General features: G+C 42.7%; 202 protein-coding genes, 7 tRNA genes, 3 rRNA genes, 2 pseudogenes and 1 riboswitch (1 of these 215 cut by a window edge). Of the genes and pseudogenes, 127 read left to right on the forward strand and 87 right to left on the reverse strand.

The window, feature by feature from the left end; translation table 11 throughout:
- The 5 genes from dnaA (at position 1) to M5E07_RS00025 (ending at position 6,718) form a co-directional block, all read left to right on the forward strand.
- Positions 1-1,374 (forward strand): chromosomal replication initiator protein DnaA, encoded by a 1,374-nt coding sequence (gene dnaA, locus M5E07_RS00005; protein WP_116762921.1) that lies wholly within the window; start codon positions 1-3, stop codon positions 1,372-1,374.
- 110 nt (positions 1,375-1,484) lie between these two features.
- On the forward strand, positions 1,485-2,633 hold the full coding sequence (gene dnaN / locus M5E07_RS00010) for a DNA polymerase III subunit beta (RefSeq protein ID WP_116762919.1): 1,149 nt from the start codon (positions 1,485-1,487) through the stop codon (positions 2,631-2,633).
- Between the two features lie 14 nt (positions 2,634-2,647).
- Entirely contained in the window at positions 2,648-3,730 is a 1,083-nt protein-coding gene (gene recF, locus M5E07_RS00015) for a DNA replication/repair protein RecF (protein ID WP_252220830.1), read from the forward strand.
- Between the two features lie 43 nt (positions 3,731-3,773).
- Entirely contained in the window at positions 3,774-6,242 is a 2,469-nt protein-coding gene (gene gyrB / locus M5E07_RS00020) for a DNA topoisomerase (ATP-hydrolyzing) subunit B (RefSeq protein WP_116762914.1), read from the forward strand.
- A 122-nt stretch (positions 6,243-6,364) separates the two neighbouring features.
- Positions 6,365-6,718, forward strand: coding sequence for a hypothetical protein (locus tag M5E07_RS00025; protein WP_252220832.1), 354 nt, complete (start codon positions 6,365-6,367; stop codon positions 6,716-6,718).
- 80 nt (positions 6,719-6,798) lie between these two features.
- On the opposite strand, the gene tyrS is transcribed toward M5E07_RS00025, so the two are convergent.
- The gene (tyrS, locus tag M5E07_RS00030; RefSeq protein WP_116762910.1) at positions 6,799-8,031 is read right to left on the reverse strand and encodes a tyrosine--tRNA ligase; all 1,233 of its coding nucleotides are present in this window, start codon (positions 8,029-8,031) and stop codon (positions 6,799-6,801) included.
- A gap of 63 nt (positions 8,032-8,094) precedes the next feature.
- On the opposite strand from tyrS, the gene M5E07_RS00035 reads away from it, so the two are divergent.
- On the forward strand, positions 8,095-9,225 hold the full coding sequence (locus M5E07_RS00035) for an anhydro-N-acetylmuramic acid kinase (RefSeq protein ID WP_252220834.1): 1,131 nt from the start codon (positions 8,095-8,097) through the stop codon (positions 9,223-9,225).
- 63 nt (positions 9,226-9,288) lie between these two features.
- Here the strand turns inward: M5E07_RS00035 and erpA are convergent, their stop codons facing one another.
- The 4 genes from erpA to M5E07_RS00055 all read right to left on the reverse strand — a co-directional run bounded on the left by erpA (position 9,289) and on the right by M5E07_RS00055 (position 13,185).
- Entirely contained in the window at positions 9,289-9,624 is a 336-nt protein-coding gene (erpA, locus tag M5E07_RS00040) for an iron-sulfur cluster insertion protein ErpA (RefSeq protein WP_116762906.1), read from the reverse strand.
- A 126-nt stretch (positions 9,625-9,750) separates the two neighbouring features.
- Positions 9,751-10,758: a putative solute-binding protein gene (locus M5E07_RS00045; protein ID WP_116762970.1), complete on the reverse strand. Its 1,008-nt coding sequence runs from the start codon at positions 10,756-10,758 to the stop codon at positions 9,751-9,753.
- Positions 10,759-10,948: 190 nt separating this feature from the next.
- Positions 10,949-11,959 carry a putative solute-binding protein gene (locus M5E07_RS00050; protein ID WP_116762904.1) on the reverse strand — a complete coding sequence of 337 codons (1,011 nt, stop codon included), beginning with the start codon at positions 11,957-11,959 and terminating at the stop codon, positions 10,949-10,951.
- A gap of 218 nt (positions 11,960-12,177) precedes the next feature.
- Entirely contained in the window at positions 12,178-13,185 is a 1,008-nt protein-coding gene (locus M5E07_RS00055) for a putative solute-binding protein (RefSeq protein ID WP_252220836.1), read from the reverse strand.
- A 184-nt stretch (positions 13,186-13,369) separates the two neighbouring features.
- Between M5E07_RS00055 and M5E07_RS00060 the strand changes: the two genes are divergently transcribed.
- From M5E07_RS00060 to M5E07_RS00100, 9 genes are all read left to right on the forward strand, one after another.
- Complete coding sequence (locus M5E07_RS00060) at positions 13,370-15,301, forward strand: ATP-binding cassette domain-containing protein (RefSeq protein ID WP_116762900.1); 1,932 nt, start codon at positions 13,370-13,372, stop codon at positions 15,299-15,301.
- A gap of 578 nt (positions 15,302-15,879) precedes the next feature.
- Positions 15,880-17,416: ribosomal RNA gene (locus tag M5E07_RS00065) — 16S ribosomal RNA — on the forward strand.
- A 61-nt stretch (positions 17,417-17,477) separates the two neighbouring features.
- A tRNA-Ile gene (locus M5E07_RS00070) sits at positions 17,478-17,554 on the forward strand.
- Positions 17,555-17,625: 71 nt separating this feature from the next.
- A tRNA-Ala gene (locus M5E07_RS00075) sits at positions 17,626-17,701 on the forward strand.
- A gap of 364 nt (positions 17,702-18,065) precedes the next feature.
- Positions 18,066-20,959 (forward strand): 23S ribosomal RNA (locus M5E07_RS00080).
- A gap of 171 nt (positions 20,960-21,130) precedes the next feature.
- Positions 21,131-21,245 (forward strand): 5S ribosomal RNA (gene rrf, locus M5E07_RS00085).
- The 16S, 23S and 5S rRNA genes sit together here with 2 tRNA genes alongside, the layout of an rRNA operon.
- 366 nt (positions 21,246-21,611) lie before the next feature.
- Positions 21,612-22,973 (forward strand): MFS transporter, encoded by a 1,362-nt coding sequence (locus M5E07_RS00090; RefSeq protein ID WP_252220838.1) that lies wholly within the window; start codon positions 21,612-21,614, stop codon positions 22,971-22,973.
- 364 nt (positions 22,974-23,337) lie between these two features.
- Entirely contained in the window at positions 23,338-24,498 is a 1,161-nt protein-coding gene (locus M5E07_RS00095; RefSeq protein WP_252220841.1) for a PQQ-dependent sugar dehydrogenase, read from the forward strand.
- Positions 24,499-24,693: 195 nt separating this feature from the next.
- The gene (locus M5E07_RS00100) at positions 24,694-25,422 is read left to right on the forward strand and encodes a sulfite exporter TauE/SafE family protein (RefSeq protein WP_434087789.1); all 729 of its coding nucleotides are present in this window, start codon (positions 24,694-24,696) and stop codon (positions 25,420-25,422) included.
- Here M5E07_RS00100 and M5E07_RS00105 read toward each other — a convergent pair.
- From M5E07_RS00105 to M5E07_RS00120, 4 genes are all read right to left on the reverse strand, one after another.
- Positions 25,419-26,327, reverse strand: coding sequence for a LysR family transcriptional regulator (locus M5E07_RS00105; protein ID WP_252223628.1), 909 nt, complete (start codon positions 26,325-26,327; stop codon positions 25,419-25,421). The genes M5E07_RS00100 and M5E07_RS00105 overlap by 4 nt on opposite strands.
- Before the next feature lie 119 nt (positions 26,328-26,446).
- On the reverse strand, positions 26,447-27,751 hold the full coding sequence (locus tag M5E07_RS00110; protein WP_116762226.1) for a solute carrier family 23 protein: 1,305 nt from the start codon (positions 27,749-27,751) through the stop codon (positions 26,447-26,449).
- 370 nt (positions 27,752-28,121) lie between these two features.
- Positions 28,122-30,812 (reverse strand): phosphoenolpyruvate carboxylase, encoded by a 2,691-nt coding sequence (gene ppc, locus M5E07_RS00115; protein ID WP_252220843.1) that lies wholly within the window; start codon positions 30,810-30,812, stop codon positions 28,122-28,124.
- A 146-nt stretch (positions 30,813-30,958) separates the two neighbouring features.
- Complete coding sequence (locus tag M5E07_RS00120) at positions 30,959-31,582, reverse strand: TetR/AcrR family transcriptional regulator (RefSeq protein ID WP_116762239.1); 624 nt, start codon at positions 31,580-31,582, stop codon at positions 30,959-30,961.
- A gap of 145 nt (positions 31,583-31,727) precedes the next feature.
- Between M5E07_RS00120 and M5E07_RS00125 the strand changes: the two genes are divergently transcribed.
- From M5E07_RS00125 to dnaJ, 4 genes are all read left to right on the forward strand, one after another.
- The gene (locus M5E07_RS00125; RefSeq protein ID WP_252220850.1) at positions 31,728-32,846 is read left to right on the forward strand and encodes an efflux RND transporter periplasmic adaptor subunit; all 1,119 of its coding nucleotides are present in this window, start codon (positions 31,728-31,730) and stop codon (positions 32,844-32,846) included.
- Entirely contained in the window at positions 32,846-35,968 is a 3,123-nt protein-coding gene (locus M5E07_RS00130) for an efflux RND transporter permease subunit (RefSeq protein WP_252220852.1), read from the forward strand. The genes M5E07_RS00125 and M5E07_RS00130 overlap by 1 nt, the downstream gene beginning before the upstream one ends.
- 141 nt (positions 35,969-36,109) lie before the next feature.
- Positions 36,110-36,484: a hypothetical protein gene (locus tag M5E07_RS00135; RefSeq protein WP_116762217.1), complete on the forward strand. Its 375-nt coding sequence runs from the start codon at positions 36,110-36,112 to the stop codon at positions 36,482-36,484.
- A 106-nt stretch (positions 36,485-36,590) separates the two neighbouring features.
- Positions 36,591-37,697 (forward strand): molecular chaperone DnaJ, encoded by a 1,107-nt coding sequence (gene dnaJ, locus M5E07_RS00140; protein WP_116762215.1) that lies wholly within the window; start codon positions 36,591-36,593, stop codon positions 37,695-37,697.
- A gap of 52 nt (positions 37,698-37,749) precedes the next feature.
- Here the strand turns inward: dnaJ and M5E07_RS00145 are convergent, their stop codons facing one another.
- Complete coding sequence (locus M5E07_RS00145) at positions 37,750-38,004, reverse strand: hypothetical protein (RefSeq protein ID WP_252220854.1); 255 nt, start codon at positions 38,002-38,004, stop codon at positions 37,750-37,752.
- Positions 38,005-38,296: 292 nt separating this feature from the next.
- Between M5E07_RS00145 and dapB the strand changes: the two genes are divergently transcribed.
- Together dapB and M5E07_RS00155 are read left to right on the forward strand one after the other, a co-directional pair.
- Positions 38,297-39,118: a 4-hydroxy-tetrahydrodipicolinate reductase gene (gene dapB, locus M5E07_RS00150; RefSeq protein ID WP_116762210.1), complete on the forward strand. Its 822-nt coding sequence runs from the start codon at positions 38,297-38,299 to the stop codon at positions 39,116-39,118.
- Positions 39,119-39,176: 58 nt separating this feature from the next.
- Positions 39,177-39,821, forward strand: coding sequence for an START domain-containing protein (locus M5E07_RS00155; protein WP_252220856.1), 645 nt, complete (start codon positions 39,177-39,179; stop codon positions 39,819-39,821).
- 28 nt (positions 39,822-39,849) lie between these two features.
- Here the strand turns inward: M5E07_RS00155 and M5E07_RS00160 are convergent, their stop codons facing one another.
- A complete protein-coding gene (locus tag M5E07_RS00160; protein WP_252220858.1) occupies positions 39,850-41,049 on the reverse strand; it encodes an MFS transporter in 1,200 nt (399 codons plus the stop codon).
- A gap of 9 nt (positions 41,050-41,058) precedes the next feature.
- The gene (dkgB, locus tag M5E07_RS00165; protein ID WP_252220866.1) at positions 41,059-41,862 is read right to left on the reverse strand and encodes a 2,5-didehydrogluconate reductase DkgB; all 804 of its coding nucleotides are present in this window, start codon (positions 41,860-41,862) and stop codon (positions 41,059-41,061) included.
- Positions 41,863-41,973: 111 nt separating this feature from the next.
- Between dkgB and M5E07_RS00170 the strand changes: the two genes are divergently transcribed.
- Positions 41,974-42,864 (forward strand): LysR family transcriptional regulator, encoded by an 891-nt coding sequence (locus M5E07_RS00170; protein ID WP_252220867.1) that lies wholly within the window; start codon positions 41,974-41,976, stop codon positions 42,862-42,864.
- On the opposite strand, the gene M5E07_RS00175 is transcribed toward M5E07_RS00170, so the two are convergent.
- Entirely contained in the window at positions 42,824-43,225 is a 402-nt protein-coding gene (locus M5E07_RS00175) for a hypothetical protein (protein ID WP_116762202.1), read from the reverse strand. The two genes, M5E07_RS00170 and M5E07_RS00175, sit on opposite strands and share 41 nt — an antisense overlap.
- A gap of 97 nt (positions 43,226-43,322) precedes the next feature.
- On the opposite strand from M5E07_RS00175, the gene M5E07_RS00180 reads away from it, so the two are divergent.
- Positions 43,323-44,765: an aminotransferase-like domain-containing protein gene (locus tag M5E07_RS00180; RefSeq protein WP_252220869.1), complete on the forward strand. Its 1,443-nt coding sequence runs from the start codon at positions 43,323-43,325 to the stop codon at positions 44,763-44,765.
- Here the strand turns inward: M5E07_RS00180 and ahr are convergent.
- The 8 genes from ahr to M5E07_RS00220 all read right to left on the reverse strand — a co-directional run bounded on the left by ahr (position 44,735) and on the right by M5E07_RS00220 (position 50,040).
- Entirely contained in the window at positions 44,735-45,772 is a 1,038-nt protein-coding gene (ahr, locus tag M5E07_RS00185) for an NADPH-dependent aldehyde reductase Ahr (RefSeq protein WP_116762198.1), read from the reverse strand. The genes M5E07_RS00180 and ahr overlap by 31 nt on opposite strands.
- Before the next feature lie 12 nt (positions 45,773-45,784).
- The gene (locus M5E07_RS00190; RefSeq protein WP_252220878.1) at positions 45,785-46,360 is read right to left on the reverse strand and encodes a DNA-3-methyladenine glycosylase I; all 576 of its coding nucleotides are present in this window, start codon (positions 46,358-46,360) and stop codon (positions 45,785-45,787) included.
- A 25-nt stretch (positions 46,361-46,385) separates the two neighbouring features.
- Positions 46,386-46,631 carry a hypothetical protein gene (locus M5E07_RS00195; RefSeq protein ID WP_116762194.1) on the reverse strand — a complete coding sequence of 82 codons (246 nt, stop codon included), beginning with the start codon at positions 46,629-46,631 and terminating at the stop codon, positions 46,386-46,388.
- An 18-nt stretch (positions 46,632-46,649) separates the two neighbouring features.
- Positions 46,650-47,189, reverse strand: coding sequence for a M23 family metallopeptidase (locus M5E07_RS00200; RefSeq protein WP_252220881.1), 540 nt, complete (start codon positions 47,187-47,189; stop codon positions 46,650-46,652).
- A 65-nt stretch (positions 47,190-47,254) separates the two neighbouring features.
- On the reverse strand, positions 47,255-48,283 hold the full coding sequence (gene mutY, locus M5E07_RS00205; RefSeq protein WP_252220883.1) for an A/G-specific adenine glycosylase: 1,029 nt from the start codon (positions 48,281-48,283) through the stop codon (positions 47,255-47,257).
- A 123-nt stretch (positions 48,284-48,406) separates the two neighbouring features.
- Entirely contained in the window at positions 48,407-48,772 is a 366-nt protein-coding gene (locus tag M5E07_RS00210) for an HIT family protein (protein WP_116762188.1), read from the reverse strand.
- A gap of 75 nt (positions 48,773-48,847) precedes the next feature.
- The gene (locus tag M5E07_RS00215) at positions 48,848-49,588 is read right to left on the reverse strand and encodes a dienelactone hydrolase family protein (protein WP_252220885.1); all 741 of its coding nucleotides are present in this window, start codon (positions 49,586-49,588) and stop codon (positions 48,848-48,850) included.
- Between the two features lie 293 nt (positions 49,589-49,881).
- Complete coding sequence (locus M5E07_RS00220; RefSeq protein ID WP_004776391.1) at positions 49,882-50,040, reverse strand: DUF1328 domain-containing protein; 159 nt, start codon at positions 50,038-50,040, stop codon at positions 49,882-49,884.
- A 188-nt stretch (positions 50,041-50,228) separates the two neighbouring features.
- Between M5E07_RS00220 and M5E07_RS00225 the strand changes: the two genes are divergently transcribed.
- From M5E07_RS00225 to M5E07_RS00235, 3 genes are all read left to right on the forward strand, one after another.
- Complete coding sequence (locus M5E07_RS00225) at positions 50,229-50,681, forward strand: YcgN family cysteine cluster protein (protein ID WP_252220887.1); 453 nt, start codon at positions 50,229-50,231, stop codon at positions 50,679-50,681.
- Positions 50,682-50,761: 80 nt separating this feature from the next.
- The gene (locus M5E07_RS00230; RefSeq protein WP_434087801.1) at positions 50,762-51,670 is read left to right on the forward strand and encodes an alpha/beta hydrolase; all 909 of its coding nucleotides are present in this window, start codon (positions 50,762-50,764) and stop codon (positions 51,668-51,670) included.
- 82 nt (positions 51,671-51,752) lie between these two features.
- Positions 51,753-53,027, forward strand: coding sequence for a replication-associated recombination protein A (locus M5E07_RS00235; RefSeq protein ID WP_252220896.1), 1,275 nt, complete (start codon positions 51,753-51,755; stop codon positions 53,025-53,027).
- 224 nt (positions 53,028-53,251) lie between these two features.
- Here the strand turns inward: M5E07_RS00235 and M5E07_RS00240 are convergent, their stop codons facing one another.
- From M5E07_RS00240 to M5E07_RS00260, 5 genes are all read right to left on the reverse strand, one after another.
- The gene (locus tag M5E07_RS00240; protein WP_016168904.1) at positions 53,252-54,028 is read right to left on the reverse strand and encodes an ABC transporter ATP-binding protein; all 777 of its coding nucleotides are present in this window, start codon (positions 54,026-54,028) and stop codon (positions 53,252-53,254) included.
- Positions 54,029-54,039: 11 nt separating this feature from the next.
- The gene (locus tag M5E07_RS00245) at positions 54,040-54,753 is read right to left on the reverse strand and encodes an ABC transporter permease (RefSeq protein WP_252220898.1); all 714 of its coding nucleotides are present in this window, start codon (positions 54,751-54,753) and stop codon (positions 54,040-54,042) included.
- The gene (locus tag M5E07_RS00250) at positions 54,750-55,439 is read right to left on the reverse strand and encodes an ABC transporter permease (RefSeq protein WP_016168902.1); all 690 of its coding nucleotides are present in this window, start codon (positions 55,437-55,439) and stop codon (positions 54,750-54,752) included. The genes M5E07_RS00245 and M5E07_RS00250 overlap by 4 nt, the downstream gene beginning before the upstream one ends.
- A gap of 92 nt (positions 55,440-55,531) precedes the next feature.
- Positions 55,532-56,317, reverse strand: coding sequence for an ABC transporter substrate-binding protein (locus M5E07_RS00255; protein WP_116762176.1), 786 nt, complete (start codon positions 56,315-56,317; stop codon positions 55,532-55,534).
- A 348-nt stretch (positions 56,318-56,665) separates the two neighbouring features.
- Entirely contained in the window at positions 56,666-57,235 is a 570-nt protein-coding gene (locus M5E07_RS00260; protein WP_252220900.1) for a LysE family translocator, read from the reverse strand.
- Between the two features lie 136 nt (positions 57,236-57,371).
- Here M5E07_RS00260 and M5E07_RS00265 point away from each other — a divergent pair, with 136 nt between their 5' ends.
- On the forward strand, positions 57,372-57,830 hold the full coding sequence (locus M5E07_RS00265; protein ID WP_116762174.1) for an Lrp/AsnC family transcriptional regulator: 459 nt from the start codon (positions 57,372-57,374) through the stop codon (positions 57,828-57,830).
- Positions 57,831-57,956: 126 nt separating this feature from the next.
- Here the strand turns inward: M5E07_RS00265 and purC are convergent, their stop codons facing one another.
- From purC to dapA, 3 genes are read right to left on the reverse strand one after another with little or no spacing between them, the layout of a single operon-like run.
- Entirely contained in the window at positions 57,957-58,676 is a 720-nt protein-coding gene (gene purC, locus M5E07_RS00270; RefSeq protein ID WP_116762172.1) for a phosphoribosylaminoimidazolesuccinocarboxamide synthase, read from the reverse strand.
- Between the two features lie 37 nt (positions 58,677-58,713).
- Positions 58,714-59,319, reverse strand: coding sequence for a lipoprotein-34 precursor (NlpB) (locus M5E07_RS00275; protein WP_252220904.1), 606 nt, complete (start codon positions 59,317-59,319; stop codon positions 58,714-58,716).
- Positions 59,320-59,332: 13 nt separating this feature from the next.
- Positions 59,333-60,232 (reverse strand): 4-hydroxy-tetrahydrodipicolinate synthase, encoded by a 900-nt coding sequence (gene dapA / locus M5E07_RS00280; protein ID WP_116762168.1) that lies wholly within the window; start codon positions 60,230-60,232, stop codon positions 59,333-59,335.
- A 637-nt stretch (positions 60,233-60,869) separates the two neighbouring features.
- Here dapA and mhpT point away from each other — a divergent pair.
- The 4 genes from mhpT (at position 60,870) to ppk1 (ending at position 66,165) form a co-directional block, all read left to right on the forward strand.
- Positions 60,870-62,084: a 3-(3-hydroxy-phenyl)propionate transporter MhpT gene (gene mhpT, locus M5E07_RS00285; RefSeq protein ID WP_252220915.1), complete on the forward strand. Its 1,215-nt coding sequence runs from the start codon at positions 60,870-60,872 to the stop codon at positions 62,082-62,084.
- Between the two features lie 184 nt (positions 62,085-62,268).
- The gene (gene pncA / locus M5E07_RS00290) at positions 62,269-62,904 is read left to right on the forward strand and encodes a bifunctional nicotinamidase/pyrazinamidase (RefSeq protein ID WP_252223630.1); all 636 of its coding nucleotides are present in this window, start codon (positions 62,269-62,271) and stop codon (positions 62,902-62,904) included.
- Between the two features lie 54 nt (positions 62,905-62,958).
- Entirely contained in the window at positions 62,959-63,933 is a 975-nt protein-coding gene (locus M5E07_RS00295) for a bile acid:sodium symporter family protein (protein WP_252220918.1), read from the forward strand.
- Between the two features lie 168 nt (positions 63,934-64,101).
- Positions 64,102-66,165 (forward strand): polyphosphate kinase 1, encoded by a 2,064-nt coding sequence (gene ppk1, locus M5E07_RS00300; protein WP_252220928.1) that lies wholly within the window; start codon positions 64,102-64,104, stop codon positions 66,163-66,165.
- A 57-nt stretch (positions 66,166-66,222) separates the two neighbouring features.
- On the opposite strand, the gene M5E07_RS00305 is transcribed toward ppk1, so the two are convergent.
- Complete coding sequence (locus M5E07_RS00305; RefSeq protein WP_252220930.1) at positions 66,223-67,476, reverse strand: hypothetical protein; 1,254 nt, start codon at positions 67,474-67,476, stop codon at positions 66,223-66,225.
- Positions 67,477-67,553: 77 nt separating this feature from the next.
- Here M5E07_RS00305 and serB point away from each other — a divergent pair, with 77 nt between their 5' ends.
- The 3 genes from serB (at position 67,554) to M5E07_RS00320 (ending at position 70,371) form a co-directional block, all read left to right on the forward strand.
- Positions 67,554-68,774: a phosphoserine phosphatase SerB gene (serB, locus tag M5E07_RS00310; protein ID WP_252220933.1), complete on the forward strand. Its 1,221-nt coding sequence runs from the start codon at positions 67,554-67,556 to the stop codon at positions 68,772-68,774.
- Positions 68,775-69,186: 412 nt separating this feature from the next.
- A complete protein-coding gene (aciT, locus tag M5E07_RS00315) occupies positions 69,187-69,519 on the forward strand; it encodes a ciprofloxacin tolerance protein AciT (RefSeq protein WP_116762157.1) in 333 nt (110 codons plus the stop codon).
- 372 nt (positions 69,520-69,891) lie between these two features.
- A complete protein-coding gene (locus M5E07_RS00320) occupies positions 69,892-70,371 on the forward strand; it encodes a fimbrial protein (protein ID WP_116762155.1) in 480 nt (159 codons plus the stop codon).
- Between the two features lie 65 nt (positions 70,372-70,436).
- Here M5E07_RS00320 and dtd read toward each other — a convergent pair whose 3' ends face one another.
- The gene (gene dtd, locus M5E07_RS00325; RefSeq protein ID WP_252220935.1) at positions 70,437-70,877 is read right to left on the reverse strand and encodes a D-aminoacyl-tRNA deacylase; all 441 of its coding nucleotides are present in this window, start codon (positions 70,875-70,877) and stop codon (positions 70,437-70,439) included.
- A gap of 156 nt (positions 70,878-71,033) precedes the next feature.
- On the opposite strand from dtd, the gene pncB reads away from it, so the two are divergent.
- The 3 genes from pncB to asd all read left to right on the forward strand — a co-directional run bounded on the left by pncB (position 71,034) and on the right by asd (position 74,048).
- The gene (gene pncB / locus M5E07_RS00330) at positions 71,034-72,242 is read left to right on the forward strand and encodes a nicotinate phosphoribosyltransferase (RefSeq protein WP_252220937.1); all 1,209 of its coding nucleotides are present in this window, start codon (positions 71,034-71,036) and stop codon (positions 72,240-72,242) included.
- A gap of 109 nt (positions 72,243-72,351) precedes the next feature.
- Entirely contained in the window at positions 72,352-73,200 is an 849-nt protein-coding gene (locus M5E07_RS00335; RefSeq protein ID WP_252220939.1) for a sulfurtransferase, read from the forward strand.
- Positions 73,197-74,048 (forward strand): archaetidylserine decarboxylase, encoded by an 852-nt coding sequence (asd, locus tag M5E07_RS00340; RefSeq protein WP_252220941.1) that lies wholly within the window; start codon positions 73,197-73,199, stop codon positions 74,046-74,048. Before M5E07_RS00335 ends, asd begins: the two co-directional genes overlap by 4 nt.
- 87 nt (positions 74,049-74,135) lie before the next feature.
- On the opposite strand, the gene phoR is transcribed toward asd, so the two are convergent.
- The 3 genes from phoR to M5E07_RS00355 all read right to left on the reverse strand — a co-directional run bounded on the left by phoR (position 74,136) and on the right by M5E07_RS00355 (position 77,122).
- On the reverse strand, positions 74,136-75,494 hold the full coding sequence (gene phoR, locus M5E07_RS00345) for a phosphate regulon sensor histidine kinase PhoR (RefSeq protein ID WP_252220943.1): 1,359 nt from the start codon (positions 75,492-75,494) through the stop codon (positions 74,136-74,138).
- 10 nt (positions 75,495-75,504) lie between these two features.
- Positions 75,505-76,215 carry a phosphate regulon transcriptional regulator PhoB gene (gene phoB, locus M5E07_RS00350; RefSeq protein ID WP_116762143.1) on the reverse strand — a complete coding sequence of 237 codons (711 nt, stop codon included), beginning with the start codon at positions 76,213-76,215 and terminating at the stop codon, positions 75,505-75,507.
- 220 nt (positions 76,216-76,435) lie between these two features.
- On the reverse strand, positions 76,436-77,122 hold the full coding sequence (locus M5E07_RS00355; RefSeq protein WP_116762141.1) for a TetR/AcrR family transcriptional regulator: 687 nt from the start codon (positions 77,120-77,122) through the stop codon (positions 76,436-76,438).
- 210 nt (positions 77,123-77,332) lie between these two features.
- Here M5E07_RS00355 and M5E07_RS00360 point away from each other — a divergent pair, with 210 nt between their 5' ends.
- Entirely contained in the window at positions 77,333-78,172 is an 840-nt protein-coding gene (locus M5E07_RS00360) for an SDR family NAD(P)-dependent oxidoreductase (protein WP_252220945.1), read from the forward strand.
- Positions 78,173-78,225: 53 nt separating this feature from the next.
- Here M5E07_RS00360 and M5E07_RS00365 read toward each other — a convergent pair whose 3' ends face one another.
- The 5 genes from M5E07_RS00365 to M5E07_RS00385 all read right to left on the reverse strand — a co-directional run bounded on the left by M5E07_RS00365 (position 78,226) and on the right by M5E07_RS00385 (position 83,473).
- The gene (locus tag M5E07_RS00365) at positions 78,226-79,593 is read right to left on the reverse strand and encodes an MATE family efflux transporter (protein ID WP_252220947.1); all 1,368 of its coding nucleotides are present in this window, start codon (positions 79,591-79,593) and stop codon (positions 78,226-78,228) included.
- A 127-nt stretch (positions 79,594-79,720) separates the two neighbouring features.
- Positions 79,721-80,875 carry a methionine aminotransferase gene (locus tag M5E07_RS00370; RefSeq protein ID WP_252220949.1) on the reverse strand — a complete coding sequence of 385 codons (1,155 nt, stop codon included), beginning with the start codon at positions 80,873-80,875 and terminating at the stop codon, positions 79,721-79,723.
- Between the two features lie 101 nt (positions 80,876-80,976).
- Positions 80,977-82,281, reverse strand: coding sequence for a DUF445 domain-containing protein (locus M5E07_RS00375; RefSeq protein ID WP_116762133.1), 1,305 nt, complete (start codon positions 82,279-82,281; stop codon positions 80,977-80,979).
- 15 nt (positions 82,282-82,296) lie between these two features.
- Complete coding sequence (locus M5E07_RS00380; protein ID WP_252220952.1) at positions 82,297-82,875, reverse strand: CC0125/CC1285 family lipoprotein; 579 nt, start codon at positions 82,873-82,875, stop codon at positions 82,297-82,299.
- Between the two features lie 58 nt (positions 82,876-82,933).
- Complete coding sequence (locus tag M5E07_RS00385; protein WP_252220954.1) at positions 82,934-83,473, reverse strand: DUF924 family protein; 540 nt, start codon at positions 83,471-83,473, stop codon at positions 82,934-82,936.
- A 316-nt stretch (positions 83,474-83,789) separates the two neighbouring features.
- Here M5E07_RS00385 and gshA point away from each other — a divergent pair, with 316 nt between their 5' ends.
- Entirely contained in the window at positions 83,790-85,367 is a 1,578-nt protein-coding gene (gshA, locus tag M5E07_RS00390) for a glutamate--cysteine ligase (RefSeq protein ID WP_252220956.1), read from the forward strand.
- A gap of 18 nt (positions 85,368-85,385) precedes the next feature.
- A complete protein-coding gene (locus tag M5E07_RS00395; protein ID WP_116762125.1) occupies positions 85,386-85,901 on the forward strand; it encodes a disulfide bond formation protein B in 516 nt (171 codons plus the stop codon).
- 60 nt (positions 85,902-85,961) lie between these two features.
- On the opposite strand, the gene M5E07_RS00400 is transcribed toward M5E07_RS00395, so the two are convergent.
- The gene (locus M5E07_RS00400) at positions 85,962-87,293 is read right to left on the reverse strand and encodes a GPI inositol-deacylase (RefSeq protein ID WP_252220958.1); all 1,332 of its coding nucleotides are present in this window, start codon (positions 87,291-87,293) and stop codon (positions 85,962-85,964) included.
- A 243-nt stretch (positions 87,294-87,536) separates the two neighbouring features.
- On the opposite strand from M5E07_RS00400, the gene M5E07_RS00405 reads away from it, so the two are divergent.
- The 4 genes and pseudogenes from M5E07_RS00405 to M5E07_RS00425 form a co-directional block, all read left to right on the forward strand.
- Positions 87,537-88,121 (forward strand): YqiA/YcfP family alpha/beta fold hydrolase, encoded by a 585-nt coding sequence (locus tag M5E07_RS00405; protein WP_252220960.1) that lies wholly within the window; start codon positions 87,537-87,539, stop codon positions 88,119-88,121.
- A 14-nt stretch (positions 88,122-88,135) separates the two neighbouring features.
- Positions 88,136-90,016 carry a DNA topoisomerase IV subunit B gene (parE, locus tag M5E07_RS00410; protein WP_252220962.1) on the forward strand — a complete coding sequence of 627 codons (1,881 nt, stop codon included), beginning with the start codon at positions 88,136-88,138 and terminating at the stop codon, positions 90,014-90,016.
- A gap of 33 nt (positions 90,017-90,049) precedes the next feature.
- Entirely contained in the window at positions 90,050-90,571 is a 522-nt protein-coding gene (locus M5E07_RS00415) for a DUF6714 family protein (RefSeq protein WP_252220964.1), read from the forward strand.
- Between the two features lie 384 nt (positions 90,572-90,955).
- Positions 90,956-91,213, forward strand: a pseudogene (locus M5E07_RS00425) (ABC transporter ATP-binding protein); the annotation flags it as partial.
- 85 nt (positions 91,214-91,298) lie between these two features.
- On the opposite strand, the gene M5E07_RS00430 reads toward M5E07_RS00425, so the two are convergent.
- Entirely contained in the window at positions 91,299-92,000 is a 702-nt protein-coding gene (locus M5E07_RS00430) for a phospholipase D family protein (RefSeq protein WP_252220966.1), read from the reverse strand.
- A 40-nt stretch (positions 92,001-92,040) separates the two neighbouring features.
- Complete coding sequence (locus tag M5E07_RS00435; RefSeq protein WP_252220969.1) at positions 92,041-92,754, reverse strand: hypothetical protein; 714 nt, start codon at positions 92,752-92,754, stop codon at positions 92,041-92,043.
- Between the two features lie 277 nt (positions 92,755-93,031).
- Here M5E07_RS00435 and M5E07_RS00440 point away from each other — a divergent pair, with 277 nt between their 5' ends.
- Complete coding sequence (locus M5E07_RS00440; protein WP_116759150.1) at positions 93,032-93,532, forward strand: DUF1877 family protein; 501 nt, start codon at positions 93,032-93,034, stop codon at positions 93,530-93,532.
- Positions 93,533-93,604: 72 nt separating this feature from the next.
- On the opposite strand, the gene M5E07_RS00445 is transcribed toward M5E07_RS00440, so the two are convergent.
- Together M5E07_RS00445 and M5E07_RS00450 are read right to left on the reverse strand one after the other, a co-directional pair.
- Entirely contained in the window at positions 93,605-94,330 is a 726-nt protein-coding gene (locus M5E07_RS00445; RefSeq protein ID WP_252220971.1) for an outer membrane protein OmpK, read from the reverse strand.
- Between the two features lie 567 nt (positions 94,331-94,897).
- A pseudogene (locus M5E07_RS00450) lies at positions 94,898-95,541 on the reverse strand (hypothetical protein).
- A gap of 241 nt (positions 95,542-95,782) precedes the next feature.
- Between M5E07_RS00450 and M5E07_RS00455 the strand changes: the two are divergent.
- The 5 genes from M5E07_RS00455 to M5E07_RS00475 all read left to right on the forward strand — a co-directional run bounded on the left by M5E07_RS00455 (position 95,783) and on the right by M5E07_RS00475 (position 100,151).
- Positions 95,783-96,166: an HPF/RaiA family ribosome-associated protein gene (locus M5E07_RS00455; RefSeq protein WP_116759149.1), complete on the forward strand. Its 384-nt coding sequence runs from the start codon at positions 95,783-95,785 to the stop codon at positions 96,164-96,166.
- Positions 96,167-96,299: 133 nt separating this feature from the next.
- Entirely contained in the window at positions 96,300-96,842 is a 543-nt protein-coding gene (locus M5E07_RS00460) for an ankyrin repeat domain-containing protein (protein ID WP_116759148.1), read from the forward strand.
- A 15-nt stretch (positions 96,843-96,857) separates the two neighbouring features.
- On the forward strand, positions 96,858-97,628 hold the full coding sequence (locus M5E07_RS00465; protein WP_252220973.1) for a transporter: 771 nt from the start codon (positions 96,858-96,860) through the stop codon (positions 97,626-97,628).
- A 19-nt stretch (positions 97,629-97,647) separates the two neighbouring features.
- Positions 97,648-99,468, forward strand: coding sequence for a protein-disulfide reductase DsbD (gene dsbD / locus M5E07_RS00470; RefSeq protein WP_434087790.1), 1,821 nt, complete (start codon positions 97,648-97,650; stop codon positions 99,466-99,468).
- 2 nt (positions 99,469-99,470) lie between these two features.
- Positions 99,471-100,151, forward strand: a complete 681-nt coding sequence (locus M5E07_RS00475; RefSeq protein WP_252220978.1) for a glutathione S-transferase family protein — start codon at positions 99,471-99,473, stop codon at positions 100,149-100,151.
- Between the two features lie 16 nt (positions 100,152-100,167).
- Here M5E07_RS00475 and M5E07_RS00480 read toward each other — a convergent pair whose 3' ends face one another.
- Positions 100,168-101,286, reverse strand: coding sequence for a GGDEF domain-containing protein (locus tag M5E07_RS00480; RefSeq protein WP_252220980.1), 1,119 nt, complete (start codon positions 101,284-101,286; stop codon positions 100,168-100,170).
- Between the two features lie 318 nt (positions 101,287-101,604).
- On the opposite strand from M5E07_RS00480, the gene M5E07_RS00485 reads away from it, so the two are divergent.
- Positions 101,605-102,171, forward strand: a complete 567-nt coding sequence (locus tag M5E07_RS00485) for an FMN-dependent NADH-azoreductase (protein ID WP_016168854.1) — start codon at positions 101,605-101,607, stop codon at positions 102,169-102,171.
- A gap of 55 nt (positions 102,172-102,226) precedes the next feature.
- Here M5E07_RS00485 and M5E07_RS00490 read toward each other — a convergent pair whose 3' ends face one another.
- Positions 102,227-103,138 (reverse strand): alpha/beta hydrolase, encoded by a 912-nt coding sequence (locus M5E07_RS00490; protein ID WP_252220982.1) that lies wholly within the window; start codon positions 103,136-103,138, stop codon positions 102,227-102,229.
- A 159-nt stretch (positions 103,139-103,297) separates the two neighbouring features.
- Here M5E07_RS00490 and M5E07_RS00495 point away from each other — a divergent pair, with 159 nt between their 5' ends.
- Positions 103,298-103,735, forward strand: a complete 438-nt coding sequence (locus M5E07_RS00495; RefSeq protein WP_116759144.1) for a DUF2147 domain-containing protein — start codon at positions 103,298-103,300, stop codon at positions 103,733-103,735.
- Between the two features lie 66 nt (positions 103,736-103,801).
- Here the strand turns inward: M5E07_RS00495 and M5E07_RS00500 are convergent, their stop codons facing one another.
- Positions 103,802-104,152 carry an arsenate reductase gene (locus tag M5E07_RS00500; protein ID WP_252220984.1) on the reverse strand — a complete coding sequence of 117 codons (351 nt, stop codon included), beginning with the start codon at positions 104,150-104,152 and terminating at the stop codon, positions 103,802-103,804.
- A gap of 475 nt (positions 104,153-104,627) precedes the next feature.
- A complete protein-coding gene (locus M5E07_RS00505; protein ID WP_116759142.1) occupies positions 104,628-105,446 on the reverse strand; it encodes an exodeoxyribonuclease III in 819 nt (272 codons plus the stop codon).
- A gap of 40 nt (positions 105,447-105,486) precedes the next feature.
- Here M5E07_RS00505 and pyrE point away from each other — a divergent pair, with 40 nt between their 5' ends.
- On the forward strand, positions 105,487-106,137 hold the full coding sequence (pyrE, locus tag M5E07_RS00510; RefSeq protein WP_116759141.1) for an orotate phosphoribosyltransferase: 651 nt from the start codon (positions 105,487-105,489) through the stop codon (positions 106,135-106,137).
- 1,321 nt (positions 106,138-107,458) lie between these two features.
- Here the strand turns inward: pyrE and M5E07_RS00515 are convergent.
- A complete protein-coding gene (locus M5E07_RS00515) occupies positions 107,459-108,241 on the reverse strand; it encodes a helix-turn-helix domain-containing protein (RefSeq protein ID WP_252220986.1) in 783 nt (260 codons plus the stop codon).
- Positions 108,242-108,458: 217 nt separating this feature from the next.
- Between M5E07_RS00515 and M5E07_RS00520 the strand changes: the two genes are divergently transcribed.
- Entirely contained in the window at positions 108,459-109,442 is a 984-nt protein-coding gene (locus tag M5E07_RS00520; RefSeq protein WP_252220988.1) for a DNA-methyltransferase, read from the forward strand.
- 87 nt (positions 109,443-109,529) lie between these two features.
- Positions 109,530-109,606 (forward strand) — tRNA-Met (locus M5E07_RS00525).
- Between the two features lie 46 nt (positions 109,607-109,652).
- Here M5E07_RS00525 and M5E07_RS00530 read toward each other — a convergent pair.
- The gene (locus M5E07_RS00530) at positions 109,653-109,865 is read right to left on the reverse strand and encodes a DUF3565 domain-containing protein (RefSeq protein ID WP_252220991.1); all 213 of its coding nucleotides are present in this window, start codon (positions 109,863-109,865) and stop codon (positions 109,653-109,655) included.
- Between the two features lie 122 nt (positions 109,866-109,987).
- Between M5E07_RS00530 and gshB the strand changes: the two genes are divergently transcribed.
- The 8 genes from gshB (at position 109,988) to lpxC (ending at position 119,340) form a co-directional block, all read left to right on the forward strand.
- Positions 109,988-110,935: a glutathione synthase gene (gene gshB / locus M5E07_RS00535; RefSeq protein ID WP_252220993.1), complete on the forward strand. Its 948-nt coding sequence runs from the start codon at positions 109,988-109,990 to the stop codon at positions 110,933-110,935.
- Positions 110,936-111,243: 308 nt separating this feature from the next.
- A complete protein-coding gene (gene murG / locus M5E07_RS00540; RefSeq protein ID WP_116759136.1) occupies positions 111,244-112,341 on the forward strand; it encodes an undecaprenyldiphospho-muramoylpentapeptide beta-N-acetylglucosaminyltransferase in 1,098 nt (365 codons plus the stop codon).
- A 12-nt stretch (positions 112,342-112,353) separates the two neighbouring features.
- Positions 112,354-113,802: a UDP-N-acetylmuramate--L-alanine ligase gene (gene murC / locus M5E07_RS00545; protein WP_252220995.1), complete on the forward strand. Its 1,449-nt coding sequence runs from the start codon at positions 112,354-112,356 to the stop codon at positions 113,800-113,802.
- A 50-nt stretch (positions 113,803-113,852) separates the two neighbouring features.
- Positions 113,853-114,782: a D-alanine--D-alanine ligase gene (locus tag M5E07_RS00550; protein WP_252220997.1), complete on the forward strand. Its 930-nt coding sequence runs from the start codon at positions 113,853-113,855 to the stop codon at positions 114,780-114,782.
- A 3-nt stretch (positions 114,783-114,785) separates the two neighbouring features.
- A complete protein-coding gene (locus tag M5E07_RS00555; protein ID WP_116759133.1) occupies positions 114,786-115,640 on the forward strand; it encodes a cell division protein FtsQ/DivIB in 855 nt (284 codons plus the stop codon).
- A 64-nt stretch (positions 115,641-115,704) separates the two neighbouring features.
- Positions 115,705-116,967: a cell division protein FtsA gene (ftsA, locus tag M5E07_RS00560; protein ID WP_016168840.1), complete on the forward strand. Its 1,263-nt coding sequence runs from the start codon at positions 115,705-115,707 to the stop codon at positions 116,965-116,967.
- Between the two features lie 161 nt (positions 116,968-117,128).
- Positions 117,129-118,313: a cell division protein FtsZ gene (gene ftsZ / locus M5E07_RS00565; RefSeq protein ID WP_252220999.1), complete on the forward strand. Its 1,185-nt coding sequence runs from the start codon at positions 117,129-117,131 to the stop codon at positions 118,311-118,313.
- 124 nt (positions 118,314-118,437) lie between these two features.
- A complete protein-coding gene (gene lpxC, locus M5E07_RS00570) occupies positions 118,438-119,340 on the forward strand; it encodes a UDP-3-O-acyl-N-acetylglucosamine deacetylase (RefSeq protein ID WP_252221001.1) in 903 nt (300 codons plus the stop codon).
- A gap of 96 nt (positions 119,341-119,436) precedes the next feature.
- Here the strand turns inward: lpxC and M5E07_RS00575 are convergent, their stop codons facing one another.
- The gene (locus M5E07_RS00575) at positions 119,437-119,877 is read right to left on the reverse strand and encodes a DUF721 domain-containing protein (RefSeq protein ID WP_116759130.1); all 441 of its coding nucleotides are present in this window, start codon (positions 119,875-119,877) and stop codon (positions 119,437-119,439) included.
- 108 nt (positions 119,878-119,985) lie between these two features.
- Between M5E07_RS00575 and M5E07_RS00580 the strand changes: the two genes are divergently transcribed.
- The 10 genes from M5E07_RS00580 to recJ all read left to right on the forward strand — a co-directional run bounded on the left by M5E07_RS00580 (position 119,986) and on the right by recJ (position 133,475).
- Complete coding sequence (locus M5E07_RS00580) at positions 119,986-120,675, forward strand: M23 family metallopeptidase (RefSeq protein WP_116759129.1); 690 nt, start codon at positions 119,986-119,988, stop codon at positions 120,673-120,675.
- Positions 120,676-121,005: 330 nt separating this feature from the next.
- The gene (aceE, locus tag M5E07_RS00585; RefSeq protein ID WP_252221003.1) at positions 121,006-123,720 is read left to right on the forward strand and encodes a pyruvate dehydrogenase (acetyl-transferring), homodimeric type; all 2,715 of its coding nucleotides are present in this window, start codon (positions 121,006-121,008) and stop codon (positions 123,718-123,720) included.
- 2 nt (positions 123,721-123,722) lie between these two features.
- Complete coding sequence (locus M5E07_RS00590; RefSeq protein ID WP_252221006.1) at positions 123,723-125,693, forward strand: 2-oxo acid dehydrogenase subunit E2; 1,971 nt, start codon at positions 123,723-123,725, stop codon at positions 125,691-125,693.
- Between the two features lie 179 nt (positions 125,694-125,872).
- Positions 125,873-126,145 (forward strand): hypothetical protein, encoded by a 273-nt coding sequence (locus M5E07_RS00595; RefSeq protein WP_252221008.1) that lies wholly within the window; start codon positions 125,873-125,875, stop codon positions 126,143-126,145.
- A 77-nt stretch (positions 126,146-126,222) separates the two neighbouring features.
- A riboswitch (yybP-ykoY riboswitch) is annotated at positions 126,223-126,365 on the forward strand.
- Between the two features lie 84 nt (positions 126,366-126,449).
- Complete coding sequence (locus M5E07_RS00600) at positions 126,450-127,025, forward strand: TMEM165/GDT1 family protein (protein ID WP_252221010.1); 576 nt, start codon at positions 126,450-126,452, stop codon at positions 127,023-127,025.
- Positions 127,026-127,203: 178 nt separating this feature from the next.
- Positions 127,204-128,001 (forward strand): oxygen-binding di-iron domain-containing protein, encoded by a 798-nt coding sequence (locus M5E07_RS00605; protein WP_131325615.1) that lies wholly within the window; start codon positions 127,204-127,206, stop codon positions 127,999-128,001.
- 183 nt (positions 128,002-128,184) lie between these two features.
- Positions 128,185-129,651 carry an IMP dehydrogenase gene (gene guaB / locus M5E07_RS00610; RefSeq protein ID WP_116759123.1) on the forward strand — a complete coding sequence of 489 codons (1,467 nt, stop codon included), beginning with the start codon at positions 128,185-128,187 and terminating at the stop codon, positions 129,649-129,651.
- 123 nt (positions 129,652-129,774) lie between these two features.
- Positions 129,775-131,106, forward strand: a complete 1,332-nt coding sequence (gene glmM, locus M5E07_RS00615; RefSeq protein WP_116759122.1) for a phosphoglucosamine mutase — start codon at positions 129,775-129,777, stop codon at positions 131,104-131,106.
- A gap of 11 nt (positions 131,107-131,117) precedes the next feature.
- On the forward strand, positions 131,118-131,774 hold the full coding sequence (pdxH, locus tag M5E07_RS00620; RefSeq protein WP_252221019.1) for a pyridoxamine 5'-phosphate oxidase: 657 nt from the start codon (positions 131,118-131,120) through the stop codon (positions 131,772-131,774).
- A complete protein-coding gene (gene recJ, locus M5E07_RS00625) occupies positions 131,775-133,475 on the forward strand; it encodes a single-stranded-DNA-specific exonuclease RecJ (RefSeq protein WP_252221021.1) in 1,701 nt (566 codons plus the stop codon).
- A 66-nt stretch (positions 133,476-133,541) separates the two neighbouring features.
- Here the strand turns inward: recJ and M5E07_RS00630 are convergent, their stop codons facing one another.
- Positions 133,542-134,318, reverse strand: a complete 777-nt coding sequence (locus M5E07_RS00630) for a putative porin (protein WP_116759119.1) — start codon at positions 134,316-134,318, stop codon at positions 133,542-133,544.
- 310 nt (positions 134,319-134,628) lie between these two features.
- On the reverse strand, positions 134,629-135,468 hold the full coding sequence (locus M5E07_RS00635) for a putative porin (RefSeq protein ID WP_252221028.1): 840 nt from the start codon (positions 135,466-135,468) through the stop codon (positions 134,629-134,631).
- 181 nt (positions 135,469-135,649) lie between these two features.
- Between M5E07_RS00635 and prfB the strand changes: the two genes are divergently transcribed.
- The 5 genes from prfB (at position 135,650) to M5E07_RS00660 (ending at position 140,601) form a co-directional block, all read left to right on the forward strand.
- Positions 135,650-136,745, forward strand: a protein-coding gene (gene prfB / locus M5E07_RS00640; protein WP_116759117.1) for a peptide chain release factor 2 whose coding sequence is annotated in 2 segments (ribosomal slippage) — positions 135,650-135,721 and positions 135,723-136,745 — 1,095 coding nt in all. Because the reading frame shifts where the segments join, the coding sequence is not laid out codon by codon here.
- Positions 136,746-136,886: 141 nt separating this feature from the next.
- The gene (locus M5E07_RS00645) at positions 136,887-137,186 is read left to right on the forward strand and encodes an ArsR/SmtB family transcription factor (protein ID WP_016168823.1); all 300 of its coding nucleotides are present in this window, start codon (positions 136,887-136,889) and stop codon (positions 137,184-137,186) included.
- 26 nt (positions 137,187-137,212) lie between these two features.
- A complete protein-coding gene (locus M5E07_RS00650) occupies positions 137,213-138,292 on the forward strand; it encodes an alkene reductase (protein ID WP_252221030.1) in 1,080 nt (359 codons plus the stop codon).
- A gap of 99 nt (positions 138,293-138,391) precedes the next feature.
- The gene (locus M5E07_RS00655; protein ID WP_252221032.1) at positions 138,392-139,672 is read left to right on the forward strand and encodes a 3-deoxy-D-manno-octulosonic acid transferase; all 1,281 of its coding nucleotides are present in this window, start codon (positions 138,392-138,394) and stop codon (positions 139,670-139,672) included.
- Positions 139,673-139,893: 221 nt separating this feature from the next.
- Complete coding sequence (locus M5E07_RS00660) at positions 139,894-140,601, forward strand: 16S rRNA (uracil(1498)-N(3))-methyltransferase (RefSeq protein ID WP_252221034.1); 708 nt, start codon at positions 139,894-139,896, stop codon at positions 140,599-140,601.
- On the opposite strand, the gene M5E07_RS00665 is transcribed toward M5E07_RS00660, so the two are convergent.
- A complete protein-coding gene (locus tag M5E07_RS00665; RefSeq protein ID WP_116759113.1) occupies positions 140,581-141,567 on the reverse strand; it encodes a mechanosensitive ion channel family protein in 987 nt (328 codons plus the stop codon). The genes M5E07_RS00660 and M5E07_RS00665 overlap by 21 nt on opposite strands.
- 105 nt (positions 141,568-141,672) lie before the next feature.
- Positions 141,673-142,254: a DUF805 domain-containing protein gene (locus M5E07_RS00670; RefSeq protein WP_252221036.1), complete on the reverse strand. Its 582-nt coding sequence runs from the start codon at positions 142,252-142,254 to the stop codon at positions 141,673-141,675.
- A 290-nt stretch (positions 142,255-142,544) separates the two neighbouring features.
- Here M5E07_RS00670 and acs point away from each other — a divergent pair, with 290 nt between their 5' ends.
- Both acs and M5E07_RS00680 read left to right on the forward strand, forming a co-directional pair.
- Positions 142,545-144,494: an acetate--CoA ligase gene (gene acs / locus M5E07_RS00675; RefSeq protein ID WP_252221038.1), complete on the forward strand. Its 1,950-nt coding sequence runs from the start codon at positions 142,545-142,547 to the stop codon at positions 144,492-144,494.
- A gap of 212 nt (positions 144,495-144,706) precedes the next feature.
- On the forward strand, positions 144,707-145,042 hold the full coding sequence (locus M5E07_RS00680; protein ID WP_252221040.1) for a hypothetical protein: 336 nt from the start codon (positions 144,707-144,709) through the stop codon (positions 145,040-145,042).
- 160 nt (positions 145,043-145,202) lie between these two features.
- Here the strand turns inward: M5E07_RS00680 and sfnG are convergent, their stop codons facing one another.
- Together sfnG and msuE are read right to left on the reverse strand one after the other, a co-directional pair.
- Positions 145,203-146,300: a dimethylsulfone monooxygenase SfnG gene (gene sfnG, locus M5E07_RS00685; protein ID WP_252221050.1), complete on the reverse strand. Its 1,098-nt coding sequence runs from the start codon at positions 146,298-146,300 to the stop codon at positions 145,203-145,205.
- 27 nt (positions 146,301-146,327) lie between these two features.
- A complete protein-coding gene (msuE, locus tag M5E07_RS00690) occupies positions 146,328-147,062 on the reverse strand; it encodes an FMN reductase (protein WP_252221053.1) in 735 nt (244 codons plus the stop codon).
- Positions 147,063-147,431: 369 nt separating this feature from the next.
- On the opposite strand from msuE, the gene M5E07_RS00695 reads away from it, so the two are divergent.
- Positions 147,432-148,082: a response regulator gene (locus M5E07_RS00695; protein WP_116759105.1), complete on the forward strand. Its 651-nt coding sequence runs from the start codon at positions 147,432-147,434 to the stop codon at positions 148,080-148,082.
- Between the two features lie 64 nt (positions 148,083-148,146).
- Here M5E07_RS00695 and M5E07_RS00700 read toward each other — a convergent pair whose 3' ends face one another.
- Positions 148,147-148,914 (reverse strand): hypothetical protein, encoded by a 768-nt coding sequence (locus M5E07_RS00700; protein ID WP_252221055.1) that lies wholly within the window; start codon positions 148,912-148,914, stop codon positions 148,147-148,149.
- A gap of 435 nt (positions 148,915-149,349) precedes the next feature.
- Positions 149,350-152,841, reverse strand: a complete 3,492-nt coding sequence (locus M5E07_RS00705) for a hybrid sensor histidine kinase/response regulator (protein ID WP_116759103.1) — start codon at positions 152,839-152,841, stop codon at positions 149,350-149,352.
- A 184-nt stretch (positions 152,842-153,025) separates the two neighbouring features.
- Here M5E07_RS00705 and M5E07_RS00710 point away from each other — a divergent pair, with 184 nt between their 5' ends.
- From M5E07_RS00710 to M5E07_RS00725, 4 genes are all read left to right on the forward strand, one after another.
- The gene (locus M5E07_RS00710) at positions 153,026-153,358 is read left to right on the forward strand and encodes a DUF485 domain-containing protein (protein WP_116759102.1); all 333 of its coding nucleotides are present in this window, start codon (positions 153,026-153,028) and stop codon (positions 153,356-153,358) included.
- The gene (locus M5E07_RS00715) at positions 153,358-155,073 is read left to right on the forward strand and encodes a cation acetate symporter (protein ID WP_252221057.1); all 1,716 of its coding nucleotides are present in this window, start codon (positions 153,358-153,360) and stop codon (positions 155,071-155,073) included. The genes M5E07_RS00710 and M5E07_RS00715 overlap by 1 nt, the downstream gene beginning before the upstream one ends.
- Positions 155,074-155,271: 198 nt before the next feature.
- On the forward strand, positions 155,272-155,955 hold the full coding sequence (locus M5E07_RS00720; RefSeq protein ID WP_252221059.1) for an ion channel: 684 nt from the start codon (positions 155,272-155,274) through the stop codon (positions 155,953-155,955).
- A gap of 167 nt (positions 155,956-156,122) precedes the next feature.
- Positions 156,123-158,096, forward strand: coding sequence for a glycine betaine transporter (locus M5E07_RS00725; protein ID WP_252221061.1), 1,974 nt, complete (start codon positions 156,123-156,125; stop codon positions 158,094-158,096).
- A gap of 52 nt (positions 158,097-158,148) precedes the next feature.
- Here M5E07_RS00725 and omp33-36 read toward each other — a convergent pair whose 3' ends face one another.
- Complete coding sequence (omp33-36, locus tag M5E07_RS00730; RefSeq protein ID WP_252221069.1) at positions 158,149-159,027, reverse strand: porin Omp33-36; 879 nt, start codon at positions 159,025-159,027, stop codon at positions 158,149-158,151.
- A gap of 1,067 nt (positions 159,028-160,094) precedes the next feature.
- On the opposite strand from omp33-36, the gene blaOXA reads away from it, so the two are divergent.
- Together blaOXA and M5E07_RS00740 are read left to right on the forward strand one after the other, a co-directional pair.
- On the forward strand, positions 160,095-160,934 hold the full coding sequence (gene blaOXA, locus M5E07_RS00735; RefSeq protein WP_434087802.1) for an OXA-1036 family carbapenem-hydrolyzing class D beta-lactamase: 840 nt from the start codon (positions 160,095-160,097) through the stop codon (positions 160,932-160,934).
- 189 nt (positions 160,935-161,123) lie between these two features.
- Positions 161,124-162,827: a GGDEF domain-containing protein gene (locus M5E07_RS00740; protein WP_252221071.1), complete on the forward strand. Its 1,704-nt coding sequence runs from the start codon at positions 161,124-161,126 to the stop codon at positions 162,825-162,827.
- Between the two features lie 34 nt (positions 162,828-162,861).
- On the opposite strand, the gene M5E07_RS00745 is transcribed toward M5E07_RS00740, so the two are convergent.
- From M5E07_RS00745 to uvrA, 3 genes are all read right to left on the reverse strand, one after another.
- Positions 162,862-163,599, reverse strand: coding sequence for a toxin-antitoxin system YwqK family antitoxin (locus M5E07_RS00745; protein ID WP_252221074.1), 738 nt, complete (start codon positions 163,597-163,599; stop codon positions 162,862-162,864).
- Between the two features lie 499 nt (positions 163,600-164,098).
- Positions 164,099-165,055 carry a DUF4062 domain-containing protein gene (locus M5E07_RS00750; RefSeq protein ID WP_252221076.1) on the reverse strand — a complete coding sequence of 319 codons (957 nt, stop codon included), beginning with the start codon at positions 165,053-165,055 and terminating at the stop codon, positions 164,099-164,101.
- Between the two features lie 53 nt (positions 165,056-165,108).
- Entirely contained in the window at positions 165,109-167,940 is a 2,832-nt protein-coding gene (gene uvrA / locus M5E07_RS00755) for an excinuclease ABC subunit UvrA (protein ID WP_252221084.1), read from the reverse strand.
- Between the two features lie 245 nt (positions 167,941-168,185).
- Here uvrA and M5E07_RS00760 point away from each other — a divergent pair, with 245 nt between their 5' ends.
- The 4 genes from M5E07_RS00760 to M5E07_RS00775 all read left to right on the forward strand — a co-directional run bounded on the left by M5E07_RS00760 (position 168,186) and on the right by M5E07_RS00775 (position 170,916).
- The gene (locus M5E07_RS00760; RefSeq protein WP_252221086.1) at positions 168,186-168,788 is read left to right on the forward strand and encodes a TetR/AcrR family transcriptional regulator; all 603 of its coding nucleotides are present in this window, start codon (positions 168,186-168,188) and stop codon (positions 168,786-168,788) included.
- Between the two features lie 3 nt (positions 168,789-168,791).
- Positions 168,792-169,769, forward strand: coding sequence for a zinc-binding dehydrogenase (locus M5E07_RS00765; protein WP_252221088.1), 978 nt, complete (start codon positions 168,792-168,794; stop codon positions 169,767-169,769).
- Positions 169,770-169,842: 73 nt separating this feature from the next.
- The gene (locus M5E07_RS00770; RefSeq protein ID WP_252221090.1) at positions 169,843-170,196 is read left to right on the forward strand and encodes a DUF1304 domain-containing protein; all 354 of its coding nucleotides are present in this window, start codon (positions 169,843-169,845) and stop codon (positions 170,194-170,196) included.
- Between the two features lie 378 nt (positions 170,197-170,574).
- Positions 170,575-170,916, forward strand: coding sequence for a GlpM family protein (locus M5E07_RS00775; RefSeq protein ID WP_252221092.1), 342 nt, complete (start codon positions 170,575-170,577; stop codon positions 170,914-170,916).
- Between the two features lie 43 nt (positions 170,917-170,959).
- On the opposite strand, the gene M5E07_RS00780 is transcribed toward M5E07_RS00775, so the two are convergent.
- The 3 genes from M5E07_RS00780 to tenA all read right to left on the reverse strand — a co-directional run bounded on the left by M5E07_RS00780 (position 170,960) and on the right by tenA (position 172,975).
- On the reverse strand, positions 170,960-171,766 hold the full coding sequence (locus tag M5E07_RS00780) for an SDR family NAD(P)-dependent oxidoreductase (RefSeq protein ID WP_252221094.1): 807 nt from the start codon (positions 171,764-171,766) through the stop codon (positions 170,960-170,962).
- A 93-nt stretch (positions 171,767-171,859) separates the two neighbouring features.
- Positions 171,860-172,231, reverse strand: coding sequence for a MerR family transcriptional regulator (locus M5E07_RS00785; RefSeq protein ID WP_116759088.1), 372 nt, complete (start codon positions 172,229-172,231; stop codon positions 171,860-171,862).
- A gap of 69 nt (positions 172,232-172,300) precedes the next feature.
- Complete coding sequence (gene tenA, locus M5E07_RS00790) at positions 172,301-172,975, reverse strand: thiaminase II (RefSeq protein WP_252221096.1); 675 nt, start codon at positions 172,973-172,975, stop codon at positions 172,301-172,303.
- 211 nt (positions 172,976-173,186) lie between these two features.
- On the opposite strand from tenA, the gene M5E07_RS00795 reads away from it, so the two are divergent.
- From M5E07_RS00795 to M5E07_RS00810, 4 genes are all read left to right on the forward strand, one after another.
- The gene (locus M5E07_RS00795) at positions 173,187-174,272 is read left to right on the forward strand and encodes a DUF475 domain-containing protein (RefSeq protein ID WP_116759086.1); all 1,086 of its coding nucleotides are present in this window, start codon (positions 173,187-173,189) and stop codon (positions 174,270-174,272) included.
- A gap of 150 nt (positions 174,273-174,422) precedes the next feature.
- Positions 174,423-175,787, forward strand: a complete 1,365-nt coding sequence (locus M5E07_RS00800) for an MFS transporter (RefSeq protein ID WP_116759085.1) — start codon at positions 174,423-174,425, stop codon at positions 175,785-175,787.
- Positions 175,788-175,838: 51 nt separating this feature from the next.
- Positions 175,839-176,420, forward strand: a complete 582-nt coding sequence (gene ssb, locus M5E07_RS00805) for a single-stranded DNA-binding protein (protein ID WP_116759084.1) — start codon at positions 175,839-175,841, stop codon at positions 176,418-176,420.
- Between the two features lie 551 nt (positions 176,421-176,971).
- Complete coding sequence (locus tag M5E07_RS00810) at positions 176,972-178,411, forward strand: amino acid permease (RefSeq protein WP_116759083.1); 1,440 nt, start codon at positions 176,972-176,974, stop codon at positions 178,409-178,411.
- 67 nt (positions 178,412-178,478) lie between these two features.
- Here M5E07_RS00810 and pdxR read toward each other — a convergent pair whose 3' ends face one another.
- Complete coding sequence (pdxR, locus tag M5E07_RS00815; protein ID WP_252221098.1) at positions 178,479-179,978, reverse strand: MocR-like pyridoxine biosynthesis transcription factor PdxR; 1,500 nt, start codon at positions 179,976-179,978, stop codon at positions 178,479-178,481.
- 155 nt (positions 179,979-180,133) lie between these two features.
- Between pdxR and gabT the strand changes: the two genes are divergently transcribed.
- From gabT to ahpC, 3 genes are all read left to right on the forward strand, one after another.
- Positions 180,134-181,432, forward strand: coding sequence for a 4-aminobutyrate--2-oxoglutarate transaminase (gabT, locus tag M5E07_RS00820; protein ID WP_116759081.1), 1,299 nt, complete (start codon positions 180,134-180,136; stop codon positions 181,430-181,432).
- Positions 181,429-182,886 carry an NAD-dependent succinate-semialdehyde dehydrogenase gene (locus tag M5E07_RS00825; protein WP_252221100.1) on the forward strand — a complete coding sequence of 486 codons (1,458 nt, stop codon included), beginning with the start codon at positions 181,429-181,431 and terminating at the stop codon, positions 182,884-182,886. The genes gabT and M5E07_RS00825 overlap by 4 nt, the downstream gene beginning before the upstream one ends.
- Before the next feature lie 218 nt (positions 182,887-183,104).
- Positions 183,105-183,668, forward strand: a complete 564-nt coding sequence (gene ahpC / locus M5E07_RS00830) for an alkyl hydroperoxide reductase subunit C (RefSeq protein WP_142767600.1) — start codon at positions 183,105-183,107, stop codon at positions 183,666-183,668.
- 91 nt (positions 183,669-183,759) lie between these two features.
- Here ahpC and M5E07_RS00835 read toward each other — a convergent pair whose 3' ends face one another.
- Together M5E07_RS00835 and ycaC are read right to left on the reverse strand one after the other, a co-directional pair.
- Entirely contained in the window at positions 183,760-184,716 is a 957-nt protein-coding gene (locus M5E07_RS00835; RefSeq protein WP_252221112.1) for a LysR substrate-binding domain-containing protein, read from the reverse strand.
- An 84-nt stretch (positions 184,717-184,800) separates the two neighbouring features.
- Positions 184,801-185,427 carry an isochorismate family cysteine hydrolase YcaC gene (ycaC, locus tag M5E07_RS00840; RefSeq protein WP_044738922.1) on the reverse strand — a complete coding sequence of 209 codons (627 nt, stop codon included), beginning with the start codon at positions 185,425-185,427 and terminating at the stop codon, positions 184,801-184,803.
- A gap of 307 nt (positions 185,428-185,734) precedes the next feature.
- Between ycaC and M5E07_RS00845 the strand changes: the two genes are divergently transcribed.
- The 3 genes from M5E07_RS00845 to M5E07_RS00855 all read left to right on the forward strand — a co-directional run bounded on the left by M5E07_RS00845 (position 185,735) and on the right by M5E07_RS00855 (position 189,192).
- Positions 185,735-186,622, forward strand: a complete 888-nt coding sequence (locus M5E07_RS00845) for a pirin family protein (protein ID WP_252221114.1) — start codon at positions 185,735-185,737, stop codon at positions 186,620-186,622.
- Between the two features lie 427 nt (positions 186,623-187,049).
- The gene (locus M5E07_RS00850) at positions 187,050-188,348 is read left to right on the forward strand and encodes an FAD-dependent oxidoreductase (RefSeq protein WP_116759076.1); all 1,299 of its coding nucleotides are present in this window, start codon (positions 187,050-187,052) and stop codon (positions 188,346-188,348) included.
- Between the two features lie 4 nt (positions 188,349-188,352).
- Positions 188,353-189,192 (forward strand): SAM-dependent methyltransferase, encoded by an 840-nt coding sequence (locus tag M5E07_RS00855; RefSeq protein ID WP_252221122.1) that lies wholly within the window; start codon positions 188,353-188,355, stop codon positions 189,190-189,192.
- A gap of 55 nt (positions 189,193-189,247) precedes the next feature.
- Here the strand turns inward: M5E07_RS00855 and M5E07_RS00860 are convergent.
- The 3 genes from M5E07_RS00860 to M5E07_RS00870 all read right to left on the reverse strand — a co-directional run bounded on the left by M5E07_RS00860 (position 189,248) and on the right by M5E07_RS00870 (position 191,059).
- Positions 189,248-189,323: transfer RNA gene (locus M5E07_RS00860), tRNA-Thr, on the reverse strand.
- Positions 189,324-189,449: 126 nt separating this feature from the next.
- Entirely contained in the window at positions 189,450-189,776 is a 327-nt protein-coding gene (locus M5E07_RS00865) for a gamma-glutamylcyclotransferase family protein (protein ID WP_252221124.1), read from the reverse strand.
- 38 nt (positions 189,777-189,814) lie between these two features.
- A complete protein-coding gene (locus M5E07_RS00870) occupies positions 189,815-191,059 on the reverse strand; it encodes an MFS transporter (RefSeq protein WP_252221126.1) in 1,245 nt (414 codons plus the stop codon).
- A gap of 121 nt (positions 191,060-191,180) precedes the next feature.
- Here M5E07_RS00870 and M5E07_RS00875 point away from each other — a divergent pair, with 121 nt between their 5' ends.
- Positions 191,181-192,101 carry a LysR family transcriptional regulator gene (locus tag M5E07_RS00875; RefSeq protein WP_252223634.1) on the forward strand — a complete coding sequence of 307 codons (921 nt, stop codon included), beginning with the start codon at positions 191,181-191,183 and terminating at the stop codon, positions 192,099-192,101.
- Positions 192,102-192,259: 158 nt separating this feature from the next.
- A complete protein-coding gene (locus tag M5E07_RS00880) occupies positions 192,260-192,724 on the forward strand; it encodes a surface-adhesin E family protein (protein WP_116759072.1) in 465 nt (154 codons plus the stop codon).
- Between the two features lie 23 nt (positions 192,725-192,747).
- Here the strand turns inward: M5E07_RS00880 and M5E07_RS00885 are convergent, their stop codons facing one another.
- Positions 192,748-193,629 carry a LysR family transcriptional regulator gene (locus M5E07_RS00885; protein WP_252221128.1) on the reverse strand — a complete coding sequence of 294 codons (882 nt, stop codon included), beginning with the start codon at positions 193,627-193,629 and terminating at the stop codon, positions 192,748-192,750.
- Between the two features lie 169 nt (positions 193,630-193,798).
- Here M5E07_RS00885 and M5E07_RS00890 point away from each other — a divergent pair, with 169 nt between their 5' ends.
- The 7 genes from M5E07_RS00890 (at position 193,799) to M5E07_RS00920 (ending at position 202,266) form a co-directional block, all read left to right on the forward strand.
- Positions 193,799-195,316, forward strand: coding sequence for a CoA-acylating methylmalonate-semialdehyde dehydrogenase (locus tag M5E07_RS00890; protein WP_252221130.1), 1,518 nt, complete (start codon positions 193,799-193,801; stop codon positions 195,314-195,316).
- Positions 195,317-195,327: 11 nt separating this feature from the next.
- On the forward strand, positions 195,328-196,218 hold the full coding sequence (mmsB, locus tag M5E07_RS00895; RefSeq protein ID WP_252221137.1) for a 3-hydroxyisobutyrate dehydrogenase: 891 nt from the start codon (positions 195,328-195,330) through the stop codon (positions 196,216-196,218).
- An 85-nt stretch (positions 196,219-196,303) separates the two neighbouring features.
- Entirely contained in the window at positions 196,304-197,959 is a 1,656-nt protein-coding gene (locus tag M5E07_RS00900; protein WP_252221139.1) for an AMP-binding protein, read from the forward strand.
- Between the two features lie 126 nt (positions 197,960-198,085).
- Positions 198,086-199,210: an acyl-CoA dehydrogenase family protein gene (locus M5E07_RS00905; protein WP_148827095.1), complete on the forward strand. Its 1,125-nt coding sequence runs from the start codon at positions 198,086-198,088 to the stop codon at positions 199,208-199,210.
- 93 nt (positions 199,211-199,303) lie between these two features.
- Positions 199,304-200,107, forward strand: coding sequence for an enoyl-CoA hydratase (locus M5E07_RS00910; protein WP_252221141.1), 804 nt, complete (start codon positions 199,304-199,306; stop codon positions 200,105-200,107).
- Positions 200,108-200,116: 9 nt separating this feature from the next.
- On the forward strand, positions 200,117-201,181 hold the full coding sequence (locus M5E07_RS00915; protein ID WP_252223636.1) for an enoyl-CoA hydratase/isomerase family protein: 1,065 nt from the start codon (positions 200,117-200,119) through the stop codon (positions 201,179-201,181).
- 134 nt (positions 201,182-201,315) lie between these two features.
- The gene (locus M5E07_RS00920; RefSeq protein WP_252221143.1) at positions 201,316-202,266 is read left to right on the forward strand and encodes a hypothetical protein; all 951 of its coding nucleotides are present in this window, start codon (positions 201,316-201,318) and stop codon (positions 202,264-202,266) included.
- 226 nt (positions 202,267-202,492) lie between these two features.
- On the opposite strand, the gene M5E07_RS00925 is transcribed toward M5E07_RS00920, so the two are convergent.
- Positions 202,493-202,583 (reverse strand) — tRNA-Ser (locus M5E07_RS00925).
- A 121-nt stretch (positions 202,584-202,704) separates the two neighbouring features.
- On the opposite strand from M5E07_RS00925, the gene M5E07_RS00930 reads away from it, so the two are divergent.
- Positions 202,705-204,582, forward strand: coding sequence for a potassium transporter Kup (locus M5E07_RS00930; protein ID WP_252221145.1), 1,878 nt, complete (start codon positions 202,705-202,707; stop codon positions 204,580-204,582).
- A 93-nt stretch (positions 204,583-204,675) separates the two neighbouring features.
- Here the strand turns inward: M5E07_RS00930 and M5E07_RS00935 are convergent, their stop codons facing one another.
- The gene (locus M5E07_RS00935; protein WP_252221147.1) at positions 204,676-205,131 is read right to left on the reverse strand and encodes a hypothetical protein; all 456 of its coding nucleotides are present in this window, start codon (positions 205,129-205,131) and stop codon (positions 204,676-204,678) included.
- 250 nt (positions 205,132-205,381) lie between these two features.
- On the opposite strand from M5E07_RS00935, the gene M5E07_RS00940 reads away from it, so the two are divergent.
- Together M5E07_RS00940 and M5E07_RS00945 are read left to right on the forward strand one after the other, a co-directional pair.
- On the forward strand, positions 205,382-206,458 hold the full coding sequence (locus tag M5E07_RS00940; RefSeq protein WP_116759154.1) for a DNA/RNA non-specific endonuclease: 1,077 nt from the start codon (positions 205,382-205,384) through the stop codon (positions 206,456-206,458).
- Positions 206,459-206,499: 41 nt separating this feature from the next.
- Positions 206,500-206,745 carry a hypothetical protein gene (locus M5E07_RS00945; RefSeq protein ID WP_252221149.1) on the forward strand — a complete coding sequence of 82 codons (246 nt, stop codon included), beginning with the start codon at positions 206,500-206,502 and terminating at the stop codon, positions 206,743-206,745.
- Between the two features lie 51 nt (positions 206,746-206,796).
- On the opposite strand, the gene aqpZ is transcribed toward M5E07_RS00945, so the two are convergent.
- Positions 206,797-207,492: an aquaporin Z gene (gene aqpZ / locus M5E07_RS00950; RefSeq protein WP_252221151.1), complete on the reverse strand. Its 696-nt coding sequence runs from the start codon at positions 207,490-207,492 to the stop codon at positions 206,797-206,799.
- Between the two features lie 126 nt (positions 207,493-207,618).
- Complete coding sequence (locus M5E07_RS00955) at positions 207,619-208,626, reverse strand: AraC family transcriptional regulator (RefSeq protein ID WP_116759153.1); 1,008 nt, start codon at positions 208,624-208,626, stop codon at positions 207,619-207,621.
- 103 nt (positions 208,627-208,729) lie between these two features.
- Here M5E07_RS00955 and M5E07_RS00960 point away from each other — a divergent pair, with 103 nt between their 5' ends.
- Positions 208,730-209,398, forward strand: coding sequence for a sterol desaturase family protein (locus M5E07_RS00960; RefSeq protein ID WP_252221153.1), 669 nt, complete (start codon positions 208,730-208,732; stop codon positions 209,396-209,398).
- A gap of 150 nt (positions 209,399-209,548) precedes the next feature.
- Here the strand turns inward: M5E07_RS00960 and hisF are convergent, their stop codons facing one another.
- The gene (gene hisF / locus M5E07_RS00965; RefSeq protein ID WP_116759059.1) at positions 209,549-210,307 is read right to left on the reverse strand and encodes an imidazole glycerol phosphate synthase subunit HisF; all 759 of its coding nucleotides are present in this window, start codon (positions 210,305-210,307) and stop codon (positions 209,549-209,551) included.
- Positions 210,308-210,420: 113 nt separating this feature from the next.
- Between hisF and M5E07_RS00970 the strand changes: the two genes are divergently transcribed.
- The 3 genes from M5E07_RS00970 to M5E07_RS00980 are packed head-to-tail and all read left to right on the forward strand — an operon-like array spanning position 210,421 to position 212,417.
- Positions 210,421-211,371, forward strand: coding sequence for a homoserine kinase (locus tag M5E07_RS00970; RefSeq protein ID WP_252221155.1), 951 nt, complete (start codon positions 210,421-210,423; stop codon positions 211,369-211,371).
- Positions 211,372-211,385: 14 nt separating this feature from the next.
- Positions 211,386-212,000 carry a DUF1294 domain-containing protein gene (locus M5E07_RS00975; RefSeq protein WP_252221157.1) on the forward strand — a complete coding sequence of 205 codons (615 nt, stop codon included), beginning with the start codon at positions 211,386-211,388 and terminating at the stop codon, positions 211,998-212,000.
- A gap of 30 nt (positions 212,001-212,030) precedes the next feature.
- Entirely contained in the window at positions 212,031-212,417 is a 387-nt protein-coding gene (locus M5E07_RS00980; RefSeq protein ID WP_116759056.1) for a DUF4870 family protein, read from the forward strand.
- A 381-nt stretch (positions 212,418-212,798) separates the two neighbouring features.
- Here the strand turns inward: M5E07_RS00980 and M5E07_RS00985 are convergent, their stop codons facing one another.
- Positions 212,799-213,158 carry a COG3415 family protein gene (locus tag M5E07_RS00985; protein WP_252221159.1) on the reverse strand — a complete coding sequence of 120 codons (360 nt, stop codon included), beginning with the start codon at positions 213,156-213,158 and terminating at the stop codon, positions 212,799-212,801.
- Between the two features lie 97 nt (positions 213,159-213,255).
- Here M5E07_RS00985 and M5E07_RS00990 point away from each other — a divergent pair, with 97 nt between their 5' ends.
- Positions 213,256-214,587, forward strand: coding sequence for an APC family permease (locus M5E07_RS00990; RefSeq protein ID WP_252221160.1), 1,332 nt, complete (start codon positions 213,256-213,258; stop codon positions 214,585-214,587).
- Between the two features lie 39 nt (positions 214,588-214,626).
- The gene (locus M5E07_RS00995) at positions 214,627-216,039 is read left to right on the forward strand and encodes an NAD(P)/FAD-dependent oxidoreductase (protein ID WP_252221165.1); all 1,413 of its coding nucleotides are present in this window, start codon (positions 214,627-214,629) and stop codon (positions 216,037-216,039) included.
- 60 nt (positions 216,040-216,099) lie between these two features.
- Here M5E07_RS00995 and M5E07_RS01000 read toward each other — a convergent pair whose 3' ends face one another.
- Entirely contained in the window at positions 216,100-216,999 is a 900-nt protein-coding gene (locus M5E07_RS01000) for a DMT family transporter (protein ID WP_252223638.1), read from the reverse strand.
- Between the two features lie 97 nt (positions 217,000-217,096).
- Here M5E07_RS01000 and M5E07_RS01005 point away from each other — a divergent pair, with 97 nt between their 5' ends.
- Positions 217,097-217,645, forward strand: coding sequence for a helix-turn-helix domain-containing protein (locus M5E07_RS01005; protein ID WP_252221166.1), 549 nt, complete (start codon positions 217,097-217,099; stop codon positions 217,643-217,645).
- A gap of 74 nt (positions 217,646-217,719) precedes the next feature.
- Here M5E07_RS01005 and hisA read toward each other — a convergent pair whose 3' ends face one another.
- From hisA to hisB, 4 genes are all read right to left on the reverse strand, one after another.
- Complete coding sequence (hisA, locus tag M5E07_RS01010) at positions 217,720-218,451, reverse strand: 1-(5-phosphoribosyl)-5-[(5-phosphoribosylamino)methylideneamino]imidazole-4-carboxamide isomerase (protein ID WP_131264697.1); 732 nt, start codon at positions 218,449-218,451, stop codon at positions 217,720-217,722.
- 85 nt (positions 218,452-218,536) lie between these two features.
- A complete protein-coding gene (locus M5E07_RS01015) occupies positions 218,537-219,169 on the reverse strand; it encodes a 3'-5' exonuclease (protein ID WP_252221167.1) in 633 nt (210 codons plus the stop codon).
- A gap of 100 nt (positions 219,170-219,269) precedes the next feature.
- Positions 219,270-219,887, reverse strand: a complete 618-nt coding sequence (hisH, locus tag M5E07_RS01020; RefSeq protein ID WP_252221169.1) for an imidazole glycerol phosphate synthase subunit HisH — start codon at positions 219,885-219,887, stop codon at positions 219,270-219,272.
- Positions 219,887-220,480, reverse strand: a complete 594-nt coding sequence (gene hisB / locus M5E07_RS01025) for an imidazoleglycerol-phosphate dehydratase HisB (RefSeq protein ID WP_252221172.1) — start codon at positions 220,478-220,480, stop codon at positions 219,887-219,889. The genes hisH and hisB overlap by 1 nt, the downstream gene beginning before the upstream one ends.
- Before the next feature lie 96 nt (positions 220,481-220,576).
- Between hisB and M5E07_RS01030 the strand changes: the two genes are divergently transcribed.
- From M5E07_RS01030 to M5E07_RS01050, 5 genes are all read left to right on the forward strand, one after another.
- The gene (locus M5E07_RS01030; RefSeq protein ID WP_116759045.1) at positions 220,577-220,960 is read left to right on the forward strand and encodes a GNAT family N-acetyltransferase; all 384 of its coding nucleotides are present in this window, start codon (positions 220,577-220,579) and stop codon (positions 220,958-220,960) included.
- A 219-nt stretch (positions 220,961-221,179) separates the two neighbouring features.
- Positions 221,180-221,255, forward strand: a tRNA-Phe gene (locus M5E07_RS01035).
- A gap of 138 nt (positions 221,256-221,393) precedes the next feature.
- A tRNA-Phe gene (locus M5E07_RS01040) sits at positions 221,394-221,469 on the forward strand.
- Between the two features lie 111 nt (positions 221,470-221,580).
- The gene (locus tag M5E07_RS01045; protein ID WP_252221174.1) at positions 221,581-222,333 is read left to right on the forward strand and encodes a class I SAM-dependent methyltransferase; all 753 of its coding nucleotides are present in this window, start codon (positions 221,581-221,583) and stop codon (positions 222,331-222,333) included.
- Between the two features lie 85 nt (positions 222,334-222,418).
- On the forward strand, positions 222,419-222,931 hold the full coding sequence (locus tag M5E07_RS01050; RefSeq protein WP_252221176.1) for a hypothetical protein: 513 nt from the start codon (positions 222,419-222,421) through the stop codon (positions 222,929-222,931).
- 76 nt (positions 222,932-223,007) lie between these two features.
- Here M5E07_RS01050 and scpC read toward each other — a convergent pair whose 3' ends face one another.
- From scpC to ompR, 3 genes are all read right to left on the reverse strand, one after another.
- Complete coding sequence (gene scpC / locus M5E07_RS01055; protein ID WP_116759042.1) at positions 223,008-224,525, reverse strand: succinyl-CoA:acetate CoA-transferase ScpC; 1,518 nt, start codon at positions 224,523-224,525, stop codon at positions 223,008-223,010.
- Between the two features lie 433 nt (positions 224,526-224,958).
- The gene (locus tag M5E07_RS01060) at positions 224,959-226,419 is read right to left on the reverse strand and encodes an ATP-binding protein (protein ID WP_116759041.1); all 1,461 of its coding nucleotides are present in this window, start codon (positions 226,417-226,419) and stop codon (positions 224,959-224,961) included.
- Positions 226,420-226,687: 268 nt separating this feature from the next.
- The gene (gene ompR / locus M5E07_RS01065; RefSeq protein ID WP_116759040.1) at positions 226,688-227,452 is read right to left on the reverse strand and encodes an osmolarity response regulator transcription factor OmpR; all 765 of its coding nucleotides are present in this window, start codon (positions 227,450-227,452) and stop codon (positions 226,688-226,690) included.
- Between the two features lie 337 nt (positions 227,453-227,789).
- Between ompR and M5E07_RS01070 the strand changes: the two genes are divergently transcribed.
- Positions 227,790-230,156, forward strand: coding sequence for a Tex family protein (locus M5E07_RS01070; RefSeq protein ID WP_252221179.1), 2,367 nt, complete (start codon positions 227,790-227,792; stop codon positions 230,154-230,156).
- A gap of 77 nt (positions 230,157-230,233) precedes the next feature.
- On the forward strand, positions 230,234-230,686 hold the 5' portion of the coding sequence (locus M5E07_RS01075; protein WP_252221181.1) for a hypothetical protein. It continues 192 nt past the right edge of the window; 453 of the gene's 645 nt are visible here — the first part of the coding sequence; it begins with the start codon at positions 230,234-230,236; the stop codon falls past the right edge of the window.

The raw sequence follows: 230,686 nt of genomic DNA on the forward strand, positions 1-230,686 counted from the left end.
ATGCTTTGGACAGACTGCTTAACTCGCTTGCGACAAGAGCTATCTGGAAATGTTTTTACAATGTGGATTCGCCCTTTAGTTGCTGAAGAGTTAGAAGACACCTTGCGACTATATGCGCCTAATCCATATTGGACGCGCTATATTCAGGAACATCATTTAGAACTGATTACCATTTTGGCGGAGCAATTGTCTGAAGGACGGGTACGCCGTGTGGAAATTATGGTGGATTCGCGTCCAGGTGCGATTTTATCTCCAAGTGAACAACCTGCGACTACAACTGCGGCATTAGAAACTGCTGCACCTGTTGTAAAGGTAAAAAAAGAGAAAGAGGATTCGCCGTTAAAAAATAAAAAGCGATTGCTAAATCCCTTATTTACTTTTTCGCTATTTGTTGAAGGCCGTTCCAACCAAATGGCTGCTGAAACTTGCCGTAAAGTGTTGACTCAATTGGGTGCTTCTCAGCATAACCCTTTGTTTTTATATGGTCCGACAGGTTTAGGTAAAACTCACTTAATGCAAGCGGTAGGAAATGCTTTATTACAAGCCAAACCTAATGCACGTGTGATGTATATGACTGCTGAAAGCTTTGTTCAGGATTTTGTTAGCTCCTTACAACAAGGCAAGGTGGAAGAATTTAAGAAAAACTGTCGCTCTCTAGACTTACTTCTGGTGGATGATATTCATTTATTGGCGGGTAAAGAAGCGAGCTTGGTTGAGTTTTTTTATACGTTTAACGCTTTATTGGATGAATCGAAGCAAATTATCTTAACTTCGGACCGTTATCCTAAAGAATTGACAGAATTAGATGCCCGTTTAGTGTCACGTTTTTCTTGGGGCTTGTCAGTTGGGGTAGAGCCACCAGATATTGAAACGCGCATTGAGATTTTATTAAAGAAAGCTCAAAGTAGTGGTGTAGACTTGCCGCGCAACTGTGCATTATTTATTGCACAACAAGTGGTTGCGAATGTCCGTGAGTTAGAAGGTGCACTGAATAAAGTGGTCGCTATTTCACGTTTTAAAGGGACCTCGATTGACCTTGATGTGGTTCGAGAATCGCTTAAAGATGTTTTGGCAATTCGTGCTCGAACCATCAGTACGGAAAATATTCAACGGGTGGTGAGTGAATATTTCCGCATTCCACTGAAAGAATTAATCGGTCCTAAACGAACGCGTATTTATGCACGTCCGCGTCAATTGGCGATGGGTTTGGCACGTGAACTGACAGGCGATAGTTTTCCTGAAATTGGGATGGCATTTGGTGGTCGTGACCATAGTACGGTCATGCATGCGTGTGAAAAAGTGCAAAGCTTAAGAGAGGATGATCCTATCTTTAATGAGGATTACAAAAACTTGCAACGCCTGCTGCAAAGTTAATCGATCTTGGTCAAATTCTATTCTTGCAATGCGGTATATTCTGCCGCATAGTACACTGCTAAAAATTAATTAATTTATTTTTCATCTTCAGTTTTTTCGAGGAATGCATCGTGCGTTTAAAAATCGCCAAAGAAAGTTTACTTAATGTTCTTTCACATGTGGTAGGAGCCGTGGAGCGTCGCCACACCTTAAACATTTTATCGAATGTTAAAGTACAAGTGAGTCAAAATGCTTTGGCGATTACAGGTTCAGATTTAGAAGTTGAATTGGTTGCAAGTACCAATTTAATGGAAGGTGCTTGTTTACAAGCAGGTGAAACCACAGTTCCTGCACGTAAACTGATGGATATCTGTAAATCTTTACCCAGTTCGGCATTAATTGATATTCAAATTACCGAAGATCAGCGCTGTATCCTTAAATCGGGCAACAGTCGATTTGTATTGGGTACTTTGCCTGCCGAAGATTACCCCTTATTAAATACGGAAAATACACAAGGTACACAGATTGCTGTGACGCAGCGTGAATTGAAGCGTTTATTTGAAAAAACGGCCTTTGCTATGGCAGTTCAGGATGTGCGTTTTTATTTAACCGGCACCTTGTTAGAAATTGATGAAAATCAATTACGTGCAGTAACAACAGATGGTCACCGTTTGGCATTATGTGAAACATTGGCATCTTCAAATACGCAACAATTGATTCAAGCGATTGTACCGCGTAAAGCTGTCGGTGAATTACAGCGCTTGCTGAGTATTGAAGATGAGCAATTATCGTTATTGATTGGTCGTGAATTACTGAATGTGACCATCAATACGCCAAGTCGTGATAAAGAGCAGGGAACCATTAAAGTGCGTTTTACCACGAAACTGATTGATGGAAAATTCCCTGATTATCGCCGTGTGATTCCACGTGGTGGTGATAAAAAAGTGTTGATTGCACATGATGTGTTTAAGCAGTCTTTACAGCGCGTTTCTATTTTAAGTAATGAAAAACTGCGTGGCGTATTCTTGAATTTCAGTGCAGATACTTTGCAATTGCGTGCCAATAACCCTGAACAAGATGAAGCGATTGAAGATTTGGCAATCCAGTACAACGATGCACCATTGGAAATGTCATTTAATGCGCAGTATTTACTTGATGTGCTTGGTGTTTTGGATGGCGATGATGTTTCGATGACCATGAGTGAAGCCAATCAATCGGTGTTGGTACATGATCCTGCACATGCCGATCAGACCTATGTTGTCATGCCAATGCGTGTGTAATCGCTAGATTTATTATGCAGATTACGCGTTTAAACATCGAACGTGTTCGTAATTTAAAAACGGTTGCACTCTCAGAGTTGCAGCCGTTTAACGTCTTTTATGGTGCGAATGGTTCGGGGAAAACCTCTATTTTGGAGGCGATTCATTTACTGGCGACAGGTCGTTCCTTTCGTACCCATATTCCTAAACACTATATTCTGCATGATGCCCAGAATGCTGTCGTTTTTGCCCAATCTTCCAGTGAAAAAATTGGGATGCAAAAACATGTTAGCGGTGAGCAGGTCATGAAAGTGAATGGTGATCATATCGCCACGCAAGGGCAGTTAGCAAAACTATTACCTTTACAGCATATTGATCCGCAAAGTACCGATATTATTGATCATGGTGCTAAACCAAGACGACAGTTGCTCGATTGGTTGATGTTTCACGTGGAACCTGAGTTCTATCATGCTTGGCAGTTTTATTCACGTGCCTTAAAACAACGCAATAGCCTATTAAAATCGCGGCGTCATTTAAGTCTAGAAAGTTTAGAACCGTGGAATAAAATGTTAGGTGAATATGGTGAAATTTTACATTCACAGCGGGTTGCGATTGTGGAACAGTGGAATGTATTTTTTCAGCAAGATTTGCAGCATCTGCTGCCCAATTTAAGTGTTGAACTAGAATATCTCGCTGGCTTTCATACCGAACAGGGATTGCTGCATGACCTGTGCAGTCAGCACCAAAAAGATGTGGATCGAAGATATACTGAATATGGTCCACATCGTGCCGATTTACGTCTGAAAACCCCAATGGGGGAGGCAGATATTGTACTGTCACGTGGACAGAAAAAGCTGTTGATTATGGCGCTAAAACTCTCACAGATTGCAATGCTACATGCCTGTAATAAGGAAACTGTGGTATTATTAGATGATCTGACAGCAGAATTAGATTTAGCCGCACAACAACGTTTAATTGAGCGATTAAGCCAACTTGGTAGTCAAGTTTTTATTACCACTTTAGAGCATGAATCTGTGCAAAAACATTTACATGACTTGTCTATTTCCCACCAATTGTTCCACGTGGAAAATGGTCGAGTAGTATGTGTTGTGCAATGATTTCCCATCTTTGGATAGACCGATTTTTCACTAGGGAGTAACCATGAGTTCAGAAGACCAAACTGTCACTCAAACAGAACAAAGCAACGAAAAGGCTTATGATTCCTCTAGCATCAAAGTGTTGCGTGGTTTGGATGCCGTTCGTAAGCGCCCAGGTATGTATATTGGTGATACTGATGATGGTTCAGGTTTGCATCACATGGTATTCGAAGTGGTGGATAACGCCATTGATGAAGCTTTAGCAGGTCATTGTGATGAAATCTTGGTGACGATTCATGAAGATGAGTCAGTCAGTGTTTCTGATAACGGTCGTGGTATTCCAACCGATATTCACCCTGAAGAAGGGGTTTCTGCCGCAGAAGTTATTTTAACTATTCTGCATGCGGGCGGTAAATTTGATGATAATAGTTATAAAGTCTCAGGCGGTTTGCACGGGGTAGGTGTTTCCGTTGTAAATGCCTTGTCGAGCAAACTCGAATTAATCATTCACCGTGCGGGGCATATTCATCAACAAGAATATCGTCATGGTGATCCGCAGTATCCACTCAAAGTGATTGGTAATACGGAAACCACAGGCACGATTGTACGTTTTTGGCCAAGTTCGGACACCTTTAGCCAAACAATTTTTAGTGTTGATATTTTGGCACGTCGTTTACGTGAATTGTCTTTCCTGAATGCAGGTGTACGTATTGTTCTGCGTGATGAGCGGATTAATTTAGAACATGTATATGACTATGAAGGTGGTTTGTCTGAGTTTGTTAAATATATTAATCAGGGCAAAAACCATCTGAATGACATTTTCCACTTTACTACCCAAGCTGAAAATGGCATTGGGGTGGAAGTGGCGTTGCAATGGAATGACACTTATCAAGAAAATGTCCGTTGCTTTACCAACAATATTCCGCAAAAAGATGGTGGTACACATTTAGCAGGCTTCCGTGCAGCGTTGACCCGTGGCTTAAATAGCTATATGGAAAATGAGAGTTTGTTGAAAAAAGAAAAAGTGGCAGTCACGGGGGATGATGCTCGTGAAGGTTTAACCGCCATAATTTCGGTTAAAGTGCCAGATCCGAAGTTTTCTTCGCAAACCAAAGAAAAATTGGTATCGAGTGAAGTGAAATCTGCGGTAGAGCAAGCCATGAACAAGGCATTCTCTGAATACTTGCTTGAGAACCCTGCTGCGGCAAAATCAATTGCAGGCAAAATTATTGATGCGGCACGTGCACGTGATGCTGCGCGTAAAGCCCGTGAAATGACTCGTCGTAAAAGTGCATTAGATATTGCGGGTTTGCCAGGTAAATTGGCAGACTGTCAGGAAAAAGATCCAGCTTTGTCTGAACTGTATCTGGTCGAGGGTGATTCTGCGGGTGGTTCAGCGAAACAAGGTCGTAACCGTAAAATGCAGGCGATTTTACCGCTGAAAGGTAAAATCCTAAATGTGGAACGTGCGCGCTTTGACAAGATGATTTCTTCTCAGGAAGTCGGCACGCTGATCACGGCTTTGGGCTGCGGTATTGGTCGTGAAGAATACAATCCTGATAAGTTGCGTTATCACAAAATCATTATCATGACCGATGCCGACGTCGATGGTTCGCATATTCGTACCTTATTATTAACCTTTTTCTTCCGTCAAATGCCAGAATTGGTGGAACGTGGACATATTTATATTGCGCAACCACCACTTTATAAATTGAAAAAGGGTAAGCATGAACAATACATGAAAGATAATGAAGCGCTCGAAACCTTCCTGATCTCGAATGCAATTGATGATCTGGCTTTGCATATCAGTGCTGAAGCTCCAGCGATTCGTGGTGAAGCTTTAGCCAAGGTAATTGCTGATTATCAAACCTCACAGAAAAGTTTACAGCGTTTAACCCAGCGTTATCCTGCAAGCTTGTTGGATGGTTTGATCTCGATGGATGCTTATAAGTTTGATCATTCACAAGATTTGGCTTATGTACAACAGTGGGGTGAGCAATTGCGTGCCGCTGTGGAAAAAACGCAGCCAAGCTTACGCCCAGAGTTGATGCTCGAAGCGTTTGATAAAGAGTTGGCAGATGGTCAAAAAGTGGTGGTGTATTTCCCGCGCATCACAATTTATGTGCATAATCTCCCACACAGCTATTTACTCGATGCGGGTTTATTGTCTTCGGGCGAGTATGTGCGTTTGCTGAAAAATTCCAAGAGCTGGTTTAGCCTGCTTGAAGAGGGTGCATATTTAGAAAAAGGCGAGCGTAAGATTGCGGTCAACAATTTCCATCAAGTATGGCAACACATTTTACAAGACTCGCGCCGCGGCATGATGATCCAACGCTATAAAGGTTTGGGTGAGATGAATGCGGAGCAGTTGTGGGAAACCACGATGGACCCTGAAAACCGTCATATGTTGCAAGTCACCATTGATGATGCGATTGAAGCAGACCGCATGTTCTCTTGCTTAATGGGGGATGATGTCGAACCACGTCGTGCCTTCATTGAAGAGAATGCCTTAAATGCAGATATTGATGCATAACTGTTTGGGATGTTCTAAAGCAGCCTAAGGGCTGCTTTTTTATTGGGGATTATTTTGTTGATGGTTATTAAACTGTCGTATTGCTGTGGCATGCTGAATAAAAATAACTGAGCGGAAAGCATATGGACTTAAGTTTGGAACAGTGTCGTGATCATTGGCTGAATGCTTTTTATACGGGACAAGTACAGGAACTGATGGTATACGAGCATCCTGAGTTTAAAGTGGTGTATGAAGCTCAAAGGAAGGTTGAAAGCAATTTAAGTCGTTATGCTAGTATTCAGCATGCGGTACAAAATAGGGTGTGGAAACCTCAGCATTTAGAAATTCAAACCGAAATATTTGAGTTTAATCCGACGCAAACTGAATGCCGAATCTTGCTCCATCTAGCGCAGCCCGAACAAATGATTCAAGAAACATGGCACTACCAGTCTGATGCATGGCAAATCACAGAGCTTCGCTTTGTAAAAACAAAATGATCGAGTTGCTGAAGCAATTTAATTTTCAGCATAAAAAAAGCAGGTCCAGTGACCTGCTTTTAATTTATTGTGGATTGGTCTTAGTCAGTAAAAGTCACTTTCGCAATGGCTTTTTTACCCGCTTGAACAATCACCGTGATATTTTCTTTCACAGAGAAGCTGGCATCCACCACATTCCAATCGACTTTAACGGCTCCACGTGAAACAGCATCTTTGGCTGCAGCCGCATTTTTGGTTAAACCCGCAGCGCGTACAATCGAAGCAATAAACATTTCACCACCAAATTCAGCGCGTGAAATCGTGATTTCTGGTGTTCCTTCCGGTAATTCACCTTCAGTAATAATGTTGCCCGCACCTTTATGCGCATTGGCAGCAGCTTCCGCACCGTGGAAACGCTCAACCAATTCAAGTGCCAGAATTTTCTTCACTTCTTGTGGATTACGACCATCTTCAACTTCTTTGAGCAAGACTTTGATTTCTTCAATTGATTTAAAACTCAGAAGATCAAAATAACGTTCAATCAAAGCATCGGGCATGGAAAGCACTTTTTGGTACATTGCTCCAGGCGTATCAAATACCCCAATGTAGTTGCCTAAAGATTTAGACATTTTGTTGACGCCATCTAAACCTTCAAGGATCGGCACGGTAATACACACTTGTGCTTCTTGATCATAACGACCTTGTAAGGTACGACCCATCAGCAAGTTAAAGGTTTGATCTGTCCCACCAAGTTCGACATCGGCATGTAAGGCAACAGAGTCATAGCCTTGTACCAGTGGATACAAGAATTCGTGAATGGCAATCGGTTGTTGATTATTATAACGCTTAGTGAAGTCATCACGTTCTAACATACGCGCCACAGTTTGCTGTGATGCCAACTGAATTAAATCAGCCGCAGTTTTAGTCGCAAACCATTCCGAGTTAAACACCACTTTGGTTTTGTTCGGATCAAGAATTTTAAACACTTGTTCTTGATAAGTCTTGGCATTTTCTAAGACTTGTTCGCGTGACAACGGTGGGCGTGTGGCACTTTTACCTGTTGGATCACCAATCATCGCCGTATAGTCACCAATCAAGAAAAAAACTTCATGACCGAGGTCTTGGAACGTTTTTAATTTGTTGATCAGCACAGTATGACCTAAGTGTAAGTCAGGTGCAGTCGGGTCGAAGCCCGCTTTAATTTTTAGAGGACGATTCTCTTTGAGTTTCTTTAATAGATCCTCTTCAGAGATAATTTCATGAGTGCCTCGTTGAATGAGGGCAAGTTGTTCTTCAGCCGGCAGGAAATTTGACATCACAAAACCCAAACACATCAGTTATTCAATTTGTGCGATATACTAACACTTTTTCAGCACATTGCAGGCTTTAGAATAATCATGACAGCAATCTATATTGGGGTAATGACCGGCACCAGCATGGATGGGGTAGATATTGTGGCCGCTTCATTCGACCCATTGCAGTTGCATGCCACGCTCACCTTAGCGTTTGACCCTGATTTACGAAATGAACTGATGGCACTCACGTTGCCTGATGATAACGAAATAGATCGTATGGGTAAGGCTGATGTGGCTTTGGCAAAAATGATTGGTGAAGGCATCAATACACTGATTGAACAGCATCAACTCGACCGCAGCCAAATTAAAGCGATTGGTTCGCATGGGCAGACCATTCGACATCGCCCAGAGCATGGCTTTACCTTACAGATTGGCGATCCAAATATCATTACCGAAATCACTCAAATTCCTGTGGTCTCTGATTTCCGCCGTCGTGACATGGCTGCGGGTGGGCAGGGTGCACCTTTGGTCCCTGCTTTTCATCAAGCTTTATTTCAGCATGAAAGCATTCACCGTGTGATTCTGAATTTAGGTGGCATTGCCAATGTCAGTCTTTTACCTGCGGGTGCACCAGAGCTGGTTTCGGGTTTTGATACGGGACCAGCCAATATTCTGATGGATGCATGGTGCCATCGTTATACCGGACAACCGTATGATGAAAATGGTAATTGGGCTGCCTATGGTCAGCCAATTCGCAGCTTATTAGAGCGTTTACAGGCACATGACTTTTTTGCCAAAGAGCCGCCTAAAAGTACGGGACGTGAAGATTTTAATTTGGATTGGTTGGATGACCAAATCATGGACTGGCGCAATGACGAGCTGGCGTATGATGAATTGGAAGATAACCCTGAAAATATCCAAGCCACCTTATTAAAACTGACTACACGTGCTATTAAGAAAGCGATCTATCGTTCAGGTATGGACACGGGCGAGGTCTATGTCTGTGGTGGTGGTGCGTATAATTCACAACTTTTGGAACAATTACGCTGGCGTTTACGCAAGCACCAATGGACGGTACAAAGTACCGCAGATTTAGGTTTAAGTCCCACTTGGGTTGAAGCCACAGCTTTTGCTTGGTTAGCGAAGCGTTTTGTTGAGCATTTAAGCGGTAATTTACCTACGGTGACTGGAGCTGAGGGTTATCGTATTTTAGGCAGCATAACTGCAGTTTAAACGTCGAGAAGACATCAATAAAAAAACCTCCTGAATTGGAGGTTTTTTACGTCTGTGATCAACTTAAATTGAGAAAGATGATCCACAGCCACAAGTGGTGGTTGCATTGGGATTCTGTACAATAAAGCGTGAACCTTCAAGACCTTCAATATAATCAACCACAGAACCGATTAAATATTGATAGCTAAGAGAGTCGACCAGCATTTTCACATCGCCATTGATGAATTCGGCATCATCTTCATTCATATTATCGGCAAAGTTAAAGCCATAAGAAAAGCCAGAACAGCCCCCGCCTGTTACATAGACACGTAACATTAAATCTTGGTTGCCTTCACTATCGCGCAATTGGCGTACTTTATTTGCAGCATTGTCGGTCAACACAAGCGTTGGAGCAGTCATGATAGATTCCTCTGTTCGGTTCATGGGTCTTTTAAAAATGAAAAAGACCATATCTCTAGTATAGCATACTCAATATATGGTCAATATTCGAAGATTAAAAGTTAAATCAGAGTAATTTTATCAAGATTATTTGTAGTTTTCATCTTGTAGACCACATTCAAAATTTTTGGCATCTTCTTTACAGCGGAATTGCCACAGCAGTTTCATCATGCGTTTGTCATATACCCCTTGCTGAGTCAAATTAATTCGCGCGTCACGCATCATTTTTTGATAGCCTGGTTTATCGGGAGCAGGGACGTCCATCCAGTATTTGCTTGGAATATCGGCTTTCATTTTACCTAAAATGCCAAAAGCACGTGGAAGTTGTGATTTGACCCATTCACGTGATTGCTGCCCATAGCCTTTGGGGAAACGGTCAGGGCGAATAATAATATTGCCTGTGACTTGTAAGATGGGATAATTCACAATTGCGCCCTTGCTGCCTAAACCTTTGTGTAATTCGAGTGGTTTAAAGGCCGCTGCAGGGGCACCAATAATATCGACCTGACCATTATTAAATTTACTGCCAAAATTGGTGACATCAGAACTGACGGCTTGGGCACCGACTTGTTGCACCATGATTTTTTGCGCTTGATCATAATCCAGCACGGCAATCTTTTTGCCTGCCGCTTTGGCGACAGTATTGATGCGACGATCATTGACCAACAGATAGGCATCACCGACTGGAATGACGCCTGCAACTTCATATTTGCCTTTCACCATATATTTGCTAAATGTAGGATTGGCTAAACCTTGCATGACTTTAACTGCTAATTTTAGATTGGGAATGGCCCCAATGGCATCGAGTGAGCCAGTAAAATCATTAAATTGACGCCCTCGCATGCCAGTCACACTAATGCCATCGCATTTCCCGGCCTTAAAATCTTCGGCAATGACCGCTTCATTTTGGGCAACTCGCAATTCAATATCTGCGCCCCAGTTTTTGGCAGCCAATTGATAGTCTTTCATTAGGGCGTAAACATCGCCACTTTTACCGACCAAGTCAAATACGCAAACCACTTGTTTGGCTTGTACAAGACTGGTTGCAGCGCATAGCCCGAGTCCGATTAAAAGTTGTATTGATGATCGTTTCATCATGTGAATTTTCCTTATTCCATTCTTTTTGTATTGTTGGGATGATGTTTTTCATCGTTTTAAGTGCTAAAGCAAAGCGTTTACCTATGTTCAAGATTAGCGTGTTTTTATCCTTGAACATTGGCACTTTAGAGCAAAACTTAAATAAAAAAGCCTAGAATAATCTAGGCCTTAGTTATTGATTTATGGTTTATTCACCTGCCATTGAACACTCAAAATTGGCTTTATCGACAGAGCAACGTGCCTTTTTCAAGACACTCATCATGCCTGTATCATAAATACCTTGTTTGGTGAGATCGATACGACCATCACGTAACATTTTTTGATATTTAATTTTATCTTCAGCACTTAAATTCATGCGGTATTTGGCAGGAATACCCGCTTCAAGGCGATTAATCATCGAGAAGCTTTTTGGTAAATTCTTGACAAACCAGTCACGAGATTTTTGTCCAAAACCAGCAGGGAATTGCTCAGGGCGAATCACAAAGTCGGCAGTCACTTGTAGAACAGGAAAGTTAAACATTGCGCCGTTATTGCCTAAACCCTTATAAATTTCGAGAGGTTTGTATGCATAGGCAGGGGCACCCACCATGTCCACTTGACCATTATTAAATTTAGCTACGAAATTTGAAACATCCGAAATGACCGCTTGAGCACCAACACGTTGCACCATAATTTTTTGTGCTTGGTCATAGCCCAAGACTGCGAATTTTTTCCCAGCCGCTTTTTCTATGGAATTGATGTTTTTATCACGGACGAATATAAAAGCAGAGCCAAGGGGGGCAATACCAGCCACTTCATATTTTTTGCCACTCAACGTGGTCACCATTTTGCTGGCATTACGTTGGTCTAGGGCAAAGCTAATGGCTTTTTGCGCAATGGCGTTGCTGGGTACGCCACCTAAGGCATCAATTGAACCTGCAAATTTATTGTATTGACGTGCGCGCATTGCAGTCATAAAAACGCCGTCACATTTACCTGCTTTAAAATCGTTGTCTGCGACGGCTTCATCTTGTCGTGGAATCAGGTTGACTTCTGCACCCCAGCTTTTTGCTGCTAGTGCCCATTCTTGCGCCATTCGATAAGATTCGCCTGACTTACCTAGCAAATCAAATACACAGATATCTACTTTGGCGGCTTGCGCAGTCGTAGAAAGACCCACAGCAGTCAAAGCAGCTAAACCGAACATGACTTTTTTCATTGTGTTCATCCTTTTCAGATTGGTTATTGTTTTAAGTGTCCTTACACGCAAACAATATTAAGCAAGTTTTGTATTTATAAATAGAGTATTTACTCCATTTTTAAATAAAAAAATGACACGCGCTGCAAAATTGCTGTCAAATTGTCCAATCCAAAGCTGTGTTTTAATTAAAATCAGTGAATTAAAAGGATTTTGGGCTTAAAAAAATCATGATTAAATTATTCCCCGCCTAGTGAGCATTCAAAATTGGTGCGCTCAACGGTACATCTGGCTTTTTTCAGCACCGTCATCATGGTGGGATCATAGATACCTTGTTGGGTCAGATCCATCCGCGCATCACGCAACAATTTTTGATATTTTTCTTTGTCATCTTTGTTCAGTTGCATACGATATTTGCTCGGAATAGTGGCTTCTACACGCTGCACCATAGCAAAATTTCTAGGTAGTTGGCGGACAAACCATTGCCGAGATTGGGCAGCAAAACCCTCTGGAAATTGTTCTGGTCGAATAATCAGGTCTGCCGTGACATTTAATACCGGAAAATTGATCATTGCGCCGTTATTGCCCAAACCTTTATAAATCTCAAGAGGTTTAAAGGCATAAGCAGGCGCGGGCACGACATCGACTTCATTCTGATTAAATTTTTTCACAAAATTGGAAATTTCAGACATGACAGGAACAGCATTAATGCGTTTCACCATAATTTTTTGTGCCTGATCAAACTCCATCACTGCAATTTTTTTACCGTTGAGTTTTTCAATGGTATTGACTGATTTATCCCGTACAAATAAGTAGGCTGGGCCAATCTGACCAATCCCTGCAACTTCATAGGTCTCTTTACCTGATTTGGTGATGAGGCGTTTCTGATTTCGTTTGTCTAAAACATAAATAATGGCTTTCTGCGCAATCGCGTTATTGGGTACCCCACCCAAGGCATCAATTGAACCTGCAAATTTATTATAATTACGGGCACGCATGGAGGTCATATAAAAACCGTCACATTTTCCAGCTTTGAAGTCTTGGTCTAATTTGGCTTCATCTTTGTAAGCCGTTAGGTCTATATTGGCGCCCCAGTTTTTACTGACCAATGCCCATTCTTCAAGAAACTTATAAGAGTCTCCAGATTTGCCAAGCAAATCGAAAACGCAAACATTAATATTTGCATGCGCTAAATTGGACAAATTGAATAGTGTTGCTGTAGACAAGACAAAAAAGGCTTTTCTCATTATTTCACCTCATTTTTTTGATTTTTCAGGAACAAATTTATATAACCATGTTTTTTTTGAATAAAATAGAGTTTTTACTCTATTTCCGACCGATAACATTTTAGTGTATATGCGGTTGGTATTTTTTCTTTTCTAAGCGACTTCCTTTAGAATAGCGCTAACTTTTTATCTGCCAGTGTTTGTGATGATCCAATTAGACCAACTTTCGATTCGTCGTGGTGGACGCGTACTCTTCCAAAAAGCCTCGATGCAATTACATCCAGGTTGGAAAATTGGTTTAACTGGCGTAAATGGCGCTGGTAAATCAACCTTATTTTCTGCGCTCTTGGGGGGGATGGAGTCCGACGGGGGATCTTTAACCCGTCCTGCGGTGTGGACCGTTGCCCATATGGCACAAGAAATCAAAGCTTTAGACATGAAAGCAATTGATTTTGTTTTATCAGGCGACGAAGAATATTGGGAAATTCAGAACAAACTGGATCATCCTGAAAACTTAAGTGATGATGAACTTGCTCATTTATATGGACGCTTTGATGAAATTCATGGTTATTCAGCCGCGGCTAAAGCATCACAACTCATGGCTGGTTTAGGTTTCTTTGAACATCAATCACAACTCGATGTTTCAAGTTTCTCGGGCGGTTGGCGTATGCGTCTGAACCTTGCGCGTACCCTCATGAGTCGTTCAGATTTACTGTTGCTGGATGAACCGACCAACCATTTAGACTTAGATGCTATTCTTTGGTTAGAAGATTGGTTGAAAGCCTACGAAGGAACTTTGGTTCTTATTTCGCATGACCGTGATTTCTTGGATGCGATTACCGACCATATTTTACATATCGAAAATCAAGAACTGATTTTATATACCGGTAACTACTCGACCTTCGAACGTACTCGTAGTGAGCGTTTGGCACAACAACAACAAGCCTACGAAAAGCAATTAGAAACACGTGCACATTTGCAAAAATATATCGACCGCTTTAAAGCGCAAGCCACCAAAGCCAAACAAGCGCAAAGTCGAATTAAACAATTGGAACGTATGCAGGAACTTTCTGCAGCGCATGTCGATACGCCGTTTACCTTTAGTTTCCGTGAACCAAGTAAAATGAGTTCACCTTTACTGGAACTTGAAACTGCCGATATTGGTTACGGTGAAAAACTGATTGTGACCAATGTGAATTTGCAAATTACCCCGACCAGTCGAATTGGTTTATTGGGAATGAATGGCGCAGGTAAATCAACCTTGATTAAATCACTGGTTGGCGATCTAAAACTATTACAAGGAACGCGTAAAGATTCTGAACTGCTGAATATTGGTTATTTTGCTCAGCATCAAATGGATGCTTTGGATGGTAACGCCAGCCCAATGTTGCAATTGGCGCGTATTGCCGACAAAAAAATTAGTGAAGCCAGTTTACGTTCTTTCTTAGGCAGCTTTGGTTTTAGTGGCGAACGTATGGACACGCCAAGTGAAAGTTTCTCTGGTGGTGAACGAGCGCGTTTGGCTTTAGCACTCATTGTATGGCAACGTCCAAACGTATTAATTCTAGACGAACCCACCAACCATTTAGACTTAGATATGCGCCATGCACTAACAATGGCATTACAAGACTTTGAAGGTGCGGTGGTTCTGGTTTCGCATGAACGCCAACTCATTGCTTCCGTTTGTGATGAGTTGATCTTGGTTCACGCAGGTCAAAGTCGTGAATTTGATGGTGACTTGACGGCTTATGCAGAATGGTTACGTCAAGCACGTATCGATATGATGAAGAATGGCCAACAACCGTCTGCTCCAGTTCAATCCCAAGTTGAAGTGAAACCCACTATTTCTAAACTGGACAAAGAGGCTCAACGTAAAGAAGCAGCTCGTCAACGTGAACTCAGTCGTCCAATTCGTAAAAATATTGAAAAAAATGAAGTTCAGATCGCCAAAGTTCAGCCGCGCTTAGCAGAAATTGAAGTTTTATTGGGCGATCCTACGCTATATGAAGCAAACCGAAAGGACGATTTGCTGAAATTGATGGATGAACAAAATCAGTTAAAAGCAAAATTAGAGCAAATTGAAGAAGAGATGCTGACCTTAATGATGGAATTAGAAGCGTTGGAAAGCGCATTTTAATTCTTTAAATGACAAAAATAGAAAAAGCACAACGTTAACGTTGTGCTTTTTCTACATATAAGTACTAACAGCAAAAGCAAAAAACACATTAAATGAAAATAAATATGCGATTTACGTTTGAAAATGATTAAAAAATGAATGAAAAACTAGTTTTTTGCATTGTTTTGTTGAAAAAACCAACACACGTGCAAAATAATTTAAAAAGGGTATTGCAAGGGTTGGGAAATGCTGTAGAATGCACATCCATCGGCGGTGATGTTGATTAAAACTTGTTGAGAAACAAGGATTTAGCCCAAGCGGTAGAATCTGGAAGTCTTGAAGAGGTTTAAAAATAATTAACAAAACCTGTTGACTTTAACTTAGATTAGAGTAACATAGCCGACCTAGCTTGATGATGACGAGTCATCAAGAAGATCATTAAGAGATTATGAAGAACAACTTGTGTGGATTTTTACTGATTGATTGATCGAAATTATTTTCATTGATTGATGGTAGAAATTACTCGAAGTTTATTTGAGAAATATTTGTCAGAAAATTGATGAGCCAAGATTGGTACCCTTATAGGTACTACTGATTTTAAACTGAAGAGTTTGATCATGGCTCAGATTGAACGCTGGCGGCAGGCTTAACACATGCAAGTCGAGCGGAGTGGTTGTGCTTGCACAATCACTTAGCGGCGGACGGGTGAGTAATGCTTAGGAATCTGCCTATTAGTGGGGGACAACATTCCGAAAGGAATGCTAATACCGCATACGCCCTACGGGGGAAAGCAGGGGATCTTCGGACCTTGCGCTAATAGATGAGCCTAAGTCGGATTAGCTAGTTGGTGGGGTAAAGGCCTACCAAGGCGACGATCTGTAGCGGGTCTGAGAGGATGATCCGCCACACTGGGACTGAGACACGGCCCAGACTCCTACGGGAGGCAGCAGTGGGGAATATTGGACAATGGGGGGAACCCTGATCCAGCCATGCCGCGTGTGTGAAGAAGGCCTTTTGGTTGTAAAGCACTTTAAGCGAGGAGGAGGCTACTAGTACTAATACTACTGGATAGTGGACGTTACTCGCAGAATAAGCACCGGCTAACTCTGTGCCAGCAGCCGCGGTAATACAGAGGGTGCGAGCGTTAATCGGATTTACTGGGCGTAAAGCGTGCGTAGGCGGCTGATTAAGTCGGATGTGAAATCCCTGAGCTTAACTTAGGAATTGCATTCGATACTGGTCAGCTAGAGTATGGGAGAGGATGGTAGAATTCCAGGTGTAGCGGTGAAATGCGTAGAGATCTGGAGGAATACCGATGGCGAAGGCAGCCATCTGGCCTAATACTGACGCTGAGGTACGAAAGCATGGGGAGCAAACAGGATTAGATACCCTGGTAGTCCATGCCGTAAACGATGTCTACTAGCCGTTGGGGCCTTTGAGGCTTTAGTGGCGCAGCTAACGCGATAAGTAGACCGCCTGGGGAGTACGGTCGCAAGACTAAAACTCAAATGAATTGACGGGGGCCCGCACAAGCGGTGGAGCATGTGGTTTAATTCGATGCAACGCGAAGAACCTTACCTGGTCTTGACATAGTAAGAACTTTCCAGAGATGGATTGGTGCCTTCGGGAACTTACATACAGGTGCTGCATGGCTGTCGTCAGCTCGTGTCGTGAGATGTTGGGTTAAGTCCCGCAACGAGCGCAACCCTTTTCCTTATTTGCCAGCACTTCGGGTGGGAACTTTAAGGATACTGCCAGTGACAAACTGGAGGAAGGCGGGGACGACGTCAAGTCATCATGGCCCTTACGACCAGGGCTACACACGTGCTACAATGGTCGGTACAAAGGGTTGCTACCTAGCGATAGGATGCTAATCTCAAAAAGCCGATCGTAGTCCGGATTGGAGTCTGCAACTCGACTCCATGAAGTCGGAATCGCTAGTAATCGCGGATCAGAATGCCGCGGTGAATACGTTCCCGGGCCTTGTACACACCGCCCGTCACACCATGGGAGTTTGTTGCACCAGAAGTAGGTAGTCTAACCGTAAGGAGGACGCTTACCACGGTGTGGCCGATGACTGGGGTGAAGTCGTAACAAGGTAGCCGTAGGGGAACCTGCGGCTGGATCACCTCCTTAACGAAAGATTGACGATTGGTAAGAATCCACAACAAGTTGTTCTTCATGACGATGTATCTGAGGGTCTGTAGCTCAGTTGGTTAGAGCACACGCTTGATAAGCGTGGGGTCACAAGTTCAAGTCTTGTCAGACCCACCAAATCTGACTAACGAAGCATTTGAAGAAATGCTGAATACAGAAAAACAGAGACATTAACTTATTGATAAGCTGGGGACTTAGCTTAGTTGGTAGAGCGCCTGCTTTGCACGCAGGAGGTCAGGAGTTCGACTCTCCTAGTCTCCACCATATATTGAATATCAATATATAAGCTAAGTAGTTAGATTATAGAAATTAGTGAATAGAGATTGGAAGATCTTGTTTTATTAACTTCTGTGATTTATCACAGTTTCCTGACCTGACGAAGGCTGGAAAAATCATTAACAGAATATATTTGAGTTGAAATAATTTGTTCATACTCGTTGAAAACGACATAGGCAACTATGAAGTGATTAAATGAGTTACTAGCGAAATTAACTGAATCAAGCGTTTTGGTATGTGAATTGAATTGAAGCTGTACCGTGTTTAAGTACACAGAACAACAAACTGTATGATCGAGCAATCGATCTGTCCTAGTACTACTTGTAGGTGCTACGACTGTTTGGGGTTGTATAGTCAAGTAATTAAGTGCATGTGGTGGATGCCTTGGCAGTCAGAGGCGATGAAAGACGTAATAGCCTGCGATAAGCTCCGGGGAGGCGGCAAATATCCTGTGATCCGGAGATTTCTGAATGGGGAAACCCACCTACTATAAGGTAGGTATTGCAACATGAATACATAGTGTTGCAAGGCGAACGAGGGGAAGTGAAACATCTCAGTACCCTTAGGAAAAGAAATCAATTGAGATTCCCTTAGTAGCGGCGAGCGAACGGGGAAAAGCCCATTAAGTCATATCAGTTTTAGTGGAATGCTCTGGGAAGTGCAACCATAGTGGGTGATAGTCCTGTACACGAAAGGGCTGATATGATGATGTCGAGTAGGGCGAGGCACGTGAAACCTTGTCTGAATATGGGGGGACCATCCTCCAAGGCTAAATACTCCTGACTGACCGATAGTGAACCAGTACCGTGAGGGAAAGGCGAAAAGAACCCCTGTGAGGGGAGTGAAATAGATCCTGAAACCGCATGCATACAAGCAGTGGGAGCCGACTAGTTCGGTGACTGCGTACCTTTTGTATAATGGGTCAGCGACTTACATTCAGTAGCAAGGTTAACCGAATAGGGGAGCCGTAGAGAAATCGAGTCTTAATAGGGCGTTTAGTTGCTGGGTGTAGACCCGAAACCAGGCGATCTATCCATGAGCAGGTTGAAGGTTGGGTAACACTAACTGGAGGACCGAACCCACTGTCGTTGAAAAGCCAGGGGATGACTTGTGGATAGGGGTGAAAGGCTAATCAAGCCTGGTGATAGCTGGTTCTCCCCGAAAGCTATTTAGGTAGCGCCTCGGACGAATACCATAGGGGGTAGAGCACTGTTTCGGCTAGGGGGTCATCCCGACTTACCAAACCGATGCAAACTCCGAATACCTATGAGTACTATCCGGGAGACAGACTGCGGGTGCTAACGTCCGTAGTCAAGAGGAAAACAATCCAGACCGCCAGCTAAGGCCCCAAAATTATAGTTAAGTGGGAAACGATGTGGGAAGGCATAGACAGCTAGGAGGTTGGCTTAGAAGCAGCCACCCTTTAAAGAAAGCGTAATAGCTCACTAGTCGAGTCGGCCTGCGCGGAAGATGTAACGGGGCTAAAACTATATGCCGAAGCTGCGGATTTGCAATTTATTGCAAGTGGTAGGGGAGCGTTCTGTAAGCCGATGAAGGTGTATTGAGAAGTATGCTGGAGGTATCAGAAGTGCGAATGCTGACGTGAGTAACGACAATGCGAGTGAAAAACTCGCACGCTGAAAGACCAAGGGTTCCAGTCCAACGTTAATCGGGGCTGGGTGAGTCGACCCCTAAGGCGAGGCCGAGAGGCGTAGTCGATGGGAAATTGGTTAATATTCCAATACTTCTGTGTAATGCGATGAGAGGACGGAGAAGGTTAAGTCAGCCTGGCGTTGGTTGTCCAGGTGAAAGGTTGTAGGCATGTATCTTAGGCAAATCCGGGGTACTCTATGCTGAGAACTGATAGCAAGCTGTACTTGTACAGTGAAGTGGCTGATACCATGCTTCCAGGAAAAGTCTCTAAGCTTCAGTTACACAGGAATCGTACCCGAAACCGACACAGGTGGTCAGGTCGAGTAGACCAAAGCGCTTGAGAGAACTCTGCTGAAGGAACTAGGCAAAATGGTACCGTAACTTCGGGAGAAGGTACGCTGCTGACGGTGATTCCCCTCGCGGGATGAGCTATTGGCAGCCACAGAAACCAGGCCCCTGCAACTGTTTATTAAAAACATAGCACTCTGCAAACACGAAAGTGGACGTATAGGGTGTGATGCCTGCCCGGTGCTGGAAGGTTAATTGATGGGGTTAGCGTAAGCGAAGCTCTTGATCGAAGCCCCAGTAAACGGCGGCCGTAACTATAACGGTCCTAAGGTAGCGAAATTCCTTGTCGGGTAAGTTCCGACCTGCACGAATGGCATAATGATGGGGGCGCTGTCTCCAGCAGAGACTCAGTGAAATCGAATTCGCCGTGAAGATGCGGTGTACCCGCGGCTAGACGGAAAGACCCCGTGAACCTTTACTGCAGCTTGACATTGAACTTTGATCTTACTTGTGTAGGATAGGTGGGAGGCTTTGAAGTTGGAACGCTAGTTCCAATGGAGCCGTCCTTGAAATACCACCCTGGTAATATTGAGGTTCTAACTCTGTCCCGTTATCCGGGACGAGGACCATGTCTGGTGGGTAGTTTGACTGGGGCGGTCTCCTCCTAAAGAGTAACGGAGGAGTACGAAGGTGCGCTCAGCGTGGTCGGAAATCACGCGTAGAGTATAAAGGCAAAAGCGCGCTTAACTGCGAGACCCACAAGTCGAGCAGGTACGAAAGTAGGTCTTAGTGATCCGGTGGTTCTGTATGGAAGGGCCATCGCTCAACGGATAAAAGGTACTCTGGGGATAACAGGCTGATACCGCCCAAGAGTTCATATCGACGGCGGTGTTTGGCACCTCGATGTCGGCTCATCTCATCCTGGGGCTGAAGCAGGTCCCAAGGGTATGGCTGTTCGCCATTTAAAGAGGTACGCGAGCTGGGTTTAGAACGTCGTGAGACAGTTCGGTCCCTATCTACCGTGGGCGCTGGAAATTTGAGAGGATCTGCTCCTAGTACGAGAGGACCAGAGTGGACGAACCTCTGGTGTACCGGTTGTGACGCCAGTCGCATCGCCGGGTAGCTATGTTCGGAAGGGATAACCGCTGAAAGCATCTAAGCGGGAAGCCTACCTCAAGATAAGATTTCCCTAGGACTTTATGTCCTCTAAAGAGCCGTTGAAGACTACGACGTTGATAGGTTGGATGTGGAAGCATAGTGATATGTGAAGCTGACCAATACTAATTGCTCGTGAGGCTTGACTATACAACACCCAAACAGTTGGTGTTGTGGTTCAAATCACTGCAAATAACTTGATTTAGTTATAAAGCTAGATACAATATCCAACTCAAATATACCTGTTAATAACTCATTTGACGAAAGTTAGGCATACACGCTGTGTAAATAAGACCATAACGAATAGTCATAAACAGTTGTGCTGGCGACAATAGCAAGAGTGAACCACCTGATCCCTTCCCGAACTCAGAAGTGAAACCTCTTAGCGCTGATGGTAGTGTGGGGTTACCCATGTGAGAGTAAGTCATCGCCAGCTCATTTATTCAAACACCCCCTAACCAACGTTAGGGGGTGTTTTTTATTGCATATTAATAAATAAAAGATGAAAATTATTCAAAGAAGATGATCAATTTGCAAAGCAAGCTAACTTTGGTCTTATTGTTTCAGAATTTACGTTTAATACTATGATTTTAAATAAATAATTATTAATGATTGCAATATAAGTAACGTTTTTACTAGATTTTAAAGTCTATTTAGCACTTAAATTACTGATGAAATGTTCCATTTGATAGGTTAAATACCTTATAGGTATATTTTTATACCCTTGAGGTTTTAGACAAAAAATGAACCGCTATTCATTGTATGTTGACAATAAAAATCTCACAATTGGAGGTGAGTAGAAATGACAGCGACAACAATGAATGTAAATGCTGTAATTGATCAGGCTAAATTTAAACCTTTTCATTTAACGGTTGTTTTGTGGTGTTTATTTGTAGTTTTGTTTGATGGTTATGATTTGGCGATTAATGGCGTTGCCTTACCTTTATTAATGAAAGAGTGGGGAATGACTGCAGTACAAGCGGGAATGCTAGCCAGTACAGCTTTGGCAGGCATGATGTTTGGTGCCATGTTATTTGGTATGTTGGCCGATAAAATTGGTCGTAAAAAAGTCATTATTATCTGTGTCACATTGTTTAGTAGTTTTACTTTTGCGGGTGGTTTCGCATCTAACCCAACTGAATTTGGTATTTTACGTTTTATCGCGGGTTTAGGGATTGGTGGCGTTTTACCTAACTTGGTGGCACTCACTTCAGAATATGCACCACAAAAATTTCGTAGTACTTTGGTGACGGCTATGTTTAGCGGTTATGCGATGGGTGGGATTATGGCAGCATTATTGGGTGCTGCATTTACGCCAAGCTTTGGTTGGCAAATTATGTTCTTCATTGCAGGTATCCCGCTTTTATTTGTGCCAATTTTATGGAAATTCTTACCTGAATCAGTCACTTTTTTGGTCAAGGCTCAGCAAACGGAAAAAGCACGCGATATTATTCAACGTCTTGTACCTGCGGAAACAGTAACTTCAAATACAGTTTTAGTGCTCAATGAAGCTAAAGTTCCAGATGCTTCTGTCTCAGCGCTATTTAAAAATGGCCGTGCCATGGGAACTATTTTATTCTGGAGCTGTTTCTTCATGTGTTTGCTGATGGTTTATGCCTTAGGTAGCTGGTTACCAAAACTCATGATGGCTGCGGGTTATTCATTGGGTAGTAGCTTAATGTTCCTGCTTTCTTTGAACATTGGTGCAGTTATTGGTACAGCGGGTGGCGGTATTCTTGCCGATCGCTTCCATTTAAAACCAGTGATTATCAGTATGCTGATTGTGGGGGCATTGGCGCTTGTTGGTTTAGGTTTTAATTCTCCACAACCTGTGATTTATTTATTGGTGGCATTGGCAGGTGCAGCTTCGATTGGCTGTAGTATTTTGCTGTATAGCTATGTCGCGCAATATTACCCATTGGCAGTTCGTTCTACGGGTTTAGGATGGGCATCTGGTATTGGTCGTGTCGGAGCCATTGTAGGTCCAATCGTGATTGGTATGTTATTAGGAATGGAACTTCCGCATAAAATGAACTTCATTGCGGTTGCGATTCCTGCAATTATTGCGGCTTTTGCGGTTTCTTTTATTAAAACTAATCAAGCAGAAGAAGTGGCTGAAGTGCCTACAACATCTCAAGCGACCAAACAAAGATCCTATAGTTAAGGTGTTGATGTCGATAAGAGCCTCTTGATGAGGCTCTTTTTATTGAGATATAGACATGATACAAATAAAAAAGCCCCGATATCCTATCGAGGCTTTTTCGTATTTCATGAAAGGTAAAACTCCTGTAATACCTCAACGTCCTATTGTCGTCTCTTTATTGTTATTCTAAGGAACATCCTGTTCCTGTATGAGTTCAATGTACCCTGAAATCGGATTTGGGTATAGGCGTCTTTGCTGCATTCCTTGTACGCTTTGGCTGACATAGATTCAATCTTAGATAGATTTGAAAGCTACATATTCACTCTGTTTATCGGAAGAGGGTTTGGTTAGATTGAATAGAAATAAGACCTGTAGTGAGGGCATAATGAACTATTCAAAGTACGGTTTGCTTTTGTGGCTCGGATTCCTTAGTTCGGTGTCTATTTTAGCCTGTCATGCACAAGATAAGGCAGCAGATGAACCAAATTCGCAAGCCGCCAAAGCCACGCTTTCTCAGCCCTATAAAATCAGAAAAATGGGGGAGTTTAATGAACCTTGGGCGATAGCCGTGTTGCCCGATCAGCACTTATTAATTACCGAAAAAGCAGGAAAGCTGTTTGTGTTTAATCCCAAAACACAGCAAAAAATAGCTGTAGAGGGAGTTCCGCAGGTTGCCTATGGTGGTCAAGGCGGTTTGGGTGACGTGGTGCTGCATCCAGATTTTAAACAGAATCATATCATTTATTTCAGTTATGCCGAACAAGGTAAAGGTGGCTATGGTGCAGTAGTTGTGCGTGCAGTTTTAGATGAGCAACTACCCAATCAACCACGATTAATCGACTTGCAGCCGATTTGGCGACAAGTGCCCAAAGTTTCAGGACAAGGTCATTATGCACATCGCTTGGCTTTTGATTCAGCAGGAAAATTATGGATTAGTTCAGGCGAACGACAGAAGTTTCAACCTGCGCAAGATATGCAGAGCAATTTGGGTAAAATTCTGCGCTTGAATGAAGATGGTTCACCAGCAGCAGGGAATCCATTTATGGCTCAAGGTCCGATTGCGGCACAAATTTGGAGCCTAGGTCATCGAAACCCTTTGGGGATGGCTTTCGATGCACAAGGGCAGCTTTGGGTTGCTGAAATGGGACCTCGTGGTGGCGATGAGTTCAACCGTATTCGCAAATCTGCAAATTATGGTTACCCAATTGTGTCGAATGGGGATCATTATAGCGGACGTGATATTCCTGATCATACGACTCGTCCAGAGTTTCAAGCCCCTGAAATTAGTTGGACCCCAGTCATTTCTCCATCGAGTTTAATCTTCTATCGAGGTTCTGAATTCCCGAAATGGACCAATAAAGCATTGATTGGTGGACTGTCTTCACAGGCGATTATTGTAGTAGATACGCAAACTGTGCCTGTACAGGAAGTGCAACGTTTAGCCATGAAACAGCGAATTCGTGGTTTGGTTGAAACACAGGATGGTTCAATTTGGGGAATAGAAGATGGTAAAAATGCGGCTTTGTTTCAACTAACGGCACCTTAATGGTCATGATTTCAGATCATAACCGTGTGGTTGAGAAGTCTGAGGCTGTTTGCTGTTTTTGTTTCAAAATAAGGTTTGTATCATGAGATCCTCGGATGATGCCTCAAGCAAAAATTGAGGTTGACTTCAAAAAAGCCTGATTTTTCTTTGTACTGAAGTGACTTAGCATCGCACTACGATCATTTGAGGAAGAGCATGGTGCTGAGTTTTATTGTGGTGGTTTTTCTGCTGGCAGGGATGGTGAAAGGCATGATTGGTTTAGGTTTGCCTGCCGTATCGATGGGGCTATTGACCATGTTGATTAGTCCTTATCAAGCGGCAGCATTGTTGATCGTCCCTTCCATGGCCACCAATATTTGGCAGTTATTTGCTGAAGGGCAGGTATTGCGGGTTTTGGCTCGGTTCTGGACACTTTTGCTGGGGATTATTGTTGGTTCAATTTGGAGTGTTTTCCCTCGCTTAGGTCAAAGTGAATTTAACAGTGAAGCACTTTTAGGCGCTATGTTATTGCTGTATGGCGTATATGGTTTAGCTGCAAAACAAATCCCGAACTTGTCTCGCTATGCTGGAATCTTATCTCCATTAATAGGCTATTTGGGCGGGGCATTGACTGTGGCGACGGGTGTCGTGGTCATTCCTGTAGTGCCTTATTTGCAGTCTCTACATTTACAGCGTGATGATCTGGTCCAGTCTTTGGGCATGGCATTTACCGTTTCGACCATGTGCTTGGCCATCTTTTTGCAGCAAAATCCTGTGGCCCACCTCGAGATTGATTATCTATGGTCTGTTCTGGCATTGATTCCTGCCTTACTCGGGATGTGGTTGGGCACGCGGATACGCTATAAAATTGCAGAGCAGAAATTTCGCAAAGTCTTTTTCTATGGTTTGATTACCTTGGGTGGGTATATGCTACTTAGTCATTAATTGTGTTGGTTAAGCTGAGGACCTTGTTGAATTAAATATTGGCTAAAATGTTGATAATCTAAACTTAAGGTATCAAAGTTTTGTGCAGCCAACAGTAACTTTCGGTTTGCCCATGCACCTTTTAATTGAATCTGCTGAAATGAATATAGCTGTTGTAAGCGTTGAGCAGCTCGCTTCGGGATGATGGCAATGCCAACGCCATTGGCAACGACCTGTGCAATTGCACCAAAATTAGGAAGACGAAGGCGATATTGAATGCTATAGCCCAGTAATTTGGCTTGTGCTTCAATCGATTGCTGTAAAGAGTGATATTGCATTAACCCGACAAAGGCATGCTCTAAAGTATCGACCAAGGTTAATGCAGAATGCTGTGTTAAAGGATGCTGGCGTGGACAAATCAATACCAGAGGATCGTCTGCAAACGCTAAGGTTTGTAGGGTTTGGGCATTAAAAAAATTCGAAATTAAGCCCAGTTGTGCGCTACCTTTGCTTAAAGCTTGAATAATGTCATTGGATTCTGCTTCTTGTAGTTCAATCTGTAAATGTGGGTTTTCCGTAAGGTAAGATGGCAGCACCAAGGGTAAATATTCACTCTGTGCTGAAGAATTACACCACAGGGTCATGCTGCGATGTTGTCGTTGAGAAAAAGGCTGCATTTCCTGTTCAAGTTGCTGATGTTGTTGAATTAAAGTTTGGGCATGTTGATTAAACATTTGACCTGCCAACGTGAGTTTGACGCCAGTGGCATGACGGGTAAACAGTGAGACTGAGAACTGTTGTTCGAGTTTTTTAATCCGCTCACTTGCCGCTTGTAAGGAAATTGCAGAACGTTCTGCCCCTTTGGTGAGGCTGCCTGTTTCGACAATATTCAGGAATAACGTTAAGTCAAAAAAGTCGAGGCGCATAGCCATAAATTCATCTTGTATTGAGTTTTCCATCTTAAAAATATGATACTCAAGACGCAATGTTAAAGCCTGAAAATATAAAAAAAGCAGCCCGTAGGCTGCTATAAATGGAGCAATATTTATTCGCTTTGATCTTTTAAGCTGAAGAACCAGTTTAAAACCAAGGCTGCGAAGGTAGCCGTTCCAATGCCACCCAAATTGAAATTGCCGAACTGCAAGGCAAAATCGCCTGTACCTAAAATAATGGTCACTGCTGCAACCATCAGGTTTTTATTTTTAGAAAAATCGACTTTGTTTTCAATCCAGATTTTGGCACCCGCAATGGTAATTAAACCAAAGACCACAATGGAAGCACCTGTGAGGATTGCCGTTGGAATGGTGTGAATAATGGCGCCAAACTTTGGCGATAGCCCCAAGAAAATGGCAAACACACCTGCAATGACAAAGACGATAGTCGAGTAAACGCGCGTAACTGCCATCACCCCAATGTTTTCGCCATAGGTGGTCATACCTGGTGCACCAACACCGCCAGAAAGTGTCGTTGCAACACCATCTGCCAAGAAGGCTTTACCAATTTGCGGGTCTAAGTTTTCACCCGTCATGGCACTCACTGCTTTAATATGCCCCAAATTTTCAGCCACTAAAATTAAAGCCACTGGAGCAATAATTAACATGGCATTCACATCAAACTGTGGCGAATGGAATGTTGGAAAGCCAAACCACGCTGCTTGTTGAATTGGGGTAAAATTAATAGGTGTACCGTATCCCATGACATTCGAAACGATGAAATAGAGGAGATACGCCAGTAATAAGCCGATTAAGAGCAGTAAGCGTTGCAACAAGCCTTTGGTGAAGACCGCGATAGATCCCATACAAAGCACTGTCACCAGTGCCATCCACATATTAAAGGGATTGCCCGCCACGCCTTTCACCGTCACAGGGGCCAGATTTAAACCAATAATCATTACCACAGCACCAGTTACGACAGGTGGCATGAGCTTTTCAATCCATTGGGTACCCGTTGCCATGACCATGAGACCAAACAGGGCATACAACACACCACATGCCATAATCCCGCCAGCGGCTACGGCTAAATTGGCATTGGGTGCACCCGTTCCTGAGGCCGCATAACCCGTTGCAGCAATGACCACGCCAATAAAAGCAAAGCTTGAGCCGAGATAACTTGGAACACGTCCACCCGTCATGAAAAAGAACAGAATGGTACAGATGCCCGACATGAAGATTGCGAGATTGGGGTCAAAACCCATCAAAAATGGGGCAAGAACTGTCGCACCAAACATGGCAAAGGCATGCTGAATGCCCAGCACAGCACTCTGAACAGGCGGAAGATATTCATTTGTTCCGACAGGACGTGTCTCGACATTGCCTGAATAAGGGCGCCATTGGGGAAACCAATTGGACATAAATTGATCGCTTTAGAAATAAATTGTGCACATCATACTCTTTCTTTTCGAGTGATTTAATCATTGATTTTTAATTTTAGATTAATTAGAAGTCTGATTTATAATAATTTTATACCAAGTGGTAAAATTTTATAATTTTTAAATTAGCAATAAATCAATATATTATTCTATAAATTATAGTCGATAAATCCAATTTATCTGTATTGCTCAGCAATAAATTTTTTTTATCAATCTTTCAAATTTTTTTTAACAATGCAAAAAAACTGCTGAAAATTGAATGTAGCAAGAACTATTTTGCCAATCGATGCAAAATCAAATGCCGTATTGGCAACACCGAAAAACTTCGGGTTGCCAATCGTAGACGCATACATCAACCCGTATTACGTAAACCTGCGGCAATGCCGGCAATACTGACCATTAAGGCATGATCGACAGGGGTATGTTCAGCCTGACGTTCAGCCAGATATAAACGACGTCGTTTCATGAGTTCTGCTTGCAGCAAATGTAAAGGCAGTAAGTAGGGTTTACGTACCCGCATCGACTGATCCAGCACTTCATTGCTACTGAGCAGTTTCGATTCATCTTTTAAGGTGAGTAGAGTTTCAACCGCGTCTTGTAGACGTTGGCGTAATGTTGTGCCTAGGGCTTTTAAGTCCTCATCTTGGGTCAGGTGGGTTTCATAGTATAAAGCCACATGTCCATCGGCTTTGGACAAGACCATTTCCAACATATCAATCAAGGTTTGGAAATAAGGCCATTGCTGCAACATTTCTTCTAAGGTCGCTTTATGTCCTTGTTCAATCACTTGGTTAATCGCTGCACCTGTGCCTAACCAAGCAGGGAGCATTAAGCGAATTTGTGTCCAAGCAAACACCCAAGGAATGGCACGTAAGGATTCAATCCCGCCACTGACTTTACGTTTGGCTGGGCGTGAACCCAAAGGTAACATTTGCAGTTCCAGTTCAGGCGTGACCGTTCTTAAATATTTCACAAAGTGTGGATTTTCACGTACCGTTTGACGGTAAACCTGTACCGAAAGATCGGTCATGCGATGCATGAGTTCACGCCATTCGGCTTTCGGCTCTGGAGGTGGAAGTAAGGTTGCTTCCAGTGTTGCTGCGGTATAAATTTCCAGATTTTGTAGGGCAATGCCTTCCAGTCCGAATTTAAAGCGGATCATTTCACCTTGTTCGGTGACGCGAATAGCACCAGAAATGGAACCCGGAGGCTGAGAAAATAGCGCCTGTTGGGTTGGAGCACCACCACGGCTGATAGAACCACCACGACCATGAAACAGGGTCAGTTGTACCGCATGTTGTTTAGCAATCGCCGTCAACTCTTCTTGCGCACGGTATTGCGCCCAGTTGGCAGACATAAAGCCAGCATCTTTGGCCGAGTCTGAATAACCAATCATGACTTCATGTTTGCCCTGAATATGCTGTTTGTACCAATGCATATTAAACAGGGTTTGCATGGTGTGTGCCGCACCATCCAAGTCTTTCAAAGTTTCAAATAGGGGAACTACACGTAAAGGTTGTTGAATGCCGGCTTCTTTTTGTAAGAGTAAGACAGCAAGCACATCACTTGGATATTCCGCCATGGAAATAATATAGGCGCCCAAGCTTTCCGCAGGCTGTTCAGCTAAGGTTCGCATGGTGGCAAACACTTCTTGCACATCGGGATGCAGAATCAGGCTTTGCTCAGGTTCATTTAAATGCTTTGGCAATAACGGGCGCTTGCTCTGTAATTCTTGCAATAGAAAGTTTTGACGGGCTTGTTCCGTCCATGTTTCAAAATTGCCTAAACCCAAATATTCGGTAATGGCGGAAATGGCTTGGCGATGACGTCCTGATTCCTGACGAATATCCAACTTTAATAATTCGATCCCAAAGCAATTGACCCGATGGATAAAGTCCAATAATTTTCCATTGGCAATTTCAGGCAGGTTGCATGAGATTAAAGAGCGATAGCACAGTAATAAAGGCTGTAACAGTTCCTGTTTGCTTTTGATGACGCGACTGTCATCCAAGACCTGATCTTGCCCCTGTAGTTTATGTGCCAACCATTCACGCGTGATTTTTAAGCGTTCGCGAGTGTCACGTAAATATTCACGATAAGGTTCAGGATGAGGTGCACCCAAAGCCTGCATTAACTCATTGCTACAGTTTTGAATCGACAATTCCCAACGCAGGTCTTCAATATCACGTAAATATAAATCGGCTGCTTTCCAGCGTGACAACCACAGCACTTCTTGGGTCACATTGTGGGTTACATTCGGGTTGCCATCACGGTCACCACCCATCCAAGAAGCAAAACGCACAGGAGCCACATGTAGCGGTAAACGTTGTCCACAATGTTCTTCTACCATCCCATCCAGTTCACGCATGAACTTGGGTACTGCATTCCACAAGGTTTGTTCAATGGTGGTGAAGCCCCATTTGGCTTCATCGATAGGGGTCGGACGATGTTGACGAATTTCATCGGTTTGCCATGCGGAACAGATCAGTTGTTTTAAGTCATCTAATACCGCTTGGCGTTCACGCGGGGTAAGTTTTTGCTGATCAAATTTAAATAAACAGTCATTAATGCCATCATATTTTTGAATGAGGGTGCGTCGGCTCACTTCTGTCGGGTGTGCAGTCAACACCAGTTCAATTTTAAGTTCACACAGTTGTTGATAGAGCTGTTCTGCTGAGACTTGATGGGTTTTAAATTTTTGGAACAGATGATCGAGTGGATTCGGTGATTCAGCTTCAGGATCAAATTCACTTTGGCGACGGCTACGTACTACATGGTATTGTTCGGCGATATTGGCAAAGTTCAAAAAGTGCGTAAAGGCACGGGTAAGCGGAAGAATCTCATCATCTTCTAGGCTGAGAAAGAGCTGCTCTAGTTTTTTTTCCGCTTCAACTTGTCCATCACGTGCACCTTTGGCAAGTGCCCGAATCTGTTCTATCTGATTAAACAAATCTTGCCCGGCATGTTGTTTTAGGGTTTCCCCTAATAAATTACCCAGTAACCGTACGTCTTCGCGTAGTGGAGCATCAATTTGTTGAATCATTTTCCATTCTCCAGTTCTTATTCTTTTTGACTATACCCCGATTTAATTGAATGCCAAGTAGCAGGGCTACAAAAGTCGCAAGCTTTTGTTGATAAAACTAGCAATTGAATAATGGAATGAAGCTGAGGGGACAATCAAAATGGGCGCTAGGCATTCGGTCCATACTTCAGCATGAATATCTCGATACTTTGTTGGATGATTTCCTGCTGTTGTTGAGGGGTTGGAATCGCACGTACACCCAGTAAAATTTCTAAATGACGTAGTCCGAGCAGTAAGGACAGTAGCAATAGGCGTTGCTGTTCCACATCAGCGGCTTGAATAAAACCCAAGGTGGCAGCTTGCTGAAAAAAATCTTCCCAACCATCACACATTTTTTGATGAGACGCATTATAAAACTGCAACGCCAAGGGGTTTTGTTCGGCGGCCAGTTCAATCAGCAAATGTTCCAGTTTCACTGCTTCGGGTAAGTACACAATGTTCAAGGCGATTTGGCAGGCTTGAGCAAAAGCCTCAACAAAATTGCTGTCTGCCTGCAATTCAAAAGGACGTGTGGCCATTAAACTTTCGCAGGTGAGTTCAATCGCGCAGGTAAATAGACTGGCTTTGTCTTGAAAATGATTATAAATCGTGAGTTTAGTGACCCCAGCTTCTTGGGCAATTTGATTCATGCTCGAACCATGATAGCCCTGTTTTAGGAACAGGTTTCTGGCAGCCAGCAGAATTTGCTTATGCTTTTCTAAATCTTTGGGCCGACCGACATTCATTTGCACAAATTTTTCCACTTTCGCTTAATTAAGTCATTTACTTCAAACAGGGCTTTTAATTAATGTACCGCGTGGTATATTAATTCAAATTTGTTCAAAGAACAGCATAGTATTTTGCCCTAAAAATGACATTTAGATAAGAGCACAACGCATGAACCCTGCCAAGACCTTAATTGCCAGTCTGATAATTTTATCCAGTTTGATCCTTTGGGGCTGTAGTCGAGAACCGGCTACAACGGAACAAGTCCCCTTAGTCATGGTGGCACAACCATCTACCTCTTTAACTGAACAAAAAAGTTACGCGGGTGAAGTTAAAGCGCGACAACAAACGGATTTGGCATTTCGGGTGTCTGGGCAGGTCATACAACGTTTTGTCGATGTTGGTGATCAAGTTCGAGTCGGGCAGGTTCTGGCAAAACTGGATGTGAAAGATGCTCAATTACAATTGAATGCTTCCCGTGCGCAATTGGAAAGTGCTCAGTCCGCAGCGAAAGTGGCAGAACAGGAGCTGACACGTTTTAAGCAATTATTGCCGATGAACGCTGTGAGCCGTTCACAATACGATGCGATAAATAATCAGTATCAAGCTGCATTGGCCAGTCTGAAACAGGCGCAATCCAACCATGAAGTTAGTCAAAACCAGACCCGTTATAACCAACTCGTTGCAGACAAAAGTGGCGTGATTACCGCACGTAATATTGAAGTGGGGCAAGTGGTTGCAGCAGGGCAAGCGGCTTATCAATTGGCGATTTCGGGTGAGCGTGAAGTGCTCATTGGCGTGCCTGAGCAAGCCATTAATGACATCCGTATTGGGCAGGAAGCATGGGTGACTTTATGGTCAAAACCGCAGGATAAATTTGCGGGTTATGTCCGTGAAATTTCCCCTGCGGCAGATCAGTCACGCACCTTTAGCGTAAAAGTTGCCTTAAAGACTCAGAGTCAAGATATTCAATTGGGGCAAAGTGCAAGGGTATTTTTTAGTACTTTGCAGCACAATATCTTAAGTGTGCCCTTATCCAGTGTCTCGGCGTATGAACAACAGGCCTTTGTGTGGGTAGTTTATCCAGATTCGCGAATCCATAAAGTATCAGTCACCTTAGGGGCTTATGGGCGCGATACAGTGTCTGTACTGTCAGGATTAAAACCAGAAGATTATGTGGTGGTTGGGGGGGTACATCTGCTGCATGAGCAACAAAAAATTCGTCCGATTGATCGAGAAAACCGCGTTGTAGCCTTGTCTACCGCGCAGCAACCGACAGGAGCAAAATAATGAATTTTAACCTGTCGGAATGGGCACTGAAAAACAAAGGCTTGGTTCTGTATTTCATGATCTTGCTGGGCATCGTCGGCATGGTGTCTTATTCCAAATTGTCTCAAAGCGAAGATCCGCCGTTTACCTTTAAAGTCATGGTGGTACAAACCTATTGGCCGGGTGCAACAGCGAAGCAAGTATCGCTACAAGTGACTGATCGCATTGAAAAAGAACTCATGAGCACAGGCAATTATGAGCGCATTATGGCGTACTCCCGTCCAGGGGAGTCGTTGGTAACTTTTTTTGCGAAGGATTCGTTGCGCTCTGCACAAATTCCTGATGTCTGGTATGACGTACGTAAAAAGGTCAATGATATTCGGCACGAACTGCCAAGTGATGTGCAAGGCCCTTTTTTTAATGATGAATTTGGCGACACTTTCGGCAACATTTATGTGTTGACAGGAAAGGGCTTTGATTATGCCATTTTGAAAGAATATGCCGACCGCTTACAACTGCAATTACAGCGGGTTCAAGATGTTGGTAAGGTGGATTTAATTGGGCTGCAAGATCAGAAAATCTGGATAGATTTATCCAACACCAAAGCCACGCAACTGGGTATTCCAATTACTGCCATTCAACAGGCTTTGCAGCAACAAAATACCATGGCTAGCGCAGGTTATTTTGAAACCCAGACCGACCGCATTCAAATTCGCGTGAGCGGTCAGTTGCATGACGTTGAAGACCTGAAAAAAATGCCATTGCTGGTGAATGGTCAAACCATTCAACTGGGTGATGTGGCAGAGGTTTACCGTGGCTTTAGTGAACCTGCCCAGCCACGCATGCGTTTTATGGGCGAAAATGGTATTGGTATTGCGGTTTCGATGCGCAAGGGGGGCGATATTTTGGCTTTGGGTGAAAACTTACAAGCCGAGTTTGCAACCTTACAGAAAAGCCTACCTTTGGGAATGCAGCTACAAAAAGTCTCTGATCAGCCTGTCGCGGTTGAACGCAGCGTACATGAATTTATGAAAGTCTTGGCCGAGGCCGTGATTATTGTGCTGTTGGTGAGTTTCTTTTCTTTGGGTTTTCGCACAGGCTTGGTGGTGGCATTTTCCATTCCACTGGTACTGGCCATGACCTTTGCGGGCATGAATTTATTTGATGTAGGGCTGCATAAAATTTCCTTAGGGGCATTGATTTTAGCCCTCGGTTTGTTGGTCGATGATGCCATTATTGCCATAGAAATGATGGCGATTCGCATGGAGCAAGGCTATAGCCGTTTGCAAGCTGCGGGTTTTGCGTGGAAAACCACAGCATTTCCGATGCTGACGGGAACCTTAATTACCGCAGCAGGATTCTTGCCGATTGCCACAGCCGCTTCTAGCACTGGAGAATATACCCGTTCCATTTTTCAGGTGGTGACCATTGCGTTAATTGTGTCTTGGTTTGCTGCGGTGCTGTTTGTCCCTTATTTGGGGGATAAGTTATTGCCTGATTTTCAACAACAGCCAGTTCGAGCACCTTGGTATCAAAGGCTTTGGGCACGCTTTAGAAAACAACCTGAGCCACAGCCAGTCATGGCGCATGGCATAGAGCATGATCCCTATCAGACCCAGTTTTATCAGCGCTTTCGCACGTGGGTCAACTGGTGTGTGACCTATCGTAAAACCGTGATTGCAGCAACATTGGGCATGTTTGTGCTCTCCGTGTTGATGTTTAAATTGGTGCCACAACAATTTTTCCCATCGTCGAATCGTGCTGAAATTTTGGTGGATTTAAAACTTGAAGAAGGAGCATCCTTAAAAGCCACCGAAGCGGCAGTGAAAAAGGTCGAGCATTTCCTTTCGAAGCAACAGGGAATTGAAAACTATGTGGCTTATGTGGGCACAGGTTCGCCACGCTTCTATTTACCCTTAGATCAGCAATTACCCCAAGCCAGTTTTGCCCAGTTTGTGGTGCTGGCATCTTCTTTGGATGATCGCAACGACATTCGCAACTCTCTCGAGCAGCAGATTCGTCACTTATTGCCCGAAGTGCGGACACGGGTTTCCTTATTGGAAAATGGTCCGCCTGTAGGTTACCCAATCCAGTATCGTATTTCGGGGGAAGATCTCAATTCTGTTCGCCAATGGGCGCAAAAAGTTGCTGCCGTAGTGGGGACGAATCCGAATACCACCAATGTGCATTTAGATTGGGGTGAACCCAGCAAAATTATTCAATTGCAGATCGATCAAGACCGTGCCCGCCAAATGGGAATATCAAGTTTAGATTTAGCCAATTTTCTGAATAGTTCAATTCAGGGGGCGGTATTGCAGCCCTACCGTGAAAAGCGCGAGTTAATTGATATTCGTTTACGTGGTGATGAAGCGGAGCGCTTGAGCGTTGAATCACTGGCCAGTTTGGCAGTACCGACCACCCGAGGGACTTTTGTACCGCTGGCCCAGATTGCTAAAATTGAATACCGTTTTGAAGAGGGTTTGATTTGGCATCGTAATCGCTTACCGACCATTACCATACGCGCGGATATTCGTACCAAATTACAACCCGCAACAGTCGTGGCGGAATTGTCTGATGCCATGCAGCAAGTCCGTGCAGAATTACCTGCTGGCTATTTGTTAGAAGTCGGAGGAACAGTCGAAGAATCGGCTCGTGGGCAAAAGTCAGTGAATGCGGGTATGCCACTGTTCTTGGCTGTAGTCATGACCTTGCTGATGATTCAACTTAAAAGTATTTCCCGCGCCAGCATGGTCTTGCTCACGGCACCGCTTGGTTTAATTGGCGTAGTATTATTCTTGCTGTTGTTTAATAAGCCGTTTGGTTTTGTGGCGATGCTGGGCACGATTGCTCTTTCAGGCATGATTATGCGGAATTCCTTGATTTTGATTGATCAAATTGAACAAGACCGCGCAGCAGGACAAACCACTTGGGAGGCGATTATTGAAGCGACAGTACGCCGTTTTCGTCCAATTTTGTTAACTGCACTGGCCGCAGTTCTGGCCATGATTCCATTATCACGCAGTATTTTCTTTGGGCCGATGGCGGTGGCTATTATGGGTGGCTTAATAGTTGCGACTTTGCTCACACTATTCTTTTTGCCAGCGTTATATGCGCAATGGTTTAAGGTGAAAAAGACCGGTTAGTACAAAATATTTTAGTAATATCAGGTGCGAAAGTTTGAAAATTTCAATATAGTAGCACCTTATATTTTTATTAAATTTCAGTTTAGGAATTTTGCTACATATTAAAAAAATCACAGATGTAGTAATGAGGTTTAATCGCACATGAAGCAAGACAGTTTAACCAAGTATCGCCGCTCTATCGCGATTTCTTATGTCTTCATGTTTTTGGCATTATTTACCGTCATCAGCGGTATTTTTGCTTATTGGTTTGCCCGTAAAGTTACTCAAATGGACACTGAAGTCTGGTTACAAGCCCAAGCCTTTTGGGTCATGCGAAATATCATTATTTATACTGTACTCAGTTTATTTGCTGCACTGTGGTTTATTCCTTTATGTTTTTTCACTTGGAATAGTGCGCTTTGGGTTACGGGTTGTACCGTTGCAGGTGTGGTATTCGGACTGATTGCCTTTTTATATTTGCTGAATGCTTGGATTAAAGGGCTTTCTAAGTTTATAAAAAATAAAGCAGTTTTCTAAAATTTATCATTTTTTTAGCATTTTGCCCTTGTAAAATCACGCTTTGCCCCCAATTTCAGAGCATTATTCAGTATCAAATGAAATTCCGTGAGGAGCATCGCCAGCCATGGCTAAACGTGATTATTATGAGGTTTTAGGTGTCGCTAAAACCGCTAGTGATGATGAAATTAAAAAAGCCTACCGTAAGTTGGCGATGAAATATCATCCAGATCGTAACCCAGACAATCCTGAAGCTGAAGAAAAGTTTAAAGAAGCTTCTGAAGCGTATGAAATTCTTTCCGACGGCGAAAAGCGCAGCATGTACGACCGTATGGGACATGGTGCATTCGAAGGCGGCGGCGGTGGTGGTGGCTTCGGCGGTTTCAGTGCAGAAGACATTTTCAGCCAGTTTGGTGATATCTTCGGTGGTGCTTTTGGTGGTGGCGGTCGCGGTCAGCAGCGTCAGCGCCGTGGTTCCGACTTACGTTATGTCATGGAACTCACTTTAGAAGAAGCAGTAAAAGGGGTGAAAAAGACCATTACCTTTACTGCACCAGCACCATGTGAGAGTTGTGACGGTAAAGGTTCTAAAAACCCGAATGACGTTGAAACGTGTAAAACCTGTCATGGTGCAGGTCAAGTCCGTATGCAGCAAGGCTTCTTCTCGGTACAGCAAACCTGTGGTACCTGTCGTGGCCAAGGCAAGATTATTAAAAATCCTTGTCAGAAATGTCATGGTTCAGGTGTTTCTGACCGTCAGCAAACCCTAGAAGTGACGATTCCAGCTGGGGTAGACAATGGCGATCGCGTGCGTTTAAGCGGTAAAGGTGAAGCCATTCGTGATGGTCAATCTGGCGACTTATACGTAGAAGTTGTGGTACGTGAACACGAAATTTTCCAACGTGATGGTGCAGATCTGTATATGGATGTACCCGTAAGCATTGCTGATGCTGCTTTGGGTAAAGAGATCGAGATTCCAACGCTAGAAGGTCGTGTCAGTTTGAAAATTCCTGAAGGCACGCAAACTGGAAAAATGTTCCGTTTACGTGGCAAAGGGGTCAAACCTGTGCGTACCAGTATGCAGGGTGATTTACTCTGCCGTATTGTGGTGGAAACACCTGTGAACTTGACGGCGCGTCAACGCGAACTGTTGAAAGAACTTCAAGTGACTTTAGATGGTGAAGAAAATAACTCTTCTCCGAAGAAAAAATCATTCTTTGGTTTGTTTGACTAATTCAAACCAATAAAAAAAGGGCGTGTAAAACATGCCCTTTTTTTATGTCTGTTTATTGTGCGATGGGTGTATCAATCGCTTCAACACTCACCGTTTCTTCAACCGGTTGTTGCGTTGCACTCACGGATGCTTGAGAGGCATTCGTTGCCATACGTTCGGCAAGGCTTCCAGATTGACCGTTGACCGTGGTCATAATTTTAACCCCTGCCAAACTGTCAACACTGTCGCCAGATTGCGCAGCAGGTTCAGCATAAACATGAGCAGCAACGGTACACAGTAAAGCAACTATTATTTTTTTCGAATGCATAGAAAGTCTCCTGACAATTTTTATCTTGATGATTCGTGACGGCTAGTCTGCGTAAGCAAGATGTAAATTGTGTGAAAAATGAGAGGTTATACTTTCATTTTTAAGGATTTTTTTCGATATAAATGCATGTCACGATCTAATTCTTCACTATCTTGATGCGTTGAAATTGGGCAATCTGAAGTTTAAATCGATTCAATCAAGTTTTTTGCGAAAAATTTAGATTACAACTTAGTCGTGTTCCAGAGTTTTGCTATAGTAAAGGCAATTTTAAATTCGAGATTAGGAACGGATTATGTCTACAAGTCCACGTATTGGGGTATTGGGTGCAGGCGGTCGTATGGGTCGCATTCTGATTCAGGCGGTACAACAAGCGGGTTATCAACTGGCTGCTGCGGTTGAGCGACCAGAAAGTAGTTTAGTGGGTTCAGATGCAGGAGAGCTTGCAGGCATTGGTAACATTGGTGTGAAGATTGTAGGTAGTCTGCAAGAAATCTTACCTGTATGTGATGTGGTGATTGATTTTACCGCGCCTGTTGCCACCGAACAGCACTTGAAGCTTTGCCGTGAAGCGGGTGTCGCCATGGTCATTGGTACCACAGGCATGAATGATGAGCAAAAAGCATTTCTTGATGAAACATCCACTCATACGCCAGTCGTCTATGCAGCCAATTATTCTGTAGGCGTGAATGTATCGATTAAATTATTGGAACTGGCATCAAAAGTCTTTGGCGATACAGTCGATATTGAAATCATTGAAGCGCATCATCGCCATAAAGTCGATGCGCCATCGGGTACAGCTTTAATGATGGGTGAAGCCATTGCAGATGCATTAGGTCGCGACTTGAAACAAGATGCTGTGTATTGCCGTGAAGGCCATACTGGTCCACGTGAACGTCAAACCATTGGTTTTCAAACCATTCGTGGCGGAGACATTGTGGGTGAACACACTGCAATGTTTATTGGTGAAGGTGAGCGTGTAGAAATTACCCACAAAGCCACCAACCGCATGAATTTTGCTTCGGGTGCCGTTCGTGCCGCAGCATGGGTGGTTGGGCGTGAAGCACGCAAATATGACATGAAAGATGTACTCGGTTTTAACGATATTCAGGTGTAAAACACGGCCTGAATTTGCGAAAACATTTGCATAAAATTAAAATAAGAAGCTGAATTTAATGAAAATAAAACTGATCACTTGCTGTGCTGTAGCCTTATTGGCTACAGCACAGGCCAAGTCTATCGACAATGCCAAACTCAGTATTAACAAGCAAAATATTAAAGTTTGGACCTATCAAAACACTGCCAACCCTGTGGTGTTGTATAAAGCTGAAACCCATTTTGATGTGCCGATTGAAAAGGCCACTGCCCTGATTTTGGATGTGGAACAAGCACCCAAATGGGTGCCTTATATGGGCAGCGTCAAGGTATTGTCTCGTGATGACAGCAAAGGCGAGTTTCTGTTGTATATGGTGCTGGATTTTCCCTTTCCTTTAAAAGACCGAGATTTGGTGGTAAAGGGGAAGATGAGTAAAGATGCTCAAGGCATGATTCATATTCAAAACAAGGCTGTGAATCAAGGCTATCCGCTGAATCCCAACTATGTACGTTTAACCCGTTATGAAGGTGATTGGACCTTTCAGAAACTGGGGAAACAGAAAGTGAAAGTCTCGACCTATGGCTATGCCGATCCTGACGGCTCTATTCCGCTGAGCGCTGTGAATTTATTTGTTGAGCAGCAGCCGTATCAAATGTTGTTAAAAATGAAAGATGAATTGGCAAAACCGCGGAATTATACAGCTTTGCCAATCGCATTGCGCTAGTCAATATGATGTTTAAATTGACATGGATTTAGTGTTCAAGACATTGAGGCTCTATTTTCTGTATTTGGCTTTGTACAAGCTGTTTGTTCAGTAACATTTTTTGTAAGCCGACCAACAGCAAGGCTATACCACTTAATAGTGCACCGATCCATGCCACCGCCGTATAGCTGAGTCCAAAACTGAGTACGCTGGCACCTGCCAGTGCACCCAAGGCATTGCCTAAATTAAAGGCGCCAATATTGACCGAAGAGGCAAGTCCTGAGGCTTCATGCGCAACCGACATGACGCGCATTTGTAACGGTGGAACCACTGCAAATGCGGCTGCTCCCCAAAAGATTAATGCAATGGCTGCCCCAAAGGCGGTTTGCGCCAGTAGGGGAAACAGCAGCATCATGATGCTGAGTAGGCTGAGAAAACCTAATAGCGTCCGATCCAGTGAGCGATCTGCGAATTTGCCCCCTAGATGATTGCCAATCGAAAAGCCAATCCCGACCAGAACCAACATGAACGTAATCATGCTTGGTGTAGCTTGAGTGAAGTTTTGCAAACTGGGGGCAATATAGGTATACAGTGTGAACATTGCGCCTGAGCTCATGACCGTGGTCAATAAGGCCAAAACTACAGGTAAACGACAGAGTACCTTGAGTTCCTGCGCAATATTAGGCCGAGCACTGGCTTGACCTTCAGGAAGTGCTTTCCAGAGCGCAAGCATGGTGATTACCCCCAGTAGCGTGATGCCCAGAAAGGCAATGCGCCAACCAATATGTTGCCCCACCCAAGTGGCGAATGGAACACCACCAATATTGGCTAGGGTCAGCCCCATAAACATGGCCGCAACGGCACTGGCTTGTTTTTCTTTGGGTACCACACTGGCGGCGACCACAGAACCAATGCCAAAGAAAGCACCATGATTTAAGCTGGTCAAGATACGTGCCAGCATTAAGCTCGAATAACTGTGGGCAAAATAAGCCAGCAGGTTGCCTAGTGTGAAAATGACCATGAGCAGAATCAGGGCACGCCGTTTGGAATAGCGGCTAAACCACAGTGTCATCAGTGGAGCACCCAACATCACCCCAATGGCATAGGCACTGATGAGCATACCTGCTTGCGGAATAGAAATGCTCAGATCACGGGCAATTTCAGGTAAAAAGCCCATGGGGGAAAATTCAGTCGTTCCAATGGCAAAGGCGCCTATTGCCAGCGCCAATAACGGGTAATTCATTTTCATTTGATTGCCCTAGTCCCACTCGGGAGCGAGTTGTTCAGGATTTACCTCACGTGAGTTTCGGTCGAGTTCAGCAATTGCTTGCATCTGTTCAGCAGTGAGCTGTAAATCTTGTGCTTTTAAATTTGCCAACAAATGCGCCCGTTGTGTAGAAGATGGAATGACGGCATAACCTTGTTGGAGCGCCCATGCCAATGCCACTTGTGCGGGACTGGCATTGATTTGCTGTGCAATCGTCTGCAAGACAGGATCTTGCAGCACTTTGCCATAGGCCAAAGTCATGTAAGAAGTCACATCAATCTGTTGCTGTTGCAGATAACTGACCAAGGGACGATTTTGTAAATAAGGACTCAGTTCAATTTGATTGGTGGCAATATGCTCGAGTCCAATACTGTTAATTGCCTGTTGGGTTAGGGCAATATTAAAATTTGAGATACCGATATGTTCGGTCAGTCCTAATTGCTTGGCATGCAGCAAGGCTTGCATGACTTCCTCAATTTGAACGCCCAGTTGTGGGGCAGGCCAATGAATTAAAGTCAAATTCACAGCATCCGCGCCTAATTTCTGTAGGCTCTGTTTTAAGCTCAGAATCAATTGTTCTGGAGCGTAATTTTCAGTCCAGATTTTGGTGGTCAAAAATAATTCATGTTGTGGTACACCACTGTTGGCAATCGCTTGACCAATTTCAGCTTCATTGCCATAAATTTGTGCCGTATCAATGGCACGATAGCCGACCTCAAGTGCAGTCTGAACAGCATCAATTACTGTTGCACCCGTCAAGCGAAAGGTCCCCATTCCTATTTTTGGAACAATCATGTTTTTCTCAACCGAACTTTTTTAAAGATGGAGCTATTTTGCTGAAATAACTGTTGTGGAAAAATCTAGGAATTTGCAAAATATTGTTGACCAATAATCAATAAAATGACGATGAAATCGACCATTGAAGAATTAAATGCTTTTGTCCAGATTGTCGAAAGTGGCTCGATTGTGAAAGCTGCGGAGCAATTAGGACAAACCACATCGGGTGTTAGTCGTGCCTTGCAGCGCTTGGAAAGCAAACTTAATGTGACCCTGCTGGAACGGACTACGCGTAAGTTGAAACTGACGCAAGAAGGGCAGTTGTTTCTGGAAAAAACGCGTAAGATTTTGAATGATTTAACGGAAGCCGAAGATGCGCTATTAAAATCTGATCATGATATTTCAGGTCTCATTCGGGTCGATTCTGCGACGCCTTTTGTACTGCATGTGATCGTGCCACTGATTCAAGAGTTCATGCAGCAATATCCGAAGATTGAAATTGAATTAAATAATCACGATCAGATTATTGATTTACTGGAACATAAAACCGATGTGGCGATTCGTTTTGGCGAGTTAAATGATTCCAGCTTACATGCCAAACTGTTGTGCCGTAGCCGCCTGTATATTGTGGCCAGTCCTGATTATTTAGCCCAACATGGCGCGCCCAACCAGCCTGAGCAGTTGTTGCAGCACCCCTTGATTGGTTTTACCCAACCCACCCATTTAAATACTTGGCCCTTAATGTTGCAGGGACAACATCTGAATATTCATCCAAAAATCAAGGCATCGAATGGGGAAACCGTACGTCAGTTGGTGCTTAACGGTGTTGGGATTACCTGCTTGTCGCGTTTTTTGGTTCAAGATGATCTCCATGCAGGACGTTTGGTGGCCCTGTTTGAAGATCAGATTGAACTGCAATATCAAAAAATCCATGCAGTGTATTATCAACAAGAACATTTACCGAAACGGGTTCGCTTGTTCATTGAGTTTTTGGCGCAGAAACTTGCAATTTATCTGTAGTTTTAGGCAAGTGAAGCTGTACAGTGAGCAAGGCTTGTCGTGGCGCTTGGTTCTGATCATGTTGAGCAATCGCAAAATGCTGTGCGTCGTTCCAACAGACAAAGCGTAACTCTTTTCGTTGTGTTTCACCGATTAAGGTGGTACGGGTTGAACCAGATTGATAGCTAAACAGGCGCTGCGGGATGACGCTATCCACGACATCACTTTTCTGGTTCAATTCAAAGTTTTGTTGTCCAGACGCTTTTAAAAAGCCTTCGATTAAAGACTGACAAATAAAATCATGTTGCTGTTGCCAAACTGATGTGCTCGGTTGGCAGGCGACAAGAAACAGGGTGAGTACGATAAGGCTAAGACGATACATCTTGATTTTCCCCAAATAAAAATGAACTGTACGCCTAGCATAGGCAGGGTGTATTCTTGGTTACAGATACAAAATATATTAAAAAATGAGTACAGTGATGGGCATTCAATATCGTGATTTGGCACACCAGTTGGCACAGAAAATTTATGCGGGAGAATTGGGAGCAGGGCAGCGCTTGAGTTCGTTGCGTCAGTTTGCCCAGTCGCAACAGGTCAGTCTCAATACAGCCAAAAGTTGTTATGAACTATTAGAGGCACAAGGCTTAATTACGGCAAAACCTCAAGCAGGCTACTTTGTGCAACCACAAGCTTTGGCGGTGGCCGTGCCACAGCATGTCGATTTTGCGGTGACGGCGCGAGACGTTTCTAATCTAGAACTACAAATAGAAATTCAAGAGGCCTCCATTCATGACCAAATGATTCACTTGGGTTCTATTCAACTTTCACCAAATTTAGTACCTATAGAGGCACTCCGCCGTTCTATTCAACGTGCGCTGAAACACAGTAAACCTGAAGATTTTTTGTATAGTGATAAACAGGGACATCGACGTTTAAGAGAGGCTTTGTCGGCACATTGGGCGGAAGATGGCATTTACATGGCACCCGAAGATATTTATATCAGCAATGGTTGCATGCCTGCTTTGTCGGTGGTGATTCAAACTATCACCCAAGAAGGCGATAGTATTATTGTACCGACACCCAACTTTAACGGGCAGTTGCAATTGTTGGCGAGTCTGAATCGTAAAATTGTGGAAGTTCCAGCGCATGCCAATGGCTTTGACCTGAATCGATTTGAACAGGCGATGCGTGATTCGGGGGCGAAAGCCTGCTTACTCACAGCCAATTTTCAGAACCCTCTGGGTTTTTGTTTAAGCCCTGCAGAAAAGGAAAAAATTGCTCAGTTGGCAGCTCAATATCAGTGCTATGTGATCGAGGATGATATTTATGCCGAATGTAGTTTTGATTTAAAACGTCCATTGCCGATTCAATACTGGGATCGACAGGGTTATGTCATTTACTGTGGCTCGGTTTCCAAATCCTTATCTACTGCTTATCGGGTGGGATGGTTTTGCATGCCGTCACGTTTAAACCATTTACGTGCGCAACTTCTGACTCGACATGTTGCGGTGAATACTCCCTTACAATTGGGCTTGGCTGATCTGATTTATAGCCGTGCCTATCGAGAGCATTTAAACCGTTTAAAACCTTGTTTAATGCAGCAGGTCGAGCAATATCGGCAATTTTTAATACAGGCTTTTTCAGGTATAGACATTCGCTTGAATCAACCCAAAGGAGGCTATGCTTTGTGGTTACAGTTGCCTGAAGTCATTCATAGTTTGGATATGTATCATTATGCCCAACAGCAAGGCATTAGCATTGTGCCTGGTATCGTTTTTGGAGAAGAGCAGCGTTATAAAAATTGCATCCGCCTGAATGCAGGTCATGAATTATCCGCCGAGATTCGCCAAGCAATTGAATGCTTGGCGGCTTGGACTCGGCGACAATTGGCTTATGTTGTGCTTGATTCGAAGTCGGCTTGAAGCACAATGCGATAACGGGCTTGGCCTGAGTGCAAACGCTCTATCGCCTGATTCAGTTGTGACATTGGGAACAATTCAATTTGTGGCGCAATGTTTTTACGCGCAGCGAACTTAAGCAGTTGACGTAATGCAGCAGGTGAACCTGTGGGTGAGCCTGTAATCGACTTTGCTCCACCAATCAGGCTACCCGCATTAAACTTGATCGGCTCTAAGGGTAGTCCTAACAGATGTATGGTGCCATTGGGTGCCAGTGTACTGATATACGCAGGCCAATTCAGCGTGACATTAACCGTACTGAGCAACAGATCAAATTTGCCTCGTTGGGTTTTCAGTGCATCTACATCGCGGCTATTTACCACATGGTCTGCACCCATCGCTTTAAGTTCATCGGTCTTGTCCAGACTTGAAGTAAAAGCGGTTATTTCACAGCCCCACGCTTTGAGTAACTTAATCGCGATATGCCCCAAGCCACCAATACCAATCACACCGACATGATGGGTGGCTTGAATATTATGCTTAAGTAAAGGGTCAAATACGGTAATCCCTCCACAGAGCAGAGGACCTGCACTTTCTGGATCTAAGTCTTCTGGTAGCGGAATGACCCATTGCCATGCCGCTCGGACTTTATCGGCAAAGCCACCAGCATGACCCACAATGGTCGCAGTGCTGCCACTGCTACATAATACAGGCTGTCCAGCTACACATGGATCACAGTATTGACAGCTTTCCGCAGTCCAACCCAACCCTACACGTTGACCTATCTGTAGTCCTTTGGCTTCAGAACCCATTCTTAAAATAGTGCCAATGACTTCATGCCCTGCGATTACAGGGTAAACGGAATTCCCCCATTCGTTGCCAATCACTGAAACATCAGAATGACAGAGTCCACAATATTCCACTTTAATTTCAACTTGATGGGCTTGAAGTTCGCCTGCATCAAATTGAAAGGGGACCAGTGCTTCGCCTGCGTGTAGGGCGGCATAGCCATTGATCAGATTATTACTCATGACGTCATCCTCTTATTTATGGGGGCTATTTTTTGTATTTTTGGCAGGGCAATGGTCTTCGTGATCATCGACCATACCCACGGCTTGCATAAAGGCATAACAGGTGGTTGGCCCCACAAACTTGAAGCCCTTTTTCTTTAAGGCTTTGGACATTTGTTGGCTAATCTCAGTTTGTGCAGGTGCTGTTTTATAGTTGGGCACAGCATTCAGAATAGGGGTGTGGCTGACAAAACTCCACAACCAATCCACGACATTTTCTTGTTGTTTCAGACTTTGCCAAGCCCGGGCATTCTCTCGAATGGCATGTAGTTTGCCAATGTGTCGAATGAGTCCAGCATCTTGTAATTTGGCTTCAAGCTCGGCATCGCTCAGCGCAGCAATCTGTTGAATCGGATGCTGAAAAAAATGCTGGCGATAACTTTCCCGTTTTTTCAGTACGGTAATCCAAGAGAGACCTGCTTGCTGTCCTTCGAGACAAAGCATTTCAAACAAATGTTGTTCGTCATGCACAGGTTGCCCCCATTCATGATCATGGTAGGCAATGTAGAGAGGATCCTCGGTACACCAGCCACAGCGTTGTTTAGTCATTGTTCCTCTCTATGTTGTTGTCGATTTATAAAGTGAAGTCTACCCATTGGTCTGTTTTGTTGTTCCAATAGAATAAGGTGGCATGTTGTAAGTCGTTAAACGAAATCCAGAAATCTTTGCCTGATTTGTCTGCAAAACCTGTACTAATCAACAGGGCATCTTCGGTAATTTCCATGACCCAGCCCTGATAGCTTTGTCCTGCAACCACAATTTTTTGTTGATTGCCTGATTCTGCAAATTCAACCAGACGATTCATCAACACTTCAGACATGTGTATTTCCTAAAAAAATTAACGTAAATATGGAAAAGGATTGACTGCACCGCGGCCTTTGCCTTCTAAATAAATGCCATAATGCAAATGGGGTGCAGTATGCCGAGCATTTCCGGTGTTGCCTACATAGCCAATCAGATCACCTTTTTTGACATAATCTCCAACGGCCAGTCCACGTTTGTGCTCATTTAAGTGTGCATAATAATGCCAAGAGCCACTGGGCCCCAACACCCAAATTACTTTACCACCCAAATTGTTATCGCGTAAGTCAGCAATTAATCCATCGGTAGTGCTATACACTTTGGTTCCACGTGGAGCCATAATGTCGATACCTTCATGTCGACGTCCCTGACTGCGTGAAGCGCCCCATGTATCGCTCAATTGTTTGGTTTTAATATTTTGTACAGGAATCGGTAAGTTCGATTTAAGCGGCGTGCGTTGTAGGTCTTGAACAGTGGAGGGCGGCAGCCCAGAGCCTGTTTTCTTGGGTGTCGACGTACAGGCAGTGAGTACCAAAAAACTGATTGTTAAACTGCTAATCGCAAACTGACGAAGCACAATTTTTCCTTTTGATTATTGTGATTTTCAAGAAGCTAAACTTTCAGTTTCAGACTATGTCATATCTATAAGGCAGAGATCAATTTTTTCATGGCTGTAGGCAGCCCCATTTGTGTAGCTTTTTGTGGCGTGTACCATGTGCCTGAGAGTTCAATTGCAATATGCTCTTTTTGTTCTGGTTCCACGTGGAAACAAATCGCCTCAAGTAACCAGGTAAAATGAGTAAAACTATGTGAGATTTGCGCACTATTGCTGTTTGGTTTTAGACCTAACATTTGTGTGGTTCGAGTCAATTCAGTACCATCGTCATAGATGGGGAGACTCCATAATCCGCCCCACAACCCAGAATTGGGGCGCTGTAACCATAGCCATTGATCTTGGCATTGCAATACCATGACTTGTGCCGATTTCACAGGAACCGCTTTCTTGGGCTTTTTATACGGTAGTTCAGTTTCTAAGCCTTGTTGATGAGCTTTGCAATGTTGCTGCATTGGGCAATACAGACATAGCGGTTTTTTGGGGGTACAGATGGTTGCCCCTAAGTCCATAATGGCTTGGGTATAGTCATGATTCCGTTGTTCTGGGCAGAGTTGTTCCGCCAGTTGCCACAGGGCACGTTCATGGATTGGTTTGCTGAGATCATTTTCAATGGCAAAGAAACGGGCGAGTACGCGTTTTACGTTGCCATCCATAATCACGCCATATTGTCGTAATCCCAAGGACATTAATGCACCCGCCGTAGAGCGTCCGATGCCTGGCAGTGCCATCCATTCTTCTAAGCTGGTAGGGAAATGACCTTGTTGTGCCACAATTGCTGCGGCCTTATGCAGATTACGCGCACGCGCATAGTAGCCTAAACCTGCCCAGTAAGGAGCAACATCATCCCAAGATGCTTGACCTAAATCTTCAACAGTGGGGAAGCGTTGCACAAAACGTGCAAAATATTGGAGTACGGTTTTGACTTGTGTCTGTTGCAGCATAATCTCAGAAACCCATACTTGGTAAGGATTATCTACCACTTGCCAAGGCAGGTCATGTCGACCATGCAGATCGAACCAAGCTAATAGTGCATCTGAGAAAGAAAACGAAGACATGTGAACTCTATACAATTTCAAGCGACTTAGTATAGCGGAGCCGTACTGATTTTTGCTGAGTCCCGACAGGAAATTTAGGCATAAAAAAATGATGCGATCGCATCATTTTTTTATGGTGGCAGATTAAGCTTCGCTTAACATTCCCCAACGCGCATCGAGTTTTAGCGGTTGGTCATCGTAACGAGGGATAATGTGGATGTGCAAATGTTCAGATGCTTCACCAAACACGGAGCCATCGTTAAAGCCGACGTGAAAACCGGTAGGTTGATGACGAAGCTGTAGTTCATTGCGAGCCAGTTCTAAAAGTGACATTAAACTTTTACGTTCTTTGTCAGTGACATCAAAGAAAGAGCTGACATGGCGTAGAGGGATAATGACGCAATGTCCTTTAGAGAGTGCATTTGGCTCAGGTAGAATCACACCAAACTCATTTTTATCAATGATATCAAACTCATCAAAATTGCAGTATGGGCAGTTGTTCTCAGTCATTATCTTGTCCTCTTAATAAAGTATTCAAATTCAAAAATGATGTTGGATAAAGCCAACATCCGCGTTTCTATTTTTTTATTCAGCCAAACGACGTTGTAGTAGTTCATACATGGCTTCAAGCCCTTGTCGTTCCGCCTCAGCATTATAGCCTAAGTCTACACCATTGGCTTTGGCTCTTTCATCTGCTTGTGGGTTACTAAAACCATGTTTTGCATCTTCAAAGACAATGACGTCATGTGGGACTTGAGCCGCATACATTTCTTCACGGAAATGCGCAACATCATCTAAGCTGACCATGCTATCGAGTTCACCGTGTAAGACCAAAATTTCAGCTTTGACTTGACCTGCTTGGGCAGGCGCTTGTGCTGACAGGTTGGCGTGGAAGGTCACGACAGCTTTCAGTTCAGCACCCGAACGTGCTAAATCCAAAATAACTTTACCTCCATAACAGAAGCCAATGGCAGCCAGTTTATCTGCATTTACCTCAGTTTGTGCAGCCAAAGTCGCTAAACCTGCTGACGCACGAGTCACAATGGTGTCTGGCGCTTGGAAGGTTTGCATCATCCATTCGTTGGCTTGCGCCGCAGATGTAGTCACATTTTTATCGCCATACATATCAATGGCAAAGGCTGCATAACCGTGTTCGGCCAGTTCGCGTGCACGTTGTTCTGTGTATTCATTGCGTCCCCACCATTCAGGTGCAACCAAAACACCTGCAACCGGTTTAGCCGTGCTTGGTGCAGCAAAATATCCAATTAAGCGCGTACCATCTGCGGCAGTATATTCGATTTCACGAGTTTGAATATTGGTGGTCATCCCTTAGTCCTTAGTATTATTGAGTACGAGAATTGAATGATTAAAGCATAAAATAATCCATGATTTTGAAAAAATAATGTCATGGCGCGGAAGAAGTGTAAAAAAACATCTGTCTATTTTTCTTAATTGGATTAAGTTATTGAAATTAAAATAAACTAATAAAATTTTTCATTGGATGAAAATAAAAAAATATGAGTAAAACGTGGAATTTTTATGCTTAAATTATCCGTTTAAGCATAAAAAAAGAAGGAAAAATCCTTCTTTTTTTATGAAGTACATTTAATGACCGTATTCTAAACTTTCCCTCTAGAGATGAAGCCAACGATAGCTAAAATGACGGCAACGACCAATAAGATCACCGCAAAGTCTTTGGATAGCCCTGCAACACCACCAAAGCCGAGTAAGCTTGCAATTAATGCAATCACTGCAAAAATAATCGCCCAACGGAACATAAGTTTTCTCCATGTTGTTGTTGTCTTGCACTCAGTATAGGTTCGGGTGAACCTTTAGAATGTTGATCTTTTGTCTAAAAAATGTTCGCATATTTGAGTAAGTCTATGATTTAACGTAAAAGAGATTGCTGCATTGTTGCAGGAATTTATTGATATAATAATGATGTTATTTTTAGTTTTTGCCCACCATGTCTAGTGAATTACGCCCGCAGTTCTGGAAAAAATATCCGCTTGAAGCTCTGACTACTCAAGAGTGGGAGGCTTTATGCGATGGTTGTGGCTTATGCTGCCTGGTGAAATTAGAGGATGAAGATACGCAAGAAGTTGCGTATACCAAAGTCGCGTGCAAACTACTGGATTGTACAACTGCACGTTGTAGCAACTATCCTGAACGCTTAGATTATGTCCCAGATTGTATTCAATTGACGCCAGAGAAATTAAGACAGATTCATTGGTTGCCTGCGAGTTGTGCATATCGGCGTTTAAATGAAGGAAAAAGTTTACCTTCATGGCATTATTTAAATACAGATTCGCGGCAGAGTGTCATTCAAGCCAGAAAATCGGCAGCAGGTCGTTGTATCTCTGAGACCGAAGTCGATGAAGAACAGATTGATGAATATATTGTGCGTTGGGTACGTTAACCCACAGATAAAACAAGATGTTTAATTGATAATGATTCTTAATACAGATATTATTTGATCTCTTTGTGGGTTGTAGAGGTCTGGTCGTGTTTCATTTCTCATACAAGTCTGCACTGTTGCTGGTATGTGGCTTTAGCTTACTGATCCATGCAGAAGTGCAGGCAAAACCGAATTTAGCCCCGTTAAAAGCCAATATTGCAGAACAGGGCTCTGCCTACTATCAGTTTCAGGTGAACTATTTCCAATCTGCCGATCAGCAGCGTCGTTATAAAGTCTGGTTAGGTCTTCCGCGCCAACAAACAGCAAGAGTCTCTCCTGCATTATTCATGCTCGACGGTAATTCGGCGATGTCTTATTTGTCTGAAGATGTATTGCAGCATTTGGCAAGGCGTGAAGCGCCAGTTTTGGTTGCAATTGGCTATGACACCAACTTGCCTTTTGATACAGCAGCACGTGCTTTCGATTATACCCCAACAGATGAAACTGGAAAAATTACAGCAGATCCCCGTCGACCTGAGCGCTTAAGTGGGGGCAGTGCAGAATTCCGTGAAGTCTTATTCAGCCAAATTCAACCTTGGGTGGCTGGACAGATTAAATTAGATCCTCAACGGCAAGCTTTATGGGGACATTCTTATGGCGGGCTATTTGTATTAGATAGTTTGATGCACGCTCAATACTTCAGCCATTATTTTGCTGCAAGTCCGTCTTTGTCGTGGGCGGATGGCCGTATTCTGAAAAATATGCAAAGGAAGACAGTGTCGCATGATCAGACCCAAGCTTTATGGATTATGGAAGGGGATTTAGCACAACATCATCCTGCGACAAAAAGCCCAAATTTTAATCCGAGAACTGTGCAAGAGAATCGAGATGTGATTGCACATTTTCAACAACAAGGGGTACAAAGCAAACTGTTGCTTTATCCAAATTTAAGTCATGGACAAATGTTTGCAGCGTCATTGTTGGATATTTTAAATTACCATCTATTCTAATGGCATCTTCAGCATTCAGCTATTCAGTCTGCTTGGCATTCCAGTGTAGACTAGAACCACCTTCATTGGCTGAAATAACCATATGTCAGACACCCAGATTCCGCTTCCAGAACGTCTTCGTCCTCGTGATTTGTCTGAAATTATTGGGCAAGATCACTTATTGGGAGAGCAAGCACCATTACGTCAAATGATTGATCAGGGGCACTTGCCGTCGATTATTTTCTGGGGACCGCCGGGTGTTGGTAAAACCACGATTGCCTTGTTGTTGGCACAAGCGGTTGATCGTCCCTTTGTCAGTCTGTCGGCATTAAATACGGGTGTGAAAGAATTACGGGAAATCATTGCAGAAAGTGGTGATTTACTCACCCCTGTGGTGTTTATTGACGAAATTCACCGTTTCAACAAATCACAGCAAGATGCTTTATTGAATGCGGTGGAAAAGGGCAAGATTACGCTGATTGGTGCGACCACAGAAAACCCCTCCTTTGAAGTCAACAGCGCCTTATTGTCACGCTGTCAGGTTTATACCTTAAATGTGCTCAGTAATGAGGCTATTCAGGAACTGATTCAACGTGCGATACAACAAGATCATTTTTTAAAACAACGTTATATTCAAATTGAAGAATTTGATGCCTTATTGCAGTTTGCCGCAGGTGATGCACGCAAGGCACTGAATTTACTCGACCTAATTGCCAGTACCTTTGAAGCAGACGTTGAAAATGTCATCAACAATGCCATTGTCGTGCGTGTTGCACAGCAAAATATTGCGCGGTATGACAAATCGGGTGAACAGCATTATGACTTGGTTTCGGCCTTTATTAAGTCGATTCGCGGTAGTGATCCAGACGCGGCTTTATATTGGATGGCACGGATGCTGAAAGGGGGAGAAGACCCCGTATTTATTGCGCGTCGCATGCTGATTGCCTCTTCGGAAGATATCGGCAACTCCAATCCGAATGCCTTGCTTTTGGCTGGAGAATGTTTCCGTTCGGTGCAAGCGGTCGGTATGCCTGAAGCACGGATTATTTTAGGACAATGTGCCGTGTATTTGGCAACCAGTGCCAAAAGCAACAGTACTTATCTGGCAATCAATAAAGCCCTCGATTTGGCAGAAAAAACGGCGAATTTGCCAGTGCCATTACATTTACGCAATGCACCGACCAAACTGATGAAACAGCAAGGCTATGGGGTGGACTATTTATATCCGCATAACTACCCTGAACATTTTGTAATGCAAGACTATTTGCCTCCAGAATTGAAAGGCACCAAGTTGTACGAATCTGCGCGTAATAAACGTGAAGTGGAAGGCGAGCGTTTACAACAACGCCGTTGGATGCAAGAACAACAGCAGCAATAAGGCTGTAGTCCAAATAAAAAAAGCCCGACATCCTGTCGGGCTTTTTTCGTATGCGCTGCTTAGGTATAACTCCTGTCGTACCTCACATCCTAGTGGTGTCACTTATCATTATTGTTTTATGTTTTGGAACATCCTGTTCTCTATGTCTCCATCATATGAAAAATATTCAACCTGATCTAGAAGACATCTTCCTGAATCTTTGTAAGCTGTAACCTACAAAGCATTTATTTAAAATTGCCTTCAAGGAACTGTTTCAGTCGTTCACTTTTGGGATTGATCAAGACTTCTTTAGGGTCACCTTGTTCTTCAATTTTACCTTGATGCAAGAAAATCACATGGTTGGAGACATGGCGAGCAAAGCCCATTTCATGGGTCACCACAATCATGGTTCGCCCTTCTTCTGCCAGACTTTGCATGACCTTCAATACTTCACCCACCAGTTCAGGGTCTAAAGCACTGGTCGGCTCATCAAACAACATGACTTCAGGTTCCATCGCCAATGCACGTGCAATGGCCACCCGTTGCTGTTGTCCACCCGATAAGAAAGATGGATATTTACCTTCTACACTTTCAGCCAGTCCCACTTTTCTTAAATATTTGCGCGCACGTTCTTCAGCTTCGGCACGTTTTAAACCCAAGACATGAATCGGCCCTTCCACGATGTTTTCCAGTACAGTCATATGTGACCATAAATTAAAATGCTGAAACACCATCATCAGTTGGGTGCGCATTTTTTGTAACTGTTTTGGACTGGTCGCTTTCAAATTGCCTGATTTGTCCAGTACGGTATTGAGTTGCTCGCCATTCAGTTGAATGGAACCCTGACTGGGTTGCTCTAAGAAGTTGATGCAGCGTAGGAATGTACTTTTTCCTGAACCCGAAGAACCAATAATACTAATGACATCGCCTGCGTTAGCATTTAGAGATACACCTTTTAGGACTTCATTGTCCCCGAAGGTTTTATGTAAATCACGAATCACCAGTTTTGCTGAGTTTTCCATCTATGTTTCTCCTAATGATTCGATGGTTTTAAAAATGCCAACCAGCGTTGTTCCAATTTACGAAAAATCCAAATCAAGATAAATGCCAAACATGCATATAAGATTGCCGCAATGCCAAAAGCATCAAACGTGGCATAGGTTGCCGCATTCACATCTCGTGCAATTTTCAAAATATCAGGCACGGTCGCGGTAAAGGCAATGGTGGTGGCATGCAGCATTAAAATGACTTCATTACCATAAAATGGCAATGCACGGCGTAACATGGATGGAATGATAATACGGGTATAACGTTTCCACGGAGACATGCCGAAGGCTTTGGCGGCTTCAATTTCGCCATACGGAATAGAGCGAATCGCACCTGCAAAAATTTCCGTGGTATAGGCTGCGGTATTCAGCGCAAAAGCCAAAATGGTGCAGTTGAGCCCTTCGCGAAAGAATTCATCCAGACGCTCATGGGCATGAATATAATCGAGGCTATAAATACCTGTGTAAATAATGAGCAGTTGCACATAGAGTGGCGTGCCACGAAATATATAGGTATAGAACCAAACAGGCAGGCGTAAAAATGGATTTTCTGATACGCGGGCAATGGATAGCGGGACTGCTAGTACAAAGCCAATCGCAATTGAGAGCACCAAAAGCCATGCAGTCATGGCCACGCCTGTCATTTGAAAACCATCGGTCCAAAGGTATGACTGCCAATATTGTTGAAGAATTTCAATCATAGTTGTCCCTTTTTCACACCAACCGAGTAACGACGTTCTAACCACATCAAAATTAAATTCGAAATGGTGGTGATCGCCAGATAAATCACTGCGGCAATGACACTGAAGTAAAACACCTGCATGGTGCTACGACCTGCATCTTGAGTAATTTTGACAATATCGGTTAAACCAATGAGTGAGACCAGTGCGGTAGCTTTAATCAGAACTTGCCAGTTATTGCCAATACCCGGTAAGGCAAAACGCATCATTTGCGGAAACAAAACGCGGCGAAAGACTTGAAATGAAGTCATGCCATAGGCATAAGCGGCTTCAATTTGTCCCTTGGGTACTGCTTGAAATGCACCACGAAACGTTTCGGTGAAATACGCACCATAAATAAATGCCAAGGTAATTACGCCTGCAACAAACGGATTAATATCAATTTGTTCCATTTGCAACGATTCGGTAATCGAGTTTAGCCCCAGTTGCAAGCTATAAAATAGCAGCAGCATGATGACCAGATCGGGAACGCTTCGAATAAGGGTGGTGTAGGCAGTCGCAATATAGCGGACAAATTTAAGACTAGAGAGTTTAGAACTTGCACCAATCAATCCAATCATGATGGATAGTAATAGCGATAACAATGCAAGCTGTATGGTCATCCAAGTGCCTTCAAGCAACACGGGACCATAACCAGACAAAAACATACTCATCTACTCCGAACAGAAACTATAAATAGAATATTGATGAAATTCAGTTGTGTATAAAAAATGTCGGTTTAAAACCGACATTTTTGTCATCAATAAATACTGAAGGAGAAGTATTTTTTCTCGAGTTTTTTGTATGTTCCATCGGCAATAATGGCGGCTAAAGCTTTATCAATGTCCTTTTTCAAATCAACATCTTCTTTACGTAAGCCAATTGCTGCACCTACGCCAAGGGTTTTAGCATCTACCACGTTGCCACCTGCAAAGCCGAATGCTTTACCTTTTGGTGATTTAAGGAAGCCACCATCAACCATAATGGCATCTTGTAATGTTGCATCTAGACGACCTGACACCATGTCTTGGTAAAGGACGTCTTGGTTTGGATAAGGCACGACATTGACACCTTTAGGTGCCCAATAGGCTTTTGCATAACTCTCTTGAATGGTGCCTTGTTGTACACCCACACGCTTCCCTTTTAGAGATGCAGGGGTTGGCAATAATGGAGAACCTTTCTTCGCAACCATGCGGGTTGGAGTGTTGTAAATTTTATTACTGAAAGCAATCTGTTTTGAGCGATCCGCAGTGACCGTCATTGAAGATAAAATGCCATCGAACTTCTTCGCTTTGAGTGCAGGAATCATCCCGTCAAAAGAATTTTCTACCCAAACACATTTGGCTTTCAATTTGGCACAAATGGCATTGCCTAGGTCGATGTCAAAACCCACCAATTTGTTGTCAGGGGTTTTATATTCAAAAGGGGCGTAAGCAGATTCCGTACCGAAACGAATGACTTTCCATTCTTTGGCTTGCACTGTGCTGCCAAGCGCTGTCAGCATTAACGTTGTTGAAAGTAATACTTTCTTTTGCCAGCTTTTCATCGTAAATATTAGCATCCGTAAAAATCAAATTTCAAAAAATAAGACGAAGACAAATTTACTCCACCTTTTGCTTTGAAATAAAAGCAACATATATACCAAAATATCCATTTATTGGTGATTTATTCAGCTTTAAGCCGTTGTAATGGTGGAAATTTGGGTATTTTCTACGGGCCAGAATAACTTTGTTTTGCAATATCCTATTCGCAATCCTTGATCATATTTAAAACATTGCACAGCACATAGTGGAAAAACTCGGGAAGCTGTGTGCGCTATGGCGTACACAGTTGCTGCTTTTTTTTACAGTTGTTCTTCACAATGGTTTTAGCTTAGAAAAACCTAGACCAAATATTAGGGCTGTAATGTGATGAATTGAAAACATACGGGTAAAACTGCGATGAGTAATGCAATTGCCATACTGAGATTAAAAATGAAAGCAAATTTAGCTTGCATTAACAATTGACGTAAAAAATTTCCCGCGATTGCCCAAATACCAACGCATGGAATCGAGATCAACATCAGAATGAAGGCGGCATAGGCAATGTCGGTGGATTGTTGGCTGGTAGCAAAGTAGGTTGAGATGGTACTGATAGACATCATCCATGCCTTGGGATTTAGCCATTGGAAAACAGCGCCTTGTAAAAATCCCATTGCAGGTTTTTCATCTAGACACGCGTTGAGTGGACCACTGGACGCAATTTTCCATGCTAACCAAAGAATATAGGCGGACCCAATCAGACTTAAAATAAACTGGAGTTGGGGAAAATGTAGGAATATTTGATGAAGTCCCAGACCAATTGCCATCAGTTGAAAGGCAACACCAAAGGCAATCCCCAGAATTAAAGGCAGGGTTTTCTGAAGCCCAAAGCGCGCTCCTGAAATTAGCACGAGGGCATTATTCGGCCCTGGGGTACTGGTCATGACCAAACAAAAAAGTAAATAAGAGATAAATAGAGAAGGGGACATGTATTTTGCATCATAAATAAAAAACATTTTATTGTTCAGATTACGCAATTTGGTTGTATATTGAGCTTAAAAATAGATAGTTTTGCAATAAATGATTGAACTAGACCGATTAGACCGAAGAATATTGTGTGAATTGGAAGCCGATGCACATTTAACCAATCTTAAATTGGCTGAACGTGTGGGTTTGTCCGCATCAGCATGTTTGCGTCGGGTGCAGGAATTAGAAAAAATTGGGGTGATTAAGGGCTACAAAGCCATTATTGATCGATCACTTTTAGGCATTGGATTAATTGTCTATGTGACTATAGGACTGTCGTGCCATTCCAAAGCATGTTTGCAACACTTTGAAGAAGTGATTGAGACTACACCTGAGGTTACTGAGTGTCATACCATTACGGGTGCGGTCGAGTATTTACTCCGAGTCGAGGTAACCGATATAAAATCCTATAAAAAATTTCATACTGATGTTTTGGGCACGATTCCTTCCATTTCCTCGATTACCAGTTTATTGGTGATGGATACCACCAAAGATTTGCGTGTACAAGTATGAACAATAGGGAAATCTATTTAAGGGATCCGATTCAATTCAAGGTATAGATATTGGAAAGCAATTAATTCATAGCATAAAAAACCGAGCCATCAGACTCGGTTTTTTAGTTCGAAGCTTCAGAGCAAATTAGATGTCTGAAAGGTCGATGCCAATACGTGCAGCAACTTCTTCATAAGCTTCAACCACACCACCTAAACCTTGGCGGAAACGGTCTTTGTCGAGTTTTTTCTTGGTGTCTTTATCCCATAGACGGCAACCGTCTGGAGAGAATTCGTCACCCAATACAATACGGTCATGGAACACACCAAACTCAAGTTTGAAGTCAACCAAAATCATGTTGCCTTTGTCGAACAATGCTTTAAGCACATCGTTCACTTGGTAAGTGAGTTCTTTCATTTTTTCGAGTTGTGCAGCATTTGCCCAACCTAAAGCAATGGCTTGAGATTCATTCACCATTGGATCGCCAAGGGCATCATCTTTGAAGAATAATTCGAAAGTTGGAGGTGTAAGTTCTTTACCTTCTTCAACGCCTAAGCGACGGCAGAGTGAACCTGCTGCATAATTACGAATGACACATTCCACAGGAATCATGTCTAATTTCTTTACCAACACTTCGGTTGGAGAAAGTAATTTTTCAAAGTGAGTTTCAATGCCAGCAGCAGCCAGTTGCTCCATGATAAAGGCGTTAAAACGGTTGTTCACCTTGCCTTTACGATCTAGTTGTTCGATTTTTTCGCCATTGAACGCAGAGGCATCATCACGAAATACTAAAATCAGGTGGTCTTGACTATCTGTTTCATACACAGATTTCGCTTTACCAGTATAGAGCAAGGTTTGTTTTAACATGGGGGAACCTTTTGCAAAAAAAAATGCCTAGTGTGATCTAGGCCGGCCAGTTTTGGTAAATCTGGGTTAACAGTTCTGCAGCTTTTTGTTGATCTGCAAAGCTATTATCGGCATTAAACACTGCCAAATTATGACTTGAACCGGCGGAAGTGAGTCGAAGTACATAGATCTGCTGATCAATTTTAAGCGTTACTTCGTAACGGTTTTTACTTTGACCCACAATGTTCTGGTTCATGCTGCTGAGTGTGGCAAGTGTATACTGCCAAATTGTATCAGAATTTCCATCAATTTTGAGTAATGGATTTTGATTTCCATCAGTTAGTAATTGAGGACGACCTATCTCAGTGCTTTGTTCAGCAGCAGTTGCTGTGCTGTTGGGTGCAGCAACATCTGGGCGAGGTAAAGCAAAACGGTTGCCTTTGCTATTTTCGAGCTTCGGTGCGTGTTGAATTGCTAAAGGTTCAACCGTTGGTGCTGGATACAGTGGCGTTACTGGACGAACCATTGATCCTTCAGGATATTGTAGCGGTTCGAGGGTTGCTGTCTCTTTATAGCTCAAAGATTTGTTGCTAACCGCAAGTGAACTACAACCCGCTAAACTCAATACTGAAAGTGCAAGGGTTAAACCTAAACGTAACTGCATAATGTAGTGCTCTTTATTTGATTATACCTGCCGCCACCAACGCTTCACGAAGCGGTGCGCGGTATTGTTCTGCAAGAGGTGTTAATGGTAAGCGTATGCCTGTACCAATTAAGCCCATTTCGTGTAGTGCCCATTTCACAGGAATTGGGTTCGATTCACAAAATAGAATATTGTGTAAATTTGCAACTTGCGCATTTAATGCTTGTGCACGTGCAGCATCGCCAGCAATCGCAGCCGCACACACTTCACTCATTTGCTTAGGCGCAACATTCGCAGTAACCGAAATATTACCTTTCGCACCATGTTCAATTAACTGGTAAGCGGTTGCATCATCACCTGAATAAACCACCATGTCTTTGCCATGAAGACCTTCCAGTAAAGCTTGACCACGCGGAATATCACCAGTGGCATCTTTAATGCCAATAATTTGTGGAATATCAGCCAGACGAATGACCGTTTCATTTGCCATGTCTACGCCTGTACGGCCTGGTACGTTATACAGAATTTGAGGTAAATCAACAGCTTCAGCAATCGCTTTATAATGCTGATATAAGCCTTCTTGTGTCGGTTTATTGTAATATGGTGTGACCAAGAGGGCTGCATCAGCACCGAGTTGTTTTGCTTCTTTTGTGAGTTCAATTGCTTCGCGCGTTGAGTTTGCACCAGTACCAGCAATAATTGGAATACGTTTGTTGGCTACACGAACGACTTCTTTAATCACTTGTGTATGTTCAGCCATGCTTAATGTAGACGCTTCACCAGTTGTTCCAACTGCAACAATACTGTTTGTTCCCTGTTCTATGTGCCACTCAACGAGCTTCTCAAGACCTTTCCAATCTACGCTGCCATCTTCAAACATTGGGGTGACGATTGCGACTATTGAGCCTTGAATGATCTGTGCTTGTTGAGTCATTTTAAAAAAATATCCTATTTTTCCATCCAGTGAAGTGAAAAACATGAGGTTGGATGGGTGCGTATTTTGATTTATAGCAGTTTCAATTAGAGTGTGTCGAATTGAATAATGCTTACGCAAATTATGACTGAACAAACGATGAAGAACAATATGCTTTAGTCAAAGCAACTCAAAACTTTAAAAAAGTGAAAAATAATGCATAGCGAGAGGATACATCTCGTGCTTTAGAATGTCAGAGAAGGGCATAGATCAATACATTTGAGGCAGAAAAATAAATAGGATTAAGAGCTTATAGGACTTAATAAATAGCTTATAGCTCTAGGTCATAGGCAAGAAAATAGGAGACTTCATTCTAAAAAGTGTCGTCAATTATTGATTTGAACAATAACTGATAGATTGCAGTTGAATTGGATGAGCAGCTAAGTCGTTAAAGTTCAATTGAATTGTTGACTATTTCAGTCAAATTTATTTCTGATTAATTGTTTTTAAGACTATTTATGCTAGGCAACGAAAATGTGACTTATCTCATAATTTATAAAAAAACACCAAAAATCTTCCACTTAAGGTGAGTTAATTTAAATTTCTGCTTCACGGATGATGAGCTTCATTTTGGACGCGGTTTAAACAAGGAGTTGAGATGAATACATTGTCAGCACGTAGGCACTCCGTGATTACGGTCGCAATTTGTTTTTTGATTGCGGTGATTGAAGGTTTAGATATTCAGGCTGCGGGTATAGCCGCCGCAGGCATTCGAGAACATTTTGCACTGAACAGTTCACAACTGGGTGTGTTTTTTAGCGCAGGAATTTTAGGCTTATTACCTGGGGCATTGGTGGGTGGACGTTTTGCAGACCGCATAGGACGTAAAACAGTCTTGGTTTGGTCTGTTGCCGTATTTGCAGTATTCACTTTATGTACTGTCTGGGTAAATAGTTTTTACAGTTTATTGCTGGTTCGCTTTTTGGCTGGCGCTGGCTTAGGTGCTGCGATGCCGTTGTTAATTACGCTAGCATCGGAAGCGGTTACTCCTGCAAAGCGTGGGCAAGCGGTAGGGTTAATGTATTGTGGTATGCCCGTCGGAGCTGCGATTCTGTCCTACATTGCCAGTTTAGATTTTGGTTCGAACTGGAAAAATATTTTCTATCTGGGCGGGTTGTTACCTATTATTGTGCTCCCGATAATGATCAAATTCTTGCCTGAATCGCGTGAATTCTTAAAAGCCCAAACACGTGTTGAAACAGCCGAGATCGAGCAAAAAGTCTCTTTTCGGGATCTGTTTAATCGCCATAACTTAATGCGTACTGGCTTAATTTGGTTCAGTTATTTCTTCACCTTAATGGTGGTTTATATCATGCTGAGCTGGTTACCTTCGTTATTTATGGAGCTTGGTTTCTCGCGTAAAGAAGGCAGTACAGCACAATTCTACTTCATGCTCAGTGCAACCGTAGGAACGGTGATTTTGGGTATGCTGACAGATCGCTGGAAAAAAGCTTATGTGATTGTGTTGATGTATGGCGGAATTTTGGCAGGCTTATTTGCCTTAAATGCTGCGGCTTCACTGACTCAAATGTATTTGGCATCAGCACTTGTCGGCGCTTTTGTGATTGGTTGTCAGGGCGTGCTCTATGCGTTTGGGAGTATTGTTTATCCGACTGAACTACGTGGTACGGGTGTGGGGATGGCTTCGGCTGTTGGGCGTATTGGGGCGATGTTGGGTCCGACCATTGCGGGACAGCTTTTGGCAGCAGGTTTTGGCGCGACTGGCGTGGTTTCAGCAGCGATTCCTTGTATTGTGATTTCTGCCGTATTGATGTTAATTTTGGTCCAACGTCTACAGAAAGTCACCGTTTAAACATCGAATAGTCTATGAATAGCCCGTATTTACGGGCTATTTTTATGGGCAATAAACAATCGGCAACAGCAGGAATTGCGGTAGACCAAGCCAGTGAGGCGGATGCACTGACTACATTCTTAGACTTTTGTTATATGCTAGCGAACAATGAATAAAAACAGTGAACGAAACGGACATGCAACAGATACAAAACAAGAAAGCGTTGATTGTGGTGGATGTACAAAATGGTTTTACCCCAGGAGGAAATCTTGCGGTTGCCCATGCCGACCAAATTATTCCCAAAATAAATCAATTGGGGAATTATTTTGAGCAAATTATTCTGACCCAAGACTGGCATCCTGCACAGCATATTTCTTTTGCAGACAATCATGTGGGTAAACAAGCCTTTGATCAGATTGAACTGCCTTATGGCACACAGGTGCTTTGGCCTATGCATTGTGTACAAGGCAGCCATGATGCCGATTTTCATCCGGATTTAGTCTTACCCCAAGCCCAATTGATTATCCGTAAAGGCATGCATGTGAATATCGACAGTTATTCAGCATTTATGGAAGCAGATAGAAAAACCACGACAGGTCTGGCCGGTTATTTAAATGCACGTGGCATAGACACCGTCTATATTGTGGGCATTGCGACAGATTTCTGTGTGGCATGGACAGCGATAGATGCCTGTCGTTTAGGCTTTAAAACTTATGTGATTGCTGATGCAACCAAAGCGATTGATTTAAATGGTTCGTTGCAACATGCTTGGCAAGATATGCTGGCAGCCGGTGTACAACGCATTTACATCAAAGATATTGTTGCGACCATGACGGCATAATTGGCGTAATCTCCTTTTACCTTTTCTAGTTTGACTCCCCATTGAGGACTGACGATGTCTGTATTATTGCAATTGAGCCATTGGATTCAGAAAACGTTTGCTTTGTGGGTGGTGCTGTTTGCAGGGATCGCGTTGATTCTGCCCGAAGCCTTTGTCTGGTTAAAAGCCTATATCCCGTGGATGCTTGGGATTATTATGCTGGGCATGGGAATGACCATGCAGTTGGCGGACTTTAAAGCCATAGCACAAACGCCGAAAGCGGTCTGTATTGGGGTAATCGCACAATTTGTGGTGATGCCGTTGTTGGCTTATGTCCTGTGTCTGGTCTTTCAATTGCCTGCTGAATTGGCTGTCGGGGTGATTTTAGTCGGTTGTTGTCCCGGGGGAACCGCTTCGAATGTCATTACTTATATGGCAAAGGGCAATACAGCATTGTCTGTCGCCTGCACTGCGGTTTCGACCTTATTGGCACCTTTACTCACTCCATTTATTTTCTATCTACTTGCGAGTCAATGGATTGAAATTAATGCGTGGTCAATGCTGAGTTCTATTTTACAGGTAGTGCTATTGCCGATTGTGGTGGGCTTAATTTTAAGACGTTTATTGAAACAACAGATTCAGCAGTACATCAGTGTGATGCCCCTCATTTCTGTGCTGGCCATCGTCTTGATTGTGGCGGCAATTATTGGTGGCAGTAAAGCACAGCTCCTCCATTCAGGCTTGCTTATATTTCTGGTGGTGGCATTACACAATGGCTTAGGATATTTATTGGGATTTGGATGTAGCCGTTTATTTCATTTAAATTATGCAGACAGTAAGGCGGTAGCGATAGAAGTTGGAATGCAAAACTCAGGTCTGGGTGTGGCTTTAGCCGCAGTACATTTTGCGACAGCACCTTTAGCCGCCTTACCCAGTGCAATTTTTAGTTTATGGCATAATATTTCAGGACCGATTTTGGCAACCTATTGGGCAAGTCGACAGCATGAATCGGGTTCTGAAATTGAATTAGAGTCAAGAAAACCCGAATAAAATGAGTAGATTATTCTAATACAGGTGTGAGTTCTGCCTATAAAACCAACACTGGGACTGTATATTGAAGCTGAGTCTTAGGCTGTAATAAAAACGTCATAAACACTGCATAACATGCAGACACAGAGGGTAAAGAGTTGATTAAAAAATCAACCACATTGAGTCTACATGGAAAATTTTCAGCATTCATCAGCAACGTATTTTAATCGAGAATTGGCATTAATTGAATTTAATCGGCGTGTTCTGGCTCAGGCGAGAAATCCCGATTTACCCATTTTAGAGCGACTCAACTTTCTAATTATTTTTTCCCGTAATCTAGATGAGTTTTTTGAAATTCGAGTTGCGGGGTTAATGAAGCAACAGGATTTAAACGCCATTACCCGAATGCCTGATGGTATTCCAACCGATGTGGTTTTGTCAGAACTTTCGACCATTGTGCATCAGGCAGTCCAACAACAATACGAGATTTTCAACCATTCCATTTTGCCGCAGTTACAAGGCTTTGGAATTCATTTCATTCAATATCAAGATATTTTAGAAAAGCATAAAGCGTGGATTGCCAACTATTTTGCCAAACAAGTGCAGCCTGTGTTGACGCCAATCAGTTTAGATCCATCACATCCCTTTCCTCGCTTGGTCAATAAAAGTCTGAATTTCATTGTGAGTCTGGAAGGTAAAGATGCCTTTGGGCGTGAAATTGAAATGGCGATTGTGCCTGCGCCTCGTTCTTTACCACGTTTGATTCATTTGCCCGAGAGTGTGGTGGGGAATCATCAAGAACAGATTTTCCTAACCGCCATTATTCAGCAACATATCAGTGATTTATTTCCGGGTATGAAAGCGACAGGTTGCTATGCGTTTCGTGTGACACGCAACGCTGATTTAATTTTGTCGGAAGATGTTGATGATCTGGCGGTGGCATTAAAAGATGAGCTGTCTTCGCGGCGTTTTGGTCGCGCGGTGCGTTTAGAAATTGAAGATGATTGTCCTCGTGAAATTACGGATTATTTGCTGAATCAATTTGATTTAGATCAAGAGCATTTATATTCGATTTCGGGACCCATCAATTTATCACGCTTAACCACCAGTTTTGCTCGCCCAGATTTGAAATATCCCGTATTTAACCCTGTTATTCCGAAGGCGTTTCGTAAGCAACAGTCCATCTTTGAGATTTTGAAAAAAGAAGATGTGTTACTGCATCATCCTTTTGATTCATTTCAACCTGTGATCAGTTTATTGCGTGAAGCGGCAAAAGATCCGAATGTATTGGCCATTAAGCAAACGCTCTATCGCAGTGGGCCAGATTCGGAAATTGTGCAAGCCTTAGCAGAAGCTGCCCGTAATGGCAAAGAAGTCACCGCGGTGATTGAGCTGCGGGCACGTTTTGATGAAGAATCGAATATTACCGTGGCCAATGTCTTGCAAGAAGCGGGGGCAGTGGTGGTGTACGGCATTGTGGGTTATAAAACGCATGCCAAAATGATTTTAATCGTACGTCGTGAAGATCAGCAATTGGTGCGTTATGCACATTTAGGCACAGGCAATTATCATGCTGGTAATGCCAAAATGTATACCGATTATGGCTTAATGACCACGCAGCCTGATATTTGTGAAGATGTACATCGGATGTTCCAAGAGCTGACGGGGATGGGCAAGATGGCAAAATTAAAGACTTTGCTGCATGCCCCTTTCACCTTGCATACTGAATTGCTGAAGTTGATTGATCAGGAAATTGCGTGTGCACAAGCGGGGAAAAATGCGCGCATTATCATTAAAGTCAATGCACTGACCGAGCCACAACTGATTGCAGCTTTATATCGTGCTTCGCAAGCCGGGGTGAAAATTGAACTGATTATTCGTTCGATTTGCTGTTTGGTTCCACAACTGGAGGACTTGTCCGAAAATATTCGAGTGCGATCCATTGTAGGACGTTTCTTGGAACATACCCGCGTCTATTATTTTGAACAGGGTGGTGAAAAGAAACTGTACTGTGCCAGCGCAGACTGGATGGGGCGTAATTTATTTTCGCGTGTTGAAACTTGCTTCCCCATTTTAGACTCGAAAATCAAAAAACGTATTCTGCAAGATGGCTTACTCAATTATTTGTCGGATCAAAAAGGCACGTGGGAATTGCAGTCTACAGGAGAGTGGATTCCAGCCTACGTTGCTCCAGATGAAGTGCCGCATTCAGCGCAAGAGTTCTTAATCAGCAAAAGCCTACAAAAAATTTAATCTTTAAGACAGCATAAAAAAGCTTGACACGAGTCAGGCTTTTTTATTGCAGCAAGCTTATGAGGCTTTAGATTGTTTGCCTTTCAGAATCTCAGTTCTTAAACTTTGTGCCAATTCGGCTGTACTGCTATCCATCCCATTGACCATAAAGGCATGACGAGTCAATACATTGGTCGGATTCGGCAAGGACACCAAGTCATAATGCTCGCTGATATCCTTTAACAATTCATTGTTCAAATGCACTGCGCTTTCTTTGGCAGACAGTTGATGAACCAAACGCTCAGCCGCTTGCACGGCAGACAACTGCATGGCGTCTACCGACGAAGAAATAGCACTGCGGGTTTGTAAAACGAAACGTTTTTCTTCACGGTAGCGTTTATATAAAACTTCCGACAATAATTGGAACACTGAACTAATCATCACCAGACAAGGCACGGCATCAGGCATGTCAGCCGATAGGGTAATGGTTGCCCCTTGTGCGCTGAATTGCTGCACCGTAGTAATGTCAGAACGATTCAATTTATAGTGCTGAACAGCAAGCTCAATACTTTTGTTCAAGAAAATCTGGCACAAATTGAAATAAGGTACAGATACCGTCTGATTGACTGAATCGAGGAGTTGCTTCGGATCATAATATTGAATGTTCAATGCGACCGAGCAATCATCCAAAATCACAGGTTTAATTTCTTTGGCTTTATTTTTATTCTGGAACTGTTGTTGGGCTTGAGCAATGGTTAACGCAGCATTATGTTTCTCTTGCTCAAGTGCTTGAGTTAAGGCCTGAATTTCATGTTTTAAGCGGGATTCATTATTAATGCGTGCTAAATATTCTGTACGGCTTGGGCGCGCAATAGCACGGTAACCTAACCACAGTAAGCCGTGAATAAAAAACGAGAACAAAATGGCCAACCATTGAGTCCGTAAAATTTCACCAATGCTAGGTTTGATCAGAGTAATTTCAATGGTGCCGACTTTTTTCTCATTTTGTAAGGCATCACGAACAAAGACTTCACCATCACGCGTTTTGGATAAACCGCCTGTGGCCAAAACCTGATTAGTACCATCTAAAATTCGAATAGAGGCGACACTTGGATTTGTGGCGTAACGATTTACCAATAAGGCCAGTGATACTGTATTGGCAGGTTCAAGTTCCGATAAACTGTCTGTGACCAACTGACTGGTCATCAACTGTCCCTGATTCGCACGGTTTTCATTTAGTTGGTGAGTGGTTGCAATCACCAATAAAAAGGTATGAAGTGCAAAACTTATTATCAGTAGGCTAGCAAATAGCCCTTGTCTAGGCGCATTCAACGTAAACTTCCAAGGCAATTCTATTCAAATTCGATTATGATTCTCACAATAGTTGTAGCTCAGACTCGAGTCAATTCATGCGAGAAATCATTCTTATATCATTTTTAGGACCCGACCAACCTAATCAATTCACTCGATTAATGCAGGTTTTGTCCACTCATTCCTTACAAATTCTAGATGTTGGACAAGCCGTCATCCATAATCAACTGACTCTAGGTATTGTTGTTTCGTCAGATGACCAGACTGCAACAGCATTAGCCATGAAGGAAATTCTGATTCTAGCACATGATATCGGCTTAACAGTGCGCTTTAAACCGATCTCTGCAACAGAATATGATCAATGGGTAAGTGAAGGTGGACGTACACGCTATATTGTCACGGCTTTGGCGCCAGAACTGACTGCTGAGCATTTACAAGCTGTTACCAATATTGTGTCGAACCAAGGTTTTAATATTGAAACAGTGATCCGTTTATCGGGTCGTCCACAGCTACAAAACCAGTCAGAAGGACCAAAACGTTCTTGTGTACAGTTTGGTCTGAGCGGGCAAATGTTAGATGCAACCGCAATGCGTGCAGCTTGCTTACGTTTGTCCTCAGAACTCAGTATTGATATTGCGGTGCAAGAAGACAATGCTTACCGTCGCAACAGCCGTTTAGTGTGTTTTGACATGGATTCGACCCTCATTGAACAAGAGGTGATTGATGAATTGGCGATTGAAGCGGGTGTGGGTGAGCAAGTTGCAGAAATTACTGAACGTGCCATGCAAGGGGAGTTGGATTTCCAACAAAGCTTCCGCGCGCGTGTTGCATTATTAAAAGGTTTGGATGCTTCGGTATTACCTAAAATTGCGGAACGCTTGACCATTACGGAAGGCGCAGAACGATTAATTACAACATTAAAATCATTGGGTTATAGAACAGCAATTTTATCAGGTGGCTTCCAGTACTTTGCCGAGTATTTACAAGCCAAACTTGGGATTGATGAAGTGCATGCCAATGTACTAGATGTACAAGATGGCCATGTCACAGGTGAAGTCAAAGGACATATTGTCGATGGCGCACGTAAGGCATTTTTATTGCGTGAACTGGCAGACAACATGGGTATTTCACCAGAGCAAACCATTGCAGTGGGGGATGGTGCCAATGATTTACCAATGTTGTCTTTGGCGGGTTTAGGCGTTGCTTTCCGTGCGAAACCTTTAGTCCGTCAGAATGCCAATCAGGCGATTTCAAGCGTGGGACTGGATGGTGTTTTATACCTGTTGGGTGTGCATGATAAAGATCTTAACTGCGTGTAACCATTACAGTTTCATGAAAAAAACGCAATCTTAGGATTGCGTTTTTTGTTTTCTTCTGCGTGACTTTTGTATTAAAAAATCATCTAACGATTGGTCACAATCTGCTTCATATCGGGTGTCCAAAAAATATTTTTTTCGTTGAAAAACCCCGTTGTTTTTTTGTAATGACACGCCAACTCATGGCATATCTTGCTTCCATTCAAGTCGAAATGACAAAAAATGTAATGACAAAATAATATTGCGACAAGGTATGTCGTTCAATAAAAAAGCATGCCTTTTTTTCTGTTTAAAACTGCTCATAATGCTTGCATAGAGATACAGATAAACAAATTTCACAAAATTAATATAGGTCGTGAGAATTACTGGTCGGGTCCCTGCCCAGACACGATTTCCATTGAAGACGGAGGTTTTTATGGTCACAGCGAATTTAGCAACCATAATTGGCTTGAGTTGTGTGGCTGTTGCACTGATTGCTGTTTTCTTCTCGCCTTATCGTCGTTGGCTGAGCTTTATGTTCGCAGGTATGATGTTCTGGGGCTTGCTAGAAATGATTCGACTGAGCATTCAGGTCGTGTTTGATTTACCTATGGCGTATAGTTATCTGGCTGCGGTGAGCTTATCCATGACGATGGTGACGCTATTATTGTTCCGAGAAGATCGCCGTGCTGAACGTGCTTTATCAAAGCGTCGTTACATTGAACATACCCCTGTATATGAAGATGATCAACAGTACAGTAGCCGTTAAGCGTTGACGGCTCCTTTTCAGCCAAGATGGGAGGGAGCTAAGTTCCAAGGCAGTTTGGACAATCAGAAAATAACAATAAGTATTACCATACTAGGCTGAATGCTGATGATGCAGTTCATACGTGTAGAAATAGGTAAGTTTTGATTTTTAGTCAGGACAGTTGTGATTTAGCCAATCTAAGGGTTTAAACTTTTATATGCTGATTTACGCATGCGACAAAAAGACTGTGATTTTGTGATCAACATAAAATTTTTGTTTGTGACTTTAGCGCTCAGATTGGGATTGTTATACAAAGCCTAGCTTCCATCAGAATTAAGTTATGGTAGGATGGAGCAGTCAATTTTTCTACAATTACAATAGGCTTTAAACGTCATGAAACTGTCTTCAATTCCAGTTGTCAAACTACCTTTGGTCGATGTGAGCACGGATCCACTTGATCTTTTAGTGGCGAGTTTAGTGTTGCGCATGAAACAACTGGCTCGTACCAGCCCAAAATTTATTGAGTTGATTCATGAGCGTCAATTTCGCATCCAAATTGGGACTGACCAAGGTGTAGCGCGTCAAATTATTATCAACAATGGACAAATTGATACAGTTTCAGGTGATGCAGAGAAAGCCGATTTTATCCTGCAATTTGTAGACAGCGAGCAAGGTGTGAAAACCTTACTGAAAGGTGATCCATCGGCATTCATGACGGGGATGCAAAATGGCAGCATCAAAATGGAAGGTGACTTCAGCTTATTGGTTTGGTTTAACAAAGTTGCAAAATTGATTCCACCAAAATTACCAAAACCAGTGAAAGAGAAAATTCAATTGGCGCGTCAATTCTTAAAAGAAAAAACAGGTCGATAAGTCTTAAATTGCGAAGCAATAAAAAAGCCTACAACTCACTGTAGGCTTTTTTATTGCGGAATTTTTCATTCAACTTCAAGCTGAAAAGTCACAGGACCGTCATTAATTAAATGCACTTTCATGTCTGCTGCAAAAATGCCCGTTTGTACTTGTTCAAACTGAGATTTGGCATAGTCCACCAATTGCTCATACAAGACTTTGGCAGCATCAGGCGGCATTGCAGGGCCAAAATCTGGGCGTAAGCCTTTTTGTGTTTGCGCCATCAGGGTAAATTGCGACACCAACAATAAACCACCTTGAGCTTGTGCCACGTTCCAGCCCATTTTGCCTTGTTCATCATCAAAAATGCGGTACTTGAGGATTTTATCAATCAGCTTTTTGCCTTTTTCAAGCTGATCCTCTTTGCCGATTCCCAAAAAGACCAGCAACCCATGTTGAATTTCACCCGTAACTTGACCGTCGACGATCACTTTGGCTTCAAGTACTCGCTGTAATAAAGCACGCATGAGAATCCCTCAATGTTAATGTGGCAGGCATTGTAGCAAAGATGACTTTAGCAGGGGTTTTGAGACATCTTGATTTGGTGAGTTTTCTGCAATCAATGGCTTTTTTCAGCTTGAAAGTGTGCTTTAATGCTAGAAGTTGATAAAAACTGAACCTTTATGTCTGCAATTATTCACTCACTCCTCGATACTGACTTATATAAGTTCACCATGTTACAAGTGGTGCTGCACCAGTTCCCGCAAACACATAGTGTTTACCACTTCCGTTGCCGTAATTTGGATGAAACGGTGTATCCCTTGGTGGATATTTTGCAAGATTTGAATGAGCAACTGGATTATTTGTGTCAGCTTCGGTTTAAAGAAGATGAATTGCAATATTTGCGTGGCTTACGTTTTATTAAAAGTGACTTTGTCGATTATCTAGAATTATTCCAGTTAAAACGCCGCTTTATTCATGCAGATGTCGATCAAGAAGGTCGATTAGACATTTGGGTGGAAGGTCCCATGGTGCAAGCCATGATGTTCGAGATTTTTGTTTTGGCGATTGTGAATGAACTGTACTTCAAACGCATTCGTACGCCAGAAGTGCTCGAAGAAGGCGAGCGTCGCCTCAAAGCCAAAATTGAATTTATTCAACAGTGTGAACAGCAGCAGCGCCCAGAAGATCCGCCTTTCTTGGTATCGGATTTTGGTACCCGTCGTCGCTATAGTTTGACTTGGCAAAGGCAGGTGATTCAGGCATTTCACCAAGCAGTACCGAATGTTTTTCGTGGCACCAGTAATGTGTTGTTGGCAAAAGAATTAGGAATTTCACCCATTGGCACCATGGCGCATGAGTTTTTACAAGCTTTTCAGGCGCTAGATGTGCGGCTGCGGGATTTCCAAAAAGCAGCATTAGAGACTTGGGTGCAAGAATACCGTGGGGATCTAGGCATTGCCCTGACCGATGTGGTGGGAATGGATGCTTTCCTACGCGATTTCGATTTGTATTTTGCCAAATTATTCGATGGTTTGAGACATGACAGTGGCGACCCTTTTGTTTGGGGGGATAAAGCCTATGCGCATTACAAAACCTTGAAAATTGACAGCAGAACCAAAATGCTGACCTTCAGTGACGGTTTAAATTTACAAAAAGCTTGGGCATTACATCAATATTTCAAAGACCGTTTCAAAGTCAGTTTTGGGATTGGCACCAATTTGACCAATGATATGGGGCAGACTCCATTGAATATTGTGTTGAAGTTGGTGGAATGTAATGGACAATCGGTGGCGAAAATTTCAGATAGTCCAGGCAAAACCATGACCGATAACGATACCTTTTTGGCCTACTTACGTCAGGTTTTTCAAATTACAGAGCCTGCGCATTAATTGATTTATATTGCTGATTTTCTGCAATGATCTCTAGGAAAATCGGCAGTTGGTAGACATGGGCTTATGCTAAGATCAAGCTGTTGCCAGAACAAAACGTGTAAAAAAGATGACGGAATCTACGCTAAATTTGGGTTTATTAATCGAGGTGGAAGAGCTACTTCCACATTTAGACAATGAAAAATTACGTATCGTGGATTTAAGTCGACGTTCAGTTTATGAGCAGCTACATATTCCACATGCCATTCCGCTTAAGCCCGCACAATTGCTGCGCCAAGAAGAAAATACCACAGGATTATTACCTGATGCTGAAGGCTTGACTGCGCTGATTCAGTATTTGAATATTAGCCCTGAGCATCATGTGGTGGTTTATGATGATGAAGGTGGTGCTTGGGCAGGACGCTTGATCTGGAATTTGCATTGCTTAGGTTTTTATAATACCTCGCTGCTCAATGGCGGTATTCATGCATGGTTAGGGCAAGGTTTTCCCACCACTTCAGAACAGGAGCAATTCGCCCCTGTAGAATCCTTAGTGCAAGTCAATTTGGCTGCGCAAGATCAAGTCCGAATTGAATATCCCGAGTTGCTGTCTTTGGTACAGCAAAACGCCATTCAGCTTTGGGATTGTCGAACTGAAGATGAATATACGGGTTTAAGATTAGCAGCGCGACGCGGTGGTCACATTCCAAATGCGCGCCATTTTGAATGGAGTACTGCACTTAACCGTGAAAATCATTTAAAATTGCATGCTTTAGAACGCACACAACAACGCTTAGAACAACAAGGTTTCAATTTACAAGAACCTGTCGTGGTGTACTGCCAGTCACATCATCGTTCAGGTTTGGCTTATATTTTGGGTCGTGTATTGGGTTGGAATATTCGAGCTTATGATGGTGCGTGGAGTGAATGGGGCAATCGCCTCGATAGTCCAATCGTTACTGGAGAGTTACCGTCTTGAGCCTCACCTCACGTTTAACAAAACAATTTTTTATTCAGGCGCAACGCGTTGTGCCACAACATCAACTCTCGCGTGTGGTCGGGAAGATTGCTGCCAGTGAACATCCATTGATTAAAAACACGGCAATTTCTGCATTTAAAGCGCAATATGGCATTGATATGTCGATTGCAGAGCAAAAAAATGCGTTGAAATACAAATCATTCAATGAGTTCTTTACCCGTGCTTTGCAAGATGGTGTGCGTGAGATTGATGCCGATGAGACGAGCATTGTGTCACCTGCCGATGGGGCAATTTCACAACTGGGCCATATTGAATCTGGTGAAGTGTTCCAAGCCAAAGGGCAAAGTTTCTCTGTAGAAAAGCTGATTGCGGATCCTCAATTAGCAGAGCCATTTAAACAGGGTGAATTTGCAACGGTATATTTATCTCCGCGCGATTATCACCGTGTACATATGCCGTTTGCAGGTACGCTCACCGAAACTTTATATGTGCCGGGTGAATTGTTCTCTGTGAACCAAACCACGGCAGAAAATATTCCAGGTTTGTTTGCACGTAATGAGCGTATGGTGTGTTTGTTTGATACCGAGTTGGGGCGTATGGCCGTGGTGTTAGTCGGTGCGATGATTGTGGCAGGCATTGAAACAGTTGCGACAGGCAAAGTGAAACCGACTGGGCGTTTAGAGTTAAACCAGCACAATCTTTTCCTTGAAAAAGGCGCAGAGCTAGGGCGTTTTTACTTAGGTTCAACCGCGATTGTCTTGTTTGAACACAATAAAATGCAGTGGGATGCGCAGTTTAAAGCCAATTCGACGGTAGTGATGGGCGAAGCATTGGGGCATACCCTGTAATGATGCCTTTGAGATGGTTGTCGTATGCAACCATCTCAATCCCTATTTTTTAAATCATATAATAATCATTTCTGAGTAAAACAATTTTTAGCTCATGTGATACAGGCGCTCTTTCGGGAACACCACTTTAAAGGTCGAGCCTTGATTCTCTTTGGATTCAATTTCTAAATGTGCGTTGTGCTGCATCAGTACGTGTTTCACAATTGCCAGTCCTAAACCCGTTCCACCTGTTTGACGACTACGTGCGCTATCCACACGATAAAAGCGTTCGGTTAAGCGTGGCAAATGTTTTGGATCAATACCAATACCTGTATCTTCAACCGTGAAATAACCATGTTCGCCATCATCATGCCAACCCATGGTAATGGTACCGCCTTTCGGGGTGTATTTAATCGCATTGGTAATGAGATTGCTAAACGCACTGGCCAATTCGGTATCTGAACCAATGAGGTCGCAATGACTGTCGATGTCCAAATTCAGGGTATGGCCATAATCCACATTATAAGCCTGCGCATCATCGAATAACTGATTCATCAGGCTTGGCATTTCAATAATCTGGTTTTTGGCAATTTGCTTATTATTTTCCAAACGGGATAACAGCAAGAGGTCATTGACCAAGGCATTCATACGTTTGGTCTGCGCCTGCATTTGCTCAAACGCACGCTTCCAGCGTGGATTTAAATCTTCTTGGTCGGTAAAGGTTTCAATATAACCACTGAGTACCGTTAAAGGCGTGCGTAATTCATGTGAAATATTATCGACAAAATCTTTACGCATTTGCTCCAGATTGTGCATCCGAGTCACGTCATACGCCACTAAAAGACGGCTTTCACCGCCAAAGCGAGTCATTTTGATTTGTACGTAATGATCTTCAAACACTGAGGATTTCATTTTAATCCCGTCAGGGATTTGATCGCTTTGTTTGAAATATTCAATAAAACTCGGCTGGCGTAGAATGGTCATGATATTGCGACCACGATCTAGTGACTGAATACCGAGTAGTTTTTCCGCCGCGGGATTCCACCATTCAATTTGATGCGACTCATCAATTAACACCACCGCTTCCGCCAGTGCCACCAAAGAGGATTGTGCACGGTCAATCAAGCCGACCATTTCAGCCTGAACAATACGTTCTTGGCGCTGTGCACGATAGACATTAAATAATAATGCTCCCCAGATGCCATTTAAATTAGGCGGAACATCATAAGGACGGTTGGAAATCCATTCATTGACCAAGTACAAAGAACGCAGTTGGAAACCGAAAAAAATGGTAAAAGCGGTAAAAATACAAACCCAAAAATACCCGATGCCAAACCCGATTAAGCTTGCAATGAGCAGTAGAAACGCCAGTAAACGTAAATCTTGTTTGGCAAATATCCATAAACTGCTGTAACGGAATTTTTGATGCTCACGCGCCAGTTCGGGGACAGGGTAGGGTTCATACATAAAACTAAAATTAACCTAAAGCTACATCAGCACGAGTGGAGAAGCGGTAACCCGTTCCACGCACGGTTTGAACAAAACGGTCTGCACCATAGGGTTCTAAGACTTTGCGTAAACGACGAATATGGACGTCAATGGTACGATCTTCAATATAGACATTGCCACCCCAAACCTGATCAAGCAATTGCGCACGGGTATAAGCACGCTCAGGATGCGTCATGAAGAAGGCCAGCAAACGATATTCAGTTGGCCCCATTTCTAGAATGTTATTGCTAAAACTGACGCGTTGGCTGACTGGGTCAAGCAATAAACCATTGGCATCAATGGTTTTTTCGCCGCTTAGAGCATTGGCGCGACGCAGCACTGCTTTAATGCGCGATACCAATTCACGCGTCGAAAAAGGTTTGGTCATGTAGTCATCTGCACCTGCATCGAGACCTTGGACTTTATGGTCTTCTTCTCCGCGTGCAGTCAGCATAATGACTGGAATTTCAGATAAGTTTTCATCGCGTTTAAGGCGACGACAGAGATCGACACCGCTGACACCACCAGGCATCATCCAGTCGAGCAGAATTAACGCTGGGCGTTGATCGACAATCATTTGATGCGCCTGTTTTGCATCTTCTGCCTGTAAGCATTGAAAGCCTGCCATATCCAAAGAGGTATGAATCATCTCTCGAATTGGAAGTTCGTCATCGACGATTAGTATGTAGTCATCTTTCACAACGCAATATCCTATTGATGATAACGGTAGGCCGTTTTTTATTTATGACAGGCTTATTACAAAGATTAATTATGACAGTATCATTGCAGAATAGGGCAGAATCCCAATTTTCGCAAAGTTTTGTGACAATTTTTAGTCGAATTCATGAACAATTTTAGACAGGCGTAGAGGCGGTCATAAAATTAGAGTCAATTTTTTGTAAAAATTAAATCGCTGTAATTTAATTTTTTTTCTCAGAAAATGATTCGAGTAGGGCTAAGAAAACCACCCGACATGATGCCAATACATCTTCCAGAGACTGTTTAAAGCCACTGATGACCCAACGAATCGCAATCTGGGTAACATAACCATTTAAGCCTGTAGAAACCCATGAAATTTCACGTTCTGAATGCGGGATATTCGGCATCATCAACATGACAAAAGCATGAATCATACGGTCAAAACGCAACATGGTTTCGTGAATGGTGGCTTGGTTATGCAGTTCTTGCACCAGCATAGCATCGATATAAATAATACGTGCCATCCGCGGGTTATCTTTGAGCGTGGTGAGTAGGGCAGTTAAGCCAGCATCGACCATTTTTTCATGACTGTTCGAGGCTTGCATAATCGCTTGCATGACATTCTGTTGCAGTTCATCAATCAGTTTTAAAAAGATGGTTTGGAAGAGTTGATCACTTTTTTTAAAGGATTCATAAAAATAGCGTTCGGTCAGTTTGGCTTCATTGCAAATGTCTTTGACCGTGACGGCAAAAAAACCATGGGTGCCATAAACTTCAATACCCGCTTCGATGAGTTTTTCACGACGTGCCTGTTGACGCTCAGTCAAAGAGAGTCCTTTAAACTGGCGTTCTTTATTTTTTAACGGTTGGTTATTTTTTCCTGCATCGTTGGTATTGGAATAAGTCATAAAGATAAAACGTAGCAAAGACCGCCTATAGTTTAACAACAATTGCTGCAAATGCCTAAATTAAACGCGGAATTTGGCCGAAAGGAGATTCATCAGACATTTATTGACAATGGTTATTGTCAAATTTATATTGAGAGAGTCTTTCGCGTCATGCATAAAAGAATGGGGGTAGCTTTGTCATACCGCCTTAGGAACCAATAAGGAAAGAAAATGAAAACATTTAACAATAAAGTCGCCGCTGTAACAGGTGCGGGTTCAGGGATTGGTCAACAGTTGGCATTACTTTTAGCTCAACAAGGTTGTCACCTTTCTTTAAGTGATATTAATGAGCAAGGTTTGGCAAAAACCGTAGAATTACTCAAAGACAGCAATGTACGAGTGACCACCAAAAAACTGGATGTGTCGGATCGTGAAGCCATACGTACTTGGGCAGAAGAAACAGTACAAAATCATGGTTCAGTCAATATGATTTTTAACAATGCTGGGGTGGCATTGGGTTCGACCGTTGAAGGGGCGAGTTATGATGAACTAGAATGGATTGTGGGGATTAATTTTTGGGGTGTGGTGTACGGGACCAAAGAGTTTTTGCCTTTGATTAAGCAAACAGGCGATGGTCATATCATCAACATTTCTAGCTTATTCGGTTTAACGGCTCAACCCACCCAATCGGCTTATAATGCCACCAAGTTTGCAGTTCGTGGTTTTACCGAATCCTTACGTCAGGAACTGGATATTGAAAACTGTGGGGTTAGCGCGCTGTGTGTACATCCAGGTGGTATTCGCACCAATATTGCCAATGATGCGCGTATGAATGACAGCTTGCGCAGCTTGGGGATGAATCCAGAAAAATCGGCACGCACATTTAACAAGTTATTACGTATTCCACCAGAAGAAGCTGCACGTCAAATTTTAGCTGCGGTACAAAAGGATAAGCGTCGTGTTTTGATTGGTAATGATGCAAAATCATTAGATTTGATACAGCGTATTTTGCCGACAGGCTACCAAAAGGTGACTGCTATGGCGACGACGTTGAGTAAACGTTTCAAATAAAAGGTGATACGTGTTGATCTGAGGATCAGCACGTTTTTTCAGCCAATCAGCCATTAAATTAAGGTTTGTATGGTTTTCTTTTTCCAGACAAATTGGTAATACAGACCTTGCATCACACATAGGCAGACAAAGGCAAGTGCATAGGCATACCATATACCTTGCAGTCCCCACCAGTCACTAAATAAATAAGCGCAGGGGACTTCAATAGCAATAATGGCAACAATGTTGATGATCATCGGAACGGTGACGGTACCACTGGCACGCATAATCGACGCGAAAATTGCGCTGGCACCAAAGAATAAAATGGACCATAACACAATAAACAAAAGCTGTTGACCAAGCTCGACTACAGCATGATCTGTGATAAAAAGCGCCATCAGATATTTCGAAAATAGATAACCTAAAACCACCAATAAACCTGTAATCGCAATATTCATCCCAAGTGCGGTACGTGTAACTTTGGCGAGTAATTCTGACTTTCCAGCGCCAATCGCTTGCGCGGCAAAAATCGATGCTGCAATGGCAATCGAAAGTGCAGGGAACTGAATATAATTCAGAACCTGATTCACTGCCCCATAGGCAGCAGTCGCATCAGCACCATGACGATTGACCAACCCCACAATCACCAAACCAGCAACCGAAGTCGTGACCATTTGCACCCCGGTCGGAATGCCGAGGCGTAAAATAATTTGACTGAGTTGGCGGTCAAAACGAATATGGCGCAGCATTTGCGCGTCGAGTCTGAGCGGGTGTTGTTTATAAGCCAGATAAAAATATAAAAAAATCAGAACAGAAATAAAACCTAAGGTCGATGCAATCGCAGGTGCAACAATTCCCAGTCGAGGAAAGCCCCAATAGCCTGCAATCAAGACAGGAGTCACACAAAGGCCCACTAAAATGGTCATGCCCGAGGCGATTAAAGGGGTCGTGCTATCGCCCACACCGCGTAAAATGGAGGTATAAATAATATAGATAAATAATAAGGGGCTACCTGCGAGCATCCACTGCACATAAGGCAAAGACAAATGCATGACGGCTTCATCCGTACCCAACGCCAATAACACATGACGGGCAAACAATACCCCCAGCAGGGCAATGATGCTTCCACCAATTAGGGTCATAAATAGGGTCGAGCCAACCACCGCCCGCACTTTTTCTATATTCTGTGCACCCCATGCCTGTCCGATCAATACAGTTGAACCTGCGGACAACCCAATTACAAAGGCCATTAAAAAGAACAAAATCGGAAAAAATACTGCTACTGCGGCAATCGCCTGCACCCCCATCATCTGCCCGACAAAGACCGTATTAATTGTCCCTGATAGGTTTTGCAGAATATTGGTGGCAATCAACGGCATCAGGAAAATAAAAAAGGCTTTCCATAGCTTTTGATGTTGCACCAAAGGGTTGTGTGCCGACATAGATGATCCTGTGCTCTTTTTATCGTATTGTTTCAGCTTACCCTAGCACAGTTAGCATAGAAAAAATGGATGTATTTCAGTAAACAAAGTCACATTACATAGGTTGTTTTTTACGCTTGGATTGGCTTTATACCGCACTAAGAATTTGGGTGGCTTGGGTCAAGGTCTGTTCAGTTTTGGCGAAACAAAAACGAATCAGTTTTAAATCTTCAGGTGGTTGTTGATAAAACACAGAAATTGGAATCGCTACAATGCCATGCTGTTCGGCAAGGAAGTGGCACATGTCAACATCATTCAAATCGGGACGAATTGCACGATAATCCAGATTTTGGAAATAGGTGCCTTGAGAGGGCGTCAATGTAAATCGGGAAGCTGCTAATCCTGCATTAAATAAATCACGTTTTTGCTGATAAAAATGAGCAAGCTGCTGAATATGTTCAGGATGTTCTTGCATGTACTGCGCTAAAGCGACTTGGACTGGCGTGACTCCACAAAAATTGGCAAATTGATAAACTTGACGAAAGACCTGCATCAACTCAGGCGCAGCCACACAATACCCTGTTTTCCAACCCGTCACATGGAAGGTTTTTCCAAATGAACCGACCACAAAACACCGTTCACGCAGCTCTGGAAAAGACAAAGCTGAATAGTGCTGTTGTCCATCGTAAACCAAGTGTTCATAGACCTCATCTGACAGCACCACAATATTTCGATTTTGGATCAGTTGAATCAACTGTTGCCAATCTTGCTTGGACCAAATGGCCCCCGTTGGATTATGTGGTGTATTGACAATGATCATGCGGGTTTTGGCATTAATTGCGTTGGCAACTCGGTTCCAGTCCACATGAAAATGCGGTGCAATTAAAGGGATATGAACTGCTTTTGCACCGACCAAAGCAATACTTGGCGCATAGCTGTCATAGCTCGGATCAAACACAATGACTTCATCACCCGCATTTACAAGGGCTTGAATGGCACTAAATAAGGCGATGGTCGCCCCAGGTGTAATGGTGATTTCATGGACAGGATCGAGATTCAGTTGATCGCGCTGTAGAAACTGTTGCGCGACTTGTTGGCGTAGGCTGAGTAAACCATCGCCTGCTGCATATTGATTAGATCCGTGTAAGGTTGCATGGCTCAAGGCTTCAACCAAGGCTTGCGGGGGAGCAAAGTCGGGAAAGCCTTGTGATAAATTGAGTGCATTCAGCCGTTGTGCCATGGCAGTCATCTGGCTAAAAATCGTGACCCCTTGTGCAGGGAGTTTGGAATGAATTTCAAGCATGACCGCAGACTCAAGGAAGAATAAACCGATTTAATTTAGCATGTTGCAGGGTTTGTACAAGTTTAAATCTATTTATTTCTCTGTCTGAGTCGTATCGTGAACTAGAGCAAATAATCGACCACAGCACGAATAATCCCCAGTGCGAGACCAATAAAGGCCCCCACCACCACGCCGTTGACACGAATCATGTGCAGGTCGCCACCGACTTCATTTTCAATTTTACCAATCATCTCGCGTGAGTCCCATTCATGAATGCGTTCGCTAATAAAACGAATCACTTTTTCACTGTATTGATCACTCAAATTCACCGCCAAACCACTCATGCGATCATTCAATAACTGGCGGACAGCCTGATTGGCAATGATGTTCTCTCCAACCTGTTGAATCGCCACGCGTAGATTGGCTGCAATACCTGAATCAGGCTGCATTAAATCGGCTTTGATGGCATCACATAAAATGACCACCGCACCGCGAATAAAATTCAGCACTTGAGGGCTATCCAGTAAGGCATCTTTACCCTGATTCAGGCGTTGGCTTGCTGCACTGTTCCGATCGGTTAATTGCAGCATCAGTTCTTGGGCAGTTTCTTCAATCTGTTGTCGCCAAGGATGCTCTGGATTGGCGAGCATGGATTCTACCCGTTCAATCAGTGAGTCAATGGTGCGTTGTTGCACATCAATCCCAATCCAACTGGCGCCTTTGGCCAATTTAGAGACTCCCAGTTCTTTAAACAGTTTTTGTGTGAGTTCACGGGTTTGCTCTGGATGGTGGATCATCCAGTCATGCACGACATCTAGACCACGTTGCAATACATCTTGGTGGAAGTCATTTTCAATCACGGCACGCAGCATTTCACTGGCCAGCATGTTGATATTGGTGTTGCGCACCCATTGCACGCTATTGTTTTGAATAAAGCGTCCAATCTGTTCTTGCCCAACAAAGTCAAAGATTTTCGGGACGGTTTGCTGAATCACTTGCGTCACTTGCGTGTTGTTATGCGGATTGGCTAACCATTGACCGACGGCCAGACTCAAGTCGATATTTTGAAGACTACGTTCGACCACTTGGGGAGAGAGAAAATTTTCCTGTACAAAACGCCCCATGGACTCGGCAATGCGGGCTTTGTTGCGGGGAATAATTTCGGTATGGTCAAGTAAGAACTTGGGAATTGGCATTTTGCCAAAAGGATTGCGAAACAGTACCGTAATGGCATACCAGTCTGCTAATCCACCGACCATACCTGCTTCTGCGGACAACATGAGAATATGAATCAGCCAAGCGTATTCGGGCATGAATTTGGCGAGTACCATAAGGACAATCCATGTCATGACCGCCAGCAATAAAGCGATATTTGCGAAGCGTTTACTCCGTTGCAAGCTTTCAGAACTGGTGGTCGCTACAGGCATAGAATGGTCCTAATTTTATTTTTGGGTTGGAGCAGATACTTCGGGTTGTGGTTGAATGACCTCACCTGTAGAGGTCAGTCCGTATTTTTGCCCTAAAGATTTTAGAATAAGCATCGCATCAAAAGCATCGCTTGGCACTTTATCCTTTTCTTTATAGCACTCAATCGTATACGAGACTTGTACAGGGTCAATATTTACCACCTGTGGTGTGTCGTAAAATGGGTCTGGCCAATAGCCTGGATAGCGGCGGTAATTGCCACGTGGATAGTAACCATAAGGGTAGAAAGACGGTGAGCGATACACGATAGCCTGACGGGGTGGTTTATTGGTCAAATTACTGGGGTCATCTAGCACTTTAAAATAGCGAAAGCCATTTTTAAGCGTCGTTTGTGCTGCTTTGACCAAGGTAATTTCTTCCGCAACGCCATAGTTCATATTCGGGTCAGCTTCAAAACTAATCCGATAGGTTTGCGTGTTCATGGGGTAGGTATTAAACCGTCCCAATTGATCGAAGGTTCGAGGTTTAGAAGGCGTAGAGGCACAGCCCACCAGCGCGAGTGTGAGAAGAGTCAGGGCAATAAGCTTAGTTTTCATGTTTATACTCCGCAGACTGCTGATGAAATAGGGGAGAAAGAAGACACATCGCTCAGGGTTAAAAATGGCTATTGGGTTGTGTCAAAAATTCTAATTCTTCAGCGCTAGATGATCGTCCTAGAATCTGATTTCGGTGTGGATAGCGTCCAAATCGGTCAATAATAGCTTTATGTTGTCGTTCAAATTCTAAGGCAATCGGATGTCCCAGTTGTTCAAATAATTTTAACCCAAATTCATGTACACGTTGCGACTCACTGTGCATAAAAGGCATATATAAGAAATAACGATGTTCTGGGCTAAGTTCTAAGTCATGTTGACCTAAAATGGCTTCTTGTGCCAACCCGAGCGCAAGTCCATCGTGTGCAAAGGCCTGTGCTTGATCACGAAATAAATTACGGGAAAATTGATCCAGAATAATCACTTCGGCAAGACGCCCTTCAGGCTGCTGGCGCCATTCCCACAGTTCAGCTAAAGCAGCTTGCTGATGTATCTGAGCAAACTTTTCTGCTAACATTTGATCAAATTCGCTACTTTTGGCAAACCAGTTTGGTTGAGTTTCAGGGGCAAACCAAAAGCTTAAAATATCCTGATAATTCATTTTTATTACAGATCCTTAGCACTTATTCTTCCATAAAATCATATTTTTTGGGTGTCTTATAGAGTAACTTTGTGATAAAAAATTGCCGCAATAGGTATACTTTTTAAGAAATTTTTATATTGACCCGTTGAACATAAGCGATGTTACCCATATTAATGCTACTGATCTGATTTATTGGATCTTTTCGACAGAAGCAGCAAATGCTGTGAATCTGTTTAAAAAATAGACAGCATATTATGTGGCGGCATCAAATCACAGTAGACTGATATAAACTGATGATTTTATTTTAGTAGTTCTTCCAAAAAGCGAGATGATAATGAATCAACCCGAATCGACCTCTCAAGCTGTACTTCCGACTTGGGTGGATTCTTCGCTGTTACAAGGGATGTTGCGTGGTGTAGAACGTGAAAGTTTGCGGATGCAAAGCAATGGTTTTTTATCGCAGGCCGATCATCCTAAAGCGTTGGGATCGGCATTGACCCATCCGCATATCACCACCGATTATTCAGAAGCCTTGATGGAGTTTATTACCCCTCCACAAGACAGTATTGCCAAAACCTTGTCTTATTTGACCGATATTCATGCTGTGGTGCATCGTCACTTAGAGAACGAAGAAAAACTTTGGCCTTTGTCGATGCCCTGTATGTTAGACAGTGAGGAAGACAATATTCGTTTGGCACAATATGGCAGTTCTAATATTGGCCGTTTCAAGACCTTATACCGTCACGGTTTAGGCATTCGTTATGGTCGCCGTATGCAGACCATTTCTGGGGTACATTATAATTTATCCTTCCCCGACAGCTTATTTAGTGCATTACAACAACAAGAAACCGATGCTCATTTACGCCAACTGTCTGCACAAGATTACCGTAGCCATCGCTATTTTGGCTTAATTCGCAATTTTATTCGTTTAACGCCGTTGGTGATGTTTTTGTTGGGTGCGAGCCCGTCAGTGTGTAAGTGTTTTATGACGGGGCGTGAGCATCATTTGCTGCCGTTGTTAAAAGGGACGTTATATTTGCCTTATGCCACTGCTTTGCGCATGGGACGTTTTGGTTATCAGAATTCAGCGCAGAAGCAACTCGGCATTCACTATAATGACATTCAGGGCTATTTAGACGGTTTACAAAAAGCGGTCAAAACTCCGTATGCAGACTTTAGCCGTTTAGGGTTAAATGATGCGCAAGGTGAGCCAACCCAAATTAATGACCATGTCCTGCAAATTGAAAATGAGTACTACAGTCTGGTGCGACCAAAGCAGGTGCCTCAAGCGGGTGAAACGCCTTCAGACGCTTTAGCGAATCGTGGCGTGGGCTATGTCGAGCTACGTGCGGTGGATGTGAATCCGTATAGTCCGATTGGGATTGATGAAAGCAGCGCAGGTTTTCTGGAAGTCTTGGCATTGTATTGTCTATTACAAGACAGTCCTGCGCTGTTAGATGCTGAGCAAGAGCAGATTGAACAGAATCAGGCTGAAGTGGTCAATCGGGGGCGTGCACCGAATGCACATATTGTGGAAGATGGACAGGATTACCAGATTGAAGCTTGGTGTCAAAAACATCTTGATGCGATGCAGCCCTTCGCAGAATTGCTGGATCAAGCCAATACCACGCAGTTGTATGTCCAAGCTTTACAACTGATGCAACAACGTATTGATGAGGTCGATCATACGCTCTCAGCACAAGTGATCGCAGATACCCTGACACATGGTGGAACGTGGAATTTTGGTAGCGTGATGGCTCAACAACATGCGGCAGTGTATGAACAGCATCAATTAAACCCTGAAACACAGGCCTATTTTGATGAACTGGCACAAACATCGCTACAACAGCAACAACAACTTGAACAAGATACTGACATCAGTTTTGACGAATATCTTGCACATTATCGATAAAAATTAAGAGGTTTGACCATGCAATGGAGTTTTCGCTTCGTGAGCGGGTTTTTAGTGATTGCCAGTATTGTGGGTATGGCGTTTGCGCTGTATCTCGAACATGTCCAAGGTTTGTCTCCATGCCCATTGTGCGTCTTTCAGCGTGTGGGTTTAATGGGGTTGGGCTTTATTTCCCTGATTGCGTTGATTCATAATCCAAAGTCTACGGTAGGAAAACGCATTTATGCCTTACTGGGTAGCTTGTCTATCTTATGGTCGGCAGGTGTTGCAGCACGCCATGTTTGGTTACAGAATTTGCCGCCCGATCAGGTGCCGAGCTGTGGTCCAGGATTAAATTATCTGATTGATGCTTTGCCGTTAAAAAGCGTGTTGGCACAAGTGCTCACAGGTTCAGGCGAGTGTGCAGTAATTGACTGGACATTCTTGGGACAGTCTTTGCCTGTATGGTCATTGTTATTTTTCGTGGTCTTGGCTGTGGTGAGCCTGTGGCAATTGGTGCGCCGTTATCCAACTGCAGCGAAAGCTAAAAAATAATAGCGACTTTGTTCAATAGGGATCAAAAAGCCAACAGTTGTTGGCTTTTTTCATGTGGCATCAGGTCAGGGCAATACCTTCCAAATCATCTAAACCAATCATATATTCATGCGCATGCAGTTGATGATGTTGTGCTTTTTCAGGATAGAACCAATGCACAATTTGTTCAGCTACGCTGGAGTGGTATTGAATTTCTAAATGATTCAGACCGTAAAAAATGGCTTTATGTGATTCGGGTAATTTCAATTGAAAACGTGGATTGGGATGTTCGCCTAAAGCACTTTTTACACTGACCAAATAATCGCCAATTACTTTTAAGGTTTTGTTTTTACGGTGCTCAAATTCGAGTGTGCCTGCGACCAAATAAGTATTGATATGCGAAGGTAGGGGAGCAGGTTTTCGGTTATCGTCAAAGAAACCAATCCGTGCTTCGTTATGCTCCCAATCGTCATCACGGACACTGCCGTAACGTAAATCTAAAATGCCATTACTGCGAATATTGACCAGATGCCCGACCAATTTCACAATCGGAAAGCGCCCCAGTTTTTCTTGAACCGCAAAACCAAATCGTTCCAGTGCTGCACCATGATGTGGTGAACCTAGACAGACCAAGTTTTCGACCATGTGCAGCCATTGATGCAGATTTTGTTTACCATAGAACAAGGCACTGCGTGCAACCAGTCCGCCCATACTATGCCCAATAATATCAATACTGGTAATGCGTGGGTTACGCTGAATCAGATCTTCTAAGGTATTGGCGAGGCTGCGTCCATTGGCTGAAATACGACGTCCTGTGTTGTAGTTTAAGTACAACATGGTGTTGTGGTCCCGTTGCGCCAGCAGTTTTTCGCCAAAACCCCCATTATTACGGTTGGTCCAGTCAAGATGGTTCATACACAGACCATGCACAAAAATTACCACCCGACCCGATAAATCGCCACGTTGGATTTCACCGTAGTGATCATAGAGCACCATCGGCAGTGCCATTGGATTGTGATATTTCAGCAAATAGTCACCCAATACGCCATTCACCGCACCGACTAAAAAATGCAGAGTCGGAGTAAGCGGTTTTTCATGCAGTTTTGGGTATTTTTCTATAATTTGGCGTAGGCCTGGCGCTAAAAGATAATGTCCATAATTTTCTAATACACTCATGCTTAAGCGGTTAAATCGAGCAATTTGTGGGTGATTTTGCAAATTTTTGAATTCTTGCTCATCAAGACCAAAAATACTTGAGAAAATTTCCCGCTGAATGGTACGCATAAAATCTTGCACCACATTATTGAGTGGCGTACTGAGTAATTGGGCCAGACCTTCCAGTAAATCTGCTTGGCTGGGAGGTGTCCGATCCCATTTACAATAAGTTTCATGCAGCGGTGTTAAACTCGGCATTTGTTGTTATCCTTGATGCTTTGTTTGTCTCATCTCAACGCTTTCATTTTGATTAAGATAGAGGTATAACTTTTTTCAGTTTTCATCATATCGAGAACAACTCGAATAATTTTAAAATACCGATGAAGATCATGAAATAGGGCTTATTTTGTCTAACAATTTGAGCCTTTCGACGAATTTAGAATAATCCTGCGTCAGAATGATGAAAAATGGATGAAGGGATAAGCTACGTAACCAGAAAATATGAATATTGTTTATATCCACGGCTTTCAAAGTGGTCCAAAATCAATCAAAGCACAGCAGCTACAACAGTATTGTGCACAAGATGATACATTGGCTATCCATGTGCCCGACTTAAATATGCCACCTGAGCAAGCCCTACAAGTGTTACAAGATTTGGTACTTGCCCATCAGGATGTCGCTTTGGTAGGCAGTAGTCTGGGAGGCTTCTATGCGACACAATTGGTCGCAAGGCATGCGCTGCCTGCTGTTTTGATTAATCCAGCTATGCGACCATGGCAATTGTTTCGTGAGTTATTTGGGCAACAGCAACTTCCCTATCAGGTTAATCCTGCATGGACCTTGGATGAGGCACAATTGGACTATTTAGAGCAGATTGCAGTGCCAAATGTTCAGCAAGCAGACAAAGTGCTGGTGTTATTACAACAAGGCGACGATGTTTTAGATTATCGTGAAGCGGAACGTTATTATGCGTCGCAGCAACCGCGAGCTTTGGTCATGACCGAAGCGCATGGCAACCATGCCATGGATGATTTTGCTGCTAAAATCCCCATGATTTTACAATTTTTTTCGTCTTCCAGATTATAAGGAAATCGTACAACGTGTCTCAATATACCGCTCAATCGCTTGAAGTTTTATCTGGTTTGGACCCTGTCCGTCGTCGTCCCGGAATGTATACCGATACGTCTCGTCCGAACCATTTGGCTCAGGAAGTCATTGATAATGCGGTGGACGAAGCACTGGCGGGGCATGCCAATAAAATTACGGTGACGGTATATAAAGATGGCTCCTTGGCTGTTGCGGACAATGGCCGTGGAATGCCCGTGGATATTCATCCTGAATATGGGCAAAGCGGGATTGAAATTATTTTAACCAAATTGCATGCAGGCGGAAAATTCAGTACCGATAACTACCAGTTTTCTGGAGGGTTACATGGTGTAGGCATTTCTGTCGTGAACGCTTTATCGACCCGTGTCGAAGTGGAAGTTCAGCGTCAAGGTAACCTCTACCAAATGGCATTCGAGCAGGGTGAACCTGTTGCACCTTTGACGGTGTTAGAGGGCAAAGCCCCGAAACGGGCCACAGGGACCTTGGTGCATTTTTGGCCAGAAACGAAATATTTTGATTCTCCTAAATTTGCCCTTAAAGCGCTGAAACATAATTTAAAAGCCAAGGCGGTTTTAGCGGCAGGGCTACAGATTATTTATGTCGATGAAATCAACGACGAAAAAATCGAATGGCAATTTGAAAATGGTTTGGTCGATTATTTAATGGACGAACTGGAAGACCGTGAAATTGTGCCTGCACCTGCATTTGTCGCTACTGGGGATGCTGAACGTGCCAGTGCAGAATTTGCCATTTGCTGGAATGCAGAAGGTGGTGAGCAAATTCAGGAAAGCTATGTCAACTTGATTCCAACGGCGCAAGGCGGAACGCATGTCAACGGCTTGCGTTCAGGGGTCACCGATGCTTTACGTGAGTTCTGTGAGCTACGTAACCTATTGCCGCGTAACTTGAAACTGTCTGCAGAAGATGTTTGGGATGGCGTGAACTATATTTTGTCGCTGAAATTCCAAGAACCGCAATTTTCAGGACAAACCAAAGAGCGACTTTCCAGTCGTGAAGCTGCGGGTATTGTACAAAATATTGCTAAGGATGCTTTTGCATTGTGGTTGAACCAGCATTCTGAAATTGCTATGCAACTGGCAGAAATGGCGATTTCCAAAGCCGGTCGTCGTTTAAAAGCTGCGAAAAAAGTGGAACGTAAGAGAATCGTATCGGGACCTGCTTTGCCGGGTAAATTGGCGGATTGCGTCGGGCAAACCCGAGAAGATTCAGAACTGTTTATTGTGGAAGGAGATTCTGCGGGCGGTTCAGCCAAACAGGCACGGGATAAAAATTTCCAAGCCATCATGCCAATTCGCGGCAAGATTTTAAATACTTGGGAGGTCTCTTCCGATGAGGTGCTTGCTTCCCAAGAAGTGCATGATATCGCGATTGCGATCGGGGTTGATCCAGGCAGCGATGATTTATCCGAATTGCGTTACGGCAAGATTTGTATCTTGGCGGATGCCGATTCAGATGGTCTGCACATTGCCACACTGTTGTGTGCGCTGTTTGTGAAACATTTCCTCACCTTGGTTGAAGAAGGACATTTATATGTGGCGATGCCACCTTTGTTCCGTATCGATGACGGCAAAGACGTGCATTATGCCTTGGATGAAGAAGAACTCGAGTCAATTCTGAAAAAAGCCAAAACCAAAAATCCGCAAATTACTCGCTTTAAAGGCTTGGGTGAGATGAATGCCAGCCAATTGCGTGAAACGACAATGGACCCGAACACCCGTCGTCTGGTGCAATTAGATTTGGACGATAGTCATTTAACCACGAGTTTGTTGGATAAGTTGTTGGCCAAGAAGCGTTCGGGTGACCGTAAGCAGTGGTTAGAACAAAAGGGCAATCTGGCGGATATTGCAGTCTGATGAGAAAGTACTTCACCCGATGATATTCAGCAAATGCGTAACAAGGGCTATGATCTGGTCACAATTGTAGAAGCTGAAGAACTCTTGCCACGCTGGCAAGAGTTAGACCAAGTGAAACAAAAGATTTGTAGTGCTTTTGCTGGAGTCACCTTACAAGAGGGTATTGGCTTGTATGAGGCACAAGGGATAGATGATTATGCCAGCCAAGCAGAGTGCTTGGCTTATCGTGCTAAAGATGAAAAATTGAATTGGAAAAATATCTCGATTGATGATTTGAATCACTGTCACAGCAGCCTATCTTTTTTTGATGCTCAGGGCATGTTGTTTCATTTGCCTGCCTTTTTATTGGCAAGTTTAAATGATGAGTATAGATTTGACTTAATTTTTACGCTAACACGACTAGGTCCTCATACGGACAGAAAATTCAGCTTATTCAATGCTAAACAGCGCTCTGCTGTCAGATCTTATCTTTTGTTCTTACTGGATGAACCCGATGAGGTTTATCACTATCCAGATATCTTGGAAGCTTTAGAACAATATTGGCAAGAAAAGTGAACCTATTTTAAAAATCAAAATCATTTCTTTATCAACAAATCCTATGATGGAAAGATGGATAAATTTTCATCATTTTAGGTCGGCAAGCATTTTTGTATGCAATGATGTATACAAGATTAATAAATTAAATTTTAAAAATTAATATCATAAAAACAATACATTAAGCAACTATCAATGGGGATTGAATACTCAGGGCGGACGTAACCAAAAACATAAAATGCTTGGAGCATTGAAGATGTTCCAACAAAATTATTGAGCCAAACCCTTTTGGCCGCAGCGATAGTAGGGAGTATGGCATTAACAGGTTGTTCAAAACCTGCAGAAAAATCCGAAACAGCCGCATTCGAAGCCAAAGCACCCTCAGCCAGTGGCGATACCATTAAAGTGGGGATATTACCCATCAAGTCGGGACAAATTTTATTGGATGGCAAAGACATTTCTCAATTGAGTCCTGAACATCGAGGACGTGCGGGTTTGGCTTATGTCCCACAAGGACGTGATATTTTTTCGACCTTAACCGTAGAAGAAAATATTTTAATTGGCATGGCGAAGTTCTCTGGTGCGAAAACCCAAAAAGTACCTGAATATCCGTATGACATTTTTCCTATACTGAATGAAAGGAAGCATCGCCGTGGAGGGGATTGATCGGGTGGACAGCAACAGCAATTGGCGATTTAAAAAATAACCTCTTAAGCTATTTGGGTAGTTTAAGAGGTTTTAATTCTAATTAAATACTCATATTTTCCGACCATAAAAAATAACCGCCATATTGGCTTGGTCTGAATTCTCCACCTACAGCTTTACCTTGTTCAGTTAAATAATGTTTACCATTTTCATTTAATTGCAATAGCCCTTTCTCGACAAAAATTTCTAAAAGATCACCTGTCTTGATTTTATGTTTTGCAGCTAATTTAGAAGAGGTAAGTTTAGTCAAGTGATCTGAATCTTCTTGGCTAGTCTCAGCTTTGGTTTGTTCGGATTTTACTTCATCTAAAGAAATTCGAACTTCATCGCTAATTCGAATAATTCTTTGCGCTTCTTCATAAGCATCTTTAAAAACTTGGATATCATCATTTTTCGAAATTAAAATGCCCATCTCATTATTATTGACTTGGCTAAACTCATAAAGGTTTAAGCTTGAAACAATACAGGTCTCTTCATTGAGATAGCATTTAGCATGTAAATTTTTACAAAAACTAATTCGAACATAATCCAGTTGTTGCATCCATTTAATTTCATCAGGATGCAAATCACTTTTGCCATAAATAATACGAATATCAATTTTTAAGCGGTTCTTATCTTCGAGTAATTCTTTAATACGATCATTGAGCCTCAAATAGGGACTAATCAGAATCAAACGTTCTTTGGCATTTTTTATTAATTCTTCTAGAAAAAAATTAGTTGCACTGGTATTTAAGAATTTCGCCATTTTATTACCCTCAAAAAAATTATAGAGAAAAAGATATAGGTTATTTAGCTTCCACTTTCAGATACGTACCACTGGCCGAAACATTATGCCCAAAGCCACAGCCTGATGTATTTTGCTGTTCTTCCACCACAATTTGCTGTCCCTGCTGCGGGTGCATGGCAAACGTTAAATCAATCTGACAATCTTCATAATGGTATACAGCATGTTTCTGATTTAAAGGCATTTCTACATCAAAACTGCCGAGGTTTGGTCCATAAATTAGACCGCGTAAACCGAAGTAGTAGCCTTCAAATTCAATTTGATAAGCATTTTTTAGTTTCTTTACGGTGATGGTGTCCCATTGTCCGAACCCATTTTTTGCCACATAAGTTCCTGCCAATGATGTTGATTGTTGCAGTTTGGGCAATTGGGACAAATTAAACTGGCTCATTTTCGAATCGGGGTTACGTAGAAACCATGCCCGTGCCCAAAGGGGTTTGCCCAGTTTGGCATAGGTCAGCCCGACATTATTGTTGGCGATTTCGATCTCACGATCTGTGACATTGACACCACTCTCTTCGGCATTGATTTGGCAAAAATGTGACCAAGCCGCCTGATCTTCAAATTGGGTTAAGGCTTTGGCATATTGTTTTTGGTCATAATATTGCTTACCCAATCGGGCGTATTGTTTCAGTTTGCCACAGCCTTGCTGTAATTCTTGTTCATAGTTCCATTCCGCAGCCTGAGTGCTGGAAAATGATAGAAAGACGCTCATTGTGCAGCCAAGTGCTAAAATTTTAAAAATATTCATTGTTATTCAAATAGAAGAATAGAGTCAGGATTATTCTACGGCAAACCGTAGGAATTGAAATCTCCAAATAGTTGTAGCGAAATGGCCTGTGTCGATACAGCGAGTTTTGAATAAGACAAACAGAAATAAAATTGTTGGCTTCTTAGGTTACAAACTACTGTTGAATTGACACATTTTACCGAGTGTTTTGCCGTGTAAATCGAGCTAAGCTAATTTCAATAAATATAAGAAGGTGCTCATCATGGACGCGTTTCTTTTTAGCATTGCCCCGAATGATTTAGAAAACTTGATGCTTGATGCCTACAACATGAAGGATATAGAACATGCACCAAACTTACAGCAGCAAATTGATTTGGGGAAACTGTGGCCTGTGTTAGATCAGGTCTTGAGCCAACATAGTTCAGCAAGTTTGAGTTTGCATGATTTAATTTATGCAGAATATCCCCTTTCAGAACATCCAAAATTAAAACCTGTTGCACGTTATAACCCTGCGGTTCATGTCATGGAATTAACACAGGCACTCGAACAAATCAGCACAGAAGATTTGCAAAAGTACTGTCGGCAACACCGTCCTACTTCCGATATTGCTCAGTTATTAGGGAATAACACGGCTGAGTTGGATCAAGCTGAATTGACCTTATTGTTAACCCAATTAAAAAGCTTTTATCGAAATGCCATGCAACAAAATCATGCGGTGATCAGTCTCATTGCAGAGAATTTACGTCCAAAACGCTTAATTTAAACTATGGAACTTTTCATTTAGCCATAAAAAAAGCAAGACCAGTGTCTTGCTTTTTTAGCGTTAATTAAATCCTTAGAAATGGTATTTAATTAAAGCGCTGACGTTATTTTCGTCTTTACCTTTAATACTGTATTTGTTGTTCCACACAGACCATTCGGTACCAAGGTATAAGCGTGTATTTGGAGAAATGTGTTTACCTACATTCCATTTCCACTGTGTGGTCCAGTTCATTTCGCTCGCATGACCATCTTCTTCAGCAGTAGACCAGTCTAAGAAGCCATCAACCAAGAAGTCTTCTGAACCGACTTTAAATGGCACACCGTAAACCAAAGTCATTTGGTAATCGTCAGGTGTGTTTTTGTAGTTGTCTACTTTGTAAAGGTTAACTTGCGCATATTGGAAATATGGAATCGCCAAATCGACACCAATACCATATAAGTAGTTATTGAAGCCTTCGCCACCTTCCCAAGTGGTTGCAACCAATACATCTTTAATGGGTCCAAGCTCAAGTTTTTGACCAGAGACTGCACCAAGGCTCAAACGCGGTGAAACTTCGAAATAAGTTTCGTTGCCACTCACATCGTTATTGGTACGGTCAGCAAAAGCGAAAAAATCACCGTATTGCAATTTTGCTGCATATTCAAAAGTTACCGTACTTTGCTTGTCTTCACGTGCAATCAGTTGGTAATCTTCACCATATAAACCCGTGATACTAAAATCTTGCCAGATTGGCGCTGCTTGAGTAAAAGTCGCTGCAGTAGCCAATGCACAGGTTGCCGCAATTTGAGTCAGTTTCATTAAAAATATCTCCCCCGAGAAAGCGTATAAAGGATACAGATTCTTTAGCAAAAATAAAGCCAAATTTGACCAATAATTTAAAAAAACAGCCATTGAAAAGTAGGTGAAAAAACGCTAACCAATGTCATTGAAAATATTCATATTTTTATCAAATGGTATATGTTTTATTGGTTTTTTGAGAGTGCAAAAACATAATTTAAATTTATTTGGTGTTTATTCAGCAACATAAAAGTTTTATAAGACAAAGATTTGCACCAACTCTGTGAAAAATAATTAACTGAATGGTCAATTATGGGGAGCTTTGAGTCGAGTGAGAACATATATAAGGAGGGAAGTCGGGCGGTATTCTATTGTTCACTGAGGTGAACAATCTTTAAGGCACGATTATGCAATAAAACTTATGAATACAGTGTAGTTGACGCAAATGCCTATATCCCAATGAATTTACGCTCAGTTCATATGCTTTGGTGTAGGGCAGGTTCAACATTACCAATAGGCTTGCTGTATTTATGTCGTCGGTGGATGTTGTTGATACCGATGTTGCGCAATATCGTCACGCCAGCAGATTCAGACTTGTTCATGTGATTGAATATAATCTAAAAATTTTTGTCAGGCTTTAAAGCGCCCTAGACGACCAAGCAAGCAACAATGCATACCCATCGAGAGCATTTTAGGACGATGTTCCCCTTCAGCATATAAAACAGCAAAAGAATCTTTTAAATCTTGGAAAATTGCTCACTGGTACTAAAACCATTGGCAGCACTGAATTTCATATCATGGCTATCCAGCGTTGCCCAGACAAGACCACTACTACGCTGCTTGAATGACCTCAACGATATAAGGATTGCGAATTAATGCCATGCCCATACCCAAAATGCTTATGGGAAGCTGACGACACTGGAATTCTTCATGAATACGCCAGAATCCCACCCGAGAACCATATTCATACACCGAGTCCATCGACATCTGTTTATCAGGGAAGCTCACAGCGCCAAAAATTTCTGATAACAACTGTTCCGAACCTGCATCTCCATGCTCGATGTGGTTTTCTCCACCTTCTTCATAATTCAGGACAAACTCACTGCAATACGGGCCTGATTTGGCCATGCAGCATCAGGAATTTGACCATGACAGCCAATTAAATCATGGGAATAGGGTGCGGTACGTATCGAGTTGATGAGTTCTTGACCATGCAAGTAAGGAGTTGTCACAATTGGTTATCCTTTTGATAATTTTTTTAAAATAGCACTTGCATATTTTTGAGTTAAGCCCGATATTCAAAGGACAAGGACACGATTCTGCAGACTCAAAAGTGTTCATCATTTCAATGAGGAGATTGGTTCCAAAATTGATTAAAGATGTTCGAAAGCTGTGTAAACAGCAAGTTACAAGCGTGCCAAGATAGAAAAGTTTTGCACAAAAAAGATTCAGATAAATAAAGAGGATGAGATTATGAACATTGAAATCCGTACAGATAAAAACATTCAAAATAATGATCGTTTAATTAGTTATGTGCGTGCAGAACTGAATCAAGAATTTCAACGTCATAGTGAACGTATTACCCATTTTTCAGTGCATTTAAGTGATGAAAATGGCGTAAAAGGCGGCGATGATGACATTAAGTGTATGATTGAAGCACGTCCAGCAGGATTAAAACCTGTGGTTGTGAATCATAAAGCTCATAACGTGGATACCGCCTTTCATGGCGCTATGGAGCGTTTGAAACGCAGTCTTGAGCATGTGTTTGAAAAAAGAGAAAATCCCCGAGGTGGGCCATTAGAATATGCTGATGGAGACAAAGATGTGATTGATGATGAAGAAGATGAAGTGCTCTGATTGAGCCTATAATCGAAAAAAAGCCCTGCGGGGCTTTTTTTATATGAATTAAAAACTTTAGATATACATTTACATAAAACAAAACACCGAGAATTCGGCATAATATTCTAAAATTGATGAAAGAGAATGTTCCATGTTAACAGCACAACAACAAGTCTTTGTGCAGGCGATAGAAGAATTAGACCTGCCACAAGTACAACATCTTTTGGCTGGTGGTTTAGATCCAAACTTTATTGATGCTGAAAAAGGACCTGCAGTTTCAGTGTGGTCGGATGGTTTATTTCAATGGTGGGAACATGTCAGCGAAGCCTATGAAGCAGGTCAAGGGCTCAGCGAAGAACAAAAACAGCAAGAATTAGCCGTTCATTTGGATATTTTGGAAGCCTTAATTCAAGCCAAAGCTAATTTTCATTTATGGGATAGCGAAGAGTTGTATGGCCCACTTTGGGATGCAGCAAGTTCAGCGTGTGTACCTGCTGTGCAGCGTTTGTTGGCAATCAAGGTTGACCCCAATACCCGTGATGAGCAAGGGCTGACGATTTTATCTTCAATTAGTGATTTATTTTTTGATTGCGACTTTGATGAAATTAATTGGGGCGAAGCTTTGCCTGAAGAACGTCAAACCCTAGAGCTATTGCGTAGTCAGGGTGCAAAAATGTCGAAAGAATTGGCTTAATCACTGAGGCAAATTATGAAAAATTTACAACAATATGGTGTCTTAGTACTGACGCTTGCTGTGGCATCGCCAGTTTTTGCCACGGAATTTTCGTTTGAACGTCCAGGTTCAGGCATTGGCACAGGTATTACCCCTGTTGGGCAACTGGCTTGGGAACAAGGTTTACCGAGCGCAAACTATGAAGAAAGTACGGTCAATGGTGTGCAGCAAAAAACGACCACGCTGAATGCCGACATGCTACTTCGTACGGGGATTGCACATAACTTAGAATTACAACTGGGTTGGCAAGGCCCGTCATGGAGTCAGGTTAAGCAAGCGGGTAAAACGGTTGATGAAGACGGTTTAGGTGATGTTAGCATTGGTTTAAAAAGTGCAATTGATCTGAATGATGACAACTTGGCCATGGCTGTGCTTTTGGAAGCAGTGTTAGCAACTGGCAATGATGGCTTTACCGCGCATGATGATATTTATGCCTTGGCGACTGTCGTTTCGTATAAGCAAAGTGATTTGGTCGACACGTCCATTACCATGCGTTATGAAGTTCAAGATGGGGACTGGGCTGTGACGGCTGTACCTACCATTGGTTATAAGCTTTCCGATAAATGGTCTGGTTTTTCTGAATTTGTATACCGCAAGGCGGAAAGCCAAGATTATGAGTACTCACTGGGTTCGGGGGTCATGTATGCATTGAATGACCGTACCCAGTTCGATGCCAGTGTTGGTGTCGTACTCAGTGGTGCAGATAAAAGTTATCAATCAGGTCTAGGCGTTTCATACTTATTCTAAGGCGGTGCCACTCTTGTTTATGGAAAAGTCTCTGCTGCTTTCAAAATCTTATGCACGCAGTATGCTCTTACTATGTAGTAGTCTTTTGTTCTTTTGTTCAACACTATTGCATGCACAGTCGTCATTGCTATCCGCTGAAGAGGCTTTTCCAATTCAAATAGAATCGGTTTCTGCACAGGAAGTGCAGTTACATTGGAATATCCCTGAACATTATTATCTGTATCAGCACAAATTTGAGGTGCGTCAGGGGCAACATATTTTGCCCTTAAAACTGCCAAAGGCAGAGGACTTGCATGATGATAACTATGGTCAAACGCAAGTCTATTATCAGCAAGTGCAATTTAAGGTGCCAACGCAGGCTTCGCAAACGTATCAAGTGACTTGGCAAGGTTGTGCCAAAGACCGTATTTGTTATCCCCCACAAGTCATTGAATTTAAAACAGACGCAGATGGTTTGGTGGCCTTACAGAACCAAACGGTCGCTCCCAAAAGGTTGTTAGATTTAAGCGCGAATAGCAATACTCTTTCTGCTGAAAATCCAGATGCCTTGGATCAGAAACTTTCAGCGCCTACACAACAAACGGCACAGGATCAACATTGGTCTACACAATTGGCAGAACGCTCACCGATTTATGGCTTATTGCTGTTTTTAGGCTTGGGTATTTTGTTGGCATTTACCCCTTGTTCTTTACCCATGATCCCGATTCTCAGCTCCTTGATTGTACGTGATCGGCGCGGAGTTAAAGCATGGATGATTGCTTTGGTGTTTGTGTGCAGTATGGCCATGGTCTATGCGGTGTTGGGCTTGGTCGCCTCTTCGGCAGGTTTGAACTTTCAGCGTTGGTTACAACAGCCCTCAACCTTAATTGCATTTAGCTTATTGTTCGTGGTGTTTGCGCTCAATTTATTTGGACTGTTTGAATTACGTTTGCCCCAAGCGATGGTGCATCGTTTAGACCATTGGCAGTCGATGCAGAAAGGCGGGAGTCTGATTGGCGCGGCAGTTATGGGGATGATTTCAGCTTTGCTGGTCGGTCCTTGTATGACAGCACCACTGGCAGGCGCTTTGCTATTTATTTCTCAAACTCAGAATCAGTGGCAAGGTGCTTTGCTGTTATTCACTCTGGGTTTTGGTATGGGCCTACCTTTATTGTTGGCCAGTATTCTCGGGGCTAAAGCCTTGCCAAAAGCAGGTTTATGGATGAACCAGATTAAGGTGTTATTTGCCTTTCTGATGTTGGCCTTAGCACTTTATTTCATTCGCCCCTTGCTCTCAGAAGGCTGGATGCAGGGTTTAAGTCTGTTATTGGGTCTCAGCTTTATCGGTTATGCGCTGTATCGTGCCCTATGGCAACAATCGCCTTTACGCCCATTGTATCTCGTGATTTTGCTGTTGGTGGTTCCTTATGTGCTGTATAGCCAGTATCAGCAAAGTCAACGTTTCTTCGTGAAACAAGGGCAGCAACAGATGCAGTGGCATGTAGCGCAAACTGCCGCAGAGTTTCAGCAAATTTTGGCACAAGCTCCGAAAGATCGCGCTATTGTGATTGATGTTTATGCGGATTGGTGCGTGGCATGTCAACCAATTGAACATCGCATTTTAAAGTCAGCTCAAGTACAGCAAGCACTCAGTCCATACACGCTGATTAAGCTGGATTTAAGTCATTATGATGCCAGTCATCAACAATTATTAAATCAATGGGATATTTTAGGTCCGCCGACCTATTTATTTTTAAATGCTCAACAACAGGAAGTTCGTGGACTCCGTTTAACAGGGGCATTTAGCGAAGCTGAGCTGTTGCAACAATTAAAACAATTCGGACAAGATCTAGGACCTTAATCATGTTAGAACTTTATATTGCCAATAAAAACTATTCCAGTTGGTCGATGCGTCCTTGGTTGGTGCTCAAGGCCTTTGAAATTCCCTTTCAAGAGCACATGATTTATTTTGATCGGGAACGCTCGATTGGAGTATTTAAGCAAAAATTATTGGCCATTTCAGCCAATGCCAAAGTCCCGATTTTGTATGATCAAGAGTTAAAAATTTGGGATTCTTTGGCCATTTGTGAATATTTGGCAGAGCAATATCCTGAGTATGCGCTTTGGCCCAAGGATAAAGCGCAACGTGCCAGAGCCAGAAGTATCAGTGCAGAAATGCACAGTGGCTTTACCCAATTAAGAACGCTATGTGGCATGAATATTCGGGCACAATTGGCAGACGTGGGTCAGCGGCTTTGGGCTGAAGATAGCGAGTTAAGACAGGATGTAGCACGCATTGAGCAAATTTGGGCAGAACGTCCCGATCCCGATGCTTTCCTATGTGGAGCGTTCAGTATTGCCGATGCATTTTATGCGCCTGTCGTGATGCGATTTCAAACCTATGCTTTACCTGTGTCTGCATCGAGTCAGCGTTATATGCAAAACATATTACAACATCCAGCGGTACACGCTTGGGTTGAAGCGGCCATGTTGGAAGGGCGTTGGGTGAATTATTTAGAAGCGTATCAAACCGAAGCTGAGTAAGTGAGAACAAAGAAAGCTAGCTGATCGACGCCACATTTTCCGTTTGCGCTTGGAAAATATGCACCTGATTACGCCCTGATGCTTTGGCTGAGTATAAGGCTTTATCGGCTTGGGTCAGTAACTGAAAGGGTGTTAAAGGCGATGGAGCAGTTGAAATCCCGAAACTGGCAGTCAGCGCAATACGGCTGCCATGATCGTCCTTCAATTCTAAATGTTCAATTGCGGCGCGACAGCGTTCCGCCGTGTGTTGCGCCTGTTCAAGTGTGGTGTGATACAACAGCAATAAAAATTCTTCTCCTCCAAAACGTCCCACGACATCACTCTCACGTAAATGCTGTTTGAGCAGTTGTCCGACCAGAATCAAGGCTTCATCGCCTTTATGATGCCCATGGCAGTCATTAATAGACTTAAAATGATCCAGATCAAGCAAGACCAAGGCATAATTTTGATTTTTCTTACGCTGTATGTGCTCTAAATATTGATTCAGACTACGTCGATTATAAGTATTGGTCAGCGGATCAATTCTGCTGAGTTGTTGAATGAGCTGTTCACGATTGCGCCATTGACTGAGTAGAATTTCAAATAAGATCAGACAAATCATCACCACAGGGGTAATGAAATACAGCATGCTGCCGACCCAAAATGAATTGGCGTAGGCATCATTGGGTAAATTAAAAATGGGGGCATAAGGCAAGATGCCATGTAAACTTAAATAACCACAGACAAATAAATATAAGGTTGAAGGAATTAATGCGCTATAGACAATTGAGCGCGGTAATAATACCAAACCTACCGTGAGTAAACTGACAAAGGAGCTTAAGGTTGCAGGGCTGAGTGTACCAATTAAATAGGCATCTCGGCATAAAGAGGTAATAAAACACCACACGGTGATATAAGGCAAAAAACGTTTGACCCAAGCTTTGTGTTGCCAGTAAACACAAGGATAAATCAGGCTACTGAGCACGACGATAAAAATTAGATTCAGTACAATTTGTTGTTTAACTAGTCCTAAATTGGTCATACTCCATAGGCTGGGGTTCAACCAAATAAAAATTTTCCAGAGTATCCAAACCAGATGGATCACACAGCCTAAAATTAACATCAGAATACATTTATTCAATGTATTCCAGTTCATGATTACCCCATATTCAAGCAAAATTTCCTTGAGCCTATGTTGAGGCGATGCAGTAAATGGGGAAGGTGATTTTGTCGTCATTGATTTTTATTCCCTCGACATCAACAGTTCCTTTGTTGTTTTAAAGCGAGAATTGTTTTTGCTAACAATAGCATGAATTTTAAACAATATTTTGATTGCTTTACATTTCCTTTTTTCAGGGAGATTTAAGCTTGTTCTAAAAATAGAATGTAGTGTATTGATATATGTGATTATTCTATTTTTATAGATGATGTAAACTTGATTCCATTCCAAGAGAGCAAAAATTAGGGCAGCATCATGAAAGTTTTACATATCGATTCAAGTATTTTAGGTACAGCATCTGTTTCTCGCCAGTTGAGCCAAGCGATTGTTGAGCAATTACAAGCGAAGCATGACAATGTACAGGTTGAGTATTTGGATTTGGCAGCACAGCCGATTCCACATTTAACTGCGGAAATCTTAATGGGGCAAAATGCTGAGCAAGCGGCTTTAGGCGAACAGATCATCCAGCAGTATTTAGCAGCAGATGTGGTCGTTGTTGGTGCAGCCATGTACAACTTTGGTTTGGCTTCAACCTTAAAAGCATGGATTGATCGTATTAGTGTTGCAGGTAAAACCTTTAAATACACTGAAAATGGCCCTGTAGGTTTGGCTGGCAATAAACAGGTCTATATTGCTAGCAGTCGTGGCGGTGTCTATGGTGACAATAGTCCAGCAGATTTCCAAGAAGGCTTTTTGAAAACTGTGTTTAACTTTACAGGTGTCGAGCAGGTAGATGTCGTGCGTGCTGAAGGTGTCAACATGGGTGAAGAACTGAAAAATAAAGCCATTGAAGCCGCTTTGGCACAGGTTAAACTCATCTAAGCTTGAAGATTTAGAAACGAAAAGGTCAGCATGTGCTGACCTTTTTTATGGCAATTTAATTTTTATCTAGGCGGTGCGCGAATGCGGCTAAATCGGCTAAAGCTTGCTGTGCTTCTGCAAACCAAGCGCTGAACATTTGGAAATTGTGCCACATTCCCGTATAAATTTTAAATTCGACTTTAACACCAGCCGCTTCGGCTTGTTGCTGAAAGCGTTGTCCATCATCCATTAAAATTTCTTTAGAACCGACCTGAATCAGTGTCGGAGGTAAACCCGTCAAATCATCGAATAAAGGCGAGACGCGTGGATCACCACGATCGATGTCTGCCGGTAAGTAGTAATCAATCCCTGCTTCTAAGGCTTCTATAGAGAGCAAAGCATCATGTTTTTGGTTAAAGCGCAGTGATTCACTGGTTAGCGTTAAATCTAAAAATGGCGAAAGTAAAATTAAGCCACTGACCTGTTCGAGTTGTGCTTGGCGGATTTTAATCGCTAAAGCAACTGCAAGGTTTGCGCCACAAGAATCACCCGATAAAATAATATCTTTGGCTAGAATGCCTTGATCCAGCAAATTTAAATACATCTCAAATAAAGCATCAATTGCTTCTGGGAAAGGATGTTCTGGTGAGAGCGGATAATCGACATGCAAAACCTGCATTTGTGTTCGTGCTGCAATCTGACTTAAAAATGCACGATGCGTTTTAAGTGAGCCGAGAAAAAAAACGCCACCATGAATATGAAAAATGAGCTGGGTAGATTCCTTTTGTGGTTTAAGCTCTTCAGCATGAAATTGCCCTAAACGTAAAGTGCGAACTTGGACATCTGCCTGAGTCGGAAAAAGTTTACAGAGTTGTTCTAAGCCATGTCGCAGTATATTCGGGGGAAGATTGTATTGGCTAGGCGTGCGGATGGTCGTTTTTAAAAGGCTTTCTGTAATGAATTGTTTCCACGGTGCTGAAATCTTCATGGTTGTTCCATTTTGTTATAAATTATGCCTAAATAGTGGTCTATTTACCCACAATAATGAGAAGGGTACACTAAACAGTCACATTCAAGAATTGCAAATTTGTTGTGGCTTTACAATACTGAAAGACGTCTACAGAACAGACTAGGGAAATCAAAAAAAATGAAAAAGATTGCACTTGCATTAGGATTGCTAGGATTCACAGTACTTGCCAATGCGGCTGATCCGTTAAATGGTACAGTTTGGAAAACCATTGATGATAAAACCAAACAACCGCGTGCGGTTGTGAAATTTACTGAGCAAAAAAATGGTGTTTTGACTGCCAGTATTCAAAGCATTTTAACGCCGGGCGAAGAAAATGCCTGCAGTAAATGTGAAGGTCCATATCACAACAAATCACTGAAAGGTCTAACCATTGTTCGTGGTCTGAAAAATGCCGGTGGCACGAAATATGATGAGGGTACGATTTTAGACCCGAAAAATGGCAAAACCTATAGCTTGAAAGGTGAATTGACTTCAGGTGGCAAAAAGCTTGAGCTTCGTGGTTATTTGGGTGTAGCTGTATTAGGGCGTAACCAAACTTGGGTTCGCGTCAACTAAAACACTAACGAGATGTGAAAAAGCCTGATAGATAATCAGGCTTTTTTTATAATCAAAATTGGTGCTTTAAGCCGAAATTTCTCGATAGGCGGCTTCATCAAAACCGACCATATATCCTTGAGCAGTCTGTAAAACAGGGCGCTTGATTAAACTAGGCTGTGCCATCAGCATTTCGATTAATTGGTCTTGTGAAGCCAGAGCAAACTGTTGTTCCGCTTCAGTGAGTTTACGCCAAGTAGTCCCTTTCTTATTTAAGATAAGCGCTTGCCCGACGTGTTCCAACCAGACTTTAAGCGTTTCGGCATCAATCCCTTGTTTTTTATAATCATGAAATTCATAGGCCAAGCCCAGTTCATTCAATAGATCAAAAGCTTTTTTCATAGAGCTACAGTTTTTAATGCCATAAATTTTAAGCATGCAGAATATATTCCTGAAGATAATGATTGAGCATAGGGTAAACAAAAAAATCCGCTTTCTCTAGCAGTGCAGGAAAATTAGGCGAAAGATACTAATGCCATGAGGATTGTCATCGAATTGCAATCTAAACTTGGCATGCTATGTTCATGAAGAACAAGAATGTTAAAACAATCAGAACATCAGCGCTTAAATAAAAATAAGCAATAAAAAAGAGAAAACCCGCATTTAATCATCCTGATTATGCGGGTCTCATTACAACGTCCATTGTCACATCCTTGAAAACAAACTCAAAATGAGTTGTGTTTTATTCCATCCTACGGCTTCCTATCCCTTTGCTGTCATCCTGACATGTCCCTGTGCCGTGCCGCTATGATGCCGTTTCTGACCTAGGATAAAAAGACCACAAATACGTCATGTGTTGTGAGCAAAAAGATAATATTGAGTGAACATTTGTTCACTCAAATACGAAAATTACTTAAATTTGATAGTCAATAATGACGGGTGCATGGTCACTAAACCATTCATCTTTATAGACCCAAGCATTGACTGTGCGTGACTTCCAGTCAGGTGAGCAGGCTTGGTAATCAATACGCCAACCCACGTTCTTGGCGCGGGCCTGTCCACGATTCGACCACCAAGAATAAAGTTCAGCTTCTTTGCGTACTTCGCGGAAAGTATCGACATAACCCAGTTCATCATAAATATGATCGAGCCAAGCACGTTCATGCGGTAAGCAACCTGAAGATTTTTGATTGCCTGACCAGTTTTTAATATCAATGCGCTTATGCACAATATTGTAGTCACCACACACGATGATCGATTTATTTTCAGCACGCCATTGTTTGAGAATCTGTTGATAATTTTCTAAAAAATGATCTTTGCGTGCTTGTGCTTCGTCACCTGACGAACCTGAAGGTAAATACAAAGAGCAAATATGTACGGGGTGATCTAAACCTAAATCGAATTCCGCACTGATAAAGCGCCCTTGAGAGTCGGCCAGTTCAAAACCTAAACCATCTGTTACAGACACAAAGGGTAAACGGCTATAAATGGCCGTGCCTGCATAACCCGCGCGTTCCGCAGGGAATAAATGTGTGTACCAGCCTTCAGGTTTAAATTTATCTGTCCATTGTGCATGGGTGATGCGACTTTCTTGCATGCACACCACATCGGCATCGGACTTTTCTAACCATTCCAATAAGCCTTTGGTCACTGATGAACGTAAGCCATTTACGTTAATTGAAACCACTCGTAAAATTTTTTGATCACTTGGGTAGCTACTCTTTGGTATCATGCGCAGTCATAACCTCAATGTATGAATTTCGGAGCACCTCATGTCAACGCCAGCTCAATTTAACCCACAAGCATTTATCGAACTCGCTTTATCACGTGGTGTGCTTAAATTTGGTGAGTTTACTTTAAAATCAGGCCGAGTGAGTCCTTATTTTTTTAATGCAGGTTTATTGAATGATGGTGAGGCCTTATCTTTGTTGGCTTCAGGTTATGCAGATAAATTAACCCAGTGTGATCACGTTGAAGTGGTGTTTGGTCCTGCATATAAAGGGATTCCTTTTGTCGCAGCAACGGCTGTAGCATTGTCGCAAAATCATGGCGTGAGCGTGCCATGGGGCTTTAACCGTAAAGAAGCGAAAGACCACGGTGAAGGTGGTGTGTTGGTCGGTGCATCGGTTGCAGGCAAAAAAGTCTGGATCATTGATGATGTGATTACCGCAGGAACAGCGATTCGTGAAGTGGTCACGATTCTAAAAAATGCGGGTGCACAAATCGCAGGTGTATTGGTGGCTTTAGACCGTCAAGAAAAAGGTCAGGGTGAATTATCTGCGATTCAGGAAGTGCAAAAAGAATTGGAAATTCCTGTACATGCCTTAATTACCATGAAAGATTTAATGAATTATTTAGATGCCAAAGGTGAAAGTGAAGCCTTGGCGAAAATGGAAGCCTACCGTATGAAATATGGCATCTAAGTCTATATTGAATTGAAAAAAGGAAGCGATGGCTTCCTTTTTTATTTATCAGTGGATTAAATTGTTGAGTAGATCTAATTAAATTTGTAAAACATGGGTTGAATCATAGTCGTGGAACGTGAATAATCATGAAAAAGCCGCTCTAGTGTGCTGAACCCAAGAACGGATTTAACTAAGATATTGATATTTATAATAAAACTTCAAAAATTGCGTATAACGTGTATTATGTTAATTTTAGGAAAACTTTAAAAACTATAAAATATGGTTACCTGAGATGATTAGAGAGGCTAAAGCTGTGGTACTTAATTATATCTATATGACAAATTTGCCAATTTATGTTTATTTTTTTTATTTTTTAATTGGGATTGGTTTAAACGTCGTTTCATATAATGTAGCTATTAATAATTTTAACACTACACAAGCCCCATTCTTTGTGATGTTCCTACTATTTTTAGTGGGTAACATTCTTCTTATTCTCCTTCTCCCATTAATAAGTTTTCATATCGGTTTATACTTTTTATTAAGTATTATAATTCCATATGCTGTTGTTTGGAGAACAGATTTTTAAATTTGGAGGAGCCTTTGTCAAACTGGTTTTTATATTTAAGTCTTAGCACTTTAATTTTGTCTATTTTCTTAGTATATATTTTTCTAAGAAAAAAAAGATTTACAATGAAATTGTCCATTTTTATTTTTATTTTGGGGTGCGTAAATTTTTATTTATCTCTCTTATTTTTGACAAATAATTTTTAATAAAATGAAGATTCTTTTGTTTTTGTTGCACACTATTTTCAATGAAAGTGTAGTCTTATTTAGCATCTTCCAAGGGCAGCTTGATTAGTCTATTTAACATAATGGCCGTTATACGAAGTACACTTGTATATGAATATAAATATCAAGTACTTAAAAATTTCACCCTAACCAAAAAATGCACAAAAAGCCGATTTTGAAACAAATCGGCTTTTTATTGAACGAATTTGTCACTTTCAGCCAATAAAATCGATCAAAAAACGCTCATATTTCGCTTTTTCCCTGATAACTCAATAGATCCAGTCCCGAAACTATCCGCAATTTCTGCGGATAAACCTTGGGGTAAGTTTTGAGCAATCCTGTACGCTCAGGCTGACATGAATTAGGGACCATTGCGTCTAGGCCACTATGGGGATTTTTCATATGATGGGGACATAGAGAACAGGATGTTCCAACACATAAAACAATAATGATAAGTGCGACACCAGGACGTGAGGTACGACAGGTGTTATACCTAAACACCCAATACGAAAAAGCCCGACAGGATGTCGGGCTTTTTTATTGCCTCAATCTAATCATTATCTGGGCTAAATCCACCATCAACCAATGACTCATTCTCTAAAGTTTGTTTTTTCTTCATTTTGGAAGGAATAACTGGAGCATTGCCACTAACTTGAGTTCCTTTTTCCATTACATACTTTAATGGAATCTTCGGATTATTAATGTCTTTTCCGCCATCTCTATGCCATTTTTCTTCCCATTTTACATACATTTCTTCCAGATCATCTGGCTCTAAACGATAAATTGCCTGCAATTCAATATTTCTATAAATTGCAAAAATCCAAGGTACTTGACGATATTTTGCAATAATTGTTGGGTTCATATGATGGTGAGTAGAAAACCCTTTCACCAACTCCACATTTAAAGATTTCAGTTCATATTCTTGACCAGTTGCATCTTTTGCATCATTACCCTCACGTCCTTCAAGAACTGTTAAATCCAGCTCTAAAAGCACTTGTAGGAGTTTCCCTCCATTATCTTGAAAAATGTCATTGATACCATTTTTCGTTGCGAGATCTTGATATTTACGAATAAAAGGCCAAATGGCATTCAAAACAGCTTTATCATCATCAAAACTATTCAAATACACTTCATCTGATAATAAATCGCAAACTGAAACACCTAGCGCATTTGCACACTTTTCAACTGTGGTAAGTGTTGGAATTTTTTCTCTTCTTTCCAATATTCCAATGTATGTTCTATCTAAACCACATTTCTCAGCTAATTCTTCTTGAGATAGATTCTTGTGATCTCTTATTTTCTTTAAATTTCTAGCAAAAATCTCTTCAATCATTACTTAAATCCACATTAATTAACTGATATTTGTGGAATAAATAATCATCGTTAGATCAATATATTTCGACCGACTAAAGATAGCATTTATAATAAAATATATTTTGAAATGCTATCTTTAGTAAGGATGACTAAAGTCATCTTTTTTTATTTATGTTTTGCTAAATTTAAAGTACCCATGTGCTAACATACTCACTTTATTTTTTCAGGACTACTTAATGGCTGAATTTCAAAAACCTGCATATATCACCGAGCTTGGTGAAAGTTATATAGGTAATTCACTTGAACTTCTTGAAACTTTAGAAGATGAAAGTATTAATTTAGTCATGACTAGCCCTCCTTTTGCCCTACAACGTAAAAAAGCTTATGGTAATGAAGATCAAGCCGAATATATTGATTGGTTTACTCAATTTGCTGTACTTGTAAAAAAGAAATTAAAGCAAGATGGAAGCTTTGTTGTAGATTTTGGTGGTGCCTACATGAAAGGTGTCCCCGTTCGCAGCCTTTATAACTTCCGAGTTTTAATTAAATTAGTTGATGAAGTAGGTTTCCATTTAGCAGAGGATTTTTATTGGTTTAATCCTTCTAAACTTCCTAGCCCTATTGAATGGGTCAATAAACGAAAGTTACGTGTAAAAGATTCTGTAAATACTGTTTGGTGGTTTAGTAAAACTGAGTTTCCTAAATCCGATATTACAAAAGTTCTCGCACCATATAGCGATAGAATGAAGAAGCTGATTGAAGATCCAGAAAAATTTTATGAAGCAAAAGAAAGACCTTCTGGGCATAATATTGGTAAAAGCTTTGGTAAAGATAATGGCGGCTCGATTCCACCAAACCTCTTACAAATACCAAATTCTGAGGCTACATCACTTTATCTAAGACGTTGTAAACAAATCGGTATAAAAGCACACCCAGCAAGATTCCCAAGTAAGCTTCCTGAATTCTTTATTAAAATGCTAACGGATGAGGGTGATTTAGTTGTTGATATATTCGGCGGTTCAAATACGACTGGATATGTTGCAGAACAATTAAATAGACGTTGGAAATCTTTTGAATTATCAAATGAGTATGTTGCAGCATCAACATTGCGTTTTTTACCAGACTCTTCAACAGTAGAATATCTAAAAGAAACCTATGAAAATGTTCTCCAAGGCCAATCCGTAAGCTTGAATGACCCAACAGCTTTTGAATTAACCTAATTAGTTTACTTAATAAGCTATTAAACGATAAATATTCAGTTTTCTTTGACTTGGTTCATATAAGTAACGTATAACGGCTTCCATTGATGCGGGATGGAGCAGTCTGGTAGCTCGTCGGGCTCATAACCCGAAGGTCGTTGGTTCAAATCCAGCTCCCGCTACCAATCCAGATATTAAAAAGCCAATCTTTATAAGATTGGCTTTTTTTATTTAACATAAAATCTCATCTACGAAATCTTTCTCATCACATTTTTTACACTCCAGCATCACGCCTAATTTCTCTTTCCGTCCTTGTTCAGTCATCACCCAAGGTCGATTTTGCCAAGGCGGAGTGTGGCGGACATGTTGAGTATGTCCGCAGGCTAAATCTGCTACCCAATGCTGTTCATCATCTAAATGAAAACCCATAATGGCTTGTTGCATAGCGGAAACCTAAATGAAGTTATACAAAATTATCCATAAGCGAAAATTGAAATTCAGAAATAGAACCGAATAATCTCCGTTATACTCCTAGCTGATTATATCTTTAAACAAGAGTTTTGATTATGCGCGTACTTGTTGTGATGGACCCCATTGAAAGTGTCAATTTGAAAAAAGACTCAACTATGGCCATGTTGTGGGCGGCAAGCCGCCGCGGGCATGAACTGGGTTATGCATTACAACAGGATTTATATATCGAGCAGGGTAAAGCGTTTGGTTTAATTGCGCCTTTAAAGGTGTTTGAAGATTACAATCATTATTATGAATTGGGTGAAAAGCAGAAAGAATCCATCGCGGCGTATGACGTGGTGTTGATGCGTAAAGACCCGCCATTTGATATGAACTTTGTCTATACCACCTATATTTTAGAGCAAGCAGAACGAGAAGGGGCGTGGATTATTAACAAACCACAAAGCCTGCGTGACTGTAATGAGAAACTATTTGCCACCCAGTTTCCAGAACTGCAAGTCCCGACATTGGTCACTTCGCAGCAAGGTTTAATTCGTGAATTTATTAAAGAACAAGGCGATGTGATTGTAAAACCGCTTGATGGTATGGGCGGCATGGGAATTTTCCGCCTCTATCAAGACGGGGTAAATATTGGCTCAACCATTGAAATCTTAACCAACCATGGTACTCAGCCGATTATGGCACAGCGTTATATTCCTGAAATTGTCGAAGGAGATAAGCGTATTTTGATGATCAATGGTGAGCCTGTACCGTATTGCTTGGCGCGAATTCCACAAAATGGTGAAGTTCGAGGTAACTTGGCTGCAGGTGGCTTGGGTGAAGCCCGTCCATTGACCGAAAATGACCGTAGCATTGCAGAAAAAGTGGGTCCTTTCTTACGTGAGAAAGGTCTGATTTTTGTCGGTCTAGATGTCATTGGCAATTATGTGACGGAAATTAATGTGACTAGCCCAACCTGTATTCGTGAAATTGATAACCAATTTGGGACTCAAATTGCGGATGATTTATTTGCCGTATTAGAGGCAGGTCGCCCAAGCGTTTAAGTAAATTTGAATATACTCAATACCTCAATCACATGCGTGTGGTTGAGGATTGTGCAGTACGCTATAGGCTCAAAATCTAAGCGAAAGATCTTTCCAAAAATACAAGCGATTTGCGGTTTTTAACAAAGATAGCGGTTTTTTATACTAGATTAATAATAAAACTTGTTTAAACTTACAAAACTGAAGAAAAAAACAATGAAACGCTGGGTGAAACAAAGTAAATAAACTTTCGCGCCCCTGCGTTTGTGATTACAATTGTTAACTTAAATGAATTTTTTGCCTATTTTTTTGAACTGAAGAATTAGACCGTGACTGATGTACAGCAAACAAAGCCCAAACGCGTAATGATGATGGCCGCTGGTACTGGTGGACATGTTTTTCCAGCACTTGCCGTTGCAAAACAATTGCAACAACAAGGAACACAAGTGTCTTGGTTGGCAACACCTACAGGCATGGAAAATCGCTTATTAAAAAATCAAAATATTCCAATTTACCAAATTGATATTCAAGGCGTACGTGGCAATGGTGTGGTACGCAAATTATTGGCACCTTTTAAAATTTTAAAAGCAACCTTAAGCGCCATGCGCTATATGAAACAGTTGAATATTGATGCTGTCGCTGGTTTTGGTGGTTACGTCGCGGGGCCTGGTGGTTTGGCCGCACGGGTTTTGGGCATTCCTGTACTTATTCATGAGCAAAATGCCATCGCAGGGTTTACCAATACGCAACTATCGCGTGTTGCGACCACGGTGTGTCAGGCTTTTCCGCAGACATTTTCTGAACAAGCCAAAATTGTCACCACAGGTAATCCTGTACGTAAAGAAATTACCGAAATTTTAAATCCATCTTGGCGTTATCAAGAGCGTGAAAAAGCCCATCAACCGCTTCGCATTTTAATTGTGGGTGGTTCTTTGGGTGCGAAAGCACTGAATGAATGTGTACCCGAAGCGTTAAAACTATTAAATGTGCCACTTCGTGTCTATCATCAATGTGGTCAAAACCATACAGAAGCAACACAGGCACGTTATGCCAATGCACCTGCGAATTTGGACGTTGAAGTGCATCCTTTTATCGAGGATATGGCTCAAGCGTATTCAAATGCAGACCTCATTATCTGTCGTGCGGGTGCTTTGACTGTGACTGAAATTGCCACAGCCGGCGTCGCGGCTATATTTGTACCGTTGCCCAGTGCTGTGGATGACCACCAAACTGCCAATGCCAAGTTCTTAGCGAATATTGGGGCTGCGAAAATTTGTCCGCAAGCCAATATGAGCCCTGAAAGTTTAAAAGAATTGTTAGTGCCGTTAATGAACCGTTCACTATTGTCCGAAATGGCAGTCAAAGCGCGTCAACAGGCTCAACCCGATGCAACTCAACATGTCGTTGAGCTAATTCAAGAATTGTGATTAGAGTAAGCTATGTCTCCATCTACACCTGCTGATCAAGCAAAGAAATTAATTAAAATCCCTGAAATGCGTCGTATTAAGCACATCCATTTCGTGGGTATTGGTGGTGCTGGGATGTGCGGCATTGCGGAAGTATTGAAAAACCAAGGCTATAAAGTGTCTGGTTCAGATATCAAGGCATCAAAAACCACGCTACAGCTCGAAGAAAACGGCATTAAAGTTTATATCGGGCATGCTGCTGAAAATATTCAAGGCGCGAATGTTTTGGTGGTTTCAACAGCCATTGATCCAGAAAACCCTGAAATTAAAGAAGCAATTGAACACCGCACACCTGTAGTCCGCCGTGCTGAAATGTTGGGTGAATTAATGCGTTACCGTCATGGGATTGCCGTCGCAGGAACACACGGTAAAACAACAACCACTAGTCTTGTGACTTGTATGTTGGCTGAAGAAAACCTCGATCCAACGTATGTGATTGGTGGTTTGTTAAATCGTACTGGCGTTAATGCGGCGCTGGGTGCAAGTCGTTTTATTGTGGCTGAAGCGGACGAGTCAGATGCATCTTTCCTGCATTTACAGCCCATGGCAACCATTGTGACCAATATCGATGCTGATCATATGGACACCTATGGTGGCAGCTTTGATGTGCTGAAAGACACTTTTATACAGTTTTTACAAAAAATGCCATTTTACGGTTTGGCCGTGGTGTGTGGTGATGATGCCAACATCCGTGAAATTATGCCGCGCATTGGTCGTCCATTGGTGACTTACGGATTTAACGAAGACAATGACATTCGTGCGGTAGACATTGCACAAGAAGGCATGCAGTCACACTTTACCGTATTACGTAAAGATCGTGAGCCTTTACGCCTGACCATTAACCTGCCTGGCTTGCATAACATTTTAAATGCCCTTGCTGCGATTGGTATTGCCACCGATGAAGGGGTATCCGATGCTGCGATTGCACGTGCACTAGAAGGTTTCAGTGGTGTGGGGCGTCGTTTCCAAGTTCAAGGTGAGTTTGAGCTGGGCGAAGGCAATGTAAAATTGGTGGATGACTATGGACATCACCCGAAAGAAGTAGAAGCGACCATTAAAGCAGCACGTGCCAGCCATCCAGACCGTCGTTTGGTGATGTTGTTCCAGCCACACCGCTTTAGTCGTACCCGTGATTGTTTTGATGATTTTGTTGATGTGTTGTCACAAGTGGATCAATTGCTGTTATTAGAAGTTTATCCTGCTGGGGAAAAACCAATTGTGGGTGCGGACAGTCGTGCATTGGCCCGTAGTATTCGTTTACGTGGTGAAGTTGAGCCCATCTTGGTCGATCCAGTAGAAGGGAACTTGCCGAATGTAATGCGTAAAGTGTTACAAGCGAATGACTTGTTATTAACACAAGGCGCAGGTAATGTTGGAGCTATCTCAGTTGAGCTGGCGCAGCATCAATTATATGTAGATTAATTGCCGTCTTCGGTTTCAATTAAAAGTTATAACAGTTTAAGGATAAAAACGTGTCAAATGCTTCAAAGTTCGGCAAAGTTGCCGTGTTGCTTGGTGGTAAATCAGCTGAGCGTGAGGTTTCTCTCGATAGTGGTCAGGCTGTACTTGAAGCATTGATTCGTTCTGGGGTAAATGCTGAGGCATTTGATCCTCAGAATCGTAGTGTGACAGAATTGGTCAATTATGATCGGGCCTTTATTGTCTTGCATGGTCGTGGCGGTGAAGATGGTCAGATTCAAGGTGTATTGGAGTGGTTAAACATTCCTTATACAGGAACTGGTGTTCAAGGTTCTGCCATTGGTATGGACAAAGTTAAAACCAAGCAAATTTGGCAAGGGTCAGACTTACCAACTGCACCGTACCGCATTATTGATAAAGACAGTGATTTAGCTGAAGTGGTTGAAAGCTTAGGCTTGCCGCTCATTATTAAGCCTGTACACGAAGGCTCTAGTGTAGGCATGAGTAAGGTTGAAAAAGCTGAAGATTTGGCTGCTGCAATTGCTAAAGCAACTCAGCACGATGCGGTGGTGATGGCGGAAAAATGGATTACAGGACGTGAATTCACCATTTCATTTTTAAATGGTCAGCCTTTACCTGTGATTCGTTTGCAACCTCCTGCGGATGTGGCTTTTTATGATTATGAAGCGAAATATCAACGTAATGATGTGCAATATGGTATTCCGTGTGGTTTAACGGAAGCGGAAGAACAACGTCTACAAGCATTGTGTTTACGCGCATTCCAAGCGGTTGGGGCAAGTGGTTGGGGGCGTATTGATGCCATGCAGGACGAACAAGGCAACTTCTGGTTACTTGAAGTGAATACAGTACCCGGCATGACCAGTCACTCATTGGTGCCCAAAGCTGCCAATGCGGTAGGCTATAGTTTTGATGCGTTATGTGTTGCAATTTTAGAACAAACACTTACAGGTGCAGCACACTAAGTTATGGCTCAACTTCCAGCATCGATGCGGCGCAAACGCGCTGCAATTACCTCGATTCACGACAAACCACCCACGCGAAAAGAACAGTTGACTAACGTGGGTGGTTGGTTGCTCTTGGTCATTGCTTTTGTGGTCTTGGCTGCTGGAATATTTGGCTTATACAAAGTCATGACCGATGCACGTGTCGCGGATTTGGATGTGGTTGGAACGCGTTCCGATGCTGAGCATCGTCAAGTGATGTTGCACGTGGCACCAACTTTACAAAATAATTATTTTACTTCTGATTTAGAACAAATCCGTGACCGCGCTTTAGAGTTGTCATGGGTAGATCGAGTTGTGGTTTCTCGGGCATGGCCGAATGCAATTCGCGTTCGAGTAATGCCTCGCCATGCGATTGCCCGTTGGGGAACTGGGCGCTTGCTGAGCGATAGCGGTGATGTTTTTGCTGAAGTGACACCCAAAAATTATCAACAATTGCCGTTGCTTCATGGGCCAATTAGCCAATCCAAAACCATGATGCGTCGCTATAATGAAATTAATCAATTATTCCTTCCAGTCAACCTTCGGCTAAAAGAATTATATTTAACGGAGCGTATGACTTGGTTTATGCAGTTTGATTCTGGATTACGTGTTATTGTTGATCAAGATCAAACCATGAGTAAGCTACAACGCTTGAGTCATCTCGCACAAAGTGATTTGAAACCTGTGTGGTCACAAATCTCAGCAATCGATTTACGCTATAGGAACGGCCTAGCGATTCAATGGAAAAGCGCAGCCCCACCCAAAACTGTAAATGGTCACTTTGTTGTAACGATTAATGACACAAGCATTGCGGATGGGATAAATGCAAAGCCATAATGGTTGGCTTTATAAATAGAGGCGTAAAGCCATAAATTAAACAAACATGTAATGGTAGTAAATAATGAGTGAAGCTGTTCCCTCAGTTGTTGCGATTGACATTGGGACACATAAAGTTTCAGTTTTGATTGGTAAGGTGCATGCCCCAGATAAGATTCAAGTCATTGGGATGGCGACTGCACGTAACCGCGGTATGAACAAAGGCAAAATCGTGAGCTTGGATAAAGTCATCACGGCGATAAAAAATGCCGTTCAGGAAGCGGAAGATATGGCTGAGTGCCGTGTGCATTCGGCTTGGGTTTCTATTCCAAGTGCAGAATTAAAAAGTTTTTATGCTTCGGGGCGTACCCCAATTGAAAACGCTGAACATAGTATTAGCACCAATGAAGTGGTCAGAGCATTAGAGTTGGCCAAAGCCAGCCATGTCACTTCAGATCATTATTTGGTGAGTGCAGTTCCGCTTGGTTTCGAATTGGATGATTCTCCAGAATGGGTACAGAATCCAATTCGGATGTCCGCGCACACGATGAAAGGGCATTATCAGTTGATGATGTTACCCATCAGTACCATGCAAAATTTGGATCGTGCCATGAAAGGCGCAAACATCACCGTAGAAAAAATGGTGGTGTCCTGCTTGGCAACGGCAGAAGCCAGTTTGCTGAAAGACGAAAAAGAATATGGGGTTTGTTTGCTCGATATGGGCGCTGGAACCACCAATCTTGCGGTCTATTTAGATGGGCGTCTGGCGATGGCGGAAACCTTACAGCGTGGCGGTGAACATGTAACACGTGATATTGCTGCTGTCTTACAGACCACGACAGAAGAAGCAGAAAGAATTAAGTTGCTTTATGGTTGTGTCGACTTAAAAGTGGTGAAACCTGATCATATGATTCAAATTCAAGGCATTGATGGTCCGCAAACTATCAGCCGAATTGAATTATCCGACATTATGATTGCACGCTATGAAGAAATTTTGACCCAAGTTCGAGAAGCACTTGAGCGTAGCGGGGCAATTCATGGCTTATATCATGGTGTGGTCTTGACGGGTGATGCTTGTCAGATTGAAGGGATGGTCAGTCTAGTGCGCCGGATGTTGGGTATTTCAGCGCATTTGGGCAATCCACCTGTACAAGTTTATGCCGATGAACCTTATTTGGCTTCACTACGTCGTTCCCAATACGCAACGGCGGCAGGCTTGTTGATGTTCAGTCAAGGGGATCCGCAAGAGACCTTGGTAGAAACCGTAGATCCTGAAACACTTTCGTTTTGGAAACGTGCTGGACGCGCATGGTCAGGACTAAATGATAAGTTGAAATCTATTTTTTAGTGGTATTTTTAAGGAATATTGTTTGGAAGTTGTACGTTAAGCGGTCAATACTTGACAAGCTAAACATTGAACAGCATTCTAAAATCAATTTTATTTATGCAGATCAAGGCAGTATACGGGCTTAAGTGACTGCCAATTACGAATTAGGAAATTTAAAGGTCATGGCCTCATTTGAATTTTTAGAAGATGATCAGAACGATAGCAACGGTCAAGCCCGTTTCACTGTATTTGGTGTAGGTGGTGCAGGCGGTAATGCTGTTCAACACATGTTGGAATCAGATATTCAAGGTGTGAAATTTGTTTGTGCCAATACGGACAAGCAAGCTTTAGATCGTATGAATGCACAATTTAAAATCCAGTTAGGCGAACAAAGTACTCGTGGTTTAGGTGCAGGTGCGAATCCTCAAGTGGGTCAAACGGCGGCCGAAGAAAGCCGTGAGTTGATCCGCCAGCATTTAGAAGGCACTGACATGGTGTTTGTGACCGCAGGAATGGGTGGTGGTACGGGTACAGGTGCTGCTCCAGTCGTTGCAGAAATTGCCAAAGAAATGGGTATTTTAACGGTGGGTGTAGTGACTACGCCGTTTAATTTTGAAGGTAAGCGTCGTCAACAGTCTGCTGAAAAAGGCATTGAGGCTTTAGAAGCGCATGTCGACTCGCTCATTATTATTCCAAACCAGCGCCTGTTAAAAGTATTCCGCGATATCTCGATGAAGGATGCTTATAAAAAGGCGGATGACGTGTTACTCAATGCAGTACGCAGTATCTTCGATTTAGTGGTTCGCCCTGGTCACATTAACCTTGACTTTGCTGACTTGAAAACCGCAATGAGTACCCGTGGTTATGCCATGATGGGTGCAGGCTCAGGTCGTGGTGAACATCGTGCGCGTCAAGCTGCAGAACAAGCGATTCGTAGTCCGTTATTAGATAACGTGACCATTATGAATGCGAAGGGTATTTTGATTAATGTGACAGGTGGTGATGATGTCACCTTTGGTGAAATTGAAGAAATCACCGATGTTGTGAACCAAATTGTGGACTTGGATGAAGGTCAAGTTTTCTACGGTACGGTATTTGATCCAGATGCGCGTGATGAAATTAGCGTGACTGTGATTGCAACTGGTTTAACCCGCAATTCGGCAGATGCGATTGAACCTGTGAAGCGTGCAACTACGCAGGTTTCACGTTCTGCAACGACACATGCTGTGGTTGAAGAAGATGACGTTCCTGCAATTCAGCGTCAGCAGGCGGATGCTTCTGCAATTAATGCGGCTTCATCTGCTGGTGCGTCACGTCCAACACCAATGAGTATTCAAGATTATTTGAAAAATCAGCAACGTAAGTAATTATTTTTCAATAACTTGCTTTTAAAACACTATAAAAGGTAGCGTTATCGCTACCTTTTTGTTTTTTATCAATGGCTAAATATGCTAACGTATAGCGGATTTATGGGCAGATGATAGAAAAAGCATGTTGAAACAGCGTACCCTGCAACGTGTCGTGAAAGCGAGCGGTATTGGTCTTCATAGTGGGCAAAAGGTATTAATGAACTTTGTGCCGCACCATGTGGATGGGGGTATTGTGTTCCGTCGTATTGATTTAGATCCACCTGTGGATATTCAAGCCGATGCGATGCTGATTCAAGAAGCATTTATGTGCTCTAACTTGGTTCAGGATGATGCCAAAGTAGGTACCATTGAGCACGTCATGAGTGCGATTGCAGGTTTGGGTATTGATAATTTAATTATCGAGGTCTCTGCTTCAGAAGTGCCGATTATGGATGGCAGTGCTGGCCCATTTATCTACCTGTTAATGCAAGGTGGGTTGATTGAGCAAAATGCACCCAAAAAATTTATCCGAATCTTAAAGCCTGTAGAAGCATTAATTGATGATAAGCGTGCAATTTTCACGCCGCATTCAGGTTTTCAACTGAATTTCACCATCGATTTTGATCATCCTGCCTTTAAAAAAGAATATCAGTCTGCCACCATTGATTTCTCAACTGAAACTTTTGTGTACGAAGTCAGTGAGGCACGTACATTTGGCTTCATGAAGGACTTGGATTACTTAAAAGCCAACAATTTGGCTTTAGGAGCAAGTTTAGACAATGCCATTGGTGTAGATGATACTGGCGTGGTCAATGAAGAAGGTTTGCGCTTCTCTGATGAATTTGTTCGTCACAAAATATTAGATGCCGTAGGCGATTTATATTTATTAGGACATCAAATTATTGCGAAATTTGATGGATATAAGTCAGGTCATGCCCTGAATAACCAATTGTTACGCAATGTTCAAAGTGATCCAACCAGCTATGAAATTGTAACATTTGATGACATAGATCAATGTCCAATCCCTTATGTAAGTGTGACATAAGTCATTGTCTTATATGGGCTACGTTATAATATAACAAATAAAAATGAGAATTAAGTCGCTTTTTTGATCGAAGCATTTTCTAAACCCAGCCCTAGCTTACTTTTTATTGCTTGCCAAACGTAGCATTGCTTGGCTAAGCTTAGGGTCGCTCACAAAGTCAGCAGCCCCTTTTAATAAATCTTGGGTTTCTGGGCTAAGAGATCGTGAAGATGGTTCAGGAGCAGGTGTGGTTGTTGAGGAAACTCTTAAACGAACCTGTATTTTTTGTAAATCTTTGAGTTCTTCTAGTTGAGCCAATTGAACAATATATTGCTTTTGTAAGTAACCTAGTTGACTCACCATCGCTTGATTTTCACCCGTTACGGTCAAAACACCATATTGATAACAAGCAACCTGCCATTGCTCTGGTTGAGGCAATAACGGTTGAATGAGTTTGCTAAGTTTCTGCCATGCAGCAACTTGCGTTGAGAGAAACGATAAGTTTCCTGTTTTTATGCGTTTTCTTGTTTGTTGAAAGAGATTCTCTGGTTCAGACATACATATTACCTTCATATTTGTGTCTTAAGCTTATGCGCTCCTTTCAGTAGATATCAAGGAAGAGATCACGCAAGGAACTTTTGTAAGAACAGTTTAAAGAGGTTTTTTATGCACACAAGACGTATTTTATTGGCGTTTTCTTTAGCGGCTTCGACCGCATCGGTCGCTTTCGCTGATTTAGTTCAATTAAATTCTAATACCACGGCTTCACCAGATCGTATTGAACAATTGACTCAAACTTTAGCGCAAGGTTCATATGCTGAACCTGAAGACATCGATATTCCTGCAAGTACGCAAATGTCCGTCAAATTGCGTGAAAAAACTATTGAACTAAACAACGAATCAATTGCTAAAAAATACGGCACAAAAACTTCGTATTCTGCATCTTCAAATAGTCCTTATTCATGGTTAGTGACTCATCCATTGCCAGACATGAAACGCATCAGCTCAAATTTTGGTGGTCGTACTATGGGTGGACGTGCTGAACATCATTCAGGTTTAGATTTGTCAGCGCCAAGTGGTACACCAATTTATGCAACGGGTTCTGGTGTTGTAACCAAATCGGGTTGGGGTTCTGGCTATGGTCAATATGTTGAAATTAACCACGGCGATGGTTACATCACGCGTTATGCACATGCTTCACGTTTAATTGCGCGTGTCGGTGACCGCGTAGATGCGGGTGAACATATTGCCAATGTTGGTTGTACAGGTCGTTGTACTGGCCCACATTTACATTATGAAGTTGTAAAAGATGGTCAGCGTAAAAATCCATCGACTTATTTAGCCATGTTGCCGTAATCGCACCTGACTATTTAAGCTTAGAATTCTTCGAAAGGCAGTGTATTGGGTCTTACCTCTTTCCCATACGCTGCCTTTTTATTGTTTCCAATATTTGCACCAAAGTAGTGACGTTTTCTGTATCTTTTTTCATACTATCAGGCAGAAGAGTTTTATTTGTATAAAAAAACAACATTATTGGCGATTTTTTGTTAATTTGAGTGTTAAATCGTCAGCAATTATTTATTTTATAAATAGTGGTACCTGCCCGTATTCAGCTAGAGCGATAACTTCTAATACCAAAGTATGGTACATATACATAATAGATTAAGCTTAAGGAATAGGTGGATTATGGCGTTTTATGGCGATACAGATGCGCAAGAAACCCAAGAATGGCAAGATGCTTTCGATTCGGTTCTAAAACACATGGGAACAGAGCGCGCTGCATTTTTATTAGAAAAATTATATCAACGTGCGATCGCGAAACATGTTCCTATTCAGCGCTTAAACACTCCTTATTTAAATACCGTTTCTGTTGAAGAAACCCCAGCCATGCCAGGTGATCAGGATATGGAGCGCCGTATTCGTGCGCTGATCCGTTGGAATGCCTTGGCAATGGTATTACGTGCAAATAAAACAGGTGATGACCTAGGTGGTCACTTGGCAAGTTTTGCCTCTTCTGCAACATTATATGATGTAGGTTTTAACCATTTCTTCCGCGCAAACAGCAATAACTTTGGCGGAGATATGATTTATTACCAAGGACACTGTGCTCCTGGTATTTATGCACGTTCATTCCTTGAAGGACGTTTGACTGAAGAACAGTTAAGTAATTTCCGCCGTGAAGTTGGCGGTAATGGTTTACCAAGCTATCCACATCCATACTTAATGCCGGACTATTGGCAATTCCCAACGGTATCAATGGGTCTTGGTCCAATCATGTCCATTTATCAAGCGCACATTCAAAAATATTTGATGAACCGTGGCTTGATCAAAGAAGAAGATCGTAAAGTCTGGGCTTATCTTGGCGATGGTGAGATGGATGAGCCAGAAAGTACTGGTGCAATTTCACTTGCTGGTCGTGAAAAACTTGATAACCTCATTTGGGTGGTGAACTGTAACTTACAGCGTCTCGATGGTCCTGTACGTGGTAACGGTAAAATCATTCAAGAATTAGAATCTTTATTCCGTGGTGCGGGCTGGCGTGTCATTAAAGTGGTATGGGGCCGTCATTGGGATCCGCTACTTGCAAAAGACAGTACAGGCGCTTTAAAAGCAGTCATGGAAGAAACTGTTGATGGTGAATACCAACGCTATCAAGTGAAAGGTGGTGCATACACGCGTGAGAAATTCTTTGGCAAGTACCCAGAAGCTGCGGAACTTGTAAAAGATTTAAGCGATGAAGACATCGATAATCTTAACCGTGGTGGTCATGACCCGTACAAAGTTTTTGCTGCCTATGCAGAAGCAATGAAAGCTAAAGGTCAACCAACCGTTATTCTTGCGAAAACGGTTAAAGGTTACGGTTTGTCTGAAGAAATTGAAGCGGTGAATAAGACTCACCAAATCAAAAAAATGCAGATCGACTCTTTGAAATATGTACGTGACCGTTTTAACCTGCCATTTACAGATGATAAATTAGAAGAGCTTCCATTCTATCGCCCAAGTGAAAACTCGCCAGAAATGAAGTATATGAAGGCGCGTCGTGAAGCTTTAGGTGGCTATTTACCTGCACGTCGTAAAGAGAGTGAGCAATTAGCCATTCCTGAATTGTCGGTATTTGATGCAGTATTAAAAGGTTCTGCGGGCAAAGAACAATCCACCACCATGGTGATGGTTCGTTTAATTGCTTCTTTACTTAAAGAAAAAGCAATTAAAGACCGCGTAGTACCCATCGTTCCAGATGAAGCGCGTACGTTTGGTTTAGAAGGTATGTTCCGTCAGTTGGGTATTTATGCCGCTCACGGTCAAAAATATACACCAGAAGACCAAGAACAATTGATGCATTACCGTGAAGCCAAAGACGGTCACATGCTACAAGAAGGGATCAACGAAGCAGGTGCGATGAGCGCATGGGCAGCGTTGGCAACCAGTTATTCAACCAATAACTTGCCAATGATTCCAATGTACATGTACTACTCAATGTTTGGTTTCCAACGTATTGGCGACATTGCATGGGCAGCAGGCGACGCACAAGCACAAGGTTTCTTGTTAGGGGCTACTGCTGGTCGTACCACATTGAACGGTGAAGGTTTACAGCACCAAGATGGTCATTCACATATCTTGGCGAATACGATTCCAAACTGTGTGTCTTATGACCCATGTTTCGGTTATGAGTTAGCAGTAATTGTGCATGACGGTTTACAGCGTATGTATGTGAACCAAGAGCGTGTGTTCTATTACTTAACGGTAATGAATGAAAACTACGAGCATCCTGAAATGCCAGTAGGCGCTGAGGAAGGCATCAAACGCGGCATGTACTTGTTGCAGGAAGATGAAAAAGCTACGGTTCAGCTCATGGGTTCAGGCGTGATTCTACGTGAAGTGATTAAAGCTGCGAAAATTTTACGTGACGAATACCAAATCCATTCGAACGTTTGGAGTGTAACAAGCTTCAATGAATTGTCTCGTGATGGTATGGCGTGTGAAGAATACAACCGTTTACACCCACTTACTGAAGAAGTGAAAGAGTCTTGGGTGTCTAAACAATTACGCGGTACAGAAGGTATTGTTGTTTCAGCAACAGACCATATGCGTGCGTATAGCGAACAAATCCGTGCATATCTTCCAGATGGCCGCCCATTTGTTGCATTGGGTACAGATGGTTATGGTCGCTCAGATACACGTGCGAACTTGCGTAGTTTCTTTGGTGTTGATGCTGCACACATCGTTGTTGCTACTTTGAAAAAATTAGCTGACGAAGGTGAAGTCGATGCACGTTTAGTGAAAGATGCAATTTCTAACTTTGAGTTAGACACTGACCGTCCAGTGGCATGGGCTCCTCAGGCGCACCCTGAAGTTCACCCAGTTGCGGACTACAAAGAACAATCAGGTGAGGAGAACTAAGCATGCAAATCACAACACCTGATATTGGCGTGGATAAAGCCACGGTTGCAGAAATTTTAGTAAAAGTTGGCGATCAGATTGCTGTTGATGACAGTCTCGTTTTACTTGAGTCTGACAAAGCCTCTGTTGAAGTGCCTAGCACTTCAACAGGTGTGGTTAAAAGCATCAGTGTCGCAGTGGGCGATGAAGTGTCTGAAGGCGCTGTACTGATTGAGCTTGAATCAGATGTTGCTGCCACTCCTGTCGCAGCAAAAGTGGAAGAAAAAGTGGCTGAACCTGCTCCAGTGGTTGCCACACCAGAAGTTGCAGCTCCTGCTGTCGCGACTCAACCAGCGACAAGTGCTGTAGTTGATGTGCAAGTACCAGACATTGGTGTTGAAAAAGCGGTTGTGGGTGAAATCCTGGTCAAAGCTGGCGATACAATTGAAGTTGATCAAAGTATCGTGGTGGTTGAATCGGATAAAGCCACGGTTGAAGTACCGAGTACGGTTGCTGGCACGGTTGAAAGTGTTGAAATTCAAACAGGCGATACGGTTAAAGAAGGTGTAGTGCTGTTAAAAGTGAAAGTGGCAGGTGCTACAGCTCCAACAGAAACAACACCAGCAAGTGTTGCATCATCAGCACCAGCAGTTGAATCTGTACAACAGGCAGCCGTTGTTACCGCAGCACCTGTTGCAACAGGTGCAGTCGAAATTACAGTACCCGACTTAGGTGTCGACAAAGCCACTGTCGCTGAGATTCTGGTGAGCGTCGGCGATCGTGTTGAGAACGATCAAAGCATTATTGTGGTGGAGTCTGACAAAGCGACGGTAGAAGTACCAAGCACGACTGCGGGTGTGATTAAAGCCATTCATGTTTCTGCTGGACAAAGTGTCGCGCAAGGTATGCCTTTGGTGACCATTGAGGGTGAATCGGCAGCGCCAGCCGTACAAACGCCTGCTACAGTTCCTGCAAAAGCTCAACCACAAGCGTCTACGACTCCTGCTGTGTCTGCTGCTAAAGTTGAAGCTACACCAGAAACAACTGGGGTAGATAAACTAACCAAAGAGCAAAGTGCAGAAAATGCAAAAGTATATGCAGGTCCTGCGGTACGTAAATTGGCGCGTGAATTAGGTGTTGTACTTGCACAGGTGCAAAACTCTGGTCCACATGGTCGCTTAATGAAAGAAGATGTGTTTGCCTATGTGAAAGCACGTTTGACAGCACCGCAAGCAGCTCCAGTTGCTGCGGCAGCACCTGCTGTTTCAGGTTTGCCAAAGCTTCCTGACTTCACTGCTTTTGGTGGTGTGGAAGAAAAAGTGCTGACGCGTTTGCAGCAAGTATCAATTCCGCAATTGTCATTGAACAACTTTATTCCTCAAGTTACGCAGTTTGATTTGGCTGATATTACTGAACTTGAAGCTTGGCGTAATGATCTTAAAGGTAACTTTAAGAAAGATGGCATTAGCCTGACCATTATGGCATTCATTATTAAAGCTGTTGCGCATCTATTGAAAGAAGAGCGTGATTTTGCAAGTCACTTAGCAGATGATGGTAAGTCAGTCTTGTTGCGTAACGAAATCCATATGGGGATTGCCGTTGCGACACCAGATGGCTTAACCGTACCTGTATTACGTCATCCTGACCAAAAATCAATTAAGCAAATTGCGGTTGAACTAGGTGTGCTGGGTCAAAAAGCGCGTGATAAAAAACTTTCTCCGAAAGACTTGCAAGGTGCGAACTTTACCATTACCAGCTTAGGTTCAATTGGTGGTACAGCATTCACACCGTTGGTGAACTGGCCACAAGTTGCGATTCTCGGTATTTCGCCAGCGACCATGCAGCCAGTATGGAACGGGCAAGGTTTTGATCCGAAATTGATGCTTCCACTGTCATTGTCCTACGATCACCGTGTGATTAATGGGGCGGATGCAGCGCGTTTCACCAACAAGTTAACTAAGCTGCTGGCAGATATCCGTAGTTTACTGATCTAGTCATTGTTTCAATCAGTACTTCAAACCTCGCTTCGGCGGGGTTTTTTATTGTGATGGAATTGGAAAAATCGTCAAAATCTGTTGTGAAGTTTAAAGAACTGGTTTGATTTGGTTAAAATGAAGGGAAAAGTAGAAGTGAATGCAGGGAGTCGCATACAAGTGTTTGTATTTTTAAGTCTATGCTGCCGTTATTGTTGCTGGTTTTGGTGTTAATGGGACTTTGGCTGAGTGTGTTGCATTTTCCATGGCAATGGATTACCTATTTGGTGATGGGGCTGGAAATTTTCACCGCCACGATCGTGTTCTCGATGGAATATCAGGCACAGCATATTGGTGGTGCCAGCGGCTGGGGAAGTGTCGCTTGGCTTGGTTTTAATGTCGGTTTGGCGATGTTGTTGGGATTGTGTCGAATCGCCATCTGGTTATGCCAACGCTTAGAATTCCAGTTTTAACCCAAAAGAGAACCAATCTGCGTAATGATAAAATAAAAACGAAAGAGTGGAAAACTTGAGTAAATTTTGTATAATAGTTGCGATTCATTGGGGAGTAGCCGCTTTTTACGCTATGTAAAAAGGTGATGATCAACATAATTGTTCCACAGAACATGGTCATCATAGCAAAGAACCAAATAAGCTTATCAAACAGCTTTTTTTGTTGGCAAGACCTTTGATTTACCACTCTGCATCAATCGATTTGATTTTGGCTAGCAGGAGGGGTAAGTCATAGGCAAATTTTGCTAGCCAGAGAAAAGATGTTATGCATGAGTTCCTCATTTCGACAGCAATTGTCGCACTCGCTGAAATGGGTGATAAAACCCAACTTCTTGCCTTATTATTGGCTGCACGTTTCCGTAAACCTATCCCTATTCTGATTGCAATTTTAGTTGCAACGCTGATTAACCATGGCTTATCTGCGGTATTGGGGCAGTGGATCACCACGGTTTTAAGTCCTGAAGTGTTGATTTGGGTGTTATCCCTTGGCTTTATCGGTATGGCAGCTTGGATGTTAATTCCAGATGAGCTGGATGATGAGACCGATAGCATCAATAAGTGGCAGAGATTTGGCGTATTCGGCGCAACCTTCGTCTTGTTCTTTTTGGCAGAAATTGGTGATAAAACCCAAATTGCAACTGTGGCCTTGGCTGCGCGTTATGACAGCATTTTCTGGGTGATGGCAGGCACCACTGTAGGTATGATGTTGGCAAACGCACCCGCAGTTTTTGTTGGGAATAAGTTGGCAGATAAGTTACCAATTTCATTAATTCATAAAATTGGCGCAGTCATCTTCTTGATTATCGGGGTCTCGACCTTAGTGCAGCATTATTTCTTCTAAGCGAGCTTTTTTAGAAAACCCAGCAAAACAGTTGGGTTTTTTATCAGATAAATCAGACAAATAAGTGCCAAAAAGTGAAAACTAGCTCTGTATATTTATTGTAAGTTCAACTATTTCCCTTTATGTTATAGGGAATTAAAAATTGTACTTAATAGAATAGAATTATTGGGGTTTTGCTATGGCTTTTGATCGCACCACATCACAAGTGTTATTTGATAATGGCACACATAAGTGCATCAGTTTTACCAGTTTGGTTAAAGGTGAAGGCGTACAGGCAAACCAGTTTCTGATTTTAGATCATGAGCGCGCTGCGGTATTAGATCCGGGGGGTGATTTGACCTATGTCCCTTTAACGATGGAGCTGAATAAATACACCCGTTTAACTAATCTGGATTATGTGATGGCTTCACACCAAGATCCTGACATTATTACCTCAATGCCACGCTGGTTGGTGTATAGCGATGCCAAAGTGGTTGCTTCAAAGCTTTGGGCACGCTTTTTACCCCATTTAAACTCTGCCTTTATGAGTGACCGCATGAAAGGTGGCTGGTTGGAACGCTTGATCGAATTGCCAGACCACGGTGGAATCATTCCTTTGGGCGAATCAAGTATTGTCGTTGTTCCTGCTCATTTTCTGCATTCAGTCGGGAATTTTCAATTTTACGATCCAATTGCAAAAATTTTATTTTCAGGTGATATGGGCGCTTCGATGGTGGATGATGCCAATAAGCCATTGGAAAATTTTTCTTCACATATTCCGAAAATGAAAGGGTTTCATCAACGCTATATGTGTTCCAATAAAGTCATTCGCTTATGGGTGAAGATGGTGCGTAGCATGGATATTGAAATGATTGTGCCACAACATGGTACGCCGTTTATCGGCAAAGAGATGATCAACCAGTTCTTGGACTGGATTGAAACCTTGGAATGTGGCATTGACTTAATGGATGAAAGTGTTTTTACCTGCCCAACCTAACTTTGTACTCAATTGAAAATGAGATTGGCTTATAGATCAAAGTCAGTCTCTAGCAGTGAAACTGGGGCTGAAAATGCTTTTCCGTGTGCCTATATTTTTTTAAATGATATTTTTTTAATAAAAAATGAAATTTAAAGCTAAATTTGTTTATAATAGCGCACGGAAATTACCAGTGAGACTGTTATGTTGACCATCGTTCAAGAAGCGTTAACCTTCGATGATGTCTTATTACTCCCTGCCTATTCTACTGTCCTCCCAAAAGATGTCTCTCTAAAGACACGCCTGACTCGTGGCATTAACTTAAATATCCCTCTCGTTTCAGCAGCAATGGATACCGTGACTGAATCACGTATGGCAATTGCGATGTCACAAAACGGTGGTATTGGTATTTTGCATAAAAACATGGATATTGCTGCCCAAGCGGCAGAAGTACGCCGTGTGAAAAAATTTGAAGCAGGTATGGTCAAAGACCCAATTACAGTAACACCAGAAACCACGGTGCGTGAGTTGATTGCGATTACGCAAGCCAACAACATCAGTGGTGTGCCTGTAGTGAAAGATGGGAAAGTGGTTGGTATAGTGACAGGACGTGATACACGTTTTGAAACCAATCTTGAGCAACCTGTAAGCAGCATTATGACGGGTCAAGACCGTTTAGTGACTGTACGCGAAGGTGAATCTAAAGAACAGATTCAAGCGCTATTACAGAGACACCGTATTGAAAAAGTATTGGTGGTTGGCGAGAACAACGAATTAAAAGGTCTCATTACGGTCACTGATTTCCGTAAAGCAGAACTTTATCCAAACAGTTGTAAAGATGACCTCGGTCGTTTACGCGTAGGCGCTGCAGTCGGTACAGGTGTGGAAACACCAAGCCGCGTAGAAGCATTGGTTGATGCGGGTGTAGACGTGATTGTGGTAGATACCGCACATGGTCACTCTGCGGGTGTAATCGAACGTGTACGTTGGGTTAAACAAAACTATCCACAAGTCCAGGTGATTGGCGGCAATATTGCAACAGGTGATGCAGCATTAGCACTCCTTGATGCTGGTGCAGATGCGGTAAAAGTTGGTATCGGTCCTGGTTCAATCTGTACCACACGTATTGTTGCGGGTATTGGTATGCCACAAATCTCTGCGATTGATAGCGTTGCCAATGCATTAAAAGACCAAATTCCTTTAATTGCTGACGGTGGTATTCGTTTCTCTGGCGATATGGCGAAAGCGATTGGTGCGGGTGCAAGTACGATTATGGTGGGTTCACTGCTTGCGGGTACTGAAGAAGCACCGGGTGAAGTAGAATTCTTCCAAGGTCGTTACTACAAAGCATACCGTGGTATGGGTTCATTGGGTGCAATGGCAGGTGCTACAGGTTCGGCTGACCGTTATTTCCAAGACTCTAAAGCGGGCGCTGAAAAGTTGGTTCCAGAAGGAATTGAAGGCCGTGTACCGTACAAAGGACCAATGGGCAATATCGTACATCAAATGATGGGCGGCTTACGTTCTTCAATGGGCTATACGGGTTCTTCAACCATCGAAGATCTACGTCAAAATGCAAAATTTGTGAAGATTACGGCCGCAGGTATGTCGGAATCTCACGTACATGATGTCACCATTACCAAAGAAGCACCTAACTATCGTGTTGGTTGATTTTTAGTAATTTAGATCCAAAGAGACCGTCAACACTATGACGGTCTTTTTTGTTTTGGTGTAAAGTATTTCACTATGACAAAAGGTGGATAACAGCACCTAGCTATAAGAAGTGAGTAAAACATGAGTTATTTTGGCACAGATGGTATTCGTGGGAAATTTGGAGAATTACCAATTACGCCTGAATTTGCACTAAAACTAGGATTTGCAGCTGGGAAAGTCTTAAAAAAAATTTCGCAGAAAGACAAACCCATTGTTGTGTTAGGTAAAGATACGCGATTATCAGGGTATATTTTAGAGGCAGCTTTGCAGGCGGGACTGAATGCTGCGGGTGTCTATGTGCATTTATTGGGTCCACTGCCTACCCCTGCAATTGCCCATTTAACACGTGCCTTACATGCCAGTTTGGGTATTGTGATTTCTGCATCGCATAACCCTTATTTTGATAACGGTATTAAATTCTTTTCTGGTGAAGGTAAAAAACTTCCGGATGCCTTGCAAGAAGCAATTAACCAAGAATTAGAAAATGACTTGTTGATTGAAGATACTGCGAACTTGGGTAAAAGTGTCCGTGTAAAAGATGCCAATGGTCGTTATATTGAATTTTGTAAATCGACTTTCCCGTATCATTATGATTTATCGAGTTTAAAAATAGTGGTGGACTGTGCCAATGGTGCGGCTTATAACGTAGGACCTGCCGTATTTATAGAGCTCGGTGCCAAAGTAATTGCACTCTATAATGAACCCAATGGTCTAAACATTAATAAAGGCTGTGGCTCAACCCATCCTGAAAACTTACAAAAAGCGGTTATTGAGCACAAAGCCGATGTAGGTATTGCTTTCGATGGCGATGCGGATCGCGTGATTATGGTGGATCGCAATGGCGAACAAATTACAGGCGACCATATTCTGTATATTTTGGCGACACAAGCCAGCAAAAAACCAGAAGGTATTGTTGGTACAGTGATGAGCAATATGGCGCTGGAATTGGCGTTAGAACAAGCTCAAGTGCCATTTGTACGTGCCAAAGTCGGTGACCGTTATGTACTCCAAGCCCTTGAAGAAAATCAGTGGGTCACAGGTGGTGAGCCATCAGGTCATATTTTAACGCTGGATAAGAGCACGACAGGGGATGCCATTATTGCGGCATTACAAGTACTGACAGTGATGGTTGAGCAGAAAAAGGCACTGCATGAACTGGTTGCAGACTTTAAGCTGTTCCCGCAAGTGTTGGTCAATGTGCGTTTAGAGCACATGATAGACCCATATGCAAACCCAGCAATGGTGGCTGAATTTGAAAAAGCTGAGGCACAGCTCGCAGGTCGTGGCCGTCTATTGATCCGTAAATCAGGTACAGAACCTGTGATTCGGGTCATGGTAGAAGGTGATCAACTGGAAGAAGTCACTGCTTTGGCAAATCATCTTGCTGATGTGGTTCGTACCCAAGCCGCTTAAGGAATAATGTAATGAGCGATTTAATTAAAGATTTAAGTGAATTGCGGTTGAGTTATCAAAAAGGGGAATTGCTTGAGTCGGAGGTTGAACAGCATCCGCATGAGCAATTTCTCAATTGGTTTAATATTGCCCTAGAGGCGCGTTTACACGAACCTTATGCGATGTATTTGGCGACAGCAAATCGCCAAGGACGTCCACATGTCCGTACAGTACTGTTACGCGGTGCAACGGAAGCAGGTTATGACTTTTATACCAACTATGACAGCCAAAAAGGCTTAGATTTGGTTGAGAATCCTTATGCTGAGCTGTTGTTTTACTGGCCAGAATTGGAGCGCCAAATTCGTGTCAGTGGTCGTGTGGAAAAAATTACGGAAGATGAAGCAACCGCATATTATCGTAAGCGCCCACGTGACAGCCAGATTGCGGCACATATAAGTACTCCACAAAGTGGTGTCATTGCCAGCCGTGATGAGCTTCAGCAACGGTTTCAGAATTTGCAAGATCAGGTGATGGATCAGCCTGAATTGGATAAGCCTACTTTTTGGGGCGGCTATCGTTTACAGCCAGATTATTATGAGTTTTGGCAAGGACGACCAAATCGTTTACATGACCGTCTGAGTTATGAAAGAATCGATGGTATATGGACATTACAACGACTGATGCCTTAAATGACACAGATACAAATTAAACAACGACCTTATTTAACACGCCCTGAAAATATTCAGGGCGTGTCGCCTTTTATTGCACAAATTTTGGCGCGCCGTGGGGTGCAATCGGAACAAGAACTTGAATTAAAGCTGAAACATCTCTTGGCACCGAATTTAAAAGGATTGCCTCAGGCAATTGAATTGCTCGATCAAGCTCTAGATCAGCAAAAAAAGATCGTGATTGTCGGAGACTATGATGCAGATGGTGCTACCAGTACGGCATTAATGGTTTTAGCATTGCGAGAAATGGGCGCACAAGTGAATTATCTGGTGCCTGACCGTTTTAAATATGGTTATGGCTTAACTCCTGCGATTGCAGATTTAGCTTTTGCCAAGTTTCAGCCTGATGTTTTGGTCACGGTGGACAATGGGATTTCTAGTCATGCGGGTGTCGCTCAGGCACAAGCGCACGGGATGCAGGTGGTGATTACCGATCATCATCTCACCACCAAAGAGATCCCTGCTGCTGAGGCTGTGGTGAATCCAAATCAATTGGATTGTGAATTTCCAAGTAAAGCCTTGGCAGGGGTCGGGGTTGCATTCTATCTGTTGGCAAATTTAAGTAGTGGCCGTGCTCAGCAAGGTAAATCCAGTGCCAAGATTGCACAATATCTGGATTTGGTGGCTTTGGGGACTTATGCGGATGTTGCTGCACTGGACTATAACAACCGTATTTTAGTAGATGCAGGCATTAAACGGATTCAGCAACAACAGTGTCGCATTGGGATTTCGGTTTTATTGGAACTTGCGGGGCGCGATGTTGCACAACTTAAAGCACAGGATTTAGGCTTTGTCTTGGGGCCACGGATTAATGCTGCGGGACGCATGGAAACCATGGACATTGGCATTGAATGTTTGTTGGCAGAGGATTACAGCACAGCATATCCTTTGGCTCAGCAATTGAATCAGCTGAATGTGGAACGACGTCAGGTCGAAACCCAAATGAAGCAGGATGCTTTAACTGCTTTGGCACAATTCAAACTTGAGCTGAGCGAAACGCCTGCCGCGTTGATTCTGTTCGAACCGCATTGGCATCAAGGGGTGATTGGGATTGTGGCGGGGCGCTTAAAAGAACAGTTCCACCGTCCTTCGATTGTGTTTGCTGCTGATGAAGATGGTGAGCATATTAAAGGTTCCGCCCGATCGATTGAAGGCATTCATATTCGTGATGCCATAGAAACTGTGGCAGAGCAGTTTCCACATTTGGTCAGCCATTTTGGTGGGCATGCCGCAGCCGCAGGCTTAACCATCAAGAAACAGCATTTCGATGAATTTAAGCAGCAGTTTGTTCAGCTCATCCAAAGTATGGATGAGGCACTGTTTCAAGCCACTTTATGGACGGATGGCGTATTACCGACCGAGGCATTGAATTTAGATACGGTTCATCTGCTGCAACATTTGACTCCTTGGGGACAAAAGTTTCCATCTCCCATCTTTGAAGGACAGTTTCAGGTGTTGGATTATCGCTGGTTAAAGGAGGTTCACTTGAAACTTCGTCTGGCTTTGGGGAATGGGCAAGTGGTGGATGCGATTGCATTTAATGCGGCAGATAAATTTAGCTTTGATCCAATGCAGTCTGCGGTACATTTGGTGTATGAGTTAGAGCAGAATAGTTTTAATGGGCAAGTCAGTTTGCAATTGCGAGTTTTGCATTTGCAATAATTAAAAAAAACCGCTGAATTCAGCGGTTTTTTTAATACTCATCTAAAATGATAATAACTTTGGCAATTAGAAGCGGTATTTTGCTGCTACACCAAATTTGTTGTAGTCATTGTTACCAACTTCACCAAAACCTACACGACCTTCAAAGCTCACTTGCGGAGTAAAGAATTTACGTGCATTTACACCGAATTCATTGACATCGTTTAAGTCATTGCTGTAGTAGTCTGCACCTACACTGAAGCTTTTATCAATGAAATAGTCGGCAGCAAGGTTGTATTCGTCTAAGTCACCAAAAGCAGCGCCTGCTTCAAGGTTGATGTCTTTACCATTGCTGAGTTGAGTGACATATTTCGCACGGATTGTAGGGTCTACACCGTCATCATGGTCATTGTCATAACCTTTCAGACCAGCAGCAACTAAGAAACCAGGTGCTGGTAAGTAACCCACTTCAGCACTGTAAAGTGTGGTGTCAAAGTCAGGACTATTCTTGAATTTCACATCTTGACGGCCAATATTACCGCTCAAGTAGAAATCTGAGTTTGGAACAAAGTATTCAGCACCCACGCCATAATTGTTGACTTCGTCATCACCTACTTCGTCATACTGATATTTTGCGTTAACGTTACTTGCACGGTCTAAGAATGCTGCTTCTGCAAGTGGTGCATTACGGGTTTGAACTGGATTGAAGTAATACGTGCCATCTACACCAAAAGAACCGCTTGAGCTGCCGTTATCAGGATCGATTAGTCCAGCAGAAGCACCTACTTCGGCTTGGTATGCATGAGCTGTTCCAGTCATGGCAATGACAGAGAACAATGCTGAGGCAATTGCTAATTTTTTCATGGAAGAGACCCCTCTGAAACTTGGCTAAAAAATAAATTAATTTTTTGTTACACTTTTAGTCTAGGGCAAAACTGAATTGCGTCAACAGCGCGAAGGTTACGGAATTGTTTCGAGCGTAATATCATGTAATTACTTTTCTTTAAGAACCTGATATATATTTAATTTAATAATTGTAGTGATTTATTAAAATTGTGTATTTTCTATGAATAGCATACAAAATGGTGAAATAATCGACGAAATTGTAAGTAGAAAATACTAAAAAACACGCCCTTTGGCGTGTTTTTTTGAAAACTTTAAACGTCAGAAAATCTTAAAAACGCAGTGTTGCATTTAAATTAAAGCCTTGCACATCATCACCAAAACCCACTGCACCACCGACAGCAAAGTTTGGATTGAGGAAATATTTAGAGCGCACTGAGAAGAAGTCGATATCCTCGCTACCATCATCTTCTATGTTATAAGCCAATCCAAAGCTAAAAGCAGGATCAAAATAATAATCGGCCGCTAAGTTGATATTGTCGACATCTCCCCAAGCAGCATCCGCTTCAAGATTTATAAACTGTCCTTGACCAACAGGAGTAACATATTTGGCAGCTAGTGCAAAACGGTTATCGTCATTGTCTTCATCTCCTTGGTAGCCATCAATTCCTGTAGCAAGGAGTAAGTTAGAGATTGGCATATAACCGACTAAGGCGCGGTAGGTCGTGGCATCATAATCTTCTTTATATTTAGCGCTACCAAGCACCGATTGAATTTTAGTTTCATCTTTTGCTTGCCCAAAACCCACTTGACCGTTCAAATAAAATTGTTCGACAAAATATTCTATGCCAGCACCAATATGATGCGCTTTACTTTCTTGAGAAACATTATTCCCTAAGTCATCGGATAGCGTTTTGCTGTCCCAGTAATTATAGCTATAGCTCAAAGAAGCATTGCTATTGTGACCTAAGAACGCCGCTTCATTTAGCGGTGCATTTTTTACTATAACAGGATTAAAATAAAAGGTTCCTTTCAGGTCGAATTGTCCCTCAGCATCAGTAATATCATCATCGCGGTCAAAATAACTAAAGCCTGTATCTATTTGAGCATCATAGGCAAAACTTGAGGATGCTATGAGTGCCAAAGCTAAACTCGCAAGAACTTGTTTCATGTAATAAACCCCTAAAGTGGTTGTCGTTATAAAAGTGTTATGTTTTTTTAAGTGGAGCTATTGTTGATAAATCCATCAGTGCCGTCAATTCCTAATTGCAGGCAGTGGCTAAAAATCTCTAAATGCTCTGTGCTATAATTGAGGGCTATTTAAGCTAATTATTGATTTGAGAGTAGCTCCCGTGGAAATTAATCCGTATTTAAACCAATTAAAAGATTTAAACGACCGTGGTCAAACATTACGGGGGTATCTTTGACTACGATCTAAAGAAAGAACGTTTAGAAGAAGTTCTACGTGAATTAGAAGATCCTGCAATTTGGAATGACCAGAGCCGTGCACAGGCCATGGCCAAAGAAAAAGGCGAACTTGAAAACGTTTTAAATGTGTTGGATGGTTTGACTACACAACTTGAAGATGCGCAAGCCATGCTAGATTTGGCGGTAGAAGCCGATGATGAAAGTTTGTTGGCAGATGTACAAGCTGAATTATCTTCTGCTGAAGAAGAACTGGCAAAACTTGAATTCCGTCGTATGTTCAGTAACCCAATGGACCCGAATCCATGCTATGTGGAAATTCAGGCAGGTTCAGGCGGTACAGAGGCACAAGATTGGGCTTCAATGCTGTTGCGTATGTATATGCGCTGGATTGAACGCCATGGTTTCAAAGCTGAATTGATGGAAGAGTCTGGCGGTGACGTGGCGGGGATTAAGTCGGCAACGATTCGTGTAGAAGGTGAGTATGCTTATGGTTGGTTACGTACTGAATCAGGTGTGCATCGCTTAGTGCGTAAATCGCCATTTGACTCAGGTAACCGCCGTCATACCTCATTCTCAGCGGTATTTGTCTCGCCAGAAGTGGATGACAATATTGAAATTGACATCAATCCTGCGGATGTACGTACCGATACCTACCGTGCTTCGGGTGCAGGTGGTCAGCACATTAACAAAACCGATTCTGCGGTACGTTTAACCCACGCGCCAACAGGCATTGTGGTGGCGTGTCAGAACCAGCGTTCACAACATGCCAACCGCGACCATGCATGGAAACAGTTACGTGCAAAGTTGTATGAGCTGGAAATGAGCAAACGTAATGAAGCTGCGCAAGCATTGGAAGACTCCAAGTCGGATATTGGTTGGGGCAGTCAGATTCGCTCATACGTTTTGGATGACTCACGCATTAAAGATTTACGTACCGGTGTTGAAAACTCGAATACGGGTGCAGTATTGGATGGTGACTTAGATAAATTTATCGAAGCCAGCTTAAAGCAAGGCTTATAAGTCAAGTATCATCAATAACTTAGACAAGTTTGATGCAGTTTTTTACAATATATCTAAAATATTCGATATAAAAATCGAAAAAATACGATATATTAAAGAAAAGCTGAATCAAGCTTGCACATGATTGAACCTGTCTGAATTATGGATATTGATTTAATTTTTAAAGCATTGGCGAATCCGACCCGTCGACAAATTTTGGAATGGTTAAAACATCCTGAACAATTTTTGTCGAGTGACGAATGTGGTGACTTTAGACGAGGCGTATGTGCGGGGCACATTGAACGTTTAGGTAAAGTCTCGCAATCGACCATGTCCAATCACCTATCGGTGCTCCAGCAAGCAGGTTTAATTCAAGTCGAAAAATATGGGCAATGGTCTTATTTTTCCCGCAATGAAGCCTTGATTCAGCAATATATCGAACATTTGCAACGTTCACTTTAATTGAAAAAGTGGCGATCGAGGCGACTATGGCTGAACTGAATACTCCTTTAACTTTGGGTGATCTACACTTAAAAAACCGCGTGATTATGGCACCGTTAACGCGTAGTCGTGCAACAGCAGACCGCGTACCAACTGCCATGATGGCGGAATATTATGCGCAGCGTGCGAGTGCAGGTTTGATTATTTCTGAAGCAACCGTGATTTCGGAAGAAGCCAATGGTTACTTGAATACACCGGGGCTGTTTAATGAAGCCCAAGTTGAAGGCTGGAAACAGGTCACTCAGGCGGTACATGCCAAAGATGGCTTAATTGTGGCGCAGTTGTGGCATGTAGGGCGTGTATCGCATCCTGATTTACTCAATGGTGAAACGCCTGTTTCGGCAAGTAATGTACAACAGAAAGGTTATGTGAGCTTATTGCGTCCAAAACGTGAATATGTGGTGCCACGTGCTTTAGAGATCGCAGAAATCCAAGCCATTATTGAGCAATATAAACAAGCTGCGATTCATGCCAAAGCAGCGGGTTTTGATGGCGTTGAATTACATGCAGCCAATGGCTATCTGATTGACCAGTTCTTGCAAAGCTCAACCAATTTACGTGAAGATCAATATGGTGGCAGTGTTGAAAACCGCGCACGTTTGTTATTAGAAGTGGTTGATGCGCTGATTGAAGTTTGGGGTGCAGGTCGTGTTGGGGTACATTTGGCACCTCGTGGCGATGAACATGACATGGGTGATGCCAATCCACGTGAAACATTCGGTTATGCACTTGAAGAATTAGGTAAACGTAACATTGCCTTTTTCTTTACCCGAGAATATTTGGCTGATGACAGTATCAGTACTTACTTGAAACAACGTTCAGGTGGCGTACCATTGATTGCTAACATGCGTTTAAGCCGTGAAGATGCGATTGACTTATTGGCAACAGGACAGGCAGATGCAGTGTCTTGGGGTAAAGATTATATTGCCAATCCAGATTTGTTTGAGCGTTTGGTTCAAGATGCGCCGTTGAATGAACTCAAATTAGAAAATATGATTGGGACAGATGTAGCAGCAGGATATATTGATTATCCAACTTTAGCTGAAACTGAAACAGCAGTGGTTTAAATTGCTTTTCGGCTAAATTCACGACAAGATAACAGCGCAATTTACCCAATGTGATAAATTGCGCTGTTTTATTTGTAATCGTTTTTTCGGAGCACATATTTGGCTACTCCTTTTTGGTATAACGCAGCACTCGCTATGATTAAACCGCTGTATCAATGGCGAATCAAAAAACGGGCGCAAGATGAAGACGCTTACCAACAGGAATGTCTTGAACGTTTTGGTCCATTTCAAACGCCGAAAAACCGCAATGCGCTATGGTTTCATGCCGTTTCCGTCGGTGAAACCAATGCAGCACAGCCTTTAATTGAACACTATTTAAATCAAGGTCATCCTGTCTTGGTGACCAATACGACTAAAACAGGACAGGCACGCTCTAAGTCGCTATTTAATAAAGCACCGTATGATGCTTTGTTTCAAGCGGTGTATCTTCCTGCCGATCAAAAGGGTTTGGTACAGGCTTTTTTTCAAAAATACCAACCGAAGATTTTAATTTTAGTTGAAACCGAATTATGGCCAAATTTACTGGATCAGGCACAGCTCTTTAAGGTTCCCTCGATTTTGGTCAATGCACGTCTCTCGGAAAAATCAGCACAAGGTTATGCCAAAGTATCGGGTTTAACTCGCGCGATGTTACACGGGCTAGACCAGCTCTTGGCACAAGACCGAGCAACAGCGGAACGCTTTATCCAGTTAGGTGCAGCGCAGTCAGTAACACAGGTCGTGGGCAGTATTAAATTTGATATTCATGCACCTGAATTGTTTGTCAAACAGGCGGCTCAACTAAAACAAGAATGGTCACTTGCTGGGCGAAAAATTATAACTATTGCCAGTACCCATGCACCCGAAGAACAGAAATTATTAAGTGCTTTAAAACCATATTTAGATGCGCAGCCTGAACTGTTGTGCATTGTAGTTCCACGGCACCCTGAACGCTTCGATGAGGTCTTTGCAGTTGCACAAAGTTTAAATTTAAACACCACGCGTCGAAGTTTAAAGCAAGAAATAGTGGCGGATAACCAAGTCTACTTAGCTGACTCAATGGGTGAACTGTGGTTGTGGTATGCCTTATCGGATGCATGTTTTGTCGGTGGTTCGCTAAATGAACCGGGCGGTGGACATAATATTTTAGAGCCGATTGCCTTAGATGTTCCGACTATATTGGGGAAAAACTATTTTAATTTCCAAACCATCGTTGATGAATTTGTACAAGCCAATGCAGTGAAAGTGGTTGAAACTGCGGAGCAGGCAGCAGTCACGTTGATGCAGTTATTAGAAGATGCTGGGCAAGCCCAACAGTTGAATCAAGCAGCACAACAGATTATGCAATTGAATACTGGCTCTTTAGCAAAGCATATTCAAGCAATTGATGGCTATTTATAAGCTCTCGTAATTTGAAAAGTGGAGGTGGCATGGATGCCACCGTTAGGCTGTGGTATAGGGACATACCATTAGCCTAACAGAGAGTTTTGCCTACTTTTGCTCTTTCAAAAGTAGGGTAATGCCTACACAATGGCTCTAAATTTATAGAGTGATTTTTGCGGCTATGAATGAAGTTTTTGAATATTACGAGTTATTTCAATTTAAATTAGCTGCATCATCTTATGAATATCGTTTTGTTAGACCCTCGCCAAACTCTATCTGAAGTCTGGTCAATTACATCCACTCGCCAGTTAGCGCACTTACGTACCCATCTGAATGTACAGGTGGGTGATCGCTTGAAAGTCGGGATCCGTGAAGGGCAACGTTATTTAACCGAAGTCCTGATGGTCAGTGATAGTGTCATTCAAGTGAAACCCATTCAGACAGAACCTGTCCCTGCGAAATTGCCTGTCACTTTAATTGTGGCGATGCCACGTCCGAAAGTATTGCGACGTTTAATCATGGATAGCGTGACGATAGGGGTGGAAAAAATAGTATTGCTACACAGTTATCGAGTAGATAAAAGCTATTGGCAAACCCCTTTTTTACAGCAGATTGATCAATACGTGACTTTGGGATTAGAGCAAGCGGGCGATACTGTTGCACCGAAAATTGAAATTTATAAGCGTTTTAAACCTTTTGTGGAAGATGTATTACCCACATGGATTACGGCTGAAAGACCTGCCTATGTGGCGCACCCATATGCGGACATAAGTATGCCAAATGCGATTACACATGCGTGTACCTTGCTGATTGGTCCAGAAGGCGGATTTATTCCTTATGAGATTGAGCTACTCGAAAAAAACGGCTGCCAAGCGGTGAGCTTAGGCAACCGAATTTTAAGAACGGAAACCGCAATTTCCTACATTTTAGGGCGTTTGTTTACCTGAAGTTTCTGATTTCATGTAAGGCAGGTTCTGGTCACGATGGACTTTCACTTCCTGTACTGGATAAGGAATGTTAATGTCGTGTTCATTAAAGGCACGTTTGACTTCGGCCTGAATTTCACTGATTGATGCTGCAATATTGGTTTCTGTGGTATCAATCCACCAACGTACGGTGAGATTCACCGAAAAATCAGCCAACGCACTGACATTGACCGTAAAACCCGGTTGGCTCAGTACATTACGATTTTTATCTAAAATTGCAGTAATAATATTTTTGGCTTTTTGTTCATCGTCATCATAGCCAATACCCACCATAAACTCGCAACGACGACGTTGGTAGGCGGTATTCACTGTAACAGGACTGGTATAGACGGTTGCATTTGGAATCACAATACGGCGTCCATCATTGGAGCGTAAGAAGGTCGCGCGAATCTGAATATCTTCGACGGTCCCTTCCATATTATTGACAATAATATCATCGCCTATGCGGAACGGTTCACCCAGTAAAATTAGAATACCTGACAGCATATTCTGAAAAATATCTTTGAAAGCAAAACCGATTGCTACCGAACCAATCCCCAAGGCACTCATGAGTTGCCCTGGTGTAAAGCCCGGAATGGCAATGACCATGGCAATCAGGAAGCCAAAGAAAATAATGATACTGGTTCCAACACGATTGAGTACCAACACCAAATTTTGACGCGTATACGAGCGATTTTCTAAAGTTTTACGGACAAAGAACTTAAAGACTTTAGAGAGCAACCAGAAAATAACAAGAACAACTAAGGCAATACAGAAATAAGGTACGCGCTCCCAAAAACTGGCCATGATTTTATCAATGGTGGTGTAGGCGTCATTATATTTCGCAGTATGCGCAATTACGGTTTCAGCCGTTTTTGCACCTGCTTCTTGTATCATTTGAGAGGTTCCCTGAGCCACGTCACTCAGGTTGTGTTGTTGTTCTGCCACAGGAGATCCGAAACAATTTAAATTTGTCGCTATTTTGCCTGAAAAGTGCCAGAAAGATAACTGAATGCAACTGAAGTTATACAGCTTTAACTATGTGGATAGTCGTTAAAAATACTCAGTGCCTTTTTGAATCACTTCTTGCGGGGTTTCCAGTTCACCAGCTCCCATCATATAAGAAATGAAACTTCCAGAAGCCATGAAACTTAACACAAATAAAATGATCATCAGCCATGCTAGAATTTTTTCCCAAACAGGCGTCGTGCGTGGGGTACCGTATTGATTTAAACCTGCTGTACCTGAAGCGAATAATACATAAAGTGCCATAAAAAAATTAATCAGAGGAATGAAGAACAACAACAGCATCCAGCCTGATTTATTCAGGTCATGAAGGCGACGGATCATAATCACCCAACTAAAATAAAAATACAGGATGAAAATGACCCAAAAACCAAATCCAGCCACGCTTAAAAAGGTTTGTAACAGATTACTTTCTAAAGAATAGGTACTGAAATTAAAAATTCCGAGGAATAGGCTTAAGGCCAATGTGGCAAAAAAGGTGATTAGATTGAGAAAACCACTCCAAGCAATCAAGCTCAGTCGACCAAAGCGCCCTTGCATAGACAAGGGATTCTCATTTTGAGGTGAGACATTGCGTGAGAAAAAAGGGGATGTTTGCGGAGTGCTCATAGGCTTTCCCAGTGTGGATTCGGTAATGAAATGGTGCATTTTGTAAAAGCAAATACAGGGCATTTCAGGAAAATTATAAGATGAATTTAAGTGCCAGACACTGATTCATCGAAAGTTTTTCTAGAACTTAGATTTCATCTTGTGAATTTAATCTGTATAAATAATATACGACCAAAGCATGATTGCAGTGTCTAAAAAAGAGCCGTAATACTGCCCAGATGCAGCAATAAAAAATCTATAACGTGGCATGCATCTCGTGATGAGATGAAAAAGATCAAGGAAGTATGAATATGAAAGAAGTCTATCCTGTTCCAGAAGAATTTAAAAAAACTGCACGGACCAATGAAGCCCAATATTTTGAACGTTATCAGCATTCCATTGAGCATCCTGAAGATTTTTGGGCAGAGCAAGCTCACAAACTGGAGTGGATCACCCCATTCACCCAAGTCAAAAATACCAATTTTGATAAAGAGAACTTTAAAATTGAATGGTTTGCCGATGGTGAATTGAATGTCTGTGCCAACTGCTTAGATCGACACTTAAAAGAACATCCGTATAAACCTGCCATTATTTGGGAGGGAGATCATCCTTCACGGCACAAAATAATTTCTTATCTGGAATTGCACGATGAAGTGTGCCGTTTTGCCAATGTCTTAAAGAAAAATGGGGTAAAAAAAGGCGACCGCGTGGTGCTGTATATGCCTATGGTCTCTGAAGCAGCAATTTCGATGTTGGCTTGTGCGCGTATTGGTGCCGTACATTGTGTGGTCTTTGGCGGTTTTTCTCCTGATTCTTTAGCAAGTCGAATTGAAGACAGTCAGGCCAAAGTCGTGATTACTGCTGACTCTGGCATGCGAGGTGGCAAACCGATTTTTCTGAAAGAGAATGTCGATGCTGCTTTGAGTTTGGCGGGCACGGAGTCGGTGCAAAATGTCATAGTGGTACACCGTACAGGCAATCCGATTGAGATGAAACCACAGCGTGATTTATGGTATCACATGGAAATTATGTCGGTGAATGATATTTGCCCGCCAGAGCCCATGAAAGCTGAAGACCCGTTATTTATTTTATATACCTCGGGTTCGACGGGGAAACCGAAAGGGGTATTGCACACCACAGGCGGTTACTTGACCTATGTGAACAGTACGTTTCGTGAAGTATTCGATTTAAAACAAGATGATATTTTTTGGTGTACTGCCGATGTGGGTTGGATTACAGGACATTCCTATGTGATTTATGGACCACTTTCGAATGGTACAACCACGGTCATGTTTGAAGGTGTACCGCAATATCCGAGTTGGGCACGTACGGGGCATATTGTCGATAAGCATAATGTCACCATTTTATATACTGCACCTACGGCTATTCGTTCCATGATGCGTGAGGGTGATGCTTTTGTGCGAGAGAGTGATCGGAGCAGTTTACGTTTATTGGGTTCGGTGGGTGAACCGATTAATCCTGAAGCATGGAACTGGTATTACACCGTTGTCGGCGAAAGTCGCTGTCCAATTGTAGATACGTGGTGGCAAACCGAAACAGGCGGTATTTTAATTTCCCCATTACCTGGTGCAATGGATTTAAAACCGGGCTCTGCTACACGTCCCATGTTTGGGATTCAACCCGCTTTGGTCGATGCAGATGGCAAAGAATTAGCAGGCGAGGCAGAGGGGAATCTGATTATTAAAGATTCTTGGCCGGGACAAATGCGAACCATTTGGGGCGATCCTGCTCGCTTTATTGAAGCCTATTTCTCGACTTATCCGGGCAGTTATTTTACGGGCGATGGCGCAAGACGCGATAAAGATGGTTATTACTGGATTACCGGCCGTGTGGATGATGTGCTGAATGTTGCAGGGCATCGTTTAGGTACGGCTGAAATTGAAAGTGCCTTGGTGGCACATGAAGCGGTTGCCGAAGCCGCCGTGGTGGGTATGCCGCATGAAATTAAAGGGCAGGGTATTTGTACATTTGTGACCTTACAAGCCGATGTTGCTGAGTCGGAAGAATTGAGAGCCGAGTTGGTGGCGTGGGTGCGCAAAGTGCTCGGTCCGGTTGCCACACCCGATGCTTTACATTGGGCACCTGCTTTACCCAAAACCCGTTCAGGTAAAATCATGCGTCGAATTCTAAGGAAAATTGCCGCGAATGAGTTGGATAGTTTAGGGGATACTTCAACCTTAGCCGACCCACAGGTGGTAGAGGTTCTGATCGCCAATGTTTACTCGAAAGCTCCCTCTTAAGTCAGCTTGGATTGGGTTCTAAATTTATAACAAATCTAAGGCAAGAAGTCGTGTAATACGCTGCTTCTTGCCGAGCATGATAAAAAATAATTTAACATCTGGTTAAAATTAATCATTTTTAAGATCTTGAAAAAATGATGTAAATTAATTTTTTTTAAGTTGACGAGTCAGATTGAAATCTGTAGATTTTCTTTTTGTGAGGATCTTTTAAAATGATTTTTCAATCTATTTTGACGCAATTCCAAACGCTCTCTTCTGGCACAGATGCCTTCAAACAACTCAAACAGCTCTGTGAGCAAAATATTCCGCTTGCTACAGATTCATCTGAACAAACCGCTTTATTTTTAATTTACGGCTTTGCTAAAAATTACGTTTTACTCTACGAAGATCAAGCTGTTACCTCTGAGTTTGCCCAAGCTGCCAAACAGCAGTTATTGAATTATATGTTGCAACTGGACGGTACAATTCAGACGGGTCAAAAAGACCAGATTTTGGACAGTTTGAATCAGGTAACCGCCGATTATATGCAAAGTTCTAGAGTATTTTAAGGCTGAGTATTCAAACGGATATCACGGGTATTTCGACGATTTAAATCTTATTTTATCCAAAAAAAATCCCCTAAGCCGAGCCTTAGGGGAAATTTGGTGTTGCCATGTTATGGTTGTTATCGGTTTATGAAATCAGTCTGCTTAAAGTGTAATGCAACAATTAAGCAGACTTTGCTTGTACACGCTGTTGTGTTTCAAGTTCACGAACCAAGGGCAACACCTTTGCGCCGAAGTATTCGACTTCTTCAATAAAATGTAAGAAGCCAGATAAAATCAGATCTACCCCCACTTGTTTTAATTCAATAATGCGTTGAGCAATTTGTTCAGGTGTGCCAATTAGATTGGTTTTAAAACCATCGTTGTATTGCACCAAATCTTCAAAAGTCGATTTTGCCCAGTTGCCTTCGCCTTCAGTGGTTGAGGCACCTGCTTCACGTGTGGCATCGCCAAAGGCATGTACAGCAGGAATATTGGCCTTGGCAATAATTTCCTGTAATACCGCTTGAGCCTCTTGTTCTGTATCACGGGCAATGATGAAAGCATTTACCCCAATTTGGACCTGACGTTGATGGGCTTTGGCTTTCTCGCGAATATCATCGATTTGTTTTTTCAGTTCTTCGACGGTATTACCATTGGTGAAATACCAGTCCGAAACGCGGGCAGCCATATCACGTGCGGCACGAGAACTGCCGCCCTGAAAGATTTCAATATGAGGGTGCTGCACAGGCTTTGGTTTTAAGGTGTAGTCACTAAATTGGTAATAACGGCCTTGGAAACTAAAATGATCCTGCGTCCAAATCCCTTTGAGGCTCCGAATGAATTCTTCTGAACGGGCGTAACGCTGATCATGTTCAGGCCATTCCTCGCCAATCGCATCAAACTCGCCTTTAAACCAACCACTGACCACATTAATTGCAATACGTCCTTGCGATAAGTGATCAATGGTGGCCAATTGTTTTGCAGCCAAAACTGGTTTCCAAGGGCCGGGAAAAATCGCAGCAATCACTTTGAGCTTTTCTGTTTTCGCCAATAGACCCTGACTAAAACTGACCGATTCATGTTGATTTTCTGCGCCATAACCTGCGGTAAAGCGAATTTGGGTCAGCGCATAAGCAAAGCCATTTTGTTCAGCCGTTTGTGCCAAACGGACATTGTAGTCATAACTCCAGTCAGTACGCTGTTCAATGTCACTAACGACCAAGCCACCACTGACATTGGGCACCCAATAGGCAAAAAGAACGTCATTATGTTGTGTCATGCGGAGACCCTCAGAAGGTTTTAATTTTTATGCAACATGGCTGTGTGGTGGTTTTTTCGCATGCAGCCGAGATTCAGCAGCATCTAAACTTGGCACTGCGGCAGAAGGTAAAACTTCGGCTTGCTCAATTTGCCTGTTAATGCCCAAAGTTTGATTGGCATGTTGTGATTTTTCTTTGATGACATCGGCACGCTGTCCTTTGGCTGGCGCCCATTCCAAAATTGGTAAGGCACGTGCAACAGCCAGAGTAATCCGGTCACGCAGCAGTTCACTATGAATGGTATATTCTGGAGTGAAATCACGGTCTGTGGCATACACGCCTATTGGGAGCGTTTGTGCTTGGAAAAAGCTAAACAGTGGACGTAGTTGGTGCTCCAGCACCAAGGCATGACGGTCACTTCCCCCAGATGCAGCCAGTAATACAGGCACATCCACCAATGCGGTTTGCTCGATAAAGTCAAAAAAATGTTTGAAAAGTCCTGTAAATGAAGCACGATAAACGGGAGTCCCCACAATCAATGCATCGGCCGCTTCTACCGCGGCTAAATCATCTTGGATACGTTGCGGTAACTGATGGCGATAAATAGCGCCCCCCAATAAATGTCCAATTTCGCTAAACTTAATAAAATGTACATTGATTGGAGTAGCTTCACTCAGTTCATTCAGAATTTCTTGAACCAAGGCTTCGGTTTTAGACGGTGTATTTAAACCACCTGACACCGCAACAATATTGAGAGGTTTGAGTTGATGAGAAGATGACATAGTAAATAACCTAAAAGCAGTTTTAGAATATTTGCTATTTATCAACAGGCGCAAAGCGGCTGTAAAATAAGGAAAAACAGATTCATTATCTGATTTTAAGATATATCTAAAAATGCTGATGTTTGTAGCGACAATTCGAATTAATTGGTTGAATTATCAATTTATATTGCAAATGAATAAGGATTTTTAATTTGAGAATTAGATTTATAGTAAATTCAGATTTGTTTTTCGACTTTTTTGAAAAACCGCATGCCGACGATTTCCCTATTTTTTGTAGTTATTTAAAAAATAGTTAATATTTGCATATCCTTAAGGGCACATGTATGGTTAGAATAAGAATTACTGTGCACTAGATCTCTTACGCTGCTTATGAATATTTTAATCGTTGATGATCATCCGTTGTTTCGTCATGCTTTGATTCAAGCCGTTCGCTATAGCTTACCGCAAGCCCAAATTAATGAGACAGCCGCAGTAAATGAATTTTATGAACGTTTAGAAAAAGGTCCTGAACCTGATTTGGTCTTGTTGGATCTGAATTTGCCTGGTGCATCAGGTTTTTCTGCATTGGTTCATGTTCGTGCACAACATCCTTCACTGCCCATCATTGTGGTTTCTGCGCATGAAGAAGTGTCTATTATTCAGCGCGCCATTGCACATGGTGCCATGGGCTATATTCCGAAGTCAGCGCATCCGAGTCATATTGGTGAAGCGATTCGCCAAGTCTTAGAAGGTGAAATTTGGTTACCACCAAATTTACCAAGCAATATGACTTTTGATCCGCGTGCAGCAGATGAAACTGAATTGGCAGAGCGCATTCAATCGCTGACCCCACAACAGTTCCGTGTGTTAATGATGGTTGCAGAAGGTTTGCTCAATAAGCAGATTGCCTATGAACTGGATGTATCAGAAGCCACGATTAAAGCGCACGTGACGGCCATTTTCCGTAAATTAGGGGTGCAAAATCGTACTCAGGCGGTACTGGCCATTAATGCTTTGAATATTGATGAAAAGAAAATGTAATGCTGTGAAGCACAAAAAATAAAGACCTATTAGAGGTCTTTATTTTTGTCTATATAAAACGGTATTAAGCCAAACAGTCTTGTTTGTACATGGTGTTGTCACAATACAGTGGATTGAGTGCACATTCCAATTCATCAATTTGATCTTGGCTAATATAACCTTTCGATTTTAAATATTCTGCGACGCGATCATCTCTTAAACTCAAGAATGCAGCGTCATAGACGCCCAAATCTACAAACAATGCAGCGGTTTCTAGACTGTTAAAGCGGTCAAGATAGATTTGATTGTCATACATGAGGAAGATGTGATCGTATGGGGCATTTACATCGACCATCAACCAATTTGCCAATTCCATCGGTGGCGTTTTAATAAAGAGTAGTTCAGACAGTTCATCAAATTGGCTGGTGTCCAACTGGTCTAAATTGGTTTTCACTTTACCCAACCATGCTTTGAATACCAGTACGGCACCACCACGAAGTAACATGCTCCAAATTTGGTGACGAATTGCAGGACTTAAACTGCGTGTTTCGGCTTGGAGCACTTGTAACAGTTTTTCTTCTTGTAGCGTGAGTTTTTCAAACAGGCCTAGCCCTTGTGGTTTATATTCGGCAGGGGTAAACACATCAAAATTGAGTTCGTCAAAAACTTGCAGTGCAAGCGGGACAGCACTCTGATAGAGGGTATTCAGCGCTTCAACATGAGTGGGGGTAATTTTACTTTGTTCAAATATATGGTTCCAATCAATATCGGGCAATAGTGCATTTACACCATAAAGTCGATGAAACTGTTGTGCTTGATGTAAATCATGTGGAACCATGTCAGAGATGTTCATGGAGGTCTCCTGAAAGCTTGTGCAATGTGGGCGAGCATTGACAATTGAGCCATTCGTCTTGTGAATTTTTTGCTCGGGGAATGACCTCATTTATGGAATTTCTGTCCTGAAAAATGTATAAGACTAAAGTCGTATATGGTGAAAAATAAGTAATAAATATCAATAAAATGATGAGGTTGAAATTTTGTAACTAAGTGTACAACTGTACATTAATGTAACCTGAATGAATCTGCCATAGCCAAAAAAACAAAATGCGAGAATGACTCCCTAATTTTTTGTAATTTTTTTATTTTCAATCATTTAATTTTATATAAAGCGATTGCAAATGGCGTGGACTAAAAACTTTTGCCGTTGTTGAGGTCATATTTGGCATTTTAAAGCAAAACGGTGCATTCAGAACACGCTGAATACACCGTAGATTTGCACAATCGGAGCTTAATCGCTGGAAATTTTCAATCCAGATAACCATGATCTGAGCGATGCAGGCTTTAAAGGTTTCCTTAACAGGACAATGTTCAGTTCTTTTAAAGTCTGTGGCAATTCAGGATCAGAGTCTGCCGTAATGAGTGCGACGGGTACTTTTTCTTGACGATTTTGCAAAATAAAGTCCAGTCCTATTTTTTCATCATTTAAATGTTGGTCGACCAACCACACCTGAATGTTTTCTTGTTGAATCAAGGCAAGGGCTTGCTCAGGTTCTGTGGCTTTAAAGACTTGATAGCCCCATTTGGTTAGTAGGGTACTCATTCCTTCTAAAATGGTTTCATCATTATCCAAGCATAAAATCCGATAGGCTTTGGTTTTCAATGGAATAGCCTGCACAGGTGTAGTGGTGATTTTGGGTGCTGCGACTACGGGCACTTCAATCATGAAGCAAGAGCCTTTGCCTAACTCGGAATAGACATGTACTGGATAATCTAACAGTCCCGTCATGCGTTGTACGATTGCCAAACCTAGCCCTAACCCCTGTTCACCCCAAGGGGAGGTGTGTCCGCAACGCTCAAACTCTTGAAACAGCTTGATTCGTTGTTCTTCGGCAATGCCAGGCCCTGTGTCCCAAACCCCAATCCGAATATGCTGTGGACGTTCTGAACCACGCAGAACACCAACAACGACACGTCCTTTGGCGGTATAGCGCAGTGCATTGCTGACAAAGTTCTGAATAATACGGCGAATCCATTGCGGGTCGGTATCAATCCAGAACTGAGCATCGTGCACATGCAGTTGAATACCGCGTTGTGCTGCAATCGATTTAAACTGTAATTCTAAGTCGCTCAACAAGTCATGTAGCGGATAGGCTTGACGTTTCGGTTGAATCGTACCGCCTTCTAAGCGGGCAATATCCAATAATGCCGATAACATACTTTCTGCACCATGCAACGCACGATCCAGTTGTTGTAAGGTTTTACGGTCTTCTTCGGATTGAACACTTTGTTCCAAAGCCGTACTGAACAAACGTGCAGCATGCATGGGTTGTAACAGGTCATGACTGGCTGCGGCAATAAATCGGCTTTTCGACATATTGGCTTTATCTGCCTGTTCACGTGCCAATTGCTGTTCTGTCAAAGCATCGGCGAGCTGTTGGGTCCGATCTTGCACCCGTGCCTCTAACATCGCTTCATTTTCTCGGAATGCGGTAATGTCGGCAAAGGTGGTCACAAACCCCCCGCCTTCAATCGGATTGCCACGCATTTGAATGACACGACCATCTTTACGAATCCGTTCAAACTCGTGCGCACTGCCGACTTTCATCCAGTGGATACGTTTACGTACATGTTCTTCAACTGAACCTGGTCCACATTCACCGCGCTCTGCGTTATAACGAATTAAATCGGCAATCGGGCAACCGACATAAGCCAGGTCTTTAGGATAATCGAATAATTTAAGATATTGATTGTTCCATGCCACCAAGCACATGTTTTCATCGACCACACTCACGCCTTGGGTCATGTGATCAATCATGGTCATAATCAGGTTTTGATTAAAGCGTTGCCATTGAGAGGCTTGGTCTAAAATATTGGCCACTTGCCCCAAAGCTAAGCCATTATTGACCATTGCAGTCGTCAATAAGGTACGTGCAGATGCTGCACCAATGGTGCCTGCCAAATACTGTTCCGTAAAGCGCCACCACATGCCATTGGCGCTGCTGTTGGCATTTAAAACCACATTGTTTTGCTGACAGAATTGTTCAAAAGCTCGGGTTGTAGGTCCATCTCCAGTAATGCGTTTGGCTAAGGTAATTAAGTCTTCAACTTTTAAACGTGCGACATCATGATGTAAATAGTTGATTTCAGAAGATGTATTTTGTGCAGGCAAGGGCTTGGTTTCATAATAGAAGAAGCTTTCGGCTTGAATCTGTTCGGCAATACTTGGTCTGAAAATACGAGAAATCCAAATATACAGCAGAATGTTGAGTCCCAAAGCCCAAATCACACCGTGGGTTAATGGCGCAAAAGATTCAAAACCCAGCAGGGCTTCTGGGCGTAACCAGCTCATGCCGAATGGGCCATGGAGTAAAAACTGCATGGTGAAGGCGGTGTAATCTTCGGGGAAGCTGCGTAATATGGTGGGGAGCAGTAGGGTGTAAGCCCACATCATAAAACCAACACTTAACCCAGCGTAAACCCCTTGTTTACTCCCGCCACGCCAGTACAGGCCTCCAATCAGGGCTGGGGCAAATTGTGCCACTGCACTAAAAGCCAATAAGCCAAATACGGAGAGCTGATCAATATCATTAAAGAAATGAAAGAATAAAAAGCCCAGTAACATGACCGCTAAAATACAGACCCGACGAGTAAACTTCAGTACCAAAGGCATGCGTTTATCATGTCGAGAAAGGAAATTAAAGCGCCATAGAGCAGGCATGATCAAGTCATTACTGAGCATGATGGATAAGGCAACCGAAGAAACCAACAACATGCCTGTCGAGGCAGAAAATCCACCCAAAAATGCCAAGATGGTGAGCCAATCCTGCTGATAACTAATCGGAAGTGAGAGTACGGCAACATCGGGAATCGCTAAATATTCAGGTGCAGCATGTAATGCCCAACTGGCAATCGGAATAATCGCCAGTGTGGTGAGAATCAGATAAATGGCAAACCAGCGACGTGCACCACGAATATGTTTTTCATCACGTAGTTCGACCACGGCCACATGGAATTGGCGGGGTAGACAGATGATGGCTAAAGCGGCTAAGAGGGTTTGAATCCAGAAGGTTTCAGGAACACCAAAGAGTTGGACATCTTTGAAGGTTTTGGCCACATCATGCGAAATTTGCCCGAGATTTTCAGGCTCGGCGAAAACAAAGAAAATGGCCACACACAGCAAGGCGAATAATTTGACAAAAGATTCAAACGCCACAGCAAGCATTAATCCACCATGCTGTTCGGTATTGGCGATCTGCCTTGTCCCGAAAATCATGGCCAAAATAGCCAGAATCCCCGTCAGAAAAAGCACACTGTTGGTGGTGCTTTCCAACCCTGTGTTTTGTTGCAAGATAACGGTCGCACTCAACGCAATCGCGCGCAGTTGCAGTGCGAGATAAGGAATAATGGCAATCACAGCCAAAATGGTGACCAGTGACGCCAAAGGTCCACTTTTACCATAGCGTGCAGCCATAAAGTCGGCAATTGAAGAAATAGCATGGTGTTGGCGGACACGACCGAGTCTGCGCCAAATGTCATAGCCCAAAGCAACGAACAGTAATGGACCTAAATAAATTGGCAGGAAGATAATGCCTTCCCGAACTGCGGCACCTGTTGCACCGTAAAAGGTCCATGAAGAACAATACACCCCTAAAGTTAAGCTGAATAACAGCATCCGTCCGCGTGTGCTTAGACGAGTTGCATGTTTTTCCCCATAGAAGGCGCAAATAAAAAGTAATACGATGTAAAGGGCGAGAACGCCAATAATAAGCCAACTGTTCATAGTGCCGAATTGTCCCGAGTTACGGGCTTATCATAGCCTATTCAAGTTCATGGCAGTTTGATTTGATTAAAATTTAAAGACCAAAGTCTAAATTACAAGAACCCTACAACATTGTTAAGTTTGTATACGAAATAATTCAAATTAAAAATGCGTCTATGGCTGGACGCTTCACAGGAGCAATATTATGGATGAGGTTCACGTAAACCAGATTCTACAAAATCCCAAATTTAAGGAAATGGTCAGTCGTAAAAGTAAACTTAGCTGGACACTGACGATCATTATGTTGGTTGTGTACGTTGGTTTTATGCTGTTGGTTGGCTATAACAAAGAGTTTTTAATGACTTCCTTTAGTGGTGGTGTAACCACGATTGGTATGCCATTGGGTTTAAGCATTATTGTATTGTCTTTTGTTTTATGTGGTGTGTATTCGTATATCGCGAATAACAAACTTGATGCATTAAATGAAGAAGCAATCCGCGAAGTTGAAGCAATTGCGCACGAGAAAGGACAGCACTAATGAAATGGAATTCATTGAAAGCACTTACAGTTGCTGCAACAACCCTAATGGCTTCAGGTGTCGCACTTGCAGGTCCAGACTTAGGTGCAGCTGAACAGCAAGCGACTAACTGGCATGCCATCATCATGTTTGCCATTTTTGTCGGCTTTACCTTGTTTATTACCAAATGGGCGGCAAAACAAACCACGAGTACCACAGACTTCTATACAGCAGGTGGCGGAATTTCAGGTTTCCAAAATGGTTTAGCGATTGCGGGTGACTATATGTCCGCAGCGTCATTCTTGGGTATTTCTGCAATGGTTTTCAGCTCAGGTTTTGACGGCTTGCTGTATTCATTGGGTTTCATGGTGGGTTGGCCAGTTGTATTGTTCTTGGTGGCTGAACGTCTACGTAACTTAGGTAAGTTCAACTTATCTGACGTGGTGTCATTCCGTTTGGCGGAAAAACCAGTACGTACACTTGCCGCAGTCAGCTCTTTAGTTGTAGTTGCATTCTATCTGATTGCTCAGATGGTAGGTGCAGGTCAGTTGATCAAACTTCTATTTGGTTTGAACTACAACCTTGCTGTGGTGATTGTTGGTCTTCTGATGATGGCTTACGTAATCTTCGGTGGAATGTTGGCAACGACTTGGGTACAGATTATTAAAGCGGTGATGCTTTTATCTGGTGCTTCGTTTATGGCATTTATGGTCATGAAAGGCGTGGGCTTCAGTTTCTCTGAAATGTTCTCTCAATCAATTGATGTTTTTGCAAAAGTACATGAAATTACTGTAGCGGAAGCAGGCAATATCATGGGCCCTGGTAAACTGGCTGCGAACCCAATTGATGCGATTTCTTTAGGTCTTGCATTGATGTTCGGTACAGCAGGTCTTCCACACATTTTAATGCGTTTCTTTACCGTTAAAGATGCAAAAGAAGCACGTAAGTCCGTAGTTGTGGCAACAGGTTTCATTGGTTATTTCTACCTTTTAACTTTCATCATTGGCTTTGGTGCGATCCTTTATGTATCGAACAACCCACAGTTCCTTGATGTTGCGAAAATGGCACTGACTGGCAAGCTTGAGCTTGTTGGTGGTAACAACATGGCTGCGGTTCACTTGTCTGATGCATTGGGCGGTGACTTGTTCATGGGCTTCATTTCAGCAGTAGCATTTGCAACCATTCTTGCAGTAGTTGCAGGTTTGACATTGTCTGGTGCTTCTGCAATCTCGCATGACTTGTATGCAAACGTATTCAAGAAAGGTCAAACTACACCTGAATCTGAACTTCGTATGTCTAAAATTGCAACTTTAGGTTTAGCTATTTTTGCAATGATTTTGGGTATTTTGTTCGAAAAACAAAACGTTGCCTTCATGGTAGGTTTAGCATTCTCTGTAGCTGCATGTGCGAACTTCCCAGTGCTTGTATTATCAATGTTCTGGAAAGGCTTAACTACACGTGGTGCAGTGATTGGCGGTTTGGTGGGTCTAGTAACTGCGGTGGTACTCATTATCTTAGCGAAAGCAGTTTGGGTAGACACTTTGGGTATTTCTGATACTCCAATCAACCCATTCAATGGTCCTGCAATCTTTGCAATGCCATTGGCGTTCTTCTGCTGCTGGTTGTTCTCTGTGACAGATAATTCTGCACGTGCCCAAGCAGAACGTAAAGCATTTGACGCACAGTATGTACGTTCGATGACAGGCGTTGGTATTTCAGGCGCATCTGATCACTAATTCTGTATCTAGCAATAAAAAAGCTCCGTTAGGGGCTTTTTTATTGTGTATTCAACGTCACATAATAATGAACACCAAATATCTGCTAGACCCAACCCACTAAATACGCTAAAAAAGAATAAGCAAAAGAAAAGATTCCTCAAAACAAGTAGAAACAAATATTTGAGATAACTCCATTTATTGATAAGGCAGACCAATATGCAAGTGATGATCGACTTCTGGAAAGGATTTCGCTTATTGCCATCGGCATGGTTATTGTTGGTTCAATTCTGTATGTTGTGGCTGTCGATAATGGGTCATCGGGGTTTGTCATATCGGGCATTTATGTGGTGTCTGGGGGTATTGGCCTTACTCATCATTGCCAAAGTAATTCGACAAACGCCAGTTTATACTTTTTTGGGTTTAAGCTTTGTCGGTGGGGCTTTTATTTTTTCTTTTCTTATTTTGTTGGGCTTCGACACCGTAGCGATACAGGTGATTGCACACAGTTTTGAAAGTTTGGCTTATTTTTTGGCAGCCTATGGTTTGGTTCGTTATATGTTTGCAGACCGTTATTTGACCAAAGATGAAATGTTTGCAGCAGGCGCTGTATTCACCCTGATGGCTTGGGGGTTTGCATTCTTATACAATATTTGCCAACTCCTGATGCCCAATAGTTTCCAAAGTCCAACTGCGGGTCTGCAATCTTGGTTAAACCTGTTATTTCTAAGCTTTAGTTTACAGTCGGCCACAGGGCTATCCGATATTATGCCAATGACTTCAGCAGCGCGTATTTTGGCGATGTTACAAATGTTTTGTGGCGTCATGTATTTGGCCTTAATTGTGTCCAGACTCATTGCGCTACAATATATTCGGCATGATCCTCGGCAAAATAATGACTAATGCAACGCAGTAAATCGTTACAGGAATTGAACTGCCTCGGCTCACAGTATTTATTATCATCATCAAGAATTGTTAAAATTTAACATATTCACTTCTTAATAAGACTCGCGAAATTAACCTGATTGGTTTCATTTTTTTACATTTATAAAAATCTTCTGGGGGAAATTATGCCTTCCATCAAGACGTCTCCATTTGCCAATGTCAAACGGAATGTATTTTTCAGTACTGTTGCCATTATCGTGCTCTTTTTGGCTTTAATTTTATTTGACCCAAGTGGTTTTGAAAACTTAACCAAGCGTTTAAATCAATGGATTATTGATTCTTTTAGCTGGTTTTATGTCTTAGCAGTTGCGTTCTTTCTTATTTTACTTATTTTTATCGCTATGTCGGATATGGGTAAAATTAAATTAGGACCCGATCATAGTAGCCCCGAATACAGTAAAAGCTCTTGGTTTGCGATGCTCTTTACTGCTGGTATGGGAATTGGACTGATGTTTTTTGGCGTGGCTGAACCCGTCATGCATTATGTTAATCCACCGACTGGAGAAGGGGAAACGTTAGCTTCGGCTCAACAAGCAATGCGGATTACTTTTTTCCATTGGGGCTTACATGCATGGGCCATCTACGCACTAGTGGGATTATCACTGGCTTACTTTTCCTTTCGGCATAATTTGCCGCTTAAAGTCCGCTCAGCACTGTATCCGCTGGTCGGCAAAAAAATATATGGTCCTGTGGGTGATGCAGTCGACACCTTTGCTACTTTGGGCACCATTTTCGGGGTGGCCACCACACTCGGTTTTGGGGTGACCCAAATTAATTCTGGCTTGAATTATTTATTTGGTATTCAGCAAAGTGTTTTTATTCAAGTGGGGCTGATTATCTTTGTCAGCTTTTTAGCGGCTTTGTCGGTTGGCTTTGGTTTGGATAAAGGGATTAAACGCCTGTCTGAGTTGAATCTGATACTTGCTCTGGTTTTACTTTTATTCGTTTTTTTCGCGAGTTCCTCAATTTATATCCTACAAACCAGCATTCAAAATGCAGGGCAATATATCTCCAACTTGTTCACAATGACCTTCAACTTGTATGCCTATCAACCCAATGGCTGGATTGGCGGTTGGACCATTATGTATTGGGCGTGGTGGATTTCATGGTCACCATTTGTCGGGATGTTTATTGCCCGAGTATCCCGTGGACGTAGTATTCGAGAGTTTATTGTTGGCGTGTTATTTATCCCGACGGGTTTTACTTTAATCTGGATGGGCTTTATGGGGAATGCAGCACTGTTCAGTATTATTCACGATGGGCAAAGCTCCTTGATTGCAGCGGTACAGCACGATTCATCCGTGGCACTATTTGAGTTTCTGACGCATCTTCCATTTGCACAAATTTCTTGCCTGATTGCGACGGTACTGGTGGTGCTATTCTTTGTCACTTCTGCCGATTCAGGCTCACTCGTGATTGATTACTTAACCGCAGAAAGTGAAAACTCACCTTTATGGCAGCGATTATTTTGGACGGTTTTAATTGCACTGCTCTCGATTATTCTCTTGATGGCAGGGGGCTTAGCGGCATTGCAATCGGCCACCATTATGAGTGCTTTGCCCTTTACCTTAATTATGTTGTTGATGTGTTGGGGTTTAATCAAAGCACTCAGTTTGGATTTAACCAAAATGCAAGCACTGCAAGAAGCGCGGATTACCCCACGAGCCATTCAAAATCCACGTAGTTGGCAGCAGCGTTTGGGGCTGATCATGCATTACCCGCATACCCAACAAGAGGTGGAACAGTTTATACAACACGATGTGCAACACGCTTTTCTGCAAGTACAAAAGGAATTTCAGCGTCGTCAACTTGAAGTGACCATTCGACCGATTGAACAGGGATTACAATTGCGCGTCGATCATCACAATGAAATCAATTTTATTTATCAAGTCGTTTCACGTGAAACTCAGCCACCGAGTTTTATGGCAGATGCACGAGTGCAAGATCAGCCGTTTTATCAAGCCGAAGTTTTTTTGCGGGAAGGTGGACAAAATTATGATGTGATGGACTGGACCATGGAAGATTTACTGCAAGATATTATTGATCAGTATGAACGTCATCTTCATTTCTTGAGTTTGGTGCGTAGCCCGAACATATAAGCAATAAAAAAGGACGCATGTAGCGTCCTTTTTTGATTCAGCATCTAATTAATTAGAAACGGAATTTAGCATTTAAGCCAACAGTTTGCGTGTCAAGATCAACATCTTTTGCATTCGCATTAACATAGCTTGCACCTACAGCAACTGCAGGAGTGATGAAGTAGTTCACGTTTGCACCCCAAGCTGAGTCAGGTGTACCTTCGTAGCTAGATTCAGCATAAGAAGCGCCAACACTTAATTTAGGGTTTAAATAAAGGTCAGTTTTCAATTGGTATGCAGTTGCATCACCGTAAACAAGGCCAGATTCAAAACCGATTGACATATTTGTATCAGAGATCGCACCAACATATTTAGTACGCGCAGTGATTGCATCTTGGTCTTCACCAATCGTTGCAGTTTCACCAACAGCTTTAACCACACCATTGCTCATTACGTTGAATGCATCAAGAGCAAATTGGTCAGCAACGTTGGTATAACCTACAGCAACCAAAAAGTTTGGCGCAGCTAAAGCACCAAGTTCTAATGCATAACGGTCGCCTTGATCGTCAGAAGCATTGTTGTTTTTGCTGTCAAGAATTGTATGGCTGTAAGACGCGCTTGCATAAGCAGGAACGAATTTAGTTGGGATATAAGCTTCAGCTTTAGCGCCATAGTTGTGTGCAGTAACATCAAAACCGTTCGAACCTAATTCAGCATAGTTGTATGCCAAAGAAACATTAGAAGCTTGGTTTAAGAAAGCTGCTTCTGCTAAAGGACCTTTAGAAGAATCTACATCTTTAAAGTAGTAAGTACCTTGCACACCACCAGTAAAGTCTTTGTCGTTTGCTGCAGATGCATCGATGTATTCAGACTGACCTTGTACTTCGAATTGGTATGCTTGAGCACCGGTCATGGCTAATAATAATGCAGTGGCTAAACCGAGTTTTTTCATGAGTGTTACCAGTTTGTTAGAATGAATTAAACAACTAGCATTGTATTGTAACAATTTATTTAGTCAATTAAACGCGTGTTACAGATTGCAGTGCGCATTTACTTGAAATAAGTGATGTACATAAAGTAGACAGATAGAAAAATTTATGTCAACCTTTAAAAAAAGACAGGGATTACAATTGAATAAGTTCATTCTTTTCTTATTTTTCGGCACAAGAATGCGGCAAAACAAGATAGCTTTTTAATTGTAAAAAGAAATTAATTATTTAAAAGTAATTGTCAAAAACAATGATAAGTTTCATCAAATTGCAGCAATCATTTGTGATTCATTCTGAATAATTGTTCAAAATTTAATTAAATATTACGAAAAATGTAACAATTGTACTTTTAATAAGCTATTTTTTACTATTAATGTGACTTGCTTCTCTTAATCTGTATTAAATGTGTTTTTGTATAAAACAAAGTAATTTAATCGGCTTTACATCTGAAGAAAAGAGAGACATAATAATTGAGTAATCAGATCATGTTTCATGCAAATAGTGTGATAGCTGCCTGATTCTCCACAAAAAGTTTTAGTTTATCGCCCAACTTTCCCCAAGGTTGGGCTTTTTTTTTGCTTTTTAAAACATGAAATGTGACTTAAAAATAACACATAGAACTAGAGGAGCTAAGGTGGTGCATATTTGCAAGAGACTGGGCTTATAGGGAGTCAGTGAACTTGTCTAAATACATTTTAGTTATGGTAGATGTGTCTTAAATAGGTAAATCAGGGAAGCATGAAACTGATTTATTGCACTAATATAGTGCTTTTATGCTGTAAAATTGAGTTGAAATTAATATAGCGATTTAATCGTATAATAAAAAAATCCCAGTTTAAGTAAATAAACTGGGATTTTTTCGCCAAAAAACAGGGAAATTTAAAAATATCTGCTGAGGATGAAATTAAAAACGCCCTAATGTTGTGCATTATGCACCATAATGGATCAAAAGTAAACAAATTCAATGGAATTTATTCCGTTTGGTCAAAATCTGGCTATGATAGGTCTAAAAGTGATGGAGCAAGTCAGAATGCGGATGCTAAAAGGTCTATCTTGTTCGGTTTTAACTTGGATGCTGTTAAGCGCATGCAGCCAGCAACCCGTCAAGGATCAAATTCAGCAACAGTCGATGATGCAACAACCACGATTGGTTGAGTTGAATCATATGTTTCAAGCAGTGGATAGCGCAGTGGTCTTTGTGACTTATGATGGGGAAAAATTGCAGCGTTTTGGCAATGATTTCCAACGTGCCGAAACTGCCTATATACCAGCTTCAACTTTTAAAATGTTAAATGCTTTAATTGGTTTGCAGCAGGATAAAACCACGACCACTGAAGTATTTGCATGGGATGGCAAAGCACGTGCATTGGAAAGTTGGGAAAAGGACATGACTTTGGCACAGGCGATGCAAGCGTCAGCCGTTCCTGTCTATCAAACCTTAGCACGACGTATTGGTCTACCGTTGATGCAAAAAGAGCTTTATCGTGTCGGTTATGGAAATGCTCAAATCGGGACTCAGGTCGATCGTTTTTGGTTAGATGGACCCTTAAAAATTACACCACAACAAGAAGCTGAATTTGCTTACAGACTTGCGACTCAGACTTTACCTTTTGATGTACAAGTTCAACAAGAGGTGAAAGAAATGTTATATGTGGAGCGTCGCGGTGTTGCTAAGTTATATGCCAAGTCAGGATGGGGAGCCGATGTACAACCTCAGGTGGGTTGGTATGTGGGATGGGTGCAACAGCCCAATGGTAAAATTTTGGCATTTGCCTTAAATATGCAGATGCAGAATGAGCAGCAATTGGCAATGCGTAAACAACTCACACTAGATGCTTTAGATAAACTTGGTGTTTTTCCCTATTTATAATAGGCTTCAGGGCAGATGAGATGAAAGCAGTCTAAGGCTGCCTTTGGGTATTCAATCTGTTATGCTAAATTTAAATGTCTCAAAGCAAAGCAAAAATAACAAATTAAAATATCGTTTTCAGCGTTGCATCTTTTATCAATGTTATGGTTTAACTATAAAGAAGCAACTTAGCGAAATTTAATAATATTCATGGCAACATTACGGGCAGAAAATATAAGTAAACGATTATTGGGTGCAATGTTGGTCATTGTACTGTCGTTACTGTTTATTTCCGTACCTCTTATTTTAAAAAGCCACCAAAATTACCAACAGGCGCAGCTATCTTTAACAGAAATTCAGAGTCTGCGTGCAGTTGCCGAATTATCCAATAAAATTTCACGTGAACGCGCACCCAGCAATAAAGTCATGTCGAGTACCCCTGAAGAATATGCACAAAACCAACAAGAATTAGCTGAATATCGACAAGGGGTCGATCAGCATATTCAAAGCACAATTTTACGCTTGAATGAGGCAGGATTTAATACTGAAGCGGCCGAAATTGTGACGCAATTACAACCGCAGCTACAACAAGGGCGTGATGCTGTTGATGCTTATGCCACTTTGCCCCGCACACAACGCAATATGGAACAATTGGATGCTGCCATATTACAGATGTTTGCAGCATGGGATGTAAGCCATAATGTATTGAAAAATATGGTGATTCATTCGCAGAGTCTAGATGAACACACCTCAAATTATTATACCTTGATTTTAATTTTAGCCGATTTGCGTGATCAAGCAGGACGTGTTGCTTCGAATGTGATTGCCCCTGTGACCTTTAAACAGAAAATGCCTGATAGCAATTTGGCACGTTCCTTACAAACTCAGCATCAGGCACATTATTTATGGGATTTGGTGAATACCATTTTGCCTGAACAAGATAAAACTGTTGAATTTATGCAATTACATGAAAAAGTAAAGACGGATTTTCTTGAGCAGGGTATAAGCACGGTACAACATTTGATACAAGACAGCATTTCAGGGCGACCTTATGAATTATCGGGTACTGAGTTAACTCAAAAAATCGTCGATAAATTCAGTTCCGTCGTGAATTTGCAAACCTATATTTTAGATTATAGTTTGCAAGTGGCAGAACGAGAGAAATTACAGGCCAAACGTCAATTTTATCTCACCCTTTTTGTGACCACTATTTCTTTGTTTGCTGCTTTATTTACCATGATCTATGCACGTCGTAAGGTTTTTGAACCATTAATTCAGGCGCGCGAAACAATTTTGAATTTATCTCAAGGCTCAAAACTTGAGACAACAGAAGCATTACAGCATGGTTCAGGGGTGGATTCATTGTTTACGGCGATACGTAAATTAGAAAGCATGTTGCAGCAACGAGATGCTTTGGAGTTTCAATTAAAAAATATTGCCAATTCTGATGCTTTAACTGGGGTGGCAAATCGTTTGGCTTTAGAGAGTTATATTCGGCATTTAGAAAAGCAGCCTAAGAAACTCGAAAAATTGTGTTTGATTGTGATTGATATTGATGATTTTAAGCAAGTAAATGATCAATATGGGCATATGATCGGAGACAAAGTTATTCAGATGGTGGCAAACATTTTAAAAGCCAATGTACGTACTACAGATTTAATTGTACGTTACGGAGGTGATGAATTTCTGGTCTTGCTTGAGCAGATGAGTGAGATAGAAGCGCTGAACATTGCCGATCAGATTCGGCGTGATGTGGGCAGGGCAAATATGCAGGTGGGGCTTGTCCCCGATTTATATGTGTCTGTCAGTGCGGGCTATGCCATCGGTGGTGCAAGTTGGTTGGAATTATTTCATAAAGCCGATCAGTCTTTATTTAAGGCGAAGGCGAAAGGGAAAAATGCGGTGCAAGGTTAGACCTATCACCGCATCAATCAGTGTTTATTCAGAATTATTCTTCATCTTGATAGCTGCTAAGACAACTATTGCGAGCGCGAGGTTTGCCGGCTTCGTTCCAGCACTGGGCTTGGACAATACTTCCTGCATCGTAAGTTAAGACAGCTTCGGGTGTGCCATCTTCGTACCAAATTTCATAGCGGTTTTGTCTGAGGCCGTTGCGATATTCTCCTCGGCGTTCCAATTTTCCGTTGTGAAACCATTGTTTGAGTTCGCCACGCATCTCACCATGTTCAAAGCGTACATAGGTCCATGGCTTGCCGTTAGTATACCAACGTTGTTTCATGCCATTTTGTAGCTCATCTTTATATTTCATGGACAGTGCCAATTGTCCATTCGAGTGCCAAATGCGATATTCCCCATCAAGAATGCCGTGGTTCATCGTCGACTCTTGCTCTTTTAAACCATTGGCATGCCAGAAGGTGAGTTTGCCATGATAACTTCCATCTTCGTATTCAATTTGGCTGCGCATTTTGCCATTGGGATAATAACTTTCAAATGTTCCTGAACCTTGCACTTGATCTGGAAAATGCACCAGATGTTCGCATTCGCTGGCTTTGCTGGACGGTTTTTGTGTGGTGATAAATCCTGAGGTTAAGGGGCTTTGGTCGGCATAAAAATATTGCACTAGCCATGATTTTGAAGAGCCGCCTGCTTGAATACTGGGTGTGCATTGGGGATGCGCTTGCCACGGGTCATCGCTGCCATCGGATTCTGAAGTGAAAACAATCATATTTTCATTGATATAGCCATCGGCGAAGGTGTATAGGGAAACAAGTCCCAAAGACATGCTGAGAAGGAATGCTTTCATGATTTTGATAATGTAATTGAGTTATTGAAAAGTCATAGGGCTTCTGTTTTGATAAAAGCCGAGTTGGATTTTACGTGATTTGGATTTAAATTGAGAAAAATAATTTAGGATTCTGATCGTAGACAAGATTTGCAGAAGGTAGAGTCTGAGAAAGGAGTATTGATGTTTCTTATTTTTAGCACGTCCTGATATTGAGTCTGTGGTTGCTTTTTGTTGTTGTGTAGGAATTGCCTCACTTTTGACTGGGAAAAAGTGACAAAACCCATGTGTTTGACGGATGCTCAGTCCCTTGAGCGCAGTCAAACGAGTGACCTCCATGTCGCCTGTCATGTGATTTACTTTTAGTTTTGGGCTTTGGTTTTTTCAATTAAATAATTAATAAAGTTGGTCTAAGTGGCTAGTAAAAAATATTTAAATAAATTTAGGCTTCATCATTTAAATATTCATCTAGACTCATATTTTCTTTTTTCAGAGTTTCAAGAATAAGGTTTCGAATTTCAGAATATTTATTTTCATTACTTTTGAGACGTGATTCTGAAATACTTCCATTATCAGTAATTGAAAAGCCTTCTTTTTTATCTACAGTAAGTTCTTTATTAAAGTGATTACAGTAAGAAGTAAAATCTGGATTATTTAAAATATCTACTGGTTTTGGTTTTAGACCGAGGAAGGTTAAATCTTGTATAGCTTTATTACTAAGCATTTCTTCATAAAAAATTGCATTTAGTTTTGCTTTTTTGGTTCCTACTGAATTTAAAATTTCGTGGGATAATAATTCTATTCGGGAATTCATTTGACTAATAACTTCTAAATAGTCTGTAATTTTTTCACTAGCACTTTTTTTTGTTAAAAAGTCATAAATCATTCCAGCCCATTGCTTTCTTAAATAACATTCAATGTCGTTGAAATCTCTAAATGGCACTAGAGCATTGTTAGATGATGCTTTACGAACTTCATCAATAAATTCAAATATTTTGATAGAGTCGGATGATGGGAAATTAAATTTTGTAAGATCTATATCCTTATTTTTTTTATTAGTTAAATAAGTGTGATGATCATGAAGTACCCCTGACTCCACTAAAGTGAATACAGGTATTTTATGTTTAATTGCTTCTCTATATTCCATATTTGTAATAGAGTCTTCAGTGCCTTGAAATTTTCCACCATAACGTCCACCAATAATTAGAACAAAGAGCTGGCAATTAGGAATTTCAGTTAAACACGAATCATGGGTATGAGAAGAAGGATCAAAAAATACTGCACCGTCTTCGCTTAGAATTGGTTCATAACCTAGAGTTGTAATGAAATATCTTAAATTGTCACGAATATATTTTAAATCATAACAAGTTGAACTAACGAACACTCTAGGTGTAGCCATGTAAAAGAGCCTAAATTATTAATTCTCCTGACTCTTTTACATGAAATAGAGTCTTATTTCAACAACGGTTTTAAGAACCTTGCTGTATGTGAAATTTTATTTTTCACCACTTCTTCAGGTGTACCTTCAGCAATAATCATCCCACCACCTGCGCCACCTTCAGGACCTAAGTCAATAATCCAGTCTGCGGTTTTCACCACATCCAAATTATGCTCAATCACCACAATGGTGTTCCCTTTGTTGCGTAGCTCATGCAGGATGTCGAGCAACTTGGCAATGTCATGAAAATGCAGACCTGTGGTCGGTTCATCCAGTACATACAACGTTTTACCCGTATCGCGTTTTGCCAACTCACGTGCCAGTTTTACCCGTTGAGCTTCACCGCCAGACAGTGTGGTTGCAGATTGCCCCAAACGGATATAACCCAAGCCAACTTGGTTCAACGTTTCTAAACGACGGTGAATGACTGGAATGGCATCGAAGAAATGCATGGCATCTTCAACCGTCATGTCCAACACATCAGAAATGTTTTTGCCTTTGTAGCCGACTTCCAAAGTTTCACGGTTATAACGTTTACCATGACAGTTATCGCAGGGCACATACATATCTGGCAAGAAGTGCATGGCAACTTTAATCATGCCGTCGCCTTCGCAGGCTTCACAGCGTCCGCCTTTCACGTTAAAGGAGAAACGACCTGCCGCATAACCGCGTGCTTTGGCTTCTGGCGTTTGCGCAAACAACTCACGAATTGGGGTAAATAAACCTGTATAGGTGGCAGGGTTGGAACGCGGAGTACGTCCAATCGGACTTTGGTCAATATCCACGACTTTATCGAGGAATTGCAAGCCATCAATCGAGTCGAACTTCTCGGCTGTAAGAGTGGTTGCTCCGTTGAGTTGGGTCGCTGCCAATGGTAATAAGGTACGGTTAATCAGGGTCGATTTACCTGAACCAGACACGCCTGTGACGCAGGTCATCACACCCAGTGGAATGGTGAGGTCAACATCTTTCAGGTTGTGACCAGCAGCACCCATGAGCTTAATCTGTTCGTCAGGACGTGGCGGTTGCGTGCGCTGTTTAGGCACAGCAATTTTGAGTTTACCCGACAGATATTGCCCTGTGAGTGAATCTTCATGACGTGCCAATTCATCTGCCGTACCTTCGGCAATAATCTCACCACCATGCACGCCCGCACCTGGGCCAATATCAATAATATGATCGGCAGCGCGAATAGCATCTTCATCATGTTCGACCACCAACACGGTATTGCCGAGGTCACGCAAGCGCACTAAGGTTTCCAGTAGACGGTCATTGTCACGTTGATGCAGACCAATCGAGGGTTCATCCAACACGTACATGACACCCATCAAGCCTGCACCAATTTGCGAAGCTAAACGAATACGCTGTGCTTCACCGCCCGACAGGGTTTCGGCCGAACGCGACAGGCTCAGATAGTTCAACCCGACAGACACGAGGAAATGTAAGCGTTCACGAATTTCTTTAAAAATCTTGTCGGCAATTTCGCCTTTGGCACCGGTTAAATTTAGGCTTTGGTAATAGGTCTCAGCATCGCCAATCGCCATTTGGGTAATCTCGGCAATGGTTTTGTCTTTGACACGTACATTGCGGGAAATTTCGTTTAAACGTGAACCACCGCAGGCATCACAAGCTGCATTGGATAAATACTGTGCCAAATCATCGCGTACATAGTTACTCTCGGTTTCACGGTAACGACGCTCAAGATGCGGCAAAATCCCTTCAAAAGGTTGTACGCGATTGTGCTTGCGTCCACGCTCATCGATATAACTGAGATCGACCTTTTCTTTGCCTGTGCCGTATAAAAACTTCTTCTGGGTGTCTTTATCCAGCTCGTTCCACGGGGTATCGAGTGACAATTCAAAATGATCCGCAACTTTTTGAATCATGCTGTAGTAATACGGGCGTTGTCTGTCCCAACCACGAATGGCACCCTGACTAATCGAGAGTTCTGAATTTGGAATGAGTTTGTCGGCACTGAAATGGCTGCGTGTGCCTAAACCATCACAGACAGGGCAGGCACCAAAGGGGTTGTTAAAGGAAAATAGGCGGGGTTCTAGTTCTGCTACAGCACGGTCACATTTAGGACAAGAGTGTTTGGCTGAAAAAACACGGTCAGGATGTTCACCTTTCATCCATGACAGTACTGCAATATCACCGCCTAAACGTAGGGCGGTTTCAAAACTTTCTGCAATACGGTTACCCAAGTCATCACGGACTTTAAAACGGTCCACCACTACTTCAATGGTGTGCTTTTTCTTTTTGTCCAGTTCAGGCGGTGAATCAATATCAATAATTTCCCCATCCACACGGGCACGAACAAAACCTTGACTTTGCAGTTGTTCAAACAGATTGCTGTATTCGCCTTTTCGCTCACGCACCACAGGTGCAAGCAACATTAATGCAGTGCCTTCTTCGAGGGTTTTGACTGCATCAACCATTTCCGAAATGGTTTGTGCCACCATCGGTAGGTCATGTTCAGGGCAAAAAGGCGTGCCGACTCGCGCATAGAGCAGACGTAAATAGTCGTAAATTTCAGTAATAGTACCCACAGTCGAACGTGGGTTATGGCTGGTGGACTTCTGTTCAATGGCAATCGCAGGGCTTAAACCTTCAATCGAATCGACTTCAGGTTTTTCCATTTGCGATAAAAACTGCCGTGCATAGGCAGACAGCGATTCTACATAGCGGCGCTGACCTTCAGCATACAAGGTATCGAAAGCGAGAGAGGATTTACCTGAACCTGAAAGTCCCGTAATCACCACAAACTTGTCGCGGGGAATATCGAGGCTCACATTTTTTAAATTGTGGGTACGTGCACCTCGAATACGGATATGACTTTGGCTCATGAAAACATCTCAATTATTGTGCAAATAGAAACTTATATGATAGCGCTTTAAAATTGTTCAAGTCAGTGATCTGGGTTTTTAAACGACAAATCATGACGGATGAATTATCCCTGAACAATCTCGCGTATTTTAAGTCGCTATTATTAACATTCATTTGCCGTAGTGGCTACTCCTGTAGAAATTTAACCGTCCAAGTTACATAAATTTACTAGGCGACTGGTCTAATATTGAAATATAGTCAGCTCATGAAACGATCAAGTAAAAGTGAAGCCACCCGCCAACACATTCTGGAAACCAGTTTTCCGCTGGTATTACAGAAAGGCTTTGTCGGGGTAGGGCTACAAGAAATCTTAAAAGCCTGTGACGTGCCGAAAGGCTCGTTCTACCATTATTTTGCGTCGAAAGAGGCTTTTGGCTGTGCGCTGTTAGAGCAGTACATCACCTATTATAAAGATCAGGTGGAGCAGTTGTGGCAACTGACGGACGGCAGTGCTTATGCACGTTTGATGGCGTTATGGCAGGCATGGATTGAAGACCCGATTCGGGGTGGTTGGGCGGAAAACTGTCTGATTGTGAAATTGGCAGCCGAAGTGTCTGACTTGTCTGAAGATATGCGTCAAATCCTGAATTTCGGGGTCAATAAATTAACCGAACGCGTTGCGGCTTTGCTTGAGGAAGGACAGCAGGAAGGTTCCATTCCTGCACATATCCAACCTTTCAAAATGGCACAAGTGATGTATCAACTGTGGTTGGGTGCAGCCTTGCTGGCCAAACTGGCACAAGACAAAGCCCCTTTGCATTTGGCACTCGAAACCACACAAAACCTCTTACAACCCATCAAGGATTAACCCATGCGCAGTATTATTCATCGTCGTTTTGGCGAACCAGTTGATGTATTAGAACAAGCAAACATGCCACAGCCTGAGCCAAAAGCAGGGCAAGTCCGTTTAAAAGTGATTTTATCCCCGATTCATAACCATGATGTATGGACCGTCCGTGGTAGTTATGGTTATAAGCCTGAATTACCTGCCATTGGGGGCAGTGAAGCGGTTGGAGTAATTGATGCATTGGGTGAAGGCGTAACAGGTTTTGAATTGGGACAACGTGTTTCGGTAGCGGGCATTCATGGCAGTTGGGCAGAATATTGTCTCGCGCCAGCAGCAGCCCTCATTCCTTTACCCGATGCGATTCCCGATGAATTGGCAGCACAGTTGATTGCCATGCCTCTCAGTTCTTTAATGTTATTGGATTTTGCCAACTTAGAGTCAGGTCAGTGGATGATTCAAAACACTGCCAATGGTGCAGTGGGTAAAACTGTAGCGATGGTGGCCCAAGCACGTGGCATTCATGTGATTAACTTGGTGCGTCGTCAGGAAGCTGTTGCCGAAATGACTGCTTTAGGCATTCAAAATGTGGTGGCAACTGATCAAGCCGATTGGAAAGCCCAAGTCCAAGCCATTCAGGGCGATCAAGCGTTGATGGTCGGTGTCGATTCGATTGGAGGTAAAGCCAGCGGTGAGTTGTTAAGCTTATTGGGTGAAAATTCCTTATTGGTTTCCTTCGGTAGCATGACGGGTGAAACCATGCAGATTGAGTCGGGCGATTTAATCTTTAAACAAGCCACAATCAAAGGATTTTGGGCGAGTGTAGTGAATCAGCACATGCCTGCGGAACGTAAAAAAGCGTTGGTAGTTGAATTATTAACGCTTGCGGCACAGCAGAAACTGACCCTACCTGTCGAAGGAATTTATACCTTTGATCAGGTGTCGCAAGCAGCGGAAAAAGCCACCCAAGCCGCACGCCAAGGTAAAGTGTTATTTAAAGCTTAATTTTGAAGGTTGAAGTGGGCCGAAAGGCTCACTTTCGCTATCGCAGATAAAACAACAAAGAAGGAAAATAAAAATGTTTGGACAAATTTTAGTGGGTCTTATTGCCGTTTTGCATGTCTATATTTTAGTGCTAGAAATGTTTTTATGGGATAAGCCCTACGGCTTGAAAGCCTTTGGCAACACTCCTGAAAAAGCCCAATTGACCAAGGTCATGGCACAAAATCAGGGACTGTATAACGGCTTCTTGGCAGCAGGTCTATTCTGGTCGTTGTACGCACCTGAAAGCTATGCCTTGGCTCTGGCCAATTTCTTTTTAGGCTGTGTATTGGTGGCAGGGATTTATGGGGGGATGACCGCCAATAAAAAGATTATTTATATTCAGGCGGTGCCTGCGCTATTGGCGTTATTGGCAGTCAATTTACTTTAGACCTGAAACCCCATCGAGGTGTTAGCAGCCTGTGCATAACACCTTTGCTTGGGATGATTTAGCAAGCCAAGGCAAGTGGACGTTCAAAAATAGACGCAACCGATTCGAAAGCATGTTGCCTTGAAATAGCATCCTATTGGCGTGCATAAACATTGATGTCTTTTTCTAGAATTTGTAGAAAGTCATTGTAGTGTTGTTCAAAATTTTACACCAACAGAACATCGTCATGTTTATCTGAACGTAGGTTGATGAGCAAAACGGTTTCAGATTCGATATTTTATCCTAGATATTTCCACTAAATTCACATGCAAAGCTGCCTTTTAGAGCGCAGAATATGGGAGTGGGTTAGATAGTGAAAGTATTGGATAGAACCGAAGTATGTGGGCATTATTTTTAAAATGTATGTTGGGTGCAGCAGTCGTACTGCTGATTTCAATTTTATCCAAAAGTAAGGCTTTTTATATTGCAGGTTTGGTTCCGCTATTTCCCACTTTTGCCCTGATTGCACATGTGATTGTGTACCAACAAAAAGGGGCGGAAGCCTTACAAAAAACCGCGTTATTTGGCCTATGGTCTCTGATTCCTTATGCCATTTATTTAGCTGCCGTTTATGTGTTGGCGACGCGCATGTCGATGTGGTCATGTTTGGGCGTAGCGACACTCAGTTGGGCCGTGGCTGCGGCAGGTTTAATTTATGCGTGGCAAATATTTCAACATTGAAAAGATCAAGCAACGGTTCTTAATCTTTTCAAGCAGGATGTACTTATGATGCTTTCAGAACGCGGTCTCTGAGAATACGTTCAACCATATGAAGCATTTTCTTGCGAGACAAAATACGTGGCAATTGAGCGGTGAGATAGTTGCTACACCCGACAATAATTGATGTTTTGTTTTGATCTAGGGCTACTAATGTAGCGGAAACGACGTCTTCGACTGAAGAGCTTTTCATGCCGCGAGTATCGGCATTTGCTACTTGTGTAAAGTTGGTTTCGGTATTGCCAGGACAAACTGCCAAGAATTTAACCCCTGAAGATGCATATTCTCCTGCAAGTGCTTCAGTAAAATTAAGCACGTAAGATTTGCTTGCGCCATAGACCGCAATATACGGCAAGGGTTGAAACGCCGCTGTCGATGCGATATTGATCATGATGCCTTTTTTGCTCGCCAGCATTTGTGGCAAAAATAAGTAACATAAAGACGTTACACTATTCATGTTGAGCAGCATCATTTCATTGTAGGTCGCGGCAGATTGATCTAGAAATTTGCTCCATTTTCCAAATCCAGCGTTGTTAATTAAAATCTCGACCGATAATTTTCGTGCTTGCACCTCATCAAACAGCTTTTGCGCTGCATGGGGTTGAGCCAAATCTAAACCAATGACTTCAACCTGAATGTTATATTTTTTTTGAAGTTCATTGGCTAACTCATTCAGTTTTTGCTCAGAGCGTGCGGTCAAAATTAAGTGGATGCCTAGGGAGGCAAGCTTTTGCGCATAAGCTTTGCCGATTCCTGAAGATGCGCCTGTAATTAATGCTGTTGAATTTTTAAATGTCGAAAGATGAGAACTCATTTTATAAATCCATAATAAAAGGAGTTATGACCATAAACCTTTCCCCTAAGGGCAGAGTCAAGCTTTAATTTTCAGATTTGTTGATTGACCGTGCTATACAGCGCTGTTGTCGGTCATATAGGTTTGGGTAATTTCATCCTCCAATTGCTTTAAGTTTTCTTGTAAACGGTTTAAGGCGTGTTGGTGTTCTAAAATTTGCTGATGCTTGTTGGCGATTAAAGCCTTCGCTACTTCTACAGGAAATCGGTTCTGTTGATATTTTAAAACAGCAAGGTCATACAGCTCAGCAAGACTAAATCCAACCGCTTGGGCAAGACGGATCATTTTGACTGATTGGACATCAATCGCTGCATAAATACGATAATTTCCTTTTCTCTTCGCAACGGGCAATAAACCGAGTTTTTCATAATGCCGAATGGCTTTCGGGGTGGTGCCTGTTAAAGCAGCCAATTCTCCAATATACATATTTTTCTCAATTGTTTTAAAGATGATCATGAGCCAAATGACCCATGATCAGTTTAGTATATGGTCAAATTATCGGTTGTCTAAACCCAACCATTGTCTTTGATGATAAGCACTATCCCAGAATAACCATTCCAGTGTTGCCCCCATACGATAGGCCGCATGCATTTTTTCTAAAGTGTCAGCATCGCAACGTGCAGCAACTTTATTTACAGTGGCAATGACATTGCGCACGGCAGTATGGAATTCTTCACCTGCGTAGGTATCGATCCAAGCTTGGTACGGATTATTCGGTACAGATTGCTGCACAATGTCTTGACCGACTTCGGCATAAATCCAAAAGCAAGGGAGCAAGGCCGCCAGTACCACAGGATAACTTTCCGCCCATGCGGTCGCAGTTAAAAATGACGTGTAATGATGACAAGCCAAGGTCAGTGGTGTGGTTTCAAACTGGTGTTTAGAGACATCGAATTCTTGCATAAAGCTGTCATGCAGACTACGTTCAACCACAATCGCAATTTTGGCGGCTTCCGAAAATTGCATGACATCATCGGCTTCATACGCTTTTGCTGCACATACCGCTAATGCGCGGCCATAAGCCAATAAATAATGTGCATCTTGAATGACATAATGAGAAAAGGCTTCACGGCTGAGTGTGCCTCGCGCAAGCTCTTGATTGAAGGGCAGCGCTAAAGTTTCTTGGTAGAGGTCGAGATTACGCTGCCACAATTGTTCAGAAAAAAGCATGCGGGTTTCCTGGTCTATCTTTACAAATTATGGCGACTAGACTAACGCAAGCATGCCCAATAGACGACCCATTTTTTACAGAGCGGAGTTCTTCACAGAAAAAATCGCAGAACAATTTTGGTTTGGTGTATAAAAGCGTCATAATATCGCGCATGAATTTTTCTGCTGTAGTCAAGCTATAGCACTCTTATTATCCAAAGGTCACTTCGTTATGATGAAACATTTTGGTTTCTCTATTTTATTTACGATTGTGTGTCTTGCAATTTCTGCTTATTGGGGCTTTACGCATGGTCCAGAAGCAGGCTTGAAGACCATGTTTACTGCGTTGACCATTACCGCCATTTTGGCTGTGATGGAAGTTTCTTTGTCGTTTGATAATGCAGTCGTAAATGCTTCAGTACTCCGCGGATGGGATCATTTTTGGAAAATGATTTTTTTAACCGTGGGTATCATTATTGCTGTATTTGGTATGCGTCTGGTGTTCCCTATTGTGATTGTGGCAGTAACTGCCGATATGGGTATGCTGGAAGTGGTGAAAATGGCATTGAATGAGCCACAGCAATATTCAGAAAAATTGATGGCCCATCATGCTGAAATTGCTGCCTTTGGTGGTGCATTCTTGTTATTGGTGTTCTTGAATTTCTTCTTTGATGAAGGTAAAGACACCCATTGGTTCAGATGGTTAGAGCACCGTTTAGCCAATTTAGCCAACGTCCCTGCAATGTCCGTCTTTATTTCACTGATTGCGTTATTGATTATGGCAGCCAATGTTGCAGATGCTGAACGTTTGTTGGTGACGATGGCGGGTATTTGGGGCATCGTGGTGTATATCGGTGTGCAAGTGCTCAGTCATTTGTTAGGTGGTGAACCTGAAATTGATGAAGAAGGCAATGCCGTGGCACATGATGCCAGTGGTGCATCTACAGGCGTGATTAAAGCCGGTTTAGGTGGCTTTATTTATCTAGAAGTATTAGATGCCTCATTCAGTTTTGATGGCGTGATTGGTGCATTTGCCATTACTTCGGATGTGGTCATCATTATGCTGGGGTTGGCGATTGGTGCAATGTTCGTGCGTTCAATGACCATTTATTTGGTTGAGAAGGGTACCTTAGACGCCTATATCTTCCTTGAGCATGGTGCGCATTATGCGATTGGTGCCTTGGCCTTCATTATGTTGGCGAGTGGTACAGGCGTACACGTTCCAGAAGTGGTGACGGGTTTAATTGGTGTGGCATTTATTGTTTGGGCTATCATCGCCTCGATTCAATACCGCAAACGCCAAGGACAACATGGTTAAACCGTGAATCTGAACGAAATGTCCACAGAGTAGAATCAAGGGTGCATTGTATTGCGCCCTTTTTTCTTGAGATAATTCCAGAATCGCCACGCATTCGTATCTGAATGTTGTAGCATAACCTCCAAATTCAACGCATTTAAGTCTATTGATATGATGAATTCCTTAGAACGCCGCTCGACCTTTGCTTTAAGCAGTATTTTTGCATTGCGCATGTTGGGGCTGTTCATGATTATCCCAGTCTTTTCCGTGGCTGGTCAGTCGTATCAACATGCGACACCTGCGTTGATTGGTTTGGCGGTAGGCGTGTACGGGCTCAGCCAAGCCATTTTACAAATTCCGTTTAGCTTAATTGCAGACCGTTTTAGCCGTAAACCTTTGGTGGTACTGGGTTTATTGTTGTTCGCCATTGGTGGTGCAGTCGCGGCGATGTCCGACAGCATTTATGGCGTGATTATTGGTCGTGCCATTGCGGGCGCGGGGGCGGTTTCTGCGGTGGTCATGGCCTTACTGGCCGATGTAACACGCGAAGAACAGCGCACCAAAGCCATGGCTGCCATGGGCATGAGTATTGGATTGTCTTTTGTGGTGGCATTTAGTCTGGGACCATGGCTCACCAGTCTGGTGGGAATCTCAGGGCTGTTTTGGGTGACAACCATTATGGGTTTGGCGGCAATTGCTATGTTGCTCTTGGTACCCAAAGTAACCCGACATCATAAAAACTTCCAGCAAGGTTATCTGGCCCAACTGAAGCAAGTCTTGAAAATGCCAGATCTAAATCGGCTACATGTGTCCGTATTTACTTTGCATTTATTGCTGACAGCGATGTTTATTTATGTGCCTTCGCAGTTGATTGAATTTGCGCAAATTCCCTTGGCAAAACACGGTTTAATTTATTTACCTCTGTTGGTGATTAGCCTGTTTTTTGCCTTTCCTAGTATTATTGTGGCGGAAAAATATCGCAAAATGCGCAGTATTTTCCTCACTGCCATTGCAGGCATCATTTTAGGCTTAATAACCTTAATTTTTGGCTATGAGTCCAAATATATCTTATTGATCGGGTTGGGTTTATTTTTTATTGCCTTTAATGTCATGGAAGCTTTATTGCCATCGTGGCTATCTAAAGTTGCACCGATTCAGTCTAAAGCCACAGCGATGGGTGTAAATGCCAGCAGTCAGTTTTTAGGGGCATTTTTTGGCGGTACGTTGGGCGGTCAATTATTGATGCTGAATAACACCGCATTGGGTTGGAGTATCCTCACTGCAATTGCTATAATTTGGCTATTCATCAGTTTTGGTTTGGCTCAACCACGTTATCTTTCATCGTTGGTGTTGCGCTTACCTGAGAATAAACAAACAGATGAGTGGACTTCTCAACTTTTAGCGATTCGTGGTATTGAAGAAGTTGTGGTGATGTCAGACCAGCAAGTGGCGTATGTGAAAGTGGACAAGCAGCGAATTGATGAAGCTGCGCGACAACATTTAACGCACTTGTTGGGGAAAGAGGTAGCCATTTAAGCATAACTCTTATAAAGTAAATAATAGAAATAGATAGGAAGTAAACATCAGATGCGCGGTGTAAATAAAGTTATTTTAGTGGGCACATTAGGCCGAGATCCAGAGACGAAAACTTTTCCAAATGGGGGTTCGTTGACTCAGTTTTCAATCGCAACTAGCGATTCTTGGACTGACAAAAGCACAGGTGAACGTAAAGAACAAACTGAATGGCACCGTATTGTGTTGCACAATCGTTTAGGTGAAATTGCTCAGCAATATTTACGTAAAGGTTCGAAGGTTTATATTGAAGGTTCTTTGCGTACGCGCCAATGGACAGACCAAAATGGCCAAGAACGTTACACCACTGAAATTCGTGGTGAACAAATGCAAATGCTCGATTCAAACCGTCAGCAAGGTGAAGGTGTGCCGAGTGATAACGCAGGGTTTAACCAACCACGTTTTAACAATAACCAAAACAGTGGTTATGGCAATAACACAGGTTATAACAACAATAACAACCAAGGTTATGGCAACACTGGCGGCTTTAATAATAATCCAGCAGGTGGCAATACCCAAGGTGGCTATAGCAATACACCTAAAGCAGCACCTTCTGCACCAACACCAGCAGATTTGGATGACGATTTACCGTTCTAGATCATATATAGAGGCACTTTAAAGGTCTTCTTTAAATGGGCGGAAGTACTTTCATCCCACTGCTTCAAACAAGCAAAACCTTCTTAGTCTAACTAGGAAGGTTTTTTTATTTAGATGAGCTAAATAATTGCGCGCTATACTAAAGTTCTAGAGTACAAGCAGATAGCACAGTTATAAATTGGCTCCTGTAAAAGTAGATTAATTTAAATTGGTTTATTTATACTAAGTTATTTATTTTTATATATTTATTATTTTAAATTTAATTAAATTAAACCTATAAATATGAATATAAATTACAAAAATGCACAGTAATGGTGCATTGGAAAAGCAATTGGCTCTTTCCTTCATAAGAAAAATGGCTCTCGTTTCTTGAGTGCCAAAACGACAAATTAAGCCTATATCGAAGTATGCATACGGAAACGTCAGATTTGCCCATTCAATCCTTTGTTTTTAGGAGATTGGGCAGATTCACCAAAAAATTAGGAATATTGATGACCTAGGGTAAACCGACTTTGGGACAGCTATATTTCTATCATGTTAAGGAAAATTGTATGGCTGGACATCAAACGTCAGGAGCCAACGGCTCTCAAGGCTTACATAACGGGCTTAAATCTCGCCATTTGACCATGATCTCAATTGCGGGTGTCATTGGTGGTTCTTTATTTGTCGGTTCAGGCAGTATTATTTATAACACTGGACCAGTGGTTTTTCTCACTTATGCTTTAGGCGGTTTATTGGTTTGGTTCATCATGCGAATGCTCGGTGAAATGGCTGTTTTAAACCCTGATAGCGGTTCTTTTTCTACTTATGCTGACCGAGCGATTGGTCGTTGGGCGGGGTTTTCGATTGGTTGGTTATATTGGTGTACGCTCGCCATGCTCATGGGCTGGGAAGCTTATGTTGCGGGTAAAATTTTAAATAATTGGTTTCCATTTATCCCGATCTGGGCCTATATGATGGTCGTCATTGTTGCCTTGGTCGCGGTCAATTTACAAAACGTGAAAAACTACGGTGAATTTGAATTCTGGTTTGCGCTCATCAAAGTGATTGCGATTGTCATTTTCCTTGTGTTGGGTAGTTTAGCGATTATGCACTTATGGCCGTGGGGTAATCCTGCTGCATCGGGTATCAGTAATTTGACTTCACAAGGCTTTATGCCAAATGGGGCATCCTCGGTCATTACCGCCTTACTGGGGGTAATGTTTGCCTATATTGGGGCTGAGATTGTGACCGTTGCCGCAGCAGAATCGGCAAATCCTTCTCAAGAAATTCGTAAGGCTTCTAACTCAGTCGTTTGGCGTATTATTTTGTTCTATGTGGGTTCAATGTTTGTGGCAGTGTGTTTGATTCCACACAACAATGAACTTCTGAAAGATTCGACTTGGGGTACGTATAGTGTAACCTTGACCGCATTAGGGATTCCTGGCGCACGTCATATTGTCAACTTTGTTGTACTCACTTCAGTTTGTAGCTGCTTTAACTCGGCACTGTATACCTGTTCACGTATGTTGTTCTCTTTAGGCAAACGTGGAGATGCACCGAAGAGTTTTGGTACAGTGAACCGCCATGGTAGTCCAGCGGTAGGCGTGATTGTCTCTTGTTTCTTCTCTGTCATTGCGGTGATTTTAACAGCAAGCAAGAGTATGGATGTTTATGATGTATTCATGCTCACTACAGGTGCAGCGACATTATATGTGTACTTGGCAATTGCCTATTCGCAATTGCGGATGCGTAAAAAGCTTGAAGCAGAAGGGGTTCAAATCGACTTTAAAATGTGGATGTTCCCTTATGTGACTTATGGCGTAATCATCGCCATTATTGGGGCAATTCTGACCATGTTAATTGAAGGCACCTATTTTAAAGAAGTGATCTACACCACAGTGTTGTTTGGTACGATTGTGTTCTTTGGCGTATTGTCGGAAAAACTAGGTTGGGGCAAAGAGCGTAGAGCATCTCATTTATCGCATAGCAATACAGAAAAACTGGTTTAATTTGCGTTAATCTGAATTGAAAAAAAAGAGTCCCCAATAGGAGACTCTTTTTTTATAACTTAGATAATTAATTCACGGTGGGTACGCCGGCTTCACGTAAACATTGTAATAGCACACCAAAGGACATCACCATATCGCGCTCATTCACACAAGCAAAGCCCATCAGCAGTCCACGCTGTGCACGTGCGTGCGAGTGCATATAATATTGCGACAATGGACGAACTTTAATGCCGCGTTCTAACGCTTTAGACGCAATCGCAACATCATCGCACTGTTCAGGCAGTCTCATGACCAAATGTAGCCCTGAATCATGACTGTATTCGTGGACAAATTCGAGGCCTAAATAGCGATGAATCAGATCGACCAGATAAGCACGACGCTTACCATACAGCAGGCGCATGCGTCGAATATGTGCTTCATAATGCCCTTCACGAATAAACACCGCTAAGGCTTTTTGTTCAAGCAAATGCCCACCACGATACAATTCTGCTGCCAAAATCCGTAACGGTGAAAAGAGCGAACGTGGTACCACCAAGTAGCCAATACGTAGTGCAGGGTAAATGGTTTTACTGAATGTCCCCATGTAAATCACAGGAGCATCGGACTCCAAACCTTGCAGCGATGGATAGGGTTGGCCCGAGAAGCGAAATTCACTGTCATAGTCATCTTCCACAATCCAGCTATTATTTTGCTTGGCAATACTCAAGAGCTGTTTACGTCGTTCTAGGCTTAGGTGGGAGCCTAATGGGTATTGATGTGACGGTGTCACAAAAATCAGTTTGGGTGGCTTTTTCGGATTTTGTTCTGGAATAATTCCATCCGCATCTACGGGCATAGGATGAATGTCTAGGCCATTAATACGTAAAGTATTACGCATTCCCCAATAGGCAGGATCTTCAATCCAGACCTGATCGCCAATATCACACAGGGCACGTGAAACCAGATCAATGGCTTGATGGATGCCTTCGGTAATAATAATTTGGTCGGTATCACATTGGACTGAGCGGGCGACACGTAAGTAATCGGCCAGTGCGCTACGTAGCTCTAAGCAGCCGCCAGCATTGCTGTAAATTAATTGTTCAATATCGGGTTCACGGTTTAAACGTGCTTGAATCCGACTAAAAACATGATGCGGAAATTCAGTCACATCCGGTGCACCGGGTACAAAAGCCCCCCATTGATGGGGTGAAGCTGCGGCATGTCCCATCACTTGTGCGCCACGTTGTGATAAAGATGCATTTTTTTTGGCTTTGGCAATCCCTTCAACTTTCTTGCCATGAATGGTATTTAAAAATACTTCAGGTAAGTGTTCCGCAACCCAAGTACCGTGACCCGTACGTGCTTCCAAATAACCTTCGGCTTGCAGTTGCTCATAAGCAGACAGCACGGTATTGCGCGATACCTTGACTTCACTGGCCAAATCACGAGATGCAGGTAAGCGCGTTTTGGGCTGAATCACACCTTCGGTAATCGCACCTCTCAAGCAACGGAATAGGCGTTGATGTAGCTTACCCTCCGTATCTTGCTGGAGACGTTGTAATAAATGATCACCTAACAAACTGCGCAATTGGCTCTCTCCTACAGTTAAAAAGTGGCTCTGGTCAGTTGACCCAAGAAGCGCGAAATTACAGTCATAGGCAGTCATTGTAAAGCATCCTGAAATTAGGCGAACGGATGCAAGACCAAAGCTGTAATTGACGATGAAAAAATGAGGAAAAAATAATGGATGCTAATCATTCTGCACTCAATGCGCGTAAACAGCAAGCAACCCCACGCGGCGTAGGCGTGATGTGTCAGTGGTATGCGGAAAAAGCAGAAAATGCCACAATTTGGGATAAAGATGGCAACGAATACATCGACTTTGCAGGTGGTATTGCGGTATTGAATACAGGTCACCGTCATCCAAAAGTGATCGCGGCTGTGACTGAACAGTTAACCAAGTTCACCCATACGGCTTACCAAGTAACACCATACGAAAGCTATGTATCTTTGGCTGAACGTATCAATGAACGCGCACCAATTGCGGGTCAAGCAAAAACTGCATTTTTCACGACAGGTGCTGAAGCGGTTGAAAATGCGGTAAAAATCGCACGTTCTTACACAGGTCGTCACGGGATTATTACCTTTGGTAACGGTTTCCACGGTCGTTCATTCATGACCATGGCAATGACAGGTAAAACTGCACCGTACAAACGTGATTTTGGTGTAATGCCTGGTGGCGTATTCCATGCGCGTTACCCAGTGGCATCTAAAGGTATTTCTGTTGATGCTGCCATTGAAAGCGTTGAAAATATTTTCAGTGAAGATGTATCTGCACATGACGTAGCTGCCATTGTGCTTGAGCCAGTACAAGGGGAAGGCGGTTTTAACGTTGTTCCTGCTGAGTTCTTAAAGCGTTTACGTGCTATTTGCGACCAACACGGTATTTTGTTAATTGCAGACGAAGTTCAAACTGGTTTTGCGCGTACAGGTAAATTGTTCGCAATGGATCATTACGAAACTAAAGCTGACTTGATCACTATGGCGAAAAGCCTTGGCGGTGGTTTCCCAATTTCAGGTGTTGTGGGTCGTATCGACGTGATGGATGCACCAAACCCAGGCGGTTTAGGTGGTACTTACGCAGGTAACCCAATTGCAGTTGCAGCAGCACACGCAGTGATTGATGCGATTGAAGAAGAAAAGCTGTGTGAACGTGCCAATGTTTTAGGTGCAGAATTAGTCACTGCGTTGAAGCAAATTCAAGCTGAAACGACCATCGTGAATGATATTCGTGCATTAGGTTCAATGGTTGCTGTTGAAGTCGAAAATGCGGATATCGCAAAAGCTGTACAAACTTTTGCAATGCAGAAAGGTTTGTTGTTGTTAACTTGTGGTAAAAATGGCAACGTGATTCGTTTCTTATATCCACTGACTATTCCAACAGAACAATTCCGTCAAGCTTTAGACATTTTAAAACAAGGTTTTGATTCTTTAGCATTGCCAGCAACTGTTGGGGCGCAAACTGCGGAGCAATCAGCATGATTCAACAAGGATTGCAATATTTATTGGCACATCCTGATATTGCCCTTGAAGCGCCTGCTTCAAGTGGCTTTATTGAAGTTCAAGATGCAGCGACTGGCGAAAGTCTGGCATGGGTAAAAACCTATGACCAAGCGGGCGTTGAAGCAGCCATTACTCGTTCTGAACAAGCACAAGCACTTTGGAAAAAGCAAACCGCTTTACATCGTGCCGACATCTTGTGGGCATGGTATGAGTTGATGCTCGAGCATAAGGAAAACTTGGCGCAGTTGTTGACTGCGGAACAAGGTAAACCTTTGCTTGAAGCACGTGGTGAAATTGCCTATGCAGCCTCGTTTATTCGTTGGTTTGCAGAACAAGCCCGTCGTATTGATGGTGCGATTCTTCCCCCAACACAAGCGCATCAGCGTTTGGTGGTGATTAAGCAAGCGATTGGTGTGACTGCGGCCATTACGCCGTGGAACTTCCCAGCAGCCATGATTACGCGTAAAGCAGCACCTGCACTTGCAGCGGGTTGTTCAATGTTGGTGAAACCCGCGGAACAAACCCCGTTATCGGCTTATGCATTAGAAGTGTTGGCCTTGCAAGCGGGCTTGCCACAAGACCTTCTGTTGAACATTACCGGTGATGCAGTTGAAGTGGGGCAAACATTGTGTAACAGCGATGTGGTACGCAAACTGAGCTTCACAGGTTCAACCCCAGTGGGTCGTATTTTGATGCAGCAATGTGCACCAACCATCAAAAAACTCTCTTTAGAGTTGGGTGGTAATGCACCTGTGATCGTCTTTGATGATGCGAATCTTGATCAAGCTGTGCAAGGCATCATGATGAGCAAATTCCGTAACAGCGGTCAAACTTGTGTTTGTGCCAACCGTATCTATGTGCAAGCAGGCATTTATGATGCGCTTTGCGAGCGCTTAGTGGCTGAAGTTGCAAAATTAAAAGTGGGTGATGGTCGTGTCGAAGGCTCGACCCAAGGTCCATTAATTGATGCGAAAGCCGTGGCTAAAGTGCAATCACATATTGATGATGCGCAAGCAAAAGGTGCGAAAGTGCTAATCGGTGGTCAATTACATGCCTTGGGTAAAACCTTCTTTGAACCAACGGTTCTGCGTGATGTAACGCAAGACATGCGTGTTGCGAAAGAAGAAACCTTTGGCCCATTGGCACCTTTATTCCGCTTTGAAACTGAAGCTGAAGCGATTGCACTGGCAAATGACACTGAGTTTGGCTTAGCCAGCTATATCTTTACCCAAAGTGCTGCACGTCAATGGCGTGTCGGCGAAGCGTTAGAATATGGCATGGTGGGTGTAAACACAGGTGCGATTTCGAATGAAGTGGCTCCGTTTGGTGGTGTGAAACAGTCAGGCTTAGGCCGTGAAGGTTCAGAGTGGGGCATCGAAGAGTACTTAGAAATGAAGTACATGTGTATCGATGTGACCGACCCTTCAGCATAATTTTTGCTGTTGATTGAAAATGCTGGTGATGGCTTCGGCGCTCACCAGCATTTTTATTTGTATCGGACAAAATCATTAAAAAGGAAAATAGCATCTAAATTTTAAATCTATAAAACCGATTAAAATGATAAAAAACTACGGTTTTACCTGTGAAATGAAATTCCTTATCCTTGGTTTCAAGTTAAGCAAATACTGTAACCAATACTGAGGAAAAGCACATGAGTTTAATCAATACTGAAGTCAAACCCTTCAACGCAACGGCTTATAAAAATGGCGAATTTGTTCAAGTATCTGAACAGAATTTTTATGGCAAATGGTCGGTTGTGTTTTTCTATCCTGCCGATTTTACTTTTGTCTGTCCAACCGAATTAGGTGATTTAGCCGATCATTATGCTGAATTTCAAAAGATGGGGGTAGAGATCTATTCAGTTTCGACTGATACCCATTTCACGCATAAAGCATGGCATGACAGTTCAGAAGAAATTAAGAAAATTCAGTATAGTATGATTGGCGATCCGACTTGGGTCTTGGCGAAAAACTTTGAAGTGCTGATTGAAGCAGAAGGTTTGGCAGATCGAGGCACATTTGTGATTGACCCTGAGGGGAAAATTCAGATTATTGAAATTAATGCGGGCGGTGTGGGGCGTGATGCGCAGGAGTTGTTGCGTAAAGTTAAAGCAGCCCAGTATGTGCATGCTCACCCAGGTGAAGTTTGCCCAGCAAAATGGAAAGAAGGTGATGCGACTTTGGCACCATCGATTGATCTGATTGGTAAAATCTAAGCCAAAATACTTTGAATTTAAAAAATCCAGAATTTTGGTTCTGGATTTTTTTTAAATTCAAAGATAATTCAATTCAAATTGAGCTTACCATTTAAGGTCTACTAAATGGCACAGGGTGATTCATTGGAGATAGATAGCCCGGTTGCTCCTGTGCCAATGCACGCAAACCTGTCATGAGTACCTGAATTAATTTCTCTACAACCAGATGTTGTCCTTTACGAGAAGCATAAACCAATTGCACCGTACCAAGGTTGGAACACCACTCAGGTAAAATATGAATCAGTTTTCCTGAAGCGATATCGTGTTCAACCGTTAAATAAGGTAGATCTGCAATGCCTAAACCATCCAGTGCAGCAAAATAAACCCCCGCCAAGTCATTACATTTCAGGCGTGGCTGTAAGGGTATTTCAATGCTTTCATTACGACCCCGATGATGTAAATGCCAAGCATACTGACTTTTTTGTGTCCCCAGTACAACGCTTGGATAATCACCAAGTTCGGTAATCAGCTGAATGTGATGACCTTGTAATAAAGACGGGCTAGCGACCAAGCAATGAGTGGTTTGCATCACATCACGTACGACAATGTTGGCATCTTCATTGACCGAAAAGTTGGTCCGTAGCGCAAGATCAATATCATCATGTAAGACATCAACTCGACGGCTGGTTAATTCGAGTTCCACCTCAACCCGTGGGTAATCTTTTAGAAATTGGCTGAGTAGATGACGGACTTGGTATTGCAACATCACGGAGGGACAACTGATTTTGACCAAACCTTGGGGTTCATTTTTCTGTTGAAGCAGGACATTTTCAGCACATTCGACTTGTGCAATTACTTTGCAGCATTCTTCATAAAATGCTTGCCCCAACGCGGTCACTTTAAAATGTCGGGTCGAACGTTGAATCAGTGTAATGTTAAATTGGTGCTCTAAATCAAGAATCCGTCGACTGAGCTTAGACTTGGTCATTTGACTGGCTTCGCTGGCTGCACTGAATCCACCATGCTTTACCACTAAATAAAAATAATAGTAGTCATCAAATGAACGCATTTGCCACCTCTGCTGGTCATGTTATGTGATGTTTTTAAGTACGTTACAGCACGAATGCTAGGCTGTAACGTATTTTATTCTGGTTTATTTTTGACCCGTATTTTGATTGTAGCTATTGATGAGGTTGCGATAATCTGGAATATGATTGGAGAAGAGTGTACCCAAGCCTTCAATATCATTTCGCCAGTCACGATGTAGTTCACACGCCATGCCAAACCATGTCATGAGTTGTGCACCAGCTTGTGACATACGCTCCCATGCGGCGTCACGGGTCAAGGCATTAAACGTGCCTGAAGCATCGGTAATGACAAACACTTCAAAATCTTCTTCCAGTGCGGAAAGGGCTGGAAATGCCACACAGACCTCGGTCACGACACCTGCAATAATCAGTTGCTTTTTACCTGTAGCTTTAATGGCTTTGACAAAGTCCTCATTGTCCCATGCATTAATTTGTCCCGGGCGGGCAATATACGGTGCATCGGGGAACATTTCTTTTAACTCTGGAACCAGAGGACCGTTTGGACCATTTTCAAAACTGGTGGTCAGAATGGTAGGCAAATTAAAATATTTGGCGGCATCGGCCAAAGCCAAGACATTGTTTTTGAATTTATCGGGATCGATGTCACGTACCAAAGACAACAGCCCAGTTTGATGATCGACGAGTAACACGGCAGCATTATTTTTATCTAAGCGAGTGTAAGGTTTACCCATTTTCTTATTCCTTCAGTGGATGAATAGAGACGTCAGCCATGCGCATAATTATGTTTAGTGCATGGTTGCGTTGTTGTTATATTAAGCAGAGACCCGATTGAGCTTAAAGGATGATTTTGGGAAAGATTGTCTTATTTTTGAGATAGTTTTGTTGTGGCACTCAACACGGAAATAAAAATAGATCAATTCAATATCTTGGCGTGATTGTTGTAAAAATAGGATGGTGTATCGCATAAGCTCACTATGTCCTGCACTTTAAAATGCTTAACATGGCGGCATGTTAGATCCTAGAGATAGGAGTTTTGAAATGAAAAAAATTACAGGTGTGTACCGTAACCAAAATATGCATTGGGTCGGTGATGGTTTTCCAGTGAGAAACCTATTTTCTTATGACCGTTTAGGACAAGCGATTAGCCCATTTTTGTTGTTAGATTATGCTGCGCCGTATCCATTTACACCTACCAAAGAACAGCATGGTGTGGGTTCACATCCGCATCGCGGTTTTGAAACTGTGACCATTGCTTACCAAGGTGCGGTGACGCATAAAGATTCTAGTGGCGGTGGTGGTACGATCCAAACGGGCGATGTGCAGTGGATGACTGCGGGTTCAGGCTTGGTGCATGAGGAATTTCACTCGACTGAATTTGCGGAGCAAGGCGGTTTGTTTGAAATGGTTCAGTTGTGGGTGAATTTACCCGCAGCCGATAAAATGACAGCCCCGCAATATCAGGCCATTCAAGCTCAAGAGATTCCTGTAATTCACTTTGATGATGAAGCTGGGCATTTACGCGTGATTGCGGGTACGTATGCAGAGCAGCAAGGTGCAGCATCGACCTTTAGTCCAGTCAATGTCTGGGATGGCGTGCTGAAAGCGGGTCACCGCCAAGATGTATTTGTGCCAGTCGATCACAACACCTTTGTGGTGGTGTTACAAGGTGAAATGCTGCTGAACGGTCATCAAAAAGTGTTGGATAACTCGATTGTGTTATTTGCACATGATGCTGATCCGCACATTCAGTTGGAAGCGCTTAGTGCTGATGCGAAATTCTTAATTTTGACTGGCAAACCTTTGAATGAGCCAATTCAGGGTTATGGACCATTTGTGATGAATACCAAACAGGAAATCATTCAGGCCTTTGAAGATTTCAATCAAGGGAAATTTGGTGAGATTCCAGTTCAGGAACATCATCGCTAAACCATTTAGCCAGTCTGAATCTTGTAAATCGTAGAAAAAAAGAAGAAGCCCCGACGTCATTCGGGGCTTTTTGCGCTTTAAGCTTTGTTGTGGATGACACAGATGTTATCAATTAGATTTGCATAGTGTCATATTCTAGTTAGTGTGATGAAGTTAGCATTTTATGCGATGTATGATCCTCACTTTTGGCTTGCTTGTAAAATTGGAAGTGAAAGATAAATGTATATAATTTACTAATTTTAAACAAAAAATATGATTTAAAAAACGACTTTGTTTAAAAGGCGAGCATAAACATGTCACCGATTTGGCGGGCTAAAATTAAATTGTTAACGAATTTTAAAAGCATGGATTCTGGCATTTTTTAATAGTCTGTTTTGTGGCCCTGTGGTACATAATTTCCTTAATGTGTAACTGACGGATAATAACTTTGGATATTGCAGTTATTGGTAGTGGCATGGCTGGGCTGGCTACCGCGAGAATTCTTAAAGATGCTGGACATAACATTACAATTTTTGAAGCCTTACCAGGCCGTGGAATGGATAGTCACAGTACTGAATTTGAAGGCGGTCTGATTGATGCACCTTTGCGTGTCATGAATCCACACTTGTGGAAAAACACCTTAAGTTTAGCAACGTATTTAGGTATTCAAACTTACCCAGTACGAACCTATATGGCATGTAGCTGGTTATTTGAAGATAAAACCGAAACATGGCTCACCACCACACGTACCCGTATTGGTAATTTCCCAATTATCAATAACCGTAAAGGCATCAAACAATATGGTTGGCGCTTGGTCAAAGGTATGTTGCAGTTAAAAACCGCGATTTCTCAATTTTTTAAATCTGAGAATCAAGAGATTACCTTGGCAGAATTCATTAATCAGAATGATATTGAAGAAGTCTTCTGGCATGGTGCAGTGATGCCAGTGTTGTACACCATTTGTACCTGTAACCCGAAAACCATTGGTGACTGGCCGGCAAAACCGTTGTTGACCTTCTTACGTCAACTCACCGATGGTGATGCTTTATTGCGTATGCAAGGCGGTACGCCAGCCTTGGTCGATAAGCTCATTCAAGGCATTGAAATCCGCAGTGGTTCAGCCATTAGCCATGTGAAAGAGCAAGGTGATAAAGTGCTGGTGGAAAATTCTGCTGGGGAAAGTTATCAATTTGACCGTGTGGTGATTGCAACCCCGACCAATAAAATTGATACCTTCCTTGATCAAGCACAATTTAAAGACGATATTGATTTATTAAAGCAATTTAAATTTGAACAAGGTCAGTTGGTTATTCATACTGACACGTCTGTTATGCCACCGAAGCGTAAAGACTGGGCAGTGTTGAGCTATATGATGGATCGTAAGTTTACCCGTCAGCAATTCACAGTCTGGTTAAACGCAGTTGAGCCAAGCCTCGTGGGCAAAAATCCTGTGTTCCAAACTTGGCGTCCTGTGACTGAAATTGATCCGAAAAAGATCATTTCGAGCGTAACGTTAACCCGTGCGGTAGTGAACTCAGAAACTGTAGCATTGAATAAACAACTGCAAGAGCGTCATAAGCAATTAAACCGTAAAGTGTTCTACTGTGGTTCTTGGTCGTGTGATGGTTTGCCAATCTTGGAATCGGCGGTGACCTCTGCCATGAATATCGCTGAGATTTTTGGTGCACCATTGCCGTTCGTTGGCTTAAAGCCTAAAGTAGAGGTTGCTCCGCAACTCGGCTACTAATTTCATGAAATGGCTCCAACAGCTTCGCACAGAGGTTTCCCAACATAAATATGCCATCAATGCAAAATTATTAGGGGACAGCAGCGAACTGGCTTGGAGCAATTTGGGATATTGGTCTGAAACACATCAGACCTATCCCGAAGCTTGCCGTAACCTTGCCGATCATCTGGCACACAGTGTGCAGTTAACTGCGTCCGATCATCTTCTAGATTTGGGCTGTGGGCAGGGGGCAAGCGTACTGCATTGGCAGCAGCATTATCAGGTCAAACATATTGAAGCGGTTGAATTACAACCCAAATGTGTACAACAAATTCAAACAGCAATTCCCCAGTTAAAGGCTATTCATTGCCACTCTTTTTTAAATTTAAAACAAATTTCCTTTCAGCAAGCTTTTGATGTGGTGCTGTGTATCGATGCGGCCTATCACAGTAGTTTGAATTCATTTTTAAATTCAGTTGCGCCCGTTTTAAATTCAAAAGGGCGTTTGGCATTTCATTACTTAATGTTCAGCCCGAAGTTTTTGAATTTAAATGCAGTGGAAAAAATGCAGTTGGCCTTGCTGCTCAAAGCTGCCGATGTGAATTTAAAAGACTTGCCTGATGACGTTGCTGTACAGCAACAGTTGGTACAAGCAGGTTTTGAACAGATTCAAATTGAGGATTGCTCTGAACCTGTATTCGGTGGCTTTGCCCGATATATTCAGCAGCAGACAGAAACGCCACTTGCAGTCGCGCCATATACAACTTTTGATCTCATGAAGATTCAGTTGACAGCAAAATTGTGTCAGCGTTTATTTGAGCAGGGCGTGGTGCAGTATGTGCAAGTGACCGCACAAAAGAAATAAAAATGTAGGCTTAAAAACAACAAAAGCCCACTAATAAATAGTGAGCTTAAGTGAATGGTGCCGGCACACGGATTCGAACTGTGGACCTACTGATTACAAGTCAGTTGCTCTACCAACTGAGCTATGCCGGCATCTTGTGCTGTGCATTTTACATTAAGTTGTTTTGAATGCAAGCCAAAAAATGAACGATTGAATGCTTGGTACGATGAATTAAATCTAAGTCTCTACTTACCCCATTGTTTTGTCTAAAACACAGGCTATTTTAGGCTGTATACCCAACTGTTGATACGCTCACCTGTTTCGACCAAAGTGGCTTGTACGGGGCTACGGACATAGCCTTCACCTTCAAACTCATCTAAAACCGTCCAATGTTGGGCTAAATTGTCCGAGAAAAATATAAAGCCTTGTACGGTTGGAGCATCTTCACTGAGCACAATACCTGGAAAACCTAAGTCTGCGCCCCAACCTTTGGCATGTAATTTACCATGTACAAAGGCTGTTGCCCATGTACCGCCAATATTTTCTAAAATATGTGCATTCGGACGATTTGGTCCTAAGGTGCCATAAACAAATAAACTCAACATGATCACCTGTTGTTGCTTGTACGATGAATTCAGAATGCTTAAGCAGAGTGTTGTGGATGAACTTTAACTAAACAGAGACCAATACCAGCCAGTACGAAGAGCATCGCCAAGAGAACAACGCCCAACCATCCTGCATGTAACCAGAACCATCCTCCTGCCGAACCGACGATGCTGGAACCGAGGTAGTAAAACAGTAAATATAACGAAGTCGCATGTCCTTTGTTTTCGTGAGCTGTGGCACCGACCAAGCCACTACAGAGGGCATGTGCAATAAAAAAGCCCGTGGTAATCAATGCCACGCCTAAAATAATGACCCAGAGGTTTTGCGCTAAGGTGCAAGCAATGCCTAATCCCATAATCACAAAGCCCAGAATCACCATACTTTGTCGACCATAACGCTGCGCCAAACGACCTGCCAGTGACGAAGACAGCATACCCAAACTATAAGAGAGAAAAATGAGACTGATTTGGGTTTGACTCAGAAAGTACGGAGCTGCATCGAGTCGGAAAGTAATGTAGTTAAACAGGGTCACAAAAATACTGGTCAACACAAAGCCCAGTGCATAGAGACGTAATAAAGAACGATTGCGAAGATGAGAGCACCATGCTTGAACATGGAAATTTAAATTTAGTCCTTTTTGGGCGATAAAATGCCGAGAAGGGGGCAGTAAATATAAGAAACCGAAGGCGCAGAACAAGCACAATAGACCCAGTAAACCCAATGCCGTTTGCCAGTTGACCCATTCAATCAGCATGCCCATGCCAACTCGCCCCATCATGCCACCAAAAGCCGTTCCCGCAATATACAGCCCCATGGTTTGTGCCAAGGCTTTGGGGTCCATTTCTTCTGCAATCCATGCCATGGTCACGGCAGGAACCCCACCGAGTACAAAACCTTCCAAAGCCCGTGTGGCAAGAAAGGTGTGCCACTGAGGAATAAACATCGCCAAGATATTCAGTCCAGCCGCACAAGCCATAGACATGAAAATGACATTGCGACGACCTAAAGCTTGTGAAAAAGCACTGGAGAGTACAATCGAAACGGCCAAGAAAGCAGTAGTCAGGGACAATGCCAATGCACTATTGGCAGGACTGACCGCAAAGGTTTGGGTAAACGCAGGCAGTAAAGGTTGTACACAATAAATTAGCGAGAAACTGGCAAATCCCACCAAGAACAGGGCCAGCCCTGCACGGTAATATGTGCTCGTACCCGATTCAATCCATGATTCGGATAAAGGGGAGATGGGGGCAAGTTCTGGACTTGAAGAAGCGGGGCTAAGCATCTGAATTTCCAACAGCCAACGTGTTTGGCTTGCATGATCATTTACAGAATAAGCCTAGCAGTGCGATCGTTATCTTTCTAATATATTTAAGTCTATAGCAATATATGTTTTATATATGAATATTGAGCTGCGTCATATTCGCTATTTCTTAACCGTGGCAGAAGAAAAAAACTTTACCCGCGCGGCACAACGCCTGTGTATGAGTCAGCCCCCCTTGAGTATGCAAATCCGTGATTTGGAAGAGAGTATTGGTGCAGAATTGTTTCTGCGAACCTCGCAAGGAGTGGTGCTGACCGAAGTTGGACAAGCTTTTCTCACTGCGGTTGAACCTCTGCAACATCAATTGGACGATGCCATTCAGTTGGCACGCCATGTTTCTAATGGTGAGGTGGGGCAGTTGCGTTTAGGTTTTACAGGTACTTCAATGCTGAACCCTTTAATTCCAGAAAGCATTCGCCGTTATCAGCAGCAGTACCCCAAAGTTGGGCTAAAACTAGAAGAAGCCAATTCCCTCAAATTAATTGACTATGTGCTGGAAGACCGACTGGATGTTGCCATTATTCGCCCACCGCGACAAATTCATAGCAGTTTAGCCATGCAACAACTGTTGAATGAAGCATTAATTGCGGCGGTTTCTGTACGTCGGGATTTAGCACATGATGAGCAACCTTTACAGGTCACATGCTTACGTGAGCATGAAATGATTTTGTCCCCCCGCAGCGTCAGTGCAGGCTTATATGATGCGGTGACTGATGCTTGTCAGCAAGCAGGCTTTGAACCCAAACTGGGTCAGAGTGCACCACAGATTGTCTCAATTTTATCTTTGGTGGCGGCGAATTTGGGGGTGTCGATGGTGCCCGAATCTTCGCAGCAATTACAAATTCAGGGCGTGGTCTATCGAGCTTTTGCAGAACCAGCACCTACGGTCGGGTTGGCGGTCATTTATAAACAGCATTTAGCCACTCAACTGGCCATTAATTTTGCCAGCATCTTGCAAATGGTCTGCCATCAGGATGCTGAATATTCCTCAGAGTCGATCTAGAGTGCCAACCAGTCATGCAAATGTCGCTTAATTTGTGCTAGAAATATTGAATTTTAATTGGTATAAATCTAATTATTTCAGTGTGTTAGTTATTTTTTATTGTGTGATTTATAGGTTGAAGTTGTTATAATCCCTGCGTCTATCTGGGGGATAGTGTTGTGTTAAATCGTGTGTTGATCAGTTTTCTAAGCTTGTTTTGGGGCGTATCTGCATTTGCCGAGTGGACTTACGTCAATGCCAATTATGACCGTTCACAATATATGTATATTGATTTTAATCGAGTGAAAGTGACGGATGTAAAAAGTAACGAAGTTGAGTACTGGGTGAAATATCTGATTAAAACTGATAAAGAAAAAGATGGCTTGGAACTCGGTGATTATTCATTGGCCTTGTACCGTGTCGGCTGTGACAGCGCACAATATAGTATTCGCTCATCGGCGAACTTTAAAAAAAATGGTTCCTTGATCAGTAGCCAAAATTACACCACTAGTCAGACTCGAGCAATTATTCCGAATACAGCACTGGATTACACGGCAGAAATGGTCTGCAATGTTTTACCACAGCGCCAAAAAGTAGACCGTTTGGAGCAGCTTACTCGACGTATTGCGATGGGGGAATACTAACCAAGCTATCTGCCTAGTTTGTCTTAATTCATTAGAATGCGTTGTTTGAGGTCGGCCTGTTTGCGCAGATAATCCCAGACCAATTTAATCCGTGGTTCGTGTTGTAGGTCGACAAACGTCAGCATCCAAAAGGTATGCGTGAAGCGTACCTGCTCGGGCAAAACTTGTTCTAAATTGGGCTGATCATGGGCCAGAAATTGCGGCAAGATGGCCAAGCCTGCGCCTGCATTGACCGCAATTTGCTGCGCTAAAATACTGCTACTACGAAAATTGGCGGTCAGTGGAATGGGTAGCCGTTCCAAGCAATACAGCTCCGAACTATAAATCAGATCATCAATATAATTGACAAAACGATGGCGGGCTAAATCTTCCATATTTTGAATGGGTGGATGTTGTGCCAGATAGCTTTTGCTGCCGTAAATTTTTAAACAATAATCGGTCAGTCGGGTAATGATGTAAGGACCTGATTTAGGTCGGTCAATCGAAATGACAATATCGGCTTCGCGATGTGACAGCTTAATCATCTTGGGAACAGGAATCAGGTCAATCGTGAGCAGCGGAAATTGCTGCGACAGTTCTGCCAATAATTGGGTCAAAAATGCTGTGCCAAAACCTTCGGGTGCACCAATTCGCACGCGACCTTCAAGTGGCTGTTGCGGTTTTTGAATTTGCAAAAAAGCCTGTTCCATTTGCTCTACGCGCGGCACCAGTGCCATGCCATCGACAGTGAGTTCATATCCTGTGGCTTCACGTTTAAATAAGGGTGTACCTAACGCGACTTCTAAGGATTGTATCCGTCGTGCCACAGTACTGTGTTCAACCCCAATAATCCGTGCTGCATTGGTCAGAGTTTTGGCACGTGCCAAGACCAAAAAAAATTGCAGATGATCCCAATCTACTTTCATTTTTTATTTTCCACATCCTGTGCAAAATTGCACAACCATCGTGCACCAATTTGCATTGGTGGTCAAAGTTTTCTTTGCTAGTCTGAGTTGAAAATCACAAATTGAACATACGGTTTAAGTCGTAGGGTTCAGCCGCAACACAATAAAAATGAATGCCTATGGAGAGGTTATGAATACGGTTTCTAAAATCCAAGTTGCCACAGCTAAATTATTGATTAACGGTGAGTTTATCGAGTCTAAAACCCAGCAATGGCAAGACATTGTTAATCCAGCAACTCAAGAAGTGATTGGTTTAGTCCCTTTTGCAACGCCTGAAGAAGTACAAGCTGCGATTGCTTCGGCAAAAGCGGCATTTGCGAGTTGGCGAGAAACCCCGATTCAAGCCCGAATGCGTATTATGCTGAAATTGCAGGAACTCATTCGGGCCAATGCCAAGAAAATTGCACAAGTACTCACTGCGGAACAGGGCAAAACCTTGGCCGATGCTGAAGGTGATATTCAGCGTGGTTTAGAAGTGGTGGAACATGCCTGTTCAATTGGCACGTTGCAAATGGGCGAATATACCGAAGGGGTGGCACGTGGCGTAGATACCTATACTTTACAGCAACCTTTGGGTGTCTGTGCGGGCATTACGCCATTTAACTTCCCTGCGATGATTCCTTTGTGGATGTTCCCCATGGCAATCGTCTGCGGCAATACCTTTGTTTTGAAGCCATCTGAACAAGATCCGCTCTCCACCATGATGTTGGTCGAGTTGGCAATCGAAGCCGGTATTCCCGCAGGCGTACTGAATGTGGTGCATGGCGGCAAAGATGTGGTCGATGCACTGTGTACGCATCAAGACATTAAAGCCATTTCTTTTGTCGGCTCAACTGCTGTCGGTACGCATGTCTACAACTTGGCGGGTCAACATGGCAAGCGCGTGCAATCGATGATGGGCGCGAAAAACCATGTGGTCGTGATGCCTGATGCCAATAAAGAACAAACCCTAAATGCCATGGTCGGTGCAGCCTTTGGTGCGGCAGGGCAACGTTGCATGGCGCTTTCAGTTGCAGTCATGGTCGGTGACAGTAAACACTGGATCAATGAATTGGTTGCAAAAGCCAAAACTTTGAGCGTGAATGCGGGACATGAGCCGAATACGGATATTGGTCCAGTGATTTCACCGCGTGCCAAAGCCCGTGTGATTGATTTAATTAACAGTGGTGTAGAACAAGGCGCTGAATTGTTATTGGATGGTCGTGATATTCAAGTCAAAGGCTATGAAAATGGCAACTTTGTTGGGGCAACGGTGTTTAGCAATGTCACCACGGCTATGCGTATTTATAAAGAAGAAATTTTTGGCCCTGTACTGACCATTCTCTGTGTGGAGACTTTGGATGAGGCGATTGAACTGGTCAATGCCAATCCATTTGGGAATGGCGTAGGCTTATTTACTCAAAGTGGTGCAGTGGCACGTAGTTTCCAAAACCGTATTGATATTGGTCAAGTGGGCATCAATATTCCAATTCCAGTCCCTGTCCCATTCTTTAGTTTCACAGGTTCGCGTGGCTCAAAGCTCGGTGACTTAGGCCCTTATGGCAAACAAGCAGTTCAGTTCTATACCCAAACCAAAACCATTACCAGTCGTTGGTTTGAAGACAGTCAAGAGGCAGGGGAAGTCAATACCACCATCAGTTTACGCTAAGGAGTAGCGAGATGAAGATAGCTTTCATTGGTTTAGGGAATATGGGCGGTTCGATGGCACAGAACCTGCTCAAAGCAGGGCAAACAGTGTTGGGCTATGATCTGAGTGAAAAAGCCTTACAACAGTTTGCCGAAAGTGGTGGAATTGTTTGTGACAGTCCGCAAGCTGCGGCTGAGCAGGCAGATGTGGTGATTAGTATGTTGCCCGCAGCCAAGCATGTACGTGACGTGTATTTGGGGGAAATGGGGATTCTGGCGGTGATGCGGGCAGGTAGCCTCTGTATTGACTCGAGTACCATTGACCCGCAAACCATTAAAGATGTTGCTGCTGAGGGCTTGAAGCATCAGGTTCAAGTCTGTGACGCGCCTGTGTCTGGTGGCACCATTGGCGCCAAAGCGGGCACCTTGACCTTTATGGTCGGCGCTGATGATGTGACCTATGAGCGCGTGCAGCCGATTTTAAGCTTTATGGGCAAAAACACGGTGCACTGTGGTGCGGTGGGTGCAGGGCAAATTGCTAAAATTTGCAATAACATGATTCTCGGAATTTCTATGGCGGCCGTGGCAGAAGGCATGGCTTTGGGCAGTCGATTGGGCATTGATACCCATGCATTGGCAGGCGTGATCAATAGTTCAAGTGGTCGTTGCTGGAGTTCGGAAATCTGTAATCCTTGGCCAGACATTAGCCCGAATGCACCCGCAGGACGTGGTTATACCGACGGTTTTGCCTCGCAACTCATGTTAAAAGATTTAGGTTTGGCCATCGAAGCGGCAGGCCAAGTCAAGCAACCTGTATTACTCGGGGGTTTGGCACAGCAGTTGTATCAACAACTGTGTTTGCAAGGCAATGCGCATTTAGATTTTTCTAGCATTATCCAGCAGTATTTACCCCGAGAAAATTGATTTAAAAGAAATGAAAGGGTGCAATGAATGCACCCTATAAGAAAACCCTTGTCGTGAATAACAAAAATGTGACTGAGGTGAAAGGATGGCTTCAAATTATCTACAAGCGCAGCAAAATTTTGATTTGCAACAGGCTGCGCAACGGTTTCTATCAGGTTCAATCGATGCACTGAATGCATGTTATGAATGTTGCGATCGACATGCTTTGCCAGGGCGAATTGCCTTGTTTTGGCAGGGTAAAGATGGTCGTAAAGAGCAATATACCTTTCGAGAGTTACAGCAACGTGCTAGCCAATTTGCCAACTTTTTAAAGTCACAAGGCGTGTCTAAAGGTGACCGCGTTTCTGGTTTATTGCCGCGGACACCAGAGCTGATTATTACCATTTTAGCGGTATGGCGGATTGGCGCAGTCTATCAACCTTTATTTACAGCATTTGGTCCGAAAGCCATTGAGCACCGCTTACAGTTGGCACAAAGCAAACTGGTGGTGACCGATGTGGGCAATCGTGAAAAATTGCACGACGTAGAGGGTTGCCCTGCAATTGTGACGGTCACGGGAGCCAAAGGCACAGGGCTGTATCAAGGGGATTATAGCTTTTGGGCAGAAGTTAATCGTCAGTCTGATCAGTGCGAATTGGAGATGATGAACATCCAAGATCCATTCTTGTTGATGTTTACATCAGGCACGACAGGCCCTGCTAAACCCTTACAAGTGCCACTCAAAGCGCTGATTGCATTTGGTGGCTATATGCAAGATGCGATTGGTTTAAGAGCTGAAGATTCGTTTTGGAATATTGCCGATCCGGGGTGGGCGTATGGATTGTATTACGGCATTACTGGCCCGCTCTTATTGGGTCATCCGACCATTTTTTATGAAGGCGCATTTACTGCCGACAGTCTATGCCAAATTGTAAATGACTATGGCGTGAATAACTTGGCAGGAGCACCCACAGCCTACCGTATGATGATGGCGGCTGATCCGCAGCAAATGGCGAAATTACATGGCAAATTCCGTGTGGTCAGCAGTGCAGGTGAGCCATTGAATCCTGAAGTGTTTCGCTGGTTCAAACAAGTATTAGATGCGCCAATCTATGACCATTATGGCCAAACCGAAGTGGGAATGGTGGTGTGTAACCACCATGCGCTAGAACATGAGGTTCGCGCAGGCTCGGCAGGTTTTGCCAGTCCCGGCTATCGTGTTGTGGCACTAGATGAACAGGGCAATGAACTGGGTGCAGATACCCCAGGAATTTTAGCTGTAGACATAAGCCAGTCTCCGATGATGTGGTTTGGCGGCTATCAAGAAAGCCGTAAATCACCCTTTATTGGACATTATTATTTAACGGGTGATACCGCTGAAATACATGCCGATGGCAGCATGAGTTTTGTCGGACGCAGTGATGATGTCATTACCACGTCAGGCTATCGTGTGGGGCCATTCGATGTTGAAAGTGCATTGCTAGAGCATGATGCAGTGATTGAAGCCGCCGTGATTGGTGTGCCTGACCCTGAGCGAACCGAAGTGATTAAAGCTTTTGTGATTTTATCCGGTGAAAGTGCAGCCAGTACTGAACTCGAAAATGAACTGAGCCAATTTGTGAAAAAACGCTTATCTGCCCATGCTTATCCGCGTTTGATTGAGTTTGTGACTGAGCTGCCAAAAACACCAAGTGGAAAAATTCAGCGCTTTTTACTGCGCAATCAGGAAATTGCTAAACAACAAACTGCGGCTACTGTTTAAATTGAAAAGATTGTAAGGAAAGGATTTATGCAATTCACTGAGGAACACGTCCTGAGTCAGGACAAGGCGAAAAGTTTTGCCCAAGAACAGATGAAACCGAATACCAGTGAGTGGGATCGACAAGGTATGTTTTTTGAAGAACAAGTCCTGATTCAGGACATGGCAAAAAGTTTTGCTCAAGAACAAATTAAACCCTATGCCAGTGAGTGGGATCGACAGGGGACTTTCCCTGCGCAAGCCTTACAGCAAATGGGGCAATTGGGTTTTATGGGGATGTTGGTGCCTGAAGAATGGGGTGGTTCGGCAACAGGCAACTTGGCTTATGTACTGGCGCTGGAAGAAATTGCCGCTGCGGATGGCGCAACATCGGCCATCATGAGTGTGCATAATTCGGTGGGTTGCGTGCCGATTTTGAAATTTGGTACCGAAGAACAAAAGCAGCAATTTCTGGTGCCTTTAGCCAAAGGGGAAATGATTGGCGCTTTTGCACTGACTGAACCACATACCGGTTCCGATGCTGCAGCCATTAAAACCCGCGCTGTGAAAGATGGTGACCATTATATTATCAATGGTGCCAAGCAATTTATTACTTCAGGACATAACGCAGGCGTGATTATCGTGTTTGCCGTGACCGATCCGAGCGCTGGGAAAAAAGGCATGAGTGCCTTTTTAGTCCCGCGTAATACACCTGGCTACGAAGTCATTCGGGTCGAAGAAAAATTGGGTTTACATGCCTCTGACACTTGCCAAATTGCTTTGACCGATGTGCGCGTGCACAAAAGTATGTTGTTGGGTAAAGAAGGCGAAGGTTTAAAAATTGCCTTGTCTAATTTGGAGGGCGGACGCATTGGCATTGCCGCTCAAGCCGTTGGATTGGCCCGCGCTGCTTTGGAGGAAGCCACCCGTTATGCCAAGGAGCGTGTAGCTTTTGGGAAGCCAATTTTTGAGCAGCAAGCAGTTTCATTCCGACTGGCCAGTATGGCAACAGAAATTGCCGCAGCACGTCAGTTGGTACATCAGGCGGCGCGTTTAAAAGAAGCGGGTCAACCGTGTTTAACCGAAGCGTCGATGGCGAAGCTGTTTGCCTCTGAAATGACCGAGCGGGTCTGTTCAAATGCCTTACAAATCTTTGGGGGTTATGGCTATCTGAAAGATTTCCCAATTGAGCGAATTTATCGTGATGCTCGGATTTGTCAGATTTACGAAGGCACCAGCGATATTCAACGCTTGGTGATAGCCCGTAGTTTATAAACCCAATATCGAAAAAACTGACCCTTGCACATGTGAGTGATCACGAGATTTTAACGTTACATGTGTATTGGTCTATAGAGAAAGGATCGCAACATGCAGTGGGAAGAAACATTCATTGAAGATTTACAGTGGGACACCATTTTAGTTGAAAAGCGCAAGGGTGTCGGAGTTATTACCTTGAACCGTCCTCAAGCGTTGAATGCTTTGAACAGTCAACTGATTGCCGAAATTAACCAAGCCTTAGACCAGTTTGAACGCGATGCTGAAATTGGCTGTATGGTGTTGGCGGGTTCGGAAAAAGCCTTTGCCGCGGGGGCTGATATTAAAGAAATGGCCGAGCTGAATTTCCCGAATATCTATTTTGATGATTTTTTCCATTTGGCAGATCGGATTGCGCAGCGTCGTAAACCGTTGATTGCTGCGGTGAGTGGCTATGCACTGGGTGGTGGCTGCGAGTTAGCTTTGATGTGCGATTTTATTTATTGTGCGGATAATGCCAAATTTGGTTTGCCTGAAGTAACTCTTGGGGTGATTCCGGGGATTGGCGGAACGCAGCGTTTAACCTTGGCCTTGGGTAAAGCCAAAGCCATGGAAATGTGTTTAACCGCACGGCAAATGGGCGCGGTTGAGGCAGAACAAAGTGGTTTAGTGGCGCGCATCCTACCGAAAGAGGAGTTATTGGCCTATACCTTAGAGGCTGCGGAAAAAATTGCACAGCGATCCCTCACTGCCACCATGATGATTAAAGAAAGCATTAATCGCGCCTTTGAGGTGAGTTTGAGTGAAGGATTACGCTTTGAACGTCGTACTTTCCATTCCATTTTTGCAACTGTAGACCAGAAAGAAGGCATGAAAGCCTTTGTGGAAAAGCGACCAGCCGAATTTAAAAATCAATAAATAAGGAGTCTGCGCATGGAAAATAATTTACAGATTAGTGTCCAAGGGCATTTAGGCGTGATTACGCTAGATCGAGCGAGTCATTTGAATGCACTGTCCTTAAGCATGATTCATGGCATTAGCCAGCAGTTAGAACTGTGGCGTGAGGACGATCAGGTTCAAGCCGTCTTGATTAATTCCAATAGCCCGAAAGCCTTTTGTGCAGGTGGCGATATTCGTTTCCTCTATGACAGCTATCAAAATGGAACCGCCAATTATCAGCGCTATTTTGCAGATGAATATCACATGCTGAAGAGCCTACGCCAATATGCGAAACCTGTCATGGTGTTTTTAGATGGCTATGTCTTGGGTGGTGGTTTTGGTTTGGCACAAGCTTGCCAGATTATTGTCAGCAGTGAAAAATCACGTTTTGCCATGCCAGAAACCGCGATTGGCTTTTTCCCAGATGTGGGCGCAACCCATTTCCTGTCTCGTTTAGACGATATTGGCGTGTATATGGCGGTGACGGGTGAACAAATCAGCAGTAGCGATGCCTTGCATTTAGATTTAATTGACTATTTGGTACCGAGTGATCACTTGGCGCAGTTGCAAACGGAGTTGGCACAGGCACCCCAGTTGAATCAACAGTTAATTGAGCAGATGATCGTGCGTTATTTAAAAGAACCTGTGCCCAGTGAATTAAAACAGTATGAAGATGCGATTCGACAGCATTTCTCACATACTGAATTGGCTCACATTGAAGAAAGCCTAGCCCATACATTAGAAACTGACTATATGGATTGGGCTGAAAAAATCTTGGCAAATTTGCAGCAACGTTCTTTGTTGGCCAAGCAAATCAGTCTAAAGCTACAGCATGTTGGGCGGGGGCTATCTTTAGAGCAATGCATGCAGTTAGAACGGGATTTACAAGATATCTGGTTTGAGCAGGGTGACATGATTGAAGGCGTACGGGCTTTGTTGATTGATAAGGATAAACAGCCGAAATGGCAAACTGAAAACCCTAAACTGATGCAGATGTTTGAAGAGCTTTTACCACCTTCACGACAACAGCGTCAGGCGAGTGTGCAAGTGTAAGTTTGCTTTCAATCCGTACAGAAAATCCTCCAAAGTATTGGGGGATTTTTTTATAGCTTTTGATCTGAATAAATTGCTTAAATTTTGAATTATTTATTTTAATATTTCATTCTCAGAAATTGGATAAATCACGAATGAATGACTTAACAACAAGATTTTTAAATAATTTTACCCAGTGGCATGAAGTAGGACTGACCATCATCAAAGCGACTATAGCAATTGGGGTATTATGCTTAGTCGCTTATCTTCTCACCATTGGTTATATCCCTTCCGACATCAGCTTTGGTGATACGCTCATTTTTTTATTGATCTTTGTTGCTTGTTCAATTGTCTATGCTGGATTAAGCATGGTGCTATTTATCTTTGGCGTTTCTTTAATGCCTGTGGTGTACCTCATTTTTAATACAGTAGATCAGTATTTACCTGCTCATATAAGAATTGGAAAAAAGTTGCCTTTCCCAAAGATCAGCATAAGCACTTTAGCAATCTCCATTTATGTTTTATATCTTATTCGTGGTTTATTGGTGTTGCATTGGAAAATCAGTCTTTATGTAGTGATTACGGCCAGCTTTATCGCCTTATTTTCTTATGCTTTTTATATTAATCGACTTAAGATCAAAGAATTTAGCAACAAGTTCGAAAACTTAAAAGATATTATTGACGATCCTGAAGCGAGTGAAAATCTTAAAATATTTGCAAAAACTAAATTAAAGAGATTAGAAATACATATTAAAGACAGTATACAAATTGCGTGTTTTCTTATTCTGATTCCACTTGCACCTATGTTTTTTATTGGGGATATTGGTCAAGTATTTTTAAATTATACGATGCAAAAAACAGGTGTTAGTATAGAAAAAACGACACTGTATATTAAAGCACCGTATGCCAATTTAATTGATCGACCTAAAACTACGACTTCAGCGCTTAGCCAAGACCAAACCTTTATATTTAAGGATGTAAAAGTGTTATTTCAGGGCATTGGTAAAAATACTTTGGTGTCTTACAAAGTGGGAAATATTGAAAAACAGATTGTTATTCCAAATGAGTACATTATTGTAGAAAAAACTCGGAAAGTGGATGATTAAGTTCAAATTTTAAAGTAGCTCTAAGATAGAAATATATCGTCGTTCTAAAATATGTCTTCTATTGTTGAGGGGTATAAAAATAGGGGGATAAATACTTACCCTCAGTTATACCTCCAGCTATAGCAAGCTTGCAATAGATCAAGTGGATTGTATGAGACGTAAAAAAGCTTAAACCCTTTAGATTTAAGCTTTTTTAGACCTTATGGGACTGCATAAGAATTGAATTTGGCGGTGAAAGAGGGATTCGAACCCTCGAAACGCTATAAACGTTTACACACTTTCCAGGCGTGCTCCTTCAGCCACTCGGACACTTCACCATGGCGGAGGATAATATCGAAAAATATAGCCATCGACAAGGTGAAACAATTGAATTCGAGCAAAAGTTTTAGCTCAATGATATGATTTGCAAAAATAGTGTCGATAATTGAAGACAAGCTTATGCAAAGTTCTGCAAAAAAAGCCGCATTGCCTGCGATTACCTTGGCAGCATTAGGGGTTGTGTTTGGGGATATCGGAACCAGTCCACTCTACGCATTAAAAGAATCTTTCCATGCTGCACATGGATTAGTGATTAACCCTGAGAATGTCTTGGGTATTTTGTCGATTATCTTTTGGACAATGACATTGGTCATTACCATCAAATATGTCGCAATCGTCATGCGTGCAGACAACAATGGTGAGGGTGGCATTATGGCCTTGCTTGCCCTTAATCTACGCAATACCAATTTTAGTGATCGCAAAAAGTTATTGTTGATTGCCATTGGCTTTATTGGAGCCTCGCTGTTTTTTGGTGATGGGATTATTACCCCTGCCATTTCAGTGTTGTCAGCAGTAGAGGGCTTGTCCATCGCGACTGATGCACTTGATCCTTATATTGTGCCCATTGCCATTAGTATCGTGACCGCTTTGTTTGTGATGCAAAAATATGGCACAGCTTTTGTCGGTAAGTTTTTTGGCCCTTTAACCTTATTATGGTTTTTTGCCCTTGGACTATTAGGCATCTCCAGCATTATTCAAACGCCTTTGGTTTTGGGGATGTTCAGTCCGCATTGGGCCATCCAGTTTATTATTACTAACCCGATGATGGCATTCTTTATCATGGGCGCGGTGGTGTTAACCGTAACGGGTGGTGAAGCTTTATATGCCGATATGGGACATTTTGGTCCTGTTCCCATCCGTTTGGCATGGTTTGTTGTGGTTTTACCTTGTTTATTGCTCAACTATGCAGGGCAAGGCGCATTATTACTGCGTGACCCAAATGCCATTGAAAACCCATTCTATTTATTGGTACCAGAATGGGCATTGTACCCAATGATTTTCTTGGCAACTATGGCAGCAGTTATTGCCTCTCAAGCGGTCATTTCAGGGGTGTTCTCCTTGGCACGCCAAGCCATTCAATTGGGTTATTTGCCACGTCTAAGCATTAAGCACACGTCGGATTCAGAACAAGGGCAGATTTATGTGCCTTTACTGAACTGGATTTTGCTCGCAGCGATTATTGTTTTAATTCTAATCTTCCAAACCAGTTCGCGTTTATCCCATGCTTACGGTTTGGCTGTGACCATGACCATGCTCTGCGATACCTTATTGATTGCCGTTTTCATACGTTACGCATGGAAATGGAGTAAGCCAAAACTCGCATTACTGATTACACCATTTTTATTGCTGGATTTGGTCTTGGTGAGTGCTACGTCACTAAAAGTTCTGTCAGGTGGTTGGGTGCCGTTATTGATTGGCGGAATTGCATTTATGTTGTTAATGACGTGGAAAGATGGTCGTGAACTGACTTTTTCCAAGCTGCAACAAGATACGCTTCCGCTCGATTTATTTGTGCAGAGTATTGGTGAACAGGCAAACTGGGTCGAAGGGGAAGCAGTCTTCCTCACTGGGACTCCAACGGTTGTGCCACATGCCATGTTACATAACATGAAGCACAATAAGGTCTTGCATCAAAAGAACATCATTTTGACGGTAAAAATTCAGGATGTACCTTATGTTACCGATCAAGATCGATTCCACGTGGAAATCATGAATCAGCATTTTTATCGCGTTGAATTGTTCTACGGCTTTAAAGATGAAATGAATATTCCAATGGCGTTGGAAGCGGTCTATCAAGCGATAGAACTCGAATATAACTTAATGCAAATCAGCTTCTTTGTTTCGCGTGAACGTATTATTAGTACTGTGGGTGATGGCTTGGCGCCGTGGCGTGAAAAGCTGTTTATTTCGATGCAGCGCAATACCAGTCCCGTCAGCGACTTTTACCAAATTCCACCGAATCGTGTGGTGGAATTGGGAAGTCAAATTGAAATCTGATCATTTCGCTCTTGCTTAAACATAAGCGCTAAAAAACCAAGGCATCGTCCTTGGTTTTTTTATGCGGATTGAAATGTTTTGCAGTAGCGTTAGTTATTGTGCGACTTTGGATTGAGCATCGGCAGGCATCTGTTCTGGATGGGCTTGTATTGGCTGTGCTTCAAGGTTTTGTTCTGATTCTGGCAGACTTGTGATTTCTGTATCTGGACTATTGATTGGCTGGCTCGCGGAAGAGCTTAATTGTGGTGCTGGGGGAATGGCTTGATTGGGTACAACTGCGGATGCATCCTCGAGACTATTCGGAGCTGCGCTCATACTGGATGCTGTAGGATGATTTTCGGTATTGACCAAACGTACTTGTCCAGATTGAATCAATTCCTGAATGGATCCTGGTTGTCCATTAATACTGGTGCTCACTTTGGCTTGTGACAAACTTTCTAGCGTTTCACCTGCCTGTACTGTGGGTTCTGCAAACGCACTGACGCTGCTGAAGCCGAGTAATAATCCAGAGGCTAAAACTGTTGCTGAAATTAAATTATGTGACGACATCATGGCTCCGTGATTTATTGTGACTGTTCGTTGTGCCATTACCTTGGCACATTCAAAATTGGGCTGACAATGGAATCTACCCAATTGCATCGATAAGCTACTTAAACACCTGATGAAATCAGACAATTTGTTACAACCTTCACTTGCTTGTCACGATTTTGTTGAATTGTTAAACGATCAGTCACATCTAGATATACTTCTACAGAAGGGCTTTGTTAAGCTCCTGCAAAATCAGTCGTTTGATAAAGTAATGGCCAGTAAAAAACGTAGTTCAAAGCAATCCTTTCCTTGGTTTTTTAATCAGCACAGTTCAAAAGTGGTGTTGGGAGTGGTTGCCGTAGGGAGTTTTGCCATTGCCTTTGGACAAGAGCGAATTAGCCAGTTTTTGTCTTTACCGAGTGCATCAAACTCGGCCTGTCTCGATCAGTTTTATCGAGATGTTCCTCCTTATTTAAACAAAGAAAGCTTACAAAAACAGAGCTATGCTTTGTGTTTTAACGGCTTTAATGTAATGTATTCTGGAGTGTCCAAAACGCCACTCTGGGTGGCAGAAGCCTTAACACCACAGCGGTTAAGTCAAAAAATTCCACGTGAAGACAGCTTCCATGAAGAGGAGCGGATTCCAGCGCAATATCGTGCGACTTTGTCAGATTATCGTGGTTCTGGCTATGACCGAGGTCATATGGCACCGAATGCCGACATGCCGAATAAAACTTCGCAGTTTGACAGTTTCTCTTTGGCGAATATGGTGCCGCAAGCACCTAAAAACAATCAGGAAGTGTGGCGTAAACTGGAAGAAGCGACACGTGCCATTGTGACCAAACATCAGACTGCTGTGTATGTGGTATCGGGCCCAACGTTTACCAGCAAAAAATTAAAAGTGATTGGACAAGGTGTTATGGTACCAACTGCCGTGTATAAGGCAGTTTATATTCCAAAAACGGGAGCCATTGGGGTGTATTACGCACCAAACAATAATTCGCAAGAAGTGAAAATTGTCAGTGTATGTTATTTGGAAGAACAAATAGGGGTCAATTTATTCCCGCAACTGACCGAAGAGCAAAAGCGTAATACCTATCAGTTGCCGCTGACCGCGACTGCGGTGAAAGCCAAACAAGAGATTGCCTATTCGCATTGGGATGCAGAAAGCCAGTGTGCAGAAGATATTTCTGCGGAAAAGATTAGTGCAGCCCAAAAAAGCTTTAGTTCTGGCAGCAGTAAATCCACCTCAAGTTCGACCCCTAGTCTGGATGCAGACACGCAAGATGCGATTGTGAAACAGTTGATTGAAGCGTTATTGCAGTATATGTTGCAATTGGTGAAGTAGAAAAATACCCATCTATTTGAAGTATTGGCTCTGAGGTGATTATGTTTAAACCTTTTGAAAATGACACAGAATCACATGCAATTCATGATTTAACCTTAGAAAATCAATTAGATCGGGTCAATATTTATGGCAATTTGCAAATAGGCAAAGATCAGGCAGGGTTAGCCGCAGCAAAAGCCTTGCAGGCCTATTTAAATGCGATTGTGGCAACACTGGAAGTAGAACCAGACTTACCAGAACAAATCATTCATGCTGCGACTCAGGACGTTGAAAACCCATTCTTATAAATACTCAAACCTGAGGGAAGCCAGTCGAGCGTTAGATCGACTGGCTTTTTTTTAAGAAGTCGTTTTACTTTGTGCAACAAATTTATAAATTAAACTGCCGATGACCGCGCCTGCAATTGGAGCAAGCCAGAATAACCATAATTGTCGCAATGCTTCCGTTTCTGCGAACAGGGCGACGCCTGTGCTGCGGGCCGGATTCACCGAGGTATTGGTGACAGGGATACTGATTAAGTGGATGAGCGTTAGCGCGAGACCGATGGCAATGGGTGCGAAACCTGCTGGCGCACGTTTATCAGTAGCCCCCATAATCACGATCAGGAAAAATGCCGTCAGTACCACTTCAATCATCAGTGCTGAAAGTAAGCCATATTTTCCAGGGGAAAGTTCGGCATAACCATTGCTGGCGAAAGCACCTGTCCCCATAAAACCAGTTTGTCCTTGTGCAATCAGGAACAGCACAAAAGCCGCCAAAATCGCGCCAATCACTTGAGCGGCAAGATAGGGCAACAGGTCTTTACCATCGAAGCGTTGACCCGCCCATAAGCCAATACTGACGGCGGGATTGAAATGTCCGCCAGAGATATGCCCAAAGGCATAAGCACCGGTTAAGACGGTTAAACCAAAGGCGAGGGCAACCCCCGCAAAACCGATACCAAGTTCAGGAAACGCTGCGGCAAAGATGGCACTACCACAGCCACCAAAGACCAACCAAAAGGTGCCGAGCAGTTCGGCGAGATATTTATTCATCTTCATCTCCAGTATTATTCGTTATGATGATTTTTTGTTCTAAAGCACGACAGTCTATCTTTAACGAAAAATATAAGATGACTCAATGTAAAAATGATTAAAAAGCATACTTATTTTTGTCAATTCTTATATGGATTGTAGATATTGTTTACGGAATTGTTGAGGCGTTTTTCCAGTCCAGAGTTTAAACGCACGTTGAAAAGCACTTTGCTCGGAATAACTCAAAAGTAGGGCAATCTCTTGTAAGCTGAGATGAGGGTCTTGTAAGTATTGCTCTGCGAGCATTTGGCGGACTTGTTGAGTACGTTGTTGATAATTACTGCCTTGAGCCTGTAAATAACGTTGCAGTTGTCGCACTGAAATATTGAGCTGTTGGGCAATCAGCTCAATTTGGTATTGGTTTTTCTGTAGACCCGTGAGGATGGCTTGTTGGAGACGTTGATCTAACTGGGTTGAATGTGGCAATTGCTTTAATAGTGCCTGTGCTTGCTGCATTAATAACTGCTGTAAGGTGTGGTCGCCTTGTTGCAAGGGTGTATTTAATTCGGCAACGGGGAGCAAGACCTGCGTAACAGGTTGAGAAAAGCGCACTTTACAATGGAAAAACTGTTCATATAGCCGACTATTTTTCGGAGCAGCATGACGGAAATGCACTTCATGCAGTTGAATAGGATGTGTCGTCATATTCTGATTTAAGAACTGCACCATCAAGGCAATCGCAATTTCGTCGGTGAGTTGCGTGGTCAGATGCTGTGGTAATTCACCCCAGCGAATGGCAAGGTAATCGGTAGATAGATCAATTTGCAGTGGACTACCATCATAAATCAGACGATGAAAATCATGATAACGGCTGAGGGCTTCGCCTAAAGTGTCACAGGCGAGGGCGAGATAAGCCAGAATGCCCAAATGTTTTGTTTGTACATAGGTTGAAATTTCTAAACCGAGAGCGGGATGAGGCACTTGTTGCTGTAATTCATTCAATAACTCATGCCAAATACGATAATCAAAGCGTTCGAGGTTTTGCACTTTCAGCAATTGAGGCTGAATGACAAGACCTTGAGCTTGACTATAGGCATACAGCAGGTGTCCCAGTCCACCATAGACGGAGCCTGTATAATCATTCAGAGTAAGCATCATGTATTTTTGTTGTCGTGATTTGTCAATATTAAGGGTGTAGATGGTCAATATTTATCACATTCAGTTTTCTATATTCAAGTTATGAATGGAGAAATAAATTATGTGGAAAGGATTTTTAGCAGGATTGGTCGTTGCAAATGGTTTTGAATGGGTGGCGCATAAATATCTGTTACATGGTACTCATCGTGCAGGTCAACCTCGTTATAGCCCAGTGCCTTTAAGCATGAAATCACATTGGGAGCATCATCGAGAGGTGCGCAAACAGCAATTTTATGATGATAGCTATGTGGAAGGTTTGCCACATTGGCGCACCAAAAATGAAGTGATGTCATTAGTGGTTGTTGCAGGGGTGAGCAGTGCCTTGTTTTATCCCATCTCAAAAGGGATGGCAGCCGCAGCGGTATATAGTGCCTGTAATTATTTTTACATCCATCGTCGAGCACATTTAGAACCTGAATGGGCCATGAAGAAAATACCGTGGCATTATGATCATCATATGAATGCCAATCAGGATGCCAACTGGTGTGTGACCAAGCCATGGTTTGATTATTTATTGGGAACACGGGTGATTTCGGCTGCGAATTTGCAAGAGCAGAATCCATTGGGTATTGCCTTGCCACAAGTGCTTGCGAAGCGATTGAATCAAGTGGCGCTACGTTATTTCCCTGCCAAATGGGTAGAGAAAAACAATATGGTGACTGGGTTAGCGTTAAAAACTGAGGCAAATGAAGCTGTGCAGCAGCAAGACGCTGTCGCAATGGTTCAATGATACTGGCAGCAATAATCCTGCTTGATGATGTTTAAAATCGTTTTATTGGTTGCTTGATTTGTTAGGAGCCGTTAATAGTCGTTTTTATTGCAGGATCGGCATATAAAAAAAGAGCGCTCCAGGCGCTCTTTTAGATCATTAAATACCTGCTTAAAGACGCATTTCAATGCCTTGCGCTGCCAAATATTGCTTCGCTTCAGGAATAGTATGCTGTCCAAAGTGGAAAATGGATGCTGCCAGTACGGCATCAGCACCACCTTTTAAGATGCCATCTGCCAAATGTTGCAATGTTCCTACACCACCAGAAGCGATGGTCGGAATAGTGACGCGGTCATTAATGGCACGCATCAGCCCAAGGTCATAACCTGCTTTGGTTCCATCGGCATCCATCGAAGTGATTAAAAGCTCACCCGCACCGAAGTTGGCCATTTTCACTGCCCATTCAATCGCATCAATGCCTGTTTCTTTACGACCGCCGTGGGTGAAAATTTCCCATTTGTTTTCTGCAGTTTTTTTCGCATCAATCGCAACTACAATACATTGTGCCCCAAAGCGTTGAGATGCTTCTTGGACAAACTCTGGGTTATAAATGGCTGCGGAGTTAATGCTCACTTTATCTGCGCCCGCATTTAATAATAAGCGAATATCTTCGACTTTACGGACACCACCACCGACTGTAAGCGGAACAAACACGCTTTCTGCCATACGTTCTACCGTACGGTAAGTGGTGTCGCGTCCATGATGTGTAGCAGTAATATCAAGGAAGGTAATTTCATCGGCACCTTGTTCGTTATAGCGACGGGCAACTTCAACAGGGTCACCTGCATCACGAATATCAAGGAACTGTACACCTTTCACCACACGACCGTTGTCGACGTCGAGACAAGGAATAATACGTTTAGCTAGCATAATTTTTTCCAATAATTACAGCCGATTATGAAACTCACCTACACAAGCGCTACACCTTGGTAGATTGAAAAGGTATTCTATCAAACTTATGTAAGATTTTTCGCAGGTTTTCTATGTCGGTTTATACCACTTTGACTTTAAAGGAAGTTCAGGACTTCGCAGCACCTTATGGATTAGAGGTGATTGACCTGATTCCCATTCAAGGAGGTATCCAAAATACAAACTATTTTCTGGTCTGTGAAGACCAAAGCCAATATGTATTAACCGTATTTGAAGAGATGGATGAACATGGTGCGGGTGAAATTGTGCCTGTATTGGAACATTTAGGACAGCAAGGTCTAGCTGTGCCTGTACCGTTAAAACATGCAGGACAAGCCATTCACTTTATTAAACAAAAGCCTGCCCAAATTGCACCGCGTTTAATGGGTAAACATCCGATGCCAGCTTCTGTGGCACAGGTGGAAGCGATTGCTGTAGCACAAGCCAAAATGCATGTGGCCTTGCAGGATTTTCCACTTGAACGTGCCCAGTACCGTAACCATCAATACTGGCGTCAGGTGTCACGCGAAATTAAACCCACGCTAAACGCGGCAGATACAGTGTTGTTGAATGAATTGCTCGGTTTGTATGATGCCATGACCGCGATTTATCCAGATCGACCAAAAGGCTTTATCCACTCAGATTTGTTCCGTGACAACACCTTATTTGAAGGGGAGCAACTCAAGGGCATTCTCGATTTTTATGAATTGAACAAAGATGAGTTGTTGTTTGACATCGCAATTACCCTGAATGACTTCTGTACTGAATATCCAGAGGTGCATTTAGATGAAGAAAAAGCCTTGGCCTTCCTCACCGCCTATCAAACGGTTCGTCCTCTTACTGAAGATGAGAAAGCCTGTTTGGAGCTTTATTTGGCGATGGCAGCAGGTCGTTTCTGGATGATGCGTTTGCAAGTGGCACAAAAAAATGCCGCTGAAGGACGCACGGGTGACGACATTTTGCAGAAAAATCCTTTAGAAATGCGTAATATGCTGATTGAACGCTTAAAATTTGTAAATGGTTAAACAAGGAAGATCACATGCGAGATCAGGGACGCTTGGTAGAATGGTTTGATGATAAAGGCTACGGCTTTATTCAACCCAATGAGACCAATAAAGAGCGGGTGTTCTTACATATTAAGGACTTCGCGCGACCTGGTCCGCGTCCAATTGTTGGCTGTGCCTTGGAATATATGGTCTTGTTGGATGGTCAGGGGCGCTTTCGCGCACAACAGGTCACGTATTTAAAAGCCTCACAAACAGGTCAGAAGCCCAAAGCCAAGCCGACTCCGCCACAAAAGCATTCCGTCATGCAATTGGCAGGTATGGCTTACTTTGTGGTTTTGGCCGTTTTAGTGATTGCGGGACTACTGAGTGGTTTAGTGTTGTTATTGATTTGCTTGATGAATGCAGCAAGTTATTGGTTCTATGCACAAGATAAAGAAGCCGCACAATTGGGTGGGCGTCGTGTGCCCGAACAAACACTGCATGTTTTGGCCTTCTTGGGTGGGTGGCCAGCGGCATGGTTAGCCCAACAAAAGTTGCGACATAAAACACAAAAACAACCTTTCAGGAAGGTGTATTTCTGTACTATAGCCTTAAATCTATTACTTATTTTATGGCTGATCTCTCCTCTAAATAGCTTGCCAATCTAGAGAGGGAGTTTTAACAATACGGGGAGAAAAATGAATAAACCCATTGATCAGGATCCTAATCGTAGCTTAACGCTGGTGTTATACGTCCTTTACATCATTGCGATTTTTACAGGTGGCTTATTGGCACTCATCGCCTTGATTATTAATTATGTCAAACTCAATGATGTTCGTGGCTCAATCTTCGAAAGCCACTTTATCTGGCAAATCCGAAGTTTCTGGTGGTATTTATTCTGGAACGTGATTGCATTTGTGCCGTTCTTTTTCTTATTCTTTACTGGAAATAACCCAGATTTGTTTGCTGGTGTTGCTTTGGGCAGTACCATCTTTTGTATTAGCGTGATTGCACTGTCATGGATTTGGATTGTCTATCGTGCTATTCGTGGAATTATCACTTTAAATGATAATCAACCTATTTAAAAAAACTTCTAGCAAATGATAAGTCGAGAGCTTTAGATTTGGTTTGCAGTGAGATGACATCTCAAATGAAAAGAGTGGCTTTTGCCACTCTTTTTTTTGCCCGATCCTGAGACCTAGTGCACCACTGCTTGGCAGTATTGTGCCCCAAGCTGGGATTTTTTGGGGCGTAAACTTTACATGATGGTTTTAAAGTTTAAAATTTTTAGTAAATAATTTACATTTTTCTATTAATAAATTTACGTTTTTAATAATTAAGAGTTACTTTTTTTATTTTAAGATTTAAATTTTTAATAATTGTAATTTACATTTTTAATAAATTAACTTTACATATATGTATATTTATTTAATTAAATAAGTAAGTTTAATTTATTTAAAAAATGATTAAGAATAAAACCGACCACGACGTCGACGTAAGCCCAAAACATGAATCGCGCGAACCAAAACCGCATATGAAACTGCATAGCCAAACTCTTGTTCAAAAAGCGGAACTAGGTCACTAATATTCTGAAATTTTGTTTTCTTAACAAACACTTGAAAGCTATCCCAATCCTTAATATGACTTGGTGCGCCACGCTTTTCACTCGGCTTGGGTGCAAGATCTCCGGTTTCTTCTTCAAGCTTGATCCAAGCATCAAGGGTGACACGGGAAATGTTGAATTGTTTGCATACCGCTACTTTGTAGTCGGTTATCTTGTAGGCTTGAATTGCAGCTTTACGTAGTTCAATAGAGTATCTAGGCATTAACTTGTCTCATTTTAAAATAAGATTTTTTATATTATATGGCATAGTTGTTGCAAAAAAATAATTAAGTTAAATAAAATATGTAAATGGCATTTAAATGAAAAGAACAGAAGTTTCTTTAAAATCGTTGTCCTTGTGGCAAGTCATTATGATTGGTGTAGCGTACATGACCCCTATGGTGGTATTCGATACTTTTGGTATCGTCTCGGAGGTGACCGAAGGTCGAGTGCCACTCGCCTATATTTTGGCGCTATTTGCGATGCTTTTAACTGCGTTTAGTTACGCACGTTTCAGTCGAATCAGTGAAGATTCGGGTTCAGCTTATAATTACACTGCCCAGTCATGCGGAGCAAAAGCAGGTTTCTTTGTGGGTTGGTGTTCATTGCTGGATTATATTTTGCTGCCTTTGGTGAATGCTTTACTGGCAGGCATTTATTTAGAAGCTGTGATTCCAAGTGTGCCGTATTGGGTTTGGGTCGCTTTGTTCACTGGCATCGTGACGCTGATTAACTGCTTCCGCATTAATTTCTTGGCAAATTTAAGTCTGCTTTTTGTATTGATGCCGCTGTTGCTCATGGTGGTGTTTATTTATTTGGTTATTCAGGGCGTGGGTTCAGAACAAGGTTATGCCCATGTATTGACCTTGGCTCCTTTATTTAACGGAGATACCACGGTTCTGCCTTTGATTGCAGGTGCATCTATTCTGTGTTTTTCATTTTTGGGTTTCGACGCCGTGACTACATTGGCACATGAAACCAAAGATCCGAAAAAGAATATTCCACGTGCGGTGTTGCTCACCACATTGGTGGGAGGTGCCATCTTCTTCACAGCTTCATGGTTTATTCAATTGTATTTCCCAAGCAATGTTCGCTTTAACAAGCCAGATGAAGCCTTGCCTGAAATCGTACTGTATGTCGGTGGAGCCTTATTTCAAGCAGTCTTCTTATGCGCTCAAATCATGAATACTTTTGCTTCAGGTTTGGCGACCCATGCCAGTGCTTCACGCTTAATTCATATCATGGCGAAGGATGGTATTTTCCCTAAAGCAACATTTGGGCAGTTACATACTAAATTAGGCACACCGTTGTATGCCGTATTGACCATTGGATTGATTTCACTGGCGGCCATTTTCCTAGAGTTGGCGACAGTGGTGAGCATGATTAGTTTTGGCGCTTTAATTGCCTTTACCGCAGTGAATTTCTCGGTCTTTGCAAAATTCTATTTGCGCGACAAACAAACACAAGGGTTGAAGAACAAATTTTTCAACCTGATTCTGCCGCTTTTATCGGTGACGGTCATGATTGGACTTTGGGTGAATCTAGAGCGTAATGCCTTGATGTTTGGATGTTCTTGGTTGGCTGTTGGTATCGCATTATTTATCTATAAAAGACTGAAAAGACAAAACATTGTGATTGAAAATGCCTATTAGGCCTGACATGAAAATAAAGTAAATGAGAGTGTGAATGACATGAAGATAAATAAACCAATATTTGAAAATGACGTGGAGTATAAGGCCAGTCATGCTTTACACAGTGGTAAAGAGTGGAATTGGCTTAATCCGAAGCGGGGCGAGTTTAGTCATCCTGCAAATTACTATGAAAGTTCATTAAAAGTATGGCATGAATTTGCGCCTTTAGATGCCGATATGGTCTGTGATGTTTTAGTTATTGGTGGGGGATTATTGGGAACATCCACAGCTTTGCATTTGGCAGAGCAAGGTGTAGACACTGTACTGGTCGAAAAAAACCGTATCGGCAGTGCTGCATCTGGACGTAATGGGGGACAACTGACTCCCGGTTTGGCACGTTGGGAAGCTGAAACCATGGTGGAGCACTTTAGTTTTGAAGATGCTAAAAGGTTATGGCATTTCACGTCCACAGAAGCCATGTCCTTAATTGACGGTATTTGTGACAAATATGAGTTGGAATTGCAACGCAAACGCGGTCACATTACGGCTGCGGTACATCCGGGGCATTTAGATGCTTTGCGCGCAGGAATGCAAGCACGTGAGTATTTGCAAGAAACCCATACGTCGCTCTTAAATCAGGATGAATTGCGTGAACATGTCGCTTCCGAACATTATTTCGGTGGTTTATTGGATCACCTCGGGGGGCATATTCATCCCTTAGCCTTGACTCGTGGTTTGGCGTATGGCTTTTGTCAAAATGGTGGCAAAATTTATGAGCAAACTGAAGTGCAATGCATACAAGAACGTGCCGATGGTATTTATGTCACCACCGCCAATGGGGTCATTAAAGCGCGGAAAAGTGTGGTCATGGCGGTACATCATGCGTCGTTTAAGTTACTAGAAGAAGACAAACAAACCACTATTCCGTTTTATACCTATGTGTGTACCACAGCGCCACTAGAGCTTGATTTAAAAGCATTGCTCCCGACGGATCTCCCTGTCTATGACACACAGTTCCAGATTGACTATTACCGTGGTGTATCAAAAAACCGCTTATTGTTTGGGGGAGAAGGCACAGGCTCATGTTGGGATGCACAGCAAACACATGATTATTTGTTAGGGCGTATTCAACATGTATTTCCGCAACTTAAACAGGTCGAGCTTGATTTTGTTTGGAGTGGAACCACCGATTTAACCGTGAATGGGGCTACTGACAGTCGTAAATTTGGCAATCAATTTCCGATTTACGCGGTACAGGGTTGGAGTGGGCATGGCGTCGCGCAAACGGTACGAATTGGGAAAGCCATTGCCGATGATTTCTTGGGGCTGTCAGATGATTTTGAAATGCTGACCAAAATTCAACACATGAATATTCCCATGGGGCGTGCATTGGCACCGATTGTAATTCCGATTGCGAAAAGTATGTATGGCATTGGCGCCATGATGAATCCAGGAAAAATGGTGTCATTCTAAATAGATCGCGTGATGATGAAGTCGATTGAGGGCAGCAGTCGACTTCATTCTTTTATGTCATTAGAGCTGCTCAATTTCTTTTTTGGCTTTCAAGCGTTTGGGTTTCCATTCACTGATGAGGATACCAAAAACCACCAATACACCGCCCAATAAAGCCAATGGTGCCAAGCGTTCACCTGCAAGGCGTCCAAAAAGTGCTGCCCAAACGGGTTCGCCTGCATAAATAATGGCCGCTTGCGATGGATCTACCGAACGTTGTGCCCAATTCATGACGTACTGAATCAAGGCACTGGCGAGACCCAAACCCATCGCGATACTGAGCAAAGGCCATGAAAAGCTGGGAATGCTATGTTCACCTACCAACGGCATTGAGGCAAAGGCCAGTAAAGAAGCCACCGCCAGTTGAATGACTGTTACCCGACCTAAATTTACTTTTGGGGCAAAATAACCAATCAGAATAATTTCCAATGCGATTCCAATTGCACCGAGTAAAGTCACCACCTGACCAAAATTTAAAGTAATTGCATGGAAACCATTCCCCGTCAATAAAACCAAGCCTATAAACGCACAAAATGCGCCAATCCAGATCATAAAATGTGGGGCTTTACGGAAAATTAACCACAACAATACAGGGACTAAAGGCACATACAATGCGGTTAAAAATGCCGATTCACTGCTACTAATGGTTTGTAAACCCACAGTTTGCGTACCATAACCGATGGTGAGCATACAGCCGATAATACAACCTGCGAATAAGTCTTGCGCGGTAATGTGTTTGAGTTGCCTAAAAGAGAGCAAACCAATAATGGTTGCTGCACAGGCAAAACGGCAACCCACAAAAAACATTGGTGAACTAAAATTAAGGGCATATTTCACGGTCAAAAATGTACCGCCCCAAATAAAAGTAATAAGTATCAGGGCAATCACAGGAGCATTGGAGCCAAAACGTGCATTGAACATAGCGATCATTGGAGTTGTGTGCAGTATATTGCACATAGCTTGTCATGCTTTTATTTTTTGTGCAATATATTGCTCAAATTTTTCTTGAAATGCCAATATGAAGCATCCTGCGGTTTTACAATATGTGAGTCAAAATGTTCGCCATTACCGTAATCTAAAAGGCTTAAGTCAACAGCAATTGGCAGATTTGGCAGGTTTAAGTCGGCGCATGGTGGCAGGGGTGGAAACTGGACAAGACAATATTAGTCTGGCAAAACTGAGCTTAATTGCTGATGTACTTGAGGTGGATTTTGCCCAGATGATTGCTGCGCCTGAACAACACGGCCAAGCGGTTGTGAATGCGTTAGCATGGCAAGGAACACAAGCCCAAAGTGAAGCAATACTTTTGGCTTCCGCATCTGCCAGCAAAAAGGTAGAGCTCTGGACGTGGACTTTGGCACCCAATGAACAATATTGTGCCGAACCCGACCCAGAAGGCTATCGTGAGATGTTGTATGTGATTGAAGGAGAGCTCACCTTAGATTTGGCAGGTGAGGTGAAAGTGTTGCATGCAGGCGAATCAATCGTGTATGCCAGTACTATTGATTACCGTTATATCAATCATGCTTCAGTTCCGCTTAAATTTATTCGTAATGCGATTTACTAAAGTAAGCACATAGGCTGAATTTAATCTTCAGCACTAAAAAAGAGGTCATTTGACCTCTTTTTTAGTGCTTGGATTTAAAGCGCTTGCTGATCCAATAATAGCTGTGCTTCACGTAAGTTCAATGAACCTTCGTAAATGGCACGACCTGTAATGGCACCCAGAATACCTGGTTGACCTTTTAAGTTACGTACGTCATCTAAATTGGTCACACCACCAGACGCAATCACAGGCAAGCCTGAGTATTGTGCCAAATGAACGGTTTGCTCCACGTTTACACCTTGCATCATGCCATCACGGGCAATATCGGTATACACAATGCTCGATACGCCAGCATCTGCAAAACGTTTTGCCAGATCAGTGGCTTTCACATCTGTGACATTAGCCCAACCATCGGTTGCGACCATGCCATTGATGGCATCAATACCAACAATGATATGACCCGCAAATTTCTTACAGGCTTCTTCGACAAATTCAGGCTCTTGCACCGCTTTGGTGCCAATAATCACAAATGACACGCCTGCATCAAGGTAGTGTTCAATGGTTTCCAGTGAACGAATACCACCACCAATTTGAATTGGCAGCTCCGGTTGTGCTTTGGCAATCGCTTCAACCACAGGTTTATGAATCGGGGTACCCGCAAAAGCACCGTTTAAATCGACCAAATGCAAGCGACGTGCGCCTTCATTAACCCAATGCTGTGCAGTTGCCACAGGGTCATCAGAAAATACGGTATCGTCTTCCATACGGCCTTGTTTTAAACGGACACATTTGCCATCTTTCAGGTCAATTGCAGGGATGATCAGCATGCTTTCGCTCCTTACCCGATCTTATAGAATTTATTCGCCGCAATCTTAGCAAAGTATTGGCAAATATCTAAGCAAGATGTTGCTTTTATTTCGTTCTATGTTGTGCAGCAGGCAAACTAATGCCTAAACGTTGTAATTCTTGATAAATCAGCACAGGGGCATAGGCATCGGCAGCCGCATATTGGATTTGTGCCGCGCTTAAAGGAAATTTACTCCAGTTCGAGGTGCTGACACTTTTACTTTTTGGAAAATTGACCTGAAACAGTAATGCCATCGCATTTTTAACGCCTACGGGAGTGGTGATGCCAAATGCAGTAAAAGCTTTGGCAAGATCAAGCACCTGATTGAAATGAATGCCTTTTTTACGAAACAGATGCGCATCATTTTTTAAACCAAAGCCAACTTTAAGTTGTTCAGGATTTTCAAAAATTGGGGTTAAAAAGTCCAAAATGGCGGGGCTAATTTGGAAAACATACGCCTGATCGGCGGTTGCCAATTGAATTACATGCGGTCCTGTTGCAACTTCACCTTTACGAAAGGTGGGTTTAGATTCGGAATCAAAGCCAAATAAAGGGGCGGAAAAGAGTTCATCTTGCAGGGCGTGACATTGTTCTAGCTTGGAAATCAGTTGAATCTGCTCGGGTGCCAAATTTTGAAAAACAGGCAATTGTTGAATTTGTTCTTTGCTTGGGAGGGGGGAAAGTGAATGCAAGGTCATAGGCGATAGCCATGTAATTCGGCAAGGAGCTAGGCACTATCATCTGGTAAAAATAAAGCCTAGGTCAACTAGGCTTTAAGTGTAGATGCTGAATAGGGGGTTAAATATCCCATTCCACAAAGTTTTTCAGTAATTGTAGTCCAGCCGTATGACTCTTTTCTGGATGGAACTGTGTCGCGAATAGATTTTCTTGATGAATGGCCGAGCAGAATTGAATGCCATAATCACAGGTCGCAGCCACAATCTTGCTGTCTTTGGGTTCGACATAGAAGCTATGTACGAAGTAGAAACGCGCATCTTGTTCAATGTTGTTCCACATTGGATGGCTTGGATCGGCCTGATGCACTTGATTCCAGCCCATGTGTGGCACTTTTAAGCCATCCATGTCTGGGAAGTGTTTGACGGCACCTTCAAAAATACCCAGCGCATCCGTGCCATCATTTTCTTCAGAGTGCTGCATCAGTGCCTGCATACCTACGCAAATGGCTAAAACAGGTTTGTTAAATGCGGCTTGACGCACCACTTCATCAATCCCTGCTTCATGCATGCCTTGTATACAGTCACGCATCGCACCGACACCCGGGAATACAATTTTATCTGCTTGAGCAATCAGTTTCGGATCATTGGTGACATCAACAGTCGCTCCGACATGTTCTAACGCTTTTGCCGCCGAGTGCAAATTGCCCATGCCATAATCAAGAAGTGCAATACGGGTCATTACAAACTACCTTTGGTTGACGCAATAGTATTGGCAGCGCGAGGATCAACCTCACATGCCATACGTAATGCACGAGCAAAGGCTTTGAACACACTTTCAATTTGATGGTGGCTATTTTTGCCTTTGAGGTTGTCAATGTGCACAGTTACAAGGGCATGATTGACGAAACCTTGGAAGAATTCAGAAAATAAATCGACATCAAAACGACCAATCATGGCACGAGTGAATGGAATATCCATAAATAAACCCGGACGACCAGACAGGTCGACTACAGCACGGCTTAAAGATTCATCCAGTGGCGCATAAAAATGTCCATAACGACGCAGGCCTTTTTTATCGCCCAATGCTTTAGCAAATGCTTGTCCAAGCGTGATACCACAGTCTTCTACCGTGTGGTGATCATCAATTTCTAAGTCGCCATCACAATGAATATCAATATCAAATAGTCCATGGCGCTTGATTTGATCAATCATATGGTCTAAAAAAGGAACTCCAGTGTTTAAAGTGCCTTGACCTGTACCATCGAGATTTAAGCGTACTCGAATTTTGGTTTCGTTGGTATTTCTTACCACTTCACTGATACGTTCTGTCATAGACACGTTCCTCAAAAACGTCAAAAATGATTGATGTAAAATGTTTTTCGCCGTGACGAAATCACCGCATATTAGATTGCTCAGGAGGGTTTATCAATGCCTATTACCGTACATGCTTATACTTCACTAGAAAATGAAGAAATGCGCAGCCAGCTTGAGCGACTGTATGACACCAGCCCAGAATTTGGCGATGGGCAAGATGCCATTGAACAACTTGAACAAAACTTAGCTCAGTATACCCTAGTTTACACCGCAGAATTTAATACTAAAGTGATAGGTGCGATTTGGTGTACAGGGCAGGGTGAAAGTAAGACGCTGGAGTATATTGTGGTGCATCCTGCGAATCGTGGTCGTGGCGTTGCAGAACGCTTGGTGGCGGAAGTATGCCGAATGGAAGAAGCCAAAGGGGTGAAAATATTTGAACCGGGCTGTGGAGCCATTCACCGTTGTTTGGCTCATTTAAATAAATTACCTGGCTAAACAGAATTAATCATGGAGCAGTAATGGCATTGCACCTGTATGAATTGAATAAAAAGGCAGCATTAGTGCTGCCTTTTTATATGCAAGCCTAAATTATGCATGAGAATGGGGTGTTTTATGGCAACAACTCAAAATTTGCTGAAAAACCCATCATTTGACACAAAATTTGTAAAAATGTGCTTGACGCTTTTATCTTAAAACGCTTTAATACGCCCCATCGGCGTGATAGCTCAGTAGGTAGAGCAACGGATTGAAAATCCGTGTGTCCCCAGTTCGATCCTGGGTCTCGCCACCATATATTTTAAAACCGAATTTGTGTTTTCAATCCCTGATCCCATCAGGGATTTTTTTTGGCTGAAAAATATCCGATTGATCAAAAAATTATGGATTAGGATTGACTAATCAACTGAGATGAGGCTTAATACACGGCATCGGCGTGATAGCTCAGTAGGTAGAGCAACGGATTGAAAATCCGTGTGTCCCCAGTTCGATCCTGGGTCTCGCCACCATATTCAAAAACCCTCAAACATTGTTTGAGGGTTTTTTTATGCGCAAAGAAAAGTTGTGCTCTGTACAATCATGACTAAGTTTAAAATAAAAATGGCAGGGAGTGAGGGGGCATGGTCAAGGATTTATTTTCTGCAAATAGTGAATTGTATCAACAAGCACGTCCTCAATATTCGACAGAAATTCTTGATGCTATTTTGGCTTATGTGCCCGAACGAGCATTGGCTTGGGATTGTGGGGCAGGTTCGGGGCAATTCACCCAGTTACTTGCGCCTCATTTTGCGCAGGTGCTCGCGACAGACTTGAGCGAGCAGCAACTCCAGCAGGCTCCTGTATTTGCGAATGTGCGTTATTTACAAGCCACAGCGGAACACAGCCCTTGTGCATCTGCATCAGTTGATTTGGTTTGTGTGGCGCAAGCCATTCACTGGTTCGATTTTACGACCTTCTATGCCGAGGTAAAGCGTGTACTGAAACCAAAAGGCGTGCTTGCCGTGATTGGCTATGGTCTGATTCAATTGCAGGATGTCGAATTACAGCATGTGTTACAGCAGCTCTATTTCAAAACGCTACAAGGTTATTGGGATCCAGAGCGGCGTTATATTGATGAGCATTACCAAACCATTCCCTTTCCTTTTCAGGAGTTGGCTGTTCCTGCCTTAGCCTTAGGCTACACATGGAGCAGTATGCAACTGTTGCAGTATTTAGCGACATGGTCAGGCGTACAGCACTATCAGCGACAACACCAGCAAGATCCATTGCAGAATATACGACAGTGCTTGGCAGCACAGGGAAATCCACGTGTGAAGTTGATTTTTCCTGTCTTGTTACGGGTAGGGTGTCAATCTGCTGCTGAACTTGCCTGAATGAGCGTTTTACGTGGAAACAACTGTTTAATTATTCGCCGAGTTTTAAAATAAGAGAAGTAGAAATTTAAATGGATATTTTGCCATGTATTTCTCTCCCAAAATATTCAATGCACTGGCTTTGAGTGTATTGTTGATGAGTCATGGCTATGCCAATGGCCTATCTGATCTTTCCGTGCTGACAGAGCAAGATTTACGTCTTCAAACTGGGGATATTCAATCCCAACCTGATGATGTGAGACAACAAATTTTTGAACATTATCTGATGAAACTTGAAGCTGCACCGCAGCAATGGGCATTGATGGACACGGCACGAGTTTCACAAGAAATTTTACCTCCTGAACGCATTCCAACTTTTGATTTACCTTTACCCATTTTATTGCAGGTCTATTCAATTGCCGATGGATTACAGTCGGAGGATCCTAGACTGGGCTTATATCGCATGATTGATCCTGTCGTAAATCCGAATAGCCCTATCCAACACCTACAGCCAGTGCCTCAAATTCAGTTGAATTTGGGCGTGGTTTCAATTGGGACAATCGAGCAACAGATGAATGTCGATGGGTTAATAAAAATGTTTTTATTGACGCCACATTAAACTGTCATGGCTTAAATTTTAGATGCAACCCATATAAAAAACGCCCCGATTGGGGCGTTTTTAATGACAGATCAAATTAAGCAGATTTTGCTTGTGCTTGAGGTGCAAGCATGTGACCTGTTTCTTCGAAGTTAGAGTGCCAAGACAACGCTTCACGAAGTAAGTGAGGAGTATGACCACCTTTTGCACATGAACGATCAAAGTAGTCGTTTAGTGCATCGCGGTAAAGTGGGTGTGCACAGTTGTCGATAATCGCACGAGCACGCTCACGTGGCGCTAAACCACGAAGATCTGCCAGACCTTGTTCAGTTACAAGGATGTCTACGTCGTGTTCTGCATGGTCAACGTGTGATGCAAATGGAACAATTGAAGAAATGTCGCCACCTTTTGCAATTGATTTGGTCACGAAGATTGCCAAGTGTGCATTACGTGCGAAGTCACCTGAACCACCGATACCGTTCATCATTTTCGTACCGCAAACATGCGTTGAGTTCACGTTACCGTAAATATCAAACTCAAGTGCAGTGTTGATGCCGATAATACCTAAACGACGTACAAGTTCTGGATGATTCGAAATTTCTTGCGGACGAAGCACCAATTTATCTTTATACGCTTCAAGGTTGTTAAATACTTTCTCGCCATATTTTGCAGAAAGGGTAATTGAAGAACCTGATGCAAAAATCATTTTACCTGCATCGATCAATTCAAACGTACAATCTTGAAGAACTTCTGAATACATGATCAAGTCTTCGAAGTTTGAATCTTTCAAACCTGTCAATACTGCGTTTGCGATTGAACCGATACCTGCTTGAAGCGGGCCTAAGTTCTTCGGTAAACGTTCTTCAGCCACTTCTTTTTCGAAGAATGCGATTAAGTGGTTCGCGATTGATTGTGTCTCATCGTCTGGAGCAGTTACTGTTGACGGAGAGTCGTGTAGTTCGCTGTTAAATACGATACCGACAATTTTAGATGGATCGATGTTGATCGCAGTTGTACCAATACGCTCATCCACTTGAGTCAATGGAATTGGTTGGCGTGTTGGGCGATACGTTGGAATATAAATGTCGTGTAAGCCTTCAAATGCTGGGCTTAAATTGGTGTTAATTTCAATAATTACTTTTTCAGCAAAAATTGCAAAGCTTGCAGAGTTACCCACAGATGTTGTTGGAATAATGCCACCATCTTCAGTGATCGCAACTGCTTCAATGATCGCTACATCTGGCTTTTTCAACTGAAGGTTACGCATTTGTTCAACAGTTTCAGACAAGTGTTGGTCAATGAACATGACTTCACCATTGTTGATGGCTTTACGTAAAGTGTTGTCGACTTGGAATGGAAGGCGACGTGCTAAAACACCCGCTTCTGTCAATTGTTTGTCAAGGTCATTCCCTAGACTCGCACCCGTAATTAACGTGATTTTTAATGGGTTCGTGTGAGCACGTTTTACTAAAGCCAATGGAACAGCTTTTGCTTCGCCAGCACGGGTAAAGCCACTCATACCTACGGTCATACCGTCTTGGATGAATTCCGCAGCTTGTTCTGCGCTGATGACTTTGTCGTGTAGTGAAGCTAAACGAATGCGATCTAATGACATGGTTTACTCTCGTTGGAATTTTGAAACTGATAGGGATTGTACCCATCAGAAAACGCATTTTGCATACCTGTTAGGCTAAGGTCTAATTTTTTAGAAAAATGCGGGTATAACAAATTTTGATAATTTTTAATCAATTGATTTTATGAGGGATATGTCATAACTATTCGGTTGTTTTTAATACTGACTGTACGGTTATTGATCAAAATTGGCGCAAAATTTGTTACAAATGGCATGTTTTAAGGAGCACAATCATCACGATACAGAAAAATTTAGATTAAAAAGTGGAGCAAATCATTTTAAATAAGCTAGAAATTTCACTCAATTCTTGTTGAAGGATTGATCAGAAGGGGATGGGTAAAGCTATCAATTGCTAAAAGGTGAAAGTCCATAGTTTAGAAATACGGCTTTCACCATTGCAGGATAAGCGAAGAAATTAGAAGTGTTCGCTAATACTTTGTTTTAATTTTTCAATTGGATTGATGATGACCTGCTCTTCAGGTTCTTCTTTCGGTAACGGCAGTAAGATAATGGCTTCGAGCCCACCTTGCTCTCGATTGTGAATCAGGAGTTTGCCTTGATGAATATCTACAATACGTTTCACAATCGCCAGTCCTAAGCCACTGCCTTGAACTGTGCGTGCGGCATTGCCTCGCACGAATGGTTGCATGAGGTCTTCAATTTGATCTTCTGGAATGCCTTCACCATGATCGGCAACACTAATTAAAATATGCTCGCCTTCCACCCGTGCAGATAACTCGACAGGCTCGGCGCCGTACCGTTTGGAGTTATTAATTAAATTACCAATTAAGCGTTTCAGTGACAGACTACGCGCTTGAATTAAGGGCAGCTCTTGCGGGCTAAAGCGAACATCAAGAGGTTTAAATTGAATGACCAATTCCTGCAATAAATTATTGATATCCGTGGCTTGTAGGACTTCATCTGAGCCATCGCGCATAAAGGAAATAAACTGATTCAAAATGGCATCCATATCTTCCACATCATAAATCAGACCTTCTTTCAGGAAGTCATCATCTGGCATCATTTCTGCACTGAGGCGAATACGTGTGAGAGGTGTGCGTAAGTCATGTGAAATACCCGCCAGCATAATACGACGATCTCGTTCTGTCTGATCTAGCGTGTAAATCATATGATTAAATGCCTGATTCACCTCACGAATTTCTTGTGGACCATGATTGGTTTCTAAGTACGGTGCAGTGCCTGTTTTACTGTAGCTGTTGGCAGCATTTTGCAAACGACGCAATGGACGGTTCAACTGACGAACCAGCGTTAAAATAATGACAGCGGAAATGAGTGGGATGCCCAGTAACCAACCAAGAATTAATTCAGGGCTATAGTTGGCATAGGTTTTCAGCGGTTCACGAACCCAGTGTCCATTCATTTCTGGGGTTTGCACCCAAATTCTGGGGCTGGGCTTAAACTGGAAATAAACGGTGACGTCTTTAATTTTCAACTCTTTGGCGAGCTGATGTTCAATCCGATTGGTAAAGAAATCGGCTATTAGCTTATCTTTGACACTTGGATATTCATTAGGATCGGTGACATATTCCACACCAACGCGCTGTTTGAGCCATTCATCAATATCCAGTTGCACATCGTCATGATAAATCTTTAAGCGCGGGTTATTGATCATTTCCAGTTCAACGGCAAGAAATCTTGCATGTTGTTGAATTTCAGGTAAATACAGGGTTTTCCAGAAGAACCATAACGACATGAATAAGCTAAAGAACACTATAAACAACACCAGTACTGTGGTGCGCATGGCGGCCGAACGTGGCTTAATTTTATCGAAAAAACGTTCCGAAGAAGTGCGCTTCTTTTCTGAGTAGCTAACAAAATCGGTAAATTCTTGTGGGTTGATCGGATCTAATTTCACGGTAATTCCCCATAATTTAAGAACAGGGTGAAGTTTTTGCAGGGTCTTACTGTGATTAATTTAAATTCCAGTTTTAACCTTCGGTTCGACCTACTTTTGTTTTGGCAAAAGTAGGCAAAATCATTTCCATTCGCAAAACTCGACAGATACAAGCATTCACCTGAATTCTCGCAGAAACATTTTTATTTAAAATCTCCTGCCTCGAGCTTGCGAATGGTGATGTCACGAAATATCTTAAACATGGTTTAAGAATTTCGTTGAGTTTTAATTATTCAGCGCCATCTGGAACAAAAACATAACCGACGCCCCAAACCGTTTGGATATAACGGGCACGGGCTGGGTTTTCTTCAATTAGACGACGTAAACGTGAGACTTGTACGTCAATTGAACGTTCCATGGCACCCCATTCACGTCCACGCGCTAAATTCATTAATTTGTCACGAGTGAGAGGTTCGCGCGGATGTTGTACGAGGGCCTTAAGTACAGCAAATTCACCCGTAGTCAGTGTGACCACTTGACCTTCACGAGTGAGGGTGCGTGTGGAGAGGTCTAAAGACCATGGACCAAAACTCACCACTTCCATTTGCTGACTTGGTGCGCCAGGCACTTCACGCACTTGACGACGTAATACCGCACGAATACGGGCTAACAATTCATTCGGATTAAATGGCTTAGGTAAATAATCATCGGCACCCGCTTCTAAACCCGCAATACGGTCTGAATCGCTACCTCGAGCGGTCAGCATAATAATCGGCGTATCAATATTTGAGTGGCGCAAACGACGACAAATACTTAAGCCATCTTCCACAGGAAGCATAAAATCGAGCACGATGAGGGAAAATAGTTCGCGTTGGAGTAAGCGATCCATTTGGGTGGCATCGTGCGCTGTTTTCACCACGAAACCTTTATCTTCCAAGAAGCGCTGTAACAGTGTCCGTAAACGCACATCATCATCTACGACGAGAATGCGTTCAACGCGATCAGTTTCTGCATGTACAACATCGCCATGTTCTGCAGGTACAACTAAACTCATGATGTGTGCTCCTTATTCTTTATTGTCATCGTATACGGGGTCGAGAGATCATTAGGAGTATACGATTCATTTATATCGATTTGCTATGTTCTAAAGCAACAAATATCGCAGATAAAATCAAGACATAGATACCAAATATATACATCTAAAATAGCGGATTAACGCCTGATTTACTGTAGTTCTTTGCCTGAATATGCAAAAAAAGTGTGCGAATGGTGAAAAAATCGAAAATTGGCAAATTCAATCAGAATGAAATTTAATAAAACAGTTGTGGATTTTATGGTCTTGGTCTTTATAATCATGGCTTTTAGAACTTATCCTTGTGGGATCAAACACGATGACTGACTTAGTTCAGCAGTTGGCAACAGAGCTTGCCGTACGTTCAAATCAGGTTGAAGCTGCGATTAAACTAATCGATGAAGGCGCAAGCGTTCCATTTATCGCACGTTACCGTAAAGAAGTGACGCAAGGTTTAGACGACATTCAATTACGTCAGCTTGATACACGTTTAGCTTATTTAAGAGATTTATACGAGCGTCGCGAAAAAGTCATTGAATCATTGAAAGAACAAAATAAATTGTCAGATGATTTATTGGCACGTGTAAAAGCTGCTGAAACCAAAAATGCTTTAGAAGAAATTTACGCGCCCTACCGTCCAAAGCGCACCAGTAAATCATTTAAAGCGAAAGAAGCGGGCTTGGGTCCAATTGCAGAAAAAATCTTTCAAGATGCAGTTGAACCAAGTGAAGCTTTGGCTGGTTTTAGTCATGAAGAATACCCAGATTTGGAAAGCCAACTTGACGCGATCCAGCACATTCTGATTGATGACTGGGCACAAAATATTGCTTTAACTACAGAGTTAAAAACCACTTTTGCTAAAACAGCAGTACTGAAAAGCTTGGTGGCAAGTGAAGAGAAAAAAGAAGTCGGTAAGAAATTCCGCGATTATTTTGATTTCTCTGAAAACCTAAACAAAGTCCCTTCACATCGTTTATTGGCGATGTTACGTGGTCGCCAAGAAAATGTTTTGGGCTTAAAGATCGATGGCGAAGATGCTGCACCTTTGGCTCGTATTGAAGTTGAATACAATTTAGATCAGGTTCAGCCACAAGCACGTCAAGACTTTTTAAAGCAAACTGCGAAACTGTTTTGGTTAGGTAAAGTGCGTCCAAGCATCGAACATTCATTATTGACTGAAAAGCGTTTGAATGCCGAAGCTGAAGCGATGCAAGTATTTGCTGAAAACCTACGTCACTTATTGCTTTCTGCACCAGCAGGCAGCCGTTGTACCCTTGGGGTAGATCCTGGTATTCGTACAGGGGTGAAATTGGCTGTGGTGAATGAATCTGGTGATGTGGTTGCACATAGCACCATTTACCCATTTGCACCGAAAGAAGATAAAGCGGGTTCAATCGCTGAATTAGCGCGTTTGTGCCAAGAGTTCAATGTCGATTTAATCGCGATTGGCAATGGTACAGCAAGCCGTGAAACAGAAGCTGTCGTTGCAGAAATGATGGCGCAACACCCTGAACTTAAGGTTACCCGTGTGACGGTGAGTGAAGCAGGCGCATCGGTTTATTCTGCATCTGAATTGGCTTCGGCTGAATTGCCAGAGTTGGATGTGTCGATTCGTGGTGCGGTTTCAATTGCGCGTCGCTTACAAGATCCATTGGCTGAATTAGTCAAAATTGATCCAAAATCGATTGGCGTCGGTCAATACCAACATGACGTAAACCAAACAGGTTTAGCCAAAACCCTAGATGCTGTGGTTGAAGACTGTGTGAACGCCGTTGGTGTTGATGTAAACACCGCTTCTGCTGCAATTTTGGGTTATATCGCAGGTTTGAATAAAGCGATTGCACAGCAAATCGTGGAATTCCGTAAAGAAAATGGTCGTTTCGACAACCGTCAAGACCTGAAAAAAGTGCCTCGTTTAGGCGATCGTACTTTTGAACAAGCGGCAGGTTTCTTACGTATTCAAAATGGTAGCGAACCACTAGATGCCTCTGCGGTGCACCCTGAAAGCTATGGCTTGGTCGAAAAAATGGTGACTGCCAAAGCGACCACTGTGAAAGACTTAATTGGCAACAGCGAAATTATTCGTCAAATTAAGGCAGAAGATTTTGCTGATGAACAGTTTGGTTTGCCAACCATTCAAGACGTTTTAAGCGAATTGGAAAAACCAGGCCGTGACCCACGTCCAGAATTCCGTACCGCTAAATTCCGTGAAGACATTACAGAAGTTGCGCAACTCACTGAAGGAATGCAGCTTGAAGGTGTCGTGACCAATGTGACCAACTTCGGCGCTTTCGTTGATGTGGGTGTACATCAAGACGGTTTGGTACACATTTCTGAATTGGCGAATGAGTTTGTTTCTGATCCGCACAAAGTAGTGAAACCTGGTCAAATTGTTCAGGTGCGTGTATTACAAGTCGATGCAGAGCGTAACCGTGTGAACTTGTCGATGCGTCCAGAAGGTTCTGAAGCTCCAGCGAAAGCACCGCGTCCACCACGTCGTGAGCAAAATCAAGAGCAGCGTGGTGAGCGTAAGCCACAAGGTAAACGCCCACAGCAGGTGCGTCCACAAGGTGAGCGTCCACAGCGTCAAGGTGGTCAAAAGCCGCAAGCCCATAAACCACAAGAGAACAAGATTGGTGGTTTGGGTGCATTGTTATTACAAGCAGGGATTAAAGGCTCTAAATAAACTGCTAAATTAAAAAATTGATTAAAGAAGTCTATCTCGATAGGCTTCTTTTTTATGTAGAAATAATAGGATAAGTAATGATTAAATATAAAAAAATCCGTGGAGAAAAAAGACGAATTAGAAAAATTAAAGAGTGGATTGGTGATCATCTTGTCCTTGATATTGCATATTTAAAGCAATATCAGTGTGAATATGTAAAGTTTTGGGTTAGCCCATGGGATAGGTTATCTCTAACAAATAGTCAGTATCCACAACCTCAAGGTATATATAAGGAATTATTTTTTGGTGGGTTGCTACAAATATACATGTCATGGAAAGAGCAATTAGATTTCTTAGGTCAGCCTTATTATTTAAGGATATGGTTATTTGAAAATGATTTAAAGCGGTCACAAATTGTTTGTGCAATTGGTGAAAAGCTTGAAAATTATCATAATGTTTTTGAAGATACCCATTTAGGCGACTCAATATTAAGTGTAGATGAATGGCAGGATGTGCAAGATATTATAAATAAATTTAACTGGGAAAAGAAA

Origin of the sequence: Acinetobacter tibetensis (assembly GCF_023824315.1) — a bacterium.
Lineage (GTDB): Bacteria > Pseudomonadota > Gammaproteobacteria > Pseudomonadales > Moraxellaceae > Acinetobacter > Acinetobacter tibetensis.

Excerpts from the sequence above, each read along its gene's own strand:
- dnaA (WP_116762921.1), top strand. The coding sequence starts at position 1 with ATGCTTTGGACAGACTGCTTAACTCGCTTGCGACAAGAGCTATCTGGA.
- recF (WP_252220830.1), top strand. The coding sequence starts at position 2,648 with ATGCAGATTACGCGTTTAAACATCGAACGTGTTCGTAATTTAAAAACG.
- gyrB (WP_116762914.1), top strand. The coding sequence starts at position 3,774 with ATGAGTTCAGAAGACCAAACTGTCACTCAAACAGAACAAAGCAACGAA.
- M5E07_RS00025 (WP_252220832.1), top strand. The coding sequence starts at position 6,365 with ATGGACTTAAGTTTGGAACAGTGTCGTGATCATTGGCTGAATGCTTTT.
- tyrS (WP_116762910.1), bottom strand. The coding sequence starts at position 8,031 with ATGTGTTTGGGTTTTGTGATGTCAAATTTCCTGCCGGCTGAAGAACAA.
- M5E07_RS00035 (WP_252220834.1), top strand. The coding sequence starts at position 8,095 with ATGACAGCAATCTATATTGGGGTAATGACCGGCACCAGCATGGATGGG.
- erpA (WP_116762906.1), bottom strand. The coding sequence starts at position 9,624 with ATGACTGCTCCAACGCTTGTGTTGACCGACAATGCTGCAAATAAAGTA.
- M5E07_RS00045 (WP_116762970.1), bottom strand. The coding sequence starts at position 10,758 with ATGAAACGATCATCAATACAACTTTTAATCGGACTCGGGCTATGCGCT.
- M5E07_RS00050 (WP_116762904.1), bottom strand. The coding sequence starts at position 11,959 with ATGAAAAAAGTCATGTTCGGTTTAGCTGCTTTGACTGCTGTGGGTCTT.
- M5E07_RS00055 (WP_252220836.1), bottom strand. The coding sequence starts at position 13,185 with ATGAGAAAAGCCTTTTTTGTCTTGTCTACAGCAACACTATTCAATTTG.
- M5E07_RS00060 (WP_116762900.1), top strand. The coding sequence starts at position 13,370 with ATGATCCAATTAGACCAACTTTCGATTCGTCGTGGTGGACGCGTACTC.
- M5E07_RS00090 (WP_252220838.1), top strand. The coding sequence starts at position 21,612 with ATGACAGCGACAACAATGAATGTAAATGCTGTAATTGATCAGGCTAAA.
- M5E07_RS00095 (WP_252220841.1), top strand. The coding sequence starts at position 23,338 with ATGAACTATTCAAAGTACGGTTTGCTTTTGTGGCTCGGATTCCTTAGT.
- M5E07_RS00100 (WP_434087789.1), top strand. The coding sequence starts at position 24,694 with ATGGTGCTGAGTTTTATTGTGGTGGTTTTTCTGCTGGCAGGGATGGTG.
- M5E07_RS00105 (WP_252223628.1), bottom strand. The coding sequence starts at position 26,327 with ATGCGCCTCGACTTTTTTGACTTAACGTTATTCCTGAATATTGTCGAA.
- M5E07_RS00110 (WP_116762226.1), bottom strand. The coding sequence starts at position 27,751 with ATGTCCAATTGGTTTCCCCAATGGCGCCCTTATTCAGGCAATGTCGAG.
- ppc (WP_252220843.1), bottom strand. The coding sequence starts at position 30,812 with ATGATTCAACAAATTGATGCTCCACTACGCGAAGACGTACGGTTACTG.
- M5E07_RS00125 (WP_252220850.1), top strand. The coding sequence starts at position 31,728 with ATGAACCCTGCCAAGACCTTAATTGCCAGTCTGATAATTTTATCCAGT.
- M5E07_RS00130 (WP_252220852.1), top strand. The coding sequence starts at position 32,846 with ATGAATTTTAACCTGTCGGAATGGGCACTGAAAAACAAAGGCTTGGTT.
- M5E07_RS00135 (WP_116762217.1), top strand. The coding sequence starts at position 36,110 with ATGAAGCAAGACAGTTTAACCAAGTATCGCCGCTCTATCGCGATTTCT.
- dnaJ (WP_116762215.1), top strand. The coding sequence starts at position 36,591 with ATGGCTAAACGTGATTATTATGAGGTTTTAGGTGTCGCTAAAACCGCT.
- M5E07_RS00145 (WP_252220854.1), bottom strand. The coding sequence starts at position 38,004 with ATGCATTCGAAAAAAATAATAGTTGCTTTACTGTGTACCGTTGCTGCT.
- dapB (WP_116762210.1), top strand. The coding sequence starts at position 38,297 with ATGTCTACAAGTCCACGTATTGGGGTATTGGGTGCAGGCGGTCGTATG.
- M5E07_RS00155 (WP_252220856.1), top strand. The coding sequence starts at position 39,177 with ATGAAAATAAAACTGATCACTTGCTGTGCTGTAGCCTTATTGGCTACA.
- M5E07_RS00160 (WP_252220858.1), bottom strand. The coding sequence starts at position 41,049 with ATGAAAATGAATTACCCGTTATTGGCGCTGGCAATAGGCGCCTTTGCC.
- dkgB (WP_252220866.1), bottom strand. The coding sequence starts at position 41,862 with ATGATTGTTCCAAAAATAGGAATGGGGACCTTTCGCTTGACGGGTGCA.
- M5E07_RS00170 (WP_252220867.1), top strand. The coding sequence starts at position 41,974 with ATGAAATCGACCATTGAAGAATTAAATGCTTTTGTCCAGATTGTCGAA.
- M5E07_RS00175 (WP_116762202.1), bottom strand. The coding sequence starts at position 43,225 with ATGTATCGTCTTAGCCTTATCGTACTCACCCTGTTTCTTGTCGCCTGC.
- M5E07_RS00180 (WP_252220869.1), top strand. The coding sequence starts at position 43,323 with ATGGGCATTCAATATCGTGATTTGGCACACCAGTTGGCACAGAAAATT.
- ahr (WP_116762198.1), bottom strand. The coding sequence starts at position 45,772 with ATGAGTAATAATCTGATCAATGGCTATGCCGCCCTACACGCAGGCGAA.
- M5E07_RS00190 (WP_252220878.1), bottom strand. The coding sequence starts at position 46,360 with ATGACTAAACAACGCTGTGGCTGGTGTACCGAGGATCCTCTCTACATT.
- M5E07_RS00195 (WP_116762194.1), bottom strand. The coding sequence starts at position 46,631 with ATGTCTGAAGTGTTGATGAATCGTCTGGTTGAATTTGCAGAATCAGGC.
- mutY (WP_252220883.1), bottom strand. The coding sequence starts at position 48,283 with ATGTCTTCGTTTTCTTTCTCAGATGCACTATTAGCTTGGTTCGATCTG.
- M5E07_RS00210 (WP_116762188.1), bottom strand. The coding sequence starts at position 48,772 with ATGACTGAGAACAACTGCCCATACTGCAATTTTGATGAGTTTGATATC.
- M5E07_RS00215 (WP_252220885.1), bottom strand. The coding sequence starts at position 49,588 with ATGACCACCAATATTCAAACTCGTGAAATCGAATATACTGCCGCAGAT.
- M5E07_RS00220 (WP_004776391.1), bottom strand. The coding sequence starts at position 50,040 with ATGTTCCGTTGGGCGATTATTTTTGCAGTGATTGCATTAATTGCAAGC.
- M5E07_RS00225 (WP_252220887.1), top strand. The coding sequence starts at position 50,229 with ATGTCTAGTGAATTACGCCCGCAGTTCTGGAAAAAATATCCGCTTGAA.
- M5E07_RS00235 (WP_252220896.1), top strand. The coding sequence starts at position 51,753 with ATGTCAGACACCCAGATTCCGCTTCCAGAACGTCTTCGTCCTCGTGAT.
- M5E07_RS00240 (WP_016168904.1), bottom strand. The coding sequence starts at position 54,028 with ATGGAAAACTCAGCAAAACTGGTGATTCGTGATTTACATAAAACCTTC.
- M5E07_RS00245 (WP_252220898.1), bottom strand. The coding sequence starts at position 54,753 with ATGATTGAAATTCTTCAACAATATTGGCAGTCATACCTTTGGACCGAT.
- M5E07_RS00250 (WP_016168902.1), bottom strand. The coding sequence starts at position 55,439 with ATGTTTTTGTCTGGTTATGGTCCCGTGTTGCTTGAAGGCACTTGGATG.
- M5E07_RS00255 (WP_116762176.1), bottom strand. The coding sequence starts at position 56,317 with ATGAAAAGCTGGCAAAAGAAAGTATTACTTTCAACAACGTTAATGCTG.
- M5E07_RS00260 (WP_252220900.1), bottom strand. The coding sequence starts at position 57,235 with ATGACCAGTACCCCAGGGCCGAATAATGCCCTCGTGCTAATTTCAGGA.
- M5E07_RS00265 (WP_116762174.1), top strand. The coding sequence starts at position 57,372 with ATGATTGAACTAGACCGATTAGACCGAAGAATATTGTGTGAATTGGAA.
- purC (WP_116762172.1), bottom strand. The coding sequence starts at position 58,676 with ATGTTAAAACAAACCTTGCTCTATACTGGTAAAGCGAAATCTGTGTAT.
- M5E07_RS00275 (WP_252220904.1), bottom strand. The coding sequence starts at position 59,319 with ATGCAGTTACGTTTAGGTTTAACCCTTGCACTTTCAGTATTGAGTTTA.
- dapA (WP_116762168.1), bottom strand. The coding sequence starts at position 60,232 with ATGACTCAACAAGCACAGATCATTCAAGGCTCAATAGTCGCAATCGTC.
- mhpT (WP_252220915.1), top strand. The coding sequence starts at position 60,870 with ATGAATACATTGTCAGCACGTAGGCACTCCGTGATTACGGTCGCAATT.
- M5E07_RS00295 (WP_252220918.1), top strand. The coding sequence starts at position 62,959 with ATGTCTGTATTATTGCAATTGAGCCATTGGATTCAGAAAACGTTTGCT.
- ppk1 (WP_252220928.1), top strand. The coding sequence starts at position 64,102 with ATGGAAAATTTTCAGCATTCATCAGCAACGTATTTTAATCGAGAATTG.
- serB (WP_252220933.1), top strand. The coding sequence starts at position 67,554 with ATGCGAGAAATCATTCTTATATCATTTTTAGGACCCGACCAACCTAAT.
- aciT (WP_116762157.1), top strand. The coding sequence starts at position 69,187 with ATGGTCACAGCGAATTTAGCAACCATAATTGGCTTGAGTTGTGTGGCT.
- M5E07_RS00320 (WP_116762155.1), top strand. The coding sequence starts at position 69,892 with ATGAAACTGTCTTCAATTCCAGTTGTCAAACTACCTTTGGTCGATGTG.
- dtd (WP_252220935.1), bottom strand. The coding sequence starts at position 70,877 with ATGCGTGCTTTATTACAGCGAGTACTTGAAGCCAAAGTGATCGTCGAC.
- pncB (WP_252220937.1), top strand. The coding sequence starts at position 71,034 with ATGTCTGCAATTATTCACTCACTCCTCGATACTGACTTATATAAGTTC.
- M5E07_RS00335 (WP_252220939.1), top strand. The coding sequence starts at position 72,352 with ATGACGGAATCTACGCTAAATTTGGGTTTATTAATCGAGGTGGAAGAG.
- phoR (WP_252220943.1), bottom strand. The coding sequence starts at position 75,494 with ATGTATGAACCCTACCCTGTCCCCGAACTGGCGCGTGAGCATCAAAAA.
- M5E07_RS00355 (WP_116762141.1), bottom strand. The coding sequence starts at position 77,122 with ATGACTTATTCCAATACCAACGATGCAGGAAAAAATAACCAACCGTTA.
- M5E07_RS00360 (WP_252220945.1), top strand. The coding sequence starts at position 77,333 with ATGAAAACATTTAACAATAAAGTCGCCGCTGTAACAGGTGCGGGTTCA.
- M5E07_RS00365 (WP_252220947.1), bottom strand. The coding sequence starts at position 79,593 with ATGTCGGCACACAACCCTTTGGTGCAACATCAAAAGCTATGGAAAGCC.
- M5E07_RS00370 (WP_252220949.1), bottom strand. The coding sequence starts at position 80,875 with ATGCTTGAAATTCATTCCAAACTCCCTGCACAAGGGGTCACGATTTTT.
- M5E07_RS00375 (WP_116762133.1), bottom strand. The coding sequence starts at position 82,281 with ATGCCTGTAGCGACCACCAGTTCTGAAAGCTTGCAACGGAGTAAACGC.
- M5E07_RS00380 (WP_252220952.1), bottom strand. The coding sequence starts at position 82,875 with ATGAAAACTAAGCTTATTGCCCTGACTCTTCTCACACTCGCGCTGGTG.
- M5E07_RS00385 (WP_252220954.1), bottom strand. The coding sequence starts at position 83,473 with ATGAATTATCAGGATATTTTAAGCTTTTGGTTTGCCCCTGAAACTCAA.
- gshA (WP_252220956.1), top strand. The coding sequence starts at position 83,790 with ATGAATCAACCCGAATCGACCTCTCAAGCTGTACTTCCGACTTGGGTG.
- M5E07_RS00395 (WP_116762125.1), top strand. The coding sequence starts at position 85,386 with ATGCAATGGAGTTTTCGCTTCGTGAGCGGGTTTTTAGTGATTGCCAGT.
- M5E07_RS00400 (WP_252220958.1), bottom strand. The coding sequence starts at position 87,293 with ATGCCGAGTTTAACACCGCTGCATGAAACTTATTGTAAATGGGATCGG.
- M5E07_RS00405 (WP_252220960.1), top strand. The coding sequence starts at position 87,537 with ATGAATATTGTTTATATCCACGGCTTTCAAAGTGGTCCAAAATCAATC.
- M5E07_RS00415 (WP_252220964.1), top strand. The coding sequence starts at position 90,050 with ATGCGTAACAAGGGCTATGATCTGGTCACAATTGTAGAAGCTGAAGAA.
- M5E07_RS00430 (WP_252220966.1), bottom strand. The coding sequence starts at position 92,000 with ATGGCGAAATTCTTAAATACCAGTGCAACTAATTTTTTTCTAGAAGAA.
- M5E07_RS00435 (WP_252220969.1), bottom strand. The coding sequence starts at position 92,754 with ATGAGCGTCTTTCTATCATTTTCCAGCACTCAGGCTGCGGAATGGAAC.
- M5E07_RS00440 (WP_116759150.1), top strand. The coding sequence starts at position 93,032 with ATGGACGCGTTTCTTTTTAGCATTGCCCCGAATGATTTAGAAAACTTG.
- M5E07_RS00445 (WP_252220971.1), bottom strand. The coding sequence starts at position 94,330 with ATGAAACTGACTCAAATTGCGGCAACCTGTGCATTGGCTACTGCAGCG.
- M5E07_RS00455 (WP_116759149.1), top strand. The coding sequence starts at position 95,783 with ATGAACATTGAAATCCGTACAGATAAAAACATTCAAAATAATGATCGT.
- M5E07_RS00460 (WP_116759148.1), top strand. The coding sequence starts at position 96,300 with ATGTTAACAGCACAACAACAAGTCTTTGTGCAGGCGATAGAAGAATTA.
- M5E07_RS00465 (WP_252220973.1), top strand. The coding sequence starts at position 96,858 with ATGAAAAATTTACAACAATATGGTGTCTTAGTACTGACGCTTGCTGTG.
- dsbD (WP_434087790.1), top strand. The coding sequence starts at position 97,648 with ATGGAAAAGTCTCTGCTGCTTTCAAAATCTTATGCACGCAGTATGCTC.
- M5E07_RS00475 (WP_252220978.1), top strand. The coding sequence starts at position 99,471 with ATGTTAGAACTTTATATTGCCAATAAAAACTATTCCAGTTGGTCGATG.
- M5E07_RS00480 (WP_252220980.1), bottom strand. The coding sequence starts at position 101,286 with ATGAACTGGAATACATTGAATAAATGTATTCTGATGTTAATTTTAGGC.
- M5E07_RS00485 (WP_016168854.1), top strand. The coding sequence starts at position 101,605 with ATGAAAGTTTTACATATCGATTCAAGTATTTTAGGTACAGCATCTGTT.
- M5E07_RS00490 (WP_252220982.1), bottom strand. The coding sequence starts at position 103,138 with ATGAAGATTTCAGCACCGTGGAAACAATTCATTACAGAAAGCCTTTTA.
- M5E07_RS00495 (WP_116759144.1), top strand. The coding sequence starts at position 103,298 with ATGAAAAAGATTGCACTTGCATTAGGATTGCTAGGATTCACAGTACTT.
- M5E07_RS00500 (WP_252220984.1), bottom strand. The coding sequence starts at position 104,152 with ATGCTTAAAATTTATGGCATTAAAAACTGTAGCTCTATGAAAAAAGCT.
- M5E07_RS00505 (WP_116759142.1), bottom strand. The coding sequence starts at position 105,446 with ATGATACCAAAGAGTAGCTACCCAAGTGATCAAAAAATTTTACGAGTG.
- pyrE (WP_116759141.1), top strand. The coding sequence starts at position 105,487 with ATGTCAACGCCAGCTCAATTTAACCCACAAGCATTTATCGAACTCGCT.
- M5E07_RS00515 (WP_252220986.1), bottom strand. The coding sequence starts at position 108,241 with ATGATTGAAGAGATTTTTGCTAGAAATTTAAAGAAAATAAGAGATCAC.
- M5E07_RS00520 (WP_252220988.1), top strand. The coding sequence starts at position 108,459 with ATGGCTGAATTTCAAAAACCTGCATATATCACCGAGCTTGGTGAAAGT.
- M5E07_RS00530 (WP_252220991.1), bottom strand. The coding sequence starts at position 109,865 with ATGCAACAAGCCATTATGGGTTTTCATTTAGATGATGAACAGCATTGG.
- gshB (WP_252220993.1), top strand. The coding sequence starts at position 109,988 with ATGCGCGTACTTGTTGTGATGGACCCCATTGAAAGTGTCAATTTGAAA.
- murC (WP_252220995.1), top strand. The coding sequence starts at position 112,354 with ATGTCTCCATCTACACCTGCTGATCAAGCAAAGAAATTAATTAAAATC.
- M5E07_RS00555 (WP_116759133.1), top strand. The coding sequence starts at position 114,786 with ATGGCTCAACTTCCAGCATCGATGCGGCGCAAACGCGCTGCAATTACC.
- ftsA (WP_016168840.1), top strand. The coding sequence starts at position 115,705 with ATGAGTGAAGCTGTTCCCTCAGTTGTTGCGATTGACATTGGGACACAT.
- ftsZ (WP_252220999.1), top strand. The coding sequence starts at position 117,129 with ATGGCCTCATTTGAATTTTTAGAAGATGATCAGAACGATAGCAACGGT.
- lpxC (WP_252221001.1), top strand. The coding sequence starts at position 118,438 with ATGTTGAAACAGCGTACCCTGCAACGTGTCGTGAAAGCGAGCGGTATT.
- M5E07_RS00575 (WP_116759130.1), bottom strand. The coding sequence starts at position 119,877 with ATGTCTGAACCAGAGAATCTCTTTCAACAAACAAGAAAACGCATAAAA.
- M5E07_RS00580 (WP_116759129.1), top strand. The coding sequence starts at position 119,986 with ATGCACACAAGACGTATTTTATTGGCGTTTTCTTTAGCGGCTTCGACC.
- aceE (WP_252221003.1), top strand. The coding sequence starts at position 121,006 with ATGGCGTTTTATGGCGATACAGATGCGCAAGAAACCCAAGAATGGCAA.
- M5E07_RS00590 (WP_252221006.1), top strand. The coding sequence starts at position 123,723 with ATGCAAATCACAACACCTGATATTGGCGTGGATAAAGCCACGGTTGCA.
- M5E07_RS00595 (WP_252221008.1), top strand. The coding sequence starts at position 125,873 with ATGCTGCCGTTATTGTTGCTGGTTTTGGTGTTAATGGGACTTTGGCTG.
- M5E07_RS00600 (WP_252221010.1), top strand. The coding sequence starts at position 126,450 with ATGCATGAGTTCCTCATTTCGACAGCAATTGTCGCACTCGCTGAAATG.
- M5E07_RS00605 (WP_131325615.1), top strand. The coding sequence starts at position 127,204 with ATGGCTTTTGATCGCACCACATCACAAGTGTTATTTGATAATGGCACA.
- guaB (WP_116759123.1), top strand. The coding sequence starts at position 128,185 with ATGTTGACCATCGTTCAAGAAGCGTTAACCTTCGATGATGTCTTATTA.
- glmM (WP_116759122.1), top strand. The coding sequence starts at position 129,775 with ATGAGTTATTTTGGCACAGATGGTATTCGTGGGAAATTTGGAGAATTA.
- pdxH (WP_252221019.1), top strand. The coding sequence starts at position 131,118 with ATGAGCGATTTAATTAAAGATTTAAGTGAATTGCGGTTGAGTTATCAA.
- recJ (WP_252221021.1), top strand. The coding sequence starts at position 131,775 with ATGACACAGATACAAATTAAACAACGACCTTATTTAACACGCCCTGAA.
- M5E07_RS00630 (WP_116759119.1), bottom strand. The coding sequence starts at position 134,318 with ATGAAAAAATTAGCAATTGCCTCAGCATTGTTCTCTGTCATTGCCATG.
- M5E07_RS00635 (WP_252221028.1), bottom strand. The coding sequence starts at position 135,468 with ATGAAACAAGTTCTTGCGAGTTTAGCTTTGGCACTCATAGCATCCTCA.
- M5E07_RS00645 (WP_016168823.1), top strand. The coding sequence starts at position 136,887 with ATGGATATTGATTTAATTTTTAAAGCATTGGCGAATCCGACCCGTCGA.
- M5E07_RS00650 (WP_252221030.1), top strand. The coding sequence starts at position 137,213 with ATGGCTGAACTGAATACTCCTTTAACTTTGGGTGATCTACACTTAAAA.
- M5E07_RS00660 (WP_252221034.1), top strand. The coding sequence starts at position 139,894 with ATGAATATCGTTTTGTTAGACCCTCGCCAAACTCTATCTGAAGTCTGG.
- M5E07_RS00670 (WP_252221036.1), bottom strand. The coding sequence starts at position 142,254 with ATGAGCACTCCGCAAACATCCCCTTTTTTCTCACGCAATGTCTCACCT.
- acs (WP_252221038.1), top strand. The coding sequence starts at position 142,545 with ATGAAAGAAGTCTATCCTGTTCCAGAAGAATTTAAAAAAACTGCACGG.
- M5E07_RS00680 (WP_252221040.1), top strand. The coding sequence starts at position 144,707 with ATGATTTTTCAATCTATTTTGACGCAATTCCAAACGCTCTCTTCTGGC.
- sfnG (WP_252221050.1), bottom strand. The coding sequence starts at position 146,300 with ATGACACAACATAATGACGTTCTTTTTGCCTATTGGGTGCCCAATGTC.
- msuE (WP_252221053.1), bottom strand. The coding sequence starts at position 147,062 with ATGTCATCTTCTCATCAACTCAAACCTCTCAATATTGTTGCGGTGTCA.
- M5E07_RS00695 (WP_116759105.1), top strand. The coding sequence starts at position 147,432 with ATGAATATTTTAATCGTTGATGATCATCCGTTGTTTCGTCATGCTTTG.
- M5E07_RS00700 (WP_252221055.1), bottom strand. The coding sequence starts at position 148,914 with ATGAACATCTCTGACATGGTTCCACATGATTTACATCAAGCACAACAG.
- M5E07_RS00705 (WP_116759103.1), bottom strand. The coding sequence starts at position 152,841 with ATGAACAGTTGGCTTATTATTGGCGTTCTCGCCCTTTACATCGTATTA.
- M5E07_RS00710 (WP_116759102.1), top strand. The coding sequence starts at position 153,026 with ATGGATGAGGTTCACGTAAACCAGATTCTACAAAATCCCAAATTTAAG.
- M5E07_RS00715 (WP_252221057.1), top strand. The coding sequence starts at position 153,358 with ATGAAATGGAATTCATTGAAAGCACTTACAGTTGCTGCAACAACCCTA.
- M5E07_RS00720 (WP_252221059.1), top strand. The coding sequence starts at position 155,272 with ATGCAAGTGATGATCGACTTCTGGAAAGGATTTCGCTTATTGCCATCG.
- M5E07_RS00725 (WP_252221061.1), top strand. The coding sequence starts at position 156,123 with ATGCCTTCCATCAAGACGTCTCCATTTGCCAATGTCAAACGGAATGTA.
- omp33-36 (WP_252221069.1), bottom strand. The coding sequence starts at position 159,027 with ATGAAAAAACTCGGTTTAGCCACTGCATTATTATTAGCCATGACCGGT.
- blaOXA (WP_434087802.1), top strand. The coding sequence starts at position 160,095 with ATGCGGATGCTAAAAGGTCTATCTTGTTCGGTTTTAACTTGGATGCTG.
- M5E07_RS00740 (WP_252221071.1), top strand. The coding sequence starts at position 161,124 with ATGGCAACATTACGGGCAGAAAATATAAGTAAACGATTATTGGGTGCA.
- M5E07_RS00745 (WP_252221074.1), bottom strand. The coding sequence starts at position 163,599 with ATGATTGTTTTCACTTCAGAATCCGATGGCAGCGATGACCCGTGGCAA.
- M5E07_RS00750 (WP_252221076.1), bottom strand. The coding sequence starts at position 165,055 with ATGGCTACACCTAGAGTGTTCGTTAGTTCAACTTGTTATGATTTAAAA.
- uvrA (WP_252221084.1), bottom strand. The coding sequence starts at position 167,940 with ATGAGCCAAAGTCATATCCGTATTCGAGGTGCACGTACCCACAATTTA.
- M5E07_RS00760 (WP_252221086.1), top strand. The coding sequence starts at position 168,186 with ATGAAACGATCAAGTAAAAGTGAAGCCACCCGCCAACACATTCTGGAA.
- M5E07_RS00765 (WP_252221088.1), top strand. The coding sequence starts at position 168,792 with ATGCGCAGTATTATTCATCGTCGTTTTGGCGAACCAGTTGATGTATTA.
- M5E07_RS00770 (WP_252221090.1), top strand. The coding sequence starts at position 169,843 with ATGTTTGGACAAATTTTAGTGGGTCTTATTGCCGTTTTGCATGTCTAT.
- M5E07_RS00775 (WP_252221092.1), top strand. The coding sequence starts at position 170,575 with ATGTGGGCATTATTTTTAAAATGTATGTTGGGTGCAGCAGTCGTACTG.
- M5E07_RS00780 (WP_252221094.1), bottom strand. The coding sequence starts at position 171,766 with ATGAGTTCTCATCTTTCGACATTTAAAAATTCAACAGCATTAATTACA.
- M5E07_RS00785 (WP_116759088.1), bottom strand. The coding sequence starts at position 172,231 with ATGTATATTGGAGAATTGGCTGCTTTAACAGGCACCACCCCGAAAGCC.
- tenA (WP_252221096.1), bottom strand. The coding sequence starts at position 172,975 with ATGCTTTTTTCTGAACAATTGTGGCAGCGTAATCTCGACCTCTACCAA.
- M5E07_RS00795 (WP_116759086.1), top strand. The coding sequence starts at position 173,187 with ATGATGAAACATTTTGGTTTCTCTATTTTATTTACGATTGTGTGTCTT.
- M5E07_RS00800 (WP_116759085.1), top strand. The coding sequence starts at position 174,423 with ATGATGAATTCCTTAGAACGCCGCTCGACCTTTGCTTTAAGCAGTATT.
- ssb (WP_116759084.1), top strand. The coding sequence starts at position 175,839 with ATGCGCGGTGTAAATAAAGTTATTTTAGTGGGCACATTAGGCCGAGAT.
- M5E07_RS00810 (WP_116759083.1), top strand. The coding sequence starts at position 176,972 with ATGGCTGGACATCAAACGTCAGGAGCCAACGGCTCTCAAGGCTTACAT.
- gabT (WP_116759081.1), top strand. The coding sequence starts at position 180,134 with ATGGATGCTAATCATTCTGCACTCAATGCGCGTAAACAGCAAGCAACC.
- M5E07_RS00825 (WP_252221100.1), top strand. The coding sequence starts at position 181,429 with ATGATTCAACAAGGATTGCAATATTTATTGGCACATCCTGATATTGCC.
- ahpC (WP_142767600.1), top strand. The coding sequence starts at position 183,105 with ATGAGTTTAATCAATACTGAAGTCAAACCCTTCAACGCAACGGCTTAT.
- M5E07_RS00835 (WP_252221112.1), bottom strand. The coding sequence starts at position 184,716 with ATGCGTTCATTTGATGACTACTATTATTTTTATTTAGTGGTAAAGCAT.
- ycaC (WP_044738922.1), bottom strand. The coding sequence starts at position 185,427 with ATGGGTAAACCTTACACTCGCTTAGATAAAAATAATGCTGCCGTGTTA.
- M5E07_RS00845 (WP_252221114.1), top strand. The coding sequence starts at position 185,735 with ATGAAAAAAATTACAGGTGTGTACCGTAACCAAAATATGCATTGGGTC.
- M5E07_RS00855 (WP_252221122.1), top strand. The coding sequence starts at position 188,353 with ATGAAATGGCTCCAACAGCTTCGCACAGAGGTTTCCCAACATAAATAT.
- M5E07_RS00865 (WP_252221124.1), bottom strand. The coding sequence starts at position 189,776 with ATGTTGAGTTTATTTGTTTATGGCACCTTAGGACCAAATCGTCCGAAT.
- M5E07_RS00870 (WP_252221126.1), bottom strand. The coding sequence starts at position 191,059 with ATGCTTAGCCCCGCTTCTTCAAGTCCAGAACTTGCCCCCATCTCCCCT.
- M5E07_RS00885 (WP_252221128.1), bottom strand. The coding sequence starts at position 193,629 with ATGAAAGTAGATTGGGATCATCTGCAATTTTTTTTGGTCTTGGCACGT.
- M5E07_RS00890 (WP_252221130.1), top strand. The coding sequence starts at position 193,799 with ATGAATACGGTTTCTAAAATCCAAGTTGCCACAGCTAAATTATTGATT.
- mmsB (WP_252221137.1), top strand. The coding sequence starts at position 195,328 with ATGAAGATAGCTTTCATTGGTTTAGGGAATATGGGCGGTTCGATGGCA.
- M5E07_RS00900 (WP_252221139.1), top strand. The coding sequence starts at position 196,304 with ATGGCTTCAAATTATCTACAAGCGCAGCAAAATTTTGATTTGCAACAG.
- M5E07_RS00905 (WP_148827095.1), top strand. The coding sequence starts at position 198,086 with ATGTTTTTTGAAGAACAAGTCCTGATTCAGGACATGGCAAAAAGTTTT.
- M5E07_RS00910 (WP_252221141.1), top strand. The coding sequence starts at position 199,304 with ATGCAGTGGGAAGAAACATTCATTGAAGATTTACAGTGGGACACCATT.
- M5E07_RS00920 (WP_252221143.1), top strand. The coding sequence starts at position 201,316 with ATGAATGACTTAACAACAAGATTTTTAAATAATTTTACCCAGTGGCAT.
- M5E07_RS00930 (WP_252221145.1), top strand. The coding sequence starts at position 202,705 with ATGCAAAGTTCTGCAAAAAAAGCCGCATTGCCTGCGATTACCTTGGCA.
- M5E07_RS00935 (WP_252221147.1), bottom strand. The coding sequence starts at position 205,131 with ATGTCGTCACATAATTTAATTTCAGCAACAGTTTTAGCCTCTGGATTA.
- M5E07_RS00940 (WP_116759154.1), top strand. The coding sequence starts at position 205,382 with ATGGCCAGTAAAAAACGTAGTTCAAAGCAATCCTTTCCTTGGTTTTTT.
- M5E07_RS00945 (WP_252221149.1), top strand. The coding sequence starts at position 206,500 with ATGTTTAAACCTTTTGAAAATGACACAGAATCACATGCAATTCATGAT.
- aqpZ (WP_252221151.1), bottom strand. The coding sequence starts at position 207,492 with ATGAATAAATATCTCGCCGAACTGCTCGGCACCTTTTGGTTGGTCTTT.
- M5E07_RS00955 (WP_116759153.1), bottom strand. The coding sequence starts at position 208,626 with ATGCTTACTCTGAATGATTATACAGGCTCCGTCTATGGTGGACTGGGA.
- M5E07_RS00960 (WP_252221153.1), top strand. The coding sequence starts at position 208,730 with ATGTGGAAAGGATTTTTAGCAGGATTGGTCGTTGCAAATGGTTTTGAA.
- hisF (WP_116759059.1), bottom strand. The coding sequence starts at position 210,307 with ATGCTAGCTAAACGTATTATTCCTTGTCTCGACGTCGACAACGGTCGT.
- M5E07_RS00970 (WP_252221155.1), top strand. The coding sequence starts at position 210,421 with ATGTCGGTTTATACCACTTTGACTTTAAAGGAAGTTCAGGACTTCGCA.
- M5E07_RS00975 (WP_252221157.1), top strand. The coding sequence starts at position 211,386 with ATGCGAGATCAGGGACGCTTGGTAGAATGGTTTGATGATAAAGGCTAC.
- M5E07_RS00980 (WP_116759056.1), top strand. The coding sequence starts at position 212,031 with ATGAATAAACCCATTGATCAGGATCCTAATCGTAGCTTAACGCTGGTG.
- M5E07_RS00985 (WP_252221159.1), bottom strand. The coding sequence starts at position 213,158 with ATGCCTAGATACTCTATTGAACTACGTAAAGCTGCAATTCAAGCCTAC.
- M5E07_RS00990 (WP_252221160.1), top strand. The coding sequence starts at position 213,256 with ATGAAAAGAACAGAAGTTTCTTTAAAATCGTTGTCCTTGTGGCAAGTC.
- M5E07_RS00995 (WP_252221165.1), top strand. The coding sequence starts at position 214,627 with ATGAAGATAAATAAACCAATATTTGAAAATGACGTGGAGTATAAGGCC.
- M5E07_RS01000 (WP_252223638.1), bottom strand. The coding sequence starts at position 216,999 with ATGTTCAATGCACGTTTTGGCTCCAATGCTCCTGTGATTGCCCTGATA.
- M5E07_RS01005 (WP_252221166.1), top strand. The coding sequence starts at position 217,097 with ATGAAGCATCCTGCGGTTTTACAATATGTGAGTCAAAATGTTCGCCAT.
- hisA (WP_131264697.1), bottom strand. The coding sequence starts at position 218,451 with ATGCTGATCATCCCTGCAATTGACCTGAAAGATGGCAAATGTGTCCGT.
- M5E07_RS01015 (WP_252221167.1), bottom strand. The coding sequence starts at position 219,169 with ATGACCTTGCATTCACTTTCCCCCCTCCCAAGCAAAGAACAAATTCAA.
- hisH (WP_252221169.1), bottom strand. The coding sequence starts at position 219,887 with ATGACCCGTATTGCACTTCTTGATTATGGCATGGGCAATTTGCACTCG.
- hisB (WP_252221172.1), bottom strand. The coding sequence starts at position 220,480 with ATGACAGAACGTATCAGTGAAGTGGTAAGAAATACCAACGAAACCAAA.
- M5E07_RS01030 (WP_116759045.1), top strand. The coding sequence starts at position 220,577 with ATGCCTATTACCGTACATGCTTATACTTCACTAGAAAATGAAGAAATG.
- M5E07_RS01045 (WP_252221174.1), top strand. The coding sequence starts at position 221,581 with ATGGTCAAGGATTTATTTTCTGCAAATAGTGAATTGTATCAACAAGCA.
- M5E07_RS01050 (WP_252221176.1), top strand. The coding sequence starts at position 222,419 with ATGTATTTCTCTCCCAAAATATTCAATGCACTGGCTTTGAGTGTATTG.
- scpC (WP_116759042.1), bottom strand. The coding sequence starts at position 224,525 with ATGTCATTAGATCGCATTCGTTTAGCTTCACTACACGACAAAGTCATC.
- ompR (WP_116759040.1), bottom strand. The coding sequence starts at position 227,452 with ATGAGTTTAGTTGTACCTGCAGAACATGGCGATGTTGTACATGCAGAA.
- M5E07_RS01070 (WP_252221179.1), top strand. The coding sequence starts at position 227,790 with ATGACTGACTTAGTTCAGCAGTTGGCAACAGAGCTTGCCGTACGTTCA.